General features: G+C 56.1%; 228 protein-coding genes, 3 tRNA genes and 2 pseudogenes (1 of these 233 cut by a window edge). 135 read left to right on the top strand and 98 right to left on the bottom strand.

The window, feature by feature from the left end; translation table 11 throughout:
• From RCI20_RS13235 to RCI20_RS13145, 19 genes are all read left to right on the top strand, one after another.
• Nucleotides 1-415, top strand: the final stretch of a protein-coding gene (locus RCI20_RS13235; RefSeq protein ID WP_306606303.1) for a UbiH/UbiF family hydroxylase. It extends 746 nt beyond the left edge of the window; only the last 415 of its 1,161 coding nucleotides appear in the window; its start codon lies beyond the left edge, outside the window; it ends in the stop codon at nucleotides 413-415.
• A gap of 9 nt (nucleotides 416-424) precedes the next feature.
• Entirely contained in the window at nucleotides 425-1,156 is a 732-nt protein-coding gene (locus tag RCI20_RS13230) for a DsbC family protein (protein ID WP_306606269.1), read from the top strand.
• A gap of 327 nt (nucleotides 1,157-1,483) precedes the next feature.
• Nucleotides 1,484-1,930: a division/cell wall cluster transcriptional repressor MraZ gene (gene mraZ, locus RCI20_RS13225; RefSeq protein ID WP_306606267.1), complete on the top strand. Its 447-nt coding sequence runs from the start codon at nucleotides 1,484-1,486 to the stop codon at nucleotides 1,928-1,930.
• Complete coding sequence (gene rsmH / locus RCI20_RS13220) at nucleotides 1,927-2,853, top strand: 16S rRNA (cytosine(1402)-N(4))-methyltransferase RsmH (protein WP_306606265.1); 927 nt, start codon at nucleotides 1,927-1,929, stop codon at nucleotides 2,851-2,853. Before mraZ ends, rsmH begins: the two co-directional genes overlap by 4 nt.
• Nucleotides 2,853-3,125, top strand: a complete 273-nt coding sequence (gene ftsL, locus RCI20_RS13215) for a cell division protein FtsL (protein ID WP_306606263.1) — start codon at nucleotides 2,853-2,855, stop codon at nucleotides 3,123-3,125. Before rsmH ends, ftsL begins: the two co-directional genes overlap by 1 nt.
• Nucleotides 3,125-4,873, top strand: coding sequence for a penicillin-binding protein 2 (locus RCI20_RS13210; RefSeq protein ID WP_306606261.1), 1,749 nt, complete (start codon nucleotides 3,125-3,127; stop codon nucleotides 4,871-4,873). The genes ftsL and RCI20_RS13210 overlap by 1 nt, the downstream gene beginning before the upstream one ends.
• Nucleotides 4,873-6,348 carry a UDP-N-acetylmuramoyl-L-alanyl-D-glutamate--2,6-diaminopimelate ligase gene (locus RCI20_RS13205; RefSeq protein WP_306606259.1) on the top strand — a complete coding sequence of 492 codons (1,476 nt, stop codon included), beginning with the start codon at nucleotides 4,873-4,875 and terminating at the stop codon, nucleotides 6,346-6,348. The genes RCI20_RS13210 and RCI20_RS13205 overlap by 1 nt, the downstream gene beginning before the upstream one ends.
• Nucleotides 6,345-7,706, top strand: coding sequence for a UDP-N-acetylmuramoyl-tripeptide--D-alanyl-D-alanine ligase (gene murF / locus RCI20_RS13200; protein WP_373691520.1), 1,362 nt, complete (start codon nucleotides 6,345-6,347; stop codon nucleotides 7,704-7,706). Before RCI20_RS13205 ends, murF begins: the two co-directional genes overlap by 4 nt.
• Nucleotides 7,706-8,809 (top strand): phospho-N-acetylmuramoyl-pentapeptide-transferase, encoded by a 1,104-nt coding sequence (gene mraY / locus RCI20_RS13195; RefSeq protein ID WP_306606257.1) that lies wholly within the window; start codon nucleotides 7,706-7,708, stop codon nucleotides 8,807-8,809. The genes murF and mraY overlap by 1 nt, the downstream gene beginning before the upstream one ends.
• The gene (murD, locus tag RCI20_RS13190; RefSeq protein ID WP_306606255.1) at nucleotides 8,810-10,189 is read left to right on the top strand and encodes a UDP-N-acetylmuramoyl-L-alanine--D-glutamate ligase; all 1,380 of its coding nucleotides are present in this window, start codon (nucleotides 8,810-8,812) and stop codon (nucleotides 10,187-10,189) included.
• Entirely contained in the window at nucleotides 10,186-11,349 is a 1,164-nt protein-coding gene (gene ftsW, locus RCI20_RS13185) for a putative lipid II flippase FtsW (RefSeq protein WP_306606253.1), read from the top strand. The genes murD and ftsW overlap by 4 nt, the downstream gene beginning before the upstream one ends.
• Complete coding sequence (gene murG, locus RCI20_RS13180) at nucleotides 11,346-12,404, top strand: undecaprenyldiphospho-muramoylpentapeptide beta-N-acetylglucosaminyltransferase (RefSeq protein ID WP_306606251.1); 1,059 nt, start codon at nucleotides 11,346-11,348, stop codon at nucleotides 12,402-12,404. The genes ftsW and murG overlap by 4 nt, the downstream gene beginning before the upstream one ends.
• The gene (murC, locus tag RCI20_RS13175) at nucleotides 12,401-13,792 is read left to right on the top strand and encodes a UDP-N-acetylmuramate--L-alanine ligase (RefSeq protein ID WP_306606249.1); all 1,392 of its coding nucleotides are present in this window, start codon (nucleotides 12,401-12,403) and stop codon (nucleotides 13,790-13,792) included. The genes murG and murC overlap by 4 nt, the downstream gene beginning before the upstream one ends.
• On the top strand, nucleotides 13,789-14,694 hold the full coding sequence (locus RCI20_RS13170; protein WP_306606247.1) for a D-alanine--D-alanine ligase: 906 nt from the start codon (nucleotides 13,789-13,791) through the stop codon (nucleotides 14,692-14,694). The genes murC and RCI20_RS13170 overlap by 4 nt, the downstream gene beginning before the upstream one ends.
• A gap of 8 nt (nucleotides 14,695-14,702) precedes the next feature.
• Nucleotides 14,703-15,443, top strand: coding sequence for a cell division protein FtsQ/DivIB (locus RCI20_RS13165; protein ID WP_306606245.1), 741 nt, complete (start codon nucleotides 14,703-14,705; stop codon nucleotides 15,441-15,443).
• A 4-nt stretch (nucleotides 15,444-15,447) separates the two neighbouring features.
• Nucleotides 15,448-16,677 (top strand): cell division protein FtsA, encoded by a 1,230-nt coding sequence (ftsA, locus tag RCI20_RS13160; protein WP_306606243.1) that lies wholly within the window; start codon nucleotides 15,448-15,450, stop codon nucleotides 16,675-16,677.
• A gap of 33 nt (nucleotides 16,678-16,710) precedes the next feature.
• Entirely contained in the window at nucleotides 16,711-17,883 is a 1,173-nt protein-coding gene (ftsZ, locus tag RCI20_RS13155; RefSeq protein ID WP_306606241.1) for a cell division protein FtsZ, read from the top strand.
• Between the two features lie 85 nt (nucleotides 17,884-17,968).
• On the top strand, nucleotides 17,969-18,883 hold the full coding sequence (lpxC, locus tag RCI20_RS13150; RefSeq protein ID WP_306606239.1) for a UDP-3-O-acyl-N-acetylglucosamine deacetylase: 915 nt from the start codon (nucleotides 17,969-17,971) through the stop codon (nucleotides 18,881-18,883).
• A 7-nt stretch (nucleotides 18,884-18,890) separates the two neighbouring features.
• Entirely contained in the window at nucleotides 18,891-19,079 is a 189-nt protein-coding gene (locus RCI20_RS13145) for a hypothetical protein (protein WP_306606237.1), read from the top strand.
• Here the strand turns inward: RCI20_RS13145 and RCI20_RS13140 are convergent.
• The gene (locus RCI20_RS13140) at nucleotides 19,066-19,563 is read right to left on the bottom strand and encodes a DciA family protein (protein WP_306606235.1); all 498 of its coding nucleotides are present in this window, start codon (nucleotides 19,561-19,563) and stop codon (nucleotides 19,066-19,068) included. The genes RCI20_RS13145 and RCI20_RS13140 overlap by 14 nt on opposite strands.
• A 1-nt stretch (nucleotide 19,564) precedes the next feature.
• Here RCI20_RS13140 and RCI20_RS13135 point away from each other — a divergent pair, with 1 nt between their 5' ends.
• The 4 genes and pseudogenes from RCI20_RS13135 to ydiK all read left to right on the top strand — a co-directional run.
• Nucleotides 19,565-20,437 carry a M23 family metallopeptidase gene (locus RCI20_RS13135; protein WP_306606233.1) on the top strand — a complete coding sequence of 291 codons (873 nt, stop codon included), beginning with the start codon at nucleotides 19,565-19,567 and terminating at the stop codon, nucleotides 20,435-20,437.
• Nucleotides 20,438-20,537: 100 nt separating this feature from the next.
• Nucleotides 20,538-23,237, top strand: a complete 2,700-nt coding sequence (secA, locus tag RCI20_RS13130; RefSeq protein WP_306606231.1) for a preprotein translocase subunit SecA — start codon at nucleotides 20,538-20,540, stop codon at nucleotides 23,235-23,237.
• A gap of 60 nt (nucleotides 23,238-23,297) precedes the next feature.
• Complete coding sequence (gene argJ, locus RCI20_RS13125; protein ID WP_306606229.1) at nucleotides 23,298-24,524, top strand: bifunctional glutamate N-acetyltransferase/amino-acid acetyltransferase ArgJ; 1,227 nt, start codon at nucleotides 23,298-23,300, stop codon at nucleotides 24,522-24,524.
• Between the two features lie 3 nt (nucleotides 24,525-24,527).
• Nucleotides 24,528-25,559 (top strand): annotated as a pseudogene (gene ydiK, locus RCI20_RS13120) (AI-2E family transporter YdiK); the annotation flags it as partial.
• A 30-nt stretch (nucleotides 25,560-25,589) separates the two neighbouring features.
• Here ydiK and RCI20_RS13115 read toward each other — a convergent pair.
• Entirely contained in the window at nucleotides 25,590-26,183 is a 594-nt protein-coding gene (locus tag RCI20_RS13115) for a class I SAM-dependent methyltransferase (protein WP_306606227.1), read from the bottom strand.
• Nucleotides 26,184-26,567 (bottom strand): Co2+/Mg2+ efflux protein ApaG, encoded by a 384-nt coding sequence (apaG, locus tag RCI20_RS13110; RefSeq protein ID WP_306606225.1) that lies wholly within the window; start codon nucleotides 26,565-26,567, stop codon nucleotides 26,184-26,186.
• Between the two features lie 35 nt (nucleotides 26,568-26,602).
• On the opposite strand from apaG, the gene rpe reads away from it, so the two are divergent.
• The 6 genes from rpe to RCI20_RS13080 all read left to right on the top strand — a co-directional run bounded on the left by rpe (nucleotide 26,603) and on the right by RCI20_RS13080 (nucleotide 32,707).
• A complete protein-coding gene (gene rpe / locus RCI20_RS13105) occupies nucleotides 26,603-27,304 on the top strand; it encodes a ribulose-phosphate 3-epimerase (protein WP_306606223.1) in 702 nt (233 codons plus the stop codon).
• Between the two features lie 245 nt (nucleotides 27,305-27,549).
• Nucleotides 27,550-29,025 carry an anthranilate synthase component I gene (trpE, locus tag RCI20_RS13100; protein WP_306606221.1) on the top strand — a complete coding sequence of 492 codons (1,476 nt, stop codon included), beginning with the start codon at nucleotides 27,550-27,552 and terminating at the stop codon, nucleotides 29,023-29,025.
• Nucleotides 29,026-29,034: 9 nt separating this feature from the next.
• The gene (locus RCI20_RS13095) at nucleotides 29,035-29,607 is read left to right on the top strand and encodes an aminodeoxychorismate/anthranilate synthase component II (RefSeq protein WP_306606218.1); all 573 of its coding nucleotides are present in this window, start codon (nucleotides 29,035-29,037) and stop codon (nucleotides 29,605-29,607) included.
• The gene (trpD, locus tag RCI20_RS13090) at nucleotides 29,604-30,632 is read left to right on the top strand and encodes an anthranilate phosphoribosyltransferase (RefSeq protein WP_306606217.1); all 1,029 of its coding nucleotides are present in this window, start codon (nucleotides 29,604-29,606) and stop codon (nucleotides 30,630-30,632) included. Before RCI20_RS13095 ends, trpD begins: the two co-directional genes overlap by 4 nt.
• Entirely contained in the window at nucleotides 30,629-31,417 is a 789-nt protein-coding gene (gene trpC, locus RCI20_RS13085) for an indole-3-glycerol phosphate synthase TrpC (protein WP_306606215.1), read from the top strand. The genes trpD and trpC overlap by 4 nt, the downstream gene beginning before the upstream one ends.
• Before the next feature lie 249 nt (nucleotides 31,418-31,666).
• The gene (locus RCI20_RS13080) at nucleotides 31,667-32,707 is read left to right on the top strand and encodes a porin (protein WP_306606213.1); all 1,041 of its coding nucleotides are present in this window, start codon (nucleotides 31,667-31,669) and stop codon (nucleotides 32,705-32,707) included.
• Nucleotides 32,708-32,893: 186 nt separating this feature from the next.
• Here RCI20_RS13080 and proB read toward each other — a convergent pair whose 3' ends face one another.
• From proB to rplU, 4 genes are all read right to left on the bottom strand, one after another.
• Nucleotides 32,894-34,012: a glutamate 5-kinase gene (proB, locus tag RCI20_RS13075; RefSeq protein ID WP_306606211.1), complete on the bottom strand. Its 1,119-nt coding sequence runs from the start codon at nucleotides 34,010-34,012 to the stop codon at nucleotides 32,894-32,896.
• Nucleotides 34,009-35,094: an Obg family GTPase CgtA gene (gene cgtA, locus RCI20_RS13070; RefSeq protein WP_306606209.1), complete on the bottom strand. Its 1,086-nt coding sequence runs from the start codon at nucleotides 35,092-35,094 to the stop codon at nucleotides 34,009-34,011. The genes proB and cgtA overlap by 4 nt, the downstream gene beginning before the upstream one ends.
• 103 nt (nucleotides 35,095-35,197) lie before the next feature.
• Nucleotides 35,198-35,461 carry a 50S ribosomal protein L27 gene (rpmA, locus tag RCI20_RS13065; protein ID WP_076092045.1) on the bottom strand — a complete coding sequence of 88 codons (264 nt, stop codon included), beginning with the start codon at nucleotides 35,459-35,461 and terminating at the stop codon, nucleotides 35,198-35,200.
• A 21-nt stretch (nucleotides 35,462-35,482) separates the two neighbouring features.
• Nucleotides 35,483-35,794: a 50S ribosomal protein L21 gene (gene rplU / locus RCI20_RS13060; protein ID WP_306606206.1), complete on the bottom strand. Its 312-nt coding sequence runs from the start codon at nucleotides 35,792-35,794 to the stop codon at nucleotides 35,483-35,485.
• A 141-nt stretch (nucleotides 35,795-35,935) separates the two neighbouring features.
• Here rplU and RCI20_RS13055 point away from each other — a divergent pair, with 141 nt between their 5' ends.
• Nucleotides 35,936-36,280: an FKBP-type peptidyl-prolyl cis-trans isomerase gene (locus tag RCI20_RS13055; protein WP_306606204.1), complete on the top strand. Its 345-nt coding sequence runs from the start codon at nucleotides 35,936-35,938 to the stop codon at nucleotides 36,278-36,280.
• The gene (locus RCI20_RS13050) at nucleotides 36,277-37,530 is read left to right on the top strand and encodes a pseudouridine synthase (RefSeq protein ID WP_306606202.1); all 1,254 of its coding nucleotides are present in this window, start codon (nucleotides 36,277-36,279) and stop codon (nucleotides 37,528-37,530) included. The genes RCI20_RS13055 and RCI20_RS13050 overlap by 4 nt, the downstream gene beginning before the upstream one ends.
• 198 nt (nucleotides 37,531-37,728) lie before the next feature.
• On the opposite strand, the gene RCI20_RS13045 is transcribed toward RCI20_RS13050, so the two are convergent.
• From RCI20_RS13045 to RCI20_RS13015, 7 genes are all read right to left on the bottom strand, one after another.
• Complete coding sequence (locus tag RCI20_RS13045) at nucleotides 37,729-38,151, bottom strand: MaoC family dehydratase (protein ID WP_306606201.1); 423 nt, start codon at nucleotides 38,149-38,151, stop codon at nucleotides 37,729-37,731.
• A gap of 45 nt (nucleotides 38,152-38,196) precedes the next feature.
• On the bottom strand, nucleotides 38,197-39,396 hold the full coding sequence (locus tag RCI20_RS13040; protein ID WP_306606200.1) for an ABC transporter permease: 1,200 nt from the start codon (nucleotides 39,394-39,396) through the stop codon (nucleotides 38,197-38,199).
• 1 nt (nucleotide 39,397) lies between these two features.
• Complete coding sequence (locus RCI20_RS13035) at nucleotides 39,398-40,606, bottom strand: ABC transporter permease (protein ID WP_306606199.1); 1,209 nt, start codon at nucleotides 40,604-40,606, stop codon at nucleotides 39,398-39,400.
• Nucleotides 40,593-41,285 (bottom strand): ABC transporter ATP-binding protein, encoded by a 693-nt coding sequence (locus tag RCI20_RS13030; protein WP_306606198.1) that lies wholly within the window; start codon nucleotides 41,283-41,285, stop codon nucleotides 40,593-40,595. Before RCI20_RS13030 ends, RCI20_RS13035 begins: the two co-directional genes overlap by 14 nt.
• Complete coding sequence (locus RCI20_RS13025) at nucleotides 41,286-42,425, bottom strand: efflux RND transporter periplasmic adaptor subunit (protein ID WP_306606196.1); 1,140 nt, start codon at nucleotides 42,423-42,425, stop codon at nucleotides 41,286-41,288.
• A 7-nt stretch (nucleotides 42,426-42,432) separates the two neighbouring features.
• The gene (locus RCI20_RS13020) at nucleotides 42,433-43,020 is read right to left on the bottom strand and encodes a hypothetical protein (RefSeq protein ID WP_306606194.1); all 588 of its coding nucleotides are present in this window, start codon (nucleotides 43,018-43,020) and stop codon (nucleotides 42,433-42,435) included.
• Between the two features lie 325 nt (nucleotides 43,021-43,345).
• Nucleotides 43,346-43,705 (bottom strand): hypothetical protein, encoded by a 360-nt coding sequence (locus RCI20_RS13015; RefSeq protein ID WP_306606192.1) that lies wholly within the window; start codon nucleotides 43,703-43,705, stop codon nucleotides 43,346-43,348.
• 79 nt (nucleotides 43,706-43,784) lie between these two features.
• Here RCI20_RS13015 and RCI20_RS13010 point away from each other — a divergent pair, with 79 nt between their 5' ends.
• Nucleotides 43,785-44,474 (top strand): DUF3334 family protein, encoded by a 690-nt coding sequence (locus tag RCI20_RS13010; RefSeq protein WP_306606190.1) that lies wholly within the window; start codon nucleotides 43,785-43,787, stop codon nucleotides 44,472-44,474.
• A 32-nt stretch (nucleotides 44,475-44,506) separates the two neighbouring features.
• Here RCI20_RS13010 and RCI20_RS13005 read toward each other — a convergent pair whose 3' ends face one another.
• The 10 genes from RCI20_RS13005 to RCI20_RS12960 all read right to left on the bottom strand — a co-directional run bounded on the left by RCI20_RS13005 (nucleotide 44,507) and on the right by RCI20_RS12960 (nucleotide 53,067).
• Nucleotides 44,507-45,325: a peptidoglycan DD-metalloendopeptidase family protein gene (locus tag RCI20_RS13005; protein WP_306606189.1), complete on the bottom strand. Its 819-nt coding sequence runs from the start codon at nucleotides 45,323-45,325 to the stop codon at nucleotides 44,507-44,509.
• Complete coding sequence (locus tag RCI20_RS13000; RefSeq protein WP_306606188.1) at nucleotides 45,322-45,867, bottom strand: protein disulfide oxidoreductase; 546 nt, start codon at nucleotides 45,865-45,867, stop codon at nucleotides 45,322-45,324. Before RCI20_RS13000 ends, RCI20_RS13005 begins: the two co-directional genes overlap by 4 nt.
• A 4-nt stretch (nucleotides 45,868-45,871) precedes the next feature.
• The gene (locus RCI20_RS12995; RefSeq protein WP_306606186.1) at nucleotides 45,872-46,750 is read right to left on the bottom strand and encodes a neutral zinc metallopeptidase; all 879 of its coding nucleotides are present in this window, start codon (nucleotides 46,748-46,750) and stop codon (nucleotides 45,872-45,874) included.
• Between the two features lie 12 nt (nucleotides 46,751-46,762).
• A complete protein-coding gene (gene pyrF / locus RCI20_RS12990) occupies nucleotides 46,763-47,590 on the bottom strand; it encodes an orotidine-5'-phosphate decarboxylase (RefSeq protein ID WP_306606184.1) in 828 nt (275 codons plus the stop codon).
• Nucleotides 47,587-48,768 (bottom strand): class I SAM-dependent methyltransferase, encoded by a 1,182-nt coding sequence (locus RCI20_RS12985; RefSeq protein ID WP_306606182.1) that lies wholly within the window; start codon nucleotides 48,766-48,768, stop codon nucleotides 47,587-47,589. The genes pyrF and RCI20_RS12985 overlap by 4 nt, the downstream gene beginning before the upstream one ends.
• Nucleotides 48,765-48,965, bottom strand: coding sequence for a hypothetical protein (locus RCI20_RS12980; protein WP_306606180.1), 201 nt, complete (start codon nucleotides 48,963-48,965; stop codon nucleotides 48,765-48,767). Before RCI20_RS12980 ends, RCI20_RS12985 begins: the two co-directional genes overlap by 4 nt.
• Complete coding sequence (locus RCI20_RS12975) at nucleotides 48,955-49,443, bottom strand: nucleotidyl transferase AbiEii/AbiGii toxin family protein (protein ID WP_306606178.1); 489 nt, start codon at nucleotides 49,441-49,443, stop codon at nucleotides 48,955-48,957. The genes RCI20_RS12980 and RCI20_RS12975 overlap by 11 nt, the downstream gene beginning before the upstream one ends.
• On the bottom strand, nucleotides 49,440-49,628 hold the full coding sequence (locus tag RCI20_RS12970; RefSeq protein WP_306606176.1) for a hypothetical protein: 189 nt from the start codon (nucleotides 49,626-49,628) through the stop codon (nucleotides 49,440-49,442). The genes RCI20_RS12975 and RCI20_RS12970 overlap by 4 nt, the downstream gene beginning before the upstream one ends.
• Before the next feature lies 1 nt (nucleotide 49,629).
• Complete coding sequence (locus tag RCI20_RS12965) at nucleotides 49,630-51,429, bottom strand: glutamine--tRNA ligase/YqeY domain fusion protein (protein ID WP_306606174.1); 1,800 nt, start codon at nucleotides 51,427-51,429, stop codon at nucleotides 49,630-49,632.
• Nucleotides 51,430-51,495: 66 nt separating this feature from the next.
• Complete coding sequence (locus RCI20_RS12960) at nucleotides 51,496-53,067, bottom strand: inorganic phosphate transporter (RefSeq protein WP_306606173.1); 1,572 nt, start codon at nucleotides 53,065-53,067, stop codon at nucleotides 51,496-51,498.
• A gap of 178 nt (nucleotides 53,068-53,245) precedes the next feature.
• Here RCI20_RS12960 and crcB point away from each other — a divergent pair, with 178 nt between their 5' ends.
• Nucleotides 53,246-53,635, top strand: a complete 390-nt coding sequence (gene crcB / locus RCI20_RS12955; protein ID WP_306606172.1) for a fluoride efflux transporter CrcB — start codon at nucleotides 53,246-53,248, stop codon at nucleotides 53,633-53,635.
• On the opposite strand, the gene gcvA is transcribed toward crcB, so the two are convergent.
• Nucleotides 53,632-54,585 (bottom strand): transcriptional regulator GcvA, encoded by a 954-nt coding sequence (gene gcvA, locus RCI20_RS12950; RefSeq protein WP_306606170.1) that lies wholly within the window; start codon nucleotides 54,583-54,585, stop codon nucleotides 53,632-53,634. The genes crcB and gcvA overlap by 4 nt on opposite strands.
• A gap of 194 nt (nucleotides 54,586-54,779) precedes the next feature.
• On the opposite strand from gcvA, the gene RCI20_RS12945 reads away from it, so the two are divergent.
• A complete protein-coding gene (locus tag RCI20_RS12945) occupies nucleotides 54,780-56,300 on the top strand; it encodes an acetyl-CoA hydrolase/transferase family protein (RefSeq protein ID WP_306606168.1) in 1,521 nt (506 codons plus the stop codon).
• A gap of 89 nt (nucleotides 56,301-56,389) precedes the next feature.
• On the opposite strand, the gene RCI20_RS12940 is transcribed toward RCI20_RS12945, so the two are convergent.
• On the bottom strand, nucleotides 56,390-57,070 hold the full coding sequence (locus RCI20_RS12940) for a hypothetical protein (protein ID WP_306606166.1): 681 nt from the start codon (nucleotides 57,068-57,070) through the stop codon (nucleotides 56,390-56,392).
• Between the two features lie 131 nt (nucleotides 57,071-57,201).
• Nucleotides 57,202-58,185 (bottom strand): hypothetical protein, encoded by a 984-nt coding sequence (locus RCI20_RS12935; protein WP_306606164.1) that lies wholly within the window; start codon nucleotides 58,183-58,185, stop codon nucleotides 57,202-57,204.
• 305 nt (nucleotides 58,186-58,490) lie between these two features.
• On the opposite strand from RCI20_RS12935, the gene hrpA reads away from it, so the two are divergent.
• The 3 genes from hrpA to RCI20_RS12920 are packed head-to-tail and all read left to right on the top strand — an operon-like array spanning nucleotide 58,491 to nucleotide 63,999.
• Entirely contained in the window at nucleotides 58,491-62,498 is a 4,008-nt protein-coding gene (gene hrpA / locus RCI20_RS12930; protein WP_306606162.1) for an ATP-dependent RNA helicase HrpA, read from the top strand.
• Complete coding sequence (locus RCI20_RS12925; RefSeq protein ID WP_306606160.1) at nucleotides 62,474-63,238, top strand: EI24 domain-containing protein; 765 nt, start codon at nucleotides 62,474-62,476, stop codon at nucleotides 63,236-63,238. Before hrpA ends, RCI20_RS12925 begins: the two co-directional genes overlap by 25 nt.
• Nucleotides 63,235-63,999: a molybdopterin-binding protein gene (locus tag RCI20_RS12920; protein WP_306606159.1), complete on the top strand. Its 765-nt coding sequence runs from the start codon at nucleotides 63,235-63,237 to the stop codon at nucleotides 63,997-63,999. The genes RCI20_RS12925 and RCI20_RS12920 overlap by 4 nt, the downstream gene beginning before the upstream one ends.
• Before the next feature lie 115 nt (nucleotides 64,000-64,114).
• Here RCI20_RS12920 and RCI20_RS12915 read toward each other — a convergent pair whose 3' ends face one another.
• The 5 genes from RCI20_RS12915 to RCI20_RS12895 all read right to left on the bottom strand — a co-directional run bounded on the left by RCI20_RS12915 (nucleotide 64,115) and on the right by RCI20_RS12895 (nucleotide 67,755).
• Nucleotides 64,115-64,684: a phasin family protein gene (locus tag RCI20_RS12915; RefSeq protein ID WP_306606157.1), complete on the bottom strand. Its 570-nt coding sequence runs from the start codon at nucleotides 64,682-64,684 to the stop codon at nucleotides 64,115-64,117.
• A 77-nt stretch (nucleotides 64,685-64,761) separates the two neighbouring features.
• Entirely contained in the window at nucleotides 64,762-65,322 is a 561-nt protein-coding gene (locus tag RCI20_RS12910; protein WP_373691524.1) for a phasin family protein, read from the bottom strand.
• Between the two features lie 184 nt (nucleotides 65,323-65,506).
• On the bottom strand, nucleotides 65,507-66,106 hold the full coding sequence (lptA, locus tag RCI20_RS12905; RefSeq protein ID WP_306606153.1) for a lipopolysaccharide transport periplasmic protein LptA: 600 nt from the start codon (nucleotides 66,104-66,106) through the stop codon (nucleotides 65,507-65,509).
• A complete protein-coding gene (gene lptC, locus RCI20_RS12900; protein WP_306606151.1) occupies nucleotides 66,103-66,684 on the bottom strand; it encodes an LPS export ABC transporter periplasmic protein LptC in 582 nt (193 codons plus the stop codon). Before lptC ends, lptA begins: the two co-directional genes overlap by 4 nt.
• Nucleotides 66,685-66,756: 72 nt before the next feature.
• Nucleotides 66,757-67,755, bottom strand: a complete 999-nt coding sequence (locus tag RCI20_RS12895) for an SIS domain-containing protein (RefSeq protein ID WP_306606149.1) — start codon at nucleotides 67,753-67,755, stop codon at nucleotides 66,757-66,759.
• 53 nt (nucleotides 67,756-67,808) lie between these two features.
• Here RCI20_RS12895 and RCI20_RS12890 point away from each other — a divergent pair, with 53 nt between their 5' ends.
• Nucleotides 67,809-69,761 carry a cation:proton antiporter gene (locus tag RCI20_RS12890; protein WP_306606147.1) on the top strand — a complete coding sequence of 651 codons (1,953 nt, stop codon included), beginning with the start codon at nucleotides 67,809-67,811 and terminating at the stop codon, nucleotides 69,759-69,761.
• A 9-nt stretch (nucleotides 69,762-69,770) separates the two neighbouring features.
• Here the strand turns inward: RCI20_RS12890 and RCI20_RS12885 are convergent, their stop codons facing one another.
• From RCI20_RS12885 to RCI20_RS12840, 10 genes are all read right to left on the bottom strand, one after another.
• Nucleotides 69,771-70,403 (bottom strand): prepilin-type N-terminal cleavage/methylation domain-containing protein, encoded by a 633-nt coding sequence (locus RCI20_RS12885; RefSeq protein ID WP_306606145.1) that lies wholly within the window; start codon nucleotides 70,401-70,403, stop codon nucleotides 69,771-69,773.
• A 26-nt stretch (nucleotides 70,404-70,429) separates the two neighbouring features.
• Nucleotides 70,430-71,023, bottom strand: coding sequence for a hypothetical protein (locus RCI20_RS12880; RefSeq protein ID WP_306606143.1), 594 nt, complete (start codon nucleotides 71,021-71,023; stop codon nucleotides 70,430-70,432).
• A gap of 76 nt (nucleotides 71,024-71,099) precedes the next feature.
• Complete coding sequence (locus tag RCI20_RS12875) at nucleotides 71,100-73,073, bottom strand: hypothetical protein (RefSeq protein ID WP_306606141.1); 1,974 nt, start codon at nucleotides 73,071-73,073, stop codon at nucleotides 71,100-71,102.
• Complete coding sequence (locus RCI20_RS12870; protein ID WP_306606139.1) at nucleotides 73,070-73,375, bottom strand: hypothetical protein; 306 nt, start codon at nucleotides 73,373-73,375, stop codon at nucleotides 73,070-73,072. Before RCI20_RS12870 ends, RCI20_RS12875 begins: the two co-directional genes overlap by 4 nt.
• Complete coding sequence (locus RCI20_RS12865) at nucleotides 73,372-73,923, bottom strand: hypothetical protein (RefSeq protein ID WP_306606137.1); 552 nt, start codon at nucleotides 73,921-73,923, stop codon at nucleotides 73,372-73,374. Before RCI20_RS12865 ends, RCI20_RS12870 begins: the two co-directional genes overlap by 4 nt.
• A complete protein-coding gene (locus tag RCI20_RS12860; protein WP_306606135.1) occupies nucleotides 73,920-75,275 on the bottom strand; it encodes a hypothetical protein in 1,356 nt (451 codons plus the stop codon). The genes RCI20_RS12865 and RCI20_RS12860 overlap by 4 nt, the downstream gene beginning before the upstream one ends.
• Nucleotides 75,272-76,462: a type II secretion system F family protein gene (locus tag RCI20_RS12855; RefSeq protein ID WP_306606133.1), complete on the bottom strand. Its 1,191-nt coding sequence runs from the start codon at nucleotides 76,460-76,462 to the stop codon at nucleotides 75,272-75,274. The genes RCI20_RS12860 and RCI20_RS12855 overlap by 4 nt, the downstream gene beginning before the upstream one ends.
• Before the next feature lie 2 nt (nucleotides 76,463-76,464).
• Complete coding sequence (locus RCI20_RS12850; RefSeq protein ID WP_306606131.1) at nucleotides 76,465-78,132, bottom strand: GspE/PulE family protein; 1,668 nt, start codon at nucleotides 78,130-78,132, stop codon at nucleotides 76,465-76,467.
• Nucleotides 78,129-78,572: a tetratricopeptide repeat protein gene (locus RCI20_RS12845; protein WP_306606129.1), complete on the bottom strand. Its 444-nt coding sequence runs from the start codon at nucleotides 78,570-78,572 to the stop codon at nucleotides 78,129-78,131. The genes RCI20_RS12850 and RCI20_RS12845 overlap by 4 nt, the downstream gene beginning before the upstream one ends.
• Nucleotides 78,573-80,204, bottom strand: coding sequence for a pilus (MSHA type) biogenesis protein MshL (locus tag RCI20_RS12840; protein WP_306606127.1), 1,632 nt, complete (start codon nucleotides 80,202-80,204; stop codon nucleotides 78,573-78,575).
• 142 nt (nucleotides 80,205-80,346) lie between these two features.
• Between RCI20_RS12840 and RCI20_RS12835 the strand changes: the two genes are divergently transcribed.
• The 16 genes and pseudogenes from RCI20_RS12835 to RCI20_RS12760 all read left to right on the top strand — a co-directional run bounded on the left by RCI20_RS12835 (nucleotide 80,347) and on the right by RCI20_RS12760 (nucleotide 91,610).
• The gene (locus tag RCI20_RS12835; RefSeq protein WP_306606125.1) at nucleotides 80,347-81,171 is read left to right on the top strand and encodes an ABC transporter ATP-binding protein; all 825 of its coding nucleotides are present in this window, start codon (nucleotides 80,347-80,349) and stop codon (nucleotides 81,169-81,171) included.
• Complete coding sequence (gene mlaE, locus RCI20_RS12830) at nucleotides 81,155-81,946, top strand: lipid asymmetry maintenance ABC transporter permease subunit MlaE (protein ID WP_306606123.1); 792 nt, start codon at nucleotides 81,155-81,157, stop codon at nucleotides 81,944-81,946. The genes RCI20_RS12835 and mlaE overlap by 17 nt, the downstream gene beginning before the upstream one ends.
• Entirely contained in the window at nucleotides 81,946-82,416 is a 471-nt protein-coding gene (gene mlaD / locus RCI20_RS12825; RefSeq protein WP_306606121.1) for an outer membrane lipid asymmetry maintenance protein MlaD, read from the top strand. The genes mlaE and mlaD overlap by 1 nt, the downstream gene beginning before the upstream one ends.
• Entirely contained in the window at nucleotides 82,413-83,135 is a 723-nt protein-coding gene (locus RCI20_RS12820; protein WP_306606119.1) for a VacJ family lipoprotein, read from the top strand. The genes mlaD and RCI20_RS12820 overlap by 4 nt, the downstream gene beginning before the upstream one ends.
• Before the next feature lie 12 nt (nucleotides 83,136-83,147).
• Nucleotides 83,148-83,774 carry a phospholipid-binding protein MlaC gene (locus RCI20_RS12815; RefSeq protein WP_306606299.1) on the top strand — a complete coding sequence of 209 codons (627 nt, stop codon included), beginning with the start codon at nucleotides 83,148-83,150 and terminating at the stop codon, nucleotides 83,772-83,774.
• Nucleotides 83,771-84,052, top strand: a complete 282-nt coding sequence (locus RCI20_RS12810) for a lipid asymmetry maintenance protein MlaB (RefSeq protein ID WP_306606117.1) — start codon at nucleotides 83,771-83,773, stop codon at nucleotides 84,050-84,052. The genes RCI20_RS12815 and RCI20_RS12810 overlap by 4 nt, the downstream gene beginning before the upstream one ends.
• A gap of 9 nt (nucleotides 84,053-84,061) precedes the next feature.
• Nucleotides 84,062-84,748 (top strand): annotated as a pseudogene (locus RCI20_RS12805) (ABC transporter ATP-binding protein); the annotation flags it as partial.
• A 29-nt stretch (nucleotides 84,749-84,777) separates the two neighbouring features.
• Nucleotides 84,778-85,530 (top strand): ABC transporter permease, encoded by a 753-nt coding sequence (locus tag RCI20_RS12800; protein ID WP_306606115.1) that lies wholly within the window; start codon nucleotides 84,778-84,780, stop codon nucleotides 85,528-85,530.
• Between the two features lie 6 nt (nucleotides 85,531-85,536).
• Nucleotides 85,537-85,779, top strand: a complete 243-nt coding sequence (locus RCI20_RS12795; protein ID WP_306606113.1) for a BolA family protein — start codon at nucleotides 85,537-85,539, stop codon at nucleotides 85,777-85,779.
• Complete coding sequence (gene murA / locus RCI20_RS12790) at nucleotides 85,772-87,025, top strand: UDP-N-acetylglucosamine 1-carboxyvinyltransferase (protein WP_306606111.1); 1,254 nt, start codon at nucleotides 85,772-85,774, stop codon at nucleotides 87,023-87,025. The genes RCI20_RS12795 and murA overlap by 8 nt, the downstream gene beginning before the upstream one ends.
• A gap of 236 nt (nucleotides 87,026-87,261) precedes the next feature.
• Nucleotides 87,262-87,468, top strand: coding sequence for a cold-shock protein (locus RCI20_RS12785; protein ID WP_011289117.1), 207 nt, complete (start codon nucleotides 87,262-87,264; stop codon nucleotides 87,466-87,468).
• Nucleotides 87,469-87,582: 114 nt separating this feature from the next.
• Entirely contained in the window at nucleotides 87,583-88,227 is a 645-nt protein-coding gene (gene hisG / locus RCI20_RS12780) for an ATP phosphoribosyltransferase (protein ID WP_306606103.1), read from the top strand.
• Between the two features lie 4 nt (nucleotides 88,228-88,231).
• Entirely contained in the window at nucleotides 88,232-89,533 is a 1,302-nt protein-coding gene (gene hisD, locus RCI20_RS12775; protein WP_306606101.1) for a histidinol dehydrogenase, read from the top strand.
• Nucleotides 89,534-89,545: 12 nt separating this feature from the next.
• Complete coding sequence (locus RCI20_RS12770; protein ID WP_306606099.1) at nucleotides 89,546-90,139, top strand: chromate transporter; 594 nt, start codon at nucleotides 89,546-89,548, stop codon at nucleotides 90,137-90,139.
• On the top strand, nucleotides 90,136-90,654 hold the full coding sequence (locus RCI20_RS12765; protein WP_306606097.1) for a chromate transporter: 519 nt from the start codon (nucleotides 90,136-90,138) through the stop codon (nucleotides 90,652-90,654). Before RCI20_RS12770 ends, RCI20_RS12765 begins: the two co-directional genes overlap by 4 nt.
• A 71-nt stretch (nucleotides 90,655-90,725) precedes the next feature.
• Nucleotides 90,726-91,610: an HDOD domain-containing protein gene (locus tag RCI20_RS12760; protein ID WP_306606095.1), complete on the top strand. Its 885-nt coding sequence runs from the start codon at nucleotides 90,726-90,728 to the stop codon at nucleotides 91,608-91,610.
• Here the strand turns inward: RCI20_RS12760 and hisC are convergent.
• Nucleotides 91,599-92,684, bottom strand: coding sequence for a histidinol-phosphate transaminase (gene hisC / locus RCI20_RS12755; protein ID WP_306606093.1), 1,086 nt, complete (start codon nucleotides 92,682-92,684; stop codon nucleotides 91,599-91,601). The two genes, RCI20_RS12760 and hisC, sit on opposite strands and share 12 nt — an antisense overlap.
• Nucleotides 92,685-92,777: 93 nt before the next feature.
• On the opposite strand from hisC, the gene hisB reads away from it, so the two are divergent.
• From hisB to tatC, 10 genes are all read left to right on the top strand, one after another.
• Nucleotides 92,778-93,365, top strand: coding sequence for an imidazoleglycerol-phosphate dehydratase HisB (hisB, locus tag RCI20_RS12750; protein ID WP_306606091.1), 588 nt, complete (start codon nucleotides 92,778-92,780; stop codon nucleotides 93,363-93,365).
• A complete protein-coding gene (hisH, locus tag RCI20_RS12745; protein WP_306606089.1) occupies nucleotides 93,365-94,009 on the top strand; it encodes an imidazole glycerol phosphate synthase subunit HisH in 645 nt (214 codons plus the stop codon). The genes hisB and hisH overlap by 1 nt, the downstream gene beginning before the upstream one ends.
• A gap of 91 nt (nucleotides 94,010-94,100) precedes the next feature.
• Nucleotides 94,101-94,841, top strand: a complete 741-nt coding sequence (gene hisA / locus RCI20_RS12740) for a 1-(5-phosphoribosyl)-5-[(5-phosphoribosylamino)methylideneamino]imidazole-4-carboxamide isomerase (protein ID WP_306606087.1) — start codon at nucleotides 94,101-94,103, stop codon at nucleotides 94,839-94,841.
• Nucleotides 94,838-95,599: an imidazole glycerol phosphate synthase subunit HisF gene (gene hisF / locus RCI20_RS12735; protein WP_373691523.1), complete on the top strand. Its 762-nt coding sequence runs from the start codon at nucleotides 94,838-94,840 to the stop codon at nucleotides 95,597-95,599. The genes hisA and hisF overlap by 4 nt, the downstream gene beginning before the upstream one ends.
• On the top strand, nucleotides 95,599-95,997 hold the full coding sequence (hisI, locus tag RCI20_RS12730) for a phosphoribosyl-AMP cyclohydrolase (protein ID WP_306606083.1): 399 nt from the start codon (nucleotides 95,599-95,601) through the stop codon (nucleotides 95,995-95,997). The genes hisF and hisI overlap by 1 nt, the downstream gene beginning before the upstream one ends.
• Nucleotides 95,994-96,320 (top strand): phosphoribosyl-ATP diphosphatase, encoded by a 327-nt coding sequence (locus tag RCI20_RS12725; protein WP_306606082.1) that lies wholly within the window; start codon nucleotides 95,994-95,996, stop codon nucleotides 96,318-96,320. The genes hisI and RCI20_RS12725 overlap by 4 nt, the downstream gene beginning before the upstream one ends.
• Nucleotides 96,317-96,667: a histidine triad nucleotide-binding protein gene (locus tag RCI20_RS12720; RefSeq protein WP_306606080.1), complete on the top strand. Its 351-nt coding sequence runs from the start codon at nucleotides 96,317-96,319 to the stop codon at nucleotides 96,665-96,667. Before RCI20_RS12725 ends, RCI20_RS12720 begins: the two co-directional genes overlap by 4 nt.
• Nucleotides 96,668-96,678: 11 nt before the next feature.
• Nucleotides 96,679-96,912, top strand: coding sequence for a Sec-independent protein translocase subunit TatA (gene tatA, locus RCI20_RS12715; RefSeq protein ID WP_306606077.1), 234 nt, complete (start codon nucleotides 96,679-96,681; stop codon nucleotides 96,910-96,912).
• Between the two features lie 86 nt (nucleotides 96,913-96,998).
• Nucleotides 96,999-97,454, top strand: coding sequence for a Sec-independent protein translocase protein TatB (gene tatB / locus RCI20_RS12710; protein WP_306606075.1), 456 nt, complete (start codon nucleotides 96,999-97,001; stop codon nucleotides 97,452-97,454).
• On the top strand, nucleotides 97,451-98,305 hold the full coding sequence (gene tatC / locus RCI20_RS12705) for a twin-arginine translocase subunit TatC (protein ID WP_306606073.1): 855 nt from the start codon (nucleotides 97,451-97,453) through the stop codon (nucleotides 98,303-98,305). The genes tatB and tatC overlap by 4 nt, the downstream gene beginning before the upstream one ends.
• Before the next feature lie 3 nt (nucleotides 98,306-98,308).
• Here the strand turns inward: tatC and RCI20_RS12700 are convergent, their stop codons facing one another.
• Entirely contained in the window at nucleotides 98,309-99,109 is an 801-nt protein-coding gene (locus tag RCI20_RS12700) for a class II glutamine amidotransferase (RefSeq protein WP_306606071.1), read from the bottom strand.
• A 12-nt stretch (nucleotides 99,110-99,121) separates the two neighbouring features.
• A complete protein-coding gene (locus RCI20_RS12695; protein ID WP_306606069.1) occupies nucleotides 99,122-100,279 on the bottom strand; it encodes a Do family serine endopeptidase in 1,158 nt (385 codons plus the stop codon).
• Nucleotides 100,280-100,293: 14 nt separating this feature from the next.
• Between RCI20_RS12695 and RCI20_RS12690 the strand changes: the two genes are divergently transcribed.
• Entirely contained in the window at nucleotides 100,294-101,040 is a 747-nt protein-coding gene (locus tag RCI20_RS12690) for a Nif3-like dinuclear metal center hexameric protein (protein WP_306606297.1), read from the top strand.
• On the opposite strand, the gene RCI20_RS12685 is transcribed toward RCI20_RS12690, so the two are convergent.
• On the bottom strand, nucleotides 100,980-101,966 hold the full coding sequence (locus RCI20_RS12685; protein ID WP_306606067.1) for a FimV family protein: 987 nt from the start codon (nucleotides 101,964-101,966) through the stop codon (nucleotides 100,980-100,982). The two genes, RCI20_RS12690 and RCI20_RS12685, sit on opposite strands and share 61 nt — an antisense overlap.
• 131 nt (nucleotides 101,967-102,097) lie before the next feature.
• Between RCI20_RS12685 and RCI20_RS12680 the strand changes: the two genes are divergently transcribed.
• From RCI20_RS12680 to RCI20_RS12620, 13 genes are all read left to right on the top strand, one after another.
• Entirely contained in the window at nucleotides 102,098-102,757 is a 660-nt protein-coding gene (locus RCI20_RS12680) for a fumarylacetoacetate hydrolase family protein (RefSeq protein WP_306606065.1), read from the top strand.
• Nucleotides 102,758-102,776: 19 nt separating this feature from the next.
• The gene (locus RCI20_RS12675) at nucleotides 102,777-104,114 is read left to right on the top strand and encodes an MATE family efflux transporter (RefSeq protein WP_306606063.1); all 1,338 of its coding nucleotides are present in this window, start codon (nucleotides 102,777-102,779) and stop codon (nucleotides 104,112-104,114) included.
• A gap of 134 nt (nucleotides 104,115-104,248) precedes the next feature.
• Nucleotides 104,249-105,409, top strand: coding sequence for an ADP-forming succinate--CoA ligase subunit beta (gene sucC, locus RCI20_RS12670; protein WP_306606061.1), 1,161 nt, complete (start codon nucleotides 104,249-104,251; stop codon nucleotides 105,407-105,409).
• A 10-nt stretch (nucleotides 105,410-105,419) separates the two neighbouring features.
• Nucleotides 105,420-106,313 (top strand): succinate--CoA ligase subunit alpha, encoded by an 894-nt coding sequence (gene sucD / locus RCI20_RS12665; RefSeq protein WP_306606059.1) that lies wholly within the window; start codon nucleotides 105,420-105,422, stop codon nucleotides 106,311-106,313.
• A 90-nt stretch (nucleotides 106,314-106,403) separates the two neighbouring features.
• Nucleotides 106,404-107,363, top strand: coding sequence for an ornithine cyclodeaminase family protein (locus RCI20_RS12660; RefSeq protein WP_306606057.1), 960 nt, complete (start codon nucleotides 106,404-106,406; stop codon nucleotides 107,361-107,363).
• Nucleotides 107,364-107,447: 84 nt separating this feature from the next.
• Complete coding sequence (locus RCI20_RS12655) at nucleotides 107,448-109,991, top strand: CHASE2 domain-containing serine/threonine-protein kinase (RefSeq protein WP_306606055.1); 2,544 nt, start codon at nucleotides 107,448-107,450, stop codon at nucleotides 109,989-109,991.
• On the top strand, nucleotides 109,988-110,800 hold the full coding sequence (locus tag RCI20_RS12650; protein WP_306606053.1) for a Stp1/IreP family PP2C-type Ser/Thr phosphatase: 813 nt from the start codon (nucleotides 109,988-109,990) through the stop codon (nucleotides 110,798-110,800). Before RCI20_RS12655 ends, RCI20_RS12650 begins: the two co-directional genes overlap by 4 nt.
• A gap of 28 nt (nucleotides 110,801-110,828) precedes the next feature.
• Complete coding sequence (locus RCI20_RS12645) at nucleotides 110,829-111,527, top strand: FHA domain-containing protein (RefSeq protein ID WP_306606051.1); 699 nt, start codon at nucleotides 110,829-110,831, stop codon at nucleotides 111,525-111,527.
• Between the two features lie 22 nt (nucleotides 111,528-111,549).
• Nucleotides 111,550-113,757, top strand: coding sequence for a CHASE2 domain-containing protein (locus RCI20_RS12640; protein WP_306606050.1), 2,208 nt, complete (start codon nucleotides 111,550-111,552; stop codon nucleotides 113,755-113,757).
• Nucleotides 113,758-113,759: 2 nt separating this feature from the next.
• Entirely contained in the window at nucleotides 113,760-114,527 is a 768-nt protein-coding gene (locus RCI20_RS12635; RefSeq protein WP_306606048.1) for a 3',5'-cyclic-nucleotide phosphodiesterase, read from the top strand.
• Nucleotides 114,527-115,582, top strand: coding sequence for a cyclic nucleotide-binding domain-containing protein (locus RCI20_RS12630; RefSeq protein WP_306606046.1), 1,056 nt, complete (start codon nucleotides 114,527-114,529; stop codon nucleotides 115,580-115,582). Before RCI20_RS12635 ends, RCI20_RS12630 begins: the two co-directional genes overlap by 1 nt.
• The gene (locus RCI20_RS12625) at nucleotides 115,579-117,903 is read left to right on the top strand and encodes a GspE/PulE family protein (RefSeq protein WP_306606043.1); all 2,325 of its coding nucleotides are present in this window, start codon (nucleotides 115,579-115,581) and stop codon (nucleotides 117,901-117,903) included. Before RCI20_RS12630 ends, RCI20_RS12625 begins: the two co-directional genes overlap by 4 nt.
• 8 nt (nucleotides 117,904-117,911) lie before the next feature.
• Entirely contained in the window at nucleotides 117,912-119,498 is a 1,587-nt protein-coding gene (locus RCI20_RS12620; RefSeq protein WP_306606041.1) for an HD family phosphohydrolase, read from the top strand.
• A 65-nt stretch (nucleotides 119,499-119,563) separates the two neighbouring features.
• On the opposite strand, the gene RCI20_RS12615 is transcribed toward RCI20_RS12620, so the two are convergent.
• The gene (locus tag RCI20_RS12615; RefSeq protein WP_306606039.1) at nucleotides 119,564-120,760 is read right to left on the bottom strand and encodes a glycosyltransferase family 4 protein; all 1,197 of its coding nucleotides are present in this window, start codon (nucleotides 120,758-120,760) and stop codon (nucleotides 119,564-119,566) included.
• The gene (locus tag RCI20_RS12610) at nucleotides 120,757-121,464 is read right to left on the bottom strand and encodes a bifunctional 2-polyprenyl-6-hydroxyphenol methylase/3-demethylubiquinol 3-O-methyltransferase UbiG (RefSeq protein WP_306606037.1); all 708 of its coding nucleotides are present in this window, start codon (nucleotides 121,462-121,464) and stop codon (nucleotides 120,757-120,759) included. The genes RCI20_RS12615 and RCI20_RS12610 overlap by 4 nt, the downstream gene beginning before the upstream one ends.
• A gap of 17 nt (nucleotides 121,465-121,481) precedes the next feature.
• Between RCI20_RS12610 and RCI20_RS12605 the strand changes: the two genes are divergently transcribed.
• Nucleotides 121,482-121,889, top strand: a complete 408-nt coding sequence (locus tag RCI20_RS12605; RefSeq protein WP_306606034.1) for a GtrA family protein — start codon at nucleotides 121,482-121,484, stop codon at nucleotides 121,887-121,889.
• Here RCI20_RS12605 and RCI20_RS12600 read toward each other — a convergent pair.
• The 4 genes from RCI20_RS12600 to RCI20_RS12585 form a co-directional block, all read right to left on the bottom strand.
• Nucleotides 121,841-122,452 carry a class I SAM-dependent methyltransferase gene (locus RCI20_RS12600; RefSeq protein WP_306606032.1) on the bottom strand — a complete coding sequence of 204 codons (612 nt, stop codon included), beginning with the start codon at nucleotides 122,450-122,452 and terminating at the stop codon, nucleotides 121,841-121,843. The two genes, RCI20_RS12605 and RCI20_RS12600, sit on opposite strands and share 49 nt — an antisense overlap.
• Nucleotides 122,449-124,095, bottom strand: coding sequence for a hypothetical protein (locus RCI20_RS12595; protein WP_306606031.1), 1,647 nt, complete (start codon nucleotides 124,093-124,095; stop codon nucleotides 122,449-122,451). The genes RCI20_RS12600 and RCI20_RS12595 overlap by 4 nt, the downstream gene beginning before the upstream one ends.
• A gap of 263 nt (nucleotides 124,096-124,358) precedes the next feature.
• On the bottom strand, nucleotides 124,359-125,528 hold the full coding sequence (locus RCI20_RS12590) for a glycosyltransferase family 2 protein (RefSeq protein ID WP_306606029.1): 1,170 nt from the start codon (nucleotides 125,526-125,528) through the stop codon (nucleotides 124,359-124,361).
• 110 nt (nucleotides 125,529-125,638) lie between these two features.
• A complete protein-coding gene (locus RCI20_RS12585) occupies nucleotides 125,639-125,992 on the bottom strand; it encodes a prepilin-type N-terminal cleavage/methylation domain-containing protein (protein WP_306606027.1) in 354 nt (117 codons plus the stop codon).
• Nucleotides 125,993-126,547: 555 nt separating this feature from the next.
• Here RCI20_RS12585 and RCI20_RS12580 point away from each other — a divergent pair.
• Both RCI20_RS12580 and RCI20_RS12575 read left to right on the top strand, forming a co-directional pair.
• Nucleotides 126,548-126,781: a ParD-like family protein gene (locus RCI20_RS12580; RefSeq protein WP_306606025.1), complete on the top strand. Its 234-nt coding sequence runs from the start codon at nucleotides 126,548-126,550 to the stop codon at nucleotides 126,779-126,781.
• A complete protein-coding gene (locus RCI20_RS12575; protein ID WP_306606023.1) occupies nucleotides 126,778-127,056 on the top strand; it encodes a type II toxin-antitoxin system RelE/ParE family toxin in 279 nt (92 codons plus the stop codon). Before RCI20_RS12580 ends, RCI20_RS12575 begins: the two co-directional genes overlap by 4 nt.
• A 53-nt stretch (nucleotides 127,057-127,109) precedes the next feature.
• Here RCI20_RS12575 and RCI20_RS12570 read toward each other — a convergent pair whose 3' ends face one another.
• From RCI20_RS12570 to murJ, 4 genes are read right to left on the bottom strand one after another with little or no spacing between them, the layout of a single operon-like run.
• Complete coding sequence (locus RCI20_RS12570) at nucleotides 127,110-127,679, bottom strand: Uma2 family endonuclease (RefSeq protein ID WP_306606021.1); 570 nt, start codon at nucleotides 127,677-127,679, stop codon at nucleotides 127,110-127,112.
• A 12-nt stretch (nucleotides 127,680-127,691) separates the two neighbouring features.
• Nucleotides 127,692-129,155: a CYTH and CHAD domain-containing protein gene (locus RCI20_RS12565; RefSeq protein WP_306606019.1), complete on the bottom strand. Its 1,464-nt coding sequence runs from the start codon at nucleotides 129,153-129,155 to the stop codon at nucleotides 127,692-127,694.
• A gap of 35 nt (nucleotides 129,156-129,190) precedes the next feature.
• The gene (locus RCI20_RS12560; protein ID WP_306606017.1) at nucleotides 129,191-129,820 is read right to left on the bottom strand and encodes a YbhB/YbcL family Raf kinase inhibitor-like protein; all 630 of its coding nucleotides are present in this window, start codon (nucleotides 129,818-129,820) and stop codon (nucleotides 129,191-129,193) included.
• A gap of 14 nt (nucleotides 129,821-129,834) precedes the next feature.
• Entirely contained in the window at nucleotides 129,835-131,385 is a 1,551-nt protein-coding gene (gene murJ / locus RCI20_RS12555) for a murein biosynthesis integral membrane protein MurJ (protein WP_306606015.1), read from the bottom strand.
• 221 nt (nucleotides 131,386-131,606) lie between these two features.
• Between murJ and RCI20_RS12550 the strand changes: the two genes are divergently transcribed.
• From RCI20_RS12550 to RCI20_RS12495, 12 genes are all read left to right on the top strand, one after another.
• Nucleotides 131,607-131,682 (top strand) — tRNA-Thr (locus tag RCI20_RS12550).
• Between the two features lie 263 nt (nucleotides 131,683-131,945).
• Nucleotides 131,946-132,713: a 3-hydroxyacyl-CoA dehydrogenase gene (locus tag RCI20_RS12545; RefSeq protein WP_306606013.1), complete on the top strand. Its 768-nt coding sequence runs from the start codon at nucleotides 131,946-131,948 to the stop codon at nucleotides 132,711-132,713.
• Nucleotides 132,714-132,769: 56 nt separating this feature from the next.
• Nucleotides 132,770-135,211 (top strand): heavy metal translocating P-type ATPase, encoded by a 2,442-nt coding sequence (locus RCI20_RS12540; protein WP_306606011.1) that lies wholly within the window; start codon nucleotides 132,770-132,772, stop codon nucleotides 135,209-135,211.
• The gene (ccoS, locus tag RCI20_RS12535) at nucleotides 135,211-135,402 is read left to right on the top strand and encodes a cbb3-type cytochrome oxidase assembly protein CcoS (RefSeq protein WP_306606009.1); all 192 of its coding nucleotides are present in this window, start codon (nucleotides 135,211-135,213) and stop codon (nucleotides 135,400-135,402) included. Before RCI20_RS12540 ends, ccoS begins: the two co-directional genes overlap by 1 nt.
• A 387-nt stretch (nucleotides 135,403-135,789) precedes the next feature.
• Nucleotides 135,790-137,217, top strand: a complete 1,428-nt coding sequence (gene ccoN, locus RCI20_RS12530) for a cytochrome-c oxidase, cbb3-type subunit I (protein WP_306606007.1) — start codon at nucleotides 135,790-135,792, stop codon at nucleotides 137,215-137,217.
• 19 nt (nucleotides 137,218-137,236) lie between these two features.
• On the top strand, nucleotides 137,237-137,869 hold the full coding sequence (gene ccoO / locus RCI20_RS12525) for a cytochrome-c oxidase, cbb3-type subunit II (protein WP_373691522.1): 633 nt from the start codon (nucleotides 137,237-137,239) through the stop codon (nucleotides 137,867-137,869).
• Nucleotides 137,870-137,874: 5 nt separating this feature from the next.
• The gene (locus RCI20_RS12520) at nucleotides 137,875-138,051 is read left to right on the top strand and encodes a cbb3-type cytochrome c oxidase subunit 3 (RefSeq protein WP_306606003.1); all 177 of its coding nucleotides are present in this window, start codon (nucleotides 137,875-137,877) and stop codon (nucleotides 138,049-138,051) included.
• A gap of 15 nt (nucleotides 138,052-138,066) precedes the next feature.
• Nucleotides 138,067-138,960, top strand: coding sequence for a cytochrome-c oxidase, cbb3-type subunit III (gene ccoP, locus RCI20_RS12515; RefSeq protein ID WP_306606001.1), 894 nt, complete (start codon nucleotides 138,067-138,069; stop codon nucleotides 138,958-138,960).
• 122 nt (nucleotides 138,961-139,082) lie between these two features.
• Entirely contained in the window at nucleotides 139,083-140,495 is a 1,413-nt protein-coding gene (gene ccoG, locus RCI20_RS12510; protein ID WP_306605999.1) for a cytochrome c oxidase accessory protein CcoG, read from the top strand.
• 1 nt (nucleotide 140,496) lies between these two features.
• On the top strand, nucleotides 140,497-141,015 hold the full coding sequence (locus tag RCI20_RS12505) for a FixH family protein (RefSeq protein ID WP_306605997.1): 519 nt from the start codon (nucleotides 140,497-140,499) through the stop codon (nucleotides 141,013-141,015).
• Between the two features lie 26 nt (nucleotides 141,016-141,041).
• A complete protein-coding gene (locus tag RCI20_RS12500; protein WP_306605995.1) occupies nucleotides 141,042-141,185 on the top strand; it encodes a DUF3149 domain-containing protein in 144 nt (47 codons plus the stop codon).
• 80 nt (nucleotides 141,186-141,265) lie between these two features.
• Nucleotides 141,266-141,892 (top strand): hypothetical protein, encoded by a 627-nt coding sequence (locus RCI20_RS12495; RefSeq protein WP_306605993.1) that lies wholly within the window; start codon nucleotides 141,266-141,268, stop codon nucleotides 141,890-141,892.
• On the opposite strand, the gene RCI20_RS12490 is transcribed toward RCI20_RS12495, so the two are convergent.
• On the bottom strand, nucleotides 141,853-142,401 hold the full coding sequence (locus tag RCI20_RS12490) for an NUDIX hydrolase (protein WP_306605991.1): 549 nt from the start codon (nucleotides 142,399-142,401) through the stop codon (nucleotides 141,853-141,855). The genes RCI20_RS12495 and RCI20_RS12490 overlap by 40 nt on opposite strands.
• A 173-nt stretch (nucleotides 142,402-142,574) precedes the next feature.
• Here RCI20_RS12490 and motA point away from each other — a divergent pair, with 173 nt between their 5' ends.
• The 24 genes from motA to motD all read left to right on the top strand — a co-directional run bounded on the left by motA (nucleotide 142,575) and on the right by motD (nucleotide 170,201).
• Nucleotides 142,575-143,432 (top strand): flagellar motor stator protein MotA, encoded by an 858-nt coding sequence (gene motA / locus RCI20_RS12485; protein ID WP_306605989.1) that lies wholly within the window; start codon nucleotides 142,575-142,577, stop codon nucleotides 143,430-143,432.
• 30 nt (nucleotides 143,433-143,462) lie between these two features.
• Nucleotides 143,463-144,410 (top strand): flagellar motor protein MotB, encoded by a 948-nt coding sequence (motB, locus tag RCI20_RS12480; protein WP_306605987.1) that lies wholly within the window; start codon nucleotides 143,463-143,465, stop codon nucleotides 144,408-144,410.
• Between the two features lie 3 nt (nucleotides 144,411-144,413).
• On the top strand, nucleotides 144,414-145,625 hold the full coding sequence (locus RCI20_RS12475; protein WP_306605985.1) for a methyl-accepting chemotaxis protein: 1,212 nt from the start codon (nucleotides 144,414-144,416) through the stop codon (nucleotides 145,623-145,625).
• Between the two features lie 18 nt (nucleotides 145,626-145,643).
• A complete protein-coding gene (locus RCI20_RS12470) occupies nucleotides 145,644-146,009 on the top strand; it encodes a response regulator (RefSeq protein ID WP_306605983.1) in 366 nt (121 codons plus the stop codon).
• 81 nt (nucleotides 146,010-146,090) lie between these two features.
• Entirely contained in the window at nucleotides 146,091-148,445 is a 2,355-nt protein-coding gene (locus RCI20_RS12465) for a chemotaxis protein CheW (protein WP_306605982.1), read from the top strand.
• Between the two features lie 20 nt (nucleotides 148,446-148,465).
• Nucleotides 148,466-148,966 (top strand): chemotaxis protein CheW, encoded by a 501-nt coding sequence (locus RCI20_RS12460; RefSeq protein ID WP_306605980.1) that lies wholly within the window; start codon nucleotides 148,466-148,468, stop codon nucleotides 148,964-148,966.
• Nucleotides 148,967-148,989: 23 nt separating this feature from the next.
• Nucleotides 148,990-151,011 carry a methyl-accepting chemotaxis protein gene (locus RCI20_RS12455; RefSeq protein WP_306605978.1) on the top strand — a complete coding sequence of 674 codons (2,022 nt, stop codon included), beginning with the start codon at nucleotides 148,990-148,992 and terminating at the stop codon, nucleotides 151,009-151,011.
• Between the two features lie 24 nt (nucleotides 151,012-151,035).
• Nucleotides 151,036-153,861, top strand: a complete 2,826-nt coding sequence (locus tag RCI20_RS12450; protein WP_306605976.1) for a methyl-accepting chemotaxis protein — start codon at nucleotides 151,036-151,038, stop codon at nucleotides 153,859-153,861.
• Nucleotides 153,861-154,766 (top strand): CheR family methyltransferase, encoded by a 906-nt coding sequence (locus RCI20_RS12445; protein WP_306605975.1) that lies wholly within the window; start codon nucleotides 153,861-153,863, stop codon nucleotides 154,764-154,766. Before RCI20_RS12450 ends, RCI20_RS12445 begins: the two co-directional genes overlap by 1 nt.
• 11 nt (nucleotides 154,767-154,777) lie before the next feature.
• On the top strand, nucleotides 154,778-155,383 hold the full coding sequence (gene cheD, locus RCI20_RS12440) for a chemoreceptor glutamine deamidase CheD (RefSeq protein WP_306605973.1): 606 nt from the start codon (nucleotides 154,778-154,780) through the stop codon (nucleotides 155,381-155,383).
• A gap of 43 nt (nucleotides 155,384-155,426) precedes the next feature.
• On the top strand, nucleotides 155,427-156,503 hold the full coding sequence (locus RCI20_RS12435) for a chemotaxis response regulator protein-glutamate methylesterase (protein WP_306606295.1): 1,077 nt from the start codon (nucleotides 155,427-155,429) through the stop codon (nucleotides 156,501-156,503).
• A 76-nt stretch (nucleotides 156,504-156,579) separates the two neighbouring features.
• On the top strand, nucleotides 156,580-156,885 hold the full coding sequence (locus RCI20_RS12430) for an STAS domain-containing protein (protein ID WP_306605971.1): 306 nt from the start codon (nucleotides 156,580-156,582) through the stop codon (nucleotides 156,883-156,885).
• A 128-nt stretch (nucleotides 156,886-157,013) separates the two neighbouring features.
• Nucleotides 157,014-157,985 (top strand): chemotaxis protein, encoded by a 972-nt coding sequence (locus tag RCI20_RS12425; RefSeq protein ID WP_306605970.1) that lies wholly within the window; start codon nucleotides 157,014-157,016, stop codon nucleotides 157,983-157,985.
• Between the two features lie 17 nt (nucleotides 157,986-158,002).
• The gene (locus RCI20_RS12420) at nucleotides 158,003-158,941 is read left to right on the top strand and encodes a chemotaxis protein (protein WP_306605968.1); all 939 of its coding nucleotides are present in this window, start codon (nucleotides 158,003-158,005) and stop codon (nucleotides 158,939-158,941) included.
• A 23-nt stretch (nucleotides 158,942-158,964) separates the two neighbouring features.
• Nucleotides 158,965-159,360: a chemotaxis response regulator CheY gene (gene cheY / locus RCI20_RS12415; protein ID WP_306605966.1), complete on the top strand. Its 396-nt coding sequence runs from the start codon at nucleotides 158,965-158,967 to the stop codon at nucleotides 159,358-159,360.
• 9 nt (nucleotides 159,361-159,369) lie between these two features.
• Complete coding sequence (gene cheZ / locus RCI20_RS12410; RefSeq protein WP_306605964.1) at nucleotides 159,370-160,224, top strand: protein phosphatase CheZ; 855 nt, start codon at nucleotides 159,370-159,372, stop codon at nucleotides 160,222-160,224.
• A 12-nt stretch (nucleotides 160,225-160,236) separates the two neighbouring features.
• Entirely contained in the window at nucleotides 160,237-162,168 is a 1,932-nt protein-coding gene (locus RCI20_RS12405; protein WP_306605962.1) for a chemotaxis protein CheA, read from the top strand.
• A 186-nt stretch (nucleotides 162,169-162,354) separates the two neighbouring features.
• Nucleotides 162,355-163,488, top strand: coding sequence for a flagellar biosynthesis protein FlhB (gene flhB, locus RCI20_RS12400; protein WP_306605961.1), 1,134 nt, complete (start codon nucleotides 162,355-162,357; stop codon nucleotides 163,486-163,488).
• Nucleotides 163,489-165,573, top strand: coding sequence for a flagellar biosynthesis protein FlhA (gene flhA / locus RCI20_RS12395; protein ID WP_306605960.1), 2,085 nt, complete (start codon nucleotides 163,489-163,491; stop codon nucleotides 165,571-165,573).
• Nucleotides 165,570-167,027, top strand: a complete 1,458-nt coding sequence (gene flhF, locus RCI20_RS12390) for a flagellar biosynthesis protein FlhF (RefSeq protein ID WP_306605959.1) — start codon at nucleotides 165,570-165,572, stop codon at nucleotides 167,025-167,027. Before flhA ends, flhF begins: the two co-directional genes overlap by 4 nt.
• Nucleotides 167,020-167,907: a cellulose synthase operon protein YhjQ/BcsQ gene (locus RCI20_RS12385; protein ID WP_306605957.1), complete on the top strand. Its 888-nt coding sequence runs from the start codon at nucleotides 167,020-167,022 to the stop codon at nucleotides 167,905-167,907. The genes flhF and RCI20_RS12385 overlap by 8 nt, the downstream gene beginning before the upstream one ends.
• Nucleotides 167,907-168,662: an RNA polymerase sigma factor FliA gene (locus RCI20_RS12380; protein WP_306605955.1), complete on the top strand. Its 756-nt coding sequence runs from the start codon at nucleotides 167,907-167,909 to the stop codon at nucleotides 168,660-168,662. Before RCI20_RS12385 ends, RCI20_RS12380 begins: the two co-directional genes overlap by 1 nt.
• Nucleotides 168,655-169,395 carry a flagellar motor protein gene (locus RCI20_RS12375; protein ID WP_306605953.1) on the top strand — a complete coding sequence of 247 codons (741 nt, stop codon included), beginning with the start codon at nucleotides 168,655-168,657 and terminating at the stop codon, nucleotides 169,393-169,395. Before RCI20_RS12380 ends, RCI20_RS12375 begins: the two co-directional genes overlap by 8 nt.
• A complete protein-coding gene (motD, locus tag RCI20_RS12370) occupies nucleotides 169,395-170,201 on the top strand; it encodes a flagellar motor protein MotD (protein WP_306605951.1) in 807 nt (268 codons plus the stop codon). The genes RCI20_RS12375 and motD overlap by 1 nt, the downstream gene beginning before the upstream one ends.
• Before the next feature lie 8 nt (nucleotides 170,202-170,209).
• On the opposite strand, the gene RCI20_RS12365 is transcribed toward motD, so the two are convergent.
• The 3 genes from RCI20_RS12365 to flgA all read right to left on the bottom strand — a co-directional run bounded on the left by RCI20_RS12365 (nucleotide 170,210) and on the right by flgA (nucleotide 171,690).
• Nucleotides 170,210-170,665: a flagella synthesis protein FlgN gene (locus RCI20_RS12365; protein ID WP_306605950.1), complete on the bottom strand. Its 456-nt coding sequence runs from the start codon at nucleotides 170,663-170,665 to the stop codon at nucleotides 170,210-170,212.
• Nucleotides 170,665-170,946: a flagellar biosynthesis anti-sigma factor FlgM gene (flgM, locus tag RCI20_RS12360; protein WP_306605948.1), complete on the bottom strand. Its 282-nt coding sequence runs from the start codon at nucleotides 170,944-170,946 to the stop codon at nucleotides 170,665-170,667. Before flgM ends, RCI20_RS12365 begins: the two co-directional genes overlap by 1 nt.
• A gap of 63 nt (nucleotides 170,947-171,009) precedes the next feature.
• Nucleotides 171,010-171,690: a flagellar basal body P-ring formation chaperone FlgA gene (gene flgA / locus RCI20_RS12355; RefSeq protein WP_306605946.1), complete on the bottom strand. Its 681-nt coding sequence runs from the start codon at nucleotides 171,688-171,690 to the stop codon at nucleotides 171,010-171,012.
• Nucleotides 171,691-171,767: 77 nt separating this feature from the next.
• Between flgA and flgB the strand changes: the two genes are divergently transcribed.
• Genes flgB through RCI20_RS12295 form a run of 12 tightly spaced genes read left to right on the top strand, consistent with a single transcriptional unit; the run spans nucleotide 171,768 to nucleotide 182,525 of the window.
• Nucleotides 171,768-172,175: a flagellar basal body rod protein FlgB gene (gene flgB, locus RCI20_RS12350; RefSeq protein ID WP_306605944.1), complete on the top strand. Its 408-nt coding sequence runs from the start codon at nucleotides 171,768-171,770 to the stop codon at nucleotides 172,173-172,175.
• Between the two features lie 11 nt (nucleotides 172,176-172,186).
• On the top strand, nucleotides 172,187-172,603 hold the full coding sequence (flgC, locus tag RCI20_RS12345) for a flagellar basal body rod protein FlgC (RefSeq protein WP_306605942.1): 417 nt from the start codon (nucleotides 172,187-172,189) through the stop codon (nucleotides 172,601-172,603).
• A gap of 24 nt (nucleotides 172,604-172,627) precedes the next feature.
• The gene (locus RCI20_RS12340) at nucleotides 172,628-173,308 is read left to right on the top strand and encodes a flagellar hook assembly protein FlgD (RefSeq protein WP_306605940.1); all 681 of its coding nucleotides are present in this window, start codon (nucleotides 172,628-172,630) and stop codon (nucleotides 173,306-173,308) included.
• Between the two features lie 12 nt (nucleotides 173,309-173,320).
• On the top strand, nucleotides 173,321-174,658 hold the full coding sequence (gene flgE / locus RCI20_RS12335) for a flagellar hook protein FlgE (protein ID WP_306605938.1): 1,338 nt from the start codon (nucleotides 173,321-173,323) through the stop codon (nucleotides 174,656-174,658).
• A gap of 23 nt (nucleotides 174,659-174,681) precedes the next feature.
• Nucleotides 174,682-175,425, top strand: a complete 744-nt coding sequence (flgF, locus tag RCI20_RS12330) for a flagellar basal-body rod protein FlgF (RefSeq protein WP_306605936.1) — start codon at nucleotides 174,682-174,684, stop codon at nucleotides 175,423-175,425.
• A gap of 12 nt (nucleotides 175,426-175,437) precedes the next feature.
• Nucleotides 175,438-176,220: a flagellar basal-body rod protein FlgG gene (gene flgG, locus RCI20_RS12325; RefSeq protein ID WP_306605934.1), complete on the top strand. Its 783-nt coding sequence runs from the start codon at nucleotides 175,438-175,440 to the stop codon at nucleotides 176,218-176,220.
• 9 nt (nucleotides 176,221-176,229) lie between these two features.
• Complete coding sequence (locus tag RCI20_RS12320) at nucleotides 176,230-176,886, top strand: flagellar basal body L-ring protein FlgH (RefSeq protein WP_306605932.1); 657 nt, start codon at nucleotides 176,230-176,232, stop codon at nucleotides 176,884-176,886.
• Between the two features lie 24 nt (nucleotides 176,887-176,910).
• Complete coding sequence (locus RCI20_RS12315) at nucleotides 176,911-178,011, top strand: flagellar basal body P-ring protein FlgI (protein WP_306605931.1); 1,101 nt, start codon at nucleotides 176,911-176,913, stop codon at nucleotides 178,009-178,011.
• A gap of 30 nt (nucleotides 178,012-178,041) precedes the next feature.
• Nucleotides 178,042-179,013 (top strand): flagellar assembly peptidoglycan hydrolase FlgJ, encoded by a 972-nt coding sequence (gene flgJ, locus RCI20_RS12310; RefSeq protein WP_306605929.1) that lies wholly within the window; start codon nucleotides 178,042-178,044, stop codon nucleotides 179,011-179,013.
• Between the two features lie 52 nt (nucleotides 179,014-179,065).
• Nucleotides 179,066-181,108 carry a flagellar hook-associated protein FlgK gene (flgK, locus tag RCI20_RS12305; protein ID WP_306605927.1) on the top strand — a complete coding sequence of 681 codons (2,043 nt, stop codon included), beginning with the start codon at nucleotides 179,066-179,068 and terminating at the stop codon, nucleotides 181,106-181,108.
• 11 nt (nucleotides 181,109-181,119) lie between these two features.
• Nucleotides 181,120-182,088, top strand: coding sequence for a flagellar hook-associated protein FlgL (flgL, locus tag RCI20_RS12300; protein WP_306605925.1), 969 nt, complete (start codon nucleotides 181,120-181,122; stop codon nucleotides 182,086-182,088).
• Entirely contained in the window at nucleotides 182,085-182,525 is a 441-nt protein-coding gene (locus RCI20_RS12295; protein WP_306605923.1) for a hypothetical protein, read from the top strand. The genes flgL and RCI20_RS12295 overlap by 4 nt, the downstream gene beginning before the upstream one ends.
• On the opposite strand, the gene fliR is transcribed toward RCI20_RS12295, so the two are convergent.
• From fliR to fliF, 13 genes are all read right to left on the bottom strand, one after another.
• Nucleotides 182,519-183,304, bottom strand: coding sequence for a flagellar biosynthetic protein FliR (fliR, locus tag RCI20_RS12290; RefSeq protein WP_306605921.1), 786 nt, complete (start codon nucleotides 183,302-183,304; stop codon nucleotides 182,519-182,521). The two genes, RCI20_RS12295 and fliR, sit on opposite strands and share 7 nt — an antisense overlap.
• A gap of 2 nt (nucleotides 183,305-183,306) precedes the next feature.
• A complete protein-coding gene (fliQ, locus tag RCI20_RS12285; protein WP_306605919.1) occupies nucleotides 183,307-183,576 on the bottom strand; it encodes a flagellar biosynthesis protein FliQ in 270 nt (89 codons plus the stop codon).
• Nucleotides 183,573-184,316, bottom strand: a complete 744-nt coding sequence (gene fliP / locus RCI20_RS12280; RefSeq protein WP_306606294.1) for a flagellar type III secretion system pore protein FliP — start codon at nucleotides 184,314-184,316, stop codon at nucleotides 183,573-183,575. The genes fliQ and fliP overlap by 4 nt, the downstream gene beginning before the upstream one ends.
• Nucleotides 184,306-184,731: a flagellar biosynthetic protein FliO gene (gene fliO, locus RCI20_RS12275; protein WP_306605917.1), complete on the bottom strand. Its 426-nt coding sequence runs from the start codon at nucleotides 184,729-184,731 to the stop codon at nucleotides 184,306-184,308. Before fliO ends, fliP begins: the two co-directional genes overlap by 11 nt.
• 98 nt (nucleotides 184,732-184,829) lie before the next feature.
• Nucleotides 184,830-185,276 carry a flagellar motor switch protein FliN gene (gene fliN / locus RCI20_RS12270; RefSeq protein ID WP_306605915.1) on the bottom strand — a complete coding sequence of 149 codons (447 nt, stop codon included), beginning with the start codon at nucleotides 185,274-185,276 and terminating at the stop codon, nucleotides 184,830-184,832.
• Nucleotides 185,269-186,285 (bottom strand): flagellar motor switch protein FliM, encoded by a 1,017-nt coding sequence (gene fliM / locus RCI20_RS12265; protein WP_306605913.1) that lies wholly within the window; start codon nucleotides 186,283-186,285, stop codon nucleotides 185,269-185,271. Before fliM ends, fliN begins: the two co-directional genes overlap by 8 nt.
• 6 nt (nucleotides 186,286-186,291) lie before the next feature.
• Nucleotides 186,292-186,861, bottom strand: a complete 570-nt coding sequence (locus RCI20_RS12260; RefSeq protein WP_306605911.1) for a flagellar basal body-associated FliL family protein — start codon at nucleotides 186,859-186,861, stop codon at nucleotides 186,292-186,294.
• A 25-nt stretch (nucleotides 186,862-186,886) separates the two neighbouring features.
• Nucleotides 186,887-188,146: a flagellar hook-length control protein FliK gene (locus RCI20_RS12255; protein WP_306605909.1), complete on the bottom strand. Its 1,260-nt coding sequence runs from the start codon at nucleotides 188,144-188,146 to the stop codon at nucleotides 186,887-186,889.
• Between the two features lie 62 nt (nucleotides 188,147-188,208).
• Nucleotides 188,209-188,664, bottom strand: a complete 456-nt coding sequence (fliJ, locus tag RCI20_RS12250) for a flagellar export protein FliJ (protein ID WP_306605906.1) — start codon at nucleotides 188,662-188,664, stop codon at nucleotides 188,209-188,211.
• Nucleotides 188,665-188,667: 3 nt separating this feature from the next.
• Nucleotides 188,668-190,086, bottom strand: coding sequence for a flagellar protein export ATPase FliI (gene fliI, locus RCI20_RS12245; protein WP_306605904.1), 1,419 nt, complete (start codon nucleotides 190,084-190,086; stop codon nucleotides 188,668-188,670).
• On the bottom strand, nucleotides 190,071-190,787 hold the full coding sequence (locus RCI20_RS12240; RefSeq protein WP_306605902.1) for a flagellar assembly protein FliH: 717 nt from the start codon (nucleotides 190,785-190,787) through the stop codon (nucleotides 190,071-190,073). Before RCI20_RS12240 ends, fliI begins: the two co-directional genes overlap by 16 nt.
• Nucleotides 190,788-190,791: 4 nt before the next feature.
• The gene (gene fliG / locus RCI20_RS12235; protein WP_306605900.1) at nucleotides 190,792-191,790 is read right to left on the bottom strand and encodes a flagellar motor switch protein FliG; all 999 of its coding nucleotides are present in this window, start codon (nucleotides 191,788-191,790) and stop codon (nucleotides 190,792-190,794) included.
• A complete protein-coding gene (gene fliF, locus RCI20_RS12230) occupies nucleotides 191,780-193,525 on the bottom strand; it encodes a flagellar basal-body MS-ring/collar protein FliF (protein ID WP_306605898.1) in 1,746 nt (581 codons plus the stop codon). The genes fliG and fliF overlap by 11 nt, the downstream gene beginning before the upstream one ends.
• A 107-nt stretch (nucleotides 193,526-193,632) precedes the next feature.
• Between fliF and RCI20_RS12225 the strand changes: the two genes are divergently transcribed.
• Genes RCI20_RS12225 through fliE form a run of 3 tightly spaced genes read left to right on the top strand, consistent with a single transcriptional unit; the run spans nucleotide 193,633 to nucleotide 196,531 of the window.
• The gene (locus RCI20_RS12225) at nucleotides 193,633-194,817 is read left to right on the top strand and encodes a PAS domain-containing sensor histidine kinase (protein ID WP_306605896.1); all 1,185 of its coding nucleotides are present in this window, start codon (nucleotides 193,633-193,635) and stop codon (nucleotides 194,815-194,817) included.
• 3 nt (nucleotides 194,818-194,820) lie between these two features.
• The gene (locus RCI20_RS12220) at nucleotides 194,821-196,170 is read left to right on the top strand and encodes a sigma-54 dependent transcriptional regulator (RefSeq protein WP_306605894.1); all 1,350 of its coding nucleotides are present in this window, start codon (nucleotides 194,821-194,823) and stop codon (nucleotides 196,168-196,170) included.
• A gap of 46 nt (nucleotides 196,171-196,216) precedes the next feature.
• The gene (fliE, locus tag RCI20_RS12215) at nucleotides 196,217-196,531 is read left to right on the top strand and encodes a flagellar hook-basal body complex protein FliE (protein ID WP_306606292.1); all 315 of its coding nucleotides are present in this window, start codon (nucleotides 196,217-196,219) and stop codon (nucleotides 196,529-196,531) included.
• Nucleotides 196,532-196,571: 40 nt separating this feature from the next.
• On the opposite strand, the gene RCI20_RS12210 is transcribed toward fliE, so the two are convergent.
• The 24 genes from RCI20_RS12210 to RCI20_RS12095 all read right to left on the bottom strand — a co-directional run bounded on the left by RCI20_RS12210 (nucleotide 196,572) and on the right by RCI20_RS12095 (nucleotide 221,585).
• Nucleotides 196,572-196,808, bottom strand: coding sequence for a hypothetical protein (locus RCI20_RS12210; protein ID WP_306605892.1), 237 nt, complete (start codon nucleotides 196,806-196,808; stop codon nucleotides 196,572-196,574).
• A 137-nt stretch (nucleotides 196,809-196,945) separates the two neighbouring features.
• Nucleotides 196,946-197,743: a flagellar brake protein gene (locus tag RCI20_RS12205; RefSeq protein ID WP_306605890.1), complete on the bottom strand. Its 798-nt coding sequence runs from the start codon at nucleotides 197,741-197,743 to the stop codon at nucleotides 196,946-196,948.
• 24 nt (nucleotides 197,744-197,767) lie between these two features.
• A complete protein-coding gene (locus RCI20_RS12200) occupies nucleotides 197,768-198,064 on the bottom strand; it encodes an EscU/YscU/HrcU family type III secretion system export apparatus switch protein (RefSeq protein ID WP_306605888.1) in 297 nt (98 codons plus the stop codon).
• Complete coding sequence (locus tag RCI20_RS12195) at nucleotides 198,042-199,349, bottom strand: flagellar hook-length control protein FliK (protein WP_306605886.1); 1,308 nt, start codon at nucleotides 199,347-199,349, stop codon at nucleotides 198,042-198,044. The genes RCI20_RS12200 and RCI20_RS12195 overlap by 23 nt, the downstream gene beginning before the upstream one ends.
• Nucleotides 199,346-199,663, bottom strand: coding sequence for a hypothetical protein (locus tag RCI20_RS12190; RefSeq protein ID WP_306605884.1), 318 nt, complete (start codon nucleotides 199,661-199,663; stop codon nucleotides 199,346-199,348). The genes RCI20_RS12195 and RCI20_RS12190 overlap by 4 nt, the downstream gene beginning before the upstream one ends.
• Nucleotides 199,656-200,057 (bottom strand): flagellar export chaperone FliS, encoded by a 402-nt coding sequence (gene fliS / locus RCI20_RS12185; RefSeq protein WP_306605883.1) that lies wholly within the window; start codon nucleotides 200,055-200,057, stop codon nucleotides 199,656-199,658. The genes RCI20_RS12190 and fliS overlap by 8 nt, the downstream gene beginning before the upstream one ends.
• 60 nt (nucleotides 200,058-200,117) lie before the next feature.
• Nucleotides 200,118-201,473, bottom strand: coding sequence for a flagellar filament capping protein FliD (gene fliD / locus RCI20_RS12180; RefSeq protein WP_306605882.1), 1,356 nt, complete (start codon nucleotides 201,471-201,473; stop codon nucleotides 200,118-200,120).
• 21 nt (nucleotides 201,474-201,494) lie between these two features.
• The gene (locus RCI20_RS12175) at nucleotides 201,495-201,899 is read right to left on the bottom strand and encodes a flagellar protein FlaG (protein ID WP_306605880.1); all 405 of its coding nucleotides are present in this window, start codon (nucleotides 201,897-201,899) and stop codon (nucleotides 201,495-201,497) included.
• 76 nt (nucleotides 201,900-201,975) lie between these two features.
• Nucleotides 201,976-202,674: a flagellin gene (locus RCI20_RS12170; protein ID WP_306605878.1), complete on the bottom strand. Its 699-nt coding sequence runs from the start codon at nucleotides 202,672-202,674 to the stop codon at nucleotides 201,976-201,978.
• Nucleotides 202,675-202,806: 132 nt separating this feature from the next.
• A complete protein-coding gene (locus RCI20_RS12165; protein ID WP_306605876.1) occupies nucleotides 202,807-206,517 on the bottom strand; it encodes a glycosyltransferase in 3,711 nt (1,236 codons plus the stop codon).
• A gap of 42 nt (nucleotides 206,518-206,559) precedes the next feature.
• The gene (locus RCI20_RS12160; RefSeq protein ID WP_306605874.1) at nucleotides 206,560-207,873 is read right to left on the bottom strand and encodes a glycosyltransferase family 4 protein; all 1,314 of its coding nucleotides are present in this window, start codon (nucleotides 207,871-207,873) and stop codon (nucleotides 206,560-206,562) included.
• Nucleotides 207,874-207,888: 15 nt separating this feature from the next.
• On the bottom strand, nucleotides 207,889-208,437 hold the full coding sequence (locus tag RCI20_RS12155) for an NUDIX domain-containing protein (protein ID WP_306605872.1): 549 nt from the start codon (nucleotides 208,435-208,437) through the stop codon (nucleotides 207,889-207,891).
• A 20-nt stretch (nucleotides 208,438-208,457) separates the two neighbouring features.
• Entirely contained in the window at nucleotides 208,458-210,152 is a 1,695-nt protein-coding gene (locus RCI20_RS12150) for a B12-binding domain-containing radical SAM protein (protein WP_306605870.1), read from the bottom strand.
• A gap of 44 nt (nucleotides 210,153-210,196) precedes the next feature.
• On the bottom strand, nucleotides 210,197-210,526 hold the full coding sequence (locus RCI20_RS12145; protein ID WP_306605868.1) for an SPASM domain-containing protein: 330 nt from the start codon (nucleotides 210,524-210,526) through the stop codon (nucleotides 210,197-210,199).
• A gap of 15 nt (nucleotides 210,527-210,541) precedes the next feature.
• Entirely contained in the window at nucleotides 210,542-211,591 is a 1,050-nt protein-coding gene (locus RCI20_RS12140; protein WP_306605867.1) for a radical SAM/SPASM domain-containing protein, read from the bottom strand.
• Nucleotides 211,592-211,612: 21 nt separating this feature from the next.
• A complete protein-coding gene (locus RCI20_RS12135; RefSeq protein WP_306605865.1) occupies nucleotides 211,613-212,617 on the bottom strand; it encodes a radical SAM/SPASM domain-containing protein in 1,005 nt (334 codons plus the stop codon).
• Nucleotides 212,618-212,626: 9 nt separating this feature from the next.
• Nucleotides 212,627-213,670: a radical SAM/SPASM domain-containing protein gene (locus RCI20_RS12130; RefSeq protein WP_306605862.1), complete on the bottom strand. Its 1,044-nt coding sequence runs from the start codon at nucleotides 213,668-213,670 to the stop codon at nucleotides 212,627-212,629.
• 28 nt (nucleotides 213,671-213,698) lie between these two features.
• Complete coding sequence (locus RCI20_RS12125) at nucleotides 213,699-214,862, bottom strand: FkbM family methyltransferase (protein WP_306605860.1); 1,164 nt, start codon at nucleotides 214,860-214,862, stop codon at nucleotides 213,699-213,701.
• A gap of 66 nt (nucleotides 214,863-214,928) precedes the next feature.
• On the bottom strand, nucleotides 214,929-215,807 hold the full coding sequence (locus RCI20_RS12120; protein ID WP_306605858.1) for an NAD(P)-dependent oxidoreductase: 879 nt from the start codon (nucleotides 215,805-215,807) through the stop codon (nucleotides 214,929-214,931).
• Nucleotides 215,804-216,373 (bottom strand): dTDP-4-dehydrorhamnose 3,5-epimerase, encoded by a 570-nt coding sequence (gene rfbC / locus RCI20_RS12115; protein WP_306605856.1) that lies wholly within the window; start codon nucleotides 216,371-216,373, stop codon nucleotides 215,804-215,806. Before rfbC ends, RCI20_RS12120 begins: the two co-directional genes overlap by 4 nt.
• 11 nt (nucleotides 216,374-216,384) lie before the next feature.
• Nucleotides 216,385-217,713 carry a lipopolysaccharide biosynthesis protein RfbH gene (rfbH, locus tag RCI20_RS12110; protein WP_306605855.1) on the bottom strand — a complete coding sequence of 443 codons (1,329 nt, stop codon included), beginning with the start codon at nucleotides 217,711-217,713 and terminating at the stop codon, nucleotides 216,385-216,387.
• 188 nt (nucleotides 217,714-217,901) lie between these two features.
• Nucleotides 217,902-219,005, bottom strand: coding sequence for a CDP-glucose 4,6-dehydratase (gene rfbG / locus RCI20_RS12105; RefSeq protein ID WP_306605853.1), 1,104 nt, complete (start codon nucleotides 219,003-219,005; stop codon nucleotides 217,902-217,904).
• Nucleotides 219,005-219,775 carry a glucose-1-phosphate cytidylyltransferase gene (rfbF, locus tag RCI20_RS12100; protein WP_306605850.1) on the bottom strand — a complete coding sequence of 257 codons (771 nt, stop codon included), beginning with the start codon at nucleotides 219,773-219,775 and terminating at the stop codon, nucleotides 219,005-219,007. Before rfbF ends, rfbG begins: the two co-directional genes overlap by 1 nt.
• 43 nt (nucleotides 219,776-219,818) lie before the next feature.
• Nucleotides 219,819-221,585 carry a diguanylate cyclase gene (locus RCI20_RS12095; protein WP_306605848.1) on the bottom strand — a complete coding sequence of 589 codons (1,767 nt, stop codon included), beginning with the start codon at nucleotides 221,583-221,585 and terminating at the stop codon, nucleotides 219,819-219,821.
• Between the two features lie 42 nt (nucleotides 221,586-221,627).
• Between RCI20_RS12095 and RCI20_RS12090 the strand changes: the two genes are divergently transcribed.
• Nucleotides 221,628-221,701: transfer RNA gene (locus tag RCI20_RS12090), tRNA-Thr, on the top strand.
• Here RCI20_RS12090 and RCI20_RS12085 read toward each other — a convergent pair.
• Nucleotides 221,668-222,504, bottom strand: coding sequence for an IclR family transcriptional regulator (locus RCI20_RS12085; RefSeq protein WP_306605846.1), 837 nt, complete (start codon nucleotides 222,502-222,504; stop codon nucleotides 221,668-221,670). The genes RCI20_RS12090 and RCI20_RS12085 overlap by 34 nt on opposite strands.
• 94 nt (nucleotides 222,505-222,598) lie before the next feature.
• Here RCI20_RS12085 and RCI20_RS12080 point away from each other — a divergent pair, with 94 nt between their 5' ends.
• Entirely contained in the window at nucleotides 222,599-223,219 is a 621-nt protein-coding gene (locus RCI20_RS12080) for an AAA family ATPase (protein ID WP_306605844.1), read from the top strand.
• Nucleotides 223,220-223,283: 64 nt separating this feature from the next.
• Nucleotides 223,284-223,360: transfer RNA gene (locus tag RCI20_RS12075), tRNA-Met, on the top strand.
• Nucleotides 223,361-223,540: the final 180 nt, after the last annotated feature.

The raw sequence follows: 223,540 nt of genomic DNA, 5'->3' as shown, positions 1-223,540 counted from the left end.
TGTGCTGGGCAAGTTGTCCTTGCTCACCCCCCCCGCGGCATTCCCCTTGCGCCTGATGCGTGTGCCGGATATGGTTGCGCCGCGGCTGGCGCTGGTGGGCGATGCTGCTCACGGGATTCATCCCTTGTCCGGGCATGGAATCAATCTGGGATTTCAGGATGTGCAGGTGTTGGCTGAGCGTTTGATCGGACTCAATCCTTGGGAAGATCTTGGTCAGTTGCGTTTGTTGCAAGGCTATCAGCGCGCTCGGCGCGAGGAAATTCAACTCATGCAAGCGACAACCGATCTGTTGCGTCGTTTGTTTGCCAATAACGCTCCATTGTTGCGCTCGGCGCGAAATGCCGGCTTGGATTTGACCAACCGTTTGCCCATCGCCAAGAATGTTTTGGTGCGTTACGCCCTCGGGGCTATTTAGGAGAATTGAATGTTTGTCAAAAAGCTGCCTGCTTTGCTGCTTTCCTTGTTTGCCATAAGCTGTTCGGCGAATGAGGTTGATATCGAGAAGGCTATAGAGGCCAAGCTTGGTGTCAAGGTCGAGAGCGTGACGAAGGCCGGATACCTTGGTTTGTACGAGGTTTATGCGGATGGACACATTTTCTATACCGATGAAAAAGTCACCGCCATGCTGGTTGGTGGTGATCTCGTTCGTTCTCAGCAGGCTGTTAATCTGGTTGATCTGAAAAATAACCGGAATGTAACCGCTGAACGCCTACGTAAGCTGACTGCTATCAAATTTACCGATTTGCCGTTGGAGCAGGCGATCAAGCAGGTGCGTGGTAATGGTAAGCGCGTGCTGGCGACCTTTGAGGACCCGAACTGCGGTTATTGCAAGCGCCTCGCCAAGGATTTGCTCAAGCTTGAAAATGTCACGATTTACACCTTCCTGTATCCGATTCTTTCGGAAGACTCGGTCAAGAAGTCGAAACAGATTTGGTGCTCGGCAGACCGGGTGCGGGCATGGGGTGACTGGATCATTGATGGCAAGGCGCCCGGCGGGCGTGATAATTGCGACACGACAGCTGTCACGCGCAATCAGGAATATGGCCGCCGCCTGAATATCACCGGTACCCCGACCATTATTTTTGCAGATGGTGAGCGGGTGCCCGGTGCGGTTCCGCTCAATGTGCTGGAGCAAAAGTTGAACCAGCAGAAGTAATTTTCCTCGTCGTCGCCCGGTAGGGCGGTACAAAAAACGGCATGTTTTGTCCTGAAGGACAAAACATGCCGTTTTGCTTTTTCCTCCACAAATCTCCACCGGGATGGTCTTTTTAGGGTTGCGGTTTTGGCTCGAAAACTCCTTATGTTTCACTTTAACTGCTGTTTTGTATCTTGTTGATTATAAAAGAATTGTCGTTCGTTAAAAATGTCTGCAAAAAATGCCCTAAGTCATTGTTGCGTAAGAAAAAATTCCCGGTTGCGCTCTTGACGCGTGGTGCTTGATGCTCTAAAGTGGGTAAACGTGTTGAAAAGTGGGTAAACGGGGATGTTCGAGGGGGCTGCGGCACTCAATCTGGATGCGAAAGGGCGGCTTGCTATTCCGGCAAGGCATCGTGACGTCCTGCTTGCGGCCGGTGAGGGGTCTCTCGTATTGACGGCGCATCCGCATCGTTGTTTGTTGCTTTACCCGGCGCCAGCGTGGCAGCCAATTCGTGACCAGATTCTCAAAGCGTCCAGTCTTGACACCCGGGCTGCTGCAATCAAGCGTGTCATGGTGGGTAATGCGCGTACCGAAGTGCCGGATTCGGCCGGCCGCCTGTTGGTCGCGCCAGAGTTGCGTGCCTATGCCCAGTTTGAAAAAACCGTCTACTTGGTTGGTATGGGCAGCCATTTCGAAATCTGGAGCGAAGCCGGCTGGCAGCAGCAGAATGATCTTGCTGCCGAAGCGCTGACCGGCGATTTGCCGCCGGGTCTTGCGGATCTCGTGCTGTGACTGCCGGCGGCGCCCACGTCACGGTGCTGCTCGAAGAGGCGGTGAATTCCCTGGCAATAAAAAACGATGGTGTCTACATGGATGCGACCTTTGGGCGCGGTGGGCATAGTCGGCAGATTCTTTCCTGTCTCGGTGAAAAAGGCAGGCTGGTTGCCGTTGACCGTGATCCGCAGGCCATTGCTGCTGGTGCGGCTATTCATGATGGACGTTTCCAGTTGGTGCATCGGGCATTTGATGAGCTCTCGATGGCGGCTGCAGAGGCTGGTCTCTCGGCGGTCGATGGGGTTTTGTTTGATGTGGGGGTGTCATCGCCGCAAATCGATGACGGGGAGCGCGGTTTCAGCTTTCGCTATGACGCGCCGCTTGATATGCGGATGGATACGACGCAGGGCGAGACGGCGGCAGAGTGGCTGGCAAGAGCCGAGATAAGAGACATTACTGAGGTTATTAGAAACTATGGCGAAGAACGGTTTGCTTTCCAGATTGCAAAGAAGGTTGTGGCTACTCGGGGCGAACAACCAATTGTCACAACAGCTCAGTTCGCGGCCCTCGTTCGCGAGACCGTGCGCACCCGTGAGCCAGGGCAGGACCCGGCGACGCGCAGCTTTCAAGCTCTACGGATTCATATCAATCAAGAGCTCCGCCAGTTGGAGGTAGCCCTGCCGCAGGCGCTTGATTTGCTCAAGCCCGGTGGCCGGCTGGTCGTGATTTCCTTTCATTCGCTCGAAGACCGCATCGTGAAAAACTTCATGCGTGCGCAGTCGACCGCAGATACCTTGCCCAAGGGCTTGCCGTTGCGTGCCGATCAGTTGCCGCAGCCTAAATTGTCGCTGATTGGCAAGGCGATTCGTCCATCGGCGGCCGAGGTTGCCGTAAATCCGCGTGCGCGCAGTGCTGTGATGCGAGTGGCTGAGAAGCGCTGATGTTTCGTTTGAATATTTTTCTCCTGCTGATTGTTATTGCTTGTGCCCTGGCTGTCGTGACCTCGCAGCATCGGGGGCGCAAGCTGTTCCAGGCGCTGGAAGCCGAGCAGGACAAGGTGCGTCAACTGGATGTCGAATACGGGCAGTTGCAGATCGAGATGTCGACCTGGGCGACTCATCCGCGAGTTGAAAAAATCGCTCGCGAACGCTTGCGTATGGTCGTGCCTGCGCCGCATTCGGCGCTGCCGGTGCAGCCCAAGGAGGCGAACTGATGGTGGTTCGTCGTCGTCAGCAGCGTGGTCATCGCTACACCGAAAGTCCTATTCTGCAGTTGGCGCTGCAGGGCTGGCGCTCGCGCATGGTTGGTTTGCTGCTCATGGCGGCCTTCTTTGCGTTGTTGATGCGTGCCTTTTATCTTCAGGTAATCAATAACGACTTTCTGCAGGAAAAGGGCGATTCACGCTATCTGCGCGACATTGAAATCTCCGCTTCGCGCGGCAAGGTGACGGATCGTCATGGCGACATGCTGGCGGTGTCTACGCCGATGCGCTCGATCTGGGCGATTCCGGCCGATGCCCGCGCGATGAGTGGTGAACAGAAGCGTCAGTTGAGCGAAATGCTTGATCTCAAGCCACGCGAACTGGATTCTCGTTTGGCTTCGGAAAAAACCTTTGTTTTCGTCAAGCGCCAGGTCCCGCCGCAGACTGCGGAGCAGGTTGTGGCTTTGAAATTGCCAGGTATTCATCAGGAAAAGGAATATCGGCGCTATTACCCGGCTGGCGACATGACGGCTCATCTGGTCGGATTTACCGGGGTTGATGACAAGGGGCTGGAAGGTGTCGAGCTGGCGTTTCAGCAGTCGTTGCTCGGTCGTGCCGGGGCACGTACGGTGATTCGAGACCGGCGCGGCAATATCATCGAGGACGTCGGCGCGACGCGTCCGCCGAGAGATGGCAACGACATTGTCCTGGCGATCGACTCGAAGATTCAGTACCTGGCCTACAGTCATCTGAAGGCTAGCGTCAGTGAACATAAGGCCAAGGGCGGCGGCATCATTGTGCTGGATACCCGCACCGGTGAACTTCTCGCTTTGGCGAATTGGCCAACCTACAACCCGAATAACCGGGAGCGTCTGTCCGGCGAACAGTTGCGCAATCGCGCGGTAACCGACACCTTCGAACCCGGTTCGACCTTGAAGCCGTTTACCGTCGCGCTGGCCTTGGAAAAAGGTAAATATCGCTACGACTCTCTGGTCGATTGCGCGCCGGGGCGGATCACCGTCGGCAAGGCGGTGATCAGTGACAGCCATCCGCACGGCACGCTGACGGTGGCTCAGGTCATTCAGAAATCCTCGAATGTGGGTACGACAAAAATTGCCCTGAGCATGCCGCCGCAGTCGATGTGGGAGATGTTCGATGATCTTGGTTTCGGCAAGGTGCCGCAGCTTGGTTTTCCGGGCGAGGTTACCGGGCGTTTGCGTCCGTGGAAAAACTGGAAGCCGATCGAGCAGGCGACCATGTCCTATGGTCATGGTATTTCGGTCAGCTTGATCCAGTTGGCGCGAGCCTATTCAGTATTTGCCCGGGATGGCGATCTGGTGCCAGCTTCCCTGTTGCGCATTGATCAGCCCGTGACGCGTGGCGTATCGGTTTTTTCGGCCCAGACGGCGCGCGAAGTTAGAGCCATGCTGGAACTGGTGGTTGGACCCGGTGGTACGGCGCCGAAGGCGGCTGTCCCCGGTTACCGGGTCGGTGGCAAGACAGGGACGGCGCACAAGCTTGAAAGAGGCGTATACGCCAATAAATATATTGCTTCCTTTGTCGGTATTGCGCCGATTTCCGATCCCCGGCTGGTCGTCGCGGTAATGATTGATGAGCCGAGCGGTGCGGCTTACTACGGCGGGCAGATTGCCGGTCCGATATTTTCCCGTGTGACTGCCGGTGCATTGCGTACTTTGGGCGTTGCGCCGGATGCGCCAATGCAGGTTGCGGCAAGCACAGAAGCAAAGGGGCGACTGTAATGACGCCGCGGGAAATTCTTGGTCGGCTGGAAAGCCTCGGTATCGAGGCGAAAGGTTTGACCGACGACAGCCGTCAGGTCTTGCCGGGCGATGTCTTCCTCGCTTACCCCGGCGATATGGCCGATGGTCGGCGATACATCGCCGACGCACTGGCGCGCGGTGCGCAGGCTGTTATTTGGCAGGCAGGTGACGGGTTTGTCTGGAACCCTGCTTGGACTGTACCGAATTTTTCTGCCGATGCCTTGCGCAGCCATGCCGGCCCGTTGGCGCACATGATCTACGGTCATCCGAGCGAAGGCTTGTCTTTGATTGCAGTCACCGGCACGAATGGCAAGACCACGGTCAGCCAGTGCATTGGTTCTACCTACCCCAAGCCCTGCGCGATCATTGGAACGTTGGGCGCGGGGTTTCCGGGGGAACTGGTCGAGACCGGATTTACAACCCCGGAAGCTACTACCCTGATGCGCTGTCTGGCGGACTTTCGTACACATAAAGCAGCTGCTTGTGCGCTCGAGGCCAGTTCCATCGGCATCGAAGAAGGAAGAATGAACGGCGCTCGGGTCGATGTGGCCGTGTTCACCAACTTCACCCGGGATCATCTGGATTATCACGGGACGATGGAGGCTTACGCAGTAGCCAAGGAAAAGCTGTTCCAGTGGCCGCGCTTGCGTGTGGCGGTGATCAATCTGGATGACGCGTTGGGTCTCAAACTGATGCGGGAAACCTCTGCCATGCGGATAATTGGTTATTCCATAGAAGCGCCGCGGCGTGACTTTCCGGCCATTGTGCGTGCAGACAATTTGGTTGATACCCCGTTTGGTCAGCGTTTCGAGGTCGTTCTGCCAAATGGCAAGGCTCTGGTTGATACCGGGTTGCTTGGTCGTTACAACGTTTCCAATTTGTTGGCCACCGCTGCGGTATTGCACGATGCGGGTTTGATGCCGGGCGAGATCGCCCGCCGTCTGTCCGGCTTGACGCCGCCGCCGGGGCGTCTTGAGCGCCTTGGTGGCAGCGATGAACCCTTGATTGTGGTCGATTACGCCCACACGCCGGATGCGCTGGAAAACGCCTTGTCTGCGCTGCGTCCTGTGGCCGGGGCAAGAGGCGGCAAGTTGCAGGTGGTATTGGGATGCGGTGGCAATCGCGATAAGGGAAAGCGGCCGCAGATGGGGGCGGTGGCCGAGCAAGGGGCTGATCGCGTGATGGTGACCAGCGATAACCCGCGTGACGAAGATGCAAAGTCGATCATCGACGCCATCCTTAGTGGTTTGGTCCATGCCGAAGTCGAGATCGACCGGCGGGTGGCTATTGCGCGGGCCGTTGCCGAGGCGGCACCGGCGGATGTTGTTTTGATTGCCGGCAAGGGCCACGAAACTTATCAGGAAATCGCCGGCGAACGCCTGCCTTTTTCCGATCTGGAAGAGGCGCGTATGGCGCTCGCCAAGCGTCGGGAAACTCAGGGAGAGTCCTCATGATGAGCTGTTTGCTGTCGCAAGTTGCTGAAGCTACCGGCGGACGCATGCTAGGGGACGATGTCGCCTTGGATGGCGTATCGACCGACACGCGTAGCGTGGCTGCCGGACAGTTGTTTGTTGCCTTGCGCGGAGAACGTTTCGACGCGCACGACTATTTGTCGCAAGCGGTGCAGGCGGGTGCGAATGCCGTGCTGGTCGCCGATGCGGCACGTGTGCCGGCGGGGGTGGCTGCGGTGCTGGTCGATGATACGCGGCTGGCACTGGGGCGTCTGGCAACGGCTTGGCGTGCCCGTTTCGCCATTCCGGTCATCGCAGTTACTGGCTCGAATGGCAAGACAACGACCAAGGAAATGATCGCCAGTATTCTCAAGGCAGCGTTTGACGATGCTGTGTTGGCAACGCGCGGCAATCTGAACAACGATATCGGTCTGCCGCTGACCTTGCTTGGCCTTGGCGCCGAACACCGGGCAGCCGTGATTGAAATGGGCATGAACCACCCCGGGGAAATCGGCTATCTGGCAGCGATTGGTGCGCCGACGGTCGCATTGGTGACCAACGCGCAGCGCGCACACCTGGAAGGCATGGGGGATCTGGACGAAGTCGCTCGGGAAAAAAGCACGATCTTCGACGGCCTGGCGGCAACGGGGGTTGCAGTGATCAATGCCGATGACGGATATGCCGGCTTCTGGCGCCAGCAGGCAGGAACGCGCAAGGTGCGTACTTTTGGCATTGATCAGCCGGCCGATGTACATGGCACCGTTCGCCAGCACGGCCTGGAAATCCGACTTGAACTGGTCGCAGATGAAGGGCAGGCAAGCATCGTTCTCGGTATTCCGGGGCGGCACAATGCGCGCAATGCGATGGCTGCGGCAGCGGCTTGTCTGGCAGCCGGGGTTCCTCTTGCTGCGGTGACTGCAGGTCTGACGGCGTTTGCCGGGGTCAAGGGCCGTCTGCAGCGCCGAGCGGGAAAGTTGGGCGCAGTAATTCTCGACGATACCTATAACGCCAACCCGGATTCTGTGCGGGCGGGCATCGAAGTGTTGGCTGCGACGATTGGCCGCAAGGTGCTGGTGCTCGGCGACATGGGTGAAATCGGCGAAGCCAGTGGCCAGTACCACGACGAAATCGGCGGCTACGCCAAGAGCCAGGGCGTCGATCGCCTGTTTGCGCTGGGCGATGCGACGCAGCAGGCAGTACGCAACTTCGGCGATGGCGCCCGGCATTTTTGCCATGTCGACAAGCTGATTACTGCGGTCAACAAGGAACTTGGCCCGGAAACCACCGTGCTGGTGAAGGGGTCGCGATTCATGAAAATGGAACGAGTGGCGGATGCCCTTGTTGCAGGAGAGGAAAGCTGATGCTTTTGGAACTGGCTCAGTGGCTGGCGCAGGACATTCGATTTTTCAATGTCTTCAACTACATCACCTTGCGCACTGTACTGGCGGCGATGACCGCCTTGCTCATCTCGTTTGCTGCCGGCCCCAGCGTGATTCGCTGGCTGGCTGCGAAGAAGATTGGCCAGGCGGTGCGTACCGACGGACCGCAGACGCACTTGGTCAAATCCGGTACGCCAACCATGGGTGGCGTGTTGATTCTGATCGCGATCGGCATCACAACGCTGCTCTGGGGCGACTTGAGCAACAAGTACGTGTGGACGGTACTGGTGGTGACGCTGGGTTTCGGCATTATCGGGTGGTACGACGACTGGAAGAAAGTCGTCTATCGCGACCCGAAAGGCCTGGCCAGTCGCTGGAAGTTCTTCTGGCAGTCGGTGCTCGGCGCCGGTGCTGCGCTGTTTTTGGCCTTTTCCGCCACGTCGACCGCACAAACCGAACTGATCGTGCCCTTCTTCAAGAGTGTGGCCTATCCACTCGGCGTGATCGGTTTCATCACGCTGACGTACTTTGTCATCGTCGGGACCAGCAATGCGGTCAACCTGACCGATGGCCTCGATGGTCTGGCGATCATGCCGACCGTCATGATCGCCTCGGCTTTTGCGATCTTTGCGTATGTGGCCGGTAACGCGGTCTATGCCAAGTACTTGCTCGTGCCTTACGTGCCGGGCGCTGGCGAGTTGTGCATCCTGCTTGGCGCGATTGCCGGGGCCGGTCTTGGCTTCCTGTGGTTCAACGCCTATCCGGCCGAAGTGTTCATGGGCGATGTTGGTGCGCTGTCACTCGGTGCGGCACTTGGCACCGTTGCCGTCATTGTGCGGCAGGAAATCGTGTTGCTGATCATGGGTGGCATCTTCGTTGTCGAGACGCTGTCCGTGATGTTGCAGGTGTCGTGGTTCAAATACACCAAGAAGAAATATGGCGAAGGCCGGCGCATCCTGCGCATGGCGCCGCTGCACCACCATTTCGAACAAACCGGCTGGAAGGAGACGCAGGTTGTCGTCCGCTTCTGGATCATCACCATCATGCTGGTCCTGGTCGGACTGGCGAGCTTGAAACTCCGCTAAATGGAACTCAAGGGCAAACGCGTTCTGGTGATCGGACTCGGCGAGTCCGGACTGGCGATGGCCAAATGGCTGCATCGTCAGGGCGCGTTCGTCCGTGTCGCCGATACGCGCGACAATCCGCCGAACGTTGAGGCACTGTTGCACGTGGCGCCGGGGGCTGAGTTGCTGACTGGCGCTTTGACCACTGCCACGTTTGCCGGCATGGATATCATCGCGCTGTCGCCCGGTGTGCCGAAGGCAACACCGGCAATTGCTGCCGCCACGGAAACCAAGGCTGGCGCCAGGGTCGATTTGCCCTTGATCTCGGAAATCGAACTGTTCGCTGCCGGTGTGCGCGAACAGGTGCCAGAATCGAAAATCCTGGCAATTACCGGTAGCAACGGAAAAACCACGACCACCGCGTTGACCGCGCATTTGCTGAATGCGGCCGGTGTGTCGGCCGTTGCTTGCGGCAATATTTCGCCGTCGGCGCTCGATGCGCTGATGGATGCGCAGGATGTCGGCATGCTGCCGCAGGTCTGGGTGCTCGAACTGTCCAGCTTCCAGCTCGAAACAACGCATCATCTGAATGCCGTCGCGGCCACCGTGTTGAACGTCTCCGAGGATCATCTGGATCGTTACGACGGCAGCCTCTCCAGCTATGCTGCAGCCAAGTCGCGGGTTTTTCAGGGCAAGGGCACGATGATCCTGAATCGCGATGATGACTGGTCGATGGGGAATGGTCGTTGCGGGCGCAAGATGATTACCTTCGGCCTCAATCCGGCCTCGCGTGCCGTCGATTACGGCTACGCCGATGGGATGATCTGGCGCGGTAAAGAACAGATTGTTGCGGTCAACGCCCTGAAACTGGCCGGTTTGCATAATGCTGCCAACGCAATGGCAGCGTTGGCCTTGTGCGAAGCCGTTGGGGTCGAGGCTAGGCGTCTGGTTGAGCCACTCAAAGCGTTTCGCGGCTTGGCGCATCGGGTCGAGCCGGTGGCGGAAGTTGCTGGCGTGGTTTATATCGACGACTCCAAGGGAACCAACGTCGGTGCAACGCTGGCCGCCATTGAAGGCATGGGCCGTAAGGTCGCCATTGTGTTGGGCGGCGACGGCAAGGGACAGGATTTTTCTCCGCTGCAGCCGGCGCTGGAAAAACATGGCCGGGCCGTCGCCCTGATTGGTCGCGATGCGGAAACGATTGCTGCAGCGATCGCCGGCTGTGGCCTGCCTGTTCAGCACGCCTCCGACATGATGGCCGCCGTCCGTTGGCTGGCCGGTCAGGCGCAGGCTGGTGATTGCGTCCTGCTGTCACCGGCTTGTGCCAGCCTGGATATGTATCGCAATTACGCGCACCGGGCGCAGGCATTCATCGATGCGGTGAAAGGACTTACAGCATGATGCTGTCCGCCCTTGATACGCCGCGCCGCGAAGTGGCTGAAATTGACCATGCCTTGCTGTGGTCGGCTTTGCTGTTGCTGGTTGGCGGTCTGGTGATGGTCTATTCCGCATCGATTGCAATCGCCGAAGGTGGGCGCTTCACCAATTATCAACCGACTTACTACTTGATGCGCCATGGCGTATTCCTGTGTATCGGACTGGTAGCCGGGGCTGTGGCCTTCCAGTTGCCGCTTGCCCTGTGGCAAAAATATGCGCCGTGGTTGTTCATGATCGGTGTGGTGATGCTGGCTATCGTGCTGATTCCCGGTATCGGCAAGGATGTGAACGGCGCCCGCCGCTGGTTGTCGCTGGGTTTTGCCAATCTGCAACCATCCGAATTGATGAAGCTGTTTGCCGTGCTCTACGCCGCCGACTACACGGTACGCAAGATCAACGTGATGCATGACCTGAAGCTGGCATTCCTGCCGATGTTCGGGGCCATGGCACTGGTTGGCATGCTGTTGTTGAAAGAGCCTGATTTCGGTGCTTTCGTGGTGATCATTTCGATTGCCATGGGCATCTTGTTCCTTGGTGGCTTGAAGGCGCGGATGTTCGTGTTGCTCATCGTCGGGCTGTTGATCGCTTTCGCCATCATGATCATCGTTTCCCCGTACCGGCGCGATCGCATCTTCGGTTTCATGGACCCATGGGCCGATGCTTTTGGCCGGGGCTATCAGCTTTCCCATTCGTTGATTGCTTTTGGTCGCGGTGAGCTGTTCGGTGTCGGTCTTGGCGGTAGCGTTGAAAAGCTTTTCTACCTGCCGGAAGCGCATACCGATTTCCTGTTGGCCGTGATCGGTGAGGAATTGGGCTTCGTTGGCGTGTTGACCGTAATCGCGCTGTTTGCCGTGCTGGTGCAGCGGGCTTTCGCCATCGGTCGGCAAGCTGTCCAGCTGGATCGTCTGTACCCGGCGCTGGTTGCCATGGGTATTGGTATCTGGATGGGCGTGCAATCCTTCATCAACATGGGGGTCAACGTTGGCTTGTTGCCGACCAAGGGATTGACCTTGCCGTTGATGAGTTTTGGTGGCTCGGGAATTCTCGCCAATTGTCTGGTGTTGGCAATTTTGCTGCGTGTCGATTGGGAAAATCGCCAATTGATGCGCGGGGGGAAACTATGAGTAAAACCATCATGGTCATGGCTGGTGGTACTGGCGGCCACATTTTTCCGGCGCTTGCCGTGGCGGAGAAGTTGCAGGCTGCCGGCTGGCGTGTCGTCTGGTTGGGTAATCCGGAGGGCATGGAGGCTCGCTTGGTGCCGCAACACGGATTCGAGATGGTCTGGCTCAAGTTCGAGGCATTGCGTGGCAAGGGTGTCGGGCGGAAGTTGATGTTGCCGTTCAATTTGCTGCGTGGTTTCCGGCAGGCATGGAAGGTAATTCGTCAGGTGCGTCCCAATGTGGTACTTGGCATGGGCGGCTATATCACCTTCCCTGGTGGGATGATGGCTGCGTTAAGTGGCGTGCCACTGATCCTGCATGAGCAGAATTCGGTGCCCGGTCTGGCCAACAAGGTATTGGCCGGCGTCGCGGACCGGATCGTTACCGGCTTCCCCGCGGTATTTGGCAAAGGCTTGTGGCTCGGCAACCCGGTCCGTCCGGAAATCTGCCAGGTTGCGCCACCGGCCGAGCGCTTTGCCCAACGCACAGGCGCACTGCGGGTGCTGGTGATCGGTGGCAGTCTGGGCGCCACTGCGCTCAACGAAATCGTGCCGCAAGGCATGGCCAGACTACTGGCCGATGAGTTGCCGCAGATCGTTCATCAGGCGGGAGAGAAGCATCTCGAAGCCTTGAAGGCAGCCTATGCGGCTGCCGGTGTGCCAGCTCATTGCGTTCCATTCATCGAGGATATGGCGGGCGCCTATGAATGGGCGGATCTGGTGATTTGTCGGGCCGGTGCCTTGACCATTGCCGAACTGGCTGCCGTTGGCGTGGCTAGCATTCTGGTGCCTTTTCCGCATGCGGTCGATGATCATCAGACGATGAATGCCAAATTTCTGGTCAATGCTGGTGGGGCTTTTTTACTGCCGCAAACTGAATTGACCGCCGATGCCATCGCGCTGATTCGCAACTATTCGCGCCCCCAACTGCTGGAAATGGCCGAGAAGGCGCGCAGCCTGGCCAAGCCGGATGCCACGGCTGAGGTGGCCAATCTCTGTACAGAAATCGCTAAATGAAACACAAGGTCAAACATATTCACTTCGTCGGTGTCGGTGGCTCGGGCATGAGCGGTATCGCCGAAGTGCTGGCGCACCTCGATTACACGGTCAGCGGCTCGGATCTGGCAGCCAGCGCGACAACGCGCCGGCTGGAAGGCGAGGGCGTGCTGGTGAGCATCGGCCATGCGGCAGAAAACATCGCCGGGGCGGATGCAGTCGTTATTTCGACCGCGGTCAAGGAAGACAATCCCGAAGTGATGGCGGCGCGCGAACGCAAGATCCCGGTCGTGCCGCGTGCCCAGATGCTGGCTGAACTGATGCGCCTGAAGCGCGGCATCGCCATCGCTGGCACGCATGGCAAGACGACGACGACCAGCCTGGTCACCAGCATCCTGGCCGAAGGCGGCATTGATCCGACCTTCGTTATCGGTGGTCGGCTGAATGCGGCTGGCGCCAATGCTCGTCTCGGTAGTGGTGATTACCTGGTGGCCGAAGCCGACGAATCGGACGCGTCCTTCTTGTTCCTGTCGCCAATGATTTCGGTAGTGACGAACATCGATGCAGACCACATGGAAACCTATGGTCACGATTTCGAACGCCTGAAGGGAGCCTTCGTCGATTTCCTCAATCGCCTGCCGTTCTACGGTGTTGCCGTACTGTGTGGCGACGATGCCAACGTGCGCGCCATCATGCCGCAGGTCAGCAAGCAGATCGTTACCTACGGCCTCGATCCGGCTTGCAATTTCTACGCCGAAAACATCGTTGCCGACGGTGGCCAGATGCGCTTTACCTGTGTTCGGGTTAACGGGACGACGTCACGCCTCGAGATCACGCTGAATACGCCGGGCATGCACAACGTGCTCAACGCGCTGGCCGCCATTGCCGTGGCCACCGAGGTGCAGGTGTTTGACGCTGCGATCATCAAGGCGCTGGCCGAGTTCAAGGGCGTTGGCCGACGCTTCCAGCGCTATGGCGAAGTTGCCCTCCCGACGGGCGGCAGCTTCACGCTGGTCGACGATTACGGCCATCACCCGGTCGAAATGGCGGCAACGCTGGCCGCCGCCCGTGGCGCCTTCCCCGGTCGTCGTTTGCTGCTGGCTTTCCAGCCGCATCGCTACACGCGGACGCGCGACTGTTTTGAAGACTTCGTCAAAGTGCTTTCTACGGTCGACGCCCTTTGTCTGGCAGAAATCTACGCCGCTGGCGAAGCGCCCATCGTCGCCGCCGACGGTCGTTCGCTGGCCCGCGCGCTGCGCGTGAGCGGCAAGGTCGAGCCGGTGTTCGTCGAGGATATCGCGGCAATGCCGCAAGCAATCATGGATGTCGCCCGCGATGGCGACGTGGTGTTGACGATGGGTGCCGGTTCTATCGGTGCGGTGCCCGGCAAACTGGTGGAAGGCAAATGAGCAGTTTCGGCAAGGTCGCAGTCCTCTTCGGTGGTACATCCGCCGAACGCGAGGTTTCCCTGAACAGCGGTTCGCGTGTGCTGGCCGCATTGCAGGGCCAGGGCATCGATGCCCATCCTTACGATCCGGCCGAGCAACCGCTCGATGCCCTGAAGGGTTACGACCGCGCTTTCATCGCGCTGCATGGTCGGCACGGTGAGGACGGCACGATCCAGGGGGCGCTGGAAGTGATGCACATCCCGTACACCGGTTCCGGCGTACTGGCGTCGGCGCTGGCGATGGACAAGTTCCGCACCAAGCTGATGTGGCAGGCCGCCGGCCTGCCGGTGCCGGAATATGCGCTGCTCAATGCCGACTCGGATTTCAACGATGTCGAAGAGGAACTCGGCCTGCCGCTGTTCGTCAAGCCGGCGCGCGAAGGTTCGTCGATCGGTATCACCAAGGTGTCGACGCCGGGCGCGCTGAAGGCGGCCTACCAGGAGGCGGCCCGCCACGATCCGCTGGTCATTGCCGAAAAGGGCGTGATGGGCGGCGAATACACGGTTGGTATCGTCGGCGACCAGGTGCTACCGATCATCAAGATCGAGCCGGCCACCGACTGGTATGACTACGAGGCCAAGTACAACCGCGACGATACGAAATATCTGTGCCCTTGCGGCTTGTCCGAAGCGAAGGAAATGGAAATCCGCCGGCAGGCGCTGGAGGCGTTTCGCATGCTTGGTGGGCGCGGCTGGGGACGGGTTGATTTTCTGATGGACGAGGACGGCAATCATTATTTCCTGGAAGTGAACACCGCGCCCGGGATGACTGATCACTCGCTGGTGCCAATGGGCGCGCGCGTGGCCGGCATGGATTACCCGGCACTGGTGCGTCGCGTCCTCGAACTGGCTGCTAACGACTGAGACGATGAATGTGGCACAAACCCCAACTGCTCAATGCGCTGGCCGACTTGCTGATGCTCGTCGCGGCGGCCGCGTTGCTGGCCGGTGGCGCCGTCTGGTTGGTGCGTGTGCCGTCGTTGCCGGTCAAGCAGGTGGTTTTCACCGATGCATTGCCGCATACGCGGCGGGGCGAGATCGAGCAAGTGCTGCCTTCGGCATTGCGCGGGAATTTTTTCAGTCTCGATCTGGAGGCGGTGCGAGTGGCGCTAGAGCAATTGCCTTGGGTGCGCAAGGTGCAGGTGCGGCGCGTCTGGCCGGCCCGACTGGAAATTGCGATCGAAGAGCATCGTCCGTTAGCGCGCTGGGGAGAGGGCTTTGTGGAAATGGTCAACAGTCATGGCGAGGTGTTCGCTGCGCTGTTGCCCGAAGAGGATATGGCGAAACTGCCTTTGCTCGTCGGCCCACCCGGAACCGCGCGGGAAGTTCTGGAGCGTTATGCCGAATTTACCGATCTTTTTGCCGCGGTGGGCGAACGACCCGTGCAGGTAATGCTGTCGCCGCGTCTGGCCTGGCAATTGAAGTTGAACAACGGGGTGCGCGTGGAAATCGGTCGCGAGCATCCGAAGTCGCCAGTAGAGGCGCGTCTGAAACGTTTTGTCGATGTGTATTCGGGCATGGTGGCGAATTTGCCGGTAGCACCGGCGGTGGTGGATTTGAGATATCCGAATGGTTTCGCGATGAAGGTTGCGGGCGAGGGGAAGGGAAAGTAAGACTATGAGCAGGGACAACAAGGATTTGGTAGTTGGCCTGGATATCGGCACATCGAAGATCGTGGCGCTGGTGGCCGATCTCGATAACGAGGGACGACTCAGTGTGATCGGTATGGGTTCCCAGGATTCGCGCGGCCTGAAAAAAGGCGTCGTGGTGAATATCGAGGAAACCGTGCATACGATCAGCCGCGTCATCCAGGAAGTCGAGCTGATGGCCGATTGCAAGGTCAGTCACGTGTATACCGGGATTGCCGGCAGCCATATCAAAAGCTTCAACTCGAATGGCATGGTGGCGATCAAGGATAAGGAAGTAACTTCCGCCGATGTTGACCGTGTCATTGAAACAGCGCGGGCCATGCCGATTCCGGCCGAGCAGGAAATCCTGCACATCCTGACCCAGGAATTCGTCATCGACGGCCAGGATGGCATCCGCGAACCGATCGGCATGAGCGGCATGCGTCTGGAAGTGAAGACGCATATCGTCACTGGCGCGGTGTCTGCTGCGCAAAACATCGTCAAGTGTGTGCGCCGTTGTGGCCTGGAGGTTAACGACCTGGTGCTGCAACCGCTGGCGTCCAGTTACGCGGTGCTGTCGGAAGACGAAAAGGACCTCGGTGTCTGCCTGATCGATATCGGCGGCGGCACCACCGATATTGCCGTGTGGACGCAGGGTGCGATTCGTCACACCTCGGTCATCCCCATCGCTGGCGACCAGATCACCAATGACATCGCGATGGCCTTGCGCACGCCGACCCGTGAGGCGGAAGAAATCAAGTGCAAGTCCGGTTGCGCCTTGTCCCAGTTGGCCGATGTCGCGGAAAACCTCGACGTTGCCGGGGTCGACGACCGGCCAAGCCGGAAATTGAGCCGCCGGGCGCTGGCCGACGTGATTCAGCCGCGGGTCGAAGAACTGTACGAATTGATCCAGCACGAATTGCGTCGTGCCGGCTTCGAGGAGGTTTTGTCCTCCGGCATCGTGTTGACCGGCGGTGCCAGCGTGATGCCAGGCATGGTTGAACTGGGTGAGGAAATTTTCCACATGCCGGTTCGTCTGGGCAACCCGAAATACGCCGGCAGCCTGGCCGACGTGATCCAGAACCCGCGCTTCTCGACGGCATACGGCTTGTTGCTTGAAGCCCAGGCACAACGCAAGCGGGGGCAGAAAATTCAGGAGAAGCAGGGCATCAAGGATGTCTTCTCCGGCATGAAGCAGTGGTTTTCCAAGAATTTTTAACAGTTTCAGAACGTATTTTCAGAGGAGGTCATCATGTTTGAAATCATCGAGAAGGACGAGGGACTCGGTACCATCATCAAGGTATTCGGTGTCGGTGGTGCAGGTGGCAATGCCATTGAGCACATGATTCGCGAAGGGGTGAACGGCGTTGAATTTATCGCCGCCAATACCGATGCGCAGGCCTTGGTGCGTAATACTGCGCCGAACAAGTTGTCGCTTGGCAAAACCGGACTGGGCGCTGGTGCCAAGCCGGAAGCCGGTCAGGCTGCAGCCGATCAGCACCGCGAGGAAATTCGTGCGGCACTGGAGGGTTCGCACATGGCCTTCATCACGGCCGGCATGGGCGGCGGCACCGGTACTGGTGCTGCCCCGGTGGTTGCCGAGATCGCCCGCGAAATGGGTATCCTGACGGTTGGTGTTGTGACCAAACCGTTCAGCTTCGAGGGCGGCAAGCGGATGAAATCGGCCGAAGCCGGCATCGCCGAATTCTCCAAACACGTCGATTCGCTGATCGTCATCTTGAATGACAAGCTGATGGAAGTCATGGGCGACGATGCTGATGTCGACGATTGCTTCAAGGCGGCAGATGACGTGCTGAAAAACGCTGTTGGCGGCATTGCTGAAATCATTACCTACCCCGGTCTGGTCAACGTCGACTTTGAAGACGTCCGTACCGTGATGGGCGAAATGGGTCGGGCGATGATGGGTTCGGCGGTTGCCTCCGGCGTCGATCGTGCCCGCATTGCGGCAGAACAAGCCGTTGCCTCGCCGTTGCTTGAGGGCGTCAACCTGTCTGGCGCACGTGGCGTGCTGGTCAATATCACGGCAGCCAAGGGCAACCTGAAGATGAAGGAAGTCAATGAAGTGATGAATACCGTCAAGGCTTTTGCTGCTGAAGACGCACACATTATCTTCGGGGCGGTCTACGACGAACATATGGTGGATACGCTGCGGGTCACCGTGGTTGCAACCGGTCTTGGTCAAGTTGCGGCAAAGCGCCAGCAGCAACCGTTTACCGTGGTCGAGCCGGCCATGCTGCAGGCAACCGGCACGCACGATGCCGTGGCATTCAGTTCTTCGCCGGATTACTCGCACCTGGATGTGCCGGCTGTTGTACGCAAGCGTAATGTCACCGTCGAGGCCTTGGCCAATAGCGGTGTGGATCGTTACGATATTCCGGCTTTCCTGCGCAAACAGGCGGATTGATCGGTAATAAAAGCCTTCTCTGAAAAGGGGGGCGGTGCGTTGTGCTAAAATGCGCCGCCTTCCCCAATCATTCAAGTACTTGGCAATGCTCAAGCAACGCACGTTGAAGACTGTTATTCGCGCCTCCGGCGTTGGTCTGCACGGCGGCGTCAAGGTCAATATGACCTTGCGGCCTGCTGCGCCGGATTCCGGTATCGTCTTTCGTCGTGTCGATTTACCTGACCCCGTTGATATTCCTGCTCAGGCACTTCTGGTGGGTGATACGCGGATGTGTTCCTGTCTGGAGCGCGATGGCGTGAAGGTGGGCACTATCGAACACATCATGTCGGCCTTGTGCGGTCTGGGGATCGATAATGCCTGGATCGATCTTGATGCACCAGAAGTGCCGATCCTTGATGGTTCTGCCGCCCCGTTCGTTTTCCTGATTCAGTCGGCGGGTATTGAAGAGCAGAATGCTGCCAAAAAATTCATTCGCGTGACTCGCCCCATCGAAGTCAGTGATGGCGACAAGTGGGCCAGGTTCGAGCCTTATGATGGGTATCGCCTGAGTTTTTCCATCGTTTTCAATCATCCAGCCATCGACAAGTCGGCGCAGCATGCCGAGATCGATTTTGCCGAGCAGTCATACGTGCGCGAAATTTCGCGCGCCCGCACCTTTGGTTTCATGCAGGAAGTCGAATACTTGCGTGAAAATGGCCTGGCGTTGGGCGGTGGTTTGGAAAATGCCATCGTTCTCGACGAGTTCCGTGTGTTGAATCAGGACGGTCTGCGTTACGGCGACGAGTTCGTCAAGCACAAGATTCTTGATGCCGTCGGCGATCTCTACCTGCTTGGTCATCCCCTGCTGGCAGCCTATTCGTCCCACAAGGGTGGGCACGCCTTGAATAATCAACTGGCTCGGGCGCTGCTTGCCCAGCAGGATGCCTGGGAGCTGGTCAGCTTTGCCGAGTCCGGACGTGCGCCGCAAGGTGTGACGCGCTGGTTGGCGCAGGCCGCCTGAGTCGGCTATGTGGCTGCTGCGTCTGCTGGCGGTCATCCTGGTTATCGCGCTCGGCGCAAGTGTTGTGCTCTACGCTTTTACCGGGAAGCGCGAATATCTGAGTTTTGGCTGGCGGCTTTTTCGTTACGGAATCGTCTTTGCGCTGCTGGTGTTTGCCCTGCTGTTTGTTGAGCGGTTGGCGGTTATTCCGCTCTAGCGGCGCGTTGCAACAAGTTGTCCAAGGCGCTGCGCAAAGGGCCTTTTGGCAACATTTCCACGGTCGACCGCAATAGTCCGGCGGCTTTGTCCGAGATGGGCTTGCTGGTGGAACTCATTGATCGCACAGGTATTTGTCGAGGTTGTACTTTTACTTCGATCTCGTTACACTCCACCCCCACACAAGACAACTCGTCGCAAAGCCGCCGATTCATCTGGCGTAATTTCGCGGCGACCGCGCCATTGTCGGCGTGGATAATAATTCTCCCCGATTTGTAATTGGCGACATGCGCCGACTGGCGTAGTGCTGTTGGGGCTACCGCGTCGAAACGGTTGGTCAGCTTCATCAGAAGCCGGGCATGGGCCATGACCCGGCCAGTTGCAGCATCGGCGTCGAGGAATTGCTCAGGCGCTTTATACATAGGAGGTTCCGTGCAGATTATCGTTGTTTCACGCCATCTGAAATCGGCGCGCACGATCACCATTATGCCTCGTCACGTGCTTGCTACCGTGGCACTTTTCGTTGCGCTGGTGTTGTTGACGGCATTCGGCTTCTCCATGATCTCCTTGCATTTCCGTTTGCCCGTGGTCGAAGAGATTCTTTTATCCATGCAGCAGCAGGAAACCCGGAAAACACGGGATTACATCACCAACAATCTGGAATTGATGGCGACGCGCCTCGGTGAGTTGCAGGGGCGAATGTTGCAGCTTGATTCGCTGGGTGAGCGGGTATCCAGTCTGGCAGGCGTGAAGTCATCCAGGAAGGCCGTCAATCCTGATGGCAAGCCGGGGCAGGGTGGGCCTTTTCTTCCTGAGCCCATGTCGGCAACTGAGTTGCAGCAAGAAATCGAGCGCTTGGCTGTAGTGCTGGATCAGCGGACGGACGAATTGGCTTACATGGAATTCAAGTTGCTTGAGAAGCGTGTTGAGCAGCGGCTGATGCCGACGACCTTGCCGGTCAAGAACGCCATTCTTGGTTCAGCTTTTGGCTATCGCAATGATCCGTTTGCTGGCTTGCGTTCGCGCCACGATGGCCTGGACTTTTCTGCACCAACAGGTACGCCGGTTAGTGCTGCGGCTGACGGTGTGGTGTTGGCGGCGGTTTTCCATCCGGAGTACGGCAATATGATCGACATCGATCATGGTGATGGTTTGTCGTCGCGCTACGCTCACTTGGCAACCATGACGGTTGTCGAATCAAAGATTGTCCGGCGCGGAGAGAAAATAGGTACGGTAGGGAGTACTGGTCGTTCGACCGGGCCACATCTGCATTTTGAGGTTCAGATGCTTGGCGTGCCCCAAAATCCTGCGACTTTTCTGAAGCGCGGCGAAGCGTTCGCCCATTCGTCGCGTCGCTGATCCTTTTTGTCATGCCGGCGGGCAAACCCGCCACGTGGACCGGGCGTGCTAGAATCCCGGCTCCTTTGCATTTGTCTGCGCAAAACCCTATTCCATCGCGATGATATCCGGCCTACTCAAAAAGATTTTCGGCAGCCGTAACGATCGGCTGATCAAGCAGTATTCCCTGACCGTCAAGCGCATCAATGCGCTCGAACCGCAAACAGCGGCATTGTCCGACGAGCAGCTCAAGGCCAAAACAGAGGAGTTCAGAAAGCGACATGCCGATGGTGAGTCGCTCGATGGCCTGCTGCCCGAAGCCTTCGCGGTCGTTCGCGAGGCTGGCAGGCGCGTCCTTGGCATGCGCCACTTCGATATGCAGTTGATCGGCGGTATGGTGCTGCATTACGGCAAGATCGCCGAAATGCGTACCGGCGAAGGTAAAACGCTGGTGGCAACCTTGCCGGCCTACCTGAATGCGATTTCCGGCAAGGGCGTGCATGTCATCACGGTCAATGACTACCTGGCTAGTCGCGATGCTGAGTGGATGGGGCGCCTGCATCGTTTCCTCGGCCTCTCCGTCGGGGTCAACCTGTCGCAGATGGACCATGAGACCAAGCAGGCGGCTTATGCAGCCGATATTACCTACGGGACCAACAATGAATTCGGTTTCGATTACCTGCGTGACAACATGGTTTACGCCGGCGATCAGCGGGTGCAGCGCAGCCTGAATTACGCCATTGTCGATGAGGTCGATTCGATCCTGATCGACGAGGCGCGTACACCCTTGATCATTTCCGGTCAGGCCGACGATCACACCGACCTCTACCTGCGCATGAAGGATGTCGTGCCCAAGCTCTCGCGGGCGATGGAAGAAAAAGACGAAGGCGATTACTGGGTTGATGAAAAGGGCCATCAGGTCCATTTGTCCGAGTCCGGTTACGAGCATGCCGAAGGTCTGCTGGCCGAAGCCGGCTTGTTGAGCGAAGGCAGCAGCTTGTACGATGCGGCCAACATCACGCTGATGCATCACCTGAATGCCGCGTTGCGTGCCATCAGCCTGTTCCACAAGGACCAGCATTACGTGGTGCAGAACGGTGAAGTCATTATCGTCGACGAATTCACCGGGCGTCTGATGTCCGGTCGCCGCTGGTCAGATGGCCTGCATCAGGCAGTTGAAGCCAAGGAAGGCGTGCAGATACAGTCCGAGAATCAGACGCTGGCGTCGATTACTTTCCAGAATTATTTCCGCATGTACGGCAAGCTGGCCGGCATGACCGGTACGGCAGATACCGAAGCTTACGAATTCCAGCAGATTTACGGTCTGGAAACCGTGGTCATTCCGACCAATCGTCCGATGGCCCGCAAGGACATGAACGATCTGGTCTACAAGACCATGGACGAGAAGAACGCCGCCATCGTTGCCGATATCCGCGACTGCGCCCAGCGCGGCCAGCCGGTGCTGGTGGGTACGACATCGATTGAAGCGTCGGAGTTGCTGTCTTCCCTGCTCGACAAGGAAAAGCTGTCGCATCAGGTGCTGAACGCCAAGCAGCATGCCCGCGAAGCGGAAATCGTTGCCCAGGCCGGTCGACCGGGGATGATCACCATCGCCACCAACATGGCCGGTCGCGGTACCGACATCGTGCTCGGGGGCAATATCGAGAAATCGCTGGACGCCGTGCGCGACGATGAGTCCCTGCCGCAGGCCGAGCGGGATGCCAAGGTTTCTGCGCTGAAAGCCGACTGGCAGCAGGTACACGAAGCCGTGCTGGCCGCTGGCGGTCTGCACATCATTGGTTCAGAACGCCACGAATCGCGCCGTATCGACAACCAGTTGCGCGGTCGTGCCGGTCGCCAGGGTGATGCCGGTTCGTCACGCTTCTACCTGTGTCTGGACGATCCGCTGTTGCGCATCTTTGCCGGTGAGCGCCTGCGAGCCATCATGGACAAGTTGAAAATGCCGGAAGGCGAAGCGATCGAGCATCCGCTCGTTACCCGCTCGCTGGAATCGGCGCAGCGCAAGGTCGAGGCGCGCAACTTCGATATCCGCAAGCAACTGCTGGAATACGACGACGTGTCGAACGACCAGCGCAAGGTCATTTACCAGCAGCGCAACGAATTGCTGGAAACCGACGATATTTCGGAAACCATCACCGCAATGCGCCATGGCGTGATCGCCGATATCTTCCGCATCTACGTGCCGACTGATTCGGTTGAAGAGCAATGGGATATGGCGGGCCTGGAAAGTGCGCTGGCAGCTGATCTGCAAATCGCTGCACCGGTGGCACAGTGGTTCAAGGACGAGCCGACCTTGTCCGATGATGAAATTCTTACGCGCATCATCGAGCGGGCCAATGCCGCTTACCAGGAGAAAATCGATCAGGTCGGGGCGGAAACCTTCCAGCAGTTTGAGCGCAACGTCATGCTGCAGAGCCTCGATTCGCATTGGCGGGAGCATCTTGCCGCGCTGGACCATTTGCGTCAGGGGATTCATCTGCGTGGTTACGCGCAAAAGAATCCGAAGCAGGAATACAAGCGCGAAGCGTTTGAGCTATTCGAAACCCTGCTTGACCAGGTGCGCAAGGAAGTGACGCGTATCGTATTCACCGTACAGATTCGTTCGCCGGAAGATGTTGAAGAAACTGCGCCGCATGCCGATGTCAGCAACGTCAAGTACCAGCATGCCGGGTACGACGAAGCACTGGCCGAGGAAGACGAGGCGCAGGGCGGTCAAAATGCGCCGAAGGTCGGTCGAAACGACCCCTGCCCCTGTGGTTCCGGGAAAAAATACAAGCACTGCCACGGAAAACTGTCCTGATTTTTACCGATTTCACCCAAGGCACCCGCGCGGTGCCTTGATGCTTTTGGAGCTAGCTGCATGCCCGTTAATTACGCCACCCCTGCTGCCGATCAACTCTTTGCTGTTGCCGGTGTTCGCCTTGGTGTTGCCGAGGCCGAAATTCGCAAAAAAAACCGTCGCGACCTGACCCTGGTTGCGCTCGATGCCGGTTGTACCGTCGCCGGCGTGTTTACGCAGAATCGTTTCTGTGCCGCACCGGTGCAGTTGTGCCGCAAGCATCTCGCCGGTGGTCAGGAAATCCGAGCGCTGGTGGTTAATACCGGTATCGCCAATGCCGGCACCGGCGAGCCGGGACGGCAGGCGGCGCAGGAAACCTGTGTTGCAGTCGGAGAATTGCTTGGTGTCGCGGCGGAACAGGTGCTGCCTTTTTCGACTGGCGTGATTCTGGAATTGTTGCCGGTCGACCGCATCAAGGCCGGCCTGCCGGCGGTCTTTGCCGATCTGAAGGCCGACAACTGGCATGCCGCAGCGCACGGCATCATGACTACCGACACGGTGGCCAAGGCCGCCTCGCGCATTGTTACGGTCAACGGCAAGAAAGTGACGATTTCCGGTGTCTCCAAAGGCGCCGGCATGATCAAGCCGAACATGGCGACCATGCTGGGTTTCCTCGCCACCGATGCCGGCATCGCCCAGCCATTGCTCGACCAGCTGGTCAAGGACGCGGCCGATGCGTCGTTCAATTGCATTACCGTCGACGGCGATACCTCGACCAATGATTCCTTCGTGATGATCGCTTCCGGCCAGTCCGGCGCCTGCTTCGTCGCTGAAACCGATGCGGGTTGGGCGGAAGTCAAGGCAGCGATCATTGCAGTCTCGGTCGAATTGGCGCAGGCCATCGTTCGCGACGGCGAGGGCGCGACCAAGTTCATCACCGTCGCTGTGCAGGGCGGCAAGTCGATCGAGGAATGCCGTCAGGTCGGTTACGCGATCGGCCATTCGCCGCTGGTCAAGACCGCCTTTTTCGCTTCCGACCCCAACCTCGGCCGCATCCTCGCCGCCGTCGGCTATGCCGGCATTACCGATCTCGACGTCGATGGCGTCAAGGTTTGGCTGGACGATGTACTGGTCGCCGAAAAGGGTGGTCGCGCCGCGTCGTACAAGGAAGAGGATGGTGCCCGCGTGATGGCGCAGGCCGAGATCACTGTGCGTGTTGACCTCGGTCGCGGCGCTGCCGCGGCCAATGTTTATACCTGCGACTTCTCCTACGATTACGTCAAGATCAACGCCGACTACCGTTCGTAAGCAATGACCGACATCCGCCGCGACCTGACGCGTACGACGCTGGCGATTTTTTTCATCGTCGGGCTGATCGGCCTGTCGCTGTGGGTGTTGCGGCCTTTTCTGGCGGCCGGTGTGTGGGCGGCGATGATAGTCGTTGCTACCTGGCCGCTGTTCATGTCGCTGGAAAGCCGCCTCGGCGGACGTCGTCTGCCGGCGATCCTGATCATGACGCTGGGCATGTTGCTGCTACTGGTGCTGCCGCTGTGGCTGGCAATCGATACCATTTCCGGCAATACCGAGGCGTTGACCGCAGCAGCCGACTATCTGGTGGAAAACGGCTTGCCGCAGCCACCAAGCTGGGTGGCCGGTTTGCCGCTGGTCGGCGAGATGCTGGCCGGCTTGTGGTCGCAACTGGCGACTGGCGGTTCGGCCGGGATCGTCGCCAAGGTAACGCCTTATGCCGCCGATACCGGAAAGTGGGTGCTTGCCCAGGTTGGCGGTTTGGGTGGCATGCTGGTGCAGTTCCTGTTGATCGTCACCATCGCCGCCATCATGTATTCCTCCGGTGAACCGGCGGCACGTCAGGTGCTGCGTTTCGGCCGTCGACTGGCGGGTACGCGGGGTGAAAACTCGGTCATCTTGGCCAGCCAGGCAATTCGCGGCGTGGCGCTGGGGGTTGGCGTTACCGCCATCGTGCAGACGGTGCTTGGCGGCCTTGGCCTAGCCGTCGCAGGCGTACCGTTTGCCGCGCTGTTGTCGGCAGTGATGCTCATGCTATGCATCGCCCAGGTCGGCCCGGTGCTGGTGCTGTTGCCTGCCGCCGGCTGGTTGTTCTGGGCGGGCGATACCGGTTGGGCGGTGTTCTTGCTGGTGTGGAGCGTGATCGTTGGCAGTCTGGATAATTTCCTGCGTCCGATGTTGATCCGGCGTGGTGCCGACCTCCCTCTCATATTGATTTTCGTTGGCGTCATCGGCGGCATGCTCGGCTTCGGGCTGATCGGGATTTTTGTCGGCCCAGTCGTTCTGGCCATTACGTGGACGCTGATGCAAGCCTGGATTGCCGATGCGCTCGGCGATGACGTGGTGTCAGCGACGGTGCAGCCGGATATGGCGGAACCACCCGCCGGCGAGGGCGGCGCGGTCGCTGGTCAGGTGCAGTCCGGGAGCGCCGTCGAGCAAGTCCTCGAAAACCACGTCGAGCCGGGTAGCGACGCGGCGCGCTAAGGGATTGAGCAGGCGTCGTACGGGGGCATGCTGGTCGCGGCGGAGGAATTTGTCGAGAATCAGTGCTTGGCCCCCCGGTTTCAGGACCCGCGAAATTTCTGCCAGGCAGAGGGCTGGTTGAGGGACGACCGCCAGGATCAGGTGGGCAACCACGGCATCGAAGCTGGCGTCGTGAAACGGCAACTGATGTACGTCGCCTTGCAGCGGGAAAAAATTCAGGTGCTGGGCGCGTGGCAACGAACGGCGCAACATGGCGCGTGTCAGGTCGAGGCCGACATAGCTGTGTTGGGCCGGCAAGTGCGGCAGGTCGAGTCCGGTGCCGACACCGGCCAGCAAAACCCGGCTCGGGGCTGCTGGCAATTCAGCCAGACTGTTCTGACGAATCCGCCGTGTGGCTCGGTCGACCGCGAAATCGTAGAACGGCGCGATCAGTCCGTAGCTTTGTTTGAGCCCCATTCAGTGCAGGGCGCGTGGCATCGCCAGCACGAATTCCGGAATGTCCACCGAAAAATGCGTACCGTCTTCGCCAATCAGTTGATAACTGCCCTTCATCGTGCCAACCGGTGTGTTCAGTGACGAACCGCTGGTGTATTCAAAGCGTTCGCCCGGTTGCAGCAGGGGCTGTTTGCCGACGACGCCCAAGCCGCGCACTTCTTGCACCTGATTGTTGCCATCGGTGATGATCCAGTGGCGCGAGACCAGTTGTGCAGCAATGCTGCCTGTGTTGCGAATCGTGATCGTATAAGCGAAGACGTAGCGGTTTTCTTGAGAATCGGATTGTTCTGGAATGAACTGAGGTTGCGCGCTGATTTCGATCTGGTACTTGTCGGGGTCGGTCATGGGATAATTTCGTCTCTTATTTTCAGGGAAACAGCATGTCTGCCAGCGATTTCATCATTGCACCGAGTATTTTGTCCGCCAACTTCGCCAAACTGGGCGAGGAAGTGGCCAACGTCATTGCCTCGGGTGCCGACTGGATTCACTTTGACGTGATGGACAACCATTATGTTCCCAATCTGACGATAGGCCCACTGGTCTGCGAAGCGATCCGCCCGTGTACGACGGCGCCGATCGACGTGCATCTGATGGTCAAGCCGGTGGATCGCATCATTCCCGATTTTGCCAAGGCCGGCGCCAATATCATCACCTTTCATCCGGAGGCATCCGAGCACGTTGACCGCAGCCTGGCGCTGATCCGCGACGCCGGTTGTCAGGCCGGACTGGTCTTCAATCCGGCCACGCCGCTGGAGTACATGGATTACGTGATGGACAAGCTCGACGTGATCCTGCTGATGAGCGTGAATCCCGGTTTCGGTGGCCAGAAATTCATTCCCGGTACGCTGGCCAAGGCCAGGCAGGCCAGGGCCAAGCTGGATGCCTATGAACGGGAAAGCGGTCGGCGCATCCGCCTGGAGATCGATGGTGGGGTCAACACTGGAAATATCGCCGAAATCGCCCGTGCCGGCGTTGATGCCTTCGTTGCCGGTTCAGCCGTTTATGGTGCCGGCAAGGATGCCGACCCACATCGGTACGATTCCATCATTGCCGCATTGCGTGGCGAACTGGCCAAAATCTGAGGTCTTTTCGGCTGGTGTTTCGGCTGGACAGCAGCAAAGTGCATGCGCTAGACTGCGCTTCGTCTGCCGAACTTATCGTATTCTCCGGCCGATCTCTCCTTCAGACCTCCCGACCAAATGACCGCATCGCATAACTGGAAAATCGAGCTTCGTTGGCGCCCCTGGCGTCCGTAACCACTCGTCCGTTTGGCGCCACTTGCTGGCGCGCCCAGTTTGCAGCATTCCCGTCATTGCCGAGGCTTTCCATGACCGAAACCGAATTCAACGCGCTCGCCGCGCAAGGCTACAACCGTATTCCCGTCACGCTGGAAACGTTTGCCGATCTCGACACGCCGCTGTCGATCTACCTCAAGCTGGCCAACGGCCCGTTTACCTATTTGCTCGAGTCGGTGCAGGGGGGCGAGCGTTTCGGTCGTTACTCGATCATTGGTCTGGCTTCCTCGACGCGCATTGTGGTCAGAGGCAGCGAAGTGCTGGTCCTGACCGGCAACCGGATTGCCGAACGGGCGAGCGACAGTAATCCGCTCGATTTCATCGGCGACTACATGAAGCGTTTCAAGGCCCCTCCGGCGGCCGGATTACCGCGCTTTCTCGGTGGTTTGGTCGGTTGCTTTGGTTACGACACCGTTCGCTATGTCGAAACCCGCCTGACGCGCACGCAGCGGCCGGACGAAATTGGTACGCCGGATATCCAGTTGCTGCTGTCCGAAGAAATTGCCGTAGTCGACAATCTGTCCGGCAAGCTGACTCTGATTGTCTTTGCCGAGCCGGGTTTTCCCGGGGCATACCAGAAAGCGCGTGCGCGTCTGAAGGAGTTGCTGGCCAAATTGCGGCAGCCGGTGACGATTCCGGCCGAGCAGCCAGCTTCTTCCGAGCCTGCTGTCTCAATGTTTGGGGAGGCGGCTTTCAAGCAGGCGGTGCAGAAGGCCAAGGACTACATCACCGAAGGCGACGTCATGCAGGTCGTGCTGTCGCAGCGTATGACCAAGCCTTTTCACGCCAGCCCGCTGGCCTTGTACCGGACGCTACGTAGCCTGAATCCCTCGCCCTACATGTTCTATTTTGATTTCGAGGATTACCACGTCGTCGGTGCCTCGCCGGAGATTCTGGTGCGCCTTGAAGGTGATCGCGTGACCGTTCGCCCGATTGCCGGAACGCGCAAGCGCGGCGCTTCGCCGGAAGAAGATGCCGCGCTGGCTGCCGATCTCCTGTCCGACGAAAAAGAGCTGGCCGAACATACCCAATTGCTCGATCTGGGTCGCAATGACTGTGGTCGGGTGGCCAAGATTGGCAGCGTCAAGCTGACCGAGCGCATGCTGATCGAGCGCTACTCGCATGTGATGCACATTGTTTCCAACGTCGAAGGTCGGCTGGAAAGTGACCTCGATGCGCTCGATGTGCTGAAAGCGACTTTCCCGGCCGGCACGGTTTCCGGCGCGCCCAAGGTGCGGGCAATGGAAATCATCGACGAACTGGAACCGGTCAAGCGCGGCATTTACGCCGGCTCGGTGGGCTACCTCGGCTTCAATGGCGACATGGATCTGGCGATTGCCATCCGTACCGCCGTGCTCAAGGACGGCAAGCTGCATGTGCAGGCCGGTGCCGGCATCGTTGCCGATTCCAATCCCGATGCCGAATGGCAGGAAACGCAAAACAAGGCACGTGCCGTGCTGCGCGCCGCCGAACTGGCCGAGCAGGGCCTGGATACCCGGATCGATTGAGGAATAGCCATGTTATTGATGATCGACAATTACGACAGCTTTACCTACAACATCGTCCAGTACTTCGGCGAACTGGGGCAGGAGGTCAAGGTTTTCCGCAACGACGCCATCACGCTGGACGAAATTGCCCGCCTGCAGCCGCAATACCTGGTGATTTCCCCGGGACCCTGCGCACCGGCACAGGCTGGTGTGTCGCTGGCGGCAATCAAGGAATTCGCCGGCAAGATTCCGCTGCTTGGCGTTTGTCTAGGCCATCAGGCCATTGGCGAAGCTTTCGGAGGCCGCATTGTGCACGCGCAGAAGCTGATGCACGGCAAGGTTTCTCCGGTCCACCACAAAAATGAAGGGGTTTTCCGCAACCTGCCGAATCCCCTGACCTGTACCCGCTATCACTCGCTGGCCATCGAGCGTGCCAGCCTGCCGGATTGTCTGGATATCACCGCGTGGACCGAGGATGGCGAGATCATGGGCGTGCGTCACAAGACGCTGGCTGTCGAGGGCGTGCAGTTCCATCCCGAATCGATCCTGACCGAGCGTGGCCACGATCTGTTGAACAACTTCCTCGAGGAGCACAAGCAATGACCCCGCAAGCGGCACTTCAGCGCGTTATCGAACATCGCGAAATCTTTCACGACGAAATGGTTTCGCTGATGCGCCAGATCATGGGCGGGGAGGTGTCGCCGGTGATGATCGCTGCCATCGTTACCGGACTACGCGTCAAGAAAGAAACTGTCGGCGAGATTGCTGCTGCGGCCAGCGTCATGCGTGAGCTGGCAACGCCGGTCAAGGTGCCTTACGACAAGCATTTCGTCGATATCGTCGGGACCGGTGGCGATGCTGCGCACAGCTTCAATATTTCGACCACCTCGATTTTTGTTGCAGCTGCAGCCGGCGCCAAGGTGGCCAAGCATGGCGGGCGCAGCGTGTCTTCCAGTTCCGGCAGTGCCGACGTGCTCGAAGCATTGGGTGCCAATATCAATCTGGCGCCGGAAAGGGTCGCTGCCTGTATCGAACAATGCGGTATCGGCTTCATGTTTGCACCAAACCATCACAGCGCAATGAAGCACGTTGCACCGGTGCGCCGTGAAATGGGTGTGCGCACCCTGTTCAATATTCTTGGGCCGTTGACCAACCCGGCTGGCGCCCCGAATACGTTGATGGGGGTTTTTCATCCTGATCTGGTCGGCATTCTGGTGCGCGTGATGCAACGTCTCGGGGCGGAGCGCGTGCTGGTCGTTCATGGCAAGGATAGTCTCGACGAGATTTCGCTCGGCGCAACAACCCTGGTGGGTGAGTTGAAAGATGGCGCGGTGCATGAGTATGAAGTGCATCCGGAAGATTTCGGTTTGCAGATGATGTCGTTGCGCAACCTGCGTGTCGGTAGCGCGGAAGAATCCAAAGCCATGATGCTCGGCGCACTCGACAACCAGTCGGGGGCGGCGCGTGAAATCGTTTGTCTGAACGCGGGTGCTGCGTTGTACGTCGCCAATGCCGCCGACAGCATCGGCGACGGTATCGCCAAGGCGCGCGAGGCGATTGCCAGCGGTGCAGCACGGGCGAAGCTGGCGCACTTCGTTGAATGCACGCAGAAACTGGGGGGCGCATGAGCGACATCCTGAACAAAATCATCGCCACCAAGCGCGAAGAAATCGCCGCGGGATTGGCCGTGAAGCCCTTCGCTGTTCTAGCGGCAGAGGCCGCAGCACAATCGGCAACGCGCGACTTCGTTGGCGCCATTCGCCAGAAGATTTCCTGCGGTCAACCCGCTGTGATTGCCGAAATCAAGAAGGCCAGCCCATCCAAAGGCGTTATTCGCGCCGATTTTCGGCCAGCCGATATTGCCAAAAGTTATGCTGAACACGGTGCTGCCTGTCTTTCCGTGCTGACCGACCGGCAATATTTCCAGGGCGCCCCGGAATACCTGCAGGCCGCCCGCGCGGCCTGCAATCTGCCGGTTTTACGCAAGGATTTCATCGTTGACCGCTATCAAGTCATCGAAGCAAGAGCGATGGGGGCCGACGCCATCCTGCTCATCGCCGCGGCACTAAGCCTGTCGGAAATGCAGGCGCTGGAACAGCAGGCATTGGATTACGGCATGGCTGTGCTGGTTGAAGTGCACAATGCTGAAGAGCTGGATGCCGCACTGCAGCTACGGACCCCGTTGCTGGGTATCAATAATCGCAATCTGCGGACGTTCGATGTCAGCCTGGATACGACCTTGGGGCTGCTGGAGCGTATCCCTGCCGGACGTATCGTCATTACCGAGAGCGGCATCCTGGGCGCCGAGGACGTCGCCTTGATGCGCAGAAATCAAGTCCACGGATTTTTGGTAGGTGAAGCATTCATGCGTGCCACTGAGCCAGGTGAAGCGTTGGTGCGGTTGTTTGCCTGAGTCTTTGGATGGCTTGTGCCCCAAGCGATTCCTTGCAATTCGAGAAAGCGGCTCCGGCCGCTTTTTTGTAAATGGGAGTCTTGTTGCGCGAATGCAACACTAATTCGGATTGAGTACTCTGTCGCGGGATTAAGCCTTGCCGCATCGCAGACACGCTTGCGACAATGGACTTTAACTTCTCGATCCGAGAGGTAAAGCTTAACCGGCTCTCTGGGTCGGTTAAACACTAACCACTAAGGAGATTTACTGATGCAAAAGAAGATTATTGCTCTGGCCATCGCTGGTCTGGCTTCTACCGCAGCTTTCGCACAATCCAATGTTACCGTTTACGGTATTGCTGACGTCGGCTACGCCTACTCGTTCGGTGGTGGTCAGGGTTCCCAGCACAATGTCACCTCCGGTGGCCTGTCTGGTTCCCGTATCGGTTTCAAGGGCGTGGAAGACCTGGGCAACGGCCTGAAGGCTCTGTTCACCCTGGAATACAGCGTTGATGTCGATAGCAACGTTGGTATCGGTACCGGTGCTTCTGCTGGTGCCCGTCAGCAATTCGTCGGCCTGACCGGCGGTTTCGGTACCGTTGTTGCTGGTCGTCTGCAGACCGCTGGCTATGACTTCGCTTGCGCCACCAGCCCGATCGCCGGTTCCGCTCTCGACGCACACAACAAGGTTGGCGTTGCTGCCCTGTTGTCCTGTGGCGGCAACGGCCGTGCCAACAATGCTTTCGCCTACATCTCGCCGAGCTTCAGCGGTCTGACTCTGGCTTACAACCACGCTCGTGTTACCGAAGCTGCTGCTTCCTCCAACACCGACGACGTGTACGCCAACCTGCTGTCTGCTCAGTACGCCAACGGCGGCCTGAAGCTGAACCTGACCTACGCTCGCGCTGACGACAACGATCAAGTTGCTCTGGGTGGCGACAAGCGCACTGAATATGGTGTTACCGGTTCTTACAACTTTGGTGTTGCTACCGTTTTCGGTGCTTACCAGACCAACAAGACCGACGGTTTCAGCCGTAACGACAAGGCTTCTCTGGCCGTTGCTGTTCCGGTTGGCGCCAAGGGCACCGTTGTCGGCCAGTATGCTCGCAACAGCATCGACACCGCCAACAATGCTGACAGCTCGGCTTACACCGTTGCTTACACCCACGCTCTGTCGAAGCGCACCACGGCTTACGCTGGTTACACCCACGTTGTTAACGATGGTGGCGTGAATCTGGCTGCTGGCTTCCAGACTGTTGGCGCTGGTAAAGATCCTTCGATCGTCGCTCTGGGCGTTCGTCACGCTTTCTAATCTAGCCTAGCTAGTTTTAGATACTCAAGAACGGTCACTCTTCGGAGTGGCCGTTTTTGTTTGTGTCGGGTTTTGGGATTTTCGGGATGTTTGCGCAATAAAAAAGCACACATGCTATGTGTGCTGATGTTTGAGGCTTCAAGCGCGGTGGTCGGAGGAGTGGCCCCTGCTGTGGGCTGTGTGCGCTCAGGTCAGTATCAGATTATCCCGGTGGATGATTTCCGGTTCTTCGATATAACCGAGGATGCCTTCGATTTCCATGGTTGCTTTGCGTGCAATCAGGCGGGCTTCGCCGCTGCCGTAGTTGCACAGGCCGCGGGCAATTTCATTACCATCGGCAGTCAGGCAGGCGACGGCGGCGCCGCGCTCGAATTCACCCTCTACGCTTTTTACCCCGATGGGGAGCAGGCTTTTTCCTGATTTCAATGCGTTGACCGCACCATTATCGAGAATCAAGCGACCGGCGAGTTGCAGGTGGTCGGCCAGCCATTGTTTGCGTGCAGCCAGCGGAGGGGTTTGCGAGACGAGCAGCGTGCCGACGGGTTCCCCGGCGGCGAGGCGGGTGATGGGGTCAATCTCGTGTCCGCTGGCAATGACCGTATCGGCACCGCTGCGTGCAGCGCGCTTGGCAGCGATGATTTTGGTGATCATGCCGCCCGTGCCAACCCGGCTACCAGCGCCGCCAGCCATGGCTTCCAGTGCTGGATCGCCTGCGGTGGCTTGCTGAATCAGCGTGGCCGCCGGATCCTTGCGCGGATCGGCGGTGTACAGGCCCTTCTGGTCGGTCAGGATGATCAGCGCATCGGCTTCCATCAGGTTGGCGACCAGTGCGCCCAAGGTGTCGTTATCGCCGAACTTGATCTCGTCGGTGATGACCGTATCGTTTTCGTTGATGATCGGTACAACGCCGAGCTCAAGCAGCGTAGCGAGCGTGGCGCGGGCGTTCAGGTAGCGCTTGCGATCCGCGAGGTCGTCGTGGGTCAGCAGGATCTGGGCGGTGTGCAAGCCGTATTTGTTGAAGGCGGCTTCGTAAACTTCGACCAGTCCGGCCTGACCAACCGCTGCGGCAGCCTGTTTTTCATGCACGGTCTTGGGCCGGCGCCCCCAGCCCAGGCGTTGTACGCCGCAGGCGACGGCGCCAGAGGAAACCAGGATGATTTCCCGGCCTTGTTCGCGCAGCTGGGCAATTTGCCGCGCCCAGCCATCGATGGCCTTCAGGTCAAGACCATTACCATTGTTGGTAACGAGCGCCGAGCCGACCTTGACGACCAGGCGTTTGGCGCAGGCCAGGCGATCTCGGCTCATTTTTCTTCGGTGGGGCTAGCGTTGTCTACAGCGTCTTCATCGTCGCTGATGACCGGCTTGGCCATTTGCTCAAGGGCTTCCTGGATGGCGTAGATCAGCGGTTTGGTGCCGTCGCCACTGATTGCGGTGATCGGGAAAACCGGGCCATCGTATTTGGTGGCTTTCTTGTAGGCCTTGAGGAAATCCTTGACGGCTTTTTCACGATCCTCCTCCGGGATCAAGTCCAGCTTGTTCAGGACCAGCCAGCGCGGTTTGTCGGCCAATGCCGGGTCGTGCTTGATCAGTTCGCCAACGATGGCCTTGGCGTCCTTGACCGGATCGGCATCCGGATCGATTGGCGCGATGTCGACCAGATGCAGCAGGATGCGCGTGCGTTGCAGGTGTTTCAGGAAGCGGATGCCGAGACCGGCGCCATCGGCGGCGCCTTCGATCAGGCCCGGTACGTCGGCCATGACGAAACTCTTTTCTGCATCGACGCGGACGACGCCGAGATTCGGGTGCAGCGTCGTAAATGGATAGTCGGCCACCTTCGGGCGGGCCGACGAAACGGCGCGGATCAGCGTGCTCTTGCCGGCGTTGGGCAGGCCGAGCAGGCCGACGTCGGCAAGTACGCGCAGTTCAAGCTGCAATTCGTATTCCTCGCCCTGGCCGCCCTTGGTACATTGGCGCGGCGCACGATTGGTCGAGGATTTGAAATGGATGTTGCCGAGGCCGCCCTTGCCGCCTTTGGCCAGCAGTACCTTCTTTTCGTGTACGTCGAGGTCGGCGAGGATTTCGCCGGTATTGACGTCCGAAACCACGGTTCCAACCGGCATGCGCAGAATGATATCGTCGCCGCCTGCGCCGTATTGATCGGCGCCGCCGCCGTTTTCGCCGCGTTTGCCGATGAATTTCCGGGTGTAGCGATAGTCGACCAGCGTATTGATGTTGCAATCGGCAATCAGGAAAATACTGCCGCCCCGACCACCGTCGCCACCGTTCGGGCCACCCATGGGGATGTATTTTTCGCGGCGGAAAGTCGCGGCGCCATTGCCGCCGTCACCGGCTTTGACATAGATCTTTGCTTCGTCGATGAACTTCATTTTTTCCGCCTCTTATCCACAAGGGATGCGCCACCAGAATCTGGTGGCATAAACTAAAAAGCCCCATCCGGCGGATAGGGCTTTGCGATTCCGCGGTGCTGAATTATTCAGCGGCCGGAACGATGGTAACCGTGCGGCGCTTCTTTTCGCCCTTGATGGCGAACTGGATGGTGCCATCCTTCAGCGCGAACAGGGTGTGATCCTTGCCCATGCCGACGTTTTCGCCAGCGTGGAACTCGGTGCCGCGCTGACGAACAATGATGTTGCCAGCCAGGACGAATTGACCGCCGTAGCGCTTGACGCCCAGTCGTTGGGCTTGTGAGTCGCGGCCGTTACGTGAACTACCGCCAGCTTTTTTGTGTGCCATTTGTTAGCTCCTTGTCTGAACTTAGGCAGCGATCGAATCGATGCGCAGTTCGGTGTAGTTCTGACGATGGCCCTGACGCTTCTGGTAGTGCTTACGACGGCGCATCTTGAAGATCCGGACCTTGTCGTGGCGGCCATGCGACAGCACGGTTGCTTTGACGGTGGCGCCAGCAAGGAAGGGGGCGCCGATCTTTACCGACTCGCCTTCGCCTACCATGAGGATCTGGTCAAGGGTAATTTCTGCGCCAACGTCTGCCGGTATCTGTTCTACTTTAAATTTTAGACCGTTGGTAACGCGATACTGCTTACCGCCGGTTTTTATGACCGCATACATGGGTTGGACTCCGAAAATAAACCAAAAAAGGTGCTACAAAGAACCGCGCATTATACGGAAAAATCCCGGTGAGTCAAAGGTTTGTCGCCTGGTTTGTGCGCATCTCTGTGATAAACTGCCGCGCTTTACGAGGAGAACGCCATGGCTGAAATCACCACCGCCTCCGGGCTGGTCTATGAAGATACCGTTGTCGGCGCAGGCGCTGAAGCCACCGCTGGCGCTTTCGTCACAGTGCATTACACGGGCTGGCTGACCGATGGCAGCAAGTTCGATTCGAGCAAGGATCGCAACGATCCCTTCCAGTTTCCGCTCGGTCAGCGTAACGTGATCGCCGGTTGGGACGAAGGCGTGCAAGGCATGAAGATCGGCGGCACGCGCAAACTGACCATTCCGCCGCAACTCGGCTATGGTGCACGCGGCGCAGGTGGGGTGATCCCGCCGAATGCGACGCTGGTTTTCGAGGTTGAGTTGCTCGATATCCAATGAGTACTGGCGACGATCCCTGGGCCAAATGGCGCAAGTCGGACACCGCTGCTGCGGTCGACGGCGAAAAAACTGAAAAAACGCCGGCGTCTGACCGGAGCCCTGATTTGGGCGACAGTTCGGCGGATAGTGCGCCGGCTCGTGCGCCGACCCAGCGCCCGGTACGACCCGCACCATCGACTGATCCAGCGTCGCCTGCGCCGGCCAAGCCGGAAGGTACTTTGAGTGTGCGCCGGGATATGCCACGTGAAGAACGCCCTGGGCGCCACAAGCCTTTGCGCGGTGGCCCGGTGTCGAAACGCGATTTACCACCAGCCAAAGCCGTTGAAAAGTCGTCTGACAACCCGTGGGCAAAGTCTGCCGGCCGGGCTGCTTCAACGACCAAACCGGTGCGTGCTGACCGGTCGGATTATTCCGCTCGCGATGATCGTCCGGCACGTACCGACCGTCCGCGTACGGATCGTCCGGTGCGCAAGGAGGCATCGGCTACACCGCATGTGCCCTTCGTGCGTAGCGGGCCGCCGCCCGAAGGGACTCGTCTGTCCAAGGTGATGTCCGAGCGTGGCATGTGCTCGCGCCGTGAGGCCGATTTGTGGATCGAACGTGGCTGGGTTTTCGTCAATGGCGAACAGGTCTGCGAACTGGGTTCGCGGATCGATCCGTCGGCCGAAATCACCATCTCGACCGAGGCCAAGAAGGATCAGGCCAAGCTGGTCACCATCCTGCTGCACAAGCCTGTCGGTTACGTCTCCGGTCAGCCGGAACCGGGTTGTATTCCGGCGGTGACGCTGATTACGGCCGAGACACAGATGCATCAGTCGGGCGACATGGAGTTCAAGCCGTGGATGTTGCGCGGTCTGGCGCCAGCCGGTCGGCTGGACATCGATTCGACCGGTTTGCTGGTGCTGACCAGCGATGGTCGCGTGGCACGGAAGCTGGTCGGTGACGATAGTCAGGCGGAAAAAGAATACTTGGTCCGGGTGTCCGGCAAGATGATTCCGAATGGCCTGGACTTGTTGAAGCATGGCTTGGAACTGGACGGCAAACCGCTGCGTCCAGCCTGGGTCAAGCAGCTCAACGAGGATCAGCTTCACTTCATCCTGAAGGAAGGCAAGAAGCGCCAGATTCGTCGCATGTGCGAACTGGTCGGCTTGCAGGTCATCGGCTTGAAACGCGTGCGTATCGGTCGTGTGCGGCTGGGCGACCTGCCGATGGGGCAGTGGCGTTTCCTGCGCGCTGACGAGGCATTCTGAGCGGGATTATTGTTCGGTTTTTGCGACCATAGAAACAAGGGCTGGCCCTAGGACCATAGAAACAAGGGCTGGCCCTAGGACCATAGAAACAAAGGCTGGCCGCACGGTCGAACGCAGGAAATCGTTAAAAACTGTAATCAGGAAGACAAAAACGCCGGCGGGGCGACCCGGCCGGCGTTTTTCATTGGCGAGCAGAAATCAGGCGGCGGGGCGAACCGGCGGCATCATCTGGCATTCGCCTTCGATGACGGTTTTGCCGGCGACCGTGCACACGGTGTCGAGAATGACGCGATTCTTCGCGGCATTGACTTCGCGCACCGTGACGGTTGCGGTGACGGTGTCGCCCGGCTTGACCGGTGCCTTGAACTTCAGCGTTTGCGACAGGTAGATGGTGCCAGGTCCGGGCAGCTTGTTGGCCAGCGTTGCCGAGATGAAGCCGGCGGACAGCATGCCGTGGGCAATGCGGGTGCCGAACATCGTGCCCTTGCAGTATTCCTCATCGAGGTGAGCCGGGTTGACGTCGGTCGAGATGCCGGCGAACAGGATGATGTCGGTTTCGGTGACGGTCTTAGAGGTGCTGGCGGACATGCCGGGTTCGAGTTGGTCGATGTAATAGGTCATGGCTGTTTTCCTGAGTTGAAAAAATTGTGGCGAGACTTTAGCACGTCATTCTGACCGTAATGCTTCAACCGGGTCGAGTTGTGCGGCCCGGCGGGCGGGCAGAACGCCGGCGGCGAGTCCGATGCTGATGGCAAGGGCTTCGGCCAGCAGCACAAAACTGATCGGCGTATGCACCGGCAAGGCCGGTACCAGCAGATGGATCAACTGCGCCAGCCCGATTCCGAGCAGCAGGCCGAGCAATCCACCCAGGGCGGACAGCGCGATGGCTTCGCCGAGAAACAAGCCGAGGATGGTGCGCCGACGGGCGCCCAGCGCGACCAGCAGGCCGATCTCGCTGGTGCGTTCGCTGACCGCGATGGTCATGATGGTGACGATGCCGACACCGCCGACCAGCAGTGAAATGCCACCCAGCGCGCCGACCGCCATGGTCAGTACATTGAGGATGTTGGACAGCGTTTTCAGCATTTCTTCCTGGGTGACGATGGTGAAATCCTCGCGCCCGTGGCGTTCGATCAGGTGGCGACGGATGTTCTCGGCCACTTTGCTGGATGGGATGCCCGCGGCAGCGGCGATATTGATTTCATCGACCCCTTCGCGATTGAACAACTCCTGGGCGCGACCGGCTGGAATGAAAGCGGCGTCGTCGAGATCGATGCCGAGAAACTGCCCTTTCGCAGCCATGATGCCAATCACCCGGAATTGCAGACCGCCGATGCGTACCCGCTGGCCGAGCGCGTTGTCCACCCCGAACAATTCATCTTTCAGCTTGGCACCCAGCACGACGAAAGCGCGGGCATTGGCACCATCGTCATCCGGCAGGTATTGGCCGCTTTTTGCGGTCAACTTGAAAACCACGGCAGAATCGGCGTTGACCCCGGAAATCAGTGTGCGTCGCGTGCGTCCGTTGCCATGAACCTCGGCGTTGCCGCGTACATTGGGTGTCACCGCGACGATGCCGGGCAGGTGCTTGAGCGATGTGGCATCTTCCAGCGTCAAGGGGCGTGCGCTCGAAGGTAGTCCCGACGGCGCGCCGCCGGTTTTGGTCTTGCCCGGCGCAACGCTGACCACGTTGGTGCCGAACTGGGTGAACTCGCCCAGCACGTAACGATGAATGCCTTCGCCGATCGAGGTCAGCAGGATGACCGACGCAATGCCGACGGCAATGCCGAGCAGCGTCAGGAAGCTGCGCAGACGCTGTGCGGTGACGGCGCGGCTGGCGAGTTGCAAGGCGTCGGTTAGCAGCATCTCAGTGCTTCATCAAGGCTTGCACTGGATCGAGCCGGGCGGCGCGGCGGGCCGGCAGGAAGCCGAACAGCAAACCGGTGCCGATGGCCGTACCGAGGCCGGCGATGACCGCCCAGTCAGGCGGATACGCCGGGAATACCGGAAAAATCTGGCGCAGGATGAAGGCACCGAGTTGGCCGAGCAGGTAGCCGAGTAGCGCACCGACCGCCGACAGCATCGCTGCTTCGCTGAGGAAGGCCAAGCGGATGGTCCGGGCCGGTGCGCCGAGCGCCTTGAGCAGTCCGATTTCGCCGGTGCGCTGGGTGACCGCGACGAGCATCACGTTCATCACCAAAATGCCGGCCACCGCCAGACTGATCGCGGCAATGCCGGCGACCGCCAGAGTCAGCGCACCGAGCAGCTTGTCGAAGGTGGCGAGCACCGCATCCTGGGTGATCACCGTGATGTCTTCCTCGCCGCGATGGCGTTGCTTGATGATCGCCAGCGTCTGCTCCTTGGCTTGCGGAATCAGTTCGCGATTGCGCGCCTCGACCAGAACCCGGAACAGCGTATTGGTGTTGAACATCGACAGGGCCAGCGAAACCGGTACGATGACCAGTTCGTCGGTATTCATGCCCAACCCTTGGCCGGTTGACTTGAGCACGCCGATCACCCGCACCCGCCGGTCGCCGATGCGCACCAATTGGCCAACCGCTGGCGTGTTGCCGAACAATTCCTGGCGTATCTTGTTGCCGATGACAGCAACCGACGCGCCACGGTTCCAGTCCTCATCGGGCAGGATGTCGCCTTGCGCCACCTGGAAATCGCGAATGGCAAAGTAATCCGCCACGGTGCCGGCGACCATGACTTCACGCAGGCGCCCGGCAAAATTGATTTCCGATGTGCCAACGAGCAGCGGTGCCACGCGCAGTACCGAAGTTGCTCTTTTGACCGCTGCCGCATCGTCGACCGTAAGATCGCGCGGCGTGCTGGTGATGGCGGTGGCCGGATTGAAGCCGCCGGTGCCGGTACGGCCGGGCAAGACCATGACCAGGTTGGTGCCGAGGGCAGAAAACTGGCCCACGACATAGCGTCTGGCGCCATCGCCCAGCGCCGTCAGCAAGACGACGGCGGCAACGCCGATGGCCATGGCGAACACGGATAGTGCAGTGCGCATCGGATAACCGGTCGCCGCATCGCGGGCGAAGCGCAGGGTGTCAGACAGCCGCATCTACGGCACTGTCGAATTTCAGGCGGCCGTCTTCCATGACGAGCTGCCGGCGGGCGCGGGCGCCCATGCGCTGGTCGTGCGTGACGACAACCAGCGTGACGCCGCTGGCGTTGAGCGCTTCAAGCAGGTTGACCACTTCGTCACCGGTATGGCGGTCGAGATTGCCGGTCGGTTCGTCGGCCAGGATCAAGGCGGGCTGCATGATGGTGGCGCGGGCAATGGCGACGCGCTGGCGTTGCCCGCCGGAGAGTTGGTCCGGCTTGTGGTCGGCGCGGTTTTCCAGCCCGAAATTGATCAAGGCCTGGCTGACGCGCTGCTTGCGCTCGGCCGGTGCGATGCCGGCCAGCATCATCGGCAGCGCGATGTTTTCCGCCGCACTCAACCGTGGCACCAGATGAAAACTCTGGAAGACGAAGCCGATGCGCAGACTGCGCACTGTGGCCTGTTCGTCGGCGCTCAGTGTCGTGACATCGCGCCCTTCAAGCCGGTAGCTGCCCGCGTTGGGACGGTCGAGCAGGCCGAGCAGATTGAGCAGCGTCGATTTGCCCGAGCCGGATGGCCCCATTACGGCAACGTATTCACCGGCGGCGATGGACAAATTCAGCCCGGCCAGCGCGTTGACCGTGGTATCACCGAGCAGGAAGCGGCGTTCGATGCCGGAAAGTTCGATCAAGGCCATCTATTTGGCCACTTTTTCGTCCTGCACGGCCTTGGCGCCGGCCACGACGCCAGCCCGCTCCAGCGAGGTGACGATGCGTTCGCCCGCCTGCAAGCCTTCGCTGACCTCGGTGTGCTGCCAGTTGGCAATGCCGGTCTTGATACTCCGGGCTTCCAGCTTGCCCTCCTTGAGTACCAGCACCTTGTTGCCTTCCAGAATGCTGGCGCTCGGGATGCGCAGCACGTTTTCCCGGCGCTGCAGGATGATCTCGACATCGGCGCTATAGCCAACCAGCAGCTTGCCGGTGTTTTCCGGCTGGGTGAAATCGACCTCGATGTCGACTGTGCGGGCCTGCTTTTCCACCGCTGAAACATAAGGTGCGACACGTTTGACCGTGCCGGGCAGGGTTTGGCCGGGCAGGGCGTCGAGCGTGATGCGTACCGTCTGGCCGACGCTGATTTTGGGCGCATCGACTTCGTCCATCGGCGCATTGACGTAGAGACAGGAATCGTCGATCAGGTCGATGGCCGGTGGCGTCGGCACGCCGGGGGGCGACGGGGTCGAGTATTCGCCCAATTCGCCGACGATCTTGGCGACAATGCCGTCGAATGGCGCATAGAGCGCAACGCGCCCCTGCTCGACGCGGGTGGACTTGAGCTTGGCCTCGGCCTGCGCGATATCCGCCTTGGCCGTGTCGCAGGACGCCCGACGGACTGCCGCCTCGGTTCGCGCGGCTTCTTCGCGGCTGGGCGAGACGAAGCCTTTTTGCTGCAGTTCAGCCTGTCTTTTTGCTTCTTTTTCCGCGTTGACCGCAGCAATGCACACTTCCTCGCTGCGTTTGCCGGCCAGCGCGACCTGCGCGGCAGCCAGCGCCGAGTTGGCCTGCTGATCGTCGTTCCACAATTTCAGCAGCAATTGTCCCTGCTTCACCTTGTCGCCTTCCTTGACGCCGAGGTATTCGATGCGCCCGCCGACAATCGTCGACAGCTTGGTGCGCTGGCAGGCTTCGACGGTGCCGGCGCGGGTATTGGCCAGCGTCGCTTCGACGGTGCCGGTGGCAACCTCGGTGAGCAGGACGGAAACTGCCTTCTCCCGAGTGAACCAGAAACCTGCTCCGGCCAGTACGGCGAGAATGAGCGCGATGATGACGATGCGACGCATGAGTGTCCTAACGGAAACCGGGGAGCCACCCGGAGGGTTCGTTGTCCTGGACGGGCTCCAGGGTGCCTTGATAGAGCGCTTCGATGACGGGGACTTCTCGCCAGGGTTCGTTCATGAAAGTCAGGCCGACGTCTTCAACGGTCTTCCCCGACCAATAATAGTGCGCAACCTCATCGAGTGCGGACAAGGACAGACTATGCGGCAAGCGCAGATAGTCGAGCCAGCTCGCATCGTGAAACGAGCACAGGTAGGCATTCTTGCTGCGCGCGCAGGAGAGGTTTTTGCCAAACACGCGTTCAGGGTGCTTGTCGCGAAAAGCCATGGCATCGATGCGCGTGGCGAACTGCAGCATTGCATGCAGGCGACTGGGCAGATGGTTGTAGCGGCGCTGGCGGAAAAATTCGAGGTGGTATTCGGCAAAGTAATTGCGCACCGAGAGCAACTGATCGCCTGCGCTCGGGGCATTGCCTTCCGGCGCCGCCAGCGTGGCACCGAACGGACTGCCCTTCAGAATGTCCCAGCCCGGCAGATCCGCAGCGGGATCAAGCCAGCAGAACAATTCCAGCGTTGCAGTACCCTTGATCAGGTTGTCCATGATCCGATTGGAATGGTGCGAATTCCATCATTCTCGCCGATTGGCAGCGTTTGACCAACCGCCAGTGTTTATTTTTTCCGGCCGGAAAAACAAGGTGGTTTTTTATTTTCAAAGTGCTAAGCTGAGCCCGTGTCGAGTGTGCAGCAAGCTCGACATTCAGTGGCAGTGAATGCTGCGTTGAAGGAGATTCTATGGTTGTTGTCAAAGGAAGCAGTTCTTGAGATTACCGTGTAGTCCTCCACAAACGGCGTAAGCCGATTTCCCTGACCGTGGTCAGGGTTGCTGCAACAGAAGCCCATGTCTCAACAACATGGGCTTCTCGCTTTCAGGATTCGGCTAGCGTTTCAGCGCTGCAATCGCAGCCGCTGCCGGCCGAAATCCAACGCGCCAGCAGGCGGCTTGCCAACTTTTTCCCGCCAGCCGGCAAGTAAGGGAAATACGCACCAGGATCAAGTAGCAGGCCGCAGTGATAACGCTGTGTTTCGTCCGACCATGCCAAGGCCGGGCAGGGCCCCTTGATCTGCAGGAAGCGCAGGCGGCCGACCGGGCAGGTATCCAGCGCGCAGCACACGCCGCAGCCGTTGCATACGGCACCTTCGGCCGGCTTGGCGGGGGCCGCCTGGTGGAGGTGAATGATTTGTTCTGCCATGCCGGGTAATGAATCACGTCCGGATAAATTGCGCAAATATCTCCTGACCCAGCGACATGCTGCGGGACTGTGATATATATGCGGGCATTCTTTCCTGCTTGATTTGGCGAAAATTATGAACGCAAAAGAAAATCCCACCGTTTATGGGACTGAAGACATCCTGATGAGCCTGTGCAATTCAGTAACCGATGTCCTGAGTGTCGCGACCCAGACCCAGATTCGCTATTCCGGCATGGTGCAGCGGATCACCAAGACCTGCCTGAAGCCGGATATCGGCTGTTTTGTGCTGTTCGATGGTGGCTTCTCCGGGCTGGTGGTGATCAACTTCTCGGCACAGGCGGCGATGGAGTTGTACGAAACCTACATGCTGAGCATGGCGATGGCCAAGGAAGACCTGGCGACTTCGCATACGGCCGATGAAGTGAGCAACGTCATGGGCGAATTGATGAACCAGATCGTCGGCAACTTTACCGGCAAGGTGTCGCGCGAGTTGCAGACGCATATCACGCAGAATCAGCCTAAGATGCTGGTTCTCAACAAGCAGGTGATGTTGAGCGTGGACGCCAATCTCGACAAGCCGGAAGCCCGTCGGGTTACGTTCTTTACCGCACGGAACAACATTTTCTATCTGGAAATGGCCATCGACCGTACCGAGTTCATCAAATTGTTTGATTTCGATGCCCAGGAAATCACCGATCCCGATGCGCTGATTGCCCAGGCTAACAAGGGTAGTGATGCAGCCAAGCCGGCAGCGCAAGCAGAATCCAGCGAACACGACGACCTGCTCAAGTCGCTGGGTATGTAATCCCGGCTAACAGCCCCCGGTTCCGTATGAATTCACGGCCGGGGCAGAAATAATTCCGGATCGACCGCCGTATTGTTCAGAATGACGGTCCAGTGCAAATGTGCGCCGGTCGAGCGGCCGGTCGAACCCACTGCACCAATCTGCTCGCCCTTGCCGATTTTCTGCCCATTGCGTACATCGATGCGCGACAGGTGCATGTAGGCACTGATCAGCCCTTGTCCGTGATCGATGAACACCGTATTGCCGTTGAAGAAATAATTGCCGGTGTCGACCACCACGCCGGCCGCTGGCGTGCGTACCGGTGCGCCGCTGGGCGCGGCAAAATCCAGTCCGCTGTGCGGATTGCGCGGCAGGCCGTTGAAAATGCGGCGCAGGCCGAAGCGTGACGACAAGCGGCCATCGGCCGGTCGGGCAAAATTGGTATCGGGCAAGGCATCGCTGAAGCGCTGCTTGATCTGCTCGGTGTGGGCTTTTTCGCGGGCAATGCGCACCAGATCGTCCGGATCGGGTTCGACCTTGCGTTTTTCCTTGATCGTCAGTCGTTGTTCCGGGTAGTTCTTGCTACCGATAGGGACGCTGATGCTTTCCGCTGTTGCGGTCGACCGGCCTGAAACGCGAATTTCCAGTGGCACCGGCAGGGCATCGAGTGGAATGCCGAACAGTGCGTACCAGCGGCCTTTTTCGGCAACGACTGCCAGCGGCTGGCCATCCCAGTCGGCCTGTGGCCGTGGCTTGCTGCTCGATCCGAGGTCGATGACGGCGACCCCGCCGGGTACCGGTGCATGCGTCGGCAAGGCCCAGGCCACACTTGCGGTCAACGCCAGCCAGAGGGCAAAAATGGTTTTTTTCACGTACTTGATCCTGTGGTCCGATTGGCCCACCACAAGCGCAGGCACAGGCCGATTTCGCTGGTGTAACCCACCGTGACGAAACGGATGTTGCCGTCTGGCGCGATGATGACGAAGGCTGGCGTGCCAGGAATGCCGAAGGTTTTCATGAAAATGCCTTGCGGGTCGTTGAGTGTCGGCCAGCGGTAGCCGTTTTCGCTCATGAAGCGGCTGAGCGCGGCGGCATCACCGCTTTGCGTGGCGATGGTGATCAGCACTTGGTCTTCGGCCAGGCTGGAAACGCTGGCGGCGGTGGTCTTGCAGATCGGGCACCAGTCGGCCCAGAAGTAGATCAGGAGCGCCCGGTCAGGGTGCTGACGCCGCCAGGCGGCGGAATCAAAACGGCTGCCATCGAGCAGTGGACCGTGGAAGTGTGGCAGCGGGCCGCGTGTCGTATCGCGCAATTGCCACATCTGGAAGCCGATGAAGAGGGCAGTGAAGATGACAATTTCCAGTATCCAGCGGCGCCAGCGTGAGGTTTTGCGTGGCGCGGGAAGCTTGCTCATTGGCTCACAATTGTTTCGTGTTGAAGGTGTTGCACTGATTCATGTCGCCCGATTCGAAGCCGCGCTTGAACCAGCGCATGCGCTGTGCCGAACTGCCGTGGGTGAAGCTTTCCGGCACGATGCGGCCTTGCGTCTGTTGCTGCAGGCGGTCGTCGCCGATGGCCGAGGCGGCGGTCAACGCAGCTTCGAGGTCGCCCGGCTCGAGCACATTCTGCATCGTGTCGGTGCGCTTGCCCCAGACGCCGGCCAGACAGTCGGCCTGCAATTCCATGCGCACGGACAGCGCGTTGGCTTCCGCTTTGCCGACCCGCTGCTGGGTCTGATGAATTTTGTCGGCAATACCCAGCAGGTTCTGTACGTGATGGCCGACTTCATGGGCGATGACGTAGGCCTGGGCGAATTCGCCCGGCGCCTTGAAACGATCCTTCAGTTCGCGGAAGAAGGTCAGGTCGATGTACACATTCTGGTCGCCCGGGCAATAGAACGGCCCCATCGCCGACTGCCCGGTCCCGCAGGCGGTCGGCGTTACGTCGGAAAAGAGGACCAGTTTAGGCTCCTGGTATTGCTTGCCCATGCGCTGAAAAGCTTCGTTCCAGGTGTCTTCGGTCGAGGCCAGGACTTTCGAGACGAAAATTGCCGTCTCGTCGTTCGCCGGTGGTCGGCTGGCGCTAGTCGCGCTTTGCTCGATGGCCGGCATGTCGCCACCGCTCAGCATGTTGAGTACGGTCAGCGGATTGATGCCGAGGAAGTAGCTGGCCACCAGCGCGATGGCAATGGTGCCCAGACCCATCCGTCCGCCGCCCAGGCGCAGGCCGCCACCGCTGCTGCGTTGGCCGCGGCGGTCTTCGATGTTGTCGCTTTCGCGGTGGTCATCCATGCGCATGCTGTGCGTCCTTTACCGGTAAAGGTTGATTGCGTCGCGGGTTTCGAGTGCGACCCGGCGAGCCGCGGCGGCAAAATTTTCATCCTTGCCGGCGTACAGGATGGCGCGCGACGAGTTGATCATCAGGCCGCTGGCTTTTACTGTCGCATTTTTTCCTGTTTTCCCGGCGTTGACCGTCGCTTCGATGTCGCCGCCCTGCGCGCCGATGCCCGGCACTAACAGCGGCATGTCGCCGACGATTTCACGCACACGGGCGATTTCGGCCGGGAAGGTGGCGCCGACCACCAGCCCGATCTGGCCGGTCGTATTCCATTGTTCGGCGGCCAGGCGGGCGACGCGCTCATAGAGCTTCTCCCCGCCGACGTCGAGGAACTGCAGGTCGGAGCCGCCGGCATTCGAGGTGCGGCAGAGCAGGATGACGCCCTTGTCCGGGTAAGCCAGGTAGGGATCGACCGAATCGCGGCCCATATAGGGGTTGACCGTGACCGCGTCAGCCTGGAAGCGCTCGAAGGCTTCGATAGCGTACTGCTCGGCGGTCGAGCCGATATCGCCGCGCTTGGCATCGAGAATCACTGGAATGCCCGGATGTTTCTCGTGAATGTGGGCGATCAGCGCTTCCAGTTGATCTTCAGCCCGGCGGGCGGCGAAGTAGGCGATCTGCGGCTTGAACGAACAGGCGAGGTCGGCGGTGGCATCGACGATGCCCTTGCAGAATTCGAAAATCGCATCATCGCGACCGTGCAGGTGTGCCGGGAATTTGGCCGGGTCGGGATCGAGGCCGACGCAGAGCAGCGAGTTGTTTTTCTGCCAGGCGGCGGCGAGCGTTTGGGTAAAGGTCATGCAGCGTCCTTTTTCGGATCAGACGGGAGAAATTGGGAAAACTGGTCGGGCAGCAGGCAGTTTTGCAGGCTGCGCTGGGTAAAGATGAAACGTCCGTCGCAGACGAAGCCAAGTTGCTGCCAATCGACTTCCTTGTTCAGCAGCATCATGCAGCGGATCAGTTCACGGCGCGAGATGCGCTGGTTCCGGGGGAACAGTGCCAGGATCGAACCGTCGAAGCTGTGGCAATCGTGCAGGAAGAAAGGTTCCGGCTTGCGCGTCCGGCCATTGACGTAAATACGCGGGTGATCGTTGAGCGGGCAGGCGCGGCCCCATTGCCACCAGTTGCTTTCGTCGAAAGTGGTGACACGACGGGCGAGCAGTTCGGTCTTGTGCTTGTCCAGGTGCGGGTGCTTCATGTTGTAGAACATGCGCCGGGTTTCGCCGGTTTCCACGGTCTTCGAGCAGACGAACTCCATGTTGCCCTTGGGATGCGTAAAAATCTTGTCCGCCCCGGAAACGGCGCCGACCCGGACGGTGAACACATCGGAAAACTTGATCGCGTGGTTGTCGCGCAGGAACATCAACTGGCCATCGACTTCGGTGAAAGTCCGGCCATCGGCCATGCGCCGGTCGAAGCGGCCTTTTTCGAAGCGGAAAATGGCACAGTTAGGTGTGTGCTTACCGAAGATGCGCACGTCACCAGTTTCATAAAAATGTGTGATGCTGCCCTGTGCGTAGAGCCAGGCATTGAGTTTTTTGGCAGCGGTCAGCTTGATGAATTCGCGCGGCACGATGAAGACCAATTCGCCGCCCGGCTTCAGGTGGCGGATGCACTTTTCGATGAAGAACAGAAACAGGTTGCTGCGCGCATCGAACAGCCCGGATTTCAGTCTTTTTTTGGTGTCGACCGCAACATCCTGAAAACGCACGTAAGGCGGGTTGCCGATGATGGTATCGAACTGCTCGGTCGTCGGATAAGCAAAGAAATCCTGGACCAGAACGCCCGTCGGCGCGACTTGCCGGTCGTACTCGATGCCAACGCAATCCTTGCGCCGCGTTTGCAACTCAGCAAAAAAAGCCCCATCCCCGGCCGATGGCTCCAGCACCCGGCCGGTGTTCTGGCAGAGATCAAGCATGAACGCCACCACGTTGGGCGGGGTGAAGACCTGGCCGAGTTGTTCGACGTTACGTGTCATGCCTGGATTGGTTTGCCTTCGCGTAAACGCTGATAACGGGCTCGGCTTTCCTCAGACTGCCCCAGCCAGGAAAATTCTCGTGCAGCTTCGACCCATTCGAGACGTTGCATTGCCGTCATGCGGCCGAAGGCGGCAAGTTGTTCGTCACTGACGTAGTAGCGGAAGCCGCCGGGAGATTGTGGTGTGTCAGCAGGCACGAATCCGCTCCAGATGTTCGATATCGCTTTCATCCTGTTGGCGCCCGGTGCCCGACTTGAGCGCAATCATGTCGTCAATTGCCGCTAGGGAAACAGGCAAGCCATTTAGGTCACGGATGATGGCGCGTGAAAAGGCATTTTCGATATCGAGGGCTGGTGCAATCAAGATATCGACCATGGTCGGTATGCTCGCTTGATTGTTCTGTAAGCCAAAAGCAATCATGTGCTTTTGTTCCCGCCAGATTCGCCGCTGTTCGGGGTCCTTGATGGCCGAGAGCTTTACTGGCGCGACCGGTTCAAGATTCAGCTTCTGGGCACAACTAATAAAATGGTCAAGATTTTCCTCGTCCATCAGCAGTACGAGATCGACATCCATGGTCATGCGCGGGACGCCATGGAGGTTCATGGCCAAGCCGCCAACGAGCAAGTAACGCACTTTGTGATCGTGTAGCGCCTGAAACAGGTCGAGGTAGATCATTTTTTGCCTTCCTTGGCCGACTGCTCGCGTGCCTTCTTTTCCCAGTAGCGTTCGTTCTTGCTTTCGTCGACGAAGCGGTAGCGACCGGCAAGTTCGCAGCCTTTCATGCCCGGATTGCACGGCAGGTGGTTGATCTTGCTACAGCGATCAGCCACCTCGTGCGGACAACCCCAGCTACCGGCCATGTCAGCCTGCCTTGCCCCACGAATCCTTCAAGGTCACCGTCCGGTTGAACACCGGTGCACCCGGTTTCGAATCCACGCGGTCGGCAACGAAGTAGCCGTGGCGTTCGAACTGGAAGCGTTCTTCCGGTTGGGCATCCTTCAGGCAGGCTTCTAGCTGGGCGGTGATGGTCTGGCGCGAGTCCGGGTTCAGGTCGTCGAGGAAGTCGCGCTCCAGATCGGGGGCGTCGCCTTCGCGGCGGGCGCCGGGGGCGGGGACCTTGAACAGGCGGTCGAACAGGCGAATCTCGGCTTGATAGGCGTGGCCGGCGGAGACCCAGTGCAGGTTGCCCTTGACCTTGACGCTGTCGGCGCCCGGCGTGCCGGATTTGGTTTCGGGCAAATAATTGCAGTGGACCGCAATAATCTTGCCGTTTTCATCCTTGTCGCAGCCGGTGCATTCGACCACGTAGCCATAACGCAGGCGCGCCATGTTGCCCGGAAACAGGCGGCGGAAGCCCTTGCTCGGTACTTCCATGAAATCCTCGCCCTCGATCCACAGTTCGCGGCTGAACGGTACGGTACGCTGGCCAAGTTCCGGGTGCAGCGGGTGGTTCGGCGCGAAGCACTCCTCGACCTGGCCCTCGGGGTAGTTGTCGATGATCAGCTTGACCGGGTCGAGCACGGCGATGCGGCGCTGGTCGGATTCGTTCATCACTTCGCGCATCGCATCTTCGAACAGCACGTAGTCGATCAGCGAATCGTTCTTGGTTACGCCAACGCGCTCCATGAACAGGCGGAAGCCATCGGCCGAGTAGCCGCGCCGACGTGCGCCGACCAGGGTGGGCATGCGCGGGTCGTCCCAGCCATCGACGTGCTTTTCGTCAACCAGTTGGATCAGCTTGCGCTTGGACAGCACGACGTAGGTCAGGTTAAGGCGCGAGAATTCGATCTGCTGCGGCAGGGGCCGTTGCAGCAGGCCGCCCTCGGCCAGGCGTTCGAGCAGCCAGTCGTAGAACGGGCGCTGATCTTCGAATTCCAGTGTGCAGATCGAGTGGGTGATGTTTTCCAGCGCGTCTTCAATCGGGTGGGCAAAGGTGTACATCGGATAGATGCACCATTTGTCGCCAGTGTTGTGGTGCGTGGCGTGGCGGATGCGGTAAATGGCCGGGTCGCGCAGGTTGATGTTCGGTGCGGCCATGTCGATTTTGGCGCGCAGGATGTGTGCGCCATCGGGGAACTCGCCGGCCTGCATGCGCTTGAATAGATCAATGTTTTCTGCGGTCGACCGGCTGCGGAAAGGCGAATCCTTGCCCGGCTGGGTCAGCGTGCCGCGATTGGCGCGCATTTCGTCTGGCGACTGGCTGTCCACGTAGGCGTGGCCGGCCGAGATCAGGTATTCGGCAAACTGGGCCATCCAGTCGAAATAGTTGGAGGCCTGGTAGAGATTGGTTTCGCCAGTGCCTTCCCAAGAACAGCCGAGCCATTTGACCGAGTCGATGATGGCATCGACGTATTCCTGTTCTTCCTTCTCCGGATTGGTGTCGTCAAAGCGCAGGTGGCAGCGGCCGCCGTAAGCTTCGGCGAGGCCGAAATTGAGCAGGATGGACTTGGCGTGGCCGAAGTGCAGGTAGCCGTTCGGCTCAGGCGGGAAGCGAGTGCGGATTTTTGCCGGGTCGAGCGGCGCAGCGGCGTGGTCAGCCGCCGTACCGGGGCGGCCGGCCCAGTGACGCTGGGCATGTTTGCCGGCGGCCAGATCGGCCTCGACGATGTTTTTGATGAAATTGGCGGCTGGCGCGACGGGAGCGGAATGATCTTTGGACATGGAGGGCTGTTCGGGGGCAATGTGGTGAGCCACAAAGCCCCGATTTTACCAGCCGACAGGCCCGGTTCAGGCGTGAACGATGCCGAAAATCATGAAGTAGAGCATCGCCGCCATCAACGCGGAGGCCGGTACCGTGATAATCCACGCTGCGGCGATCCGGAAAGCGGCTGAGCGCTTGACCAGTTCATGCCGATATACCTTGCGCATCTGCTTGCGGTCGTATTTCGACAGATTGGCCTGCGCGGTACGCGCTTTCAACTGATCCAGCATTTCCCGTTTGTCCTGGACGCTTGCCTTGGCAAACTTGTTCAGGAAGGCTTCGACGTTGTCCTTGTCGGCTCCCAGGTGATGTTCCTTTATTTCCTCAATCATCTGCGAGTAGCTGCTCTTGATGAATTCACGCAGAAAACCGACCCCGAATACGCCGCCCAGTGCGATATGCGTGGAGCTGACCGGTAGCCCCATTTGCGAGGCGACAATGACCGTCAGGGCAGCCGACATGGCGATACAGAAAGCGCGCATCTGGTCGAGTTCGGTGATTTCACTGCCGACGGTGCGGATCAGTTTCGGGCCGTACAGGGCCAGCCCGAGCGCAATACCCAGCGCGCCAACCAGCATGATCCATAGCGGAATGCCGGCTTTACCGGAAACCTGGCCGTGAATCACGGTGTCAGCGATGGCCGCCAGTGGGCCGATGGCATTGGCGACATCGTTGGCGCCGTGGGCAAAACTGAGTAGTGCTGCAGCAAAAATCAGCGGTACGGTGAACAGGGAGTTGATGCTCTCCTTGTCATTGCTCAGGTGCGTGGCGCGCCGACGTACTGAGGCTGACATCAGCAGCCAGGTTGCAATGCCAATGACCGCACCGATGGCGCAGGCCGTTGTAAATTCAACCTTCCATACTTTATTCAAGCCCTTCAGGATCAAGTAAGTGCTGAATGAAAAAGCCATCAAACCGATCAGGATGGGGACGGTTTTTTGTGCCGCAACGACCATGTCGGCCTTGTAGGTGATGGCGCGCTTGATCCAGAACAGAAAGCCTGCCGCCACGGCGCCGCCGAGCACCGGCGAAACGACCCAGCTGGCGGCAATGCTGCCCATCGTGTTCCAGTTGGCTGCGCCCATGCCGCCGGCAGCCACGCCGGCACCAAGCACCGCACCGACGATGGAGTGGGTGGTCGATACCGGTGCGCCAACTGCGGTAGCGATGTTGAGCCACACGGCTCCTGCCAGCAGTGCCGAGGTCATGACCCAGATGAAGCGGTTGCTGTCGGCGATGCTGGCTGGATTGATGATGCCGCCCCGAATGGTCGAGACGACCTCGCCGCCGGCAATCAATGCCCCGGCTACTTCGAAAATGCCGGCAATGATGATGGCGCCGGTCATCGTGATGGCGTGCGAACCAACCGCAGGACCGACATTGTTGGCAACGTCGTTGGCACCGATGTTCATGGCCATGTAGCCACCGATCATCGCCGCAACAACCAGCATGATGCCTTGCGGTCCCGTAACGCCAATGCCAAGCGCGGTGTAAATCATGATGCCGACGACAAAAAGCAGCCCGCTGCCCAGCCGGAAAAACTCGCGGCGGCCTTTCTGGGTGGCTTTCTCGATATCGTTGAAGTCTTTCAGTTCCATGTTTTCTTCCTAGTCCGGTGGCCCGTCTGCAGCGAGCAGCAGGGTGTCGACACTTGCGGTCGACGGTGCTCCGGGTTGCAAAAGCGTTATTGTGACATTGAAGGTTTGTTTTCATGATGTATTGTCTGCAACAGGAGATTCAGCCCGGCACGGTAGAATCCTGCCAAAAGGAGGGGGCATGAACGCTATTGGATTTGCCGCAGTGGGACTGGGGGCCGCATTGGGGGCATGGGTACGCTGGTTGCTGGGATTAATGCTTAATCCCCTGTTTCTCGCCGTGCCGCTCGGCACCTTGGCGGCCAATTTGACCGGTGGATATCTGATCGGCATTGCCGTGGGGGTTTTTCACCTGAACTCCGGTTTGCCGTTGGCGCTCAAATTGTTTGTCATCACCGGATTTCTTGGCGGTTTGACGACGTTTTCGACATTTTCTGCCGAGGTCGTGGAACGTCTGTTGGCCGGCCAACCCCTCTGGGCACTCGGTCTCGCCATGCTCCATCTGGCGGGGTCGCTGACGGCGACCTACCTGGGCTTGCTGACGGTCGGCGCCAGCCGGATCTGGGCTTAGACGGACTGCTGCTGGCGGCCTTCGTCGAGCAGCCAGGCACAGAATGCCGCGACGGCCGGGCGGCTGGCGATGGTTTCTGACATCACCAGGTAGTAGGCGTAGGGCGAGGGTGTGGTCTGGGTGAAGGGCGTCAGTAAACGTCCGGCGGCGACATCGGCTTCAATCAGCGGGAACGGTGCGAGGGCGACGCCTTGGCCATCCAGTGCCGCTTCCACGGCCAGTACCGAGTTGGAAAAGTGCAGGCCACGCCGGGCATCCACGCCTTTGATGCCAATGCTGCCCAACCATGCCGCCCAGTCGGGACGTGCTCCTTCATGGCCGATGGTTTCATCGTGAATCAGGACGTGATGCGCCAGATCGGCCGGGGTATCCAGGGGTTTATCCGGTGTCGGCAGGCGCGGGCTGCACACCGGCAGGTAGTCCGGGGAAAATATCTTGTCGACCCGGCGTCCCGGATAGTTGCCCAAACCGTAGCGAATGGCGACTTCGCTGGCAGCGCTGCGTGGGTCTGTCCGCAGTTCGTCAAAGACAATCGCCTCGCCTTGCCGGTCCACCGTGTCGGCACTGCTCGACAGGTGCAATTCGATCCCCGGATGGAGGCTGGAAAAGCGTGGCAGGCGGGGAATCAGCCAGCGCGAGGCAAAGGATGGCGGGGCGGTGACGGTGAGTGGCCCGTCGTTGCTTTGGCGGCTGCTTTCAACGGCGGCGGCCAGACAGTCGAAACCTTCCCGCAGCTTGGGTAGCATGGCCTTGGCCTGCGGGGTCAGCTCAATGGCTCGGGTCAGTCGGTGGAACAAACGCAGACCGAGGTAGGTTTCCAGTTGGCGGATTTGCTGACTGATCGCCGCCGGGGTGACGTGCAACTCCTCCGCTGCCTGTTTGAAACTACGGTGGCGGGCTGCTGCTTCGAAGGCGCGCAATGCTGCCAGCGGGGGAAGACGATAGCTCATTGGGATGCTTAAGTTTTTCTTACTTGTCGCATCATAAAGTGTCGTTTGTCTGGCGGCAATGGCGGTTTTATCGTTTCGCCTTCTGCTTTTTTACCGTCTCATCCTTGTCAGTCTCCTCTGACGATCATGCGCCCTTGATGTATCGGGCTTGAGCCCGCCGTGAGCGGGCTCCTTTTTCTTTCTCAGGATCAATCATGCAGACTCCGAGCGAAGCATCGCGCGTCCTGTGCGCCAAACTGCGCAGCAAAATCATGTCAGCCGAAGAGGCTGCCGGGCTGATTCCTTCCGGCGTCAATGTCGGTATGAGCGGCTTTACTGGTGCCGGTTATCCGAAGGCCGTGCCGTCGGCCTTGGCCAAACGCATCATGGACGCCAATCTTTACGGTAAAAAATTCAAGATTGGCGTGTGGACCGGCGCATCGACGGCCCCCGATCTGGATGGCGCGCTGGCCATGGTGGATGGCGTCGAAATGCGTCTGCCCTATCAATCCGACCCGACCTGTCGCAAGCGGATCAATGCCGGGGAGATGGAATACATCGATATTCACCTGTCGCATGTCGCGCAGTTCGTCTGGTCGGGCTTTCTCGGCCAGCTGGACATTGCCGTGGTTGAAGTGTCGGGGATACTCGAAGACGGACGTCTGATTCCCTCGTCGTCGATCGGCAATAACAAGACCTGGCTGGATCAGGCTGACAAGATCATCCTGGAAGTGAATTCCTGGCAGAACCCGGCCTTGGAGGGGATGCACGATATTTACTACGGCACCCAGCTGCCGCCAAACCGCAAACCGATTCCGTTGACCCTGACCGACGACCGCATCGGCGAGGCTTACCTGCGTTGCGATCCGAACAAAGTGATTGCGGTGGTGGAAACGCATAGTCCGGATCGCAATTCCGCTTTTTCGGCACCGGATGAAAATTCGCGCAAGATCGCCGGCCATATCCTGGAATTTTTCGAGCATGAGGTGAAGAAAGGCCGTTTACCGGCTGATTTGCTGCCTTTGCAGTCCGGTGTGGGCAATATCGCCAATGCGGTGATGGCCGGGTTGAATCAGGGGCCTTTCGAAAACCTGACGGCGTATACCGAAGTCTTGCAGGACGGCATGCTGGAGATGATCAAGTCGGGCAAGCTGACTTGCGCCTCGGCCACGGCCTTTTCGTTGAGCTCCGGCGCGCTGGCGGAACTGAATGCCGATCTCGGTCGTTACAAGAACAACATCATCCTGCGCCCGCAGGAAATTTCCAATCATCCGGAAATCATTCGTCGTCTGGGTGTCATCGCGATGAACGGGATGATCGAAGCGGATATTTACGGCAACGTCAATTCGACTCACGTCATGGGGACCAAGATCATGAACGGGATTGGCGGCTCGGGCGATTTTGCCCGCAACGCCTACCTGTCCATCTTCATGACGCCGTCGCAGGCCAAGGGGGGCGAGATTTCCTGCATCGTGCCGATGGCTTCCCATGTCGATCACACCGAGCACGATGTGCAGATCCTGGTGACCGAACAGGGCTTGGCCGATTTGCGCGGTCTGTCGCCCAAACAACGGGCCAAGGCGATCATCGAGCATTGCGCTCATCCGCACTTCAAGCCGGCCTTGAGCGATTACTACAAGCGTGCCCTCGATCACTCGCCGGGCAAGCAGACGCCGCACCTGCTCGAAGAGGCGCTGAGCTGGCATGTGCGTTATCTGCGTCAGGGAAGCATGTGATTTGCGGTGTCGCGGAGAATGCTCGGCCATGAAAAAGGCCAACGGGTACGAGCCGTTGGCCTGGCAGAAAACGCCGAAATTGCCGGAAGTCAGGGCAAACCTAGATAGATGTCGCCAGTGGCTGAACCGTTGAAGTCGTTCAGCGACGGGAAGTAGCCGCCATTCGATCCCACGCCGACCAGCGTGACTTGGGACATGCTCAGGCCGGAGTTCGTTGATGCGGGTTTGGCCGTGGCGATCACATTGCCCGAGCCGGCGTCGTGCCGGAGAAAGTAGAGTTCGCTGGTCGAGGCGACACCATTGATGCCGTTGCCGTCGAAGTAAACCGCGTCGTCTGCACCGAAATTGTTGATGATGACATCGTGCGCGACGTTGCCAGCCCAGCCTTTTTGCAGGACGTCATCGAAAAACTGGTAGGAGCCGCTGCTTGCATCGACAGTGGCTTTTCCCGTATTCGCCGTGTTGGTCACGATGTCGTTGAGATTGACCACCTGTTTGCCCGGTAGTACCGGCGCTAAGCCATCGGTGGTCAGATTTGAGACGGCATCAAGGCGTAGCGTCACGCCGCGGAAGGTTTCGTTGCCTACCGTGACCGAGGCCAGGAATAGCGTGTTGTTGCTTGGGTCGAAGCTGGAGCAAAGTCCAGTACCGCTAACGCCCAGCACGGAGAATTGGTTCAGGGTCACATTGACAAATTCGACCAGGGTGTCGCCGACTTGAATCACGTCGACCTTCAGTTTGTTGTCACTTAAGTTGAAACTTGCCGCCATTTGATATGCCTCCCGAGTTTGGTTTTGTAAGCCGGATGATTATAGGGAGTGCTATGGCGCTGGCAAGTTGAAGTGCTGCTTCCTGCAGTGGTATTTGCAAAATGTCGCCGGGTAGTGAAGCGGGTGATCGGTCAGCGATTGGCCAAGCGGGTGAATTGTTGTGGCTGATCGAGGATCAGGCGACCGAACTCATCCAGCAGGGATTGATTCACGGCATTCGGTGCCAGTTGGTAGCAGGCGCTGCCAAGGCGTTCCAGGTTGCGTGTGTGCACCAGTAACTTGCCATTTCTTGCGTCGGCTTCCCAGCGAATGTTCACCTTGATTTCGGGGGCGATGGTGAAGCGTGCCTTTTCCAGGTAATGGCGTTCGTTGCGAAACTCTTCCGTTTTAACGTTGAGATTGCGATCAAACAGAAATTTCCTGAAGCTTTCGGCTACCGTGCCATCGCGTTCCATTTCCAGCGCTTGTGTGCCGCACAGGCGATAGTTGAAGCTGACAAACTCAATCAGCGATCCGGCACTTTCCGGTAGCGAGCGGTAGTCGCTAAAGCCTTGTTGCCAGACGAGGCCCCGCAACTCCTGTGAGCTGGCGACGAAGTAGCTGCGGGGAATTGGCGGCTTGAGTACATTCAGTTGCTGACCCAGTTCGTGCAGGTAGGAAAAAACCTGGCGCAGGGCTGAGTCCATCTGCGCTTCTATCCTGGAAAGCTGTTGGTGCTCGACATGCTGGCGATGTTGAATGGCTTCCGCCTGGTGACGTAACTGGTCGAGCAGGCCATTGCCCGGTAGCTGCTGCGCTTGATCCGGGCGGCCCGCTGCCATATCTGTTGCGCCGCCGGCTTTCTGCGTTTTGCGCGTAGCGGCATTGGCGTCAATGTCGGGGAAAGCCAGGTCGATGTTGTTGACCAGGCTGCTCAGCCGGGCTTTTTGTTCATCGGCGTTGACTTGCCGGGCGATGGCTTCCGGGTCGAATTTTTCCAGGTCGGCGAGCAACGAGGCTTCCATTGCATCAAGCTCATCCTGGATCAACTTGTGGCTGCGGCCTTCCCGTTTTGCCCGGATCGCATTGGCAATCTGGTCGTGGACTGTTGTGGCAGGGGTGTCCTGATCTGGCATGCTCGGTGGCTTTTTTAAAGGATGAGTCGGATTTCTTTGTCTCTGGCGCTGGATTTTTTCGTGAGAAAAATACGGCCTGAACTAAGCGCTCTACTATATTTCAGCCCCGCAGCCGTGACAATCGCTTCGATTGTGCGGCGGCGCCCGGCCATGCCGGGTCGGCGGGTTTTGCCCGTTTTTTTGCGGTCGACCGCAAAAAATAGCGGAAAATCCTCGGGCCGGGTTGCGTCAATCTACTGGTGGCTTCTGCGTAAGCGGCCGCTCGGGCGCGGTAAAATCGGCCTCCCGCTCTAGCTGCCCTGTCGATGAAAAAAGAAACAACCGCCCGCTCTGCCAGTACCCGTAAGGCTGCCCCGGAAATGCTTTGCCTGACCGCTGATGCGCGTCGTCTGCGCGCTTTGCAGCGCGAATTATCGCGATCACCGAAGGCAGGGCAAACCCCAGGGGGAGCTGGCGAAAAGAAACAAAAACTGCAGGCCGATCTGGCGGCTTTGCTGGAGCGTTCGCAGGCTGCTGTCGCGTTGCGGCGCAGTCGTTTGCCCAAACCGGAGTTTCAGAGCGATTTGCCGGTCAACGAGCGACGGGACGATATTGCCGAGCTGATCGCGAATCATCAGGTGGTGATTGTTTGCGGCGAAACCGGTTCGGGCAAGACGACGCAGTTGCCAAAAATCTGCCTCGATCTCGGCATCGGCGCGCGCGGCCTGATCGGTCACACGCAGCCGCGCCGTCTCGCTGCGCGTTCGGTGGCGACCAGGCTGGCGCAGGAATTGAAGACGCAGGTCGGGGCCGGGGTCGGCGTCAAAATCCGCTTCCACGACAAGTCGACCGCAGACAGCTGGGTCAAGCTGATGACCGACGGCATTCTGCTGGCGGAATCGCAATCCGACCCGTATTTGAACGCCTACGAGGCGATCATCATCGACGAGGCGCACGAGCGCAGCCTGAACATCGATTTCCTGCTCGGTTACCTGAAGCAGTTGCTGGTCAAACGGCCGGATCTGAAACTGATCATCACGTCGGCGACCATCGATGCCGAGCGTTTTGCTGAACATTTTGCGGTCGACGGTAGAAAAGCCCCGGTGATCGAGGTCTCCGGCCGGCTTTTTCCGGTCGAGGTGCGCCATCGGCCGGTCGAGGACATCGACAAGAAGGACGACGAGCGCGATTTGTACGATGCGATTGTCGATGCTGCCGATGAACTGGCTCGGCTCGGTCCCGGCGATATCCTGGTTTTCCTGCCCGGCGAGCGGGAAATCCGCGAAGCGGCGGAGGCCTTGCGCAAGCACGCGCTGGCCCGGCCCGGTTTATCCACGGCGCACGCGCCGGAAATCCTGCCACTGTTCTCGCGGCTGTCGGCTGGCGATCAGGATCGCATCTTCAAGCCCTCGGGCGGCCAGCGGCGCATCGTGCTGGCGACCAACGTTGCTGAAACCTCGCTGACCGTGCCGGGGATTCGCTACGTGATCGACACCGGGCTGGCCCGGGTCAAGCGTTACTCGTACCGCAACAAGGTCGAGCAGTTGCAGATCGAGAAGATTTCGCAAGCCGCAGCCCGCCAGCGCGCCGGGCGTTGCGGCCGGGTGGCGGCTGGCGTGTGCATCCGTTTGTACGACGAGGCGGATTTCAACGCCCGAGCGCCGTTTACCGATCCGGAAATCCTGCGTTCATCTCTGGCTGGCGTCATCCTGCGCATGAAGTCGCTGCGCCTGACCGACGTCGAGAGTTTTCCGTTCATCGAGCCGCCGCCGGCCAAGGCGATCAGCGATGGTTACGCGCTTTTGCAGGAGTTGGGTGCGCTCGACGACGAGGATGGCCAAGGCAGCAAACTGACCAAGGTCGGCGAAGCGCTGGCCAGGTTGCCGCTCGATCCGCGTATCGGCCGCATGCTGGTCGCCGCGCGCGATCTCGGTTGTCTCAGTGAAGTGCTGATCATCGCCGCCGGCTTGGCCACGCAGGATCCGCGCGAACGGCCGCAGGAACGCCAGCAGGCGGCGGATGAGAAGCACAAAGCTTTCGCCGACGAGAAATCCGAGTTCCTCAGTTGGGTGAAGTTGTGGAACTGGTTCAAATCTGCGGTCGACGGCAAAAAATCGAATAAATCGCTGGTCGATACCTGTCACGCGCATTTCCTGTCCTACCTGCGGTTGCGCGAATGGCGCGAGGTACATGGGCAGTTGCACGCGATGGTCACCGAGTTGGGCTGGAAGGAAAACGACATACCCGGCACTTACGATGCGATCCACATGGCGCTGCTGTCGGGCTTATTGGGCAACATCGGCTGCAAATCCGACGAATCCGGCTACTACCTCGGTGCGCGCGGCATCCGCTACTTGATCCATCCGTCGTCGCCGCTGCAGAAGAAGGCCGGCAAGTGGATCATGGCCGCCGAGATCACCGAGACGACGCGCCTGTTCGGCCGTTGCGTGGCCCGCATCGAATCGGACTGGATCGAGAAAGTGGGCGCTCACTTGATCAAGCGCCAGTATTTCGATCCGCACTGGGAAAAGAAGGCGATGCAGGTTGCGGCCTGGGAGCGGACGACGCTCTACGGCGTGGTGATCAACCCGAAGCGGCGCATTCATTACGGACCGCTGGCGCCATCGGAATCGCGCGAAATTTTCATCCGGCAGGGGCTGGTCAGTGAGGAAATCGACGAGGCCTTCGCCAAGCGCTGGCCTTTCTTTCAGCACAACCAGCGGCAGATTCGCGACATCGAGAAGATCGAACACAAGCAGCGCCGGCAGGACGTGCTGGTAGACGACGAGCTGATTTTCGCCTTTTACGACCACATCATTCCGGAAGGCACGCACAACGGCGCGACCTTCGATCACTGGCGCAAGAACGCCGAGCAGGAAAACCCGAAGCTGCTGTTCCTGGCCAAGGATGACCTGATGCGCCATTCGGCGGCCGGCGTGACCACCGAGGCTTTCCCGCACCAGATCAAGGTCGGTGGCGTGGAGTACGCGCTCACTTATCACTTCGAGCCGGGTTCGCCGCGCGACGGCGTGACCTTGACCTTGCCGCTGGCGCAACTCAACCAGATTCCGGCCTTGCGCATGGAATGGCTGGTGCCGGGCTTGATCAAGGAAAAACTGGTGCAGCTGATCAAGACGCTGCCGCAGAAAATCCGGGCGAAGCTGGTGCCGGTGCCGGAATTTGTCGATGAATTCCTGTCGACCGTACAAGGTAACGACAAGAAACTGAATCAGGGGATCATTCAGCCCTTGATCGACTACATCCTCGAGGCGCGTGGCTTGAATGCGCGCGGCTGGGCGGTGACGCCGGACGCCTTCCGCCCGGACGCGCTGCCGCCACATTTTTCGATGAACTACAAGTTGATCGATGAGCATGGCCGGCAACTCGACATGAATCGTAGCCTGCTGGCCTTGCGGGGCGAGTGGGGCAAGGAAGCGAAGGAAGAATTCGCCGAGTTGCACGAAACGCCTTCCGAATACACCAGGCTGACCGACTGGACCTTCGGCGAGCTACCGGAACTGATGGAAGTTCCTGTCGGCAAGCAGACAGTGATCGGCTACCCGGCGCTGATTGACGACGGCGAGACGGTCAGCCTGAAGGTTTTCGACTCGGCCGAGGAAGCCGCCGAAGCGCATCGCAAGGGTCTGGCGCGCCTGTTCATGCTGCAATTCAAGGAGCAGGTGAAGTACTTCGACAAGAACGTGCCGGGCATGAGCCAGATGGGCATGCAGTACATGGCGCTGGGTAGTACGGAGGAACTGAAGCGGCAGATTGTCGATCTGACCTTCGAGCGCGCCTGCCTGACCGAGCCGCTGCCGACGACGCCGGAAGCATTCAAGGCCCGCTGTGCGGAAGCCAAGGCGCGGCTTGGCCTGATCATGCAGGAGGTTTGTCGCTTGGTCGGCACCGTGTTGAGCGAATGGCAGGCGGTGGTGAAAAAATTGCCGGCGTTCAAGGCGCAGGCGGCGGTGCAGGCCGATATCGAAGCGCAACTGAAACGTTTGATGGGCAAATACTTTGTCGCCGACACACCGTTCGAGCGCCTGCAGCATTTCCCGCGCTACATGAAAGCCATCGTGGTCCGGCTCGACAAGCTGAAAGCCAACCCAGCACGCGATGCGACGCTGATGGCTGAATACGGGCCGCTATGGACCAATTACGAACGGCGTGCCATCCAGTTGGCCAAGCTGGGTACGCCCGACCCTCAGGTCGAGCAGTTCCGCTGGCTGCTGGAAGAGTTGCGCGTCGGCCTGTTCGCCCAGGAGTTGCGCACACCGGTGCCGGTGTCGAGCAAACGCCTGCAGAAACAATGGGAAGGGATCAAGAATGGGTGACGCACATGAATGAAGTCATGCTCGCACTGGCGCGGACTTTCGCCAGTTTGAGAAGCCCAAGGGTCTGGCTGTATGTGCTGATGCCGGCGCTGTTTTCCTTGTTGCTCGGCATCGGGCTGGCGGTCTGGGCACTGGAGGCCATGGTGCAGCAGATGATGGAATATCCGCCGATGACCTTGCTGGTCGGCTGGGGGCTGGTCTGGCTGGCGCATGTGCTGGCTTATCTCGGTGGCTGGATGGCGATCTTTGCCCTGGCCTACATGAGCGCTTCGCTGCTCGCGGCAATCGTCATCATGCCCTTGCTGCTCAAGCATCTTTCGGCTGGCGCGTATCGTGATGTGGCGCCGATGGGCAAGGATTCGTTTGTCGCTGCTACGGTCAACAGTCTGCTGGCCGCATTTTTGTTCATGTTCGCCTGGCTGGTCACCATCCCGTTGTGGCTGATCCCCGGCTTTTCGCTGCTCGTGCCGCTTTTGTTGATGGGCTGGTTGAATCGCAAAACCTTTGCTTACGACGCCCTGTCGCTGCATGCGACGGCCGATGAATGGCATGCGCTGCGCCGTCAGCACCGGCTGCCGCTGTTCATGCTCGGCCTGAGCATGGCGCTGCTCGCCCATGTGCCGCTGGTCGGCCTGCTGGTGCCGGCGCTGGCCGCGCTATCATTCGTGCATTACGGGCTGGAAGCCTTGCGGCGTTCGCGTGGCGGCGCCATTGTCAGTGTCGAGGGGGAGCAGGTATGAGTCGTACTTTTGGCGCCATCATCATTGGTGACGAGATATTGTCCGGCAAGCGGCAGGACAAACACTTTGCAAAAATTGCCGAAATGCTCGGTCAGCGGGGGCTGCAACTCTCCTGGGTGGAATACCTGGGCGACGATCGGGCGCGTCTGGCCGCGACTTTCAAGCGCACGATGGCCAGCGGCGACGTGGTTTTTTCCTGCGGCGGGATCGGCAATACGCCGGATGACCACACGCGGCAGGCGGTTGCGGCGGCACTCGGTGTCGAACTGGCATTGCACCCCGAGGGCTACGAGGAGCTGAAAGTGCGCTTCGCCGGCGAAGAAATCACCGACAAGCGCAAGCTGCTGGTGACCTTTCCGCAGGGCGTGCACATCGTCCCCAACCCGTTCAACCGGATTCCCGGTTTCATGGCCAACGACCATTACTTCGTGCCGGGCTTTCCGCAGATGGCGCACCCGATGATCGAATGGGCGCTCGATACCTTCTACCGGGACGAATTCAAACCGGTCGGCGACAAGGTCGAGAAAGCCTTTCTGCTGACCGGGCCGACGGCTTACGAGAGTGCGCTGCTCGATTTGATGGAGCATATCGTAGCCGCCTACCCGAGCTTGCGCCTGTTCTCGTTACCGTCGCTGGTCGGCAAGGAGCGCAAACATCTGGAGCTGGGGGTTGAAGGTGCCACGGAGCTGGTCGATCAGGCGATGGAGGAAATTCGTCTGGCAGTCGAACAGCGCGGCATCACCTGGACCTGGCGCCCCTGAACGACAGCCGGCCGGGAAAAGGCCGGCACGCGGCATGGCTGCGGTCGACGTAAAAAAGCCCGCGATATTTGCGCGGGCTTTTTTCTGGGCTGCAGGCAGCCAGGACGGCGCCAGATTACTTGGCTGCGGTCTTCTTGGCGGCAGCGGCGGTTGCGCTGGTCTTGGCCGGCGTTGCGGCCTTGGCGGCAACCTGCATGTTGGCTTCGGCGATGTCCGACAGCTGACGAGCCATCGAGGTCATCTGGTCAAAGGCCTTGGTGGAAGCGCCAAGCATGGATTGCATGGTGGCTGCGAACACATCGCCACCGACCGGAGAAGAGGTCTTGGCTTTTTCAACGGCACTGGCGGCATTCTTGGAGAAGCTGCTGTACTGGGCTTCCATGACCGAAGTGACTTCCTTCTGCATTTCGGAAACCAGGTCGTACACGCTGCGTGAGTAACCCATCAGCTTGTCGACATTCGGCTGAGCCAATTCGCTGTTCAGCTTGGCTACTGCAGCGGCATCCTTGGCGGCCATCAACTGCTGGGCATTGGCGACGGTCGCGTTGAAAAACTCGCGGGAGGCAGCCATGTTCAGCGCGGTCAGGCGCTCGAGGCCGTTGAAGGCGGTGCGCATCAGGGTGGTCATGACTTCCGCATTGGCTTGCTGGGCGGCGGTCAGTTGCTCGAAATTCGGGTTGCTCATCATCTTCTCCAATGTATTTTTACGGGCATGGATGAAACAAGGCCTTCACCATGGTGAAGGCCTCTTTATACAACGAATTACTTTTTCTTCGAAGCAGCGGTAGTGGCGCTGACCGCCTTGACAGTAGCATTGGTCGCAGCAGCAACATTGGCTTCGGCGATTTCAGCAACTTGCTTGGCAGCCTTGTTCATGTTGTCGAAGGCGGAGTTGGCGGCAGCGATGGCGCTCTTGACTGCAGCAACGGCCACATCGGAACCGGCCGGCGCAGACTTGGCAGCCTGGTCGAGCAGACCGGCAACAGTCTTCTGGAAGTCGCCAAATTGCGACTCAACCATCTTGGACAATTCTTCCTGCGTCTGGGCAGAAATTTCATACACGGAACGTGAGTAGGCAACAGCCTTTTCAACATTCGGTTGTGCCAGGGAGGCTTGGATGGAGATGGCTTCTTGTACGTCCTTGGCACCCATCAGGGCCTTGGCGCCGGAAACGGAGTCTTCCATCAGCGAACGGGCGGTGTTCAGATTCAGGGCGGCGATGCGCTCGGCCGATGCCAGAGCGGTGTTGGCCAGCGACAGCAGGGAATCAACGGTTGCCTTGTTGGCAGATGCGAATTGCTCGGGGGTCTTGAACATGGAAATCTCCTAAGTGAAAAGGTCGTGCTGAACAGTCATTGCTGTAGCAGTGCTTACCCGTTCAGGCGATGTTGCACCGCACCATGTTCATGATTATAGACAGCAATGTTGGGTTGTCAACAAAATGTTGTGCAGTGCACAAATCAAATGGCTTGCTGCCATCCCGACCTTGAGCAACGAGCAGAGTCCCTCAGTCCAGGGGGGGGAGAATGGTATTGGTTCCCTTTAGCTGCAAGCGTTCTCCGCGTCCTTCCGGCCGGGCTGGTTCGCTGCCTTTGGTGCGTGGCTGAATGATGGCGCGCACCCGTCCCGGAGGCGCATTCGCGGCGCGAGTGTCGTTGGCGCTGGCGAGAAACTTTTCGCTAACTGCGTCGTACCAGATGTAGTCGCCTTTGACTTCATCTTCGCCACTGCGTACGCGGGCGCGATGGAATAGTTCGACGACTTCACTGTTGCTGTTGTATTCGACTCGCTCTGCTTCGCCTTCGACGTAATCATCACGTCCCTCACGTTTCTGACGGAAAGTGGCTTTTTTGCCCGAGTTGCCGGCAAAGGCGCTGCCTTTCTGGAATCCGTATTGATCTTCCGTGATGACGATGCGTTCCGCTTTTAGTATCAGCGTACCTTTGGTGATAACTACGTCACCTTCCAGTGTCTGAATTTTTTTTGCGTCATCGATGGACATCCGGTTGGCTTCCAGTTGCATCGGCTTGTCCCGGTCGGCCTTTTCGGCAAATGCCGGTAGGCTGACGAAGGTGGCGAGTGTAAGTATGACGATGTGCGGAATCATGGTTGGACTCTTGAGGCGACATGGTGTCCCCGAACGCGTGACTGCAGTTCGAAGGTTGAAGCATTGCTGTCGATGCGGGCGCCGATACCTTTGATCCATGAGGCACCCTGAGTAATTTCTATCGCTTTATCAGTGTAGGCCAGTCCGGCATCAGGTTCCACCGTCAGCAGGGAAGTGCTGGCGAGGAGCGCGGGGGATTGCGTGGTGGCCTCGCGGAGGATTTTGACGTTTTCATTAAGGTAGATCATCTCCCCGCGTGCGGTAATCTTTGCTTGGTCGGCGGTCAGGGTGAGTGGCGGGGCATCCTGTCGATAGGCGATGAGGCGCGGTGTCTTCACTTCGGAGCTGTCATCATCCGAGAAATGTACGATATACGGTGCTGTGAGCCGATATTTGAGTTTGCCCTGATCGTCGAGTCGCCGAATTTCGAAATTCTCTGCCATTGCATCGGGATCGTGCGTCAGGTGCCGGTCCGGCTTGGCTGCGTCGGGGGTTAGCGCAGCCTGAAGCATGAAGGTCAGCCCGGCGATCGTGGACAGCAGGGCGATGGAAAAGAGTTGTCCGGACGAATGTTTCATTGAGGCATCAAGATGCGTTACGAAGGTAGTCTTGCTTTTGCCCGGTGTGGCTGGTGCGGGTTTCGGTATCCATCAGATAACCTTCGCAGTGAACAAGTCATGCATGTTAAGGGCTCCTTGAAGCTGGCCATCGTTGGTGCAGACGAGCAGGCCATTGATGCGCAAGCGCTCCATCATTTCAACGGCTTCGACCGCCAGACAGTCTGGCCCGATATGGTGCGGTGTCGGGTGCATGACATCGGCGATGCTGCCATGCTGCAGGTCAAGCCTCTTTTCAAAAGCTCTGCGCAGGTCGCCATCGGTAAAAATCCCGATTACCTGATTTTCTGAATTAACTATCGCGACCAGACCCAGGCCGCCGCGCGACATCGCAACGATGGCATCGCCGATCGGCGCGCCGGGAAGTACGGTTGGCACTCGGGCCAGGGGGCGCATGACATCGCGCACGTGCGTCAGCAAGCGTCGTCCCAGCGAGCCGCCGGGATGTGAGCGGGCAAAATCATCCGGCCCGAAACCTCGCGCATCAAGCAGCGCGACAGCCAGTGCATCACCCAGAGCCAGTGCTGCAGTGGTGCTGGCTGTTGGTGCCAGGTTGTGCGGGCAGGCTTCCTGTGCGACCCCTGCGTCGAGATGGATGTCGGCTTCCCGGGCCAGCGTTGAATCGGCGACGCCGGTCATGGCGATCAGGTTGGCACCTTGGCGCTTGATGGCTGGCACGATACGCAGCAGTTCTTCGGATTCCCCGGAATTGGATAGTGCAAGCAGGATGTCGTGACGGGTAATCATGCCCAGGTCGCCATGACTAGCCTCGGCGGGATGGACAAAATAGGCGGGAGTGCCCGTACTGGCCATGGTGGCGGCAATCTTGCGCGCAATATGCCCGGATTTACCCATGCCGCTGACGATCAGGCGTCCCCGGCTGATGAGAATCATCTCGACGGCGGCCGAGAACTCACCGTTTATCCGGTTTTTCAGGGCGTCGACCGCCGCAGCTTCGATGGCCAGCGTCTGGCGACCCAGCATCAGGGCACGTTCCGGCGAGAAGCTGGCGGGAAGCGGATTTGGGTTCATGAGCGCGCAAAGGTTATGATGGCCGCAGTATACCTGACTTCAAGTTGCCCGCTTTGAGCGCACTCTCCCTCGTTCTCCTTCTGCTTGGTGCCTCGGTTCTCGCCGTGGTGCTCTTTCGTCGTTTCAATTTGCCGCCTGTGCTCGGCTATCTGGCCGTCGGTAGCATCATTGGTCCGCATGCGCTGAATTTGATGTCGGACATTCATCGGGCTGAGTATCTGGCCGAGTTTGGCGTGGTCTTCCTGATGTTCTCGATTGGCCTGGAGTTTTCGTTGCCCAAGTTACATGCGATGAAGCGCATCGTTTTTGGCTTGGGCTTGCTGCAGGTGGTGCTGACCTTGCTGCTGGTGATGGTATTGGTCATTGCGCTCGGTATTGGTTGGCAATTGGGAATCGCTCTTGGCGCGGTGTTTGCCATGTCGTCCACGGCGGTGTTGACCAAGTTGCTGGCCGAACGCATGGAGCTTGATTCAGCGCACGGTCGCCAGGTAATCGGTGTGTTGCTGTTCCAGGATCTGGCGGTCGTTCCCTTGCTGGTCCTGCTGCCCTCGCTGACCCAGCCACCCGGCGAATTGGCCATGTTGATGGGTATTGCGATGCTCAAGGCCGTGGCCGTTCTGGCCTTGATCCTGGTTTTCGGGCAGAAGCTGATGCGCAAATGGTTTCACTTCGTTGCCCGGGCCAAGTCCGGCGAAGTGTTCGTGCTAAACGTCTTGCTGATTACGCTTGGTTTGGCAACGATTACCGAGCATGCCGGCCTGTCGTTGGCGCTGGGTGCCTTTGTCGCGGGCATGCTGATTTCCGAAACCGAGTTCCGCATGCAGGTGGAGGAGGACATCAAGCCATTTCGTGATGTGCTGATGGGGCTGTTTTTCGTCACCATCGGTGTGAAACTCGATATGAACATTCTGGTCGGCTTATGGTGGCAGGTCGGGCTGGTATTGATTTCTCTGCTGCTTTTCAAGGCGCTGATTGTGGGGGCATTGTCCTGGAAGCTTGGCGGGACACCGGGTAATTCCATTCGCTCGGCGCTGTGGTTGTGTGCGGGGGGCGAGTTCGGTTTCGTGCTGCTCGGGGTGATCGCCAACATGCCGAAGGCAATCGAGCAGGTTGCCCTGACCGCGCTGGTGTTGTCGATGTTGATTGCGCCTTTCATCGTGCAGTACAGCGAACGGCTGGTTATGCGTTTCGTGGCCAGTGAGTGGTTACTGCGCTCCATGCAGGTGACGCAGATTGCCGCCCATTCTATGACCTCGGAAAAACATGCCATTCTTTGCGGCTTCGGGCGCAATGGTCAGTATCTGGCGCGCTTTCTGGCGCAGGAAGGCGTGCAGAGCATTGCTCTGGATCTTGATCCGGATCGCGTACGGGAAGCTGCGGCCGGTGGTGAAAGTGTGGTTTTCGGAGATGCCGGACGCAAGGAAGCGCTGATGGCGGCCGGTTTGATGCGGGCCAGCGTGGTGATTGTCACAATGAGTGATACGCCGTTGGCCGAAAAGGTCTTGCATCATGTTCAGGAAATGCGCCCCGACCTGCCGGTGGTGGTGCGGACCTCGGATGAAAAAGACATGAACCGTCTGGCCAGTGCCGGTGCTGCGGAGGTTGTGCCGGAAACCCTGGAGGCCAGCCTGATGCTGGCGTCGCATGCACTGGTGCTGGTTGGCGTGCCGATCAATCGTGTCCTGAAGCGAATTCGCCAGACCCGATCACAGCGCTATCGCTTGCTGCGCGGTTTCTATCGGGGCTTGTCCGATCGCGATGAGGATGAAGGGAGTCAGCCGCGCCTGCATTCAATCTGGTTGACGCCGGGCGCGGCGGCCATTGGTCAGACGTTGGGCGAGCTCGGACTCGAGTTGCTCGGTTGCGAAGTCAGTGCGATTCGTCGACGTGGCATCCGTGCGCTGGAGCCCGCAGCGGAAACGCGGCTGGATGAGGGCGATGTCGTTGTCGTGCTGGGTGAGCAGGGGGCTGTTGTGGCAGCCGAAGAGCGTTTGCTCAAGCGTTGAGTGGGGCATTCAAGTGGTTTTGCATAATGTGTAAAGCTTGTTGCCGTCATCAACGTAGGCACTGATGGTGGTGGCAAAATCAGGGGTGTTGCTGGCACTCTGAGAAAAGCCGCGCAGGCTTCCCCGGGCTGGGTTGCCGTCGTCCTGTTGGGCGTCGACGGCATTGGCGACTTTGGCCGGCAGATTGGTCGAGCATATGACCACCCCGCTAACCACGATACTGGTGCCGTTGCGAATGTCGGTTTGTACCCCGACCAGGCCGCCAACGGCATTGCCGGGTTGGGAGAAAGATTCGCTGTCGCCGTTGATGAAGCCGGCGCGACGTAAATGATTCCACAGGCGACGGGTTTCATGTGCGTCGTTAACTGAATTGAAGGCTTCGTCAATGGTCCCGCTGAAATTGCCGTTTTCGGTGTTTGTCCACCGGCTTTTTGCTTTGTCATCGTCTCCAGGAAGTGCCTTGTAACGATCCTGATAGCTGAGGAGGGCAATCGAGATGCTGTCCATCTCCTTCTCGACGCTGCGAATTTTGCCTTGGGTAATCATTTCCTGGCCCTTCAAAATGCCACCCAGCAGGATGCCGATAATGACCAGTACGATGGCAATTTCGACCAGAGTAAAGCCGTGTTGTTTTGCGGGCATGCTGCGCTCCTTGGTGGTGGAATGAGTCAGGGCATTCGTCCTGCGGCAAGCAGTCGGCTGTTCAGAATGCTCGAGGTAAGCCAGATCACTTGGTCGTCGTAATTGTCGTCAGGTAGTCGATTGACAAAAATCAGGTCGGCATCGGCGTTTTCCTGTTCGTCCAGATGGCTGGCTGAAGTTCTCTGGCCGTTTTGGCGATAGCCACCAAATCCGTTGCGGCCATGGCTGACCAGCACGGCAGGCAGTGCGTCGGCCAGTTTGTTGCCTGCATTGGCGGCCGGGCGGATATTGGCGTTGCCGATACTGTCCAGACTGAAGCCGGCTCGGGCGCCGCTGGCTGGTGGTGTCGTAAATGTCTGGCGCACGTAGTAACTCAACCGCTGTCCCCATGGATCGGTTTCGCCCAAGCCAAGTGTGCGCCACGGCAAGACGCCGTATTCGCGACTGCAATCTTCGTTGCCGGCATCGCTTGCGGCGCTATCCAGTGTCGGGTTGGCCGGGCAAGGCAGGCGGCCATGGCTGATCGCAAAGCCGTAGAGCGCTTCCTGGCTGAGTTCGAGTTGTCCTTGGGCGCGTTGTTCTTCGCCGTACCGGCGTTGACCGGATAAGTTACTCAGCATGCCGCCTGCCAGTAGACCGAAAACAATCAACACAAGGGCCAGTTCGAAGAGCGAAAAGCCGGCCTGTGGCGAATCTTTAGTAGGCGATGCGGTCATTGATCGGCTCACGGTTGCTCGGGAGGTCAAAAAACGGGCTTGGGCTGCGGGCTTCGCCGTTGCGTGACGGGTCGGCATTCCGCCGCTCAAGATAATTTTCAATCCGGTTGGCGGGGCGTGTTTGACCAGTCAAGGCCGGACCGGCGCTGAGCACCAGCAGGGGCAGCTTGTCCTTGCCGCCAACCCGCAGGTCACCTTGGATGAGGCTGTCTGGTGTCGTGATCTGGTAAAAAAACAGTTCGGCCCAGGCGTTGTCATTCCACCAGCCCGGGCCTTTTTTCAGGAAGGCGCAGTGGGCGGATGCCCAGCTGATGGGCCAGGCCGCAGCAGCGCTACTGGTGGTCGTTGCTGTTTGGTCTTGCAGGCCGGTAGAGAGTCGCGTGGTGGTTTGGGCGAGTTCGCTCAGCGCTGTGTCCATCTTGTTGCGATTGCTGGCGCTTGGTTTGTCTTGCCAGGTGCTTATTGCCGTGCTCGCTTTACTATTGGCATCAGACATCTGTGCAGCCAGAGCAAAGTTGGCTGTCGCCAGTTGGATGATTGCCGTCGCATGCTTGGCAATCACTTGGCTCAGGCGGGCAGTTTCGTCGGCCCGTGTCGCGATGGCTTGGGCCGGGGCGACGAGCAGCGCTTGCAATGGACGGGGTTGCGCGTTGTGTTGCGCGGCGAACGTTTCACCGGCTTCTTGTAGTTGCTTGAGCTGATCGGTTAGCGCAGCGTGTGCATTTTCTGCGCCAACGCCCATGGGGAGGCCGGGCTGACCCGCTTGCCACGACAGGGCGTCTAGACCGTAGCGGAAAAGTGCATCACTTAGCGTGTTGACCGCAATAATTGCGGCCGTTTGCTGAGTCAGGATGGCATTCCCTTCGCTAACGGCGATGCGATCGTTTTCCGCCGCGCTGGCGATGCTGGCTTGCACTTTATTCAGGGCCAGCGTGACCTTGTCACCGAGGATTTTTACTTCGTCGGCGACGTCATCAACATTGGTGAATAGATTTTTAGCCCGCGTGGAAAATTCCGCCAGTTGGCTCAGTGCGGTCAGCTTGCCCGGCGCATCCGTTGCGGCAGTCAGGTTGGCACTTCGTCTCGTCAGGTCGGCGCTGGCTTGGGCGATGTCGCGGCTGATGCCGTCACTCGGCTGGGTGAGCGGCACCCGACCAAACAAGGCATCTCTTTGTCCTTGGCGCGCCGTGCTGCTGAGTGGCGCGGGCCAGGGGTAACGACCGGTTTGCCCAGCGTGTGCCGACAGGCAATGACGGACGCGCTGTGCGATGCCTTGTTCCACTGCCGCCATCAGTTCGCCCCGGCTGATGGCCAGGATTTTGTCATTGTCAGGTCTCGTGTGGCCGATATAGTCGAGCGTTGGGCCGACTTTTAATTGACCTTCGAGATGATTTTCCGGCAATGCCGATGGGCGGTGTTGTCCGGGTAAGGGGGCGCGGGCGGCGATCAGCAGGGCAGCAATTTCGCCAGTGCCATGCAGGGCGAGGCCGGTTGTTTTGTCGCTGTTGATTGGCATGGCGCTTTCATCGTCGGACAAGCCCGGTGCGATGACGTACCACAGCGTACCCTGGTGGTCATCGCGTGTTTGCGGCATGTCCAGGGTGACCCAGGGTAGCCAGCCGATCTGGCTCGGACATTGATTGCGCGTCAGCAAATCGGTTTTGCCGTCGCCTGGGTAATTGGCAAGACTCGGTGTGTCGGTCAATAAATCGGGGCAAGGCAGGCTGCCTGGGCGGTTGTCGTCGGCCATTGCTCGGGCAATCAGGGCTTCACTGGCCCGGGCCAGCGTCTTTTGCAGGGCCGCTTCAGCACTTTGGGCGGTGCGTGGTGCTCGGCCGTTGGCGAGATACAGGTAAGCAACCATGCCGAACAGGCTGAAGGCCAGCAGCGCAAACAGGATGGCGCCGCCTTGTCGTTGACGTGAAGATGACGGGTGCGCTGGTGCTCGGCTCATCGACTGGCCGCGTTGCGATGAGTACGGATGCTGTTGGCCGGGAGGAGTGGCGCATCACTGCTGTCGCCAACGGCCAGCGTGGGGTTCGGTTGATTGCCGGTTTGTCCGTTGAGCCAGTAAATTGGCTGTCCGTTGCTGGATTTTACGGTGCCATCCAGCCGATAGTGGGCCTGCGTGTCTGCCGCGGGGGCGCCTTGGTCGATGCTCAGTCGTTCCGCCGGGGTGAAGAACAATCTTCCCGGCGCTTCGCAGTAGCCAGGCGTGCAGATCAGGAGGCTGCTCAACAACAGGGTTTTTTTCATGGCGCTCGCTTAGTTGTCAGTTCAAAGCGGGTAAGTTGGCAATCGGCCTGGAGTGCATCGGCCAGCCGTTCGATTCGGCAGGCGCGTAGCTGGTGAAGTCCATCTGATTGGCTGCGCCAGTCGGCCAGCAATTTGAGCAAGTGGCCTTCGTGTGGAATGGTCAGCTGCAGACGGCTCGTGTATTCGCGCCATAGGTCTGTTGTGCTGCGTGTCGGCTGGGGCTGTTCGATCTCGATTGTGGCGCCAGGGGGGAAGCCCATGGCGGTCTCGTAAGGCGCAGTGGATGCTTGTTGAGCAGCGTGAAGTCTGTGGTAAATCGCCAGTCCGGCGGATACGGTATCGGCGCTGGCGATTTGTTGCATCAGTTGTTTGGCGCGCAAATCATAATGGCTCTGGCGGCTTAGCCGCAGCGCCTCGGTCGTTGCTGCACGATCAATGCGCCAGACGATACTGCCGGTCGCCAGTGCACCAGCGATCAGTACGGCGGCAAGCGGCAGACGTAGAGGCTGAGGGAGGGTGATCTGGCGTGGCAGAGCGTCGTGTTTCATGGCTTCTCCCGCTGGCTCAGCAGGAGGCTGAACGGCAAGTCGGTCGCGCCCGGTTGTGCGCTGGGTGCGTTGAGTATGCTGACCGCCTGCCTGGCTTTGAGCTGCTCGTGGAAATGGCGTAACGACAAATTGGCCGACGTACCGTTGTGGTGCTTGATTTGTCCATCTACTTGCATTGTTGCGGTCGACGGTGGAAAACCGTCGATTTTCCAGTCGATACGTGCGAGTTCGATGGCCGGCGACCGCTCCAGGCTTTGGCTTAGTGCAAGGAGTGAGGCGCTGAAGGCATCGCTTTGGGCGAGCAGCTTTGGATGGTCTTGGGCCAGTTGTTGCAACTGCTCGCGGTTCAGCGAACTGTGCGTCAGCAACTGGTCATTTTGTGCAATTGCTGTGTCGATGCGTCGTGTCGCATCCTGGATTGTTTCGATGGCAGCCTGGTTGCGCAACTCGCTGTTCAGGCGCTCGAGCGAGATGGCTGCTCCAAGCAGAAGCAGTAGCACCGCGCTGCGCCAGAGCCACTCAGTCTGCCTTTGTTGTCTGGCCGGCTGACGCATCGCCAGCGGGGCGAATTGCTCGCGCGGCCATTGCTGACGTGGGATAGCCAGAAACAGGCCGGCGCTATTGGTTGCTGGGCTCGTGATGCGGTCGACGATATTCGGTAGGTCAATTTGTGCCAGTTGTTCGGCATCGCCGATCACGCAGAGCGCAGTGCCCGCTTCAAGGCCGCATTGGCGGGTGATGTGATCGACAAAACGGCGGTATTCGTCGGCCAGTGTGGCGCCTTCGGTGAGTTGGCTCAGGCGTGAAATACGCAGGTAGCCATGCGTCAGAAGGCTGAAGCGGGCGCTGTTGTCGTGCAATGAAAGCGTGAGCAGGGCTGGGTTGGGTTGGCTTGGCTTGTGTGGCAGAGATTTTTTGAGCAACACCGGCAAGAGTTGCGGCAAGCTGTGCAGGCTGTCCAGCGCGCTGTTGGCAGCTTTGATGCGATCTGTCCAGCGGCTTAGCGGGGCGCTTTGGCCCAGTGCCAGCAAAAGGAAACGGGTTTCGTCGGACTGGCTGCGGGTGGCGCAGTGCCATGGTGTGTCCGGGAATAAGCGGCGCGCCTTGGCGGCAAGGACTTCCTGACGTTCGCTGCGGCGTAGTCGAGGGAGCGATTCACTGACAAAAATTTCGTCGGGCAGGTTGACCAGCAGCGAATAGCGAGTTTTGCGGTCAACCGCGAGGAAAGCGGAAAAACGTGCCAAGCCGTCCGGTGTGTCGGCAAACCGGGCGATTTCTTGTGCTTGCCCTTGTTTGCGCTGCCAGGCGGATAGCTCTCCGGCTTCAAGGTAAAGCTGGCAATGTCGGGTCATCGCGCGGTCTGCCCGATGATGCTGTAGATCGGTTGCAGGATAGATAGCATGATCCAGCCGAGCAGGATGCCGATGCTCAAGGTCAGGGCTGGTTCGATCAGCGTTTGCAGCCGCTTCATCGAGGTACTGGCTTCGCGTTCGTAAAGTCGGGCAATATTGCCCAAGGATTTTTCGAGCGCGCCACTCCTTTCGCCAACTTGCAACATGCGAATCAGCAGCGGGGGGAAAATTTCGTGTCGGGCGAAGGCGTCGGCCAGGCTGCTGCCTTGCTCAACGGCGTCGCGCGTTTGCTTCAGGGCTTGGGCAAGGAATCGATTGGCGCAGCTTTTGTGCAGCGCCTCCAGCGCTTCGAGCAAAGGAATGCCGGTAGCGTAAAGCAGTGCGAGTAAATCGGCTTGGCGGGCGATCAGTGTTTTTCGCCGCAACGCGCCAGTCAGTGGCACTTTTAGCGCATAGCGGTCAAGTTGCAGGCGGATGCCTGGACTGCTGCGGGCTGCAAGGATGGCGATAAGCAGCAAGGAGGGCGGCAGGCCGGCTACCCATCCCCAGTAGCGGTCGAGAAAATCACTGAGGGCAAACAGCAGGCGGGTATGCAGTGGCAAGGCAAGTCCGGCCTCGTCGAGAAAAACACGAACTTGGGGAACCAGGAAACGCATCAGGAAAATGCTGGCGCCAATGACCAGGGCCCCGGCCACGGCGGGATAGGTCAGCGCCTGACTGGTTCGGGCGGCAAGCGCTTCGGCTTGCTGCAGATTGTGGCCCATGCGTTGTAGTACGTCGGGTAGGCGACCGCTGATTTCACCAGCCCGGATCAGGCCGATGAAAGCCGGTTCCAATTGCCGCCCTTCTGTTTGCAGGGCGGCTGACAGCGCTTGTCCGTTACTGACTGCTCTGCTCAGCCGTTGGCAAAGCGCGCGCAGGTGCGTACTGGCGCTGTGTTCGGCCAGATCGTGCAGTGCATCGAGTAGCGGGATGCCGGCATTGAGCAAGTGCTCGATCTGAAAACAGAAATCGATGATGTCGCGCCGTGATATACGCGGTACACGCCGTTTGCGTTTGCGACGAACGTGCAGCAACTCAAGCCCCTGTTGCTGCAGTTGCTGGATCAGTGCATCGAGGTCGAGCGCTTCGCTTTCGCCGTTAATCAATTGCTGCCGCGCGTCGAGTGCCTTGAAGCGAAAATACATGCTTAGACCCACTCGCTCAGATCGACGTTGCGAGCAATTTCTTCGAGCGTTGTTTCGCCGGCTCTGAGCAAATCCAGTCCCCCTTCGCTCAATGGCCGAAAACCGCTCGCCCGGGCTTGTTCGAGTAATCGCGGCGGACTGGCACCTTCGGCCAGTAGATTGTCGAGTGCCGGATCGATGCGCAGGATTTCGAGCAGTGCCAAGCGGCCGCTGTAGCCTTGCTGCTTGCAGTTGACGCATTGGCCGGCTATGGCAAGGTGCGGCAGCTTGAGCCAGGCCATTTCCGCCGAGCTGGCCGGTCGGCTGCTCCGGCAATGCGGGCACAGTCGACGGATCAGCCGTTGCGCAACGACGCCGATCAGGTTGCCATGCAGCATGTGTTGTTCGACGCCGAGTTCGCGCAGGCGCGTCAAGGCGGCGATGGCGCTGGCTGCGTGCAGGGTGGCGAATACCTGATGGCCGGTCAGAGCTGCGCGCAGTGCCATGCTGGCGGTTTCGCCATCGCGGATTTCGCCGATCAGCATGATGTCGGGGTCCTGACGAAGAATCGAACGGACGCCGCCGGCAAAGTCGAGTTTGACGTTGTCCGAAAGTGAGGTTTGGCGGATCAACGGAAACGGGTATTCGACGGGATCTTCCAGCGTCATGATGTGCACGCTTGGGTGGTTGAGCTGATTGAGGACAGAATAAAGCGTTGTGGTTTTGCCGCTGCCGGTGGGGCCGCTGACCAGCAACAGGCCTTCCGGGCGACTGAGCATGCGCTCGAACAGCTTGAACTGGGTTGCATCGAGGCCTAGCGCGGCGAGCGGTACGATGCCTTTCTGGCGATCCAGGATGCGCAAGACAATATTTTCGCCATGCATGGTCGGCTGGCTGGCAACACGAAAATCGATCTGGCGGGCGGCGATCTGCTGGCTGATCTGGCCATCCTGCGGGGCACGAGTTTCGGCGATATTCATGCCGGCCAGTATTTTCAGCCGACTCGACAAGGCAGGCCAGGTCGATTTATGCAGGATGCGAATGGTGTCGAGTACGCCGTCGATCCGGTAACGGATGCGCAGGCAGGCAGCCTCGGGTTCGAAATGAATGTCGGAGGCTTGTTCGCGGACTGCATCGCCGAGCACTGCATCGATCAGCCTGACGGCCGGAGATTTGCCAGGTGTGTCGCCAGTCGATGTGCTCGCCAAGGGCTTGCCTTCGAGTTCGGCAAGTATGTCGTCGATCGCCAAGCTGTGGCCATAGTGTAGATCGATGGCGTGTTCGATTTCGTTGTTGCCGGCAAGCAGGATATCCAGATCGAGGCCGGCCAGAGCCGGTGTCTGCATGCCAGCAAGTGTCGCGGGGTCGTTGGGTGTTGCCATCGCCAGTTGCAGGCGACGCCCTGTGCTATCCAGTGCAATCGGCAACAGGCGGTGACGGCGTGCCATGTCCGCAGGGATCAGGCGTATGGCTTCCGGCCTGATTTGATGTTTGGCCGGTTTGTAGCGTGGCAAATTTAGCTGCTCGGCCAGGATGTCGTGGACTGTACTTTCCGCAGCAAAACCCAGCTGGTGCAACAACTGGCCGAGTCGTTGGCGGGTTTTTTCCTGTTCGATCAAGGCAATGCGTAATTGATCCTGATTGATCAAGCCGGCGTCAAGCAGACGTTGACCAAGTATTCGCTGCTTCATGATGCGCTTGCTCCGATTTCTCTCAGGCGTTGTTCGGCCGTCGTCGGGTGAAACATGTGAGGTCGGTTTTTTGCCGCACGAAGGGCCATCCGGTAGTGGCGTGCTGCCTGCGTCGATTGCCCCAAGTGGTCAAGCGCGATGGCCAGGTTGTAATGGATATCCGGGTGTTCGATGGACAACTCGGCGGCACGGGCGTACGCCGTTCTTGCAGCCGCCCAGCGTTGTTGGCCGGCCAGCAGGTTGCCGAGGTGAAAATGTAGTGCCATATCGCCCGGGTGTTCGGAGATCAGGAGGTGCAAGTGACTTTCCTGCTCCTGCGGGCTGTAGGCTGCAAGATTGCGCATGCCCAGCGTGGCGAGTTGTTCGCTTGAGTGGGCAGCGAGCGGAATGTTCGCACTTGCCAGAGTCAGGCTGAGCAGTAGTTTGTGCAGGGCTCGCATTCAGTGTTCCGCTCCGGTATATCTGGATGAGGGGAGGTGTTCGCTTGGCCGAAAAAAGCCCGTATCCGGAAGGTAATCCGCCAAACCAGAAAAATCGCCTCGCAGACTGGCTTCGCGAATGACCACCGGGCGCAGGAAGATTACTAGCTCGGTTTTTTGCGCTTGATTGTTCCGGTTGTTGAATAGTTCGCCGGCTAGTGGAATGTCTCCGAGACCGGGCAGGCGATTGTTCCGTTGATTGATGCGATCCTCCATCAGGCCACCGAGTACGGCAATTTGTCCGTTGGATACCCGCATTACCGATTCGATTTCCCGCGTTCGGATCATTGGGACAAGATTCTCTATCCCGTTCTTGCGCAGGTCAGGGTTGGGGTCAGGGACTTCCCGCCCAATGCTGGTGATGGTTGGCCGGATGTTGAGCAGTACCGAATCATCGGCTGATATTTGTGGCGTTACCCCGAGTACCAGACCGACCGAGACAGTCTGCGGCGTAGTCGAATAGGTAACCGTGGTTCCGACATTGGCGGTCGTCGTCGTGTCAGCACGGACAGTGAAATAGACATAGTTTTCGACCACCTTGAGTAGTGCGCTTTGATTGTTGAGTACTGAAATTCGTGGGCTTGAGAGAACGCGACTGGTCCCGAAGCTGTCGAGCAGGCTGATCAGGGCGCGCGGCGTGTCATCCCGGCTGTAGCGCAGATTGACTGTGTTTTTTAGTGAATTCCCGGCAAATTCAAGTAAGCCTCCGCGGACCAGTCCATTCCAGTCGATACCTTGCTCGTGACCTTCGCCGAGCGCCACTTCAACGATGGTGGCTTCGATCATCACCTGGCGGCGGGCCGACTGTCCGACACGATCGATGAATGCTTGGATGCCCAAGTGCTGGTTGCGTGTCGCAAACACCGAAATCAGGCCGGCTTCCGGGTTGATGAGCAATGTCGTGGGCGCTGTTCTGGTCGGGTTTTTTTCGGCTTCTCCGGTGTCGGTCGCAGAAGTTGTTGTTGCCTGCTCGGCCAACAAAATGCGCAGATTCTTCTCCAGGTTTTCCCAGAAGCGATGCTGTGTTGTGTTTTCAATGCGGGTATTCGACAGGCTGCCGGCGCCAATGCTGTTGCCGGTATTGCCTGCTGTATTGCCGATTTGCATATTGTTTGACACTGCACTATTCACTGTCCTGGCCAGATTGACGTAATCGACCGGGTAGTGTCTGAGGTAGGGCGTGTCTGGCAGGATAAGCAGGCTGTCTGCCGTGAGCTCGAAGCGCAATGGCACTTGGCGGGCGATGCGGGCGAGTAGTGCGGGCAAAGGCTGCTCAAGTGCATTCAGGGTGATTAGTCCGTTAATGCCGGGGGCTATATCGATGTCGATTCCGGCATCGCGAGCCAAAGCAAATAACAAGTCGCGAACCGGTACACGATGCACCGTTACGCTGAACTTTTCGCTGCCCAGGCGTTGCCGGGGTATGGCGACGTCCTGAGGCTCGGCCAGGCGTTCGACGATCTGCGGAATGCTGCCGCTTGCCTCAGGTGTCTGATTTTGCAGGTGGCCACGTAGTGGCGCTTTGGGCAATGGGGCGCTGCAACCGCCGAGCAGAATGGCAAATCCCAGCAATAATATGGTCTGAGCCGTCATGAGATCCTTGTTTATGCGTTTCGCATTGCATGTTAGCGATAAAATACGACTTTGTCATTAATTGTGCTGTTCTTGCTTCCCCGTCGGCCGGGTACGGCTGCGATTTCTGATAGAATGCAGCCTGTTTTTTTTGGGGAATCCCGTGCAGTCGGACGACATCCTGGTCGATATTCAGGACCTTCATTTCACCTATGACGAGCGGCCTGTGTTACAGGGAATCAATATGAAGATTCCTCGTGGCAAGGTGGTGGCCATCATGGGGGGGTCTGGTTGTGGCAAAACAACCTTGTTGCGCTGCATTGGTGGTCAACTACGCCCGACTGGCGGTAGCGTGCGCCTTGAAAAACACCAAGTTTGCCAGATGTCTGAAGCGGAGTTGTATCGCCTGCGCCGTCAGATGGGCATGCTTTTTCAGTTTGGTGCATTATTTACTGACTTGTCTGTTTTCGATAATGTGGCTTTCCCGTTGAGGGAGCACACTGATCTCTCGGAAGAGATGATCCGCGATCTTGTATTGATGAAGCTGGAAGCAGCGGGCTTGCGCGGCGCGCATGCCTTGATGCCTGCAGAGCTTTCCGGGGGCATGGCGCGACGTGTTGCGCTAGCCAGGGCCATAGCCCTTGATCCCATGCTAATGATGTATGACGAGCCATTCGCCGGTCTTGATCCGATTGCGCTGGGCGTCATTGGTCGCTTGATTCGTTCGCTCAACGATGCGCTCGGGGCAACATCGATCATGGTGACGCACGATATTCAGGAATCCCTGCTGATCGTCGATTACATCTATTTTTTGAGTGGCGGCAAGGTGGTTGCGCAAGGTACGCCGGATGAAATTCGTGCCTCGAACGATCCGTATGTGCACCAGTTTGTCTATGCCGAAGCGGATGGTCCCGTACATTTTGACTATCCGGCCCCATCCGTGCGGCAGGATTTTTTGAGCGGGGGGGTAAATGCCAGGGCCGATTGATTTATTGCGCCACATCGGACATGCCACTGTTAATCGTGTCTGGCGACTTGGTTTTGCCACGCGTTTCCTGTTTGCCATTCTGGCGCATTCGGGTACGGCTTTTCGTCGTCTTCCTCTGACGTTGCGCGAGATTTATTTTAGCGGCGTGCTGTCGTTGTTGATTATTCTGGTTTCCGGGTTGTTTGTTGGCTTGGTGCTGGGCTTGCAAGGTTATGAAACCTTGCAGCGCTACGGGTCGACCGAGGCACTTGGTGTCCTTGTTGCGCTCTCTCTGGTCAGGGAGTTGGGGCCGGTTGTGGCCGGCTTGCTTTTTGCGTCGCGTGCCGGATCTTCGGTTACGGCAGAAATTGGTCTGATGAAAGCAACCGAACAACTGAAGGCCATGGACATGATGGCGGTAAATCCGCTTGCTCGCGTTGTAGCGCCCCGATTTTGGGCTGGGGTGATTTCCATGCCTTTGCTGGCAGCAATGTTTTCAGCAATGGGGGTTTTCGGTGGCTGGTTGATTGGCGTTGTGTTTATTGGCGTTGATGACGGTGCGTTCTGGTCCCAGATGCAGTCCAGTGTGGATTTTCGCTATGACATCATGAATGGCGTCATCAAAAGTGCTGTATTCGGTTTTGCTGTTTCACTGATTGCCGTATTTGAAGGTTATGACTCTGTCCCGACGGCCGAGGGGGTTTCGCGGGCCATCACTCGCACGGTGGTGACTTCTGCCATGGCCATACTGGCGCTGGATTTTATTCTCACTTCGTTCATGTTCCGGGGTAATTGATGAACCGTACTGTTCTCGACTTGTGGGTCGGTCTTTTTGTGGCGCTGGGCTTCGCTGCGGTGTTGTTTTTGGCCCTCAAGGTAGGCAACCTTTCCAGCGCCCATCTGTCCGATACATACGTGCTGCAGGCCAAGTTTGATAACATCGGCGGCTTGAAAGCTCGTGGCCCGGTCAAAAGCGCAGGTGTGCTGGTTGGCCGCATCGCCAACATCCGCTTCGACCCCGAAAGTTATGAAGCCGTGGTGACAATGGAGATTGACGGGCGTTATCGTTTTCCGAAGGATTCGTTTGCTTCCATCTACACCGCTGGCTTGCTCGGCGAGCAATACATTGGATTGGATGTTGGGGGCGACGAAAAAATGTTGCTGGCAGGCGATCTGATTACCAAAACCCAGTCTGCTGTTGTTTTGGAAAAGCTAATCAGTCAGTTCCTTTTCAGCAAGGCAACGGAAGGACAGGGGGCTCAATGACCGTGATGGCTGGATTCTCGATTTGGCAACGCTGCCGCTTGGTTGCCCGTGCCGCTTTGCTGATGGTGCTGCTTATCGGGCAGGCGACAGGTCAGGAGGAGGTTGATCGCTTCGAGGGCTTTAATCGCGCTATGTTCTCAGTGAACGAAGCGCTTGATAAATATGCACTCCGTCCTGTGGCGCAGGCCTACGACACAGTATCTCCTTTGCCGGTCAAGGCAGGCATCGGGAATTTCTTTGGCAATGTTGGAGAGCTCTGGGTTGGGGCTAACAGTGCGTTGCAAGGCAAAGTGGATGACGCAGGAAGTAGTTTTGCCCGGTTGTTGATCAATTCCAGTGTTGGTATTTTTGGTCTTTTCGACGTAGCCAGTGAACTTGGTTTTGAGCGCTATAACGAAGATTTCGGTCAGACATTGGCGGTCTGGGGGGTTGACGATGGCCCCTATCTATTCCTGCCGTTAATCGGCTCACGCACGACGCGTGATTTTGCCGGTTGGGCGGTAGATGTCTATACAGATCCCTTGTCCGATGTCCGTCCTGCTTCTGTGCGTGTGGGGGCGAATGTATTGCGCGTGGTAGATATTCGCGCGGGTCTCCTGCCGGCTGACAAAGTCCTTGAGGAAGCAGCCTTGGACAAATACGCCTATGTTCGCGATGCCTATTTGCAGCGTCGTCGTAGCCTTATTTATGATGGTCGCCCTCCGCGCCAGGATGATTAACCCGTGAGTGCCATGATGAGTCGTGTTTTTGCTTTTTTTGCTATTTGTTTCCTTTCGTTGCCGGCTTTGGCGCTTGAGGCACCGGATGCCATGATCAAACGGGTGTCCGAGGAGGTTCTGGATATCGTTCGCCAGGACAAGGATGTCCAGAATGGCGACATGAAGAAAATTGTGGCGCTGGTCGATGCCAAGGTGCTGCCCAATTTCAATTTCCAGCGCATGACTTCTCTGGCTGTAGGGCGAGATTGGCGTACGGCCAGTCCCGCACAAAAAAATCGTCTGGTTGAAGAGTTCAAGATGCTGCTGGTGCGTACTTATTCGAATGCCCTGCGCAGTTACAGCAATCAGCGCATCGATTACAAGCCCTTCAAGATGAAGCCAGGCGAAACCGATGTTCTGGTGCGCTCTGAAGTAATTCAGCCCGGTAGCCAGCCAGTGCAAATCGATTACTGGCTTGAGTTGGCGGATGGAAAGTGGCGAGTTTACGATGTCGTGGTTGCCGGGATTAGCTTGGTTACCAATTACCGCAGTCAGTTCTCCAAGGAAGTCCGCGAGGGCGGCGTTGATGGGTTGGTTGCCAGCTTGGTGTCCAAAAATCAATCTCTGGAAGCGACACAAGGCAAGGTCGTCAAGAAATGATCAGCCAATCTGCCGGGCGTTTGAATATTGGTTGTGCGATGGTGATGGAAAATGCCAGAGCCTTGCTGGATAGCGGACGTTCATTGATGGCGCCTGGTGAGGTTGTGTTTGACTTGTCTTCGGTCGAGGAGGCTGACTCTTCGGCTGTCGCCGTCATGCTGGGCTGGTTGCGTCATGCTGTGCTGCTGCGGTCAACTGTTTGTTTTGTCGGGGTTCCTGCAGGAGTGTTGTCTCTGGCCAAGCTTTATGGGGTTGCCGAACTCCTGCCTCAGGCCTGATCGGCCCTTATGTTGCCGGCTGTATCCATTGTTGATGTCGTTAAAAGTTTTGGCCCGCTGAAAGCTTTGGCCGGCGTGTCGCTCGACATTCCCCAAGGGGATTTTTTTGGCTTGCTCGGTCCTAATGGCGCTGGCAAAACTACCCTGATTTCATGCTTGGCCGGTTTGTCCCGATTGGACTCAGGGTGCATCAAGGTCATGGGGCATGATGTAGTGCACGGATTTCGCGAAGCACGGCGTTTGCTCGGGGTCGTGCCGCAGGAGCTGGTGTTTGATCCTTTCTTTAGCGTGCGTGAGACCTTGCGTATTCAGTCCGGCTATTTTGGCATCCGAAAAAATGATGACTGGATCGATGAGGTTCTGCATAACCTTGATCTGACCGGCAAAGCCGATGCGAACATGCGCCGTTTGTCCGGCGGAATGAAGCGCCGTGTGCTGGTCGCCCAAGCCCTGGTGCATAAACCGCCGGTCATTGTGCTGGATGAGCCGACTGCCGGTGTCGACGTCGAGTTGCGTCAGGGGTTGTGGCAGTTTGTTCGCCGACTCAATACTGAAGGCCATACCATCATCTTGACGACGCACTATCTGGAAGAGGCGGAAGCGCTCTGCAACCGGATTGCGCTCATGAAGCAAGGGCAACTGATCGCACTCGATAGTACGGCCAATCTGATGGCCGAGTACCCCGGTGCTTCGCTGGAAGAGGTCTTCATGCGGAACATGCACCGATGATCGGTTTCTGGACCTTGTTCTACAAGGAAGTGTTGCGTTTCTGGAAAGTCGCTTTCCAGACGGTCGCGGCACCTGTGCTGACGGCTATGCTCTATCTGCTGATCTTTGGCCATGTGCTGGAGGATCATGTACAAGTGCATGGTGTGGGCTACACCAGTTTCCTGATTCCCGGTCTGGTTATGATGCAGGTGTTGCAAAATGCGTTTGCTAACTCGTCGTCTAGTCTGATCCAGGCCAAGATTACTGGTTCGATCGTCTTTGTTCTGCTGCCGCCGATTCCCTATAGCGCTTTTTTTGTTGCCTATGTGCTTGCCGCGATGGTGCGCGGGTTGATGGTGGGCGTTGGTGTCTTGCTGGCGACCGTATGGTTCGTTGATTTGCAGGTCGTGGCACCTGTCTGGGTTTTTGCTTTTGCCCTGCTCAGTGGCGCCCTGTTTGGTGCGCTGGGCATGATTGCTGGTATTTGGGTTGAAAAATTCGATCAGTTGGCAGCCTTTCAGAACTTTTTGATCATGCCGTTGACTATGTTGTCCGGCGTGTTCTATTCGATTCATACCTTGCCGGCGTTTTGGCAGCAGTTGTCGCATTACAATCCCGTTTTTTACATGATTGATGGCTTCCGCTATGGCTTTTTTGGTGTCTCTGATGTGGCGCCGGAATTCAGTCTTGCTGTGGTCGCCGTCTGTCTTGCTGCAGTGAGCTTGCTGACTCTCAGCTTGCTCAAACGTGGCTGGAAATTGAGAACCTGAATATTCATGCATCCTGATCAGATCAAGCAACTCATCCTCGCCGGCATGGCCTGCGAACACCTCGAACTCGATGGCGATGGTCAGCATTTCGAGGCAATTGTTGTTAGCGCCGAGTTCGTCGGCAAAAATCGTGTCCAGCGCCAGCAGCACGTTTATCAGACTCTGAAGGACAAGCTGGCGACGGGCGAATTGCATGCCCTGTCTTTCAAGACCCTGACCCCGGAAGAATGGAGCGCCAAGCGTGGATAAATTGTTGATTCAGGGCGGCAGTGTGTTGTCCGGTGAAGTTGCGATGTCGGGTGCCAAGAACGCCGCCTTGCCGATTCTTTGTGCCGCGTTGTTGTCATCCGATCCGCTGGAGCTGGTCAATGTGCCGCAGTTGAACGATATCTCGACGATGTTGCATCTCTTGAGCGACATGGGTGTCGGTGTAGCGAAGGATGGCGCTGATGGACTGACGCTCGATGGTAGCGGCTTGAACAATCCGGTCGCTTCGTATGAAATGGTCAAGACCATGCGTGCCTCCATCCTGGTGCTCGGTCCCTTGTTGGCGCGCTGTGGCGAGGCGCGCGTCTCCTTGCCGGGGGGGTGTGCCATCGGTGCTCGTCCGGTCGATCAGCACATCAAGGGATTGCAGGCGATGGGGGCCGAGGTGACGGTCGAGCAAGGGTATGTGCATGCCAAGGCAAGTCGTCTCAAAGGGGCGCGTATCTGTACCGACATGGTGACCGTGACCGGCACCGAAAACCTGATGATGGCGGCCTGTCTGGCCGATGGCGAAACGATCATCGAGAATGCAGCCCGCGAACCCGAGGTTGTTGATCTGGCTAATTGCCTGATTTCGATGGGTGCGCGCATTTCCGGTGCCGGGACTGACATCATTCGTATTCAGGGTGTCGAGAAGTTGCACGGCGCTCGTCACTCGATCATGCCGGATCGCATCGAAACCGGAACCTATCTCTGTGCTGCTGCCGTGACTGGCGGCAATGTCCGTCTGACCAAAACGTCAGGCGCTTATCTTGACAGCGTGGTGGACAAGTTGATGGATGCCGGGTGTGAAATCGTTGTCGAGCGCGATGCGATCCGTCTTGCTGCGCCGGCCCGTTTGAAGTCAGTGAGTTTGCGTACCGCACCCTATCCAGCATTCCCGACCGACATGCAGGCTCAGTTCATGGCGATCAATTGTGTGGCAGAAGGTGTGGCCACCATCCGTGAAACGATTTTTGAAAATCGTTTCATGCACGTTAGCGAGTTGACCCGCTTGGGTGCCAATATCCAGATTGAGGGCAATAATGCCATCGTGCGCGGGGTCGACAAGCTGGAGGGGGCGACCGTGATGGCTACCGATCTGCGGGCTTCTGCTTCGCTGATTATTGCTGGTCTGGTGGCGCAGGGTGAAACCTTGATTGACCGCATCTATCATCTGGATCGTGGTTACGAGCGCATTGGGGAAAAACTTGCCTGCCTGGGGGCCAACGTGAGGCGGGTTCGCTGATTTCGTACGGTGGGTTTGAGCTCGCCTAGTGTTGTTGTTTTATCGTGAGTTTTGGCCGTTCTCGCGGTCAACTACTGAAAAGTTCAAAAAAAGCTTTGCATAAAAGCCCGCTAGGTACATACTGCGGGCTCGGGATTTCCAGGCAGTGTGTTGTTCCTGCACCGTATTCGGTTTGTCAGCTCCTCGGTCTTGGTTCTCGTTTTTTTATTAATTATTTTTTTCCAAGGATGCTATAAATGGCAAACGGTACCGTTAAGTGGTTCAATGATTCCAAAGGCTTCGGCTTTATCTCCCCGTCTGAAGGTGGTGAAGACCTCTTCGCTCACTTCTCTGCAATTCAAGGCAATGGTTTCAAGACCTTGGCCGAAAACCAGAAAGTGACCTTCGACGTCGTGAATGGCCCGAAGGGCAAGCAAGCTGCAAACATCCGCCCGGCTGAATAAGCTCCCGGATATCGCAGTATCGAAAAGCCCGGCTTGCCGGGCTTTTTGCTTTTGTGGGCGCGGTGAGTGCCGCCCCTTTGCGTTAAAATCCACCTTTTGCCACCGAGACAGCCCGTGACCGGTATCACTATCGCCCTTTCCAAGGGCCGCATTTTTGACGAAACCCTGCCTTTGCTGGCGGCTGCCGGTATTGTGCCGACGGAAAATCCGGAAACTTCCCGGAAACTGATCATTGAAACCAATCAACCGGGCGTGCGCGTGGTGATCGTGCGGGCAACCGATGTGCCGACCTACGTCCAGTATGGCGCTGCCGATCTGGGGGTGGCGGGCAAGGATGTGCTGATCGAGCATGGCGGCGAAGGCTTGTATGCGCCGCTTGACCTGCAGATCGCCAAGTGCCGGATGATGGTCGCGATTCCCGAAGGCTTTGACTATCAGAATGCCGTGCGTCAGGGGAATCGTCTGAAAGTGGCGTCGAAGTATATTAAGACAGCCCGTGAGCATTTTGCCGCGAAGGGTGTGCACGTCGATCTGATCAAATTGTACGGCTCGATGGAGCTTGCGCCGCTGGCCGGACTGGCGGATGCGATCGTCGATCTGGTGTCTACGGGTGGCACGCTGAAGGCCAACAAGCTGGTGGCCTGCGAGCACATCATGGACATTTCATCGCGCCTCGTCGTCAATCAGGCCTCGCTGAAGGTCAAGCGCGAAATTCTGCAACCGATTATCGACGCCTTTGCCCAGGCGGTGGAGAACTAGCATCATGGTGGCCATCAAGCGTCTTTCCACGGTCGACGCCGATTTCACGGCAAAACTCGACGAACTGTTGGCCTTCGAGGCAGCTGCCGATGAAGGCATCGAACGCACGGTGATTGGCATTCTGGCCGATGTGAAGTCGCGCGGTGATGCCGCCGTGCTTGAATACACCAACAAGTTCGATCGTCTGACTGCTGCTTCGATGGCCGATCTGGAACTGTCGCAGGCGGAAATGCAGGCGGCGCTCGACAGCCTGCCGGCCGAACGGCGTGCCGCGCTGGAAGCGGCGGCAAATCGGGTACGTGTCTATCACGAGAAGCAGCGTCTTGAAGGGTGGTCCTTTACCGAAGCCGATGGCACCATGCTCGGCCAGATGGTCACGCCGCTCGACCGCGTTGGTCTGTACGTGCCGGGCGGCAAGGCGGCCTATCCGTCGTCGGTGCTGATGAACGCGATTCCGGCCAAGGTCGCCGGCGTCAAGGAGTTGATCATGGTGGTGCCGACGCCGGGCGGCGAAAAGAATCAGCTGGTGCTGGCGGCGGCCTGTCTGGCCGGTGTCGATCGCGTATTCACGCTGGGCGGTGCGCAGGCGGTCGGCGCGCTGGCTTACGGTACGCAAACCGTGCCTCAGGTCGACAAGATCGTCGGGCCGGGTAATGCCTATGTGGCAACGGCCAAACGTCGGGTGTTCGGCATTGTCGGCATCGACATGGTGGCCGGTCCTTCGGAAATTCTGGTGGTGGCCGACGGTTCCGGCAATCCGGACTGGGTGGCGATGGATCTGTTCTCGCAGGCCGAACACGACGAACTGGCGCAATCCATCCTGATCTGCCCGGATGCCGCCTATCTTGAGCGAGTGCAGGCCAGCATTGAAAAATTGCTGCCGACCATGCCGCGGGCCGAAACCATCCGTACTTCGCTGACCAATCGCGGTGCCTTCATTCAGGTGCGCGACATGGATGAGGCGATTGCCATCGCCAACCGGGTAGCGCCGGAGCACCTCGAACTGGCGCTGGCCGATCCCGATCCCTGGGTGGCAAAAATCCATCATGCAGGGGCGATTTTCATTGGCCACTACACCTCGGAGTCGCTGGGCGATTACTGTGCCGGCCCGAACCATGTTCTGCCGACTTCCGGCAGCGCGCGTTTTTCCTCGCCGCTCGGCGTCTACGATTTCCAGAAGCGGACCAGCTTGATCAAGGTTTCGCAGGCCGGTGCGCAAACGCTGGGCCGGATTGCCTCGACGCTGGCGCACGGCGAAGGTTTGCCGGCGCATGCCAAGTCGGCCGAGTTCCGGCTGGAAAACTGACCGGAAAGCACGTTGACCGCGATAATCACCGAATCAGAAAAGCGCCCGGACCTCCGGGCGCTTTTTTTGGGTTTTTCCTCGGTCGGCCTGTCCGGCTTTGGCGGCGTGTTGCCGTTTGCCCGGCATATGCTGGTCGAAGACAAGCGCTGGATGACTGCCGAGGATTTCAATACCCAGTTGGGATTGTGTCAGTTTCTGCCGGGGCCGAATGTGGTTAATCTCGCGGTGCTGGTCGGCAAGCGCTACCGTGGCCTGTCCGGAGCGATTGTTGCACCGGTCGGACTGCTGCTTGGGCCGCTGCTGATTGTCTTGTTGCTGGCGCTGGCCTACGACGCATGGGGCGGCCTGCCGGTCGTGCAAGCCATGTTGCGCGGCATTGCTGCCGCCGGTTGTGCCTTGCTGTTCGCGATGGCCTGGCGCATGGGAAGTGCGCTCAAGGACAAACGCTATTTTCTGCCATTTACCGTGTTGACCGTAGCCGGCATCGCCTGGCTGCGCTGGCCGATGCCGCTCGTCATGCTGGGCGGTTTGCTGGCAACAGGGCTGCTGGCTTACTGGCGACTGGGGCGGAAGCGGGCGCAGGGCAAAGGCAAGGCTGCAGAATGATCGTTGTCGAATTGTTCCTTGAATTCACCCTGCTTTCCTTTGTCGCCTTCGGCGGTGCAACGGCGCTGCTGCCGGAGATGCACCGGGTGGTGGTCGAGCAGCATCAGTGGTTGAACGAGACCACGTTCACGCATCTGTACGCCATCGCCCAGGCTGCACCGGGGCCGAATGTGCTGGTGGTGACCCTGATCGGCTGGAAAATTGCCGGCCTAGCCGGGGCGCTGGCAACGACACTGGCCATGTGTCTGCCGATGAGTGTCGTCATTTACCTGCTGATCGACCGTTGGCAAGGCTTTGCCGGGCAGCGCTGGCAGCGGGCCATCAGTCTCGGCGTCGCACCGTTGGCCGTCGGGTTGATTTTTTCCGGTGCGCTCTTGATCGCCCAGTCGGTCGGTCTGGCCTGGGGCGGTGCGCTATTGGTGCTCATCGTGGTCGTGCTCAATTTGCGTACCCGCTGGCATCCGCTCTGGTTCATCGCGCTGGGTGCGCTGGCTGGCTTGCTGGGTTGGGTGTGATCTGCGGTGTCACTCTCCTGGAGAGTGGCGTATTCTTTTGTCCATGAGCAGCCGCGTGGGGAAAACCAGGAATGCAGGCGCATCAACGGTCGTGGGGGATCAAACAGTGGGTCGAGTATTTGCGGGACAAGGAAACCCCTGTCCTGCCGGCGACGCGCGCGACCTTGGTCGCGCTGCAGCAGGCCGCTGAGGAAGTCAGGGAATCCTTGTCGGCCCGCGATCTGGTCGATATTGTCTATGCCGATCCTTATCTCGCCCTGAAGTTGTTGCGGCGGGCCGAGGAGCGCCGCACGCGCCAGCTCGGACACGATACGACGACGCCGTTGGGTGCAATATTGCAAACCGGCTACGACGAATTGCAGGAGATCGTTGCTGCCAGCCGGCTTTCCGAAGGGATGTTGCCCGGTTGCCATGCCTGCGAAAGGCGCGCCGTGCTGGCCGCAACGCTGGCTCGAGCCTGGGCTGCGCAGCGGGTCGATGTGGTGCCGGACGAAGTGGCGATGGCGGCCTTGCTGGCGGAAACCGGTGAGTTGTTGCTCTGGCATTTCGCCCCGGAGATGACCGACAAGGAAGTAGCGATCTACCAGTGGAACGAGCGCTACTGGGCCTTGCAGCACCGTCCGTCGGAAATCGAATTCACCTTTCGCCAGTTGACCATGGCCCTGGCTGAATCATGGGGGCTGCCGCATCTGATCATCATGCTGATCAAGGGCACCGATACGCCGCGCGCCAATCTGGCCCGTCTCGGGCATGACGCGGCGAAGCTGGTGATCGGCGAGGCGGCACCCGAACAACTGGTGCCGCTGTTGCAGGAAGTCAAAAAGATGCTGCCGACGCAGGCACTGGTTACGCTAGCCGAGCCGCTGCCCTTGTCCGAACCGCAACGTGAGCGTCTGCTCGCCGCCATTGCGGCGGCCGAACAGCAGGCTGTCTCCGGTGTGCCCTCAGCCGATTAGCGCGCGCAAGGCATCGACCAGCGTTGCACATTCACTGTCGGTGCCGATGGTGATGCGCAGGAACTGATCAATTCGCGCTTGCTTGAAATGGCGGACGATGATGTTCTTCTCGCGCAGCGCCTTGGCGAGCTCCGCCGCGTCGTGTTGCGGATGACGGGCAAAAATGAAGTTGGCGGCCGAAGGCAGAACCGTGAAGCCCAGTTCTTCAAGTTTTGCGGTCAACGCCTCGCGGGTGGCAATAACGGCGTGGCAGCATTGCTGGAAATGCGCTTCGTCTTCAATGGCCGCCACCGCGCCGACGATGGCCAGCCGATCCAGCGGGTAGGAGTTGAAGCTGTTCTTGACCCGTTCCAGCGCCTCGATCAGCGCCGGGTGGCCGATGGCATAACCGACGCGCAGGCCGGCCAGCGAGCGGGATTTGGACAGGGTATGGACGACCAGCAGGTTGTCGTAACGCTCGGTCAGCGGGATGGCGGTATCGCCGCCAAAATCGACATAGGCTTCATCGACGACGACCACGCAATCCGGATTGGCGCACACGATCTGCTCAATGGCTGCCAGTGGCAACAGGCGGCCGGTCGGTGCATTCGGATTGGGGAAAATGATGCCGCCGATTTTCCCGTTTTGGCCCTGTTGACCGCGATAATCTGCCGGGTTGAGCGAAAAGTCCTCGGCCAGCGGAATCGCGCGGTATTCCACGCCGTACAGCCCGCAATACACCGGATAAAAGCTGTAGGTGATGTCGGGGAACAGAATGGGCGCATCGTGCTTGAGCAGTGCCATGAAAATATGCGCCAGCACCTCGTCCGAGCCATTGCCGACAAATACCTTGCTGCTGTCGACGGCATAGCGCTTGGCGATGGCCTGCTTCAGCAGATCGGCATTGGGGTCCGGGTAAAGTCGCAGCCGTGCGCCGTCTTCGCCCAGTTCGTTGCGGATGGCGTCGAGCACGCGCGGTGAGGGCGGAAATGGGTGCTCGTTGGTGTTCAGCTTGATCAGGTTGGCGATCTTGGGCTGTTCGCCCGGGACATACGGGGTGAGGTCGCGGACGACCTGGCTCCAGAAGCGACTCATGGGTGTCTTCACGAAAGGCGTAAAAGTGGGACGAAATGGTATCATGCCCCTCCGTTCCTACGCCTTTTGCAGCCCTCTGCACGAAGATAAGCCATGCGGCAAGCCGAAATTACCCGTAATACCCTGGAGACGCAGATTACCGTGCGTCTGAATCTTGATGGCACCGGTCAGGGCAAATTTGCCACCGGCGTTCCCTTTCTCGATCACATGCTGGACCAGATTGCCCGGCATGGCCTGATCGATCTGGACATCGAAGCCAAGGGCGATCTGCACATCGATGCCCACCACACGGTCGAGGATATCGGCATCACCTTCGGCCAGGCGCTGGCCAAGGCCTGGGGCGACAAGAAGGGGCTGACGCGCTACGGCCACAGCTATGTGCCGCTGGACGAAGCCCTGTCGCGCGTTGTCATCGATCTATCTGGCCGGCCCGGTCTGGAAATGAACTGCGAATTTACGCGGGCGATGATCGGCCAGTTCGATGTCGACCTGTTCGACGAGTTTTTCCATGGCCTGGTCAATCACGCCGGCATGACGCTGCACATCGACAATCTGCGTGGCAAGAATGCCCACCATCAGGCCGAGACCATCTTCAAGGCCTTCGGTCGCGCCCTGCGCATGGCGGTGACGCCTGATCCGCGCATGGCCGGTTGCATGCCGTCGACCAAGGGATCCTTGTAATGGCCGGCGCGCAAACCATCGCCGTCATCGACTACGGCATGGGCAACCTGCGTTCCGTGTCGAAAGCGCTGGAGCATGTGGCGGCCGGACAAAATGTCATCGTGACCGCCGATCCGGCGGTCGTTGCCGCCGCTGATCGGGTGGTTTTCCCCGGCCAGGGTGCGATGCCCGACTGCATGCGCGAACTGGAAGCCCGTGGCCTGCGGGCTGCCGTATTGCAAGCGGCGCAGGACAAACCTTTCCTGGGTATTTGTGTGGGTGAGCAGATGCTGTTCGAGCGCAGCGAGGAAGGCAATGTGCCCGGCCTGGCAGTCTTTCCGGGCGAGGTAAAGCGTTTTCCTGATGAAAAGATGGTCGACCGCAAGGGCGACCGTCTCAAGGTGCCGCACATGGGCTGGAATGAAGTCTGGCAAAAACCGCATGCCTTGTGGTCCGGCATTGCCGATGGCTCCCGCTTCTATTTCGTGCACAGTTACTGCGTTCAGCACATCGATCCGCTGCTGACCACTGGTACGACCGATTACGGCGTGCCCTTTACCTGTGCGGTGGGCCGGGATAATATCTTTGCGGTCCAGTTCCATCCCGAGAAAAGCGCTCGCGACGGCCTGCTGTTTCTGAAAAACTTTGTCGAGTGGCGCCCCTGATTTCGTGTCCAGTTTTGTGTCGGGTTTTTTTGCCGCGTTTGCCGAAATTCCCCTCTGAATTTTTCCTCGAATTTTCCTTTCTGACTCTCCCATGCTGATCATTCCTGCGATTGACCTGAAGGATGGACAATGTGTCCGCCTCAAACAGGGCCTGATGGAACAGGCTACCGTCTTCTCCGACAGCCCGGCCGAACAGGCCCGCCACTGGCTGGATCAAGGCGCTCGTCGCCTGCATCTGGTCGATCTGGATGGCGCCTTTGCCGGCAAGCCGAAAAACCAGGTGGCGATCAAGGCGATCCTGGCTGAAGTCGGCGACGACATTCCGGTGCAGCTGGGCGGCGGCATTCGCGATCTCGACACCATCGAGCGTTGCCTGGATGCCGGTCTGACCTACGTCATCATCGGCACGGCAGCCGTCAAGAATCCCGGTTTCCTGGCCGACGCCTGCGTTGCTTTCCCCGGTCATATCATCGTTGGCCTCGATGCCAAGGATGGCAAGGTGGCGACCGACGGCTGGTCCAAACTGACCGGTCACGACGTCGTCGATCTTGGCAAGAAGTACGAAGATTATGGCGTTGAATCAATTATTTATACCGATATCGGTCGCGATGGCATGTTGTCCGGTCTGAATATCGAAGCCACCGTCCGTCTGGCCCAGGCGCTGACCATTCCGGTCATCGCTTCCGGCGGTTTGTCCAATCTCGACGATATCAAGGCGCTGTGCGCCGTCGAAGGCGAAGGCGTGGTCGGCACGATTGCCGGTCGTGCGGTATATGACGGTTCGCTCGATTTCGCTGCCGCACAGAAGCTGGCCGACGAGTTGGGCGCCTGATGCTGGCTAAACGCATCATTCCCTGTCTGGATGTGACGGCGGGTCGCGTCGTTAAAGGGACCAATTTTGTCGGGCTGCGCGATGCCGGTGACCCGATCGAGATTGCCCGCCGTTACAACGAGCAGGGCGCCGACGAGGTGACTTTCCTCGATATCACGGCATCCAGTGATCAGCGCGATATCATCCTGCACATCGTCGAAGCCTGTGCCGAGCAGGTTTTCATCCCGTTGACCGTCGGTGGTGGCGTGCGCAAGGTCGAGGATGTGCGGCGCCTGTTGAATGCCGGGGCCGACAAGGTGTCGATGAATACCGCGGCGGTGCAGAACCCGGATCTGGTGTTCGACGCGTCGAGCAAGGTCGGTTCGCAGTGCATTGTTGTCGCCATCGATGCGAAGCAGACCGCACCCGGTGAATGGCATGTGTTTACGCACGGTGGCCGTAACGACACCGGGCTTTCTGCGGTCGACTGGGCCAAAAAGGTGGAAATGCTCGGAGCCGGTGAAATCCTGCTGACCAGCATGGACCGTGATGGCACCAAGAATGGTTTCGATCTGGCGCTGACCCGCGCTGTCTCGGATGCTGTCCGGATTCCGGTCATCGCTTCGGGCGGCGTCGGCAATTTGCAGCATCTCGCCGATGGCGTCACCGAAGGCCGTGCCGATGCGGTATTGGCCGCTTCCATTTTCCATTTTGGCGAATACACCGTCCGTCAGGCCAAGGAGTACATGGCTGAACGGGGTATCGAGGTCCGCCTGTAATGGCCGATCTTGACAACGCCTTGCCCTGGCTGTCGGCGCTCAAATGGGACGCCGACGGCATGATCCCGGCCATCGCGCAGGATGAAGGCGGGCGCGTGGTCATGTTTGCCTACATGAATCGCCAGTCGCTGACGGAGACGATCGCCTGCGGCAACGCGGTATACTGGTCGCGTTCGCGTTCACGTTTGTGGCGCAAAGGTGAGGAATCCGGCCACTTCCAGAAAGTGAAGTCCATCCACACCGATTGCGACGGCGATGTGTTGTTGCTGACGATTGAACAGGTCGGCGGCATTGCTTGTCATACAGGACGGGAAAGTTGTTTTTTCAATGAATTGCAAGGGGAACGCTGGGTTCCCGTTGATCCGGTTTTGAAAGATCCGAAGGAAATATACCAATGAGTACGCATGACATCCTGCATCGTCTCTCCGAAACGTTGGCTTCCCGCCGCAATGCCGATCCGGAAAAGTCCTATACCGCCAAGTTGTTCTCGGAAGGCCCGGATTCTATCCTGAAGAAAATCGGCGAAGAATGTGCCGAACTGATCATGGCCGGCAAGGAAGGCAAGCGTCTGAATGTGGTCTGGGAATCGACCGATGTGATTTATCACGTTCTGGTTCTGCTGGCCTTCTACGGGCTTTCCATTGAGGATGTTTCGCAAGAAATGCGTCGTCGCGAAGGGATTTCCGGCATTGACGAAAAGGCGGCGCGAGGCAGCAAGTGAGCGACTGTCTTTTCTGCAAGATCATCGCGGGATCGATTCCATCCCAGAAGGTCTATGAAGACGAGTTGATCCTGGCGTTCAAGGACATTCAGCCGGCACGTCCGGTACACATCCTGGTCGTGCCGAAGAAGCATATTACGTCGCTGGCTTCGGCAACGGCCGAAGATGCCGAAGTGCTGGGCCGGATGCTGGTCACGGCGAATGAAATTGCGGTAGCTCAAGGTAGTCCCGGTGGTTTTCGGGCGATCATCAATACGGGTGAGATCGGGCAGCAGGAAGTCCCCCATCTGCACATGCATATCGTTGGCGGTCCGGACCCGGTGGGTCCGATGCTCAAGCGAATCTAGGAGACATAAAAATGGGTAGTTTTTCCATCTGGCACTGGTTGATCGTTCTGGTTATCGTGATGCTGGTCTTTGGCACCAAAAAGTTGCGTAATGTCGGTCAGGATCTCGGTGGCGCGGTCAAGGGCTTCAAGGACGGCATGAAGGAAGCCGGTGGCGGCGACAAGCCTGCCGATGCAGCGCAACCGACCCAGCAGGTGGGTGGGCAGACCATCGACGTCGAGGTTCAGGAAAAGACCAAGAGCTGATGGAATCTTTCTTCGGAAGGCTTGGCCTGTCAGTCGGCACGTGTCACCGTGCTTTTTCTGTTGTGTATTCTGGGCTTATATAACCGATGTTCGATATTGGCTTTTCCGAACTGATGGTGATTGGTATCGTCGCCTTGGTGGTTATCGGTCCTGAACGCTTGCCCAAGGTTGCTCGTACGCTCGGCCTTTTGCTTGGTCGTGCGCAGCGCTATGTTAACGACGTCAAGTCCGATATCAATCGCGAAATGCAGCTTGATGAACTGAAGAAGCTGCAGTCGCAGGTTGCCGATTCAGCTCGTGAGCTTGAGGGTTCGGTGCGTAAGGAATACGACACAGCGCGCAGCAGTTTCGATTCGCTCGGCTCGCCGGTGCGTTCTGCTGTGGCTGAACTGGAAGCCACTGCCAGGGCAGCCAGTGCCGAACTTGAGCAAACGGCTACGGCAACCATGACCAAGCCGGCACCGAGTGCCGCCAATGACAAACCCACGATTGCCCAACCTTCTGTTGCTGGCGATGGTGCAAAGAGTACGAACGCCGCATGAGCGACACCCCGCAGGAAGAGTCTTTCGTTTCCCATCTGGTTGAGTTGCGTGACCGTTTGTTGCGCAGCCTGATTGCGATTGCTGTCGTAATGGGCGTGCTGGCCTTCTATCCAGGTCCTGGGGAAATCTACGATATGCTTGCCGCGCCGCTAACCAGCGCGCTGCCCGAGGGCACCAAGATGGTGGCGATTGGTGTGGTAACGCCTTTCATGGTGCCACTCAAAGTCACGGGTATGGTGGCCTTTGTATTGGCGCTGCCCTATGTGCTGTTTCAAGTTTGGGGTTTTGTGTCGCCAGGGCTGTATGCCCATGAGCGGCGATTGGGTATCCCGCTAATCATTTCGGCCACCGTGCTTTTTGTCCTCGGCATGGCCTTTTGTTACTTCTTCGTATTTGGCCAAGTCTTTCATTTCATTTCCAGTTTTGCTCCCAAGAGCATTACGCCGGCGCCAGATATCGAAGCCTATCTGTCATTCGTGATGACCATGTTCCTGGCCTTCGGTTTGTCTTTCGAGGTGCCGGTGGCGCTCGTTGTCATGGTCAAACTGGGTGTGGTCAAGGTCGAGAAGTTGCGCGAGTGGCGCTCCTACTTCATCGTCGGCGCCTTTGTTGTGGCTGCGGTCGTGACACCGCCCGATGTGGTGTCGCAACTGGCGCTCGCCATTCCCATGTGTCTGCTTTACGAGTTGGGGATTCTGGCATCGAGCCTGGTGTCCAAAGGGACGACACGGGCCGAAGCTGATGCAGCCACTGCTGCGGTCAACACTGCAGAATCGGCAAAAACCGATGCGGATCTCGACGCCGAACTGGATCAGGCAGAAGCAGCCTTTCGCCAGTTGGACAACAAGTAATCGCTAGTTGCGGGGTGGCCCGGGTCGGGTTGCCCGGTGCTCGACCACTTCACCTTCGGCAAAACGCCATAGCGTACCGGCCGGCATGACGGTCCATGCTTCGTTGTCGGTCAGTGGCAGGGTGGCGATAACTGCCACGCGGTCATTGGCCGTGGTCACTTCGCTGAAATCAACCGTAATGTCCTGATCCTTCAGGTGTGCTTGGGCAAAAGGTGCCTTGCGGACGATGTAGCTGAGGCGCGTCGAGGCATGGGCAAACAGGCAATCGCCATGCGACAGCAGGAAGTTGAATTCGCCATGCGTCGCGATTTCCAGTGTCAATTCATGCAGCGCTGCAAACAGTGCGTCCTGTGTCGGCATCTGGTTGCCAAAGCGCTGGCGGAGTTGCTGCAATAGCCAGCAAAAAGCGCGTTCGCTGTCGGTGTTGCCTACCGGCACGAAACTGCCATCGAGTTCGGGTGAAAATTCCAGCAGGTTGCCGTTATGGGCAAAAATCCAGTAGCGGCCCCACAACTCGCGCATGAACGGATGCGTATTTTCCAGCTTGATCGAGCCTTGCGTCGCCTTGCGGATGTGCGCGATGACGTTTTTCGAGTGTATCGGATAGCGGCTGACCAGTTCGGCCACTGGCGAACTGGCCGAAGGCTGCGGATCGAGAAACAGGCGTGTGCCCTTGCCTTCAAAAAAAGCGATGCCCCAGCCATCCGCATGCACATCGGTCGCCCCGCCCCTGGCCTGAAAGCCGGAAAAGGAGAAACAGATGTCGGTCGGCACGTTGCAGTTCATGCCGAGGAGCTGGCACATGCGGGTTTTTCCTTACTCTTCGGCGCGTAGTGGTGGGCGTTTGCCGATGCGGACGGCCAGTTCAAGGATACTGCGATCACGGCGCAGGCGGAAACTGGCGCGGGCTTCGGGTTTCAGGTCGGCAATCAGGTCGAGCATGACTTGCGGATCGGTCACTGGCTTGCCCTCGACCGATAGCAGTACGTCGCCGGGCCGAATGCCTGCTTTGTCAGCCGGGCTGGAGCGTACGACGCCGGCGATCAGTGCGCCATCGGTATCCGGCAAGCCGAAGGATTCAGCCAGTTCCGGGGTGATTTCCTGGGCTTCGACACCGATCCAGCCGCGCGTCACCGAGCCGCTTTCGATGATCTGTTCCATGATGCTGCGGGCGCTGGAAACCGGGATGGCAAAGCCGATGCCGTGATTGCCGCCGGTTCTCGAATAAATTGCCGTGTTGATGCCGACCAGATTGCCTTGGGCATCGACCAGGGCGCCGCCCGAGTTGCCGGGATTAATCGCCGCATCGGTCTGGATGAAATTCTCGAAAGTATTGATCCCGAGGTGCGAACGGCCGAGCGCGGAGACGATGCCCATGGTGACCGTCTGGCCGACGCCGAACGGATTGCCGATGGCCAATACGACATCGCCGACTTGCAGACTGTCCATTTGGCCAAAGGTGATGGTCGGTAGTTTTTCCGCTTTGATGTGCAATACGGCGAGGTCGGATTCCGGGTCGGAGCCGACGATTCGTGCCTTGTAGGTTTTGCCGTCGTTGAGCGACACCTGGATGTCGTCGGCCGCCTCGATGACGTGGAAATTGGTCAGGATGTAACCGTTCTGACTGACGATGACGCCAGAACCGAGGCCCGAATTGCGCCGGCTGGGGCCGTCCTGGCGTTCGCCGAAGAAGTGTCGGAAGATCGGATCATCGAATAGCGGATGACGTTGCTGACGCACCTGCTGCGTCGTGTAGATATGGACAACCGAGGGCAGTGCGGCGCGTGCGGCGTTTCGATAGGAGTCCCCGCTATGCGTACCGAGATTGCCCCGGTCGCCACCGCGCGACGCTTCCTGCAGGGCCACGACCTGTCCGCCGCGCGGCAACCATTCGGGCTTCAGGGTGGATACCGTGAAGATGATGGCCAACGCAACGGTGACCGTTTGTGCAAAAATCAGCCACAACCTGTGCATGAGTGTCCGTGAAAATGAGACTGGAAGAATTGACGCTGTATCTGGATGAGTTGCTGCAACCCATGAAGTTTCGGGATTATTCCCCAAACGGTCTGCAAGTGGAAGGACGCAGCGAGGTGCATCATATCGTTGCTGGCGTCACAGCCAGCCAAAAATTACTCGATATTGCGGTCGACCGCGGTGCGCAGGCCATTCTTGTGCATCACGGTTATTTCTGGAAAGGTGAGGATGGCCGGGTCACCGGGATGCGGCGCAAGCGCCTGGCGACGCTCTTGAACAACGAGATCAGCCTGATCGCCTACCATTTGCCGCTCGATGCGCATCCTGATTTGGGCAATAACGCGCAGTTGGCAGCATTGTGCAACTGGCAGTCCGAAGGGCATTTCGGCGATCAGGATATCGCCTGGTATGGACGTCTGAAACAGCCGGCGACCTTGGCTGAGACGGCGCTGCAAGTCTCAGGTTTACTCGGGCGGCAGCCGCTGGTGATCGGTGATCCGGCTAAACCGATTGGGCGTGTCGCCTGGTGCTCGGGCGGGGCGCAATCGTATTTCGAGCAAGCCATTGCGCTCGGTGTCGATCTTTTTGTGTCCGGGGAGATTTCAGAACAAACCGTGCATCTGGCCGAAGAGAGCGGTGTTGCTTACATGGCGGCCGGGCATCACGCGACAGAACGTTATGGCGTCAAGGCGCTGGCAGCTCATTTGACGGCGCGTTTTGGTTTGCGCTGTGACTTTGTCGATCTGGACAATCCGGTTTGAGGCAAACGCACGGGTGGCAGGCGAGTTGAGCGTGTATTGAGCCATTGCAGCCCGCTTGCTGTCAGTACGCCGCCAAGCAAAGTGCCAAGTACCAACTCCAGCCATTGGCGCCAAGGCTGAGGCGCTTTGCTTTCGGCAACTGGGGCGGAGGGGGGCGATGCTGGTTGTAGCGTATCGGCGAGTTGCAACTCGCGACGCAAGGCCATTGATTCGGCGCTGAGTGCCAGTGCCTTGTCCAGGTTTTTCAGGCTGTTTTCGAGTTGCTCCAGGCTAGTTTCCAGGCGCAGCATGCGAGTTTCGACATCCTCTGCGGAGGGGGGCGCGGGGTTTTCCTTGAGCATGGTCGAGCTGCTCAGGACCAATCTGTCCATTTGCAAGGGCGTTGTCGGCGCCGGTTTTTTCCGGGTGCGACGCTTGTTGTCCCCGGTGCTGCTCGAAGGCGAAGGGCTGCTTGTGGCAGAGTCTGCGCTTTCGGTATCGATTTCTGTGGCGATGCTGGCTGGAGTGTCCGTTGGGCGTCGGCGAGGGGCGTCCAGATTCTTTTTCTCGCCAGGAGGAAGCGGCATCACGATGTAATCGCGTTGTAACTCAAGTCCGCAGCCCATGTGTACGCCCAGCGTGGCCAGCGGTTCATTCAGCGGTGTGTTGCCGATAAGCTGCAGTTGCCAATGTTGCCGGCGCTTTTTCAGGCGCAGTCGGGCTTTGCCGATGCCGGGCAGGTCGGCGTCGCTGGCCGATTTGAGCGAAAAGCAGCTGGCTTCAAGACGCTCATCCGCGGTTGTAATCAGTGCGATCTCGGCACGCAAGGGTTCGCCGATCTGCGATAGCACGACCAGTTCACCCAGGCCGGCGGCGCTGGCCGATAGCGGGAGTGCGCACAGGCACAGTGCGGCAAGGGCAGAAGAGAGTCTCGGGAATGGCTTCAAGGGGCGAAACTGGCGCAAACAGGGCTAACATGACGGGGTTCGAGGGCAAGAGTATTGCACACTCGTTTTTTGATGATCGGGCCAATTCCATGCACCATGTTTTTCCTCCCCATCCCCAGACGACATTGTCCGTGAGAGACAGCGAAGCGCTGTTTCCCGTTCGGCGCATTTTTTGTGTCGGCCGCAACTATGCCGAGCATGCGCGCGAAATGGGCGCGACCGCACAGGCCGATGGCCTCGAGCCGCCTTTTTTCTTCACCAAGCCGGGCGATGCGCTGGTCGGTGGTGCTGGCGAACTGGCCGTTGCTTACCCGCCCTTAACGGCCAATCTGCATCACGAAGTTGAAATGGTGGTCGCCTTGGGTGCGGGTGGGGCAAATATTGCGGTCGACGATGCTTTGGGGCTGGTTTTTGGCTATGGCGTCGGGCTCGATCTGACGCGGCGCGATATTCAGGCGAAGGCCAAGGAAAAAGGGCATCCGTGGGATATGGGCAAGGGCTTCGACCAGTCGGCGGTATGCAGTTCCCTGGTGCCGGCTGCCCGCATCGGGCATCCGGCGCATGGGCGCATCTGGCTGAAGGTGAACGGAGCCATTCGCCAGGATGGCGATCTCGGGCAAATGGGCTGGAAGGTGGCAGATATCATCGCCAACTTGTCGACCATGGTGCGCCTGGAGGCCGGTGACCTGATTTATACCGGGACGCCGGCTGGTGTCGGGCCCTTGCTGCGCGGTGATCTGCTTGAAGCTGGCGTGGACGGTGTTGGCTGCCTGACGGCACGTATCGTTTGAGCTTTTTCGGCCAATTTTCGTGTTGACCGCAATGCGTGGGTTGGTCGCCCACGCTTTTCCTGTTCTGATCGCTCAGTTGGCTTCGGTCGGCATGATGGTGATCGATACGGTGGTGCTGGGTCATGTCAGTCCGCTTGACCTAGCTGCCGTGGCGATCGGCGGCGGTATTCATGTGTCGGTTATTTTTGCGTTGGTTGGCGTGCTGCAGTCGGTGGGGCCCGTTGTCGCGCATTTACATGGCGCGAAACGCGATACGGAAGTCGCCGCTGTCTTGCAGCAGGGGTTTTGGCTGGCACTTTTGCTGGCGCTGCCAGGCATTCTCTTTTTGACCTATCCCGGGGTGGTGCTCGATCCCTTTGCAATGGATCCTGCGGTCGACGCCAAGGTTCGGCAATATCTCGGCTTGCTTGCCTGGAGTCTGCCGGCATCGTTGCTCTACCGGACTTTTTACGCCTTCTGCAATGCGCTTGGGCGGCCGCGTGTGTTGATGGGGATCGGCCTTGCCGGTTTATGTACCCATGCCCTTCTGGCTTGGGGGTTCGCTGCGCGTGGCTGGCTCGGCGAACCGCTTGGCGTACTTGGCTGTGCGCTTTCCAATGTGCTGATCGGTTGGCTGGCCTGCCTGAGTGCGACGGCATGGCTGCATTTCGGCCCGCTTGGCCGGCGCTATCAGCCATTTGCCAATTGGCGACGTCCTTGCCTGAAAACCTGGCGTGAATTGTTGCGCCTGGGTTTGCCGATGGGGTTTTCCAATCTCGTCGAGATTACGGCGTTCACGTTGGTCAGTCTGTTCATTGCGTCACTGGGGGCGACGGTGGTTGCCGGGCATCGCATCATTGCCAACCTGTCCGCGCTGACCTACATGCTGCCCTTGTCGCTGGGCATTGCCACAATGGCTGCGGTGGCGCAGTCGCTCGGTGCGCGCAACTGGCAGACTGTCCGGGTGACGGTGCGGGCAAGCATGTTGATGGCGTCGATCTCCTCTTTGTGTCTGGGTCTTTTGCTCTGGTTTGGCGCCAATTCGTTGTTGGCGGTCTATACCGATGATCCGGCGGTACGTTCGGTAGCTTTGGCGCTGATTGGCTACGTGGCGGTGTACCAGTTTTTCGACGCACTGCAGACCATCGCTGGCCATGTGCTGCGTGCTTACCGGGTGACTTTCGTGCCGATGCTGATCCAGACTTTCTGTTTTTGGGGCATCGCACTGGGGGGCGGTGCCTGGCTCTGCTATCGCTGGCAACCGCCGTTCGGTGTGGCGGGTTTCTGGTTGGCAGCGGTTATCAGCCTGTTGGCAGCGGCCGGACTCTTGCTGCCGTTGTTGCAAAAGGTCATGCGAATGACTGAAGACCGGGCGTAATTATGAATTTCGGCCTGCAATAAATTGTTGCGGCTGTGGTAAGATTTTTGGCTCGAAGAAGTATAACGTGGCGGGGCTGGGGGAGGTTTGGCGCCGCTTAATGCTCGCAACTTAACTCAACGCAAGGAAAGCGCATGAAAATTCACGAATATCAGGGCAAACAACTCCTGAAGAAATTCGGCGTTACGGTTCCGCGCGGGATTCACTGCACGACCGTCGAAGACGCAGTCAAGGCAGCAGAAACCCTGGGCGGCAAGGTCTGGGTCGTCAAGGCGCAGATTCACGCCGGTGGCCGTGGCAAGGGCGGTGGTGTCAAGGTCGCAACGTCGCTGGAAAAAGTGCGCGAATACGCCGGCCAGATTCTCGGCATGCAGCTGATCACGCACCAGACCGGTCCGGAAGGCCAGAAGGTCCGTCACCTGCTGATCGAAGAAGGCGCTGACATCCAGCACGAATACTACGTTGCTGCGCTGACCGATCGCGCTACCCAGTCCGTCGCCATCATGGCGTCGTACGAAGGCGGCATGGACATCGAAGAAGTTGCCCACAACACCCCGGAAAAGATCGTCAAGGTTTTCGTCAATCCGCTGGTCGGCCTGACCGATGAACAGGGTCTGGAACTGGCCAAGGGCATGGGCATGCTGGAAAGCTCCATTCCGCAGTGCATCGACACGCTGAAGAAGCTCTACACCTGCTACATGGAAACGGATGCTTCGCTGGCCGAAATCAATCCGCTGATCCACGAAGGCGACGGCACCGTCAAGGCAATTGACGCCAAGTTCAACTTCGACTCCAACTCGCTGTACCGTCAGCCGGAAATCGTCGCCATGCGCGACCTGGACGAAGAAGATGCCGACGAAATCGAAGCCTCCAAGTTCGATCTGGCCTACATCTCGCTCGACGGCAACATCGGCTGTCTGGTGAATGGTGCCGGTCTGGCCATGGCCACGATGGACACCATCAAGCTGTTCGGGGCCGAGCCGGCCAACTTCCTCGACGTCGGTGGCGGTGCCACGACCGAGAAGGTTACCGAAGCGTTCAAGATCATGCTCAAGAACACCAAGGTCAAGGGCATCCTGGTCAACATCTTCGGCGGCATCATGAAGTGCGACACCATCGCCGCTGGCGTGGTTGCTGCTGCTAAGGAAGTGAACCTGTCCGTGCCGCTCGTCGTGCGCATGAAGGGTACCAACGAAGACATGGGCAAGCAGATCCTGAAGGATTCCGGTCTGCCCATCATCTCTGCCGATTCCATGGCCGAAGCCGCCACCAAGATCGTTGCTGCGGTCAAGTAAGGAGCACTGAATGTCTATTCTGATCAACAAGAACACCAAGATCATCACCCAGGGCATCACCGGTAAAACTGGCCAGTTCCACACGGAAAAATGCCAGGAATACGCGAACGGCAAGGAATGCTTTGTCGCGGGTGTGAATCCGAAGAAGGCCGGCGAGTCGATCTTCAATATCCCTATCTACGCCTCCGTTAAGGAAGCTGCTGCCGAAACCGGTGCTACCGTTTCCGTCATCTACGTGCCGCCCCCGGGTGCTGCCGCTGCGATCTGGGAAGCCGTTGAAGCCGACCTCGATCTGGCCATCTGCATTACCGAAGGCATTCCTGTTCGCGATATGCTGATGCTGCGCAACAAGATGAAGGAAAAGGAAGCCAAGGGCGGCAAGAAGACTCTGCTGCTCGGCCCGAACTGCCCAGGTCTGATCACCCCGGACGAAGTGAAGATCGGCATCATGCCGGGTCACATCCACCGCAAGGGTCGCATCGGCGTCGTTTCCCGTTCCGGCACGCTGACTTACGAAGCCGTCGGTCAGCTGACCGAAATCGGTCTCGGCCAGTCTTCCGCCGTCGGTATCGGTGGTGATCCGATCAATGGTCTTAAGCACATCGACGTCATGAAGATGTTCAACGACGATCCGGACACCGACGCTGTCATCATGATCGGCGAAATCGGCGGTCCTGACGAAGCCGAAGCCGCGATGTGGTGCAAGGAAAACATGAAGAAGCCGGTGGTTGGCTTCATCGCAGGTGTTACCGCTCCGGCTGGCAAGCGCATGGGTCACGCTGGTGCGTTGATCTCCGGCGGTGCCGACACGGCGGATGCCAAGCTGGAAATCATGGAAGCCTGTGGTTTCACCGTGACGCGCAATCCGTCCGAAATGGCCAAGTTGTTGAAGGGCCTGCTGTAATTTGCTGAGCTTGGCTCAATGAGAAAAAAGGCGGGCCGAGTGTCCGCCTTTTTTACGTCCTTAGCTTTTACGTCTTGGTATCGGAATTGAATGATGGCCTTGTTTCTTGCAGAAAATGACGTCAAACAGGTGTTGACCGTAGAAATGGCGCTGGAAGCTGTCGAATCCGCGCATCGCGATCTGGCGCTTGGCCAGGCGCTGGATACCCCGCGCCAGCGCAGTCGTTTGCCGCAAACTGTGCTGCATATTCTGCAAGGCGCGCTGCCTGCGCAAGGGGTGATCGGTTACAAGGCCTACACCAGTAATAAAAGTGGCAACCGCTTTCTGGTACACCTGTTCGATGCCGCCAGTGGCCAACTCAAAGCGGTGATTGAAGCGGATTTCCTCGGCATGGTGCGTACTGGGGCGGCGAGTGGTGTGGCCGCCAGATGGCTGGCCCGCCCGGAGGCCAAGGTCGCTGGCGTATTTGGTACAGGCTGGCAGGCTGAGGGGCATGTGCGGGCAATTTGTGCGGCACTGCCCATCGAGTTGGTCAAGGTTTTTGGCCGCAAGGCCGATAAGTTGCAGTCCTTTTGTGCCCGTTTAAGCGAGTTGACCGGAAGAAGCGTCGTTCCGGCGGCCTGTGCGGAAGATACCGTCCGCGACAGCGATCTGATCGGCACCGTTACGACGGCGGCGCAACCGCTGTTCGAGGCCGACTGGCTGAGTCCTGGCGTACATATCAATGCGGCGGGATCGAATGCGTTGATTCGGCAGGAGGTTTCCGAGGCCGCCATCCGTCGCTGTGACTTGATTGCCGTCGATTCGGTTGCGACTGCACTGGCCGAGGCTGGTGATCTGTTGCCCTTGCTCGAAAAAGGTCGTCTGCATGTGCGACAGATGGTGGAGCTTGGCGAGGTGATTATCGGGCGGCAGGCCGGACGAACTGATGCCGAACAGATTACCTTGTTTGAGTCGCAAGGCATGGCCGTTCAGGATCTGGCTTTGGCGTTGCGCGTACTGAATGCTGCGCAGGCCCGGGGGTTGGGTGTTGCGCTCCCCATGCAATGAGGGTTTGACCCGGCTTGGCTGTCCGGGCAACAATACGGCGGCACAGGGGATGTGCCCGACAGGGGCTTATTGATGGGGAGGGGTATGGCGAAAGCAGCATTCTGGAAGAAGGACTGGTTCCTCGGATTGATGGTGACCATCGCGATGCTGCTGGCTGGCACCACCGATCTGCTGCAAAGTCTGGAGCGTAAAGCCTACGATCTGGGCGTCCAGGCGTCGACTCGAACCCCTTCCGACAAGGTGGCCGTGATCGCCATCGACGACCCGAGTATTGCCAATATCGGCCGCTGGCCATGGTCCCGCGACTTGCATGCACGCATGACCGACCTGCTGGCGGCGGCGGGGGCCAAGGCGGTGGGTAACACCATTTTCTTTTCCGAGCCGCAGATTGATCCCGGCTACGTTTACATCACCCGTTTGATGGATATCGTCAATCAATCGATTGTCGAAGGGGCTGAGCCATCATCGGAAGTCGGCCAGGTTTCCTCCATGCTGGTCGAAGCAGAGCGCGCGCTAAATGTGGATCGGACGCTGGCTGGCAGCTACGAGCGTGCCGGCAATGTGTTGTTGCCCATGTTGTTTGAGCTCGGTGAGGCGCATGGTCGTCCGGATCAGCAAGTGGCTCCATTCGTTGCGCTCAATCGTATCTCGCAGGTGCAGCCAGGCGTGGGCCTGGCGCTACCGGCGCGTCAATTGCAAATTCCGGTCGAACAACTGGGCGGCAAGGCGGTGGCGTTGGGGCATCTGAATGCCAGCCAGGATGTCGATGGCGGGGTGCGTAGCGAACCGTTGGTGGTCCAGTATTTTGACCAGTATTACCCGTCGCTTTCCCTGATGCTCGCTGCGCGTAGCCTGAATCTGGGGCCGGCCGATATCCGGGTGCGCCTGGGTGAGGAAGTTGCCCTGGGACGCTTGCGTATCGTGACCGATACGGCGACCCGGATGAACACTTTTTACTACCACGCGCAGGATGGGCGAGCGCCTTTTCAGGTTGATTCTTTCTACGATGTGTTGAGCGGCAAGATTCCGGCCAGTAAGTACGCTGGCAAGATTGTCCTGATTGGTGCAACGGCGGCCGGGGTGGGGACAACGCAAGTGACGCCGGTATCGCCGGCAATGGCGCCAGTCGAGTCACTGGCGCATGCCGTATCGAGTATTTTGCAGGAGCATTTCTTCGTGACGCCGCCCTGGGCGCATTGGGCTAGTTTGGGTGTGATGTTGCTGGTCGGTTGCTATCTCGCCTTGGTCCTGCCGCAACTTGGCGCGGGCATGGGCGCCAGCCTGACCATGGTGTTGCTGCTTTCTCTGCTCGGCACGCATTTCGGCCTGATGCTCGGGGCCGGGATGTGGGTTCCCTTGATGGGGGCCTTGAGTTTGTTGCTGGTTGGCCACCTGTTGCTGACCACCAAGCATTTCTTGAGTACCGAGCGCGGCAAGGAGCGTTCCGATCTGGAATCGGCCGAGTCCAACCGGATGCTCGGCCTGGCTTTCCAGGGGCAGGGCCAGTTGGACATGGCTTTCGACAAGTTCCGCAAGTGCCCGATGGATCAGGGGTTGATGGAGAATCTGTACAACCTGGGTCTGGATTACGAACGCAAGCGTCAGTTCAACAAAGCCGAGGCCGTATTCCGTTTTGTCGCCGATCACGACCTCGCTTTCCGCGATATTGCCCAACGCATCGCCCGCGCCAAACAGATGTCGGAAACCGTCATGCTGGCCGGTTCACGCGGGCAGACGGCCAGTGGCACCTTGATTCTTGGCGATGCACAGATCGAAAAACCGATGCTGGGGCGCTACCAGATCGAGAAAGAGCTGGGCAAAGGCGCCATGGGGGTGGTCTATCAGGGGCGCGATCCGAAAATCAATCGTATCGTCGCCATCAAGACGATGGCGCTGGCCCAGGAGTTCGAAGGCGACGAACTGGAAGAGGTCAAGCAACGCTTTTTCCGCGAAGCCGAAACCGCCGGGCGGCTCAATCATCCGAATATCGTCACGATGTACGATGCTGGCGAAGAGCAGGATCTGGCGTATATCGCCATGGAGTTTCTCAAGGGGCAGGACCTCGTTCCGTACAGCAAGCCCGGCAAGCTTCTACCCTTGCCTGTTGTGCTGTCGGTGGTGGCCAGGGTGGCCGATGCGCTGGATTATGCGCATGCGCAGAATGTTGTGCACCGGGATATCAAACCGGCCAACATCATGTATGAACCGGCCAGCGATCAGGTCAAGGTGACCGATTTCGGGATTGCCCGTATAACCGATTCGTCGCGCACCAAGACCGGCATGGTTCTCGGAACGCCCTCCTACATGTCGCCGGAACAACTCGCAGGCAAGAAAATCGACGGTCGTTCTGATCTATTCTCGCTGGGCGTCACGCTGTATCAATTATGTTGCGGTCAACTGCCTTTTGCCGGCGATTCCATGGCGCAGTTGATGTTCAAGATTGCCAACGAACCCCACACCGACATCCATGCCCTTGCCCCGGCGTTGCCTGCCGCGGTGGTTGCAGTTGTGAACCAGGCACTGCATAAGGATATCAATCAGCGCTACCAGCGTGGGGCCGAGATGGCTGTGGCTTTGCGTGCCTGCATACCGGAAGCGCGGTTTGAACAGACGGAGCAGGGCGAATGAATTTGCATGATGCGTTGGAGATTGCGCTACTCAGTGATACGGGGGTGGTGCGTACGCGCAACGAAGATGCCGTATTTGCCGATGCTGAACTGGGTTTGGCCATACTGGCAGACGGCATGGGCGGATACAAGGCGGGTGAGGTGGCCAGCGGAATGGCTACGACACTCCTGGCCACCAGCTTTAACCGTTTCCTCAACGCTTTTCGGCGTGGCGAAGAAGTGCTGGGTGATCCGGTGCAGCGTATCAACGATGAGATTTGCGCGGCCAATCTGGCTATTTTCAATGCGGCGCAAAGTCAGCCGCAATACGCAGGCATGGGAACAACGCTGGTTTTTGCGTGGTTCATCGATAATCGAATGTACCTTGCCCACGTTGGTGATTCGCGTGTTTATCGCTGGCGTGATGGCGATCTTGAGCAATTAACCAAAGACCACTCCTTTTTACAGGAACAGATTGATAGTGGCATGATTAGCGTCGAAGCGGCACGCTACTCGGCGAACAAGAATCTGGTCACTCGCGCCTTGGGGGTTGACGCAAGCGTGGATGTCGATATCGCCGAACACGCGACACGGCGCGGCGACTTATTGCTGTTTTGTTCGGATGGTTTGAACGATATGCTGGAAGATGGTGAAATCGCCGGAATTCTGCATTTGTACGGTACTACGCCTGCTTTGGCGGCAGAGCATCTCGTCGATCGGGCAAACCAGAATGGCGGTCGGGATAATGTCTCGGTCATTCTGATCCAGGTGCGGGGAGAGTATGCTGTACCAAGCGGTTGGTGGCAAAAGCTGCTGGCCAGACTGAAGTAAGAAAATAACGCAAGGCAGGGACGGCAAGATGGCGAAATTGATCCTCTCCATGGATGGTCTGGTACTCAAGGAAATCGCGCTCGACAAGGAGCGATTGAGCATTGGGCGCAAACCGCACAATGACATCCAGATCGATAATCTGGCGATTTCCGGCGAGCACGCTGTCATCGTCACCATCCTGGCAGACTCGTTTCTTGAGGATCTGAACAGTACCAACGGCACGTTGGTGAATGGTCAAACCATCAAGAAACATTTTCTCCGCAACAACGATGTCATTGAGCTTGGCAAGTACAAGCTGAAGTACATGGCCGATCAGGCCGGCGCGGCAAGCGTTCCTGCCGAGCCTGATCATGCAAGTGCCGGACGCCTCGGCGCAATCAAGTCAGCGGCTGATTTGCAGTTGCTTGCCGGCGATACGGGGGAGCATTCGAACATCGGTGTGACTTCGCGCCCAGCTCCCTTGCCGCCAGCCGCCATCCAGTTGCTCAACGGTCCGAATGCCGGCAAGGAACTCGAATTGCTCAAAACCTTGACCACGCTTGGTAAGCCGGGAACGCAGGTCGCTGTGATTGCCCGCCGGCCGCATGGCTATTTCATCACGCACGTCGAGGGTACGGTGTTCCCCTACGTAAACGGCCAGGCCATTGATGCGCAGGCACACCCTCTGGAGGATCATGATGTGATCGAGATTGCCGGCATCAAGATGGAGTTTTTCCTGAAGGCATGAGCTTTCAGGAAAAAACTGGATCGTGAAAAAGCACCTGGTTCGTATCATCTTGGGGTTTTTCTGTCTGGCGGCTCTGTTGGGGCATGCCGGTCGTCTTTGGCATATCCCTTTTGTCTCAGCGCTGGATGCCTATCTGTACGATGTCCGTGTGCGGATTTCCATGCCGGATACGCCGGATGATCGTATTGTCATTGTCGATATCGACGAAAAAAGTTTGGCCGAAATCGGACGCTGGCCCTGGGGGCGTAATGTTGTCTCCGATCTGGTACGCAAGCTGACCGACGACTATCAGGTTTCAGTCATCGGGTTTGACGTGGTCTTTGCCGAGCCTGACGATAGTTCGGGCTTGAAGGTGCTGGAATCGATTGCTCGGGATCGCTTGAAAGGGGACAGTGGCTTCCAGCGGACGCTGAAGAGTCTGCGGCCCCGCCTGGATTACGACCGGCTGTTTGCAGAAACTTTGCGTGGTCGGCCGGCTGTGCTCGGCTATTACTTTTCCGGCAAGCATGAGGCGAAACATGCAGGGGCCCTGCCTCAGCCGGTGTTTCCGGCGGGCAGTTTTGCCGGCCGCGATCAGGATTTTGTTTCCTGGGAAGGTTTTGGCGGCAATCTCCCCGGTCTGCAGGCGGCAGCAGCCGGTGCCGGGCATTTCAATCCGCTGATTGATTTCGATGGTAGTACGCGACGCGTTCCACTGGTCGTCAAATATCAGGATGCCTACTACGAGTCCTTGTCACTGGCCATGATCCGGCAGTTGCTGGGCGAGAGCCAGTTAAGTCTCGGTTTCCCCGACGATAGCGTCGGTATCGAATGGATCGATATCCTGTCGCCCTCCGGTAATTTCCGTATTCCGGTCGATGAGCAGGTGGCCGCACTGGTGCCTTATCGTGGACAGGCGAAGAGTTTTCCCTATATTTCTGCGGTCGACATCCTGCGTGGGCAGGTTTCCGCCGACGTCTTGCGCGGCCGTATCGTGCTGGTTGGGACCAGCGCACCGGGGCTGATGGATTTGCGGTCGACACCGGTTGGTGGCGCCTATCCGGGGGTCGAAGTGCATGCCAACCTGATTGCCGGCATGTTGTCCGACAGCATCAAGGCTCGGCCGGGCTACATGCTGGCCGTGGAAATATTGAGCATGATCCTTCTGGGCTGTGCGCTGGTGTTGCTGCTCCCCTTGTTGTCTCCCCTGCGTTCAAGCTTGCTGGCCTTGACGGCGCTGGCACTGGCTGCCGCTTTCAATTACGGGCTCTGGCAGGGCGGACTGGTTCTGGCGCTGGCGCCGACATTCTTGCTCATCGTGATTCTGTACGCCCTGAACATGTCTTGGGGCTATTTCGTCGAGTCGCGCAGCAAGCGCCAGTTTACCGATCTGTTCGGCCAGTATGTGCCGCCCGAACTGGTCGACGAAATGGCCAAGGACCCGGAAAGTTACAGCATGGAAGGGCGCAATGAAGAATTGACCATCCTGTTTTCCGATATCCGCAGTTTTACGACCTTGTCGGAAGGCATGACGCCGCGTGAACTGACCCAGTTGATGAACGAGTACCTTGGGGCAATGACTTCGATTGTCCGGACCAATCGCGGCACGCTCGACAAATATATTGGCGACGCCATCATGGCTTTCTGGGGCGCGCCGGTTGCCGATCCGGAAAATGCCCGCCATGCCTTGTTGACCGCACTTGCCATGCAGCAGGCCGTGCGGGCGCTGGATGCGCCGTTCAAGGCGCGCGGCTGGCCGGAATTGCACATTGGTGTTGGCCTCAATACAGGCGTGGTCACGGTGGGCGACATGGGGTCTCCGGTGCGCAAGGCCTACACCGTGATGGGTGACGCAGTGAATCTGGCTTCGCGTCTTGAGGGGATCACCAAGGTGTACGGCGTCGGTATCGTGGTGGGTGAGGCGACACGGGACAAACTGGATGATTTTTCTTTCCGCGAACTGGATCGGGTACGCGTCAAGGGCAAGGAACAGCCGGTCACGATTTTTGAGCCACTGGGGCTGAGTACCGAACTATCGCCGGAAGATATCGCCGAACTTGCCGAGTGGGAGAATTTCCTGCATTTGTACCGTGCCCAGGATTGGGTGCCGGCGACCCAGCTTTTGTTGAGCCTGCAGCAGCGTTTCCCAGCGCGCTACTTGTACAAGTTTTACGCTGAACGTATCGCTGAACTACGCCTCCTGCCAATTCGCGAGAATTGGGACGGTGTGACCGCTTTTGAGACGAAATGACCATGAAACTACGAGTCCTTGGCTGTAGCGGCGGTATCGGCGGGCGAAACCAGCGTACAACATCGCTGCTGATCGACCACGACATCTTGATCGATGCCGGCACCGGTGTCGGAGACCTGAGCATTGCTGAATTGGCCGTCATCGATCACGTGTTTCTTACCCACACGCATCTCGATCACATCACCTCCCTGCCATTGATGATCGATACCGTGGCTGACCGGCGTAGCCAGCCGCTGACGGTCTATGGCACCGATTCGGTACTGACCATCCTGCGTAACCATATTTTCAACTGGGCAATCTGGCCGGATTTTTCCGAGGTGCCAACGCCGGAGAAACCCTTCCTGCGTTACCAGTCGCTACCGCTTGGTGACTCAATCGAGTTGGCTGGGCGGACGATTACGCCGCTGCCGGTAGACCATACCGTGCCTGCCGTGGGCTACCGTATCGACTCGGGGCAAGCCAGTCTGGTTTTTTCAGGCGACACCGGACAATGTGATGCCTTCTGGCGGGCGGTTAACCGGATCGACAATCTGCGCTACCTGATCGTCGAGTGTGCCTTTTCAAATCGGGAGCGTGAACTGGCCAGAGTCTCTCGGCATCTTTGCCCGGACATGTTGGCATCCGAACTCCTCAAGCTTGAGCGTGAATGTGAAATTTACATCACGCATCTGAAGCCCGGTCAGATCGAATTGACCATGGAAGAAATCGCCCGTTGTCTTAGTGATTATTCGCCACGCATGTTGCAGAACAACCAGGTTTTTGAATTGTGATGATGAGCCACCCGACCATAGCCCAGTTGCAATGCCTTGAACCCATCCGTGGCCTGTCTTCGTTGCGTCTTGAAGAGTTGGTGCGGTTGAGTCAATGTGCCTGCTTTTCCATCGGAGTGGACCCGCTCCTCGCCATGCCGCAAAGCAAGCAGTTCGTTTATTTGCTGGTTGGCGAGTTGCGTCTGATCCTGCCGGACGGCAGCATGCAGATCTTGGTGGGCGGGTGTGACGAGGCGCATTGGCCGATTGGCTACAAATCCGCTGCACCGCGGGCCAGCAAGGCCATCACCGAGGTGGTATTGCTCGGCCTGGATTTCGATTTACTCGACATCATGATGACTTGGGATGAGCTTGCCGTGGTGGCCGATGCTGCGCCGTCTGAAACTGAGCCGGCGGCATGGAGCACGATGTCGGGTGCCTTCAACGCCCGCATGCTCACGTCAAGTACCTTGTCGCAATTGCCGGCAGCCCATATTCATGAGTTGCTGCAGCGTTTTCAACGCTTTCCCGTCAAGCGGGGCGAATGCATCGTCAGCGAGGGCGAGGCTGGCGAGTATTACTATCTGATTGAAAGTGGTCGTTGCGTGGTCAGCAAGCACGTGGGCGGTGTCAGTCTGGAGATTGCCGAACTCAAACCCGGCGATGCCTTTGGCGAAGAAGCGCTGGTTGCCGACACCTTGCGCAACGCCTCGGTGACGATGAAAACCGATGGTGTACTCATGCGTCTGGCCAAGCCGGATTTTGTCGAGTTGCTGCAGGAGCCATTGTTACACCCGATAGCGCGCGCTGCGGCGGATACGCTGGTGGCGAGCGGCAAGGCGCGTTGGCTGGATGTCCGTTATCCGGCAGAGTTTACCGAGGATGGCTTGCCCGGTGCCTTGAACGTCCCGCTCAATGAAATTCGCGCAGCGTTTGGTTTGCTCGACCGTTCGCGCGAGTACATTGCTTACTGTCAGAGTGGTCGACGGAGTTCAGCCGCCGCTTTTTTGCTGGCCCAAAATGGCTTTCGCGCTTCATGGCTCAAGGGTGGGCTTGCCCAGGGAGAAAACGCATGACCAGCGTTGCCAGCCGTCTTCTGTTTCTGAAGCATCTGCAGACACTGACCAACCGGATTCACGCGACAGCGAATATCGATGAAATCATGCTGTCCTTGTCGCAGGACATCTGCGATTTGTTCAATGCCGACCGGATGACGCTCTATGTGCTGGCCGAGGATGGGCAGCACATTGTTTCGAAAGTAAAAACTGGACTAAATTCATTCCGTGACATCCGCTTGCCGATTTCCTCTCAAAGCATTGCCGGTTGCGTTGCGGTAAACCGTCAGCCGCTGAATATCGCGGATGTGTATGACGCCAACGAACTTGCGGCCTACAGTCCGGAAATCCGCTTCCTGAGTGAGGTTGACCGCAGGACTGGCTACCGTTCAAAACAGATGCTTGTAGTTCCCATCTGCGCCGAAAGTGGTGAGTTGCTCGGGGTCATGCAACTCATCAATCACAAAGCCGATGTGCCGTTTTCGGCCACGGCGGAAGAGGGCGCTGGTGAGTTGGCCCAGACGTTGGCCGTGGCCTTCCTGCATCGCCTCAATCCGCCGTTTGTCGCGCGTACGCGTTACGACCATTTGGTGGGTGACGGGATTCTGGCCGCCAGCGAACTGGAGGTGGCGCAACAGTCGGCTCGGCGCAAGGACCTCAACATCGAAGATGTGCTGGTCGCGGATTTCAAGGTCAAGATCGGTGATATCGGTCATGCTCTGGCCAAGTTCTACGGGGTGCCGTACGAACCGATGCGTCCGGAGCGCATCAAACCGATCGACTTGCTGCGCAACATCAAGCGCGAATATGTCGATGCAAGCCACTGGTTGCCGCTGGAGGATTCTCCTGAAGGCATTCTGGTCATGACGCCCGACCCGGAAAAGCTGCGTGTTTCCCGCGTTGTGGAAAATATTTTCCCCAAGCGGAAAGTCGCCTACCGCGTTACCACGCAACGTGAGTTCGTTGCTACGGTCGACCAGTATTTCGGTGCACTTTCCGACATGGGCTCGGTCAACGACCTGTTGTCCGGCATGGATGAAGGCGAGGAAGGTGGCGAGATCGGCGAGGATATCTCGGCGGCGGCTGACAACGAACTGGTCAGGCTGGTGAATAAAATCATCGTCGAAGCCTATCAGCAAGGGGCTTCCGATATTCACATCGAGCCGCGACCGGGCAAGGAAAAAACAGCGATCCGTTTTCGCAAGGACGGCACGCTGGTTAACTACATCGAGATTCCAGCCTCCTATCGTTCTTCCCTGATTACGCGCCTGAAAATCATGTGCGACCTCGATATTTCCGAGAAGCGCAGGCCGCAGGATGGCAAGATCAAATTCAAGAAATTCGGCCCGCTCGATATCGAATTGCGGGTCGCCACCATTCCTACGGCCGGTGGTGTCGAGGATGTGGTGATGCGTATCCTGGCGGCTGGCGAGCCGATCAAGCTGGAACAACTTGGTTTGTCTCCGCACAATCACAAAAGCCTGCTCAGTTGCATTGAAAAACCTTATGGACTGTTCTTCGTTTGTGGTCCGACCGGTTCCGGTAAAACAACGACGCTGCATTCGGTTCTCGGTCATTTGAATACGCCGGATACGAAAATCTGGACTGCTGAAGATCCGGTGGAAATCACCCAGAAGGGTTTGCGTCAGGTGCAGGTCAACAAGAAAGCCGGGCTGGATTTTCCGACCGTGATGAAGGCTTTCCTGCGTGCCGACCCGGACATCATCATGGTTGGCGAAATGCGCGATGCAGAAACGACGGGCATCGGTATCGAGGCCTCCCTGACCGGCCACCTTGTCTTTGCCACGCTGCACACCAATTCGGCCCCCGAGTCGGTCATTCGTCTGCTCGACATGGGGATGGACCCATTCAACTTTTCCGATGCCTTGCTCGGAATTCTCGCCCAGCGTCTTGGCAAGCGCCTGTGCAAGGAGTGCAAGGAGGCCTACACGCCAGATACGGCGGAGATAGAACATCTGCTCGACGAATATTGTGAAGAACTGAAGCGTACTGATGCCTGGCTGAAAGATCCGGCAGGTGCCCGTGATGCGATTCGCCAGGAATGGCTGACGCGCTACGCCAAGGATGGAAAGTTCACTTTGCAACGGGCGCACGGCTGCGCCGTATGTAGCGATACCGGCTACAAGGGGCGCGTGGGTTTGCACGAATTGATGGTTGGTACCGACCCGGTGAAAAAGCTGATTCAGGAAAAAGCCAGGGTTGTGGAAATTCTCGCTTGCGCGCTCAATGAAGGAATGCGCACCCTCAAGATGGACGGTATCGAAAAAGCCCTGCAAGGCATTACCGATCTGAAGCAGGTTCGCGCGGTTTGCATCAAATAGGAGGTCCCATGGACTCGCTGCAAAGCCTTTTTCGCCGCCTTGAACAGCTGAACGATATCGGGGCATCGCTCTCCGTCGAGCGGAATATTGCGCTTTTGCTGGAAAAAATTCTGCTGGCAGCCAAGGGTATCACCCAGGCCGATGGCGGTACCTTGTATCTCCTGTCGGATGATAAACAGCGCTTGCGTTTCGAAATTGTGCGGACGGACTCGCTGCATATTGCTTTTGGGGGCTCTAGCGGGCAGCCCATTTCGGGTAGTTTCCCCGATTTGCCCTTGTACCAGCCGGATGGCTTGCCGAATAACAACATGATTGCCGCCTATGCGGCAATCAGTGGCAATACCGTCAACATCGCCGATGCCTACCAGGCCGCTGGTTTCGATTTTTCCGGTACTCGCCATTTCGACGAGCACACCGGTTATCGTTCGCAGTCTTTCCTGACGGTCCCGATGAAGAACCATGAGGGTGAAATCATCGGCGTGCTGCAACTGATCAATGCGATCGATCCTTCAACCGGTCGGGTTACGGTGTTTTCCCCTGCCGACCAAAGGCTGGCTGAGTCGCTCGCTTCGCAGGCCGCTATCGCCCTGACCAATCGACAATTGATCGAGCAACTCGAAGCGCTGTTCGAGTCGCTGATTACCGTGATCAATCTGGCGATTGACGAAAAATCACCGCATACCGCCGGGCATTGCCAGCGTGTGCCGGAACTCACCATGATGCTGGCCGATGCCGTTGATGCCATCGACGATGGTCCGCTTGCCGATTTCAGGCTGACCGACAAGGATCGCTACGAATTGCGCATCGCTGCCTTGATGCACGACTGCGGCAAGGTCACGACACCGGTACATGTCGTGGATAAGGCGACGAAGCTGCAAACGCTCTTTGATCGTATTCATTTGCTGGATACCCGGTTTGAAGTCGTGCGCCGCGATGCCGAAGTGCGCAAATGGCAGGAAATCGCCAACGGACAATCCGCTGCCGATGCCGAACAGCGGTATGTGGATTTTTGCGGTCAACTCGATGTGGACCGCGAATTTCTGCGTAAAGCGAATGTGGGCGGGGAGCGTATGCGCGACGAGGACATTGAGCGCATCGCCCTGATGTCGACGCGATATCGGTGGCGCAATCCGGCGGGTGAAGAAGTGCCCTTCCTCAGTGATGATGAAGTCCTTAACCTGAGTATTCGTGCCGGTACTTTGACTGGTGCGGAACGCGAAATCATCAACCATCACATCGTCGCCACCATCCGGATGCTGGAGCAGTTGCCCTGGCCAAAACACCTGAAGAACGTCCCCGAATATGCCGGCGGTCATCACGAGCGCATGGATGGCAAAGGCTATCCGAAAGGTTTGAAGCGCGAAGAAATGAGTTGGCAAGCCCGCATGATGGGGATTGCGGATATTTTCGAAGCATTGACTGCCAAAGATCGGCCATACAAGGATGCGATGAAACTCTCACAAGCCTTGTCCATCATGGAAAACTTCAAGAATGGCGGACACATCGACCCGGACTTGTACGACGTATTCGTCAAACAGCAGGTTTACCGGCGCTACGGCAAGGCGTTTCTCAGTGAAGGGCAGGTTGATTGCTGACCTGCAATTGCCAAGGGAGGTTGCCCTGCTCGTGGCTTCTGTTCGATCGAAGAATTAAGGAAAAATCAGCGTTTTTGGGTGCGTTCCCGGTTCACAAGTCCCGCAAAAAGCTTCTTGTAATTTGTCGCCAGATTTTCCCAGCACCAGCTTTGTTTTGCTTTTTCGGCGCTGAGTTGACGGTACTGGGCCTGCTTGTCCGTATTCAGTTGATTTTCAATAACTGAAATCCAGTGCGCAGGATCGGGTTTTTGGGGGGAATGTGCGACCGGGATAATGCAACCGGGAAATTCCGGCCCGCCAGCGGCGGTTTCTTCAGAAACAATCGCCGGTGTTCCGCAAGCCAGAGACTCTTGGACTACCAGCGGAAAGCCTTCGCCGTGGCTAGGCAAAATCAGCAAGTCGGCCAACTGATACAAAGACGCAAGAGAGGCGCCTTGGCGTCCTTGCCAGACAAAGACATTGGGTTCTTGCCATGCCGTTGGGTCAAGCGGCCCCCAGCCGGCAAAACACCATTGCCAATCCGGGCGCATTTCAACCATTTGGCGCAGGAGCGGCAGTCCTTTTCGTTCAACAAAGCGACCAACGAATAGCAGTACCGGTTTCATCGGGTCCAGCCCATGCAATTCACGAAGTTTGCTTCTGGTTGCCGGGAGTGGTGAGGGCTTGAATATCCGGGAGTCCACGCCGTTAGGCCAATACAAGGGCGTACGGGAGAACTTGGTGTACGCTTCAAAGCCGGTTTTTACGCGTGGGCTGATAAATACCGCTTGGCTGGACATCCCCAGCATCCAGCGTCCAAAGCTACGGTTGATGGCCTTCAGGATGTTGCGAAGCAGTGGGTTGCTGTATTCGATATCGCCAATATGTTGTGTCAGCACAACGGGTTTCCCCAGTGCTTTTGCCAAAGGAATGGCGAGCAGGTGGGCTGGGTAAATAAAGTCATGGATATGCAGGATGTCGCTTTCAGCGATCATTCCCCTGAGCCGCCACCAGTGGCGGAACGACCAGACTGGCCAAGGTAGTCCATGTTTTTCGAGTGCATTCCAGGCTCGCTGCGGGGTACAGGTGATTCCTGCTATATCGGGCACGGGATCGCAATCAGCCGCAAGCCAGTGAATGTCATAGCATTCAGCAAGCCGTGCAGCGAGCTGTCCGGCAACAATTTCGACGCCGCCTCGGTGGGCAGGATAGTAGTGTGTGAGCAATAAAAGACGTGGTTTTTCCCGGCATGTCGCAGTTTTGCGGGGAGGGAAAATGTTCATGTTTTCTGCGGTCGCGCCATCACCAGATAGACGGCTGCATTATTGCGGATCAGTGTTTTAGGTGTCAGCTTGTCTTCCAGCGTCATTCGTACGTACATCATTAGACATAGTATTGCCGAAAGCAATTTGCCAACTGGGCCAAGTTTCTTGAGGACATGGTGGTAGGCAAGGGTCCGGAATTGCGTTGTCCAGGCAAGCGGGCCAACGATCGGCCAGGTTTCGACAATGCTGAATCCACGGCTTGTCAATTCGCGCAGCAGCCCATCGAGCGTCCAGCGTCTGAAGTCAGTCGGGTGCGGGTGGTAAAGCCAGTTGCCATGGGTGGAGAGAATCAACAGGCCATCTTCGGCAAGCAGACGGCGGCATTCGCCTAAATAGCGATCCAGATCCCAGACATGCTCAAGTACTTGAAAGGATGTCACGCATTGAGCCAATCCGTCTGGCAACGCTGTTGTACCATCCGTGTCGATCACTTGATCGACTGCCCCGCCCGGCTCGATGTCGCAACCAATGTAGCGTGCGCCTTGGGCGGTCAACAGTGTTTTATAAGGCGCCTCGCCGCATCCTAGGTCGACTACAGTAGTATCTTCCAGCAGGACGCCCGATGCTTGGGTGCGACCGATACAATCGACGATGGCGGCGGCCAGTTTTCGCAAGGTATAAGCATCGTGACGCCAGTAGGGTGCATTGAAGCGAGTAGCCATGAATTCGAATATTCTGGATGTTGAAATTGAAAAATAAGCGGGTTGTGCGCTTTATCCTGGTCGGTGGCGTGTGCTTTCTGACTAACCTCGCAGTTTTGTATGTCGGAACGGATATTCTGGGTTGGTATTATCTTTTGTCGATGCTCGTTTCGATCATCGTCGCCAATACATTGGGCTGGTTATTGAACAGAAGCTGGACTTTTCCGGCAAGCCGATTTTCCTGGTGGATGGAATATGGTCGGTATATGAGCGTCAGTTTTTCGAGCACATTGATCAGCTTGTTGTTGATGATTCTCTGCGTCAGCGTGTTTGGTGTGCATTATCTTCTGGCTAGTGCATCGATAGCCTTGGCGATGATCGCGTTCAATTTCATCGCTCATCGGGATTGGAGTTTCGCCGCATCGAAAGACCCGGCCGAACGCTGATACAGCGCAATATACTGAAGCGGATTGGTCAGTGCGCCAAGTAGTCCGCTATGGCAGGGGCAGGGATGAATAGTCTTTTGCAGCGTCCATCCCCGTTGTGCGAGATGTTCAGTCCATCTGCTGCCGCGCTGATAATTTTGCGGCGAGGGAATGCCGAATTTCCGATTGCCCAGCTCATCCAGAATGGCCAGTGCCGCATAACCCATCCAGCTAGTATAAGTGTGATCCTTGATCAGCAGGTAATGACGCGAAACGCGGGAAATTTCGTCGAGATAATATTCCGGCGAATTGCAGTGATGCAGGACGTCGACCGCGTAAACCAGGTCGACACTGCCGTCAGGAAACGGTAGCGGTGCGCCAGGCGCGTAGATGATCGGTTCGACCAGTGCGTTGTCTCGCCGCTTGATGTCGATGGCGAGCCTTTGGCTATCTGGCCATAGCGCCCCGACTTGTGAGGCGAACCAGCCGTCGCCACAGCCGAAATCGAGAATACTCTCGGGGTGCTCGAGATCATTGAGTAACGGCAGGAACTGCGCCCAGATTTTTTTACGGTAGGGATTCATCGGCTTTTCCTCGGCGGGCAGGAATCAAGCAACTTTTTTTCATTGGCATCTTCGAGATGAATCAAGGGGCGTGTGCTATTGAAATTGTCTCTGGCGAGCAGGCTGCCATCCGCGATGGCGATCATCTGGAAGTCTGTTCCGGGGTAAAAGCGCCGTCGGGTTTCGGTGGCTTGCAGGCTCCAGAATCCGGATGGCTTGAAAATATCCGGACATTTTTGTTCCCAGTAAGCGATACGGCGGTCGATACCCTGTCTTTTCTCCTGTTCCTGTTGATTCATGGGAGACATTTCAAGCGCACAACTGTACAGGTTGAATTCCGGGACTTGGATTTTAATTACGCCGCAGTTTGATTCATTGACTCTGTAGCCATAATCCGACAGCAGGGCATTTTGGCTACTGATCGATGATTCCAACGTTTGAGTTTTCCCAGCGATGGTCAGGGGGGCATACAAGGAACGGAATTCAAGTTTCAGATTTTCCTTGTCTTTCCTCATGTGGTTCAAAACGACATGATCAGGCGGGAGTGTTGTTTGCCCGACCAGGTTGAAAAAGCGCGAGCCTTCAGGAAAAAGATGTAAAAGGCTGGCGTACCCCTGAGTTTGTATGGAAAGGTAATAGGCTGGCGTGGTGTCGAGCGGTGCTGGTATATCCAATGCAAACCACGGTCTGGCCCAGGCTTTTGTGTTGTATCCAAGAATGTTTGGTGTATTCAGATTGGTGGCCAGGGCCGCTTGCCCCGTGATTGGCAGCAGGATCGCGAACATTCCGATGAAGTGTCTTCTTTCGCCAAGTTTCATGGCGAGCAAGCCGATGGCTGGGCCGAGCAGGAGCAGGGACTGGATTGCATAGCGGATATTGCCGCTGGTTTGAATCCAGGCCGGGATGAAGATCAGGAAGCTGATCCAGAACAGTTTTTCAAGGTCTGGCATCCGTGCCGATCTGCCTGACTGGCGGAGCAGTTTGGCGAGGATGCGGTACAGTCCCCACAGGACAAGCAGACCGAGCAGGTAAACAGGCCGGATATCGACGGTCATGGCTTCAAAACTGCTTCGCTTGCCGCTGTCCGCCATGTTGAACGGAAACATCAGCGCTTCGAAAAAATTTTGCGGGATGAATCGCTCGGCTACCAGGTTAACCGGCGGAAACCACGGCGACTGGAATACGCCGTTGAACAGCGGAAAGACCGGATTGGCGAAGGCTTGCCACAGCATCCAGGCATGTGGCCCGCCGGCCAGGAGACCGCCCAGCGTGCCGGATAGCGCGACGCGCCAGAAAACCGGTAGCAGGCGTCTGGTGGGCGTGAGGCAGAGTATGGCAATGGCCAAGGCGCCACAAAACACCAGTAACGAAGGCTTCAGTCCTACTGCGATGCCAGCCAGGATGCCAGAGAGGTGAAGCAGCCACCAACTGGTTTCGGTGGCACGGCGCATCCAGAGCAGTAGCGCCAGCATCGCAGCCAAGGCCGGGATACTGACGATGATGTCGGTGTAGCTCGTGCCAAGCTCGAAGAGAAATCCGGGGCTCAGTGCGCCGAGAATGACGGAGCACACGACGACGAAGCGCCGCATCGGAGATTCCGTGCCGATTAATTGGCTGCTGATCAAATGTAGCAGCCACAAATTACTGCTGTGCAGGAAAGCCATGATCAGGGTGCCGAGCAGGCTGTTCTGCGGAGTTGCGAGATAAGCGGCGTAAAAAGGGAGGTGCGGCAGCGGGTTCAGATAGCCTTGTCCGCTGGCGGCAAATAATTCGTCTGGTAAACGGTGCTCCCACCAGGCTTGGACAATATAGAGGTGGTAATGCAGGTAATCCCACGAGAACTGTGGGCCGACGCGTGCGCTCCAGGCAATGCATAGTACAGAATAGGTGAAGCAGCAGAGCAGATGAAAATTTCTTGTGCCCAGGTTCACTTCGTTGGCCTTGGGGAAAATTGCAGGAAGGTGATCCAGAAACTGATTGCCAAGAGTTCCATTCCGGTGATGCCCAAGGCTGCGGCCGGGATTGCCCGGCGCATTGTCTGGCTCGGATCAAGGGCTGGAAAACCACCACTTTCCCAGCCGTAGAAGGTTTTCCAGATCAGGCTCAAGGAGATGCCGATGAGCAGGAGCGCCACTGCCAGACCGACCTCTAGGCGAAATTTCTCGAGGATCCAGCGGGTGGACCGGGAGTGCGGTAACAAGCCCAGACAGGCGCCGGTGCAGCGGGCAAGCACGCCGAATGCCGTCATCTGCACGCCGACGATGGCGCTGGCCGTGAAATAGAGCAGGGAGTGGATGTCGAAACCGATGCCGGTGACGACGCGCAAACCGGGCAACACCCAGGCGCTGCCGAGCAGGCCGATCAGAAACAACACGATACCGGGGTACAGGAACAGCCAGCGCGGCGAAAACAATAACATGAAGCGCAGGTGCCGCCAGCCATCGCGCCAACTGCGCAGGTGCGGCGGGCGGTTGCGACCGTCCGGTTGCAGTGTGGTCGGGACTTCGCAGATGCGCAGCTTGGCCAGGGAGGCCTTGATGATCATTTCGCTGGCGAACTCCATGCCGTCTGTTTGCAAGCCCAGTTTCCGGATGGCATCGCGCTGGAACCCACGCAATCCGCAATGAAAATCCCTGATCGGAGTCCGGAAGAACAGGCGGCCAATGAAGCTCAGTACCGGGTTGCCGAGGTAACGATGCAGGGGGGGCATGGCGCCGGGGGCGATGCCGCCGCGGAAACGGTTGCCCATGACCAGTTCCCAGCCATCCTTCAAGCGCGTATGGAAGGTATCAATGGCGTCGAACGCATAGCTGTCGTCCGCATCGCCCATGATGATGTAGCGTCCGCGGGCAGCGGCGATGCCGCCGCGCAAGGCGGCGCCATAACCGCGTTCCGCCACCGGCACGACGCGGGCACCGGCTGCTTCGGCAATCGCTCGCGAACCGTCGGTCGAACCGTTGTCGGCAATCAGGACTTCGCCGTCGATCCCTAGGCGGTCCAAGCTATCCCGAGCTTTGTCGATACAAATTTTGAGTGTTTCTGCTTCATTGAGGCAGGGCATCAGGATGGTCAATTCGCAGGAATCAGAGCTGGGCATTGTGTTTGGGTGATCCGCTGACTTTGGTTGTTTATATTGTTTTGAGCTGATAACGAGATAAAAAAAACCCCGGCAGGTTTAACTGCCGGGGCTTGAACAACTAACTTTGATTACGGTGCGCAGTTACCCGTGTCGTTGTTGCAGGTAATGACGGTGCTGGCGGTATCTTTTGACGTAAAGGTGGTGGTGCCGCCTGCAGTCAGAAGAGCTGCGTTGCTGTAGCCGGTTGCACTACATGCGGTACCGGCGCCAGGGGTGTAAGACGGCAACATGCTGACGTCATTGTTGGCGGTTGCTGCAACGGCGCCACGGATGGTGCCGACGGCTTCAGCCTGACAGGCGCCGATCTTGGACTTGTTGGTGTAGCTCTGGTACTGCGGCAGGGCCACGGAAGCCAGAATGCCGATGATCGCCACGACGATCATCAGTTCGATCAGGGTGAAGCCCTTTTGAACGTTTTTCATTTGAATCTCCTTGTTGGAAAAAAACGGAATTTTCCGTTGTCTGGGTAAAAGCAGCTAGTGTGCCAGTTGAGGTGTGGCGGCGGTCTAGGTGGTTGAGAGTTTTGGAAGTGCTTTTAATATCAATGGCTTGATTGCAAAGCCTTCTGTTTTTTGATGTTCACTAACCGAAGGGGATGTCTTTGATGTGCCGTAAATTGTCATTGTTGGTCGACGTTTCTGAGTAAGCTTGATGATCGCTCCGTGCGTAGGTCTTCAACATGCGGCGGTCACGTTTCGCCACACATCACATCAACGGGGTCAGGTCGTGCATCAACTATATCGACGGCCTCTTTTGTTGACAGTTGCAAGCTGGCGCAAGCTTGAACAAGTGTAAAAATCGGCGAATTCTGCGGTCGACCGCAAAAAACATCCCTTTTTCATTCCCGCAGGCAAACAAAAGGATCGCCACTTTGTTTCCAGGTGCGGCAAATCATTCATGGGGTCGCCCCCGGAGTCTTTGACCACAACACATCGCTTGACTACAATTGTGGTTGGTTGGTTTGATTGGAGATTGCGATGAGCACCGTGTCCGTGCGTATCGATGAAGGCTTGGTCAGTGCCGCACGCACCGCAGCCAAAGCCGAGTTCCGTACCGTGCAAGGCCAGCTGGAGTTCTGGGCCAAGGTGGGTCGGGCCGCGCTCGACAACCCGGATTTGCCCGCCTCGTTCATTGCCGAGAGCCTGATGAGCATGGCCGAGCCGCGTGATGACAGTACCGTCTTCGTCCCTCGCTCGACCACTAGGGCATGACTTGGGACGTTCGCCAGACTCGGCGATTTGCGCGTATCTATAAAAAGCTGCACGACAACGTCGCGATCGAGGTCGATGGCGCAATCGATGTGGTTGCAGTCAATCCCGACATCGGCGAGAAGAAGAAAGGCGATCTCTCCGAGTTATGGGTTTACAAATTCGGTTGCCAGGGGCAACTCTACCTATTGGGTTATACCCGCGATGACGGCGTCCGACTGGTGTATCTCGAGGCTGTCGGCCCTCACGAAAACTTCCACCGTGACCTCAAGCGCTAATCGGTCGTCGTGGCTGCCGCCGGCTATGGCGATTTTGGGCCGGGTGTCGAATGTCAGCTATCGAACCTGACGTCTTCATACAGTGTTTCGATTGGCACGCAGAGGTCGAGGCTGGCGAATTCGACTGGTTCGCCGGCTTCGCTCGGGTAGAGCACCCAGCGACCATTGTTGTCGCGGCGGAAGAGGTCCTCGTTCAGGCGTTCTGGGTCGATCAAGACGTATTCGCGCAGACTGGGCAACTTGCGGTAGGCGGCGAACTTTGCCCCGTGATCGTAGGCTGAGGTGGATGGTGAAAGGACTTCAGCAGTGAGCGTGGGGGCGCTTTTGTAGCGGGTTTCGGTTCGATCCGATTCGGCGCAGGTGACGAAAACGTCCGGATAGAAAAAAGCGTCGTCGGTTTCAACGCGCAGCTTCATGTCGGAAATGAAGACGCTGCATGGTCCGCCACGTAGATGGGCGCGCAGGGTGAAAAATACGTTTCCGGCAACGGTGACATGGGCTTCTGAAGCGCCAGCCATGGCAAAAACTTCACCGGCAATGTATTGATGTTTTTCAGTTTGTTCGGTCTCCCAGGCAAGGTAGGCTTCGGCGTCGAAACGGTCCTGTTTTGCGGGGAGCGACATGTCGGTTTCTTCTCAGGTCTTGGCCTGTGCCAGCCAAGCTTCAAGTGTACGCGGTAGTTGTTCGACCAGCAGGGCTTCCCGGCCGGCAATCCAACCGTGGGTGGTGCTGGTGGATTTGTTGCTCTGGATGTCGTTGATCAGGAATCCAGCGGTGACCAGATCGTTGATTGAGCCCAGGCTTTCCTGCAACTTACTCAGCGTGTTCAAGTAGGGTTTCATCCGCCGGACGGGTAGTAGCGGCATGACAAACTCCATTGCATAGCGCAGTTTCTTGAAGCGCAGGCGCATGGCGTGGCGTTCTCCCGGACTGAGCTCGGCGTAGCGCTGGGCCATTTTTTTTGCACTGCGCGTATGGGCGGCGATGCGTTCGGCGGCAAAGTCCGTGAGCTTGATTGGTTGGCTGTCACTTAGCGCATACACCGCCGAGGTGAATTCGACGATCAGGCGCGGGTATTCCTTGACGCCTAGTAGCCGGGTAATGGCCCGGCGGGCATTCTTGACGCGGCGATGCGCTTCATTGCGCAGCTGAAGAATTTCAGCATTATTGGGAAATGCGGCAAGGAGCGGTGGCAGTGTTTCTTCGAGAAAGACATCCCAGTTGCGTGCTTCGCCGAGTGCGCCGGCCAGGGTTTTCCAGCTTTGGCTGTACACCGCAACGAAGTCTTCCGGCAAGACCGGCGCAAACAGTTTGATCGCTGAGCGCAGACGACGCAGGGCGACGCGGGCTTGATGGATGAATTCGGGTTCGCCGCCCGCCAGCAGGCCGGTTTCGTTACGTTGAAAATGTTCGAGGCAGCCGAGCGCAATGCTGCGAAAGGCGTCAACCGGGCTTTGCGTCTCGCTGATGGCGACGGGCTTGGCCTTGAATGGTGTGCTTGGTTCGTTGCGGAACAGGCGATAGCCGCGCTCGGCCTTGCTGGCAATCGCCGGGTGCAGGATGTGGTGTTTTTGCAGTGCACGGGCCAGGCCGAAGATGTCGGCAATGCTGCCGGAGAGTAATTCGAGTTCGATTTCGCAAATGACTTCACGTCGTCCGCCTGCGCTAATGTGGCCGTGGTCGATGGCGAGTTCGATGAGTGAGTCGCCAAACGGGACGTGCCAGAGTTGGCGTTTGAAATCGGTGGCAAAAACGGGTTCAAGTTGATCTTTGAGTTGATCGAGTTGTGAGCGGAGTTTGGGGGCATCGACATGGCTGAAGTCGAAAACGCCGGGTTGAGCCGCCGTTTCCCATTCGCTCCGGACGGCGAGACCGCCGCTGCCCGGCTCCGCGGTTTTTACGGTCAACAGCCATTCCGGGCCTTTTTTGCGAAAGCGCATGGCGATGCGGTTTTCGCGCAGCGTCAGGTTAGCGGTGTCGTGATAGGTATTCAGCAGCCGCTGTTTCCTGGATGTCAGTCCGGCCAGCAACGGGTGCGCCGCCAGTTTGCGCATGCATTTCGGGTCAAGCCTCAGCTTGAGTTCGATTTCTGTGGACATGGTGCTGGTTCCTCGCTGCTGCTGCGCTTGCCGGTTTATCGGGATAGTGCGGGGTTGAGCGTGTAGGTGCCGGTCAGGCTGGCTTGGGCGAGGATATGTCCTTGCATGGCGTTGCGTACTTCCGGACCGCCGAATTTGCCTTCGATCGGTAATTTTTCGATATCCAGCGCGTAGACCGTAAAAATGTAGTGATGGATGATTTCGTCGTTCCACGGGGGGCAAGGACCATCGTAACCGTAATAGTCGCCACGCATGTCGTTGTCGCCAGCAAACCAGTCGGTGTAATTGTTGATGCCTTGACGGCTGCCATGTGCGGCTTGTGGCCCGCTCTTGCCACGCGGCGTAACGGTATGGCTGAATTCGCCTGCGCCAACGGTGTTGAGCGTGGCGGGTAAATCGACCAGCACCCAGTGGAAGAAATCAACGCGCGGCAAGGCGGCGGGGATGGTGCGGCCCTCTTGATTGACGTCGTCGCCCTGGCTGGGTACATCCGGGTCGTGGCAGATGATGACAAAGGATTTGCTGCCGGCGGGTGCATCAAGCCAAGTGAGTTGGGGGTTAAGGTTTTTGCCCAGGCAGACATGGTGTGCCGGGTCCGGCGTGCAGAAGGAAAAGTCGCCGGGAATGGGGTGGCCGTCGGAAAAGCTGGCGCTGGTCAATTTCATGGGTGCGTCTCCTTTTATTCAGAGGCCTGTCGCTTGAAATCGCGCAGGCGGAAGCCGAGAAGCCACAGTGTAGCGAAATATGTCATTGCGCCAAGCGCTACCAACCAGCAAAGATGAATAACTCTTGCGGTCAACGTCGCTGTGAGCCAGATTTCAGTGTTGCCCATGGCGAACCAAAGTACGCCGCCCATCAGGCTCATGGCCAAGGCAAGCTTGAGGAAAAATACCAACCAGCCATTTTGCGGATGGTAAATCCCGGCTTGACGCAGTCCGCGAAAGAGCAGTCCCGCGTTCAGGCAGGCGGCCAGTCCGATCGACAAGGCCAAGCCAGCATGACCAATCCAGCCGACGAAAGCTAGGTTCATCGCTTGCGTGGCAAGCAGCGAAACCAAAGCGATTTTGACGGGTGTTCTGACGTTTTGTCGCGCGTAAAATCCAGGGGCCAGCACCTTGACGAGTATCAGACCGAGCAGGCCGAGCGAATAGGCAATCAAGGCTTCGCGGGTTTGCAATACGTCATGCGCTGTGAATGCGCCGTGCAGGAAGAGCGTGGCGATCAACGGCACCGCCAGTAGAGCCAGTGCCAGAGCAGCCGGGGCGGCGAGCAGAAAGGTCAGGCGCAAACCCCAGTCGAGCAAGCGGGAATATTCGGCATGATCTTGCGTCGCATGACAGCGTGCCAGCGAGGGCAGCAGGATGGTGCCGAGTGCTGCGCCCAAGAGGCCAGAAGGAAACTCCATCAGGCGGTCGGCGTAGTACAGCCACGAGACGCTGCCGGTTTGCAGGAAGGAGGCAAAGATCGTGTTGATGAGCAAACTGATTTGCGAGACCGAAACCCCGAGCAGCGCTGGCAGCATTAACGTGGCAACCCGACGGGCGCCGGGGTCGGCCCAGGCTGCACGCCAGTTGATGCTGACGCGAGGCAGCATGGAAATCCGGCGCAGGGCAGGTAGCTGGATCAGGAGTTGCAATAGGCCACCAATAAATACGGCCCAGGCCAGTGCCATTACCGGTGGTTCGAAATAAGGCACAGCAAAAAGCGCCATGCCAATGAACGCGAGATTGAGTAATACCGGCGTGAAGGCGGGGAGCGCGAAACGACTCCAGGTGTTCAGAATGCCGCCCGCCAGTGCAACCAGCGACATGAACAGAATGTAGGGAAATGTGACGCGGGTCAGGGCGACCGTCAGTTCGAATTTTCCTGTGTCGGCAGCAAAACCGGGCGCGGATATCCATACGAGCAGCGGTGCGGCGGCAACCCCAAGGGCGGTAACGAAGAACAGCACCATGGCTAGCAGGCTGGCGACGTGGTCAACCAAGGTTCGGGTGTCTTCGGGCGAGCGCTGGTTCTTGTATTCCCCGAGAATGGGGACGAAAGCTTGTGAAAAAGCCCCTTCGGCAAACATTCTGCGCAACAGGTTTGGTAGTTTGAAGGCGACGAAAAATGCATCTGTCGCAGCCCCGGCGCCAAAGGCGCGGGCGATGACAAAATCCCGGACAAAGCCAAGGATGCGGGAGAGCAAAGTCATGCCGCTGACCGTGGCCAACGTGCGCAATAAATTCATTTGAGGCAGCCCTGTTGCCTGTTGCCAAGCGAAAAAGCTATAATTCTACGCTGCGCTGAATGCAGGGTGGTCAAAGTAAGCTTGTTGTTCGATTGATCGAGTAATTGCTTTTCAATCGAAGCGACAGTGCTATAATCCGCGCCCTGCTGTTTGACTGGCTAAGGCTTTCGAGCTGTAACCAATCAATTGCTTCAGGTTAGGTTTTACAAGTTTTGGTTTAAGCCGCTTTAGCTCAGTTGGTAGAGCAGTTCATTCGTAATGAAAAGGTCGCCAGTTCGATTCCGGCAAGCGGCACCACTTGATGTGAGAAGGCCACCCTTAATCGGGTGGCCTTTTTGCTGTCCACGCGGTTTGACTTTGTGGGCGAAAAGTTTTTTGAAACTGTGTGTTAGTGCCAGTTTTTGCCGGCGCCATGAAAGGCTGGCAAAGGCTGGCGTCGGGTGGCGGCATGGTTTGTCGCCAGCGTGACTTTTTTTGCTGCCGTCTGGCGGTTAATATTCTCCTTCGGTCCATACGCTACCGTTTGGTATGGGGCGTTGATAATTAAAAGGAGAAAGCACATGCAGTTGAATAAAAAGATTTTTGTGGTGACTGGTGGCGGTTCTGGTCTGGGTGCAGCAACAGCGCGCGACTTGGTTGCGGCTGGTGCCAGTGTCGTGTTGGCCGATGTGAATTGCGCGGCCGGCGAGTCTCTGGCGGCAGAGTTGGGTAATGCGGCGGTTTTCGTCGAAACGGATGTGACCAGCGAGAGTTCTGCGGTCAACGCCATTCAAACGGCGATTTCCAAATTCGGCGCGCTGCATGGTCTGGTTAATTGCGCGGGTATTGCGCCGGCCGAGAAAGTGGTTGGCAAGGAAGGTCCGCACCGGCTGGAAAACTTTGCCCGCGTGATCAATATCAATCTCGTCGGCACCTTCAACATGATCCGTCTGGCGGCTGATGCCATGATGAAGAATGAGCCGGATGCTGGTGGTGAGCGTGGTGTGATTATCAATACTGCCTCGGTGGCGGCATATGAAGGCCAGTTGGGGCAGGTGGCTTATGCGGCATCGAAGGGTGGCATCGTTGCCTTGACCTTGCCGGTGGCGCGTGAATTGTCGCGTAGTGGTATTCGTTGCATGACCATCGCACCGGGAATCATGGAAACACCAATGCTGCTTGGCATGCCCCCGGAAGTGCAGGAGTCGCTGAACAAAATGGTGCCGTTCCCGACGCGCATGGGCAAGCCGGCCGAGTACGCCGCGCTGGTTCGCCACATTGCCGAGAACGCCTATCTCAATGGTGAGGTTATCCGTCTGGATGGTGCCATCCGGATGGGGGTCAAATAAACTATACTTGTTGCCCGTCCTCGTTCAAAAAGGCACTCCGGTGCCTTTTTTGTTGCATGTCCCAAGCCTCCTGTTATCACTGCGGTCTGCCTGTTCCCGATGATGTCGATCTGCCGGTTGTTGTGAATGGCGAGTCGCGGACGATGTGTTGTTATGGCTGTCAGGCGGTTGCCCAGTCGATTGTCGATAACGGGCTGGCCGACTACTACCGCAGTCGCGATGCGCTGCCCGAGTCGCCGCGTGAAGCCATGCCGGCGATTCTTGAGCAGATGGCGCTATTCGATCACGCCGATTTTCAGAAGAGTTTCGTCAAGGAGCTGGGTGAGGGCGAGCGTGAGGCTTCCCTGTTGCTCGAAGGCATCACTTGTGCGGCCTGCATCTGGCTGAATGAGCAGCATATTGGCAAATTGCCTGGGGTCACGGCGGTCAATATCAATTACACGACGCGGCGGGCGAAGGTGCGTTGGGACGAGTCGCGCATCAAGCTGTCCGATATCTTGCGCGCGGTGGCGGCAATTGGTTATCGCGCTTATCCCTACGATGCGGCAAAGAGCGAGGAGATTTCCCGCAGTGAGCGACGCGGCGCGTTGTGGCGCTTGTGGGTGGCGGGTTTCGGGATGATGCAGGTGATGATGTATGCCTACCCGGTGTATATCGCCAATGGTGACATGACTGTCGACATCGAAACCTTGATGCGCTGGGCTAGTCTGATTCTGACCCTGCCGGTGGTTTTCTATTCTTCCGCCCCGTTCTTTCGCAATGCCTGGCGCGATCTCAAACTGTTGCGCGTTGGCATGGATGTGCCCGTGGCACTCGGCGTGGGCGTGGCGTTTGCGGCAAGTTGCTGGGCGACCCTGCTTGGTGGGGGCGAGGTTTATTTCGACTCGGTCACCATGTTTGTCTTTTTCCTGCTCGGTGGGCGTTACCTCGAAATGACCGCGCGCCAGAAGGCGTTGAGCGTGACCGAGGCGCTGACCAAAATGTTGCCGGCATTTGCGCAAAAAGTGCCGAATTTTCCGGTCGACCGCGAAACTGAGCAAAAAGTGGTAGCTGATCTGCAGGTCGGTGATTATGTGCTGGTTCGTCCGGGCGACATCGTGCCGGCCGATGGGCGTGTGGTTGAGGGGGTTAGTTGCGCTAACGAGGCTTTGTTGACTGGCGAAAGTTTGCCTGTGCCGAAACAACCGGGTGATTCCGTGACGGGTGGTTCGATCAACGCGGCAAGTCCGCTGGTCGTTCAAGTGGAACAGGTTGGTCAGAGCACGCGTTTGTCGGCAATCATCAGTCTGATGGAGCGTGCTTCCCTGGAGAAGCCGAAAATTGTTGAATTGGCTGATCGCATCGCCAGCTATTTTGTTGGCTCGTTGTTGTTGATTGCGATTTTGACAGCGTTGGGCTGGTATTTTGTCGAGCCTTCGAAAGCGTTGTGGATTACCGTTTCCGTACTGGTTGTGACTTGCCCGTGCGCCCTGTCGCTGGCCACGCCCATCGCTTTGACCGTGGCGGCGGGGGCGTTGGCCCGGGATGGCTTGCTGGTCACGCGAGGGCATGCCATTGAAACCTTGGCACGGGCGACCCATTTTGTTTTCGACAAGACGGGGACGTTGACCAGTGGACAAATGTGTTTGCGCGATGTTCGGGTTTTTGGGGCAATGCCTGCCGGGGAGTGTCTCAATGTGGCTGCCGCTTTGGAGCAAGCTTCCGAACATCCGTTGGCCATGGCTTTGCGACATGCCGCATCCGGCGATATGCGCTATCAGTCAATTGATTCTTTAAGTGAGCCTGGTCAGGGAATTGAAGGCGTGATCAACGGTCGGTGCTACCGGATTGGTCGTCCTGCGTACGCGCTCTCTTTGAGTGGTGGCGAGCTGCCTTCTTCTGCGGACGACTGGCTGGAAAGTGGGGATACTGTTGTTTTACTGGCAGATGCTGAGGGTTGTTTGGCGCTGTTTCGTATTGGCGACGAACTGCGTCTGGAGGCCAAGGGTCTGGTTGCTGATTTGCGGGCTTCAGGCAAACATGTTGTTTTGCTGACCGGGGACGCCCCGGCTGTGGCTCGCCGGGTGGCTGGCGAATTGGGCATTGAGGATGTGCGGGCGGGGGTGACGCCAGCGGGCAAGCATGATTGTGTGAAGGCTTTGCAGGCTGCTGGCGCAGTCGTGGCAATGATTGGTGACGGTGTTAACGATGCACCGGTGCTGGCGCAGGCCCAAGTCTCCGTTGCCATGGGGGGCGGTGCTCAGTTGGCCCGGACGCAATCCGATTTCGTGCTGTTGTCGGAGAACCTCTCCCATTTGCGCACGGGTTTGCTTCGGGCTGCATTCAGCTTGGTTGTGATCCGGCAAAACCTTTGGTGGTCATTCGCCTATAATTTTGTGGCACTGCCGGCGGCCATTGCCGGGTATGTGACCCCCTGGATGGCGGGCATTGGCATGTCCCTCAGTTCCTTGCTGGTTGTGCTTAATTCGTTGCGTATTCAGCGCATGGAGAATGATTGATGGAAAGTGTCTATTTGCTGATTCCGATTTCGGTCATTCTGGTCTTTGGTATTGCTGCTGCCTTCTGGTGGTCGGTCAAGAGCGGCCAATTCGACGATCTGGAGGGGCCGGGGTTCAAGGTGTTGATGGACGATGATGATCGGCCTCAGGGTAAGGTTCTGGAAGAAGGCGAGAAAACACGCAGTAATTGACCTGCGTCAACGTCTTGGCCTGTTGCTGCTGGCAATATCCTGCTTCACGTGAGGCTGTGTGTCTCACAGTGATTCTCTGTTGGGGTTCGGGTGCGTTGCGACGCACCCATTTTTTTGTCAAATTTTTCTGCCTTGGCAATCGAAAATTGGGCCGCTCAGGTGCATTTGAGTCGTTTTCGTTGTCCTTTTGTGTTATTTGCAAGGGATAAGTCGCCCTTGGGAAATGCCGCTAGAGGCGGGGGTTGCCTAATTTCCCGAGGCTCTGAAGTTCGGTAGATTGATCTAGGTCAAAACGCCCCTCCTCAACTAGAATAACATCCGCTTTTATGTGCCCCCTTGGCTTCAGGGAGGTGGGCATTCCGTTTTTTATTAACGAGAGGTGGGTTCATGTCGGGAACACAAACCACATACAACGATAAGGTCGTACGGCAATTCGCTGTCATGACTGTAATCTGGGGCATTGTTGGCATGCTTGTCGGTGTCATCATTGCTGCGCAGTTGGTCTGGCCGGAATTGAATATCGGGCCATGGCTGACGTACGGGCGTTTGCGCCCGTTGCATACCAACGCGGTTATTTTTGCGTTTGGTGGCTGTGCGCTTTTTGCAACTTCTTACTGGTGCGTTCAGCGTACCGGTCATACCCGTTTGTGGGGCGGTCCGTTGATCCCCTTCACTTTCTGGGGCTGGCAGATTGTCATTCTGTTGGCTGCTATTACTTTGCCGCTCGGTATCACGTCCGGTAAGGAATACGCCGAACTGGAATGGCCAATCGATATCCTGATCACCTTGGTCTGGGTTTCTTACGGTCTGGTTTTCTTCGGTACTATTGCCAAGCGGACGGTTTCTCACATTTATGTGGCCAACTGGTTCTTTGGTTCGATGATCATCGCTGTTGCTCTGCTGCATCTGGTCAATAGTGCTGCTGTTCCGGTTTCGTTGACCCGTTCGTTCTCGGTTTACTCCGGCGTTCAGGATGCAATGATTCAGTGGTGGTATGGTCACAACGCAGTGGGCTTCTTCCTGACTGCAGGCTTTTTGGGCATGATGTACTACTTCGTGCCGAAGCAGGCTGGCCGTCCGGTGTATTCGTATCGCCTGTCTGTGGTTCACTTCTGGGCCCTGATTTTTACGTACATGTGGGCTGGTCCGCACCACCTGCATTACACCGCGCTTCCTGACTGGACTCAGTCGGTTGGTATGGTTTTCTCGCTGATTCTGCTGGCTCCGTCTTGGGGTGGCATGATCAACGGCATCATGACCCTGTCGGGTGCCTGGCATAAGCTGCGTGATGACCCTATTCTGAAGTTCCTGATCACTTCGTTGTCTTTCTACGGTATGTCTACCTTTGAAGGCCCGATGATGTCGATCAAGACAGTCAATGCGCTGTCGCACTATACGGACTGGACGGTTGGTCACGTGCACTCGGGCGCTTTGGGCTGGGTAGCCATGGTTTCGATCGGCTCCATCTATTACCTGCTGCCGAAACTGTTCGGCAAGACTGAGATGTACAGCACCAAGTTGGTGACGACCCATTTCTGGATTGCAACCATCGGTACCGTGCTCTATATCGCTTCGATGTGGATTGCCGGTGTGATGCAGGGCTTGATGTGGCGCGCGGTCAATGCCGACGGTACGCTGGCATATGCTTTCGTTGAGGGTGTCAAGGGTTCTTACCCGTTCTGGGCGATTCGTTGGTTGGGTGGCGTGCTGTTCCTGAGCGGTATGTTGCTCATGGCTTACAACATGTTCAAGACCATGGCTGGCGGTAACACCAAGGATGCACCGGTGATCGCTCCGGCAGCCCACCACGCCTGATTAGGGAGAACGACAAATGATCAAGCACGATCAAATCGAGAAGAACGTAGGCCTGCTTTTCATCCTCACGTTGTTTGTAGTCCTGTGGGGCGGATTGCTGGAAATCGTTCCGCTCTTTTTCCAAAAATCGACAACGGCGCCGGTTGATGGCTTGAAGCCGTATTCCGCTGCTCAACTTGCGGGTCGCGAAGTTTATTTGCGGGAGGGTTGCTACAACTGTCACTCGCAGATGATTCGTCCGTTCCGTGCGGAAACCGAGCGTTATGGCCATTACTCTGTTGCGGGTGAGTTCGTTTATGACCATCCGTTCCAGTGGGGTTCCAAGCGGACCGGTCCGGATCTGCACCGTGTTGGCGGTCGCTACTCTGACGAGTGGCAGCGTGCTCACCTGACGAATCCGCGTGATGTGGTTCCGGAGTCGAACATGCCGGCTTATCCTTTCTTGGCTAATACCAAGGCCAAGGACAGTGTCGCAGCCCAGATCGAGCAAAAGATGGGTGTCATGCGTGGCTATGCCAACATGCGCGGTATTCCGACTTACTCTGATGAGGATATCAAGGGTGCCAAGGCTGCCATCGGTGACATGTCTGAAATGGATGTGCTGATTGCCTATCTGCAGGTCATGGGCACGGCATTGAGCTCGATGAAGTAATGGCCATGGACATCAACGATCTGCGGTCTCTTGTCACGGTTGCCGGTTTGCTTTGCTTTCTGGCAATCGTAGGCTGGGCCTACGGCAAAAGCAGCAAGAAGGGGTTTGATGAAGCTGCCAACCTGCCGTTTGCAGAAGGTGATGATGATGGTGCGGCGTCACGCACGTCGCACCCGCGCTGAAATAAAGGAAAGCAAATGAGCGATTTCGTTAACGATTTTTGGAACCTGTATGTCATCGTGATCGTGCTCGCCAGTATTCTGGCTTGTGCGGTGCTGTTGATTGTTCAGGGCAAGGCAACTTTTACACCGGGCAAGACCATGGGTCATGTCTGGGATGAAACCCTTGAGGAATACAATAATCCGATGCCTAAGTGGTGGAGTTGGATGTTTGTTATCACCGTGGTTTTCGCCCTCGTGTATCTGGCACTTTATCCGGGTTTGGGCAACTTCAAGGGCATGCTTGGCTGGACCTCGGTTGGTCAGCACAAAGTGGAAGTCGATACGATGGATGCCAAGGTCAAGCCACTGTACGACAAGTACATGGCAATGGACCTCAAGGCTGTATCGGCTGACAAGACTGCCATGGAAATGGGTAAGCGTCTTTACTTGACCTACTGCATGCAGTGCCATGGTGCTGATGCCCGCGGTGCAAAGGGCTTCCCGAATCTGACGGATGCTGATTGGCAGTGGGGCGGTCAGCCAGAACAGATCGTCGAGACGATCACTGGCGGTCGTATGGGTGTGATGCCTCCGCATGCTCAACTTGGTGGAGAGACGATCAAGGATCTGGCCAACTACGTTCGCTCCTTGTCTGGTCTACCGAATGACTCGGTTCGTGCAACGAAGGGGCAGGCGGCTTTTACCGAAGCTGGCTGTATCGGTTGCCACGGTGCTGATGGTACCGGCATGCAAGCCTTGGGTGCTCCGAACCTGACTGATAAGGTTTGGTTGTATGGTTCTTCGGAGGCTGTTATTACCGAAACCATTACAAATGGTCGTCAGAACAAGATGCCCGCTTGGAAAGACTTCCTTGGTGAAGCCAAGGTTCGTCTGCTGTCGGCTTACGTTCTGAGCCTCGGCGCTAAGTAAGGATATTAAGGGGCGGCCGTGGCCGCCCCTTTTTTATCAGGTCTTGCCGAGTTTTATCAAAATGACGTTGGTTATGACACTGCTAAGCTTTGGTCAGCGTGATTTTGATAGAGAAGAAACTCATGAAATCCAGCGAAGATAATTCTCAGGAAATACTGCTCGCTCAATCGACGGCAGTATCGTTTTACGAGAAGCACAAGAAAATCTATATCCGCGATGTTCAGGGGCGGTGGACTACTTGGCGCTGGGCTTTCGTGTGGCTTACGCAAATACTTTTTTTCTGTACGCCGTGGCTCACCTGGAACGACCGTCAGGCTGTTTTGTTTCATCTGGTTGAGCGGAAGTTTTACCTCTTCGGGTTGGTGTTGTGGCCACAGGATGTTTTCTATCTTGCGGTTTTACTGATTATTTCGGCCTACGCTCTCTTTCTGTTTACTGCGGTCGCAGGACGGCTTTTTTGTGGTTACGCTTGTCCCCAGACGGTTTACTCCGAAATTTTCATGTGGGTTGAGAATAAGGTCGAGGGGGATCGCTCTGCACGGATGAAGCTCGACAAGAGCGCTCTGAGTGGCCGGAAGTTTCGTCTCAAGGCGATCAAACACTTGATCTGGTTAGCGATCTCGTTGTGGACCGGATTTACGCTGGTCGCTTATTTCACTCCGGTGCACGAGCTTCTCGTGGCCTTGCCGTTTGGATTGTCAGGGTGGGAGTTTTTTTGGACTTTTTTCTACGCAGGTTTTTGCTACATGCAAGCTGGATTTTTGCGTGAGCAGGTCTGCAAGTACATGTGTCCTTATGCTCGGTTTCAAGGGGTAATGTTTGATCCCGATACGCTGGTCATTACTTATGACCCTGAGCGTGGAGAACCTAGAGGGGCCCGGAAAAAGACGTCGGATTTGTCCTCTCTTGGGGATTGCGTCGATTGTGGCCTTTGTGTTGTCGTCTGCCCAACAGGCATAGATATCCGTAAAGGTATCCAGTACGAGTGTATCGGTTGTGGTGCTTGCATAGATGCCTGTGATCCTGTCATGGACAAACTTGGAAAGCCGCGTGGCTTGATTCGCTACACCACAGAGAATGCTTTGGAAAAACATTTCAATGCGGCGGAAGTGCTCCGGCACATCATGCGGCCGCGCATCTTTCTCTATTCAGTTATTCTTGTCCTCATCTGTGTTGCCTCCGCATGGTCAATAGCAACACGGGTTCCGTTGATGGTGGACGTCATTCGGGACCGTTCTACCCTGTCGCGGGAGGCTGATGATGGTGCGATTGAAAATGTGTTCAACCTGAAGTTAATGAACACAACCGAGCAGGCGCGTCGCTATCAGATTAGTGTCGAAGGGCTTGAAGGGGTGAGTCTTGCCGAACAGGCACTGGTCGATGTGGATAGTGCGGAGAATCACGAAGTTACAGTTATCGTCCGGGTCCCGTCTGGCAGTGGCAAGTCGGGTGCCAATACGATTTATTTCAATATCGAGGCCGAGGACGACGATAAAATCGTCGTCCGGGAAAAAGCTTCTTTCCTGATGCCCTAAAATGAATGTTGCGATGACTCTAAAAAATGATAAGCGTCCTTGGTACAAGGAGCCTTGGCCATGGATATTGATGGCTGGTCCTGGCGTGGTTATTGTTGCTGGCATTATCACGACCGTGATTGCGGTCCAAACCAGCGATGGTTTGGTCTCCGATGATTACTACAAACAAGGTTTGAGTGTTAATCAGCGCATGCAGCGTGATCAGCATGCAACACAACTTGGTTTACATGCTGACGTAATGCGTTCCGGGCTTAATCTGCGCTTGCTGATTACAACAGCCGATAGCTCGGCTTTACCACAGGCAATTACTCTGAGGCTGGCTCATCCAACGGTTGATGGTCGAGATCAGATAATTCAGATGAAGTCCGAAGGGCAAGGTTTTTATGGTGGCGCTCTGACTGCTGAAGTGATTGGTCGCTGGCATGTCACCTTGGAAGATCCTGCGGGTCACTGGCGACTACAGGGTGATTGGAAGGCGGATTCTGATGAGCCGCTCCGATTGAATGCAAGAGCAGGATAATTTTTTTTGTTACTGGGAGGTGACTTATGGCTTGGGAACTACTTTTTACGAGTGATATCGGCTTGATGAGTTTGGTGGTAATCGTCGGCGTTTTGGTGATTGGCGCAGGCATGGGAAAACTTTACTCAAGCAAGATGGATGAGGAATTGCGAAGCAAGGGCAAGTCGTAAGCACTTGTTTTGCTGAAAATGAAAATCCCCGCCGCTACGAAATGAGCCGCGGGGATTGTTTTTTCTGTTTGGGACGATATTTGGCGCTCTCGCTGCTTTTGCACGCGGTGATTTTGCTGTCTCATGACTTTGAGCTGTCGCCGATGCAGAGAAAACCTGAGCTTAGAACTCGGGTGTCTCTAAGGGCTCCTCTGCCGCAACTTGCCGATACCAGTCACACGCCGCTTGCTAGGGAACGGGTAAAGAAAGCACCTGATATTTCTGGCCGGCCGAAAACTGCCTCTTCTTCACGGTCGACCGCTGTTTTATCTAAAAACAGGCTTTCAGGTTCTACGACGACGCCGGGTAGTGTTGTGGCTGAATCTTCCACGCTGGATGAAATGGATGTTGCGCTCTATCGTTTGGCGCTTGCCCGTAATGCAAGTCGTTTGTTGGCCCTGCGGGGGCAAGAAACAAGGGAGGCCGGGGAGATGGCTTTCGAGATGGTGAAGCAGGAGGGGGGGGCTCCATCCTCTGTTCGCCTGTATTCAAGTACCGTCACTAAGGTGCTAAACGAAGAGATGCTGATGTTGATGCAGCTTGCCGTTAGCCAGACGCCAATTCCCTCTGCTTGGGAAGGGCACCAGGTTCGTATTCCTCTGCGCTTACACTTGGAATTGGAAAGTGCTCAGAGAGAAGAAAAGTCCGGATGTAGTTCGTGCTCGTGAAAACCGAAGGCGCCGCGTGTTCGGTCTGCGAGGTAGTGCTCGATACATAACTTGACACTGCGAAACGATAGCTGGCTCCATGGGATTTCATCTGCGGCAAACAATGCGACTTCCAGGCTTTCTGTTCCAGCGTGAAAATCGGGATTGAGCATGCGCCCTCGATAAAATAAATGAATCTGGTTGATGTGGGCCAAGCTGACCATGGAGAATGCAGCGGTGGTTTCAATCATTGCTCCCGCTTCCTCAAGTGTTTCACGGCGTGCTGCTTCTGCGGTCGTTTCACCGTTTTCCATGAAGCCAGCGGGAAGCGTCCAGTAGCCAATGCGAGGTTCGATGGCTCGGCGACAGAGTAGCAGTCGCCCTTGCCACTCCGCGATGCAGCCGACAATCAGGCGAGGGTTGTCATAGTGTATGTGGTCGCAATGGCTGCAGACATACCGGAGGAGGTTGTCTCCTGACGGAATCTGTAGGGCGACGCTGGCGCCGCATTGTGTGCAGTATGAAATCACGATTAGCTAGGCATGAGGAGCAGCTAGCAGTTTATCATCGGGAATTGTTGTGCGATCATGATGCTGGCTGTTGGCAACTTCCTTTGCTCTTCCCGGAAGGCTGTGGATACAATAGCGAAAACCAAAAAACGGTACATCCGTGCTGGCGTCGCTGGCGCTAAAAGGGGCTCCACATGTTTTTGATTGTCGGCTACGTCATTATCCTGGCTTCTTCGCTTGGCACGTATGCCGTTCACGGCAGTTTGCTGGCGCTTTGGGTGCCGCTCGAATATGTGGCTATTGTCGGCTTGACCATTGGTGGATTTGTCGCCGGCAATAGCATCACGGTAATCAAGGCAACCGTGGGTGCATTGCCTGGTGTTCTAAAAGGTTCTCCATACAACAAAGCTTATTACGTCGACGCTCTAGCTCTGTTGTTCGAAATTCTTTCCAAAGTACGGAAAGAGGGCTTGATGTCGATCGAGGGCGATGTCGAAAATCCGGAGTCCAGTCCAATTTTCACAAAATATCCCAATATTATTGCCGATCATCACGTGCTGGAGTTCATGACTGACTATCTACGCATGATGGTTGGGGGGAATCTGAATACCGTAGAGATCGAAGGGTTGATGGACGTGGAGCTGGAAACCCATCACCACGAGGCTGCTGAGCCTGCGCATGTCATGCAAAAGGTAGGGGATGCTACGCCAGCATTTGGTATCGTCGTGGCGGTTATGGGGGTGGTGAATGTGATGGGCTCGGTAGGTGAGCCCCCGGCCGTGCTCGGCAAGATGATCGGCGGGGCGTTGGTCGGGACATTTCTCGGTATTCTTGTGTCCTATGGGTTTATTTCGCCAGTCGCAAGTTTATTGGAGCAAAAAGCGCAGGAATCGGGAACCATTTTCAAGACGATCAAGATGGTTTTGCTGGCCTCTATGTCAGGTTATGCCCCGCAGGTGGCAATCGAGTTCGGGCGAAAAACGCTGGGATCGCATGATCGCCCGAGCTTCAGTGAGCTTGAGGAAGAACTCAAGGCGCGTAAGGGTAAATAAGATGGCTCAACTCATATGCGGTGAGCCTAGATGAGCGACGACTCCACGCGTCCTATCGTCATTAAACGAAAGAAGGTGGTCGCTGGTGCGGGCCACGGTGGTGCCTGGAAAATTGCCTATGCCGACTTTGTGACGGCAATGATGGCTTTCTTTCTGTTGATGTGGCTGTTGGGCTCTACTGCTAAAGGCGATTTGCAGGGGATTGCAGATTACTTTCAGAACCCCATGAAAGTGGCCATGAATGGTGGTCGAGGCAGTGGTGATGCCACCAGTATCCTGCAGGGGGGCGGCAAGGATTTGACGCGCCAGTCCGGGCAGGTGAAAAAAGGTGATGTGGAGGCAAAAAAGACGACAAGCTTCTCCAAAGAGGCGCAATTGGAGTTTCGTCGCAAGGAGCAGGAGCGCTTGGCTCTGCTCAAGGCAGAAATAGAGCAGATGATCGAAGGAAGCCCTCAGCTTGCCCAGTTTAAAAAGCAGCTATTGCTGGATATTACTTCTGAGGGGCTGCGCATCCAGATTGTGGATGAACAGAATCGCCCAATGTTCGACTCGGGAGGTGCTGAGGTAAAACCCTACACGCGAGAGTTGTTACGGCAAATAGGTAAGGCGCTGAATGGTGTCTCCAACCGGATCAGTTTGGCTGGGCATACGGATGCTGCGCCTTATGTTGGAGGTAATCAGGGGTTTTCCAATTGGGAACTTTCTGCCAATCGAGCTAATGCATCGCGTCGTGAACTGATTGTTGGCGGGATGGATGGGCATAAAGTGCTGCGGGTTGTGGGTTTGAGTTCAACGCTTTTGTTCGACAAAAACGATCCACTCAATCCAGTAAATCGTCGAATTAGTATCGTCGTGCTAAATCAGCAGACTGAGCAGGCGATCATGAATGAAGAGGGTGGCAAGGCCGATATCGGTGAGATAGATGATGTGCCTGCTGTCCTTGATTTGCCTGGCACAGCAGGAGGGCGTGCGGGGTGATGGATGAATAAAAAACAATTGCTGTTGATTGGTGTTGGCTGGACCCTGCTGGTTGTGTTGGTGTTGCTTTATGTCGATACCTCCGCCCGTTCGCCGGCGACGGTTTTTGCTTTCTTTTTGTCGTTGACCGGATGGATGTTGGCGGGGGCCCTTACCCGGAGCGCTGGCGGTGATGCAGTCGGCCCTCTTACGGCTCAGGCAGAGAAAAATGTGATTACTCACAGCAGTGAGTCCATGGTGCGAATTTCCACAGAGTTTTCCATCCAGATTCAGGAGATTCGCGATGAGGTCGGGCGTACTCAGGTGCTTTTCGGGGATGCCATCGATTCACTGGTTGCCAGTTTCAATCAGATGAATGAACAGATCCATCGGCAGCAAAAACTCGGCTTGATGGCCGTGATGCAGGATGGCGGTGAGGGCGGGCCGCTGGATTTTCATCTGTTTGCCACTAAAACTTCCGATACGCTGCGGCAGTTTGTCGATAGTGTCGTCGCAAACTCCAAGACCGCGATGAATCTGATCGAAATGACAGAGCAGATGGCGGCGCAGATGCGTGAGGTGCGTGGCATGCTGCGGGAAATTGAAGGTATTGCCAAGCAAACCAACCTGCTGGCACTGAATGCTGCAATTGAGGCCGCTCGAGCCGGCGAGGCTGGGCGCGGGTTTGCGGTGGTGGCTGATGAGGTACGAGATTTGTCCGGTCGCACCAATCATTTCAGTCAACAGATACGGACATCCCTGTTGTCGATCCAGGAAACGATGGCGGCGACGGAGGCGGCGATCAATCAGATGGCTGCTCAGGACATGAGTTTTGCTCTGACTTCCAAAGGGGATGTCGAACAGGCCATGGCTGATATAGAAGCTATGAACGGCCGCAATGAAAACGTGATGGGGGAGCTGAATGCTATCGCTGATCAGGTTGAGAGCACGGTTAACCAGGCGATCGTGTCTTTACAGTTTCAGGATATGGTTACCCAGTTGCTGGGCCATGTAACGCGCCGCCTTGAACTGCTCGATGAGATGGTCGGGGACGAAAATAGAATGGCGCAGACTTTGCGCGATAGTGATGATCCCGAGCAAACAGTACGTGTTCTTGATGAAATCAGGCAACATGTCGAATTGGTTTCCGGGAAACTGGCAATGCTAAAGCAGGGAGTCCAGCGGAATCCCGTTGCCCAAACGGCTTACGCCAGCGGCGAAATTGAATTGTTCTGAACGAAATACGAGGAAAAAATGGCAAAAACCATTCTTGCAGTTGATGACTCCGCTTCCATTCGTCAAATGGTCTCTTTTACCCTGAAAAGTGCTGGCTACGATGTTGTCGAAGCGGTTGACGGCCAGGATGGCCTGGATAAAGCCAAGTCACGTAGTATCAATTTGGTGTTGACCGATCAGAACATGCCACGCATGGATGGCTTGAGTCTGATCAAGAGTTTGCGTGCGCTTCCCCAGTATGCTGCGACGCCTATCCTGATGCTGACGACTGAGTCATCTGACGCGATGAAGACGCAAGGGCGGGCTGCGGGGGCAACCGGTTGGCTGGTCAAGCCGTTTGATCCGCAAAAACTTATTGAGGTCGTACGCAAGGTGATCGGCTGATTCTCCCCGCTTGGTGGGGCGAGTCCCTGCTGAATCCGTTTCCGGGTTGCTGAGATGATGCTGCCCGTCTGAGGAGGAAGCATGTCAATCGACATGAGTCAGTTTTTCCAAGTGTTCTTCGAGGAATCGGCAGAGCATTTGGCGGCTATGGAATCGCTGTTGCTTGATCTGGATCTTGATAGTCCGGATATTGAACAACTGAACGCGATTTTCCGCGCTGCGCATTCGATCAAGGGAAGTGCCGGTACCTTTGGCTTTACTGACCTGGCCGAAACGACACATATTCTGGAAAATTTGCTAGACCGCATACGCAAGCATGAACTGCAACTGCGTGCGGATATGGTCGATGCCTTTCTTGAGGCTGGCGATGTATTGCGCAGTATGCTTGAAGCGCATCAGGGGCACGGTATGGTTGACCTTCAAACGGTTGAAGCCATGACCAGCCGCTTGCGTCAGCTGTCGAGTGATGACTCGGGAGCGAAGGTCGTTTCGCCTGTTGCAGCGCAGGTTTCTGTCGCGGATCCTTTGCCTTCAGCGCCAGGCGATGCGCCAGTTGCTCTTCCGGGCGATTCAATCCTCCGTGTTTTCGATATCCAATTCGTCCCGACTGATGTCGCGGCGAGCGGAGTCGGCGTACAAAACTTGCTCACCGAATTGCGCTCTTTCGGCGAACTTGAAGTGCTTGATAGCCCAGCTTCAGGCACCCCCGGCGCGGGCTACTGGAATATTCGTCTGAGAACAAGTCAAGTGCCGGAGTCATTTTCCGACCAGATAGACTTTATCGCGGAGAGTGGTGCCTGGCGGATATCGGAGGAGATTTCGTCTGCTGAAGATGGGGATGAAGCATTCGGGTTTTTTCAGGACTCTCCTGGGGTTCCGGATGAATTGCAGGGCTATGGTTTTTTTGAACCGCTACCGCTTGCCGGCCCAGAGAACTTGCTGGCAGAAGAAGGGGATGGTTTCGGGTTTTTTGCCCCTTTGCCTGCCTTGGTGGGTGATGCCAGTGGAGATTCCGATGCTTATGGTTTTTTTGAGCCGATTTCCTCACCATCTTCTGAGCCTGCACAGGTAGTCGCAGCCGTTTCTATAGAGCCAGAAGAAGGTGATGGTTTTGGCTTCTTCCAGCTAATCGCTCCATCTCCTTCTGCGGTGATGAATCCTCTACCTGTTCCAGTACCTGTTGTGGATAAGCTAGCACCATCTGCTAAGCCTGCGCTCAGTACAATGAAGTCGCCTTCTGCATCTGCCGCGACAAGTGACTCATCAATCCGGGTAAGCGTCGAAAAAGTTGATCAGTTGATCAATCTTGTAGGCGAGTTGGTTATTACTCAAGCCATGTTGCTCCAGACTTCTGCGCTGATGCAGGAGCATGCCCCCGAGCGTTTGCTCAATGGCTTGGCTCAACTGGAACGTAATACACGCGATCTGCAGGAATCGGTTATGGCAATCCGGATGATGCCGATTTCCTTTGTGTTCTCCCGTTTTCCCCGAGTCGTACGCGATTTGTCGTCGAAGCTTGGCAAACAGGTCGAGTTGAAAACTTCCGGTGAAACTACCGAACTCGATAAAAACCTGATTGAGCGAATTGCTGATCCATTGACCCATTTGATCCGAAATAGTCTGGATCATGGCATCGAGTTGCCTGAAAAGCGGCAAGCAGCCGGTAAGCGTCCATCCGGAACCATTACCCTCCGGGCCTACCACCAAGGAGGCAACATTGTCATCGAGGTAGGAGATGATGGCGCAGGATTGCCACGCGACAAGATTCTCCAGAAAGCACGCGAGAGGGGCTTGCCGGTTTCTGATCAGATGAGTGATCAAGAGGTATTCAACCTTATTTTTGAAGCGGGGTTTTCAACTGCAGAGCAGGTAACTGACGTGTCGGGACGCGGCGTGGGGATGGATGTCGTACGGCGCAATATCCAGTCAATGGGTGGTCGCGTTGAAATCGATTCGATGCTGGGTATTGGAACGCGTATGACGGTTCGCTTGCCACTGACGCTAGCCATTCTTGATGGTATGTCGGTAGCTGTTGGTGACCAGATTTATATCTTGCCACTTTCTTACGTGATTGAATCCCTGCAGCCTAAGACCGGCGATGTTAAAACGCTGTCGAATCAGGCACGGGTGGTGCAGGTGCGCGGGGAGTATCTGCCGGTTGTTGTCTTGCATGAAATGTTCCGGCTTCAATCGGCATGGACCGATTTTACCCAAGGCATCATGGTGGTTCTGGATGCCGATGGTGCCAAGGTGGCCTTGTTTGTCGATGCTTTACTCGGTCAGCACCAGGTTGTCATCAAGAGTCTGGAGGCCAATTATCGCAAGGTGCCCGGGGTTTCCGGGGCAACCATCATGGGTGATGGTCACGTAGCCTTGATCCTGGATGTCTCGGCAATTGCCGGGATGGCCAGAACGAATATGCAAAAAGCCGGCTAGCGGCAGATGAGGAGCGATAGATGGAAGCCATGATACAGGGAGGCGCAGTCTCCGGTGACAATGATCTGGTCGCCAGTGAATACCTGACTTTTACGTTGGGTAACGAGGAATATGCGATCGATATCCTGAAGGTGCAGGAAATTCGCGGTTATGAGCCACCAACCTTGATTGCCAATGCGCCGCCTTTTATCAAAGGGGTCATCAATTTGCGCGGCATTATCGTACCAATCGTCGATTTGCGGATCAAATTCAATCTCGGGAAGATTGAATACACGCCATTTACGGTGGTTATCATCCTGAACATTGCAGGTCGGGTCATTGGCGCTGTGGTTGATAGCGTTTCTGATGTCTTGTCCTTGAGTTCGGCGCAGATTCGCCCGGCCCCGGATTTTTCAGGCTCTTTCGATACCAAGTACATTCTGGGGCTATCCAGCATCGATCAGCGCATGTTGATCGTTACCGATATCGAGCGCTTGATGAGCAGTGCAGATATGGAACTTATTGAAGCGGCTGCCGAGTAAGTAAACGTTTGGGGACTGATCGAATGAACGTACGCGATTTCAGCATATCGACCCGCTTGATGGCGACGACGGTGGGGGCGCTGCTCTTGATGATTGCATTTGCGCTTGTCGGGGTGTTGAGTTTGGGCTTGATCGGCGACAAGGTCCGGATGATTGCGGTCGATAATGTAGAGGGCCTGCGACTGGTCGAAGAAATCAGCGCGATGCAGCAGAGTGTTCAGGGTGGTTTGCTACTACTGATCGGCTTTGTGATCATCGTGATGTTTCCGCTTGGTCTGTGGGTTGTTCGGCAGATTACCAGGCCGCTGGCTGACGCCGTAGGGCTTGCCGAATCAGTTGCCGCCGGAAACTTCGATAACCGGATCGATCAGAGCGGTGAGGATGAGCCGGCGCTGTTGCTCAAGACGCTGGCGCATATGCAGACTGATTTGAAGGCTCGTCTTTCCAGAGAGCAGCAGATTGCAGCGGAGACGCTGCGGATCAAAGTAGCGCTGGATGTCGGTACGAATTGTGTCATGGTTGCCGATACTGACGGCAAGATCATTTATTGCAATACCGCCGTGCTGGAAATGATGCGTCGGGCCGAGGCGGATATTCGTCACGAACTACCGGATTTTCGTGCTGATGCCATTCTCGGGGCCGATTTCGATTGTTTTCACCGGAATCCGTCGCATCAGCGTAATTTGTTGGCTGGCCTGAGCAGCCCCAAGCGTAGCCAGGTCAAAATAGGCGGGCATACCTTTTCGCTGGTTGCCTCGCCTATTTTTGGTGAGGGACGTCGTCGTTTGGGGACGGTTGTCGAGTGGCTTGACCGGACCAGTGAGGTAGCCATAGAGCAGGAGGTTAGCGAGATTATCGAGGCTGCCGCTGCGGGCGATTTTTCCCGGCGAATTGTCATTGATGACAAACATGGGTTTTTCCTGAAATTGTCCACTGGCGTGAATCGTCTACTCGAAGCAAATAGCCAGGCGCTGGAAGAGGTTGGGCGGATGCTTTCGGCTTTGGCTCAAGGCAATCTCACGCAAAAAATTGACACGCCTTACATGGGATTGCTGGCCAAACTCAGGGATGACGCAAATGGTACGGTCGACAACCTGCAAGAGATCGTTTTGTCGATCAAGCAGGCCACCGATGCTATTAATACAGCCGCATTGGAGATCGCCAACGGTAATCAGGATTTGTCCGGGCGTACCGAAGAGCAGGCCTCCAGCCTGGAAGAAACTGCGTCGAGCATGGAGCAGCTTACCGGTGCTGTACGCCAGAATGCGGATAATGCTGCGCGCGCCAATCAGTTGGCGGGGAATGCGCAGCGTGTCGCCGAACAGGGCGGTGAGGTGGTCGGGCTGGTCGTGACAACCATGAGTGCCATTCAGCAGTCGAGTAACCGGATTGCCGATATCATTGGCGTGATCGACAGTATTGCTTTTCAGACCAATATTCTGGCGCTGAATGCTGCGGTTGAGGCTGCCAGAGCGGGCGAGCAGGGCCGTGGTTTTGCCGTCGTCGCGACGGAGGTGCGCAGTCTGGCCCAGCGCAGTGCAGCAGCAGCCAAGGAAATCAAGTCGTTGATCGCTGATTCTGCAAGTAATGTGGCTGCTGGCAACAAATTGGTGGATCGGGCGGGGGCGACGATGAGCGAAATCGTCGCGAGCATTCAAAGCGTGGCGCGCCTGATGGCGGATATTTCATCGGCGAGCCGGGAGCAGGGTTCAGGAATTGAGCAGGTCGGTCGCGCGATCAGCCAGATTGATGAGGTCACGCAGCAGAATGCTGCGCTGGTGGAAGAGGCCGCTGCCGCTGCAGAAAGCTTGCAGGAGCAGGCGTTGAGTTTGTCCAGCGCGGTCTCGGTATTCCGTTTGTCGAAGGGGCATCATGCGACATCGAGCGACGAGTTTGCATCGCCGCCAAAACACGAGTCGAGGCAAGCCTTGACTCATGGCAAAAAATCGGCCTCCGCGATGTTGACCGCAAAAATGCCACAAAAATTGAGTCCGGGGTCCATCCCCGCCATGTCTGCCCAGCCGAATGAGTGGGCAGAGTTTTAATGCAGAAAAATGAAGGGCAGATCCATGCGCAATAACCAGCCTGTCACCCAGAACGAAATCCTGTTGACCAATGAGAGCCTGATCGTCTCCAAGACAGATCTTAAAGGGCTGATTACCTATCTCAACAAGGACTTCATCAGTATCAGCGGATTTTCAGAAGCCGAACTGATCGGTCAGCCGCACAACATTGTGCGTCATCCCGATATGCCGGCTGAGGCTTTCGAGGATATGTGGCGTGACTTGAAGGCTGGACGTCCGTGGACTGGGTTGGTCAAGAATCGTTGCAAGAACGGTGACTTCTATTGGGTGCTGGCAACGGCAACGCCCATTCGGGAAAATGGTCAAGTTGTCGGCTACATGTCGGTTCGTCGTCAGGCAACACGGCAACAGATAGAGGCCGCAGAAAGTGCCTACCGACTGTTCCGGGAAAATCGGGCTGGCGGTTTGCACATCCGTCACGGTGCGGTGGCCAAAGGTGGTCCGGGTATGGCTGCCGGCTGGTCCTTGCGGCAGAAGTTGTATGCGGGTTTTGTCACGATGCTGGCGACGATGGTGCTGGTTGCAGGACTGGGTATCTGGGGGATCGGTTCGACCCAGACCACATCGCAGTTGCTTAACGAGCAGGGAATCAAGCCGACGCAGTTGCTTTCGGAAATCGGTCGGCTTATGGCAGAGAATCGAAGTCAGGTGTTGTTGACGCTGCAGCACGATCCTGCTGGGCGATATGCTCATCAGCATGATCACAAGATTGAGTTCCATACGGATCAGATCGCTGCAAACATTGCTGAAATTTCCCGGCGCTGGGAGGCCTACAGTAAAGCCGTTGTTGGCGAGGCCGAGCAGAAACTGGTGGCTGAATTTGCCGAAGCACGGACCCGTTATGTCAAGGATGGCCTGCTACCGGCACGTGAGGCGTTGCTGGAGGGGCGTTTTGATGACGCCAACGTGATCCTTCTGGGCAAGATCAACCCAACCTATATGGTGGCTGCGGCCAAGGCAAACGAGTTGTATCAATTCCAGGCCGAACAGGCGCAGCGCCTGGTTACGGAAGGTGAGCAACGTTATGTCAGTCAGTTGACCTGGATGCTGGGCATATTGTTGGTCGCCGTGCTGGTTGGTTTGTGGATCGCCAGCGCAATCATCCGTTCGATTACCCGTCCGATCGATGACATCATCGCCACCTTCCAGTCTCTGGCAAACGGCGACTTCACCCGTAATGTCGATATTGCGCGCAATGATGAAATGGGCAAGATCCTGCAGGGCCTGCAGTCGATGCAGATTCAGCAGGGATTCAACGTAGCCGAGGCCCAGCGCATCGCCAACGACAATCTGCGGATCAAGATCGCGCTGGATTGTGTGACCTCGAACTTGCGTATTGCCAACGATGAAGGTGTCGTGCTGTACGCCAACAAGGGACTGCAGAACACGCTGCGAAAGATCGAGCCAGCCATGCGTGAATCTCTGCCGAATTTCTCGGTCGACCGCTTTGTTGGCAGCAATATTGGTGACTTGTATTCGGACCCGAAGGCCGTGTTGCTCAGCTTGCGCGAATTGCAGGGAACGCGCACAACAGAAATGCAGATGGGGGGGCGAATTTTCAGTGTGGTGACCAATCCCATCGTCAACGAGCGGGGCGAGCGCTTGGGTACGGTTGGTGAGTGGTTGGACCGCACTGCCGAAATCAATGCACAACGCCTTGTCGCGGATCTGATTGCCCAAGCCTCGGCCGGCAATCTTGGTGCGCGTCTTGATCCGGACGCGCTTGAAGGTTTCTATAAAGAGTTGGGTAACGGGATCAATAGCCTGTTGGAAACCAGCAGTTCGGCGATTACCGAGATTGCCGACCTGTTGTCCAAGATCGCGGCGGGGGACCTGATGCATACCGTCACCACGGATTATCAGGGGACATTCGGGCGTTTGAAGGACGATGCCAATCTGACGGTGACCCGCTTGCGTGAACTGGTTGGGGGGATTCAAGGCTCTGCTGAAGTCATCAATGTGGCGGCCAAGCAGATCGCTTCGGGTAATCAGGATTTGTCGAGCCGGACGGAAGAACAAGCGAGCAGTCTCGAGGAAACCGCATCGAGCATGGAGCAATTGACGGCGACTGTGAAGCAGAATGCCGAGAACGCACGTCAAGCCAACGAACTTGCCGGTAGCGCCCAACGTGTTGCCGAACAGGGGGGGGAAGTCGTTGGTAAGGTGGTGGACACCATGGGTTCGATCCATCAGGCCAGCGCCAAGATTGCCGATATCATCGGGGTGATCGACGGTATCGCCTTCCAGACAAATATTCTCGCCCTCAATGCAGCAGTCGAGGCCGCCCGTGCCGGCGAGCAGGGGCGCGGATTTGCCGTGGTAGCAACTGAAGTGCGCAATTTGGCGCAGCGCAGTGCGGCCGCAGCCAAGGAAATCAAGGGCTTGATTTCGGATTCCGTAGGGCGGGTCGAAACAGGTAGCAAACTGGTTGATCAGGCAGGGGCAACCATGACCGAGATTATGGCCAGTATCAAACGTGTGGCAAAAATCGTGACCGATATTGCAGAAGCCAGTCGGGAGCAGAGTGCCGGTATAGAACAAGTCGGTCTGGCGGTCAGCCAGATGGATGAGGTCACGCAGCAAAATGCGGCACTAGTGGAGGAAGCAGCGGCTGCCGCAGAAAGTCTGGAGGAGCAGGCCGAGTCGATGGCACGTGCCGTTTCCGTATTCAAGCTTTCCGCCGGACGAGAATTGCCCAGTTTGTCGACTCCCTTGCCCCGTCCGTCCGCTACTGTTGAGCGTCGGCCGCCACCCACGGCCAAGATGCGCAGTTTGCCATCAAGCCTCGATGATGAATGGGAAGAGTTCTAATGGCTCTGGATCCAAAGCGTCCGCCACCGGCGACCGCCAATTTACGTGATGGGTTGAGCAAGGTTTTGCCGCCCAGAGAAACGGCTGGGCGCGAGTTCGATTTTTCGGATGGTGACTTTGAGCGTGTCCGCAAACTTATCTATCAGCACGCTGGGATTTCGCTTTCACCGGTCAAAAAAGACATGGTCTATTCGCGCCTGGCCAGACGTCTGCGTGCATTAAACAAGCAGAGTTTTTGCGATTACCTCGATACGCTTGAGCGCCATGGCGGTGATGAGTGGGAGCGTTTCGTCAATTCCCTGACGACCAATCTCACCTCTTTTTTCCGTGAGCCGCATCATTTTCCTGTCCTGTCTGAACATCTACGGAAACTGGGTACGCGCCGACCGATCAAAATTTGGTGTTCCGCCGCGTCGACCGGAGAAGAGCCCTATTCGATTGCGATGACCGTCGCCGAAACGTTTGGCCAGGATGTTTCGCATGTCAGCATTGTTGCTTCAGATCTGGATACCAATGTGTTGGCGACGGCCCAAAAAGGGGTTTATGGAATGGACCGCCTGGAGAAAATGTCTCCTGAGCGTCTGCGCCGCTTTTTTTTGCGAGGCACCGGTAGCCAGGACGGGTTTGCCGCAATTCGGCCGGAATTGAAGCGTCTGGTCGAGTTTCGCCGTATCAATCTGCTTGATGCAACGTATCAGGTGAAGGGGCCGCTTGATGTTCTTTTTTGTCGTAACGTGATGATTTATTTCGATAAACCAACGCAGTATAAAATACTCTCGCGCTTTGCTCCGATGATGCAGCCCGATGGTCTGATGTTTGCTGGCCATTCGGAAAGTTTTCTTCATGCAGCGGATTTGTTCAAGTCTCTCGGCAAAACAGTCTATGCGCTGGCCGGGGCTCGCTGAGAAGGACGCGCGTGCAGCACGCTTACGACGAACATCTGGCGAGTAACCGCTACTTCGATCGGCATTTTGAGACGGATGCCGCGAAAATTTTACCGGGGGAGTATTTCGTCTCCGGTGAAAACATGCTTCTGGTGACCGTTTTGGGTTCTTGCGTAGCCGCCTGTATCCACGATATGGATTCCGGTGTCGGCGGCATGAATCACTTCATGTTGCCGGACGACGGTGGTCGTGAAACGGTAAAAACCTCCGCGCGCTATGGTTCTTATGCCATGGAGGTGCTGATTAATCATTTGCTGAAAATGGGGGCTCGGCGCAATCGTCTGGAGGCCAAGGTGTTCGGCGGTGGTGCGGTGATGGCCAGTTTGTCGAGCAGCAATGTTGGGGTTCGGAATGCCGAATTTGTCCTGGATTATCTGAAAACGGAAAAAATACCCATCGTGGCCAAGGATCTTCTTGATTCGTATCCACGCAAGGTTTACTACTTCCCGCAAAGTGGTCGTGTGTTGGTCAAGAAATTACATCGTGTCCATAACGAAACCTTGTTCAGCCGCGAACGCGATTACAAGGAACGTCTATCCGGTGGGCCGATTGCGGGTGACGTTGAGTTGTTTGTCTAACTATGCATATGTTGAATAGAATTTCCTACGGGAGCGCATCGTGATCAAGACCCGTGTTTTGGTGGTGGATGATTCGGCGTTGATGCGCGGACTGTTGAGCGCCATGATTAATGCCGTTCCCGATCTCGAAGTCATTGGTGCTGCGCAAGATGCGCAAACTGCACGTGAAATGATCAAAAATCTCAATCCCGATGTTTTGACGCTCGATGTCAACATGCCCGGGATGGATGGGCTGGAGTTTCTTGAGCGTCTGATGCGTTTGCGTCCGATGCCTGTGGTCATGGTTTCTTCTTATACCAGCGCCACTTCGGAGACGACACTGAAAGCACTAGAGTTGGGCGCGGTGGACTTTATCGGCAAACCACGTACTGATGCGGGGCAAAGTGTGGAGCAGTATGCCGAAGAATTGACAGATAAAATTCGTGCTGCACGTGGGGCTCGTGTCAGGGGGCGGTTTTCCAGTCGTTCTGGTGTAGAGGCCTCTGTACCGTTGCAACGCAATGCGTCGACAATGGCGAGTTCACCTTCGGTAGGCATTACCTCATCGGCTGGCGGAAAAATTATCTTTTTGGGGGCGTCGACTGGAGGGACAGAGGCTATCAAAGAGTTTCTGCTGGGTATTCCTGCCAATTGCCCACCGATTTTGATCGTTCAGCACATGCCGGAAACCTTTACTGCATCATTTGCCCGTCGTTTGGATGGGTTGTGTGCCCCGCGGGTCATTGAGTCACAAGGAAATGAGCGTGTTGAAGCCGGTACGGTCTATATCGCTCCCGGCCATTCACATTTGCTGATTCGCCGCGGTGCCGGTGGTTTGTTGACAGAGTTGTCTGCTTCGGCGCCGGTAAATCGTCATCGTCCATCCGTTGATGTTTTGTTCGATTCAGCGGCCCAGGTGCTTGGGCGGCAGGCGATTGGTGTGATCCTGACCGGAATGGGCAAGGATGGTGCTCAAGGTATGTTGCGCATGCGCCAGTCAGGGGCAAGAACGTTCGGTCAGGATGAGGCGAGTTGTGTGGTCTACGGCATGCCGCGAGAGGCTTTTTTGATTGGTGCCGTGGAAGAGCAGTGTGCTTTGGATGATATGGCGCGCAGGGTAATTGCTGTTGCAGCCCGCTGATCTTTATCACCGACACTTGCCGCCCTCTACTAAAGTATTAAACTGTGAGCGGTTTTGGTATTTTTTAGGAATTGAAATGCAAACAAGCATTAAGCAGGATGCGGCAATGGTGACGATTTCACTCGTTGGCCGTTTTGATTTCAATACTCACCGAGATTTTCGTGCTGCTTATGAGCCGCTGATTTCCGACGACAGTTGCCGCGCGTTGACCGTGGATTTCTCCGGTGTTGATTATCTGGATAGTTCGGCGCTAGGCATGTTGTTGATGTTGCGGGATAAAATGGGCGGTTGTGGGAAGGATGTTGTGCTTAGTGGTGTGCAGGGTAACGTCAAGCAAGTGCTTGAAATAGCCAATTTCAGTAAGCTTTTTCGCATTTCCTGAGTGACTCTCTGTGCTGTAAATCCTGAGCGAAAAGAGCTTCGGTTTGTGCGTGTATGGTCTTCCGGACAGTTGCATGGTAGCTTTGTCCGATGCGAAGGCTCGGCAGGGTGTGAGGCGAGGGGATAAGAATGTCGGAATTATTAAAAAATATTGATGCGCGAACCAAGCTTGCTGGTACCAACAAGCTGGAAATACTGCTGTTTTTTCTCGGGGTAGACCCACGAACCGGGCAGCGCGAAACCTATGGCATCAACGTCTTCAAAGTGCGCGAGGTCATGCGCACGCCGAAGATTACGGCGGCGCCCGATATGCCTTCTTCTGTTGAAGGGATGGTCAGTCTGCGCGGTGCCTTGGTTCCGGTCATTGACCTCGCCAAGTATTCGGGTATCCCTGTCGATACGCCGCGTGAAATCATGATTGTTACTGAATATAACGGTCATACGCAGGGGTTTCTCGTAGAAGGGGTCGATACCATCTTGCGCCTGGACTGGAGCAAGATGCGGGTGCCTCCAGAGATGTTGATGGCTCAGACGGGGGGGCTGGTCACTGCAGTGACCGAGTTGGAAGATAACCGCCTAGTCATGATGATGGATGTGGAAAAAGTCTTGTCTGAAACGACCGCTACAGAAAATGATCTGGTATTCCGTAGTGTTGTTGCGGTCGACCGTCCTGATTTGACGGTTTTCTATTGTGATGACTCAAGTGTGGCGCGCAAGCAGATACAACGTACTTTGGATACCATGGGTGTCAAAGGCTTCAGTGCTGTTAACGGGCGTCAGATGTGGGACGAGATGGAAAAGGTTGCGAGTTATGCAAAAACCAACGGAAAGTCGCCATCATCGATCATTAATTTGATCCTGACAGATATCGAAATGCCGGAAATGGACGGCTATATTCTGACCAAGAAAATCAAATCAGACCCGCGTTTTGCGAATATTCCCGTGATCATGCATTCTTCGTTGTCCGGGATGTCCAACCAGAAACTTGGTCAGTCGGTCGGTGTTGATGAGTATGTGCCGAAATTTGAGCCGCAGCGACTTTCGGAAACGCTTGCGCGTCGGCTTGGTGTTGTGGGCGCTGATTCGGTTGCCAAGACTTAAAAATCGGGGAGTCAAGGATGAATCTGGTCGAAAACAAGAATTTGCTCGATAGCGTTGATGCGAGAACCCGTCTGGCAGGCTCCAACAAGATGGAAATCTTGTTGTTTTCTCTCGGTACACGTGAGATTTTTGGCATCAATGTATTCAAGGTGCGTGAAGTCGGTCGTACGCCCCACATCACCAAAACGCCCAATATGCCGCGAGGTGTGGAAGGCCTGATATCCCTGCGCGGCAATGTCATTCCGGTCCTTTCGCTGGCCCCCTTCATGCAGTTGGAGGGAGTGCCCGAAGGTTTGGGTAAAACGATGATGGTTGCCGAATACTCCAAGCGTACCTTGGGGTTTCTGGTTCACGAAGTTGACCGAATCATCCGTGTGGACTGGGAGAGGGTAAAAGCACCAGAAAGCGTATTGACTGCAAACCACGGCCTTATTACTGCGGTAATTGAATTGGAAGGCGGCGGTCTGGTTTCCATTCTTGATGTGGAGCAGATTCTGGCCAATGCTTTTGGCGAGGCGATGATTGTTGATATTTCTCCGGCGCGCGTCGATCCTGATACGAGCGTCTTCTTTGTGGACGATTCGATCGTTGCGCGACGCAAGATAGCTGAAGTGCTTGATAGGCTTGGTGTTCGGCACAAACACGCAACCAATGGCATGGAAGCGTGGACACGCTTGCAAGGTATTGCAGCGCACTCCTTGCAGAGTGGCGGCAATATCCGGGATGAGGTGAGGCTTATCCTGGTTGACGCAGAAATGCCGGAAATGGATGGTTATGTGCTAACCAAAAATATCAAGTCCGATCCTCGTTTTGAGGGGGTCCCCGTGGTTATGCATTCATCGCTATCCTCTGAGGCCAACAGGGCAATGGGCAAGTCGGTTGGTGTGGATGCCTACGTGGCAAAATTTGATGCCGAGGCGTTGGCTGATACCCTGCGTCCGCTGATTGAGCGCTAACAAAAAATATATTGGAGTGTTGCATGGCTGCTGATCCAAAAACGAGATTTCTGGTAGTGGACGATTTTTCGACCATGCGCCGTATTGTTCGTAACCTGCTGAAAGAGTTAGGTTTTACTAACGTCGATGAGGCAGAGGATGGGGCGATCGCCCTGCAAAAGTTGCAGAATGGTGGTTTTGAGTTCGTTGTGACTGACTGGAATATGCCAAATATGGACGGCCTTACGCTGCTGCAGACCATTCGTGCAACCCCGACTTTGAAACATTTGCCTGTGCTGATGATTACTGCTGAAGCCAAGAAGGAAAATATCATCGCGGCAGCCCAAGCAGGTGCCAGTGGTTATATCGTAAAGCCTTTTACGGCGGGAACCTTGTCCGAAAAGTTGAACAAGATTTTCGAAAAATTTGGACAAGCTTAAGGAGGATGCATGTCAGTAAGCAATGATTCCTCCGATCTCGAAGCGCTGTTTGACTCGATTGCATCGGATTTCCAGCCGGGCAAACCGGCGGCCCCCCCCCCCGCTCCTGTTTCTGCGCCTCCTGCCAAGACAGGTGCGGATAGTGACGATCTTCAGGCATTATTTGACAGCGTTGCAGCAGTGGCTGCCACTAGTGCCGTCGTGACCTCCGATGTAAGCGAACGAGTTCCGGTTGTTGAGGATGAAAACTGGACGCAGCAAGAGGTTGTTTTTAATCGCATTGGTCACATGGCACGCGCCTTGCACGACACCTTGGGGATGCTTGGTTATGACAAGGTGTTGGAGAAGGCTGTTTCGGCCTTGCCGGATGCCAAAGATAGGTTGGCATATATCGCCAACCTAACCGAGCAGGCGGCCTGCCGGGTACTCAATGCAACCGATATTGCAGGCCCTTTGGTCGAGGATGTCGAGGCTCGATCTCGCCAGCTTGGTGAGACGTGGGACAAGGTTTTTGCAAATCAGCTTGGGCCGGATGAATTCAGACAGTTGGCTATTGAAACCCGGCAGTTTCTGCGTCAGCAGTTGCCGGAAAAAACTGCAGCGACACATGCGCAGTTGACTGAAATCATGATGGCTCAGGATTTCCAGGATCTAACTGGGCAAGTCATCAAGAAAATTGTCACTTTGGCGCAGGAGCTTGAAAGTGGTTTGATGGGTCTATTGATCGAGGTATTGCCGGAGGCCAAGCGGACTGACGAGGTAACCAGTCTGATGAATGGGCCTGTCGTCAATGCGGAAGGTCGTACCGATATTGTGGTTAATCAGGAGCAGGTGGATGACCTGCTCGATAGCCTCGGCTTCTGAGGAGGATCGAAAATGAGCGACTTTTCTGGAATGGAAGATCTCCTGCAGGATTTCCTGCAGGAAGCCCACGATCTCTTGTCAGATGTTGACAACAAACTGGTTGATCTTGAAAAGACCCCTGATGATAAGGGTTTGTTGAATGATATTTTCAGAGGCTTTCACACGGTAAAAGGAGGGGCTGGTTTCCTCAATGCCAGTGAGTTGGTTACGCTCTGTCATTTAACCGAGAATTTGTTTGACCGCTTGCGTAATGGTGAGCTTCAACTGACAGCCGAATTGATGGACGTCATCATGGATGCCACTAAAGGTGTGCGTGAAATGTTTGGCGAGTTGGGGCAAATGGTGCAACCTCAGCCGGCAGAGTCGCGTGTTATTGCGGCTTTGCAAGGGGCTTTGAATGGCGAAATGCCGAGCGGTGCGCCGGCACCGGTTGAGCCGCCTCCTGTGATTGTGCCACTAGCAAGCGGGGCACCAACGTCGGCTGGCGCATCTGGTGAGCCAGACTGGAATCAATTGCACGAAGTAGTGACCGGGCAGGCCGTTAAAGCGGCCGAAGGGGAATTGATTACTCGCGCCGAAGCCGCGCCAGCCGTTGCCGCCAAGCCGTCGGCAACGCCGGTGGCTCGAGCCGATGCTGAGGCTGACAGCCAGGCGGCTTCGCCTTACGGTCGAAGGACAAGTGATCGTCCCAACCCGCAGCCGGCTGCAGCACGTCGTACAGAAGAGCGGGCTCGGGAAAATACTATTCGCGTCGATACGTCGCGCCTGGATCAAGTGTTGAATTTGTCCGGCGAAATTGGTCTGACAAAGAATCGTCTGACCAGTTTGCGTGCCGATATTCTGGCAGGGAAAAGCGATTCAGAAACTTTGCACGCTCTAGATCAGGCGGTTAGCCAGCTTGATTTGCTGGTTTCCGATCTGCAAAACTCGGTAATGAAAACCAGAATGCAGCCGATCGGGCGCTTGTTCCAGAAGTATCCTCGGATTGCACGTGACTTGGCGCGACAGCTAGGCAAGGATGTCGAATTGGTGTTGGCCGGTGAGGAAACCGAGGTTGACAAGACCATGATCGAAGACCTTGCCGATCCCTTGATTCACCTGATCCGTAATGCGGTAGATCATGGGGTGGAGTTGCCGGATGAGCGGGCTGCAGCGGGTAAGCCGGCAAAGAGCTTGGTTCGTCTTGAGGCGCGCCAGGAAGGTGATCACATCGTCCTGATTATTGCTGATGATGGCAAAGGGATGAGCGCCGAGCGGATTCGAGCCAAGGCGGTTGATAAAGGACTTATTTCAGAAGAGGAAGCCAATACTCTGGACGAGCGGCAAAGCCTGAATCTGATCTTCTTGCCCGGTTTTTCAACCAAGGCTCAGGTTTCGGATGTGTCGGGGCGTGGCGTGGGTATGGATGTGGTGAAAACCAATATCCAGAAACTCAACGGGTCTGTCGAAATTCGCTCAGAGCCCGGCAAAGGGTCGGTTTTCCTCATTTCGTTGCCGCTGACGTTAGCGATCCTGCCAGTTTTGTTGGTGCTCCTGGGGGATCAGCCGTTTGCTTTGCCGCTGTCCTTGGTCCGCGAAATTTTGCCGATCGATCAGCAACGGATACAAGAAGTGGGCGGTAAGGAGACGATGGTTGTTCGGGGTGAGGTTTTGCCTATTATTTCCTTGGCTCGGATGCTTGGTTGGCCTTTGGTGCGGACGCCAGAGTACGGCGTTTTCATGCAGACTGCAGAGCGCAGCTTCATTCTCAGTGTGGATAGTTTTGCCGGTCGTGATGATGCGGTGATTAAGTCGCTTGAGGATTTTCGTCCTAAGGGGGTTGCTGGCGTGACTACTCTGTCGAATGGTCAGATTGTGCTGATTTTGGATATGAAGGAGTTGTTGACCGATCTGGGGCAGCACGGGGAGGTTGGTACGGCAATCAGGAATTTTGAATTTGGCTAATGCCAAATACTCCTTGCTAGTCAACGAGTTGAGAGGGGGCTTGGCCCCCTCTCTTCTTTTTTATGGGATTCCTTTTTTCTCATCGGGTTGTTCGGTCTACCTCGAAATGAAATAAATAAACAGCGCTACCTATTTAATTTTTTTGGTTTTTTTCTATAATAGGGGCAACCTGATTAGATAACGGCCATGGCTGAAGATAGCGACCTCGAGAAAACAGAAGAGCCTACCGGTAGGCGAATCGAGCAAGCTCGCGAGAAGGGGCAGGTGCCGCAGTCTCGTGAACTCGGTACTTTTTCTGTTCTCGTTGTTGCTGCTTCTATGCTTTGGATGATGGGTGACTGGTTTATGGCGCGGGCTGTAGCGCTAACTCGCCAAGCCTTCATTATTGAGCCACGTTACATGCATGATTCGGCCATGATGTTGCCGCGCTTGCTTGAGCTTTCAGGGGATGCTCTGTTTATTTTGGCTCCATTGCTAGCCGTGCTGATTGTTGCTGCATTGATTCCACCGTTTTTCTTGAACTCCTGGATTTTTTCCTTCAATTCATTGGTGCCGGACATTGCGCGGATGAATCCGCTTGCCGGGCTGGCGCGGATGTTTTCCTGGAATAGCTTGATGGAGCTTGGCAAGGCTGTGCTCAAGGCCGCGCTTGTTGGCGGTATTGCAGTCTTGGTGATCTGGAATTTGCACGAAGAAATTTTTGGCTTGTTGGCTGAGCCGCTTGAGACTGGTATCGCTCATGCGGGCAATATGATTTTGTTTTCATTTCTGATGTTGGTGCTGGCACTCTTTTTGGTGGTTGCTGCCGATGTGCCGTTTCAGTTGTGGCATTACTACCACAAATTGAAAATGACCAAAGAAGAGGTCAAGCAGGAAATGAAAGAGATGATGGGGGATCCGCACGTCAAGGGGCGGATTCGTAGTTTGCAAATGGAGGCTGCGCGCCGTCGCATGATGCAGTCTGTGCCGCAGGCTGATGTAATTGTGACCAACCCCACGCACTACGCAGTTGCGCTTTCCTACAAGGCTGGAATGGCTGCTCCCAAGGTTGTCGCCAAGGGGGTAGGGATGGTCGCTTTGAAAATTCGCGAAATTGCGGCCGAAAGTGCAGTTCCTACGTTGGAAGCCGCGCCGTTGGCTCGCGCCTTGTACAAGCATGCTGCGTTGGATAAGGAAATCCCCTCTGCGCTTTACAATGCGGTGGCAGAAGTGCTCGCCTATGTTTACCAGTTGGCCCAGTGGCGCCAAAGCGGTGGTGCCTATCCTGTTCCTCCCAGGCAGCTTTCCGTTCCGGCCGAACTTGTGCCTGAGGCGACCTAAATGGCAGCTACTTCCTTGCGCATCCAGGATTTTATTGGTCGTCTGAATATCATTCAGATGGCTGCACCGGTGTTGATCCTCATGGTTCTCTCCATGATGGTTTTGCCGTTGCCACCATTTGTTCTCGATCTATTCTTCACCTTTAACATTGCTATTTCGATATTGATCTTGATGGTTGCGGTCAACACCCAGAAGGTGCTTGATTTCTCGGTTTTTCCAACTGTTCTGCTAGTGACAACCCTGCTCCGTTTGTCACTGAACGTCGCATCGACACGCATTGTCTTGCTTGAGGGACATAACGGTCCAGCTGCTGCCGGCAAGGTTATTGAAGCGTTTGGGCATTTTCTTGTGGGTGGAAATTTTGCCATCGGGATCATCGTATTCATGATTCTGGTTGTAATTAATTTCATGGTCATCACGAAGGGTGCCGGCCGAGTTGCGGAAGTTTCTGCGCGTTTCACTCTGGATGCCATGCCTGGCAAGCAGATGGCAATTGATGCCGATCTTAATGCGGGTTTGATTGGCGAAGATGAAGCACGCAAACGCCGTTCTGATGTATCAAGAGAGTCTGAGTTTTACGGTTCAATGGACGGTGCGTCGAAATTCGTTCGGGGTGATGCCATTGCGGGCATCATCATCATGCTGCTCAATGTGGTTGGAGGGCTGATCGTTGGGATGGCTCAGCATGACCTGTCGCTAGCCAAGGCTGCAGAGGTTTATACGCTGCTGGCGATTGGTGATGGCTTGGTTGCTCAGATACCGGGCCTGATCATTTCAATCGCAGCTGGTTTGGTCGTGACGCGAGTCTCGGATGACCGCGATATGGGGCAGCAATTCTCCATGCAGGTGTTCAGTAATCCCAAAACTATCGCCATTACGGCAGCTATTATCGGGTTGATCGGCTTGATCCCCGGGATGCCGAATCTGGTATTTTTAATCATTGCAGGTAGCTTGGCATGGGTTACTTGGAAAATATCGAACAAACAAAAGCGTGTTGTTGAGACGCCGGTCAAGGTTGCCCCTCCGCCGATCCCGGAGGCGCTCGATGCCAGTTGGAGTGATGTCGCGCCTCTTGATGTATTGGGGCTGGAGGTTGGTTATCGGCTGATTCCATTGGTTGATAAAAGCCAGGACGGAGAATTGTTGCGGCGAATTCGTGGTATTCGGAAGAAGTTTGCTCAAGAGGTTGGTTTTTTGGTATCTCCTGTGCATATTCGGGATAACCTCGAATTAAAACCAAATGCATATCGAATTCAGTTGAAAGGGGTGGAGGTCGGATCGGGCGAGGCATTCGCTGGTCAATATCTGGCTATTAATCCTGGTCGGGTTGCAGGGACTCTGAATGGCACTGCAACTAAAGACCCGGCCTTTGGGTTGCCGGCGATATGGATTGATGGCGGGCAGCGAGATCAGGCTCAAGCCTATGGTTATACCGTTGTCGATGCTTCGACTGTGATCGCAACGCATCTGAATCATTTGATACTTACGCATGCTGGAGAGTTGCTGGGAAGGCAAGAGGTGCAGCAACTGCTTGATCACCTCGGTAAGGAGATGCCAAAACTTGTCGAGGATCTGGTACCCAAAATATTGCCTCTCGGGACGTTGCAAAAAATTCTTCAGGGCTTGCTGGAAGAGGGGGTTCACATCAGGGACATGCGGACGGTTATCGAAACAGTCGCCGACCACGCAACACGAACACAGAATGCAGACGAACTGGTTACCCAAGTTCGTATTGCCTTGGGGCGCGCAATTGTTCAGCAACTCTTCCCCGGTACGGGAGAGATGCAAGTCATGTCACTTGATCCTACGCTGGAGCGCTTATTGGCTCAAGCGGTTGCTGGCGGCTCTGAAAATACCAGTTTCGAACCGGGACTGGCCGATACGCTTGTTCGTGAAACAGCCGCAGCCGCGGAGCGCCAGGAGGGGTTGGGCTTACCTGCTGTATTGCTTGTTCCCGCCAGCCTGCGATTGTTGTTGTCAAGATTCCTGCGCCGCTCAGTTCCTCAATTGAAGGTGTTGTCGCATAACGAAGTGCCAGAAAGTCGAATCATCAAGATGACCTCGATTATCGGAGGTAAAACATGAACGTCAGAAAATTCATCGCCGCTAATGCCCGGGACGCCTTGAGAAAGGTGAAGGAAACGCTGGGTAACGATGCGATCATTCTGTCTAATCGAGGGGTCCCTGGCGGGGTCGAAATCATGGCTGTTGCAGCGCGCGACATGGCTATGATTGTGCCAACGCCAGCCAATGAGATTCCCGCGCCTGTCGAGCGTCGACCGGAAGTGACTGGTGAGGATGATTATCGCGTCCTGCTCAGTTCTGCTCGTGCCCGGGTTAGCGGAGCGGCTGCAACCATGCAGGCGCAGGCGCCTGTGCGGCCAGCACAGATTCAGGCGCGAGTGGCTGCCGGAGCAACTGCAGCGGCTACGCCGCGCCCTGCTGTGCAGGTCAATGCGGGCATTCCACGTACCGGCGCATTACGCACACCAGATATGTCACGTGCGCCAGCGTCGCCAGCTGGTCCGGTGAACTCAACGGCCTCACCTCAGAAACCTTTTGGGGGGAACCGCCGTTCAGAAGCTGAGGTGGTTCCTCAGGCGGTGATGGACGAAATTCGCTCATTAAGGAAAATCGTCGAGCAGCATCTGGCAGGGTTTGCTTGGGGGGAGATAGCGCGTTCAGAGCCGGTAAAAACTGAGATGCTGAAGCAGATGCTGGATGCGGGATTCTCGCCCCAATTAACGCGCGATCTCTTGAGTGATTTGCCCCAGGAAATGGATATGGTTGAGGCCATGGCCTGGATTAAGGGGGCTGCAGATAGATCCTTGCTTACCGTGGGTAGTGAGGGGGATATTGTCGATCATGGCGGTATTTATGCATTAGTTGGTCCTACAGGGGTTGGCAAGACGACGACGACGGCAAAGTTGGCTGCTCGCTGTGTGCTGCGCCATGGACCGAGCAAGGTTGCATTGGTAACGACCGACGGTTATCGCATCGGTGCGCACGAGCAATTGCGTATTTATGGCCGTATTTTGGGCGTTTCAGTTTATTTGGTGAAAGATGCGCTTGAACTGCGTCAGACTCTGGCTGAGTTGCAGCACAAACACATGGTGCTGATAGACACCATGGGTATGAGTCAGAAAGATAAGCTGGTCCCGGAATTGACGGATATGCTTTCGGGGTGTGACGTCAAGCGTTTGCTACTGCTGTCAGCAACATCGCGTGGCGATACGCTCGACGATGTGGTTCGAGCTTACTCAGGGAATAATTTGTCGGGTTGCATTCTGACCAAGATTGACGAAGCAGCTAGTTTGGCTACCGCGCTTGATGTGATTATGCGAAATGGTTTGCCGTTGCACTACGTTTCTAACGGTCAGCGTGTTCCTGAAGATATTCATTTGCCTAATCGCAGTTATCTGTTGCATCGGGCATTTAAAGATGTCCCGGAAAGCTCACCCCACAAATTCTCGGGCGTAGAGCCAGGGCTAATGATGGCTAACGCCGGAATGCTTTCTGTAGGTGGGCGTCGTGGCTGATTTTCGGGTTGATCAGGCGGCCGGATTGCGTCGTTTGCTCGGCACTGCCGGCCTGCAGGTAATTACTTTTGTTGCCGGTTGCGAAGGGGTTGGACGTAGTGTCACCATCGCCAATCTCGGGGTTGCCTTGGCCCGGCTTGGCCGAGAGGTGTTAATCATTGACGAGCATTCTTCAAGTGATGACATCAGTGCATCCTTCGGCATGGCAGCTACGCATGATTTGCTCAATGTTGTACAGCGAGAGTCAAGTTTGGCTCAGGTGTTGCTACGGCCAATGGCAGGTTTGTCCATTCTGCCAGCGGCGAAGGCTGCCCGAAAGTTGGGGCGCATGTCTTTGCCACAGCAACAGACGCTGGTTGATGCAATGTCAGGACTCGAACGTTCCATTGACGTGATCCTTGTCGACGCAAGTATGGCTCACCCGAACGGTTTTTCACCCTTCGGTTTGGTTTCTCAAGAGACGGTTGTCGTCTTGTCGGGGAGTGGTGCATCGATTACCGAAGCCTATTCTCTTATCAAAAAAGTCAGCCAAGCATTTTCACGCCGGCATTTTCGCATTCTGGTTAACAAGGTTCGAAGCGTTACCGACGCCAGATCTATTTACGAAAATATTGCACAGGTGGCTACGCAGCGCGGTATTGCAACGCTGGATTATGCCGGAGCGATTCCTTTGGATGAATCCCTGCGCCTGGCTGCTCAGCTATGTCGACCGGTGCTATTCCAGGCACCGGAGTCGCCTGCTGCTAGCGCATTTCGTGACCTTGCTGCTGATTTACAGTACTGGCAACAAAGTCCGGGGGAGCAGGGAGGGGTCGAGTATTTTCTTCAGCAACTGCTACACTTGAGCCAACGTATAACTCCAAAAGTATTAAGGGTCTGATGTACACAGCTGCCGGGCAGCCAGACAGGGATGAATTGGTTCAGCGTTTTGCACCGCTGGTGAAGCGTGTTGCCTATCATCTGATGGCGCGATTGCCCGCAAATGTCCAGATTGATGATTTGATTCAGAATGGCATGCTGGGTTTGCTTGATGCCATTGATCGCTTCGAAGAGGGATTCGGTGCTCAGTTTGAGACCTATGCGTCGCAGCGGGTTCGAGGTGCAATGCTGGATGGTTTGCGGGCAAATGATTGGTTGCCTCGTAGCATGCGTCGAGAGTTGCGGCGCATTGAGCGGGCCATTAATCAACTTGAGCATGAATACGGGCGCGCACCATCTGAGCAGGAGTTGGCTGACACACTTGAAATGTCGTTAGCTGATTATCAAAAAATACTGCAGGACGCTCGCGGCCATCAGATTGTTTATTATGAAGATTTTGGCGGCGATGGCGATGATGATTTTCTGGAGCGCCATTTCAGTGACAGTGATGCCGATCCGGCTTCCATCCTGGAAGACAGGGATGTCCGGGAAAGTTTGGTCAAAGCGATCGCCAATTTGCCCGAGCGCGAAAAATTGATGATGGCGCTCTATTATGAGCAGGACCTGAATTTACGGGAAATTGGTGAGGTTATTGGCGTGACGGAATCCCGTGTGTGCCAGTTGCATAGTCAGGCGATAGCTCGTTTGCGTGGACAGTTGCTGGGTAGTGTGAAAGTGGCTGCCAGTAAGAGGCGCAAGGAGAAGCAGCTTGGATAAACTCAGTATTGTCGGCTTGGCGATTGGCATTATGGCCATTGTCGGCGGGCAGGTACTTGAAGGTGGGCACATCACTTCGCTGGTGCAACCTACAGCACTGCTGATCGTTCTTGGTGGGACTTTGGGGGCGGTGTTATTGCAAAGTCCTTATCATCTTTTCAAGCGGGGTTTGGTGATGACCAGGTGGGTTTGGTTTCCACCTGTGCTTGAACAGAAAAAGGTGATTGACCAGATATTGAACTGGAGCCATCTTTCGCGCCGGGAAGGCTTGTTGGCTCTGGAAAATTTTATCCCCGGAATCAAAGACGAGTTTACAAAAAAAGGTTTGCAGTTATTAGTTGATGGTGCAGATCCCGAGCGTATTCGAGAGTTGCTGGAAGTGGATATTGATACTTACGAAAATGAATGGCGGCAGTCAGCCAAAATTTGGGAAGCTGCGGGTGGTTATTCGCCAACGATCGGAATTCTCGGTGCGGTGATGGGATTGATCCACGTTATGGAAAATCTGTCTGATCCAACGAAGCTTGGTGCCGGTATTGCTGTGGCCTTTGTAGCTACTATTTATGGGGTTGCTCTGGCTAACCTTGTTTATTTGCCGATCGCTGGAAAGCTCAAGTATCACATCGGACGAATGGTCTCGTTCAGGGAAATGATGGTTGACGGCTTGGCAGGCATTGCTGTTGGAGATAATCCCAGAATTATTGAAAGCCGACTTAAGGGCTATCTTCGCTGATGAGGCGTCGGCGACATCAGGAAGAAGAGCACGAGAACCACGAACGCTGGTTGGTTTCCTACGCCGATTTTATTACCCTTCTTTTTGCTTTTTTTGTAGTCATGTACGCTATTTCTTCGGTCAACGAAGGAAAGTACAAGGTTTTGTCGAGTTCGCTGGTTAACGCTTTCAAAAACTCAACTGGTGAAATAGGCGGACAGCCGATTGCTGTACTGCAGGGGGCTCCGTTATTGCCCCCTACGCCGATAGCCAAGCCGGAACGCTTGCCTGATCAAGTGAAAGCCGAAGAAAAAAAGATAGTACAGCGTGAAAAAATGCGCGATGTTGCTGGCGACATCATGAAAGCTTTGCAGCCGCTTGTTGCCCAGGGAAAAGTCAGGCTGCTGGAAACAAGTCGTGGTGTGACAATTGAAATCAACGATAGCATTTTGTTTTCATTGGGACAGGCCAGGCTGCAAGCCGAGTCTGCTAACGCTTTGCAAGCGGTTGCGGCGGTTTTGGCGGATTCTGATTTTCCGATCACGATCGAAGGGCATACTGATAACGTGCCCATTTCGACAGCCCAGTTCCCATCGAATTGGGAGCTTTCAGCGATGCGGGCAACCACCGTATTGCGTTTGTTCAACGATTCAGGGGTCGGAGCAGAGCGCCTGACCGCGATTGGCTATGGTGAAACCCGGCCGGTAGAAACCAATACCTCGGTGGAGGGACGAGCCCGTAATCGCCGCGTCAGTATTCTGATCGATTCGGTGCGTCCGGAAGAACCGACCGAACTGAATAGTTTGCCGATCAATCAGCCAAGCTAAACAACGCTTTAGGCCAGATCTACGATACGGCTTCCTGTCCCGGTGAATGACTGACCATCGCTGCTGTAGAGCGCAATATCTTTTTGTTTCTGGATGAGAACTGAAAGCGCCTCGTTAGTTTTGGCCAGATGCATGGCAATCAACTCGCCATTCATCTGATGCATTTGCCGTGCAACACGGGCGAGTGAAATGATTTTTAGCCACAAGGCACGCGCGCCGCTTTCCTCTGGGTGCTGGGTCAGCCAATGCAGCATGCTGTCTTTGCCCGGTGGTAAGGTGATCAGCGCTATTCTGCCCGCTTCAACTTGGTTCAACCGGTCGATCAAGCCGAGTTTCTTATCGCCGAGCGTCTGCAGAATCCCCGCATCAGCCTCCACGAGTGCTGCCTGCTCTTTGCGTAGCACATCAAGGAAACGGACGACTAGATCCTTTTCCTCGGTAAGTAATTTTTCGAGTGCAGACATCAAGCTTTGCGCTGGCTATTGACGAGGTCGCGGGCGGTTTGAATCAGCCCGTCGGCTATGGCTTCCGGATTGATTTTGAAGTGCCCTTGAGAAATTGCTGTCTTGATTTCTTGTATGCGGGACGTGTTGACCGGAGGGTTTTCAATTCCTTGAGCGCTTGGTGTACTCGTGCCACTCAACTTGGCAGATTCTGGCGTGCGGGCCGTAGCCTCAGCAGGTTTTTGCGCTGTTGGCGGAGTACGGAGCGAAGTCGCCGTGAAGGCAGTGCTGTCGATTTTCATGATTTAGCTCACATGGCTTTGGCTGTTAGTCTTTGTTACGACCGATTCGGGCGAGACTTTAACTTAATTGTCTATCAGTATCGTGCCGTCAGCCTGGACTGCGCCACTAATCATTCTGCCTGAGAGCATTTTGATGCGGACAATTTCTCCTTCCGCAGCACTATTCATGGCTTTGCCTTCTGCTTTGATCGAAAACCCGTCGCCAGTGGCAAACGCCTGCACGGTTTGCCCGCGCCGAACGAGTTGTGGGGCGATCAAGTGGGCGTTGCGCAAGGCTTGTCCTGCACCGATCGGGTTGCGCAGGATTTTTCCGATGGCCTTGTCCGGGCGATCAATGCTGCCTTGCGGCAAACCGCTCAAGTCCCCTCGCATGATCGAAATATCCGTGGCCTGAATGGTTTGTCCTGCGCTGAGTGAGCGTGTGCTGGCGATGTAATTGCCAATCACCCCGATATGCACCGGGACCAAAATGTTCCAGTTAGCAGACTCAATGCAGCGAACGCCGATATAAGTTTTGCCCAGTGTTCTGGTATTCGGCGGGGTATAGGTTTCCTGTCGCGAACAAGTGGCCAATTGGCTGGTGTCCAGTGGTCCGGCTTCAATGACGAGTTCCCCTTGACCCTTGGCCAGTTCGCGCGCGTGGCGTTCGACAGCGCTGAAGATGGAATTTGAGTCGTTGGCCAGAGCCGATGTGGCGACCAGAAGCAACAAAAGCACGCGAATAAGCATGGCGTGATTGTGCATCAGCTTTGTCCTGAATTGAAATTTATACATGGCACAAACTGTGCTTTTATTTCCTCGTACAGTTTGTGGAGCTGAAAATGTCCGATATAAGTCGTCACGTTAGTGTGTATAGCAAGGCACTGGATTTGCGCGCCCAGCGTCATCAAGTGTTGGCCTCGAACATTGCCAATGCCGATACGCCGCACTACAAAGCGCGTGATTTTGATTTTAGTTCAGCTATGGCTAGCGCCATGAATGGTCGTTCGGATGGAGCTTTGCGTCTGGCAACAACGGCTAAAAATCATTTATCGGGTAGCGGTGATGGTGGTCTGGCCAAGCTCCAGTTTCGCACCGAGACGCAATCGGCGGCCGATGGGAACACCGTGGATATGGATGTCGAGCGAGCGCAGATCACCGATAACGCCATGCAATACCAGGTTCTTACCCAGTTGATTGGCGATAAGTTTAAAGGCCTGCGCAGCGCGATGGCTGGCACTCAAGGCTAAAGGAGAAAATCATGAGTCTGAATAACGTATTCAAGATTTCGTCCAGCGCCATGACGGCGCAGTCCATGCGCCTGAATACGGTGGCTTCCAATCTGGCAAATGCCGACAGTATTGTTTCTGCCGATGGTCGTCCCTACCGTGCCAAGCAGGTGGTTTTTGAAGCAACGCCGATGGGCGGTGCGGGGGAAATGTCGAAGGGCGTTCGTGTTCGTGAGGTTGTGGAAAGTACAGCGCCGGCACGCATGACCTATGACCCGAAAAATCCGGCAGCGGATGAAAACGGATATGTCGCTTTCCCCAACGTCAATGTGGTCGAGGAAATGACCAACATGATTTCCGCGTCGCGTTCCTATCAGACCAATGTTGAAGTGATGAATACCGCCAAGACTCTGATGCTGCGTACTTTGCAGATCGCTCAGGGCTCTTGAGCCAACTAATTCCAGGAGATAAGCATGGCCACCGTTAATAGCACCACCAGTACCAATCCCGCCGATGTCTTCAGCAAGGTTGGTGGGGCAGCCAAAAAAACCGAAACAAGTACCGCAAGTGAGCTGGAGGGGCGCTTCCTGACTTTGTTGATGAGCCAGATCAAGAATCAGGACCCATTGAATCCACTGGATAACGCGCAGGTCACCAGTCAGCTGGCGCAGTTGAATACGGTGACGGGCATCGAAAAACTCAATGCCACCCTGGCTCAGTTGCTTGATGGTTATAGTGAAACTCAGGGTATGCAGGCAACGCAGGTGATCGGCAAAAATGTGATGGTTGCCGGCAATAGCTTGCCGCTTGCCGGCGGTAAGGCTTTCGGAGGTATCTCGCTGGAAGGTAATGCCGACAAGGTCAGTGTGACGATCAAGGATGCGGCCGGAAAAGTGGTGCAGACGCAGGAATTGGGCGAGCATCCGGCAGGTACTTTTTACTTCGCTTGGGATGGCAAGGATGCAGCAGGTGTTGCGCTGGCCGAAGGCGACTACAAGTTTTCTGTCAAGGCGACAGCCAATGGCGAAAAGGTTGGCGCCACTACCGGGCAGGTTGGCACGGTTTCTGCTGTGGTAAGGGATAAGAGCGGATTCCTCCTTGATTTAGGCAGCATGGGCCAGTTCGCTTTCAAGGATGTGCAACAGATACTGTAAAGAGGTCACCAAATGGCATTCCAACAAGCACTTAGCGGCCTGACCGTCGCCGGCAAAGCAATCGATGTCACCAGCCACAATATCGCCAATGCAAGTACAGTCGGTTACAAGCAATCCGTATCGCATTTTGCCGATGTCTATGCCGCCTCCCTGAATGGAGCTGGGGCTGGGCAGATCGGGATTGGCGTTAACCTGGCTGCCGTACAACAGCAATTCACCCAAGGCAATATTTCGACGACCAATAATCCGCTGGATATTTCGATCAACGGTGCTGGGTTTTTCCGCATGGATACGGGGGGCGCGGTGTCTTTCTCGCGAAATGGTCAATTTCACCTGGATAAGAACGGCTACATCGTCAACGACCAGGAAATGAAATTGACGGGGTACACAGCGCAATCGGGCATCATCGTGCCCTCAACACCCAAGCCCTTGCAAATTTCTGCCTCCAATCTGGCGCCGGTCGCCACCGGGCAGAATGATAATAGTGCGTTTAAGGGGGTGAAAATCAATCTGAACCTCGATTCACGTCTGAGCGAAACGGACGCAGCCGGCAAGGTGATGCCGCCTTGGGTTAATGGCCCCGCCACCGGTACGTGGACCCCGAATCCCGAAACCTATCATTTTTCAACCGCGCTGACCGTGTTTGACAGCCTCGGGAATGATCACACGCTGACTTACTTTTTCCGTAAGGATGACGCGGCGTCAGCCGGCGGTAATTCGACATGGAATGTCTTTGCCACGATGGATGGTACGACGAATGCCCATGTGACGATTGGTGGTGGGGTACCCTTGGAGTTTGATTCAAATGGCACTCTGCTCAATGGCGTTCCCCCCAATGCGATGACGGTCAGTGTCGACCTTGATGCCGTCGTGACCGATCTTGGCGGGACCAACAACGCATCGACACCGTTTGCCTTTGATGTCGATTTTTTTGGCAGTACCCAGCATGGCACGTCTTCAGGGACTAACCGTCTGGAGCAGGATGGCTTTACGGCTGGCACCTTGGTCGGTTTGTCGGTCGGTAACGATGGTGTGATTCTCGGCCGTTACAGCAACGGTCAGACTTTTGCCCAGGGCCAGATTGTTCTCGCCAACTTCACCAATAGCAATGGCTTGCAGCCGCAGGGTGACAACCAGTGGGTGGAAACCTCGATGTCTGGACCACCGATGGTTGGTGCGCCAAAAACCTCTGCACTCGGGGTGCTGACTTCATCTTCGGTTGAAGAATCCAACGTCGACCTGACGTCAGAATTGGTGAACCTGATTACCAACCAGCGTAACTACCAAGCCAATGCGCAGTCAATCAAAACGCAGGATCAGGTTTTGCAGACCTTGGTCAACCTGCGCTAACGCTAATCTAACGAGGCACTGACATGGACCGTCTGATCTATACCGCGATGACCGGTGCCAAGCATGTTTTCATGCAGCAAGCCGGGACGGCGAATAATCTGGCCAATGCCAGCACGATCGGGTTCAAGGCACAGGAGCATCGTTTTCGGGCCGTGGATATTCAGACTGAAGCCATGCCGACGCGTGCTTTTGTGGTCGACGCCTCAGTGGCTGATGTTTTCGATGACGGCCCGCTGATGTTCACCGGTCGTAATCTGGACGTCGCTGTCCAGGGGCGAGGTTGGTTGGCCGTTCAGTTGCCGGATGGCAGTGAAGCCTACACGCGGGCCGGCAGCCTGGATGTTGATGCCACTGGACAACTAAAGACCAAGAGCGGTCATACGGTACTTGGTGATGGTGGGCCCATCGCCATTCCGCCCGACAATAATATCGAGATTGGCGCCGATGGCACGGTATCGATCATTCCGGCATTTGGCACGCCTAATAACGTGAACCCGGTAGGGCGCCTGAAACTGGTCAATCCGCCGGAAAGCGAGTTGGTACGTGGTGCCGATGGCTTGTTTCGTTTGCGTAGCGGAAATCCGGCGCCGGCTGATGAAAATGTTCGTGTGGCTTCCGGTGCCCTTGAGGGCAGTAATGTCAATGTGACGGATGCGATGGTCAATTTGATCAGCCTTTCCCGCCAGTTCGAACTCCAGATAAAAATGATGCAGACCGCCGATCAGAACGCCCAGCGCGCCGATCAGCTGCTGTCACTCAATGGTTGATAGGAAAATAAAATGATCCGTTCCTTGTGGATTGCCCGCACCGGCCTTGATGCGCAGCAGACTCAGCTCGATGTGATTTCGAACAATCTGGCCAATGTCAGCACGAATGGTTTCAAGCGTGCCCGTGCAGTGTTTGAAGACTTGCTCTACCAAAACATTCGCCAGCCAGGGGCGCAAACTTCGCAACAAACCCAAGTGCCTACTGCCTTGCAGCTAGGCACCGGGGTTCGTCCGGTAGCGACGGCGCGTGTCTTTACTCAGGGAAATTTGCAAAAAACTGACAATGCGCTGGATATCGCGATCAATGGCAACGGTTTTTTCCAAATTCAGCTTCCGGACGGAACAACCGCTTATACCCGCGACGGATCTTTTCAAAAGGATAACCAAGGCCAGATAGTGACCTCGGAAGGTTATCCGCTTCAACCGGCAATCCTCATCCCGCAGGATGCCTTGTCGGTCTCCGTGGCGGCCGACGGGACAGTCAGCGTTACGCAGCCGGGCGCTGCCGCGCCGACCGAATTGGGAGCGATTCAGGTAGCGACCTTTGTGAACAACGGTGGTTTGCTGAGTATTGGTCAAAATCTGTTTCTCGAAACGGCTGCCAGTGGCGCACCCACCCCGAATGCCCCTGGTGCAAATGGCGCGGGTTCGGTTAACCAAGGCTATGTCGAAACTTCCAACGTCAATGTGGCCGAAGAATTGGTCACCATGATTCAGACGCAGCGCGCTTACGAGTTGAATTCAAAGGTGATTTCCACCTCGGACACGATGCTGGGCCGTCTGACCCAACTGTGAGGTGAAATCATGAAACGCTTCATTTTGCTGGCCTGTGTTTTTTCCGCTGCGTGTACATCTGTTCCTCCAACCAATGTTCATCAGCCGATGAGTGCCCGGCCAGCTGCGCGCGATATTGCGCCCGTGGCCAACGGCAGCATCTATCAGGCGGCGAGCAGCCGTCCTTTGTTCGAAGACAGGCGAGCCCGTTTTGTCGGCGATACCATTACCGTCAAGATCACCGAAAATGCATCAGCCTCAAAAAAGGCCAGCAACAAACTTGATCGTAGTGGTACGCAGTCCGCCTCGGTCAAGTCCTTCGCTGGCTTGCCGCTCACGGGGCTGGGCGGATTGGACATGAGTATGGCCAGCGAAACCAGTTTCAGCGGCAAAGGCGAGGCGGCAAATAATGCCTTGTTCACCGGCAATTTGACGGTGACTGTGATTGATGTGTTTCCTAACGGTAATTTGCTGGTTTCCGGTGAAAAACAAATTTCGATTGGCGAAGAGCAGGAGTTCATCCGTCTTTCTGGCGTTGTGAATCCGACCTTCATCAATTCTGCCAATACGGTCGAGTCGGCAAAAATTGCGGATGCACGGATCGAGTATAAAACCTCGGGGCAGGTTGCCGAGGGGCAGGTTATGGGGTGGCTGGCACGTTTCTTTCTTAGTGTTCTGCCATTCTAGTTTCGATTGCCGGCCCCGATCATCATGACCGCTAAATTCGCCAACTCTCTCACCAAACGTTTCTGGCGTGCTGTTTTTCTCGTCAGTTGCTTGGGGCTGTTGTTCGTTACGCCAGCCAGTGCCGAGCGCTTGAAAGATCTGGCCAGTTTGCAGGGGGTGCGCAACAACCAGTTGATCGGTTATGGGATCGTGGTTGGTCTGGATGGGACGGGAGATCAAACGACCCAGACACCATTTACGACGCAGGCCATGGGCAACATGCTGTCGCAGATGGGGATCAGCGTGACCCCTGAGCAAGCAACCAAGTTGCAACTGAAAAATGTGGCAGCAGTGATGATTACTGCAAACCTTGCGCCTTTTGCCAAGCCCGGTCAGCCAATGGATGTCACCATTTCATCCATCGGTAATGCAAAAAGCCTGCGTGGCGGCACGTTGCTGTTGACCCAGCTGAAAGGGGCCGATGGGCAGGTTTATGCAATGGCCCAGGGGAATGTGATGGTTGGCGGTGCTGGGGCCGGAGGTGGCGGGACCAGTGTTACGGTCAACCATCTTTCGGCAGGCAGAATCCCAGGAGGCGCGACGGTAGAACGCAGTGTGCCGACGATGCTGGGGCAAGGGGGCTTCGTTTATTACGAGCTGGCCGAGTCAGATTTCGGCACGGCGCTGAATGCTGTCAATGCGATCAACAAGGTCATGGGCGAAGGTACTGCACAGGCGATTGACGGCCGGCGGATTGCCTTGCGAGCGCCAGAAGCACCCGATGCCCGGGTGGCTTTTCTCGGTCGTGTGGAAAATATCGAAATTCGCACAGCACTGGCAATAGCCAAAGTGGTCGTCAATCCACGTACCGGTTCGGTGGTGATGAATCAGCGTGTGGCCTTGCTACCTTGCTCGGTAGCTCACGGTAACTTGTCCGTCGTGGTCGATGCCGGTCGTGCTGGTCAAGGGGCTGATGTGCAGGTGAATCAGGACAGTGGCAGCCTGATCAATGTGAAGGCAGGTGCAAGTCTGGCCGATGTGGTCAAGGCGCTGAATTCTCTCGGAGCTAATCCGATGGATTTGCTGGCAATCCTGCAGGCGATGAAAGCCGCAGGGGCCTTGCGGGCCGAGCTTGAAGTCATCTGAGGCATATAAGGCATATAAGGCATATAAGGCATGACCAAAATCCAGAATGCGCCTAACCGAGCTGCTTTCGATGTCCAGGCTTCGCAGGATTTGCGCAGTCAGTTCAAAAAAGACCCGCAAGGTGGTCTGAAGGCTGCTGCACAGCAGTTCGAGACGCTATTTTTGCAGATGGTGCTCAAAAGTATGCGGGATACTGTGCCCACCGATGGCTTGTTGCAGAGTGATCAGACCAAGTTTTATAACGGCTTGCTCGATCAGCAAATGGCCCAGAACATGGCAACATCCGGTAAAGGCGTCGGTTTTGCCAAATTGATTGAACAGCAACTCGGCAAGCAGCTTGGTGCGGAAGCTGCGCAAGACGTTAGCGGTGATATTTCGGCAATCCTTGCCGGCAAAGGTTTGCCGCTGGATGTTCCGGTGGCGAAGAATCTGCAGTTTCGCGAGGTCTTGAGTAGCCTGCCGACTTCGGCGGTTTATGCTGCACAGACAGCCAAGGCGACGCAGATGCTGGAATCGGGCAGTGCCGCACCCGAGTCGACGCGCGCATTTATCACTCAGGTTTGGCCGCATGCGGTTGAGTCTTCGCGGTCAACCGGCATCCCCCCCCAATTTCTTGTTGCGCATTCAGCCTTGGAAAGTGGTTGGGGGAAGAGTGAAATACGTCGTCCAGATGGCTCTGGTACGCATAATTTGTTCGGCATCAAGGCCGGTAAAAACTGGACAGGTGAGACGGTTGATACCGTTACTACTGAATATATCGACGGCAAGCCGCAACAAGTCGTCGAGAAATTCCGCGCCTATGGCTCTTACGGTGAAGCGTTCCGTGACTACGCGTCGCTTCTACGCAATAACCCGCGCTATAGTGGCGTGATTGGTTCGCAGGATGGCACAGAGTTTGCTCGTCAATTACAACAGGCGGGTTATGCCACCGATCCCATGTACGCAGACAAGTTGTCCCGCATCATTAATGGTCCAACGCTGCGTCAGGCACTAATCGGCTGATCTGCGCCTCAATATTTCGGCTTTTTGGCCGTAGACCCTAATGAGGTGAATCATGGGCACAGGACTTTTAAGCATTGGCGTCACCGGCATCCGCGCAGCACAGGTTGCCTTGATGACGACCGAGCACAATATCGTGAACGCGCATACTCCGGGTTACACCCGGCAGAGTGCTATTCTGGCGACAAACATTTCGGTCAATACGGGCTCGGGTGCGATCGGCCAAGGGGTGCATGTCACCACCGTCAAGCGGGAATACGATCAATTTCTTGAGGGGCGGGTTAAATCGGCACAAACGCAGGTCAGCTTTTTCGATACGCAGTTCAGTCAGTTATCCCAGATCGATCTGATGCTGGCTGACCCCGAAGCCGGGTTGTCGCCCGCATTGCAGGAGTTTTTCACCGGTGTGCAGCAGGTGGCTTCGAACCCTTCGTCTTTGCCTGCGCGCCAATCGATGCTGACGACCTCTCAGACCTTGGTTAATCGTTTTAGCAATCTGGAAAGTCGCCTCTCGGAAATCGATCAGCAATTGAACGGTCGTATTCAAAGTGCGGTCGCGGATATCAACGCCTACGCCTACGAAATTGCTGATCTCAATCAGCGTATCGTGCTGTCGCAAGCCTCATACGGCCAGCCGGCCAACGACCTGCTTGATCAGCGTGACTACCTGATGAGCGAAGTCAACAAGATGATCAAGGTCAGTTCGACGATAGACTCGAATGGTGCGGCCAATGTATTCGTGGGCAACGGTCAACAACTGGTCGTTGGCGGCAATGTCAGCGAAATGCGTGCGGTCGCTTCCAGTCTGGACCCATCACGCATCGTGGTTGCCCTCAAGACGGCTGGCGGTAGCCAGGAGTTGCCCGAGTCGTTGATCGTCGGTGGTGAACTCGGCGGTCTGGTGAGTTTTAGAAAACAATCACTCGATGCTGCAAAGAACGAGTTGGGCCGTGTCGCCGTTTCGATGAGCCTGACTTTCAATGCGCAGTATGGATTAGGTCAGGATTTGCTTGGCCGAATCGACGGACAGGCCGGGTTTGAAGGTGAGTTTTTCTCGGTGCCGGCACCCAAGATTACTGAAAGTACTTATGGCAGCGGTACGGGCGTTATTTCCAATGTGAAATTCATGCCACCGGAGCAGCCATCACCACCTACCTATTCGGGGTCCTTCTATACCCAACTTCAGCCCAACGATTATCACCTGACCTTTGACGCCGGTGGGGATTACACGATTCGCCGCTTGTCAGACAATCAAAGCGTGGCGACAGGGACGGGTACCGGAACGGTAACTTTTGATGGCATTTCGCTTGACATCGATGTGAGTGGCGCTGCCGGCGATAGATTCATGATCAGCCCATTTGCCGAAGCATCGCGAAATATTACGGTCAACGAGCGAATTCTTGCCGATCCACGCATGGTGGCGGCTGGCGCGCCGGTTCGGACGGTTCCGAATAGTGCCAATACGGGGTCGATGGTGCTTGGGCAGGGCGTGGTTGCTGGTGGCTATTCCATGGCCAGTTTGCCGATGACCGTTACGGCGACAGCGACGGACATTAACCTGAGCTACACCGGAGCAGGTAATTGGACGGCTATCTATTCTAATGACAATCTAAATGACCCTGCATTCGTGTTCGCTACCAGTGCTGGGGCTGACCCGATCCCGTTGACCGATGTGGTGCGGGGGACGTTGGTGGGTTTTAATATCGACAACACATATTTCAAGGTCGATGGCCGGCCGAATGCTGGCGATACCTTTACCATTGAGGCGAGTCAGGGGGCTGCGCAGGATGGGCGTAATGCCTTGCTGTTCGCCAAGTTGCAGACCGCTAACACCACGGCAGGCGGTACTGCATCGTATCAGACGTCTTACGCGCGACTAGTGGCGGATAACGGGATTCGCACGCGCGAAGCCAAGGTAAGATTGGCATCGCAAGAGGCAGTCTTGAAGCAGGCGACAAATGGGCGTGATGCCTTGTCGGCTGTTAATCTGGATGAAGAGGCCGCCAATTTGATGAAATACCAGCAAGCCTACCAAGCCGCAGCCAAGGTCTTGGAGATTGGTGGAACCCTGTTCGATACCATCATCTCGATCAGGTAAGGAGAAGCATCATGCGTGTCAGTTCCTCAATGATCTATAGCACCGGTTTGCAAGGTTTGATGACTTTGCAAAGCCAGATGTTTCAGACCCAGAATCAATTGTCTACCGGCCGGCGTATGCTGACGCCTGCTGATGACCCCATCGGCGCTTCGGAAGCGCTTGAGGTCACGCAGTCGAAAGGTGTCAATAAGCAATTTCTCGAAAATCAGGCCGATGCAATGATGCAGATCGGCACGACCGAGGCTGTTGTGGCAGGCGTGGGTGAGCGCCTGACTCGTATTATCGAACAGGCGGCGGAAGCGAAAAATCCTACTCTTAATGATTCGCAGCGCGGCATGATCGCAGCGGAGTTGAAACTCAATTTCAACAGCATTCTTGAATTTGCCAACGCTCAGGATGGTACCGGGCTTTATATATTTGCCGGTAACAAGTCGACGGTAGCTGGTGGTCCGTTTGTCCAAAATACCTTGGTCCCGCCGCCAGCAAAGTATGACTTGGCAACAACCTCCGTGAGCTATAAAGGGGATGCTGGTGGTCCGGCGGTGCAGGTGAGCTCTTCAAAGCAGATGCCCGTCTCTGTCAACGGCATTGATGTGTTCATGCAGGTTCGTACTGCACAGGGCGATGTCATCGGTGAGAGCATGTTCGACAGCATCCAGAATTTGATTGCTCTCGTCGATCCCTCTGATGCGGTTCCCTTTGACTTAAATGAATTAGAGACTGCTCAAACAACGCTGGAGTCTGGGTTGGCGCATGTCGCCAATATTCGCGCCACGTTGGGTGCTCGGATGAATGCACTCGACGGGCTGACAAAAACATCCGACGATGTTAACTATCTCTATGATGTTCGCCTCGCAGAACTGCAGGATCTCGATTACACCGAAGCGATCTCACGTTTCACTCGTCTGCAGACGCAGCTTGAAGCGACGCAACTGACCTTCAAGCAAACTAGCCAATTAACCCTCTTCAATATCTTGTGAAAAAAAACTTTTTCCTTGTTAGCGTGGCGTTGTTGGCATCTGCATGTAGCAGTAACAATGTTGGTGGGTTTTCATTGGCTAGCAATAGCGCTCTTAATTGGGGGGCTGCGGCAGTGGTTGCGGCCGCGGTGTATGTGATTTATGACCCCCTGGCACCCAACTGGGAAATCGAGGAAAGCCGCTTGAGCGATGATACCTACCGATTTTCGATGAAAATGAAACGTTTTCACACCGGCGGCGGGGGTGAGTCAATGCAAATCCTGAAGCGTCGGGCCAGCCAGTTGCAACATGAATTTGGTCATGCTGCTTATCAGATTCTCGAATTCAGCGAAGGTATCGATTCGCAAACTTTTGGGGCTAGAAGAGTTGCAGAAGGAACGATACGTTTCGTCAAACGCGAAAGCTTGGATTCGTTCTCCGGGAGCGCAGCTTACTGACTGGCTGGAACGGCAAAACCCAGCATCGACTGCAGAGCGAAGTCGAATAAAGTGTGCAGTGGTTCTGAAATGTAGTTCAGTGAGACAGCAACACCAACGAAGCCACCCATCAACGTTACCGGAAAACCCAGAGCAAAAAGATTGAGTTGCGGTGCCGCCTTGGTTAATACGCCAAGTGCCACATTGACAATCAGCAGTGCGACGATGACGGGTAGGGCAAGTAACAACCCTGCAGAAAATATCTTGCTTCCCAGTTCCGCCAGATTCCTCCAACTGCTGGCAGCAAGGGCTTCGGGGCCGACCGGGATGGCATAAAAACTTTGGGCAACTGTCGAAATGTAAAGCAGGTGGCCGTCAAAAGCCATGAACAGCAATAACGCCAGCAAACCAATAAATTCAGCTAGCACAGGTGTTTGTGCCCCCTGCAGCGGGTCGAAGAAGCTAGCAAACCCTAGACCCATCTGGAATCCGATGAAGGTTCCTGCCATATCGATGGCGGCAAAAACTACGCGTGCCGCAAAACCCATGGCAATACCGATAAGCATCTGTTGCGCCAATATCCACAGCCCGGCTAAGGAGGCCGGTTGGATGACCGGCATCGGAGGTAGGGCGGGGGCAATGGCAAGTGTAATGGCAAAACCCAGAATGAGTCGGGTTCGGCGTGGTATGCCAGCCGTGCTCCACAAAGGAACAGTCACGATCATGCCCAGAATGCGTGCCAGAGGAAATGCGTAAAAAACGATCCAGGCATCAATTTGCGCCGTATTGAGCGTCAGCATGGTTAGCCGATGATCTGGGGAATGCTACCAAACAGTCTTTGAATGTAGTCGACCATATACTGCAGCATCCATGGGCCGGCGAAGAGTAGGACGGCGAAAATTCCTACTAGCTTGGGAACGAATTGCAGCGTGGCCTCGTTGATCTGTGTCGCCGCCTGGAAAATACTGATGACCAGACCGATTGCCAGCGCGGCAAGTAGCATGGGGGCCGAGAGCATCAAGGTAACCTCAATGGCCTGACGGCCGATTTCCATGACCAGTCCGGGGGTCATACGTTGAAACTCTGGACCAATGAGCCGATGATCAGGTGCCAGCCATCCACTAGCACGAAAAGCATCAGTTTGAAAGGGAGGGCGACCATGACAGGGGACATCATCATCATACCCATGGACATCAGGATGCTGGCGACCACCATGTCAATGATGAGAAAAGGAATGAAGAGGATGAATCCGATCTGAAAAGCGGTTTTTAACTCGCTGATCACGAAGGAGGGAATCAGAATGCGTAGCGGGATATCTTCCGGGGTAGCAATTTTTTCGATTTTTGCGACGCCGGCAAACATCGCAATATCTGCCTCGCGCGTGTGTTTCAGCATGAATGCGCGCATTGGTTCCAAGGCGCGCTCACCGGCTTGCATGATGTTGATCCGGTTTTCGGATAGTGGGACATAAGCTTCTGTGTAGACCCGGTCAAGTGTCGGTGACATGATGAAAAAAGTCAGGAATAACGACAAGCCAACGATGATCTGGTTGGGCGGCGCTGTTTGGGTGCCCATGGCATGACGTAGCAATGACATCACGATGACGATGCGGGTGAAGCTGGTCATCATCAGGATAGCGGGTGGGATGAAGGTCATTGCTGTGAGCAGCAACAATGTCTGGATGGTCAGGCCGTAGGTTGTCCCGCCGCCGGCTGATGGTGTGCTGGTTAGTGCCGGCAGTCCAGCATTCTGTGCCAGTACCTGGCTTGCCACGAAGAGTAGCGGGAGTGAGATCAACCATTTAATTCGCATTGCCGCGGCGCTCCCTGATTGATTTAAGCCATTCGGCAAACGATGTTTCGGTGCCGTTTCTGGTGCTCGCACCGGAAACTGTGTCACTGCCTTTGGGTAGTGTATGCAGCGTACGAATTTGTCCCGGGACGACGCCGATGACCAACCACTGGTCTTCAACTTCAATCAGCACAATGCGTTCGCGTGGTCCCAAGGCAATGCCGCTGATGACTCTCATGTTGCCTTGTCCAAACATTTTCCCGCCGGATACCTTGCGTGCGGCCCAGGTTGCGCCGAACAAGAGACCAATGATCAGCAACAGGGCGAGCGTAGCCTGCAGGTAGGTGCCGGTTGGAATTCCCGCTGTACTTGGCTCGTTGGCATGAGCCGATAGTGACAGGAAAAGGGTGAAAACGAGGAAGGCAAGGCGACGCAAGTTGATGGCAGGCAAAGGTTTAGAAGCCTGCTATCTTAAACCCAAAAGCCAAGTCTCGGCATTCTTGCGGTCGACATGGCAAAACCCCGGTTTTCCAGCTAGCGGTTGATTTTTCGCATGCGTTCGGAAGGCGTAATAATATCGGTCAGGCGAATGCCGAATTTGTCGTTGACGACAACAACTTCTCCTTGAGCAATCAAGGTGCCGTTGACCAGAACATCCATCGGCTCCCCTGCCATGGCATCAAGTTCTACGACTGAACCGTGAGCCAACTGGAGTAGGTTTTTGATTGTGATTTTCGTCCGCCCAAGTTCAACGGTAATCTGGACGGGAATGTCCAGAATCATGTCGAGCTCGTTCATTACCCCGCTGGCTGCCATTGGTCCGCCAAAAGACGGGAAGATATCCGCTGGCTGAGCGACGGTTGTGGTGCTTGGTGTATCAAGGGTCGTCTGTTCGGACATGGCTGCTGCCCAGTCGTCCTCGCTGATCTGGTCGTCGCCTTCCATGCCCATATTTTCGATGTTTTCCATTTCCTCAGACATTCTTTTCTCCCCTCACGGGTTCGCCACCTGCGATTTCAGCTGGCGTTGCAATGAATTTTTCCAGCTTAAGTGCATATTGACCGTTCTGTTGACCATACGTGCATTCCATCAACGGAACGTTGTCTACGAGGGCTTCAATATGCGTTGGAATGGTGATCGGGATGACGTCACCCGGCTTGAGCTTCAATATTTCACGTAGTGATACTTTTCCTGAGCCGAGTTGCGCAACAATTTCTACTTCGGCCCCCTGTAACTGTTTGCGCAATGTGCCTATCCAGCGCTTGTCGGTGGATAGTTGGTCGCTCTGCATCGTGCTATAGAGCAGGTCGCGGATCGGCTCAAGCATCGAGTAGGGGAAGCAAATGTGCATGTCAGAGGTCGCTCCACCGAATTCCAGGGTGAACGACGTTGAAACGACGATTTCGGATGGCGTGGCAATGTTGGCAAACTGTGAGTTCATTTCCGAACGAATGTACTCGAAAGTGATTTCGTGTACTGGTTTCCAGGATTTGGAATATTCACTGAAAACAACTGCCAGCAAGCCCTGAATGATCCTTTGTTCCGTTGCGGTAAAGTCCCGGCCTTCAACGCGGGTATGGAAGCGGCCATCGCCACCAAACATGTTGTCCACCACCAAAAACACGAGGTTCGGATCGAAAACAAAGAGCGCCGTTCCTCGCAGCGGTTTGGCTGCGACCAGGTTCAGATTGGTCGGTACGACCAGATTTCGGATGAACTCGCTGTATTTCTGAACCCGGATTGGCCCGACCGAAATCTCCGCGTTGCGGTGCATGTAATTGAACAAGCCAATCCGAAGATAACGGGCGAAGCGTTCGTTGACCAGTTCCAGCGTTGGCATGCGGCCACGGACAATCCGCTCTTGCGTGCCAAGGTTATAAGAGCGGATGCTTGTATCTTCGCTGACTCCCGCTTCTGGCTCGTCAGTATCCCCGGTGACGCCTTTGAGTAGGGCATCAACCTCATCTTGGGAGAGAAAGTCGCCGGCCATGGCTCCTTACTGGATGATGAAAGAGGTAAACAGAACGGACACGATCGGTCCTTCGGAGTGCTGTTTGACGCCTTGCTTGTTTGTGACAGGCGGATTGATGGCATCGTTGATCTCTTGCATGATTTCCGAGGCAAGTTTTTCTTTGCCTTCTTTCGGTAACAGTTCCGATGCTTTCCTGCTCGAAAGCAATAGCGTAACGTTGTTGCGAATTCTTGGCATCAAGACAGTTAGACTTTCTTGGGCGGTGGGATCTTCCAGTTCGACAGAGAGAGCGACTTGCAGATACTGGTCACCAACTTCCGGGACTAGATTGACTGTGAATGGGTCGAGGTTAACAAATACAGGAGGAGCAGACTTTTCCTTCTTTTTGTTAGCCTTTTTATTTGGCTTGACGTTTTCTTCTGCGGCTTCTTCCTCGTCAAGTTCGTCATGACCTCCCGACATCAACAGGTAAGCCGCACCTCCGCCGCCAATTAATAGCAGAAGAAAGAAAGCGACTATGATGATAAGCAGCTTTTTGCTTTTCTTCGGGGCGCCATCTGCCCCTTCTTCGGCTGGCTTTGCATCCTTGGCCATGCTTTTTCCTTTTTAGGTTTATCGTTCAGGCAAATAGATCAACCAAGCCCCTGCCGCGCAGGACGGGCTGGCTCGTCGTGCTGGAGTCCATGTGCTTATCGGCCGAAAGTATAGCGTCTTCACCTCTCGAACGGGGTGTCTCGCCGAATTGCGCGGAGGATTGCTGCTGTTGCGGTGTTTGCGATCCAACGTTTGCTTGCCCCAAGTTGATGCCTGCGCCAGATAGCATTTCCCGCAGGCGTGGCATGGCTTCGTCCAGTGCCTGGCGAACTTCCGCGTTGGCTGCAACAAAGTGGGCTGACATCTGATCGCCGTTAAGGCTGATGTTGATTTGAATCGGCCCCATCTGCGGAGGGGTGATGTTGATTTGGGCGCTCTGAATGTCGCCACGTGCCAGCCAAACGACGCGTTCGCCTATTTGTTGCGCCCAACGAGGGTCATTAACCGGGACGCCGACATTTTGCGAATTGTCGGTACGTGTTGCTGCGTTGCTGTGAATTTTTTCTTGCGCGGCTAACGCGGAAGAGAAATTGGTGCCGGCATTTTGCGGGGAGTCGCCGGCAACTTTTGCCGGCTCGTTGTTGCTCGGCAGTATGTCTGCTGCCAATGAAGGAGGCGTGCTGCCTGTTAGATTGCCTGCCTGTTTGTCGCTTGCGCCAGGCATTACGTTCGCGAGATGGTTTTCGGCGGTTTCGAGCGAAATTTGGTCCTTGGCATCCGTTATCGGGCCAAGTGATTTTGCATCGTTGCGTGTACTTAGTGCGCTCTTGGCGTCGCTAGTTGTTGTGATGCCAGCAAGTAAATGGTTGTTAGCTGCAATTTCCCCTGCGCCAAACGCGATAACGCTATCGTCTGCTGTTGCATTGCTGCCAGTTTTTGTGCTGCGAGATGTTTCTTGATCCGTAAAAGAGTCTTGCGTTATATCTTTTCCCTTGATCTCGCGTGGAGGTAGACTGTCGAAAAAAGCGATACTGGCCAAAGATAGAGGGTCGATGGCTTCTTTTTTTTCAGTGGCCGATTCGTCTTGCGATGGCTTCAGAGATGGGGGGGCGGTAAGTACAGGTAATTGCCCGGAAATAGAGAGCTGATCAAGAATAGAGAGCTGATCAGGAATAGAGAGCTGATCAGGAATAGAGAGCTGATTGGCGAGCGATGTGTCGACAATCTGTCCTGCCAGGAGTGAGGAAAAGTCCATCGGTGCCTGATCGCCAGTCGGGGTGCCGGATGCGGAGGAGGTTTTGCTCCCGCCGTTGAGTGCCATGGAGGGCACGACAGAAATACCCATCTTGTTTTCCGCCTTGAAGGTTGTTTGCTTGGATTAAAGCAAGCAGTATGCCTGGTCGGGTATCAGTCGTTCTCGGGTTTGGGGGCAGTGGCGAATTTCCTTGCTGAATACTCGTCCTGCAGTTTTTGCTCCATTTTGCCTTCGCGCAGTCGTTCTTTTGCATCGTGGCGAATTGAAAGGGTGTCTATGGCCTTTAGCCTGGTGTTTTGTTCTTTCCAATGCTGTTGGCCGTGGCTGGTATTGGCTTCGGATTGGCGAACGGCCGCAGTCTGCTGAGTAATTGCCTCGTCGATTCGCCCCAAAAACTCTTGGTAGTTGGCCAGAGTCTGACGAGTCATGCCTTGGGTGATCGATTCGCGTAGCTTGTCTGCATATTCAGCGCGATAGTCCTCGAGCATTTGCAGGCGACTTTTCGCATTCTGCTCGTTGGCAATCAATTGACCGAGCTTGCGCGATGCTTCGTCGGTTCGTGTTTGCATGAGTTCCAGCAGAGGCTGCAGTGAAAAGGCTTGGCTCATTGATTAGCGGAAGAGATTGGCTAGTTCGTTTACCGCACTATCACGATCAGACTTTTCCGTGAGCTTTTGCTGCAAGAATGCCTCCATGCGTGGGTAGAGTGCAATTGATTGGTCGAGTACCGGGTCTGAGCCTGGCGCGTAGGCACCGACAGCAATCAGGTCACGTGAACGCTGGTAACGCGAGAAGAGTACCTTGAAGCGGCGTATGTTTTCCAGTTGGAAATGATCGATCAGATTTACCATGGCACGGCTGATGGATTGTTCGATGTCAATCGCTGGGTAGTGACCGGCGTCAGCCAGCGTTCTGGATAATACGATGTGACCATCGAGAATTGCGCGTGCTGAGTCGGCAATCGGATCTTGCTGATCATCGCCTTCAGCCAGTACTGTATAGAAGGCGGTAATCGAGCCACCGCCTTCCGGGCCGTTGCCTGTCCGTTCAACCAGTTGGGGCAAGCGGGCGAAAACCGAGGGAGGATAGCCGCGGGTGGCGGGTGGCTCACCAATGGCGAGGGCAATTTCTCGCTGGGCCATGGCGTAACGCGTTAATGAGTCCATGATCAGCAGTACGTGTTGTCCCTGGTCACGGAAATATTCGGCAATCGTCGTGGCATAAGCTGCGCCTTGCAGGCGCATCAGTGGGCCATTGTCGGCCGGTGCGGCAACGACGACTGAGCGTCGCATACCCTCTTCGCCAAGAATCTGTTCGATGAACTCCTTGACTTCGCGGCCTCGCTCGCCAATCAGTCCGACGACGATAACCTGGGCTTCGGTATATCGGGCCATCATGCCCAGCAGAACCGACTTGCCAACACCTGAGCCGGCAAAAAGCCCCATGCGCTGGCCGCGTCCGACGGTCAACAGCGCATTGATGGCGCGAATGCCGACATCCAGCGGGCGTTCAATGGCTGCGCGGCTCATCGGATTGATCGGGCGGCTTTGCAATGAACGTGCGTGGCCGGCGATCAGCGGGCCTTTACCATCGAGTGGGCGCCCTACACTGTCGAGAACCCGGCCGAGCAATTCCTCTCCGACAGGAACTTGCTTGGCCCGGTCGATGGCGCGCCGCTTGAGGTACTTCGGTTGGTTGACGTGCGGTTGCGGGCTGGGGGCCTCAAAAGGCACGACGCGGGCGCCCGGCGCCAAGCCGAAAACGTCGTCGGATGGCATGAGGTAGAGTTTTTCGCCAGAGAAGCCAACGACTTCAGCTTCGATTGGCGCGCCGCTTCCGGGGAATATATGACAAGTGCTGCCTAATGGAAGCTTCAGTCCGGAGGCTTCGATAACCAAGCCATTAATTCGGGTCAGGCGGCCGCTCGGCCAGATCGGTTGGGCATTCCCCGCTGCATGTCGGCAATTGTCAAGAAAATTGCGCCAGCGGGCCGAATGGTCGGTGCCCGAATCGCTCAACGGATCAGCCATTGTTCAGGATCGACACCAATCGCTTCGAGGACGCGCTTCCAGCGGGTTTCCAGCGTGGCATCTATTTCGCTTTGGCCGGCTTTCAGCAAGCAACCACCTGGGCTGATTGTGCTGTCCGTCACCAAGTGCATGCTGCCTTGGCCCAGCGTTTCGCTGAGCGCTTCACGCAGGCTGGCAATGTCGTCCGGGTTGGCGTGCAGGGCGATATTGCCGTGATGCACCGGTAGGGCCTGCAGTGCTTCCCGAATGATGGGCAACAACAATTCACGGTGTGTATTCAGTGCGGTACGGACAACCTGCGCTGCAACCTCCAGTGCCAGGTCCAGAGTCTGTTCCGCAACGGATTGGTCGAGATTTGCCAGCGCACTGGTGAAATTTGCGGTCAACGTGCCAATACGGGCAATTTCCTGCGCCGTGGCTTCCTGCAGCGCGGCTTCGCCTGCCTGTCGTCCCTCTTCTAGTCCTGCCTGATAGCCTTCCTGACGCGCTTGCTCATGAATTTGCTCGATTTCGTCCGCAGTCGGCAGGTTGACCGGGCCACTGACGACTTCACCGTGATCTTCGCTGTCGACCTCGATGATTTCTTCTTGGGCAGGAGGGGGGCTTGGTGCTGCTGCCGGTTTGACCACCTTGCCGTCGAAATCGTTGGCTTGCCAGCGACTGAACGCTGCGAGTTGTTCTTTCGGGATGACGCTGGACATGGGGTCAGACCATCTGTTCGCCACCGGCGCCGCCGAGGACGATCTGGCCTTCGTCGGCCAGGCGGCGGACAATCTTCAGGATTTCCTTCTGCTCGGCCTCGACTTCCGACAGGCGGACCGGCCCCTTCGATTCGAGGTCTTCACGCAGCATCTCGGCTGCCCGCTGCGACATGTTTTTGAATATTTTCTCGCGCAACTCTGGCGAGGCGCCTTTCAGTGCCATGACCAGCGAGTCGGATTGAACTTCGCGCATGATCATCTGGATCGAACGGTCGTCGATATCCATCAGGTTCTCGAAGACGAACATTTCATCGAGGATCTTTTGTGCCAGGTCGGGATCGTATTCCCGGATTGCATCGACCACTGAGGTTTCGTTGGCGGTGCCAATGAAATTGAGGATTTCCGCAACGGTACGTACGCCGCCCATGGCCGTTCGTTTGATGCTTGTGGAGCCGGAGAGAATCCGCAGCATGGCTTCGTTCAATTCACGCAACGCCGCAGGCTGGATACCTTCCAGTGTTGCGATGCGTAGCACGACGTCGTTGCGCAGGCGCTCAGTAAAGTGGTTGAGAATCTCACTGGCATGATCATGCTCAAGATGGACGAGAATTGTTGCAATGATCTGTGGGTGCTCGTTCTTGATCAGATCTGCGACGGTCTGCGCATCCATCCATTTCAATCCCTCAATGCCCGAGGTTTCACCACCTTGCAGAATGCGGGAAATGAGGTTCGACGCCTTGTCGTCGCCCAGTGCCTTGGTCAGTACCGAACGAATATAGCTATCGGTATCCACGTGGACCGCAGAATGTTCTTCTGCATCCTTGTGAAATTCATCAAGTACCGCTTCCACGGTTGTGCGCGGTACGCTCTTCAGGGCGGCCATGGCGTGACCGAGCTTTTGTACTTCACGGGGGCCGAGGTGTTTGAGAACTTCGGCTGCGTGATCTTCACCCAGCGCGATCAGCAGGGTTGCACTTTTTTCCAGTCCGTCGTCAGCTGGCATTGGCGCCGATCCAGTCCTTGATAATGTTGGCTACCGCCTTGGAGTCGGCCTGCGCGAAATCGCGCGCTTTTTGTACCTTGGCAGCATAGTGGTCGATCTGCACGATATCCTCTTCTTCGCCGTCTTCTCCCAGCACTTTGACGTGTCCCGCTGCACCTGCGACGCCTTCCGCCGTAAGTCGGTCCTCCTCGGTCTCGGGGGGCGGGAACATGGTCTTGAGGGTTGGCTGAATGATCTTGAAATACAGGAAGGCGATTACCATCGCGATCAAGGCGTACTGTAGCAGTTCCTTGGCGTAGGCGATATTTTCCGGATCTTTCCAGAGCGGCAGCGCGTTGTCGGTTTTGTCCGCCATGGTGAAGGGCGCATTGGCAACAGAAATGGAGTCGCCGCGATCCTGGCTGAATCCCATCGCTTCCCGCACCAGATCGTTGATCTGCTTCATTTCATTGTCCGCCAAAGCCTTGTTAACTTCTTTGCCGGTTTTTGCGTCAATCTCTTTGCGATGGTTGACCACAACAGCTGCCGTCAGGCGACGTATGGCGCCCATGCCTTGTTTTGTATGGCGGATCGTTCGATCAATCTCGTAGTTGATGGTTGAGTTCTTGGAGGTATTGATTGGCTGGCCGGCGGCATTCAGCGGTGCGGTCACGCCTGCTGCATCAATCCGTCCGGGAATGTTGGTCGCCGGAGTTGGTGTCGCAGCAGCACCTGCCGCTGGTGCTGTCAGTGGTGCGGTGGCCGGTGCTGGTGGCTGATTGGTCAAGGCGCCCGGCACGCCGCCGGCAGGTGAGCTGACGCTGGCCGTTTCGTTGCTTTGCTGGCTACGAATGCTGCCCGAGTCTGGTGTTGCATTGGGACGGAAAGTTTCTGCCGTCTGCTCACTTTGTGAAAAGTCGATATCGGCTGCAATCTGTACTTTGAAATTGTCCGGGCCGAGTACTGGTTTCAGAATCGCCTCAATCCGGCCGCTGATACTGCTCTCCAGTTCGCGAACATATTTGAGCTGGGTTGCATCGAGTCCGGCTTCTGTCAGTTTGCTCTTCAGGGTTGAAAGAAGCGTACCATTTTGGTCAAGAATGCTGACATTGGCCGACTGAAGTTGTGGCACGCTTGATGAAATCAGGTGGGTAATGCCGGCGACTTGGGCGCTGTCGAGGGAGCGCCCCGGATACATATTGAGCATCACGGAAGCTGTGGGTTTCTGCTCTTCGCGGACAAAGACGGAAGGTTTCGGAATAGCCAAATGGACGCGGGCAGACTGTACCGCACCGATCGACATGATGGTGCGTGCAAGTTCTCCCTCCAGGCCGCGTTGGTAATTGACCTGTTCGGCAAATTGGCTGATACCGAACTTCTGGTTCTCCATCAGCTCGAAGCCGATCATGCCGCCGCGTGGTAGCCCTTCCGAGGCCAGCTTGAGGCGAACTTCGTGTACGCGCTCGCCGGGGACCATGATAGCGCCACTATTCGATAGGCGATGCGGGATATTTTGCTGTTCAAGGCTGGCAATTATGTTGCCGCCATCCTTTTCGTTCAGATTGGAAAAGAGTACCTTGAAATCAGGTTGCTGGTTCCAAAGCATAAAACCGACGATGATTGAAATGATGGCCGCAATAGCTATGGCAAGGCCAATTTTCTGCTGTCCGCTCAGGCGATTGAAAGACTCACGCAGGCGATCCACCGGATTTTCCGGCGGTGCGTTTTCTGCGGAGTTTTCAGTTGTTGCTGCCATCAAATGCCGAGTCGATTAAGGTGAAATAGAAGAAGAATCAATCATGAAGCCAAATTTTCCTAGAAATATTCTACTATTACCGGCGCTGAATTCACCTGAACTTTTTCATGACTAATCCCTTGCCTACTGCGGTCGACGCTGCGGCCCGTGACAAAACCGCCGAATTGCAACATGCATTTGCGGTATTCAACCAAGTCTCGGCGGAATTGACGCAGGCTTATGAAGCATTACAGGGGCGTGCGGCATCGTTGACGCAAGAACTTGCCGTGGCGAATGGTGAATTACGTCGTCAATATCGGGAAAAGGAGGCCTTGTCAGAGCGCTTGTCATCCTTGCTGGATGCCTTGCCGGCGGGGGTGGTGTTGTTGGACTCTGGGGCCCGTGTCACTGCTGTTAATCCGGTTGCGATCGCAATGTTTGGCGAGCAGGCACTGGGAGAGCACTGGGGAGATGTGGTCAATCGAACGCTGGCACCGACGCTGACCGTCGGTGAGTGGCGCTTGGGCGAGGCTTTTGTCTCGATGGCGGAAAGTGTCTTGCCATCCGGGGAGGGCAAGATACTACTGATTCATGACATCAGTTCCGCGCAACGGATGAAAGAGGAACTGGAGCGTAGTCAGCGCCTTGCGGCAATGGGCGAGATGGCTGCTTCATTGGCGCACCAGTTGCGTACGCCGCTTGCTGCAGCGCTTTTGTACGCCGAAAATCTTGGCCAGCCAGGAATCGGCGAGGAGGCCAGGGCAAAGTTTTCCGAGAAAGCTGTCGGGCAACTGCGTCGTCTGGAGCGACTCATTCAGGATGTGTTGCTTTTTGCCAAAGGTGAGAGCATCGGGCGTGATGTAATTTTGGCGAGAGATTTGCTGTATGAGGCAGGGCAAACACTTGAGCCATTAATGCGTGAGCACGGGGTCGAGTTTGTTACGGTCGACCAGTGCGCAAACGCAATAATTGTCGGTGACCGAAAAGCCTTGTTCGGTGCCTTGGTAAACCTGCTGGAAAATGCCCTGCAGGCGACGCCGTCAGGCGGCAAAATTTGCCTTGCCGGCAAAATTTGCAACGAATGCCTGATGCTTTCCGTTCGGGATAGTGGCCCCGGGATTCCGCCAGATAAGCGCGATCGCATATTTGAACCCTTCTATACAACCAAGGGGCAGGGAACCGGTCTTGGTCTGGCTATTGCATTGGGCGTGGCCAGGGCGCATGGCGGAAACATTGAGGTTTCTTTGGTGCTCGAAGCCGGGGCGGAATTTGTCATGACATTGCCTTTATGCATGGCGCAAAGCGAAAGTTGAAAAATGAGCGAACATAGTTTGCCGGTTCTCGTGGTGGAAGATGATCCCAGTTTGCGCGAAGCAATCGGTGACACGCTGGAGTTGGCCGGGCGCGCCTATGTTGCGGTTGATGGTGGTCTGGCTGCGCTTAAAGTATTGGACGAAAAAGCATTTTCGATTGTGGTCAGTGATGTCCGAATGATGCCCATGGATGGCATTACCTTGCTCAAGGAAATTCGCAGTCGCTTGCCTCATCTGCCAGTGGTTTTGATGACGGCTTATGCCGAAGTGGATAAGGCTGTCGATGCGATGCGCTCCGGGGCGTGCGATTTTTTACTCAAGCCTTTTGCCCCTCAAGCTTTGCTTGGTCACATCAACAAGTATGAGTTGGCAGCCAACCGGGATGACTCTGGGGTAATTGCCGAAGACGTAGCCAGTCGAGATCTTTTCGCGATGGCCCGACGTGTTGCCCAAACAGATGCGACGGTGTTGCTCACTGGCGAATCAGGTGTTGGCAAGGAAGTGGTTGCTCGCTTCATTCATCGAAACTCGACGCGGCATGATGGCCCGTTTGTCGCCATTAACTGTGCTGCGATACCGGATAGCCTGCTCGAAGCCACGTTGTTTGGCTATGAAAAGGGCGCCTTTACCGGCGCTCAGCAAGCGCAGGCAGGAAAATTTGAGCAAGCCCAGAATGGTACGCTGTTGCTCGATGAGGTGACGGAAATGCCCATGGGCCTTCAGGCCAAATTGTTGCGTGTCTTGCAGGAACGTGAAGTGGAACGGGTCGGGGGAAAGAAACCGGTTGCCCTGAATATCCGTATTGTGGCAACTTCAAATCGGGATATGGCTGAAGCTGTAGCCAAAGGTGGATTCCGTGAAGATTTGTACTACCGGTTAAATGTTTTTCCCGTGGCTATTCCAGCGCTACGCCAACGACCTCTGGATATCCTTCCGATAGCCCGCCATTTCTTGGTCGAGCACGGTGCCCGCTTTGGGCGTGTTGGTATGTCTTTCTCATCCGGAGCGGAGTGTGCGCTCACCGCTTATGTTTGGCCTGGCAATGTGCGCGAGTTGGAAAATGTTGTTCAGCGCGCTTTGATCATGGCACCTGGTTCGATAATTGATCCCGAACATCTGAGTCTCTCTGCGCAACCAAGTGGCAAGCTTCAACCTGCTGCTTCCTCGGTTTCGGGGCAGGAAAAAAAAGGCGATAATATAAACATGAAGGATATGGAGCGCGACCATATCCTGCAAACCTTGGCAGAGGTTGGTGGTTCGAGGAAGATGGCGATTGAGCGCTTGGGTATTTCAGAGCGCACATTACGCTATAAATTGCAGCAGTATCGCGAAGAAGGTCATTATGAGGATTGAGCGTGGTCCATCTTTTGCTTAATCTTTTTGACTGAAGGAGTTGATGATGGACACCAAGGGTATAGAACAGATGTTAAGTGTGTTGCGGACCACCGCAACACAGGCTTCCGGCAAATCGGCAGAAAGTGCTGCTGGTTCGACTGATTTTTCGGAGGCCCTGAAAAATTCGATCGATAAAGTTAATCAGACACAGAAGTCCGCTAACGAAATGGCTGAAAAGCTTGCTGCGGGTGATAGCAGCCAAAATCTGCACGAAGTGATGATTGCGCTGCAAACTGCCAGTGTGTCTTTTCAGGAAATGGTCCAAGTCCGCAACAAGCTGGTTACGGCTTATCAGGACATGATGAATATGCAGGTCTGATTAGGATGTCGTTGGGGTGGTGAACTGGTCGCTCGCCTCATCAGTCCAGGTATTTCTTTGCGGCTTCCAGTTGTGCTTGACGGAAAGCTTCCTGTTTCTGTCGGCGCTCTTCCTCCCGCCTCGCTTGCTCTTCTGCCCTGAGTCTACGTTGCTCAGCCCTCTTGAGTGCCGCAATACGGCTTCTCCGGATGTTCTGGCTGATGATGATCGTTAGGCCAAGAACAATTGTGGCGACGATGCCTTTTTCCAGCGGGCTATTGATGACGTTGATGAGCATCAGCGCGCCAATTGATATTTCAATCCAGAAGTGCTGGTGTTGAATGTTGCTAGACTGCATTTTTAGAAAAAAACATATTGGACGCCAAGGATTTTAACGGCGGCAAAAAGTGTTGCCAAGGTTGTTCTGTTTTGAGGTTAGCTTTGATCAGATTTGCCGTCTTTTGTCTTGCGCTCTCGTTCCAGTCGGGTAATGTAGCGTTCGATCAGCGCTAGCCGCGTGCCGGGTAGATTGACAAATTCACAGCCCAAACGGAGTAGAGGCTCTCCATCTGAGGTTTCAATTCTGGAAACCTCTTTCACTCGCAGGTTAACTGAAGTAACGCTTTCGCCTGGAATCTCCAAGCGGCAGTCAGCGAATAATTCACCTAAGACAAATTGCTCTGCATACTCAATTTTCCCTGTCAGGCACATGCCACCACCGCTGATGTCGTGGAGGGGGAAATCAAAAGTCCTTGAGTGTGCCTCTGTGTCGAATTTGGCCAGCTTGCAGCGTACGGGAGGGTGGCGGGGTGTTTCAATACGGAAAAAATCACGTCGCTGCAAACGCAGCATTTGTTCAGGGAGTTTGCAGGACAATATCGGGTGGTCGTCGATGGTTATTAGTTCAAAAGGACTAAGCCGGCATTGAATTTTGATGCGGTTAACGATCGTTGATAGGGTGATCTGTTGGGCAGACAGCGCATGCTGGATTTGTTCATGCAGTCTGGGGGCATCGAACAAAATACGTCGATTTTCTTCGTCGACCGCAAGTATGGTGCTGAGAAAAAACTCTCGGCCTGTATCAAGATAGAGCGTGACAAAACTATGTTTCTTTTGAAGCGTGCGAAGATGACCAAGAATCTCGCGTGAGTTATTGAGGATGCACTGTTTGTGTGCTTCCGGTTGATCGATTTCAAAAAGAGGAACAGATTTTTCTTGGTTTGAGGGATGCATGTAGCGCAGTCAGGCGGTGGGGTGTCACGACTTGGGAGGTTCTGAATCTTCGCCCTGTTCAATTCGATAGAGCCAAGCCAGCAGTTCCGCGACGGCCATGTATAACTGCGGGGGGATATGTTCGTCAATATCCACTTGTGTCAGGAGGGCAACCAGTTCCGGTGACTCATGGACGTAAACGCCGTGTTCTTTGGCTTTCGCGATAATTTGCTCGGCAACAAACCCCTTGCCTTTAGCAACAACGCGCGGTGCAGCATCTGTTTGGCGATAGGCTAAAGCAATCGCTTCGCGTGCAGAATCAGCCTTCGATTGCTGGCTCATGGTCGATCAATATTTGCCGAACACTCAAGCCTGCTGCTTCTAGTTGTTTGTGCAGTGTAGGAATTTTTTCGCGCATAAGAGTTTCTCCTTCGTTTGAATTCGAGAATATGCGTATACCTAATTCTCCGTCTGATTGCAGATGTATTCGGGCATCAATTCCACCGAGTAGCGGGAGTGTCAGTTTAAGGCGGGTATGCCATTTGGCGGTGGCATCCTCTCCGACCCGATTACGATCTTCAGGGTTTTCTCCGATTTCCCACCACATTTTCTGACCTGGCCAAATTTGTCCTTGCCAAGCAAAGTTTTGATTGGCTAAGCCATCAAGTTGTTGTTGTACGAGTGGAGCGAGGTCGGGTGGGATGCTAGTGGCAGTTGTAGTTGTAGGAACGGGGGACTCTACGCGCACTGATTGCGGCGAACCCTCTGCTGCGGCTGCGATGGACAAGCCAGTTGGTGTCCCTGGCGTGTTTGGCGAAGGGGGGGCGGCTGAGTTTGCCGCGGTGGAACCTTGTGGATTATTGGTGTGTGTGCTGGCTTGATCTACTGGCTGATTGCTCGGTTGTGCAGGGGGTTGATGAGCATTTGTCCGATCGAGTATTGGCGAAGCTTCAGGGAGCGATGCCGTTTGTGTGGCAGGGAGACCGAATGGTGTTGGAACACCTTGGGCGGTAACCAGAGTTTTCCCTTGTGGTTCTTGGCGCAATTGCTCCGTCGGCAATTGCCCCCTGACCCAGCGTGCCTGGTGGGCTTCGTAAAACATCCCGCTCTGCGTCAGTGCCTGTTTGAGTATCGGCGCCAGTTGTACCCCATCTTTCGGCATGCTGGCCACCAGCGCTTGATTACCATTGAGTGGCGCGGCCGGCGCACGCTTGCCCTGACCATCAATTTCCTGCATCAGGTCGCCGATCAACTTGCCGGCAGAGGTCAGTGATGTGTTTACTGAGGCCGTTTGCCCTGAGCGGCCTTCCTGCGGAGCCCTGTCTGCCACTACGGCTAGACTGAGCTTACCATCTGACTCGACTACTTCCAGTTCTAGGCTGTCACCAGCCTTGGCTGAAAAGGGTAGGGCCAGGGTGATGTCGCGCTGGGCAATAACGGCTCGATACGTGCCGTTCGGCAACATGCTCTGGATATCGGCGAAAACCCGCTGCCCAGGCACAAGGTTGCTGAGTACATCAGCAATCCGTTGAGCAGGGGGAACGGGTTGGGTCTGCTGAGATTGTGTCGCACCGGACGCATTGGGCAACTGGGTGCGCAACGTATTGGCAACGTCAGCCGGGATCATGATTGCTTCTGTTGGTTGACTGAGAGCGCGTTAATCAGAGGAGCTATTTGCGCTTTGCGGATATTGCATTCCTCAATCGCTCGCTCCAGTTTTTGGATGAGTTGCTCCAGTTCCCTGCGGCTGATTGTTGCTTGCGTCAGTTTTACAGGGCTACCTACTGCCTTTAGTGCTGGTAATAATTGGCTTTCAATGTCGCCGATTTCGTCCCAGCGCCCCTCTCGCAACATTCCCAACAAAGCATCCAAACTGCTGAGCAGGTTGCTTGCTTCGTTTTTGAATTGTTCCGAAGTGCGGGCGATTAACGAGTTATCCACCGGATTGACGTAGCGTTTGCCCCATTTCGCGCCAGGCACCCGAAATTTCGCCGAGCAACTTCTGCACTTCCTTGATTGCGGCCGGATCCTGGTGAATGTTGGCGTGGATCAACCGTGAGGCCATATAGTCATATAAGGACTTCAGGTTTTGTGCCAACTCTCCACCTTTCTCGTCATTCAGGCTGGCCGACAAACCGGTCAAGATAATATCAATCGCTTTAGTAAGCGCGCCCGATCGACCTTTGATATCGTTGGTTTCAATACAGAAGAGCGCCTGTTGCAAAGCAGATTCAGCGCCATCGAAAAGTAGAATGATCAGCCGATGGGGATCCGCTCCGCGTACTTCTGACTCTAGGTCTACTTGTTGGTAAGCGGCAATAGGATTGGTGAACATGGTTCTTTCGATAATTAGTCAGTTTGGACTTGGCGGGGCCGCCAAGTATTAGTAGTGGGTTTAGGAGGATGATGTCAACTGGGCGAGTTGTTGCCCGAGATAGCCGCTCGTAGTCTGCATCGTGTTGACGTATTTGTCGAGTGCGGTGAACTGGGCACGGTAGCGTTTCTCGATCAAGGAAAGTCGATTTTCGACGGCTTCCTTATTGTCTGTAAAACGAGTCACTGAACTTTTCAGTCCGTTGATTCTGTTGCTGACCATTCCGTCTGTGGATTGTAATGAATTCACGGTGTTGCTGAAGGACTCTCCATAGGCCTTCAATAGATTGGTTACGTCATTTGGAGAATTGTTGATCGCTGTTTCCAGCTTGGTACTGTCGAGTTTGAGCTGGCCATTTTGCTGGATGGTTATACCGATCTCGCTGAGGCTTTTGAGCGTTGCGCCGGATAGGCTGGATGGCGTGTTGGTTCGGGCACTATTCAGCATGCTCAATACCGTGCGAACTGTGCTGTCGCCAGTCAGTGCTTGCCCGGTTTTTGTCACGCTGTCATAGCCGCTGTTACTCTTGATGCTCGTGCTTACCCCGTTGAAAGCGTCTACAAATGCCTGAACCGATGTTTTGATTTTCTCGGCATCATTTTTCGTGGTGATGTCTACGGTGCCCGTCTTTTTTGCGGTGAGTGTCAAGCCGGCAATTACCGAGCTGAAAGTATTTGTGCTTGAAGAGACTTCAATGCCGTCAATTTTCATTTTGGCATCCTGAGCAGTGCTACCAATCAGCCCGGGCGTTGTCGTATCAAACGCGGTTAAAGATGAGCCGCTCGTTGGTGTTGCAGTGGACGAGGTGATCGAAAAGACATTGTCCTTGCCGCTTTTCTCGCCGGTCAGAATCATCCGCTGACTACCGTCATCAGAGGTGACGACTGTCGCAGTTACACCAATCTTGGCACTATTGATACTGGAACTAACCTGCGTGAGATTTGAATCTGCCGCAATCTGAACGGTCTTGTTCGTGGCAGGATTATTGCCAACACTGAAGGTCAACTCGCCAGCACCAAACGTTGTTCCAGATGCATAGGTATTGGAGAAGCTTTTTTGCGCGCTGGCTAGCTGCGTGACCTCCATTGAATACGAGCCAATCGCGGCAGTGAACGATGCGCTGGCGCCAAGAATGTTGGCGTCACTTGAGCTTGCACTCACCGCAGACATCTGCGACGGGGAGCTCAGAGTATTTGCCGCTGTTCCCAAGGTATCCAACCTTGAACTAATCGTCCCATAAGCAGAGATTTTGGTGTTGGCCGAGGAGATTTTGTTTTCAATGGCGGTAAGCGGCGCCCGTTCCGCGGCCATGATGGTAGTCAGCATCTTTTGTAAATCGACGCCGGTACCAATTCCGAGAGAGCTGATGTTTGCCATGATGTTATCTCCTGAGCTTTATCAAGCCTTGTCTTTGATTAACAAGCCTTGCAGTTTATCGAGTGCCCTCGCCAAGGCGACGGCTTCTTCCGACGGCATTTGCCGAATCACTTCACTCGAATTGCGGTCAATGATCTTGACCACGCGAATTCCTGAAGATTCATCGACGGAAAAGTTGATATCCGACTGGTTGGGGGCGACGAATTCAGCGATTTTCTTGATCGCATTGTCGACGTCGTCACGGTTGATATCCTGGCGTTTTTCGTTATCGGTCTGCGTTTGCCGATTGGAGGCAACTGCTGTGGCAGAGTCGCCAGCGATTGGCGACTTCGCCTGCACGGCAGCCTGACGCGCGGCTTGTTGGGAACTGTCGGTCGTTGCTGAGCGCTGGGGCACACTTCCGGCAGTGATTGATTCGATGTTCATTTTCTACTCCTAAACGACAAAGGTGCGGTGCCTTTGAAGCTACCGCACCTTATCCGGAAGGCGAAAGCGTTAAGGATTAACGCAGCAGCGACAGCACGTTTTGCGGAACGGCGTTCGCCTGAGCAACCATCGCGGTACCGGCTTGCTGGAGTACCTGGAAGCGCGACAGGCGCGAGGTTTCTTCGGCGAAGTCAGCGTCCATGATCCGGCTGCGGGCGGCTTGCTGATTTTCGTACATCACGCGCTTGGACTGGATGTTGTATTCCTGATTGTTCATCTCGGCACCCAGCGTGGCGCGCACGTTTGATACGCTCGTCAACATGGTGGAGGTCGCTGTACCTGATGCGAGAGTCACGCTGGTAAAGGAACCCGAGCCAGCCGCAGCTTGAGCCTTGGTTTGAATGTCGTTGCCGGTTACTACCAGCTTATCAATTTCTTGTTGATATTCAGTGCTTGATGCACCAACGGCGGTAGCTGCAGTCTGCAAATCCTTCAATTCGCCAATCCGCAGGACGATATCACCCACAACACTCATGGCGCCATCAGCAATTTGCGCATTGGAAATCTTGTCTTGAGCCTCACGAATTCCGACGGCAGTAGTGCGCGAGGCAGATTCTTTTTGCATACCTACCGCCAAGCCGGACGCGTCATCCTTCGCTGAATTAACGCGCAAACCGGAAGACAGACGCTCCATCGCGGAAGCCAGACCCTGAGAGTTCTTTGCCAAGTTGCGTTGGGCGTTGAGCGAATAGGTGTTTGTGTTGATTTGTGACATTTTGCATCTCCTGGTTAGTGGGTACCTAGGGTTGGCCTACTGCCTGATCGGTTTCTGCCTTCCCGTTTGTACGGCGATTTCTTCGCTGACAAGTTCTTTATCGACCGTGTCAGCGAATTCTTTAGAAAAAATTTAAGTGGTGGATGATTTGATATTTGAGTACCCAGGGGGAAGATGTGCGTTTAGCCATTCATCAAGGTGATCTTCAAGCAAATAGTGGTCGCAGACCCAGCGCCGCATGGTCAATCCTTCGGCCTCTCTGGCGTCGGCATCATGGATACGCTCCCGCAGCGCATCTATCCAAGCTTGTGGCGAGTTGGGGACACAGCAAGCCGGGCTGTTCCGGTAGGGATCTATATCGGTGCATACGACCGGGATACCGAGGATGCCGTATTCGAGTAATCGTAGATTGCTCTTGCCGCGATTGAACGGGATTTCTGCCAGTGGTGCGACCGCAATATCGAGATTCAATGAGGCCAGATAGGCCGGGTAGTCGACCATATTGACGAGCTCATGGAACTCGCTGAGTAGCGGGCGGATTTCATTAGGACACATGCCCATGAATACCCAGTCGGCTTCATCGCGTGTTTTTTCGATAATTTCCTTAAGTAACAGCAGGTCATCTTGATGAGTCACGCCGCCGGCCCAGCCAATCCTTGGTTTCGTGCCTGCTCGTTTGGTGCTCTGTAATGGTAGCCAAGCGGCCTGTGCCAGACGATTTGGTACCACTCTGATGTCACGAATCAAGTGTTGGTAGGTTTCGGCGAGAAATTCGGTCGAGACGACGAGTCGATCGCAGTGGGCAAAAGAAAATTTGAGACGGGCTTTGGGATTCGGTGGGACTCTTGGCCGAAACGGGTTGGTCTCGGCCAATCCGTCCAACAGGTCATCCATTGCATAAACAGTGAAAGGTCGGCCTGGTGCTGAATGTAGTCGAGCAAGTGACTCGAGGCGCTCGTCGGTCATGTAGTGTTGGAGGATCAGGCTGTCGGGTGCCAGACGGATGATCTCACTTGGCGTGGAAACAATTTCCCCATCCAATTGATTCCAGACGCAAGCCTGTACCCTCCCGGTTTGCTGCAGCGCAGTTAAAGGAGCGGTGATCCGGAAATAGCCCTGGCCATTTATGAGGGGTCTGGCCAGTATCCGTGGCAAGTTTTGTGGAATGATCTGCCAGTCTGCAAGGTATCTGGCTTCAGGTGTCGGATGTGTTTCAATGAGGGATAAATTGGAGTTCCAGAACGGGTCGGCCGCAGCATTTGGCCACCAGCGCTGAATAAATGAATTTTCCTGATTATTTTTGTTCAGCGCGCTGAGCGCAATTTCATCGACAGTTTTGGGTAAATTATATTTATCGGTGTTTTCAGAAACCAGATTGGCTAGGGGCTGGCAAATAAGTCGATCGCCATTTTCACGCAAGCGCATGCTGAGATCTGCATCAGCCCAATGATCCGGAAAGTTTGATGCATCCATACCACCAACGCGCAAGTAGCTTTGTTTTTTTATCAGATAGCAGGCATGGGGTAATAGGCTGATATCACGCGGCAGCTGGATGTAATCCAGATAGCCTTCGTCTTTAACAGTGGCGACTCCTTGGTACGGAACGCCGCGAGTTGAGTTCATGCCAAGAACGTAGCCGATGTTCTCTATTTGCGCAGAGCCTGGTCTTAGCAGTCGCGGCATGACTGCCGCGACCTTATCTTCGGTAGCGGTGCGAACCAGTTCGCCCAGCCAGGTTTCCTGTATGACTTGTGCCTCCTCCCGGAGGAATACAATAAATTCGCTATTTATGCGGTCGACCGCAAAATTACAGCGTTTTGCGTATGTATTATCAACAGAGTTGATGAGGGGCTGTATAGATATCCTGGATTTGTCTTCTTGCTCACGTAGAAGCTGAATAATGTCAGGTATTGCGTCGTCCGACTTCAAGCTGATAAGAATTTCGAAGTTTTTATACTGCGTCAATGCAATAATGCTTTCAAGGCAGCGACTCAGTAATTCATAGTTGCCTTCCGAGATGATGCTAATCGTTACCCTTGGTTCGAGCGGTAGTGGGGGCCGGATGCACCAACTTTGTTTTCCGGTATATAAAACCTCAACGTCGACGCCCATCTGTTGGAAATGAGCATGAAGCTGCATTTTGCAGTCAGCGAAGTTCGGGCTGAAGGTGTCGGGATAGCTCAGCAAGATGTCTGGAATGTGCTTGATACTATTCCAGCCGAATTGGCTGGAAATTCCGAGCAGGAGTGCAAAGTTGCTGTTTGCGTACTCATTGTTCCCCGGTAATGCCAGCCAATCCTCCCGGCGAACGCATAGTACGCCCGCCAGATCGGAACTCAGCAGGGCAGAGGGGTTGCAGCCGGGCTTGAAGCGAGGTGCAGTGTGGCTGTCATCGTCGCTGTAGCAATCGTCATCAACGAAAAATGCTTTGGTGTTCGGGTGTTCCGATGCTGAATTAGCAATGCGCCATAAATAGAGCGGGTCGAATTTTATTCCGGCAGGAATTTCGATGATCCAGTCACAGCGCGCTTCTTCGATTCGTTGGGCGATCTTCTCTTTGGAAGCTTCGTCTTGGCCAAGGGGGTGCCAATGAATACAGGGAATGTCGTCTAGTCCTTCCGGTACAGGGATTTCGCTGAAAACATCAAGCACCCAGTCTGAGTAAGTTTGAGCAGCAAGGCTGTCCAAGGTGTTGGCAAAAGACCCCATTTCTGAAAAGCGGAGCCGACTGATGATGTGAAAATGAGGTGGGTGACTGGTTTCAGAAACCTTTGCCGTATATTTTTGTAAAATATTCTCGCGTTGGGCGAGCCAGGAGCGGTGGGCTTGTACTTGATTCTTATTGTTTTTTTCTTTGGTGTAAGTGCTTGCTAGTTCTTTGTTTTTTGTTGCTTGGTGCGAGAGGAGGGGATTGCTCTTTGCGATAGTTTGTTCGGCGTAATCGCAAGCTTTTGCCTGGGTTTTTTGAATTAAATTCTCGATGTCAACTTTGGCATTAAATTCTGTTTCAGAGAGAAATTTTTCAATTTCTGCCTCATCGATCTTTGGTATGTATTTACTTCCAATTTCTGATTCATTTATTCTTGGAATAATAATTTCCGCGCTGTCTAAATGATCAATGAATTGGTCAAGATAAGGGTTTTCGATGTAGGCAACAGCGCATCCACAGGCAAGCGCCTCGTAAATAATCGTGGATGGTTCATAAGTGTAAAAAACTTCAGAAGCACGCAGGATGTCAGCTATTTCTTGGTGCGTTCTCGGTATATTGATTGCCAAGCTGGTTCCATTGGGGTTTGATAAGACCTCTGAACTGATTTTGTGCTGGAAATGAAGGTATTTTCCTGCGTAGTAACAGAATCCCTTGCGTTCTTGCTGTATTTCCCCTTTATGGAATATTCGTCGATCAACCAATGGCATATCCAGCCTATCCGACGAAATGCCATCAAGAATCACCCCGCGGTAGTGGAAAACAAGGTCAGTTTCTGGATAGTGACTGTCCCCCCCCAAGTGTCCTGGTTTGTTCAGTGCCCAACGGGCAACGACAGGAAGATTCAACGGATTACCAGAAGCTACCTCGGGGTATATGCCGATTGGTACAACCCCTGAGGCATCATGCTGTCGCATAATTTCTGGAGTAATCATGGGTGTTCTCAGGTATGGGCTAGTCTGCTCTGGCGGCGCGGTGACATAAGCTTCGTATCCTGATTCGTTCAGTATGTGGCAAAGATAGTGAAGCGCTCTTATCCCGGCAGAAGTTTGCCGGAAGGCTGGTGCAACGATGTAATATGGATGGTGAGTCCGCTGAAAAAAGCCATTCTTGCCTAGGCTTATTGTGTTGTTCATGGTGCGTTTCGTGCCCTAATTGAGTTTGTATTAAGCGGACTACTAGTTCGACTGAGTGCGACGCTGGTTGAGGTTTCTTGACCATGCCGCGAGACGCGGATCATCAGGAAATGCCCGGTGATAATGGAATACCGATCCCTTGGTCAATTCATAGAGATAATGTGGTCCTTCAAGGATGCAGGCAGGAATATCTGTCAATCTATCTGGAAAGCGCCATATTTGCTCACCTTGGCATGAACGGAACCAGTCTGCAGGTCCTTGTCCAAAAATACTGCAGAAATCAAAAGATTTCTTCTCTTCATCGACGACAGTGGTGTAGTGGGTATCAAGGCCGTTGCAAGTCCTATCCACAGAGAAACGATGACGCACTTCGGCTGCAGCATTTTTTGCCAGTCGCAGGTAGTGCTCAGGGTTATCCACAAGCCATCGTAAAGCATCAGCAAAATGCTGCGGACTGGTGATCCGTAATCCGGTCTCCCCATCCCTTACCAATTGGCGTTCTGCTGGGTTGTCCATCACGATGGGAACTACGCCCATAGCCATGGCTTCCAATAATGCGTTTTCCGTCGTTCCGTAATGCAGCGGGTTGAGCAGGTAGACAAAAACGTCGAATCCCGCCAAGGTTTCGGCGATGTTGGTGCGGTAACCGCATAATTCGATCCGGTCGTCCATACCAAGGTGCTTGGCTTGTGCCTCTAGTTCTTTTCCGGTAGTTGGGTCGCCAACCATTGATAGTCGGAATTCTGGTAAATCAACAGCGGCAAGGTAATCCATCAATTGCGGGTGTAGTTTTGCGAAATTCAACGTTCCCACATAGCCGGCTCGTAGCTGTTTGTGTATTGGATGGCGTGCAGGATTGGGCAGGTCATCAAAGCCGCCGGAACTGAAAACCACACCTATTCGCTGCCTGATGTCGGGTTCCAGTTGAGAAAGCGCAGAGTGTTCCAGTGAACAGGGCGAGGTAAATAGGAAGCGATGGGGGGCGCGAACAAAGTCTGGGAGAATCTGCGGTGGGTGTAGACCGGATACATGGCTCCAGATAATCAGTCGCATGGGCGGCAGGTTGCCCGAGCACATCCATGCGGCCATTGCCGGGTGATGCCACCATTCCAGCTGAACAATATCTGCGCTCGCTGCAAGCCGGTTAAGTTCATCAAATGTTGGGCGGATAACCAGTTTTCCACCATGTGTTTCAACATGGTCAGCGAATTGCGATTTTTCCGGTGCTTCCAGCGTGGCAATTGTGTGTTGGATCCCGTCTTGCGACCGTGCCGATTGTTCCACCAGTCGGGATAAAACTTTTCCGACACCACCACCGAGGTGTGCCGTGACGTGCAGAACATGAATTGCTGCCATGGTTTCAGCTTTTTATTACTCTCTAACAAGCAGGGAAGTTTCCTGAAACCAGGAACGATAAGCAGGTTGCAACAGCTTGGTGGGACAAACGGAATGCCAAGCCCAAGCGCCTGCTTGCGGACTGGCCTTTACATATTCCCGCTTCTGGTCTGGCGGTCCGATCAATTTGCATTCGAACAATAGCGAGATATGGTGGGTTCGCGATGGCCGGGTGTTATCTACCGTTTCATAAATCGCCAGCGGTGTCGGTGCGAAGACGGCTTGTGCGCCCAGTTCATTTTCCGAAACAGCTAATATCCGCTCGCCAAAGCTTTCTCCGAGCCGCAGGCAACCGCCCGGGATGTGCCAGCCTTGGCCAAATATTTCATCGTCCCGCCACGTTAAAAGTATTTTTCCTTGCTGGTTACGAATTAGCAGGTCGACATTTACTAATGGGGTAAGGCGGCTGACGCAAAGAAAGAGTTCTTCAGGAAGTCCTTGGGCGGGGGAGGTGATCGTTTTATCAATAAGGCAGATGGCCTTCAGAATTTCTTGATTTGTTTGCGTTGTAGCGATTGTCGTCATTGAGCTAGCGAAAGGTCTGGTCACTGAAGGTTGAATTCCTTGGCCCATGCCGCCCAGGCTGGGTCCGAAGAGATGAGCGCCTTAAATTGGTGTTGATGATCAATCACTTTTTTCGTCTGGCCTTCTTTTCGCTCCAGAGCCTGCGCCAAGGAGTAATGAGCAAACGCGTGACTTGGGTGATTGTTTACGACATTTTCGAAATATCCAATCGCAATGTCGTAATCTCCGACGAGCAGGCGGTGATTGTTGACAAAATTTACATCAAGATTGACTCGGTAAACATAGCGAGATAATTCATCAGGGGTTAAGTCGGAAGTCTGAATTCCTGATTGATAAATGTTGGTGCTCAGAATGTCACTGTCGTCCTTGATCAAGCCTTTTTCAACACAGATTTCGTAAAGCCGACTGCCGCGAATGGGGGCTGCGGTGTAGCAGTTAGCCCAGTCAATGCCGGCCTCCTTGATCATGGTGATGGTCATCTGACGGTCTTCTTCCGTTTCGCCGATGAAACCAAAGATGAAGAAACCATGTACCAGCAGACCGGCCTCACGAATCATATTTACAGCCGGGCCGACATCCTTGACCTTCATCGGTTTGACAATGATGTCCTTGAGAACCCGCTCTGAACCTGATTCGATGGCTAGGTTGGCAATCTCGAGTCCGGCGGACTTGAACAGACGGGCGAGTTCCTCGTCGATGAACTTCACGTTTAATCCACTGGGAAACTCCAAAACCAGGTTCATGCCGGATAGTCCCGCTAGTATCTCCTTCATGCGGTCTTTACGAAGCAGCGCCTGATCATCGTTAATGACGATCTTTGTCATGCCGAATTTTTCTACCGCCAGTTGTACATCTGCCAGAAAACGTGTGGTGCTCATGTATCGCATCGATGTACCAGAGAGCGATCCCGCAGCACAGAATACACATTTGAAAGGACAGCCACGGCTGGTAATGAAGGGCAGGCGAGTTCCGCCGCGCCCATCGTTGTGAAAGGGGTTGTTGTTGCGGCACCGGGTGTCGTAAAGCTCCAGATCGAGCAAGCCGAAATCCAACGGTGGAATATCATCCAGATTTTCGATGTATACGGCCTGCGGGATGTAGCCATTTGCTTGCTTTTCTCGCGTTACCCATGCTTGGTGGGTGGACAGCAGTGCCTGTGGATCGTCGGCGTTGACGAGATCAAGCATTGGAATCTCACCTTCCGAATGGCAGGCGGCATCGAAGTGGGGATTGTATTGGAAGAGTTCTTTACGGCAGTTGGTCGAGACATTGCCGCCGATCACCAACAGTGTGTTTGGGCGTAGCGATTTGATGATGGCCGATACATCTCTGCACTGGGTGAACATCGATGTGAATAGACCGGAAACGCCGATGATGTCGGGTTCGAAGCCAAGTAATGCCTGCTCGACTAATTGCGGCGCGGGTTCTCCGTAGAGATTCATGTCCAGAACTCTGAACTCAACGTTGAAGCGAGCATGTGCACTTACGTAGGCGGCAATGGCGAGCAAGCCGTAGGGGATTTCTTTGTATTGGGCCAGGTTCTGTGCGATGGCGTCGATGCTCGAGTGCGTGGGTGGGATGACGAACAGGAGCCGACGTGTTATGGACGTGTCTTTTTCGACGGGTTTTTCCGTTTGTGCGGATGCCGCAGCCACCTTTACCGGAAAAGCTTTCGAGTGGTAGTGATCGTGAGAGTGATCAGAGGATGCGGACATGGCAGTTCTCATTTCGTCAAAGGGCATTCATGCAGGGAAAATTTTCAGCAGTTTCTCGCGGTCATTGTCGAGAACATCTTCTGGAAACGTGTTGTATTTGTATAGTTGGCACTGAGCCCAGGAAGGATGCATCCCCCTTCTCCTTTGGGTTGAAGGTTGCGGAATTTTCGCAACTCGTCACCGTTCCAGATTTCAGCCAACGATTGACTGGCGATATGCCGAACAAATGGCAGGGGCTCCATCGCACAGCAGGGTTCTATTTTTTCGTCGGGATGGAGTTGCGCGAGGAAAAAGGGTTGGGTGCAAATCCGGGGGGCGATGATGGGGGGGCATTTACCGGAAGCTGGTGCGTTGGAAATATCAATTGCAGCCATGAAGATATCCTTTTCTTAGGGCTTGACTTCCGGAGTCGCGGTAGCATCTGGTCGATAGCACTGCTGTAGCCGTTCTGCATCCGCATCCAGTACGTCTTCCGGGAACATGGCGTGGCGAAATTGCTGACAGGACGCGCAGACGCGGTTGTTGCTACGCTGGCCGAGCAGGAACATGCGGCGGAATGCGTTGAGTTTGCTGCCGGCCCATATGTCGGTCAAAGACTGCTCTGCTGTATTTCCAGTCACCGTCGGTGATTCCATGCCGCAACATGGCGCGACCATGCCGTCCGGGTTGAGTTGCATCATGTAGAACGGTTGCGGGCAGACTTCAGCATCGCTCACGTCCGCGCCATTCTGCGTTTTGTGCATTGTGGCCTTGCCAGCAACGCGGGTGTAATCGATCAGTGGCGTGGCGGGTAGCAGATGTTCTATCGCGATCACGTCCGCAATGTCTCCAAAGAGGCGGTAGAACTCCTTTTCGTCAGTGTCGGAAGTGAGTACAGAGTCGATGATCTTGACGCATAGTTGCGTCCGCCCCCGAATTTGATACAGATGCGTCAGGTTGGCGATTATTTTGTCAATGTCTGAATAAACACCGGTTGTCTTGCCGTACTGCTCGGCGGTGACGCCTTGGATGGAAACGCGAATGCGGTCTACCCCTGCATCCACCAGTTTTTCTGCCAACTGCTGCGTTAGCAGCGCGCCATTGGTTACGATGTCCAAGGAATCTGCTATTTGCGCTGCTTTTGCATAAGCCACCATCTCGGCGATCTGCGGGTGTAGCAGAGGTTCACCCGTACCGGCAAAACGCAGCATTTTCAGTTTGTCTGGGAAATGACTCAGCTCGTCAATGCTTTTACGGTAAAGGTCGAAGTCGAGAAATTTTTGCTCCGATATATAGCCCCTTTGGGCGTTGGGCAGGCTCAGGACGCAATAGTTGCATTTGAAGTTGCACGCATAGACAGGGAAGACCTGTAATAAATACGGCGTACGCAACGGTAGTTCCTGTGCTAGGCGGGAACGAGTGCCGATGGGCGTTTGATTGTCGATGAGCCGGGCTTTCACGCGATTTCTTCCTTTTCGTGTTTATGAAAGGCGGTGCAACAGTATTTCGGCATCTTGATCAAGAATGTCTTCCGGGTGCGAAACGTCGTCGGGGGCGTTGCAGTTGGCGCATTTCGGGTTGCCATCACGATTGCCGCGCAGGTGTTCCTTCCAGAATTCCCGCAGTTTTTCGCCTTGCCACATGTCCAGAAGCCGCTCTTTGTGAATATTACCCAGCACGATGGGTTTGTAGATGGTGTCGCAGGGTTCGACATCGCCTTCGGGAAAGACGCCCAGCATGTAGAAGGCCAGTGGGCAGGCCTTGCGATGCTCAATCGTCCGCCCGTAGCGGTCATAGTTTGTTTTCATGCCTTGGGTGATTTCTACGCCGGCGTAGGCAGGGAGCATGCGTTCAACGTACATGCGGTCAGAACAGTCCTTGAACTTGTCGTAGAACTGCGCTTCTTCTCCTGGATCGAGGGAGACATCCATGATTTTGACGAACAGTTCGGTTCCCTTGCTGTTCTCATGGAAGTAGCGGATATTTTCGTAAATCTCATCGAATTCGACATTGACACCGCCAATTTCCTTGTACTTCTGGGTTGTCAGGCCCTGCAGTGAAATGCGCAGGGTGTCCAATCCTGCCTCGATCAGACCATCGGCCATCTTGCGGGAGAGCAATCGCCCGTTGCTGATGATCTCAATCCGCTCAGCGACATTGGCCGCCTTGGCGATACTGACCATTTCCGGGATATTCTTGTTCATCAGCGGCTCGCCTTGGCCGGTTAGGGAGAGCAGGCGGAAACGCTGTGGAAACTCTGCCATCTGCGCGATGACCTTCTGGAAGGTTTCCATCGGCATGTGTTGTCGTTCAAGACCGTATTTTTCCTTGATGACTTCAGGGGAAAACATATGGGCACAGTAAACGCACTTGAAGTTGCAGTAGGTGCTCGGGAAAACATAGATGCTGTATGGCGTTTGCAACGGAACGGCTGTCGCCAGTTGGGTGCGCTGTGTGCCGTAGATCGGCTCAATTTTGGAAACCATGGGAATCCTTTAGAGAAAGCGTGGGAGCAGCCGGGCTGCATCGGCGTCGAGGTTTTCCAGCGGGTCATTGATGGCGTTGAAACAGGTGCAGCCATTGCATTCTGGGATAGTGTCTTTTTCCAGTTTCAGCATGGTGATGAGCAACTGTTTGCGCTTGGGGCCCTTCCAGATGTCGAGCAGGCTTTGTTCTTTCATGTTGCCCATGGAAAGCGTCAGGGGCAGTCCGGGAACCGGGCAGGGGAATGTGTCGAAATTGCAGCCGATTTGCAGGAAGTAGAAGGACTGACCGCAGACTTTTCGATCAAGATCAAGCTCTTCGTTGTAGAAGGTTTTGCTAGGGTCGACCACGTCTTTTAGGTCATCCATCTGCTGCTGCATCACCACCAGATGTTCAATGAAAATACGGTCGGCGATGTTGCCGAACAGAGCAAAGAATTTTTCTTCGTCTGCTTTCGATTTGAGCGTGGCGTCAATTGCCTTGATGTAGATCTTGATGTCGCCACGGTTCTCGAAAAGATAAGTCAGGTTTTCGAGGAAACCAGGGAAGTCGATTTCCTTGGCGCAAGTTTCCAAATATTGAGCCGAATCTGTTCCCTGAATGGAAATATTGATGTTGGTGAGGCCAGAACTGATCAATTCGTCGGCTTTCTTGCGCGTAAGCAGCAGCCCGTTGGTAATAACTTCAATACGATCTGCGATACCGGCATCAGCTACTTGTCGAATCATCTGGGGTAGGTTGGGATTCATCAACGGCTCTCCTAGTCCGGAGAAGACGACCCGCTTGATACCTTGAGGTAGCTGCTTCAGATTTTCGACGAGCTTGGGGAACCACGTCATGTCCATGTGTTGGACCTTGAGTCCAAGTTTGTCCATGGCGCCATCTGGCTGCCCTTGGGTGGAAATGAGGCAATAAAAGCACTTGAGGTTGCAGTACCGGGTTGTCTCAATGTAGACCGTGAAAGGATGGGCAAGGGGAACGACGTCGGCTAGACGGGTTCTCTTATTGTCTACGTTGGCCTTGATTTCAGCTTTTATTTTGATGTCGGGGGGCATATTCGATTTTCTCCTGGCTTGTTTTTGCTCAGTCGGGGGAGCGCAGTGCATATAAGACCGTTTCCAGACCAAGATAGTTGTAGTTGCGTAGGTGGTAACGGTAATCGGAGCGCATGCTGCTGATCAGGCAGGGGATTTCCCATAGATCGGAAAAACGGTGGTAAACGCAGATAGCCAGTCCGGGGCCAATGGATTCGATGGTTTTTCGTGCACCGTGCAAGGCGTCGATTTCGGCGCCTTCGATATCCATTTTGATGAAAGTCGGCCGAAAGCCTTGCAGGGCTTCATCGATGGCGACGCACTGGATGATTTGATCGCCTTCGGTGCTGACTCGAGCTGCGGATTGGGCATCGTCGTTAGAGGCGAAGCGCAATTGAGTCGTTTCCGAATGTACGCCGCAAGGAAAGAGAAATGTTTGCCGGGGTGGCTTGGGGTGGGTAGCTATGCTTTCGGCGTATTTTCGATACATTGCTACCTGGGGTTCAAAAGCAGCCAGGGTATCGATTTGCTCGACTTGATCGGCGAGTTGTCGAAAGGTATCGCCATCGTAACCGCCGCAATCTACGAAGCGGGTGTAATCCTTGTGCTCCGAGATATCGTGGGCCAGATACTGCAGACAAATGTCATGTGGTTCATCGAGTCGGGTGAAGTCCATGGTGAGATGTGCCTTGAGCAGTTGCAGGAACAGTTCTCGGTCACTTTCTTCGGCCAGCAGTTTGTAGGCTTGTTCGATTTTTGGGCGATCTTCTCCCAGAACATCCAGTTTGTTGTAATTGTCGTCAAAGAGTATTTGCCGGATGCTGCCACCATTGATGCGGCTAAAGTTGATCTCGTGTAGCGCATGGATGTGCTGAAATCCTAGGGTGGACAATGTGGCCTTGATACTCTGGCAAACCTTGAGTGGGAACAGGCCTGACAGGATTATTATGCCCGATGTCTTGGCGGCTTCCAGTTCAGGCGAGTCTGGTGTGAACGTGGGGATGGCGATGCCTTCGGGCTGCGCCGCAGGGTTTCTGTCAATGAATCCGTTGATCGAAATACCGTTTGCTGACAACTGGCGGTACAAGCGTTTTCCCATGTTCCCGGCCCCGTAAAGGTAGAGGGGGCTCTCTCCCAGCGTGCTCAGTTTTCCCGCATCATTTTCGAGTGTTCCTTGCTCGAACTTGCTGAGCAGTTGGTCTAATTTGTTCATGTCGGACATGGATGGGCTCATATTTAAGTATTGGGGTAGAAGGCATCATCGGCCGGGATTTCTCCTTTATCGGCAAATATTGCGCAAACCTTTGGCCAATGTGATGTGGGGGGCCCAGCCAGGCAGAACCTCCCCTTCTTCCCAAGGGGAGAAAATCTCCCGCTTGCGGTAAGGAAGCTTGCCCCAAACAATTTGAGCGGGCTGTCCGGGGTTGGCCTCGTTGAACTGTGTGACGAGTTCCCGGAGGGAAATAGCTTCAGGTGAAGGTAGGCGGTAGAGGGCGCGGTGAGCGGGGGAAAAATTAAGTACATGGCCACAAGCCTGGCTCAGTCCGCGGGTCAGGTCATCGATATGTAACAGATGGATGCGCTGTTCGCCATTGGACATAGGGAGAGGGAGCCCACTCCTGGCTGAGTTCTGTAAATGGTGAATGAGTTTTTTGCGAGGATCGCTAGGGCCGTAGCAATCGTAGAGATGGAGTTCCAGCAAACGGAGTCCATGGGCATCCCGGTAATAGTCAGCAAGGCATGAAAATGCCTGTTTTGTTGCTGCATAGAGATTGGCCGGGCAGTAGGAGGCGTCGTGATAATGTTGCCAGGAGGTGCCAGCAAAGACCATGGCATTGCAACCGGCTTCTTGCATCGCTTCCAGTAGGTAGGTGCCATATTGGATATTGGCCCGCATTAGAGGAGCAATATCTTCGGCGCGGTGCTCCGGGATGTAGAGTGCCGCCAAATGTACGACTACGTCAGGGCGGAAGCGTGTTAGTGCCTCCCGGAATCCTTCTCCGTCTTCGCTGGCTGACCAAAGCTTTGTTTTTGAGAGGAATTCTGGTGGTGATGAACCTGGACGAGACAGACCTGCTACTTCATATCCCAGACTGTTCAGGTGGATGGCCAAGTGGGAGCCTACGAATCCCGTGATTCCGGTAATTAGTACTTTCAATTGGTTTGATCAAATACAAAAGGACTACTGAACGTACTCAGCGGTGGGTGGGAAAGGTCACGAGCTGACAACACCGGGTTGCTTGTTGCCCAAGGGATGTCAGCAGAGTTCCAGAGAATTCCGCTGTCGTGTGCAGGTGAGTACGAGGATGACGTTTTATAGACGACTGTGGCTGCCTGGCTGAGTGTGCAAAAGCCATGGGCTAGTCCTGCTGGAATATAAAGTACGTTTCCTTTCTCTGCGGATAGATGAACGATGGTGTGTTTGCCAAAGGTCGGCGAGCCGGTGCGAAGGTCTACAACGACATCTTGAATCAAGCCATTAATACAATAAACCAGCTTTACATGTGCTTTAGGCGGTGTCTGGAAATGCAGACCACGAATGACGTTTTCTAGGGAAACGGAATAGAAGTCTTCTGTAAAATTGGTGCACAGTCCTTCTGCCTCGAAGGCTTCTTGTTGAAAGATTTTGACTAGTTGCCCACGTTCATCGTGGTGGATGTGCGGGCACAACTCGAAGCATCCAGCGATGTTGGTTTCGATGCGCTGAAAGATAGGCTGTTTCATGCTTGTACGTTTTAAAACGCTGGCCGACAGAATTCACTTAGGCAGTGGGCAACATGCTTTAGTTCGGCCTCTCCAAGGCCCGGCCAAACGCCGAGCCAGAAGGTGTTATGCATGATCCGGTCGGCATTATTTAACGGGCCGGCGGTACGGTAAGTCTTCCCTAGCATGTAAGGCTGGCGCGTCAGGTTGCCGGCAAACAGCAAGCGGGTATCGATCTTGTGCTGGTCGAGGTAGCGCAGCAGGGTAACTCGGTCGAACGGCGCGTCGTCGCGTAGCGTGATCGGGAAGCCAAACCAGGAGGGGGCGCTGCCTGGCGTGGCTTCTGGGAGGATCAGGAAATCGGTCAAATCGGCCAGTTGACTGTGCAATTCGGCGAAATTGCGTTTGCGCGCGGCGATGAAGTCGTCGATGCGGTCGAGTTGTGCCAAGCCAACCGCGGCTTGCATGTCGGTGATTTTCAGGTTGTAGCCGAGATGCGAATAGACGTACTTGTGGTCGTAGCCGGCAGGCAGTGCACCGAGTTGCCAATCGTAGCGTTTGCCGCAGGTGTTATCGCAGCCAGGCTTGCACCAACAGTCGCGGCCCCAGTCGCGGAAGGATTCGATAATTCGCTTCAATTGCGGGTCGACCGTAAAAACGGCACCGCCTTCGCCCATCGTGATGTGATGGGCCGGGTAGAAGGACAGTGTGCCGATGTGGCCGAAGGTACCAACTTTGCGATTGTTAAGTGTTGAACCGAGGGCGTCGCAGCAGTCTTCGATCAGCCATAGACCATGGCGATCGGCCAACTCGCGCAGGGCTGCGGCATCGAACGGGTTGCCCAACGTGTGAGCGAGCATGATGGCCCGCGTGCGTGGTGAGATCGCGGCTTCGATTGCTGCGGTCGACGGGTTGTAGGTGCCGATTTCCGAATCGACGAAGACCGGAACCAGATTGTTCTGCAAAATGGGGTTGACCGTGGTCGGGAAGCCGGCGGCGGCGGTGATGACTTCGTCGCCCGGTTTGAGGGCGCGTTCGCCGAGCAGCGGTGAGGTCAGCGCGGAAATGGCCAGTAGATTGGCACTGGAGCCGGAATTGCAGGTTAAAACGTGGTTGACCCCAAGAAAGCTTGCCAGCTTCTTCTCAAAAGCGTCATTGAAGCGGCCGGTGGTTAGCCAGGCGTCGAGTGCGGCATCGACCAGATTGACGATTTCTTCTCCCCCCAGAACTTTTCCGGATACGGGAACGCTGGTTTGGCCTGGCGTGAAGGCGGTGTGCGCCAGTTTTGCATCGGCGTAGCGGCGTACATGGTCCAGTATGCGCTGACGTTCAATGTCCGGTGTTGGCATGGGGTGTGTCATGGAATATTTGTTATAGAGGCGTGGATTGAATATCGGCGGGGGGGAGCCAAACTTTATGGCTTGGCAAGCGGCTCTCCACGCCTTGCGAGCAAGGTGTTCATGGCAACGCCTCGTCTGCGTACTTTTTTCTCCGCAGCCGGGCGATGGTGCTCATTACTGGTGTGTTCGGTTTTTTGGGGGGGCTTAGGTTAACCGAATTTTGTCTTTTGGGGCGCTTGACTGAGGGTTGGATCGGCGCAGCTTGCCGAAGCCTCATACGCTGCAATTTCCGCTGCACATAAAGCCTGTGCATCGGTGCCGGCAGCTTGTGCGCGATACCAGTCCATTGTGCGACGCACTGTTTCGGTGAGTGGCCATTGGGGTTTGAGGTTCAGTATTGTCTGCACTTTCGCTGTTTCCAGCGCCAGCCAGCCGGCTTCATGCGGCCCGCTTGAGCCATCGCCGTAGTGCACCGCGCCTTGACCGTAGAACGCGCGGGCAAGTTCGATGACTTCTTGCACCGTGGCGGCTGCATGAGGCGACGGGCCGAAGTTGTAGGCGCCAGCCAATTCGGGCTGCTGCCAGAGTTTTTCTGCCAAAGCCAGATAGCCGGCTAGGGGTTCCAGTACATGTTGCCAGGGGCGAATGGACAAGGGGCGGCGAATGTCCAGTACCTGCTCGGTTTGCCAGGCATGGATTGCATCGGGAATTAGACGATCGGCCGACCAGTCGCCGCCGCCAATTACATTGCCCGCCCGAGCCGAAGCTACGGCGACGCCCTGTTCGCGCAAAAAAGCATCGCGGTAGCTGGCAATTACGATTTCACTCGCCGCCTTGCTGGCACTGTAAGGATCGTGACCACCTAACACATCGTTTTCACGATAGGGGTAGGGGTGTTCCATGTTTTGGTAAACCTTGTCAGTGGTCACCATGACTGCCACGCGCACTGAGTCCAGGTCGCGCAGGGCATCAAGTACGTGCGCCGTGCCCATGACATTGCTTGCATAGGTGGCAATCGGATCGCGATAGCTGGCACGTACTAAAGGTTGCGCGGCAAGATGCAGGACGACTTCGGGGCGTACGGCACGAATGATCTGATTTGTGCGGTCGACCTCGCGAATATCGCAAAAATGGCTGGCGATACCTTCGGAGATTCGAGCCAGTTCAAACAAGTTGGGCTGGGTGTTCGGTGGCAATGCCATGCCGGTTATTTCTGCGCCCAGTCGTTTTAGCCACAACGTAAGCCAGCTGCCTTTGAATCCGGTGTGGCCGGTAATGAGTACACGCTTGCCGCGCCAGAAGTCGTGTGCCATCACCATTTTTTCCAGGGGGCGTTGCCGGAGAGCCAGAGTTGTTCCAGCAAGGTTTTGTCGCGCAGGGTGTCCATCGGCTGCCAGAATCCTCGGTGTTGCCAGACAGCAAGCTCTTTTTGCTTGGACAGCGTTTCCAGCGGGCCGGCTTCCCAAAGTGATTGGTCGTTGTCGATCAGATCGATGACTTTCGGTGAAAGGACAAAAAAACCGGCATTGATGACGCCGTCACTGCCGAGCGGCTTTTCGTGAAACTTGGTGACCAGCGAGCCGGAGATTTCCAGTGTGCCGAAGCGCCCTGGTGGAGTCGCTGCTGTGACCGTTGCCAATAGACCGTGCTGGCGGTGGAATTCGATGCTTTTGCCGATATCAATATCGCTGACCCCATCGCCGTAGGTGAAGCAGAAGGCATCGTCGTCGGCGAGGTAATTGCGTACTCTTTTGAGTCGTCCGCCAGTCTGGGTGTTTTCGCCCGTGTCGATCAGCGTGATCCGCCAGGGTTCGGCATGTTGTTCGTGGACTTCCATGCTGTTTTTGCTGAGATCAAAGGTGACATCAGACGTATGCAGAAAGTAGTTCGCGAAAAACTCCTTGATCACGTAGCCTTTATAGCCGAGGCAGATGATGAAGTCGTTGATGCCATGGTGCGAATAGATTTTCAGGATGTGCCATAGGATCGGCATGCCGCCGACCTCGATCATCGGCTTGGGCTTGAGGTGTGATTCTTCACTGATTCGGGTGCCGAGTCCGCCGGCGAGAATTACTGCTTTCATGTGCTAATGCTTTCATTCCACGTTTTCGGGTAGGCGCACCTGTTCAGGGGGCTTGGGTGACGCGATTTTTCCCTGTTTGTTTCGCCTTGTACATTGCTTCGTCGGCGCGTTTTATAACGCTGTTTTGGTCGTCTTCCCGACGCATTTGTGTCACACCTGCGCTGAATGTAATGAGTACTTTGTCGTTTTCGTGCAAAAAGAATTTTTTGGTCAGTTCGCGCTGCAGGCGTGTCAGAGCGAGCGTTGCCTCTTCCAGGTGTGTGTCGGGCAATAGAATGATGAATTCTTCTCCGCCGTAACGTGCGATTGTATCTTGCGGGCGTAACGTCTCCCGGCAGACGCTGGCGAGATGAACCAGTGCATGGTCGCCTGCATCGTGTCCAAGCGAGTCATTGAGTTTCTTGAAATTGTCGATGTCAAGAAGCGCAACGCACAGTGCTGTTTCATGACGCAAAGCGCGGGCAGCCTCTTTTGTGAACATGTCCTCGAGACCATGTCGGTTAAGTACCCCGGTTAATTGATCGTGACGCACCAAGTCGCTGGTTTTTTCCAGTTCTTTTTCCAGTTCGCTGACACGTGCTTCGGTTTCCTTGACCTTTTGCTGGGTCACAAGCAATTCGTCGCGTGAACGTTGTGCGTTGATCTGAATATTTCGCGTTTCCCGCATGACTTCGCCGAGCACGGTCTCCAATTCCGAAATATCGTTGGCGGAGCTGATTTTTTCGGCGAAATCTTCAATTTTGTCGTGGTAATCGGAGGTTGCATCAGCAAAGTCGGCCAAGTGATCGACGAAGCCAGCGAGCATCTGCTTGATTGCCTCGCGAGTTTCGAGAAGGCTCGCTTTTAGTTGGCATTGCTTGAAGAGCACTTCCTTGAGGCGGCGTTCCGCGTCATCGACAGTCCGTTGTGAAAGTGGCTTTTCGATAATTTCGCGCACCACTTCGATTTGTCCGTGCAGCCATCGATCATCGATCACCAGTTCATCGATGTTTTCGACCAGCAAGCGCAAAAGGCCCAGCAAGCTTTTGCGTAATTCTCCTTGATCCTCTGCCAACAGTTCGAGTTTGAAGGCGAAGCGCTTCAGGCGAGTAAGGAAGGATTGCAATTCGTCTGTTTTACGGGCTTGACGAATGTCATTGGCTAGCTGCTTTGCGTCTGCTGCCAATTGTGGGCTTTCGATCAATTGGGTGGCGATCGCGGTTTCCAGCGTAAAGGCGAATAGTTCGCGCAGTTCGTGCAGGAGCCCTGGCGCATCATTATTTGGTGGCGCCGTGGAGGGGGCTGTTTTTTCTGCATCCCCACCGTTGACCACAGGATTGATCTCCTGTTCTCGGCCTTGCCCCCATGAGCGAAGCAGGCCTTGCAGTCGAGTATAAAGATTGTCTGGATTGCTCCCGCTGGCGGATAACACATGTTCCAGAGACTCTCGTTTTCGGGCCGAAGTGAGTCCCGTGTGTTTGGCTTCAGATTGCCGTAATACATCAGCAATCAATTCTCCCCAAGATAGTTTTTGGGATTCGGCAAGCCCTGCAATAAAAGTGCTGAGGTGTGTTTGATAGGCGTCCCAGTCACCTGTTTTTACCGCCTCATCAAGTTGCCGCGCCAGACGCATCTGGTCTGGGGAGCCTTTGGGAAGTGCCGCGGCGAGTGAGCGGAGATGGCGTTCCGGAAAGTCTTTTGTGGTCGGCTTGGTGCCGGCGATTTCGTGATAAGCCGTTTGATAGTTGTCGGGAGTTGGTGCGACCCTGCGCGCAGCTAGCTGCTTGAGCGCATCGCGAGCGATTTCGAAGGGATTCGTTGGGTTGGTCATGTAGAAATCTTCTTGATCATATATAATGCGGCCCCTGATGTTGCCCCCGTAGCATGAAGGTCGTGCAGTTGATTTGTAATCATCAGGTAGCGGTTCGATTCCGTTCGGGGGCACCAGTGTCTTCTGGCATGTTGCCGTAGCCTAATCGGTGAGACAAGTCGTTAGCAGCCTTCAGCATGGCTTTGGCAGTTTCACTCTCCCAGTCCACATCGAATTCGCCGACGGAGCCCAGCGATGTGATGGCGGCAACCATCCTGTTTGTGTGATCGTAGATTGGTGCGCTGAATCCATTGATGCCAGGGGTAAGACTGCCACTGGCGCGCGATAACCCGTGCAAACGAATTTCGGTTAGCGTTTTTTCTAGCTGCCGTCTGCATGTGGTGATAGCTGTTTGAGTTGTTTCGGCTTGTTCGCGCAATTCCAGATCAATCAATTTCTTCAGGTGCGGTGAGCGATAAAAAGCCGCAAATGCGCGGCCGGTCGCTGAGCGGCTGAGTGATAGAACGGCACCGGGGCGTAATGTGATTGTGATGGGGTTTCCTGCGTCGACGATTCGAACAATTGTTGCCCCATACGTTCCCCAAACGGCGAGAGCGACTGTCTCATGTATCTGTTCGCAGAGATTGTCGAGTACAGGGCCGGCGAGCCTTACTGGATCAAGTCGTCCAAAGCCGGCTAGCCCTAGCTCCAGAGCGTAGGCCCCCAAGTCATAGCGGCCCGTTCCAGGATCCTGCTCTACGATTCCTATGCGCATGAAACTCACAAGGTAGCGGTGCGCTTTGGCGGGAGCCATGTTGGCCCCTTTGGCAATGTCGCGCAGCATCATTGGGCGTGTGTGTTTTGCCAATACGTCTAGCAAGCGAAAACCAACCTCAATGGACTGTATGCCTTGCCGTTCATTGGCGATTTTAGTGGTCATGATGAGGTAGAGGGAGGGAAAATGCTCATTCTATGCATCTATGACACCTTTGCGTGCAGCAATATAATTGGATATTAAATATAGGGGGAGATGTATGAGGGCTGTTCTCGTAGCAAACCCGAAAGGTGGTGCTGGCAAGACGACGTTGGCGACCAATTTGTCAGGGCATTTTGCCAATCAGGGTAATAGGACGACCTTGTGTGATTTGGATCGTCAACAATCGGCACTCCGCTGGATGGCTTTTCGCGACGCTGCGCTGCCGGCAGTAACTGGCTATTACGGTGGAAATCAAATCGCACTCAATCTGCCAAGAGAGGCTGATTGGGTGGTTGTTGATGCGCCTGCTGGTTTGCAAGGCTATAAACTGACTGATTACATTCGAGCGGTTGATAAAGTGGTTGTGCCAGTAGTGCCCTCCATCTTTGACATGGCAGCAACGGAGGACTTTCTTAACTCGATCCGTACCGAATTCAGTGGATCGCGCGCGAAGGTTGGCATAGTGGCTATGCGGGTTGATCCGAGAACGCGGGCGGCTGTGATGCTTGAAGAGTTTTTGCGTCACTTTGATATTCCTATCGTTGCCTATCTGCGCAATACACAGAATTATGTGAACGTTGCCGCAGCCGGTGCGACGGTATTTGATCCGCCGCGCGCCAAGCATCGTCGCGATGTCGCTCAGTGGTCTTCATTGATTGAGTGGTTGGAAGCCAAGTAGTAAGTTTTAGAAGTAGTGCTTGACAGCATGGGTGGTGATGTGGATAATGCGCCCCTTCGACGGACGCGGGGTGGAGCAGTCTGGCAGCTCGTCGGGCTCATAACCCGAAGGTCGCAGGTTCAAATCCTGCCTCCGCAACCAGCGCTTTTAAGGTTGCAGCGTCGAATGTTTTGAAAATGGTTTAAAAAATTTTTTCAAAATAGCTTGACGGAAGTGAGTAAGTGTTACATAATCTCGCTTCTCTGCTGCAGACGAATCGCAAGAAACGAAACGGCGCGGCGGGAAATGTTCTTTAACAGTTTGGACAACCGATAAGTGTGG

This window comes from Azonexus sp. (assembly GCF_030824335.1).
GTDB lineage: Bacteria > Pseudomonadota > Gammaproteobacteria > Burkholderiales > Rhodocyclaceae > Azonexus.
The sequence above is the reverse complement of the archived record's forward strand: the minus strand, read 5'-3'. Positions and strand labels throughout refer to the sequence as shown.

What these genes read in the sequence shown, in the direction of transcription:
- RCI20_RS12795 (WP_306606113.1), top strand. Translation starts at nt 85,537, where the DNA reads ATGCATCCTGATCAGATCAAGCAACTCATCCTCGCCGGCATGGCCTGC.
- argJ (WP_306606229.1), top strand. Translation starts at nt 23,298, where the DNA reads ATGCCCGTTAATTACGCCACCCCTGCTGCCGATCAACTCTTTGCTGTT.
- RCI20_RS12605 (WP_306606034.1), top strand. Translation starts at nt 121,482, where the DNA reads ATGTTGAAATTGAAAAATAAGCGGGTTGTGCGCTTTATCCTGGTCGGT.
- lpxC (WP_306606239.1), top strand. Translation starts at nt 17,969, where the DNA reads ATGCTCAAGCAACGCACGTTGAAGACTGTTATTCGCGCCTCCGGCGTT.
- mraY (WP_306606257.1), top strand. Translation starts at nt 7,706, where the DNA reads ATGCTTTTGGAACTGGCTCAGTGGCTGGCGCAGGACATTCGATTTTTC.
- RCI20_RS13230 (WP_306606269.1), top strand. Translation starts at nt 425, where the DNA reads ATGTTTGTCAAAAAGCTGCCTGCTTTGCTGCTTTCCTTGTTTGCCATA.
- murC (WP_306606249.1), top strand. Translation starts at nt 12,401, where the DNA reads ATGAAACACAAGGTCAAACATATTCACTTCGTCGGTGTCGGTGGCTCG.
- RCI20_RS12690 (WP_306606297.1), top strand. Translation starts at nt 100,294, where the DNA reads ATGAGACTGGAAGAATTGACGCTGTATCTGGATGAGTTGCTGCAACCC.
- RCI20_RS12600 (WP_306606032.1), bottom strand. Translation starts at nt 122,452, where the DNA reads ATGAATCCCTACCGTAAAAAAATCTGGGCGCAGTTCCTGCCGTTACTC.
- RCI20_RS12995 (WP_306606186.1), bottom strand. Translation starts at nt 46,750, where the DNA reads ATGCGCATGGATGACCACCGCGAAAGCGACAACATCGAAGACCGCCGC.
- mlaD (WP_306606121.1), top strand. Translation starts at nt 81,946, where the DNA reads ATGAACCGTACTGTTCTCGACTTGTGGGTCGGTCTTTTTGTGGCGCTG.
- RCI20_RS12260 (WP_306605911.1), bottom strand. Translation starts at nt 186,861, where the DNA reads ATGGCCAAGGATGCAAAGCCAGCCGAAGAAGGGGCAGATGGCGCCCCG.
- ftsW (WP_306606253.1), top strand. Translation starts at nt 10,186, where the DNA reads ATGATGCTGTCCGCCCTTGATACGCCGCGCCGCGAAGTGGCTGAAATT.
- rfbH (WP_306605855.1), bottom strand. Translation starts at nt 217,713, where the DNA reads ATGACACACCCCATGCCAACACCGGACATTGAACGTCAGCGCATACTG.
- RCI20_RS12165 (WP_306605876.1), bottom strand. Translation starts at nt 206,517, where the DNA reads ATGAACAACACAATAAGCCTAGGCAAGAATGGCTTTTTTCAGCGGACT.
- RCI20_RS13045 (WP_306606201.1), bottom strand. Translation starts at nt 38,151, where the DNA reads ATGACCTATTACATCGACCAACTCGAACCCGGCATGTCCGCCAGCACC.
- RCI20_RS13145 (WP_306606237.1), top strand. Translation starts at nt 18,891, where the DNA reads ATGTGGCTGCTGCGTCTGCTGGCGGTCATCCTGGTTATCGCGCTCGGC.
- murJ (WP_306606015.1), bottom strand. Translation starts at nt 131,385, where the DNA reads ATGAATTTATTGCGCACGTTGGCCACGGTCAGCGGCATGACTTTGCTC.
- RCI20_RS12430 (WP_306605971.1), top strand. Translation starts at nt 156,580, where the DNA reads ATGCAAACAAGCATTAAGCAGGATGCGGCAATGGTGACGATTTCACTC.
- hisD (WP_306606101.1), top strand. Translation starts at nt 88,232, where the DNA reads ATGGTGGCCATCAAGCGTCTTTCCACGGTCGACGCCGATTTCACGGCA.
- RCI20_RS12575 (WP_306606023.1), top strand. Translation starts at nt 126,778, where the DNA reads ATGACTTGGGACGTTCGCCAGACTCGGCGATTTGCGCGTATCTATAAA.
- RCI20_RS12085 (WP_306605846.1), bottom strand. Translation starts at nt 222,504, where the DNA reads ATGACCACTAAAATCGCCAATGAACGGCAAGGCATACAGTCCATTGAG.
- RCI20_RS12255 (WP_306605909.1), bottom strand. Translation starts at nt 188,146, where the DNA reads ATGGGTATTTCTGTCGTGCCCTCCATGGCACTCAACGGCGGGAGCAAA.
- fliF (WP_306605898.1), bottom strand. Translation starts at nt 193,525, where the DNA reads ATGGCAGCAACAACTGAAAACTCCGCAGAAAACGCACCGCCGGAAAAT.
- flgA (WP_306605946.1), bottom strand. Translation starts at nt 171,690, where the DNA reads ATGCACAATCACGCCATGCTTATTCGCGTGCTTTTGTTGCTTCTGGTC.
- fliS (WP_306605883.1), bottom strand. Translation starts at nt 200,057, where the DNA reads ATGTTCACCAATCCTATTGCCGCTTACCAACAAGTAGACCTAGAGTCA.
- RCI20_RS12470 (WP_306605983.1), top strand. Translation starts at nt 145,644, where the DNA reads ATGGCAAAAACCATTCTTGCAGTTGATGACTCCGCTTCCATTCGTCAA.
- RCI20_RS12420 (WP_306605968.1), top strand. Translation starts at nt 158,003, where the DNA reads ATGAATCTGGTCGAAAACAAGAATTTGCTCGATAGCGTTGATGCGAGA.
- rpe (WP_306606223.1), top strand. Translation starts at nt 26,603, where the DNA reads ATGTCTGCCAGCGATTTCATCATTGCACCGAGTATTTTGTCCGCCAAC.
- RCI20_RS12940 (WP_306606166.1), bottom strand. Translation starts at nt 57,070, where the DNA reads ATGGCGGCAAGTTTCAACTTAAGTGACAACAAACTGAAGGTCGACGTG.
- RCI20_RS12655 (WP_306606055.1), top strand. Translation starts at nt 107,448, where the DNA reads ATGGCGAAAGCAGCATTCTGGAAGAAGGACTGGTTCCTCGGATTGATG.
- RCI20_RS12170 (WP_306605878.1), bottom strand. Translation starts at nt 202,674, where the DNA reads ATGTCACAAATCAACACAAACACCTATTCGCTCAACGCCCAACGCAAC.
- lptC (WP_306606151.1), bottom strand. Translation starts at nt 66,684, where the DNA reads ATGAAACATTCGTCCGGACAACTCTTTTCCATCGCCCTGCTGTCCACG.
- RCI20_RS12340 (WP_306605940.1), top strand. Translation starts at nt 172,628, where the DNA reads ATGGCCACCGTTAATAGCACCACCAGTACCAATCCCGCCGATGTCTTC.
- RCI20_RS13170 (WP_306606247.1), top strand. Translation starts at nt 13,789, where the DNA reads ATGAGCAGTTTCGGCAAGGTCGCAGTCCTCTTCGGTGGTACATCCGCC.
- ccoS (WP_306606009.1), top strand. Translation starts at nt 135,211, where the DNA reads ATGGAAAGTGTCTATTTGCTGATTCCGATTTCGGTCATTCTGGTCTTT.
- flgG (WP_306605934.1), top strand. Translation starts at nt 175,438, where the DNA reads ATGATCCGTTCCTTGTGGATTGCCCGCACCGGCCTTGATGCGCAGCAG.
- trpD (WP_306606217.1), top strand. Translation starts at nt 29,604, where the DNA reads ATGACCCCGCAAGCGGCACTTCAGCGCGTTATCGAACATCGCGAAATC.
- hrpA (WP_306606162.1), top strand. Translation starts at nt 58,491, where the DNA reads ATGAAAAAAGAAACAACCGCCCGCTCTGCCAGTACCCGTAAGGCTGCC.
- hisH (WP_306606089.1), top strand. Translation starts at nt 93,365, where the DNA reads ATGGCCGGCGCGCAAACCATCGCCGTCATCGACTACGGCATGGGCAAC.
- sucC (WP_306606061.1), top strand. Translation starts at nt 104,249, where the DNA reads ATGAAAATTCACGAATATCAGGGCAAACAACTCCTGAAGAAATTCGGC.
- RCI20_RS12365 (WP_306605950.1), bottom strand. Translation starts at nt 170,665, where the DNA reads ATGTCTGCACTCGAAAAATTACTTACCGAGGAAAAGGATCTAGTCGTC.
- flgL (WP_306605925.1), top strand. Translation starts at nt 181,120, where the DNA reads ATGCGTGTCAGTTCCTCAATGATCTATAGCACCGGTTTGCAAGGTTTG.
- RCI20_RS12865 (WP_306606137.1), bottom strand. Translation starts at nt 73,923, where the DNA reads ATGAAACACGACGCTCTGCCACGCCAGATCACCCTCCCTCAGCCTCTA.
- RCI20_RS12760 (WP_306606095.1), top strand. Translation starts at nt 90,726, where the DNA reads ATGCAGGCGCATCAACGGTCGTGGGGGATCAAACAGTGGGTCGAGTAT.
- RCI20_RS13210 (WP_306606261.1), top strand. Translation starts at nt 3,125, where the DNA reads ATGGTGGTTCGTCGTCGTCAGCAGCGTGGTCATCGCTACACCGAAAGT.
- RCI20_RS12500 (WP_306605995.1), top strand. Translation starts at nt 141,042, where the DNA reads ATGGCTTGGGAACTACTTTTTACGAGTGATATCGGCTTGATGAGTTTG.
- tatB (WP_306606075.1), top strand. Translation starts at nt 96,999, where the DNA reads ATGTTCGATATTGGCTTTTCCGAACTGATGGTGATTGGTATCGTCGCC.
- ftsA (WP_306606243.1), top strand. Translation starts at nt 15,448, where the DNA reads ATGAGCAGGGACAACAAGGATTTGGTAGTTGGCCTGGATATCGGCACA.
- RCI20_RS12660 (WP_306606057.1), top strand. Translation starts at nt 106,404, where the DNA reads ATGATGGCCTTGTTTCTTGCAGAAAATGACGTCAAACAGGTGTTGACC.
- RCI20_RS12650 (WP_306606053.1), top strand. Translation starts at nt 109,988, where the DNA reads ATGAATTTGCATGATGCGTTGGAGATTGCGCTACTCAGTGATACGGGG.
- cheZ (WP_306605964.1), top strand. Translation starts at nt 159,370, where the DNA reads ATGTCAGTAAGCAATGATTCCTCCGATCTCGAAGCGCTGTTTGACTCG.
- RCI20_RS12625 (WP_306606043.1), top strand. Translation starts at nt 115,579, where the DNA reads ATGACCAGCGTTGCCAGCCGTCTTCTGTTTCTGAAGCATCTGCAGACA.
- RCI20_RS12850 (WP_306606131.1), bottom strand. Translation starts at nt 78,132, where the DNA reads ATGAAGCAGCGAATACTTGGTCAACGTCTGCTTGACGCCGGCTTGATC.
- flgM (WP_306605948.1), bottom strand. Translation starts at nt 170,946, where the DNA reads ATGAAAATCGACAGCACTGCCTTCACGGCGACTTCGCTCCGTACTCCG.
- RCI20_RS12195 (WP_306605886.1), bottom strand. Translation starts at nt 199,349, where the DNA reads ATGATCCCGGCTGACGTTGCCAATACGTTGCGCACCCAGTTGCCCAAT.
- hisB (WP_306606091.1), top strand. Translation starts at nt 92,778, where the DNA reads ATGCGGCAAGCCGAAATTACCCGTAATACCCTGGAGACGCAGATTACC.
- flhB (WP_306605961.1), top strand. Translation starts at nt 162,355, where the DNA reads ATGGCTGAAGATAGCGACCTCGAGAAAACAGAAGAGCCTACCGGTAGG.
- pyrF (WP_306606184.1), bottom strand. Translation starts at nt 47,590, where the DNA reads ATGACCTTTACCCAAACGCTCGCCGCCGCCTGGCAGAAAAACAACTCG.
- rpmA (WP_076092045.1), bottom strand. Translation starts at nt 35,461, where the DNA reads ATGGCACACAAAAAAGCTGGCGGTAGTTCACGTAACGGCCGCGACTCA.
- cgtA (WP_306606209.1), bottom strand. Translation starts at nt 35,094, where the DNA reads ATGAAGTTCATCGACGAAGCAAAGATCTATGTCAAAGCCGGTGACGGC.
- motD (WP_306605951.1), top strand. Translation starts at nt 169,395, where the DNA reads ATGAGGCGTCGGCGACATCAGGAAGAAGAGCACGAGAACCACGAACGC.
- fliQ (WP_306605919.1), bottom strand. Translation starts at nt 183,576, where the DNA reads ATGACCCCCGGACTGGTCATGGAAATCGGCCGTCAGGCCATTGAGGTT.
- lptA (WP_306606153.1), bottom strand. Translation starts at nt 66,106, where the DNA reads ATGATTCCGCACATCGTCATACTTACACTCGCCACCTTCGTCAGCCTA.
- RCI20_RS12885 (WP_306606145.1), bottom strand. Translation starts at nt 70,403, where the DNA reads ATGCCCGCAAAACAACACGGCTTTACTCTGGTCGAAATTGCCATCGTA.
- RCI20_RS13030 (WP_306606198.1), bottom strand. Translation starts at nt 41,285, where the DNA reads ATGGCCTTGATCGAACTTTCCGGCATCGAACGCCGCTTCCTGCTCGGT.
- RCI20_RS13165 (WP_306606245.1), top strand. Translation starts at nt 14,703, where the DNA reads ATGTGGCACAAACCCCAACTGCTCAATGCGCTGGCCGACTTGCTGATG.
- RCI20_RS12615 (WP_306606039.1), bottom strand. Translation starts at nt 120,760, where the DNA reads ATGAACATTTTCCCTCCCCGCAAAACTGCGACATGCCGGGAAAAACCA.
- rfbG (WP_306605853.1), bottom strand. Translation starts at nt 219,005, where the DNA reads ATGGCACACGACTTCTGGCGCGGCAAGCGTGTACTCATTACCGGCCAC.
- hisC (WP_306606093.1), bottom strand. Translation starts at nt 92,684, where the DNA reads ATGAGTCGCTTCTGGAGCCAGGTCGTCCGCGACCTCACCCCGTATGTC.
- RCI20_RS12465 (WP_306605982.1), top strand. Translation starts at nt 146,091, where the DNA reads ATGTCAATCGACATGAGTCAGTTTTTCCAAGTGTTCTTCGAGGAATCG.
- motA (WP_306605989.1), top strand. Translation starts at nt 142,575, where the DNA reads ATGTTTTTGATTGTCGGCTACGTCATTATCCTGGCTTCTTCGCTTGGC.
- RCI20_RS12570 (WP_306606021.1), bottom strand. Translation starts at nt 127,679, where the DNA reads ATGTCGCTCCCCGCAAAACAGGACCGTTTCGACGCCGAAGCCTACCTT.
- RCI20_RS12590 (WP_306606029.1), bottom strand. Translation starts at nt 125,528, where the DNA reads ATGCCCAGCTCTGATTCCTGCGAATTGACCATCCTGATGCCCTGCCTC.
- RCI20_RS12945 (WP_306606168.1), top strand. Translation starts at nt 54,780, where the DNA reads ATGCAGACTCCGAGCGAAGCATCGCGCGTCCTGTGCGCCAAACTGCGC.
- RCI20_RS13205 (WP_306606259.1), top strand. Translation starts at nt 4,873, where the DNA reads ATGACGCCGCGGGAAATTCTTGGTCGGCTGGAAAGCCTCGGTATCGAG.
- tatC (WP_306606073.1), top strand. Translation starts at nt 97,451, where the DNA reads ATGAGCGACACCCCGCAGGAAGAGTCTTTCGTTTCCCATCTGGTTGAG.
- secA (WP_306606231.1), top strand. Translation starts at nt 20,538, where the DNA reads ATGATATCCGGCCTACTCAAAAAGATTTTCGGCAGCCGTAACGATCGG.
- RCI20_RS12785 (WP_011289117.1), top strand. Translation starts at nt 87,262, where the DNA reads ATGGCAAACGGTACCGTTAAGTGGTTCAATGATTCCAAAGGCTTCGGC.
- flgK (WP_306605927.1), top strand. Translation starts at nt 179,066, where the DNA reads ATGGGCACAGGACTTTTAAGCATTGGCGTCACCGGCATCCGCGCAGCA.
- RCI20_RS12150 (WP_306605870.1), bottom strand. Translation starts at nt 210,152, where the DNA reads ATGTCCGCATCCTCTGATCACTCTCACGATCACTACCACTCGAAAGCT.
- RCI20_RS13115 (WP_306606227.1), bottom strand. Translation starts at nt 26,183, where the DNA reads ATGGGGCTCAAACAAAGCTACGGACTGATCGCGCCGTTCTACGATTTC.
- RCI20_RS12175 (WP_306605880.1), bottom strand. Translation starts at nt 201,899, where the DNA reads ATGAACATCGAATCAATCACTGCCGGAAGTGTGCCCCAGCGCTCAGCA.
- RCI20_RS13035 (WP_306606199.1), bottom strand. Translation starts at nt 40,606, where the DNA reads ATGCGGCTGTCTGACACCCTGCGCTTCGCCCGCGATGCGGCGACCGGT.
- RCI20_RS13050 (WP_306606202.1), top strand. Translation starts at nt 36,277, where the DNA reads ATGAGTACTGGCGACGATCCCTGGGCCAAATGGCGCAAGTCGGACACC.
- RCI20_RS12155 (WP_306605872.1), bottom strand. Translation starts at nt 208,437, where the DNA reads ATGACGACAATCGCTACAACGCAAACAAATCAAGAAATTCTGAAGGCC.
- RCI20_RS12620 (WP_306606041.1), top strand. Translation starts at nt 117,912, where the DNA reads ATGGACTCGCTGCAAAGCCTTTTTCGCCGCCTTGAACAGCTGAACGAT.
- RCI20_RS13055 (WP_306606204.1), top strand. Translation starts at nt 35,936, where the DNA reads ATGGCTGAAATCACCACCGCCTCCGGGCTGGTCTATGAAGATACCGTT.
- RCI20_RS12450 (WP_306605976.1), top strand. Translation starts at nt 151,036, where the DNA reads ATGCGCAATAACCAGCCTGTCACCCAGAACGAAATCCTGTTGACCAAT.
- fliD (WP_306605882.1), bottom strand. Translation starts at nt 201,473, where the DNA reads ATGGCAAACATCAGCTCTCTCGGAATTGGTACCGGCGTCGATTTACAA.
- RCI20_RS12130 (WP_306605862.1), bottom strand. Translation starts at nt 213,670, where the DNA reads ATGCCCCCCGACATCAAAATAAAAGCTGAAATCAAGGCCAACGTAGAC.
- RCI20_RS12875 (WP_306606141.1), bottom strand. Translation starts at nt 73,073, where the DNA reads ATGAGCCGAGCACCAGCGCACCCGTCATCTTCACGTCAACGACAAGGC.
- gcvA (WP_306606170.1), bottom strand. Translation starts at nt 54,585, where the DNA reads ATGAGCTATCGTCTTCCCCCGCTGGCAGCATTGCGCGCCTTCGAAGCA.
- RCI20_RS12895 (WP_306606149.1), bottom strand. Translation starts at nt 67,755, where the DNA reads ATGAACCCAAATCCGCTTCCCGCCAGCTTCTCGCCGGAACGTGCCCTG.
- RCI20_RS12870 (WP_306606139.1), bottom strand. Translation starts at nt 73,375, where the DNA reads ATGAAAAAAACCCTGTTGTTGAGCAGCCTCCTGATCTGCACGCCTGGC.
- cheY (WP_306605966.1), top strand. Translation starts at nt 158,965, where the DNA reads ATGGCTGCTGATCCAAAAACGAGATTTCTGGTAGTGGACGATTTTTCG.
- RCI20_RS12630 (WP_306606046.1), top strand. Translation starts at nt 114,527, where the DNA reads ATGATGAGCCACCCGACCATAGCCCAGTTGCAATGCCTTGAACCCATC.
- RCI20_RS12145 (WP_306605868.1), bottom strand. Translation starts at nt 210,526, where the DNA reads ATGGCTGCAATTGATATTTCCAACGCACCAGCTTCCGGTAAATGCCCC.
- RCI20_RS12460 (WP_306605980.1), top strand. Translation starts at nt 148,466, where the DNA reads ATGGAAGCCATGATACAGGGAGGCGCAGTCTCCGGTGACAATGATCTG.
- fliE (WP_306606292.1), top strand. Translation starts at nt 196,217, where the DNA reads ATGGACACCAAGGGTATAGAACAGATGTTAAGTGTGTTGCGGACCACC.
- trpC (WP_306606215.1), top strand. Translation starts at nt 30,629, where the DNA reads ATGAGCGACATCCTGAACAAAATCATCGCCACCAAGCGCGAAGAAATC.
- RCI20_RS12405 (WP_306605962.1), top strand. Translation starts at nt 160,237, where the DNA reads ATGAGCGACTTTTCTGGAATGGAAGATCTCCTGCAGGATTTCCTGCAG.
- fliI (WP_306605904.1), bottom strand. Translation starts at nt 190,086, where the DNA reads ATGGCTGATCCGTTGAGCGATTCGGGCACCGACCATTCGGCCCGCTGG.
- flgJ (WP_306605929.1), top strand. Translation starts at nt 178,042, where the DNA reads ATGACCAAAATCCAGAATGCGCCTAACCGAGCTGCTTTCGATGTCCAG.
- ccoP (WP_306606001.1), top strand. Translation starts at nt 138,067, where the DNA reads ATGAGCGATTTCGTTAACGATTTTTGGAACCTGTATGTCATCGTGATC.
- sucD (WP_306606059.1), top strand. Translation starts at nt 105,420, where the DNA reads ATGTCTATTCTGATCAACAAGAACACCAAGATCATCACCCAGGGCATC.
- RCI20_RS12960 (WP_306606173.1), bottom strand. Translation starts at nt 53,067, where the DNA reads ATGGAACTGAAAGACTTCAACGATATCGAGAAAGCCACCCAGAAAGGC.
- RCI20_RS12920 (WP_306606159.1), top strand. Translation starts at nt 63,235, where the DNA reads ATGAGTCGTACTTTTGGCGCCATCATCATTGGTGACGAGATATTGTCC.
- RCI20_RS12425 (WP_306605970.1), top strand. Translation starts at nt 157,014, where the DNA reads ATGTCGGAATTATTAAAAAATATTGATGCGCGAACCAAGCTTGCTGGT.
- RCI20_RS12505 (WP_306605997.1), top strand. Translation starts at nt 140,497, where the DNA reads ATGAATGTTGCGATGACTCTAAAAAATGATAAGCGTCCTTGGTACAAG.
- ftsZ (WP_306606241.1), top strand. Translation starts at nt 16,711, where the DNA reads ATGTTTGAAATCATCGAGAAGGACGAGGGACTCGGTACCATCATCAAG.
- RCI20_RS12160 (WP_306605874.1), bottom strand. Translation starts at nt 207,873, where the DNA reads ATGGCAGCAATTCATGTTCTGCACGTCACGGCACACCTCGGTGGTGGT.
- RCI20_RS12585 (WP_306606027.1), bottom strand. Translation starts at nt 125,992, where the DNA reads ATGAAAAACGTTCAAAAGGGCTTCACCCTGATCGAACTGATGATCGTC.
- tatA (WP_306606077.1), top strand. Translation starts at nt 96,679, where the DNA reads ATGGGTAGTTTTTCCATCTGGCACTGGTTGATCGTTCTGGTTATCGTG.
- RCI20_RS13010 (WP_306606190.1), top strand. Translation starts at nt 43,785, where the DNA reads ATGAACGCAAAAGAAAATCCCACCGTTTATGGGACTGAAGACATCCTG.
- RCI20_RS12220 (WP_306605894.1), top strand. Translation starts at nt 194,821, where the DNA reads ATGAGCGAACATAGTTTGCCGGTTCTCGTGGTGGAAGATGATCCCAGT.
- RCI20_RS12560 (WP_306606017.1), bottom strand. Translation starts at nt 129,820, where the DNA reads ATGAAATTGACCAGCGCCAGCTTTTCCGACGGCCACCCCATTCCCGGC.
- motB (WP_306605987.1), top strand. Translation starts at nt 143,463, where the DNA reads ATGAGCGACGACTCCACGCGTCCTATCGTCATTAAACGAAAGAAGGTG.
- flgE (WP_306605938.1), top strand. Translation starts at nt 173,321, where the DNA reads ATGGCATTCCAACAAGCACTTAGCGGCCTGACCGTCGCCGGCAAAGCA.
- hisA (WP_306606087.1), top strand. Translation starts at nt 94,101, where the DNA reads ATGCTGATCATTCCTGCGATTGACCTGAAGGATGGACAATGTGTCCGC.
- RCI20_RS13095 (WP_306606218.1), top strand. Translation starts at nt 29,035, where the DNA reads ATGTTATTGATGATCGACAATTACGACAGCTTTACCTACAACATCGTC.
- hisI (WP_306606083.1), top strand. Translation starts at nt 95,599, where the DNA reads ATGGCCGATCTTGACAACGCCTTGCCCTGGCTGTCGGCGCTCAAATGG.
- fliJ (WP_306605906.1), bottom strand. Translation starts at nt 188,664, where the DNA reads ATGAGCCAAGCCTTTTCACTGCAGCCTCTGCTGGAACTCATGCAAACA.
- RCI20_RS12210 (WP_306605892.1), bottom strand. Translation starts at nt 196,808, where the DNA reads ATGCTCATCAACGTCATCAATAGCCCGCTGGAAAAAGGCATCGTCGCC.
- RCI20_RS12200 (WP_306605888.1), bottom strand. Translation starts at nt 198,064, where the DNA reads ATGAGCCAGCAATCGAAGGCTGATTCTGCACGCGAAGCGATTGCTTTA.
- RCI20_RS13135 (WP_306606233.1), top strand. Translation starts at nt 19,565, where the DNA reads ATGCCTCGTCACGTGCTTGCTACCGTGGCACTTTTCGTTGCGCTGGTG.
- fliN (WP_306605915.1), bottom strand. Translation starts at nt 185,276, where the DNA reads ATGTCTGAGGAAATGGAAAACATCGAAAATATGGGCATGGAAGGCGAC.
- flgB (WP_306605944.1), top strand. Translation starts at nt 171,768, where the DNA reads ATGTCCGATATAAGTCGTCACGTTAGTGTGTATAGCAAGGCACTGGAT.
- RCI20_RS13000 (WP_306606188.1), bottom strand. Translation starts at nt 45,867, where the DNA reads ATGAGCAAGCTTCCCGCGCCACGCAAAACCTCACGCTGGCGCCGCTGG.
- RCI20_RS13020 (WP_306606194.1), bottom strand. Translation starts at nt 43,020, where the DNA reads ATGGACAACCTGATCAAGGGTACTGCAACGCTGGAATTGTTCTGCTGG.
- RCI20_RS12820 (WP_306606119.1), top strand. Translation starts at nt 82,413, where the DNA reads ATGACCGTGATGGCTGGATTCTCGATTTGGCAACGCTGCCGCTTGGTT.
- RCI20_RS12595 (WP_306606031.1), bottom strand. Translation starts at nt 124,095, where the DNA reads ATGGCTTTCCTGCACAGCAGTAATTTGTGGCTGCTACATTTGATCAGC.
- RCI20_RS12205 (WP_306605890.1), bottom strand. Translation starts at nt 197,743, where the DNA reads ATGCATCCCTCAAACCAAGAAAAATCTGTTCCTCTTTTTGAAATCGAT.
- murF (WP_373691520.1), top strand. Translation starts at nt 6,345, where the DNA reads ATGATGAGCTGTTTGCTGTCGCAAGTTGCTGAAGCTACCGGCGGACGC.
- fliP (WP_306606294.1), bottom strand. Translation starts at nt 184,316, where the DNA reads ATGCGAATTAAATGGTTGATCTCACTCCCGCTACTCTTCGTGGCAAGC.
- flgF (WP_306605936.1), top strand. Translation starts at nt 174,682, where the DNA reads ATGGACCGTCTGATCTATACCGCGATGACCGGTGCCAAGCATGTTTTC.
- RCI20_RS12380 (WP_306605955.1), top strand. Translation starts at nt 167,907, where the DNA reads ATGTACACAGCTGCCGGGCAGCCAGACAGGGATGAATTGGTTCAGCGT.
- RCI20_RS12975 (WP_306606178.1), bottom strand. Translation starts at nt 49,443, where the DNA reads ATGATCTACCTCGACCTGTTTCAGGCGCTACACGATCACAAAGTGCGT.
- rfbF (WP_306605850.1), bottom strand. Translation starts at nt 219,775, where the DNA reads ATGAAAGCAGTAATTCTCGCCGGCGGACTCGGCACCCGAATCAGTGAA.
- RCI20_RS12970 (WP_306606176.1), bottom strand. Translation starts at nt 49,628, where the DNA reads ATGGCCGGTAGCTGGGGTTGTCCGCACGAGGTGGCTGATCGCTGTAGC.
- rplU (WP_306606206.1), bottom strand. Translation starts at nt 35,794, where the DNA reads ATGTATGCGGTCATAAAAACCGGCGGTAAGCAGTATCGCGTTACCAAC.
- trpE (WP_306606221.1), top strand. Translation starts at nt 27,550, where the DNA reads ATGACCGAAACCGAATTCAACGCGCTCGCCGCGCAAGGCTACAACCGT.
- RCI20_RS12320 (WP_306605932.1), top strand. Translation starts at nt 176,230, where the DNA reads ATGAAACGCTTCATTTTGCTGGCCTGTGTTTTTTCCGCTGCGTGTACA.
- RCI20_RS12135 (WP_306605865.1), bottom strand. Translation starts at nt 212,617, where the DNA reads ATGGTTTCCAAAATTGAGCCGATCTACGGCACACAGCGCACCCAACTG.
- ccoN (WP_306606007.1), top strand. Translation starts at nt 135,790, where the DNA reads ATGTCGGGAACACAAACCACATACAACGATAAGGTCGTACGGCAATTC.
- mraZ (WP_306606267.1), top strand. Translation starts at nt 1,484, where the DNA reads ATGTTCGAGGGGGCTGCGGCACTCAATCTGGATGCGAAAGGGCGGCTT.
- RCI20_RS12520 (WP_306606003.1), top strand. Translation starts at nt 137,875, where the DNA reads ATGGACATCAACGATCTGCGGTCTCTTGTCACGGTTGCCGGTTTGCTT.
- fliM (WP_306605913.1), bottom strand. Translation starts at nt 186,285, where the DNA reads ATGGCCGGCGACTTTCTCTCCCAAGATGAGGTTGATGCCCTACTCAAA.
- RCI20_RS12080 (WP_306605844.1), top strand. Translation starts at nt 222,599, where the DNA reads ATGAGGGCTGTTCTCGTAGCAAACCCGAAAGGTGGTGCTGGCAAGACG.
- RCI20_RS12095 (WP_306605848.1), bottom strand. Translation starts at nt 221,585, where the DNA reads ATGACCAACCCAACGAATCCCTTCGAAATCGCTCGCGATGCGCTCAAG.
- RCI20_RS12445 (WP_306605975.1), top strand. Translation starts at nt 153,861, where the DNA reads ATGGCTCTGGATCCAAAGCGTCCGCCACCGGCGACCGCCAATTTACGT.
- fliR (WP_306605921.1), bottom strand. Translation starts at nt 183,304, where the DNA reads ATGCTGACGCTCAATACGGCGCAAATTGATGCCTGGATCGTTTTTTAC.
- RCI20_RS13040 (WP_306606200.1), bottom strand. Translation starts at nt 39,396, where the DNA reads ATGCTGCTAACCGACGCCTTGCAACTCGCCAGCCGCGCCGTCACCGCA.
- RCI20_RS13140 (WP_306606235.1), bottom strand. Translation starts at nt 19,563, where the DNA reads ATGGTGATCGTGCGCGCCGATTTCAGATGGCGTGAAACAACGATAATC.
- RCI20_RS12855 (WP_306606133.1), bottom strand. Translation starts at nt 76,462, where the DNA reads ATGTATTTTCGCTTCAAGGCACTCGACGCGCGGCAGCAATTGATTAAC.
- RCI20_RS12610 (WP_306606037.1), bottom strand. Translation starts at nt 121,464, where the DNA reads ATGGCTACTCGCTTCAATGCACCCTACTGGCGTCACGATGCTTATACC.
- RCI20_RS12125 (WP_306605860.1), bottom strand. Translation starts at nt 214,862, where the DNA reads ATGAACAAATTAGACCAACTGCTCAGCAAGTTCGAGCAAGGAACACTC.
- RCI20_RS12540 (WP_306606011.1), top strand. Translation starts at nt 132,770, where the DNA reads ATGTCCCAAGCCTCCTGTTATCACTGCGGTCTGCCTGTTCCCGATGAT.
- RCI20_RS12695 (WP_306606069.1), bottom strand. Translation starts at nt 100,279, where the DNA reads ATGCACAGGTTGTGGCTGATTTTTGCACAAACGGTCACCGTTGCGTTG.
- rfbC (WP_306605856.1), bottom strand. Translation starts at nt 216,373, where the DNA reads ATGAAACAGCCTATCTTTCAGCGCATCGAAACCAACATCGCTGGATGC.
- RCI20_RS12225 (WP_306605896.1), top strand. Translation starts at nt 193,633, where the DNA reads ATGACTAATCCCTTGCCTACTGCGGTCGACGCTGCGGCCCGTGACAAA.
- RCI20_RS12565 (WP_306606019.1), bottom strand. Translation starts at nt 129,155, where the DNA reads ATGTCCACAGAAATCGAACTCAAGCTGAGGCTTGACCCGAAATGCATG.
- murG (WP_306606251.1), top strand. Translation starts at nt 11,346, where the DNA reads ATGAGTAAAACCATCATGGTCATGGCTGGTGGTACTGGCGGCCACATT.
- murD (WP_306606255.1), top strand. Translation starts at nt 8,810, where the DNA reads ATGGAACTCAAGGGCAAACGCGTTCTGGTGATCGGACTCGGCGAGTCC.
- RCI20_RS12645 (WP_306606051.1), top strand. Translation starts at nt 110,829, where the DNA reads ATGGCGAAATTGATCCTCTCCATGGATGGTCTGGTACTCAAGGAAATC.
- flgC (WP_306605942.1), top strand. Translation starts at nt 172,187, where the DNA reads ATGAGTCTGAATAACGTATTCAAGATTTCGTCCAGCGCCATGACGGCG.
- fliG (WP_306605900.1), bottom strand. Translation starts at nt 191,790, where the DNA reads ATGCCAGCTGACGACGGACTGGAAAAAAGTGCAACCCTGCTGATCGCG.
- RCI20_RS12815 (WP_306606299.1), top strand. Translation starts at nt 83,148, where the DNA reads ATGATGAGTCGTGTTTTTGCTTTTTTTGCTATTTGTTTCCTTTCGTTG.
- mlaE (WP_306606123.1), top strand. Translation starts at nt 81,155, where the DNA reads ATGCCAGGGCCGATTGATTTATTGCGCCACATCGGACATGCCACTGTT.
- RCI20_RS12800 (WP_306606115.1), top strand. Translation starts at nt 84,778, where the DNA reads ATGATCGGTTTCTGGACCTTGTTCTACAAGGAAGTGTTGCGTTTCTGG.
- RCI20_RS12545 (WP_306606013.1), top strand. Translation starts at nt 131,946, where the DNA reads ATGCAGTTGAATAAAAAGATTTTTGTGGTGACTGGTGGCGGTTCTGGT.
- flhF (WP_306605959.1), top strand. Translation starts at nt 165,570, where the DNA reads ATGAACGTCAGAAAATTCATCGCCGCTAATGCCCGGGACGCCTTGAGA.
- RCI20_RS12860 (WP_306606135.1), bottom strand. Translation starts at nt 75,275, where the DNA reads ATGACCCGACATTGCCAGCTTTACCTTGAAGCCGGAGAGCTATCCGCC.
- RCI20_RS12240 (WP_306605902.1), bottom strand. Translation starts at nt 190,787, where the DNA reads ATGTCCAGCGTCATCCCGAAAGAACAACTCGCAGCGTTCAGTCGCTGG.
- RCI20_RS12925 (WP_306606160.1), top strand. Translation starts at nt 62,474, where the DNA reads ATGGGAAGGGATCAAGAATGGGTGACGCACATGAATGAAGTCATGCTC.
- RCI20_RS12810 (WP_306606117.1), top strand. Translation starts at nt 83,771, where the DNA reads ATGATCAGCCAATCTGCCGGGCGTTTGAATATTGGTTGTGCGATGGTG.
- apaG (WP_306606225.1), bottom strand. Translation starts at nt 26,567, where the DNA reads ATGACCGACCCCGACAAGTACCAGATCGAAATCAGCGCGCAACCTCAG.
- RCI20_RS13080 (WP_306606213.1), top strand. Translation starts at nt 31,667, where the DNA reads ATGCAAAAGAAGATTATTGCTCTGGCCATCGCTGGTCTGGCTTCTACC.
- RCI20_RS12765 (WP_306606097.1), top strand. Translation starts at nt 90,136, where the DNA reads ATGATCGTTGTCGAATTGTTCCTTGAATTCACCCTGCTTTCCTTTGTC.
- RCI20_RS12840 (WP_306606127.1), bottom strand. Translation starts at nt 80,204, where the DNA reads ATGACGGCTCAGACCATATTATTGCTGGGATTTGCCATTCTGCTCGGC.
- RCI20_RS12845 (WP_306606129.1), bottom strand. Translation starts at nt 78,572, where the DNA reads ATGCGAGCCCTGCACAAACTACTGCTCAGCCTGACTCTGGCAAGTGCG.
- RCI20_RS12725 (WP_306606082.1), top strand. Translation starts at nt 95,994, where the DNA reads ATGAGTACGCATGACATCCTGCATCGTCTCTCCGAAACGTTGGCTTCC.
- RCI20_RS12455 (WP_306605978.1), top strand. Translation starts at nt 148,990, where the DNA reads ATGAACGTACGCGATTTCAGCATATCGACCCGCTTGATGGCGACGACG.
- RCI20_RS12935 (WP_306606164.1), bottom strand. Translation starts at nt 58,185, where the DNA reads ATGCCAGATCAGGACACCCCTGCCACAACAGTCCACGACCAGATTGCC.
- RCI20_RS13025 (WP_306606196.1), bottom strand. Translation starts at nt 42,425, where the DNA reads ATGCGTCGCATCGTCATCATCGCGCTCATTCTCGCCGTACTGGCCGGA.
- RCI20_RS12915 (WP_306606157.1), bottom strand. Translation starts at nt 64,684, where the DNA reads ATGAGCAACCCGAATTTCGAGCAACTGACCGCCGCCCAGCAAGCCAAT.
- flhA (WP_306605960.1), top strand. Translation starts at nt 163,489, where the DNA reads ATGGCAGCTACTTCCTTGCGCATCCAGGATTTTATTGGTCGTCTGAAT.
- ftsL (WP_306606263.1), top strand. Translation starts at nt 2,853, where the DNA reads ATGTTTCGTTTGAATATTTTTCTCCTGCTGATTGTTATTGCTTGTGCC.
- RCI20_RS12635 (WP_306606048.1), top strand. Translation starts at nt 113,760, where the DNA reads ATGAAACTACGAGTCCTTGGCTGTAGCGGCGGTATCGGCGGGCGAAAC.
- proB (WP_306606211.1), bottom strand. Translation starts at nt 34,012, where the DNA reads ATGAGCCGAGATCGCCTGGCCTGCGCCAAACGCCTGGTCGTCAAGGTC.
- RCI20_RS12580 (WP_306606025.1), top strand. Translation starts at nt 126,548, where the DNA reads ATGAGCACCGTGTCCGTGCGTATCGATGAAGGCTTGGTCAGTGCCGCA.
- RCI20_RS12315 (WP_306605931.1), top strand. Translation starts at nt 176,911, where the DNA reads ATGACCGCTAAATTCGCCAACTCTCTCACCAAACGTTTCTGGCGTGCT.
- RCI20_RS12700 (WP_306606071.1), bottom strand. Translation starts at nt 99,109, where the DNA reads ATGTGCCAGCTCCTCGGCATGAACTGCAACGTGCCGACCGACATCTGT.
- RCI20_RS12475 (WP_306605985.1), top strand. Translation starts at nt 144,414, where the DNA reads ATGAATAAAAAACAATTGCTGTTGATTGGTGTTGGCTGGACCCTGCTG.
- crcB (WP_306606172.1), top strand. Translation starts at nt 53,246, where the DNA reads ATGAACGCTATTGGATTTGCCGCAGTGGGACTGGGGGCCGCATTGGGG.
- RCI20_RS12880 (WP_306606143.1), bottom strand. Translation starts at nt 71,023, where the DNA reads ATGCTGAGTAACTTATCCGGTCAACGCCGGTACGGCGAAGAACAACGC.
- ccoG (WP_306605999.1), top strand. Translation starts at nt 139,083, where the DNA reads ATGAAATCCAGCGAAGATAATTCTCAGGAAATACTGCTCGCTCAATCG.
- RCI20_RS12965 (WP_306606174.1), bottom strand. Translation starts at nt 51,429, where the DNA reads ATGTCCAAAGATCATTCCGCTCCCGTCGCGCCAGCCGCCAATTTCATC.
- RCI20_RS12985 (WP_306606182.1), bottom strand. Translation starts at nt 48,768, where the DNA reads ATGACACGTAACGTCGAACAACTCGGCCAGGTCTTCACCCCGCCCAAC.